This window comes from Pseudomonas sp. TUM25319 (assembly GCF_056388475.1).
In genome coordinates this window covers 2,639,186-2,869,871 of sequence record NZ_CM150751.1, presented here as the reverse complement: position 1 = coordinate 2,869,871, position 230,686 = coordinate 2,639,186, and the positions used below count along the sequence as shown (strand labels likewise).

Sequence of the window (230,686 nt, the reverse complement as noted above, 5' to 3'; positions counted from 1 at the left end):
GCATCGGACTGCCCATGCAGGTGCTCGCCACCCGTCCCGGTTCGGCCCGTTGTCGCGACCGTCACGGCCGCGAGCGGCACATCGACACGGCCCTGGTCGGCGACTGCGCCGTCGGCGACTGGCTGCTGGTGTTCATCGACGCCGCCCGCGAGCGCCTGGATGCCGCCCGCGCCGCCGAAATCGACGCGACCCTGGCCCTGCTCGACGCCGCACTCGCCGGTACGCCTATGAACGACGCCGCCTTCGCCCTGCCCTCGGCCATGAGCGCGGCGGACCTGGCCGGCCTGCTCGGCCAGCCCACCCCCAAGGAATCCCCATGAGCGAACCCGCCATCCCTCCCGTGATCAGCCGACTGGTGGAGCAATTCGCCGCCCGCTGGATCGACCTGGACAACCTCGATGTCTGGCTGGCCGAGCCCGGCGACGCCCTGTTGCTGCTGTGTGGCGACCCGGTGCGCTACCCCGAAAGCCTCGACGTCGCAGTGATCCTGCCGGAACTGAGCACCAGCCTCAGCAAACGCCACGGCTGCCACCTGCGCTTGGGCGTCGGCCGCCGTGCCGCCGAAGACGCCCTGGCCGAACGCTTCGCCCTGCGCCGCTGGCCGAGCATCATCTGGCTGCGTGACGGCCACTACGTCACCCAGCTCGACGGCATGCGCGACTGGGACGTCTACCTGCGCCTGGCCGAGGCCGCGCTGCAACAGGGCCAGGCGCTGATCCCGCTGCGCAGTGCCGAACCCCAGCCGGTGCGTGGAGGCTGCCAGTGAACGGACCGCAGAGTTTCGACCCGCTGCACTACATCCCGGTGCTGGACATCGGCCCCGGCTCCCAGCCCGAGGGCGATGCCAGCCTGGAATACATCAGCATGCCCCAGGGCATGGCCACCCACGTCTCGCCGCAACTGCCCGAGCCCGAGGAACTGGCCGCCGCGCCCGGCGCACGCCAGGCACTGGGCGAGATCCTCGCGCACCTGCGCCGCCGTCAGACCGGCGAGGTCACGCCGATCCTCGACCTGCGCGCCTGCAGCGACGCCGACCGCCGGCTGCTCGACCAGTTGCTCGGGGAAGGCGAAGTCAGCGCACGGATCGGCGGCTCCGCCGGCGTGCGCATCCAGGAGTCGATCTTCGCCGGGGTATGGCGGGTGTTCGGTGTCGGTCGCGACCATATCGAAGTGGCACCGGCCCCCGCCCTGCTGTGCCACGCCGCACGAATCGACGCCAGCACCGACGCGCTGGTCCCGCCGCAGATACTGCCGGACGGGGTAATGAACGCCCCGGCGATCCTCACCGAGTTGCAAGACCGCACCGGCAACTGGCAGCCCGGCAACGCCGCTCACGTCATCAACCTCAGCCTGCTGCCGCTGTCCGAGCAGGACGTGCCCTTCCTCGACGCCTGCCTCGGCGAAGGCGCAGTGGTGGTGCTGGCCCGCGGCTACGGCAACTGCCGGATCAGCAACACCCGCGTGCCCAATTGCTGGCGGGTGCGCTACTTCAACTCCCAGGACGCGCTGATCCTCGACACCATCGAAGTCACCGGGCTGCCGGAGGTGGTGCTGGCCGCCCCCGAAGACCTCGCCGACTCGCTGGAGCGCTTCGAAGACGTGATCCACTGGTTCGAAGGGGAATGCCAATGAGCTTCGAAGGCAGCTACCTGGGCGACAACAGCCGGCTGGCCGATGACGCCCGCCTGGAATGCAAGATCTGCTGGTGGGTCTACGACCCGGCCGAGGGCGACCCGGTCTGGCAGATTGCGCCCGGCACCCCGTTCTCGCAGTTGCCCCATCACTGGCGCTGCCCCAACTGCGATGGCGACGCCGAACAGTTCATGGTGCTCGATGACTGACGCCAACCCGAGGGCCCAGGCCCTGGCCCGGCGCTTTCGCGAGATCGCCGAGACCCGCATGCGCGGCCTGCCGCTGTTGCACCCGGCGCTGGAGGTCGAAACCGTGGGCTTTGCCTGGCAGCAGATCGACCCCGACGCCGTCACCGGCCTGCTGGGTATCCTGATCACGCCCTGGTGCATGAACCTGGTCTGGCTGGCCGACCAGCCTGCGCCCGCCGAAGGCACGGTGCACGAGTACCGGATCGGCGAGCAGCGGCTGGATTTCATCAGCGTCCATGACGAGGTGTTCGGGCCGTACCAGAGCTGCTCGCTGTTCTCGCCGATGTTCGACTTCAACGATGCCCGGAGCGCTCGCGACACCGCCAACCATGTGCTCTCGCTGCTGCGCCGCCCGCCCGTGCAGGCGCCGGCCAACCCGAGCCGACGGCGCTTGCTGTTCGGCCGGCTGTCGGAGGAACGGACATGAGCGGCGCCGACCTGCTGTCCCGGCTGGCCGGCTCCCTGCAGGTGCGACCGGGCCGGCGCCCGGCGCTGAGGGGTGGCCGCCCGCCGCTGGCCGCCCGCCTGTTGCGCGGGCATCCGGCCAGTGCGGCCGCGCAGCGCCTGCCGCTGCTCTACAGCCTCTGCGGCCAGGCCCACCGGCTGACCGCCGAACTGGCGGTACGCGCCGCCCTGCAGGGCCAGGCCGAGCCCGATGCGCAGGCGCGGGCCACGCTGCACGGCGAAAACCGCCGCGAGCACCTGCGGCACATACTGATGGACTGGCCACGCCTGCTGGCCGGCGCCTCGCCCTCGCCCGCCGGACTGGATTCGCCGATCGACGCCTGGTTCGACGGCTCGACCCGGGACTGGCTGCAGCACTGGCACGCCGATCCGCGCCAGGCCCTGCTGGACTGGAGCGCTCGTGGCCAACACCCCGTGGCGCGCCTGCTGCACGGCTGCCGCGAACGCGCCGAGGCGCTGGCGATGCCGGTGCGCACCTTGCCCAGCGACCGCGCCAGCCTGCTGGCCATCGGCGCCAGCCTGGCCACCGAGGGTTTCATCCAGCAGCCCGAGCTGGCCGGCGAACCCTATGAAACCGGGGCCTGGACCCGCGCCAGCGATATTCGCCCGGCGCGCTACGACAGTGCCTGGCTGCGCCTTGGGGCCCGCCTGGCCGACCTTGCCGAACTCAGCCAGGCGCAACCCCGACCGCTGGCCCTCGGTGCGTTGTCCCTCGGCGACGGCCAGGCACTGGCCTGGAGCGAGACCGCCCGCGGCCTGCTGCTGCACCGCGTGCAGCTCGAGGCCAGCGCCGACGGCCCACGGATCTACGACTACCAGGTACTGGCGCCGACCGAATGGAATCTGCATCCTCGCGGCACACTGGCCCGCGCCCTGGAAACCCTGCCCGACGACGGCAGCGCCCACGCGCAGGCCGAACTGCTGCTGGCGGTGTTCGACCCCTGCCTGGCCTGGCGCCTGGACAGCCCTGCCAGCCTGCCGCCCGATCATCCGGCCTGGGTTTCAGGAGTGCCGTGTCATGCATGAAGTGAGTCTGGCCGGCGGCATCCTCGCCGCCGTCGAAGCCGCTGCGCGCCGCGATCCGTTCGTGCGGGTCAGCCGTCTGCGCGTGGAGGCCGGCAAGCTGGCCGGGGTGGAAGTCGAGGCCTTGCGCTTCGCCCTCGACGCCATCGCCCCCGGCAGCCTGCTGGACGGCGCCGCCATCGACATCGAACAACCCGACGGCCAGGCCTGGTGCCTGGACTGCGCCGCCAACGTGCCGCTGATCCAGCGCGGCGCACCCTGCCCGCACTGCGGCGGCTTCTGGCTGCAGCCCAACGGCGGCACCGAACTGCGCATCCTCGACCTGCAGGTCGAGGACCACTGAATTCGCAACAGGAGAAACGCCATGTGCGTCGTCTGCGGCTGCTCCGGTAGCCATCCCCATGATTCCCCGCCCGCCACACCCACCGACGCGGTGGTCAATGCCGGTGGCGACCTGCACTACGGCCGCGGCGATGCCGGTGTGTCGCTGCCCGGCGTCAGCCAGTCGCGCACCATCCGCCTGGAGCAGGACGTGCTCGGCGAGAACGATCGCCACGCCGCCCGCAACCGCCTGGCCTTCGAAAGCCACGACGTGCTGGCACTGAACCTGGTGTCCAGCCCCGGCTCCGGCAAGACCACCCTGCTCTGCGCCACCCTCGACGCCCTGCGTCAGCGCCGCCCGCACTTGCCGCTGGCGGTGATCGAAGGCGACCAGCAGACCAGCAACGACGCCGAGCGCATCCGCGCCACCGGCGTGGCGGCGATCCAGGTCAATACCGGCAAGGGCTGCCACCTCGATGCGCGGATGGTGGCCGACGCCTACGCCCGGCTGCCGCTGCATGACGCCGTCCACCACCAGGGCCACAGCCATGCCGCACCGCGCCTGGCGCCCGCCAACGGTCTGACGATTACCGGGGCGCTGCGGCCAGTGAGCCGCCAGGAGCCGGCCGGCCTGCTGTTCATCGAGAACGTCGGCAACCTGGTGTGCCCCGCCCTGTGGGACCTGGGCGAAGCGGCCAAGGTGGCGATCCTGTCGGTCACCGAAGGCGAGGACAAGCCGCTGAAGTACCCGGACATGTTCGCCGCCGCCGGGCTGATGCTGCTGACCAAGACCGACCTGCTGCCGCACCTGGACTTCGACGTGGCGCGGTGCCTGGAGTACGCCCACCGGGTCAATCCCGGGCTGCGGGTGATCCAGCTCAGCGCCCGCGATGGCAGCGGCATGCAGCAATGGCTGGACTGGCTGCTGGGCCACCGTCATGACTGAATTGCGTGCGCAAACCCTGCCCGGCGCCAACATCTGGCCGCCGGTGCTGGCCTGTGGCGCCTGGCTGAAGAACAGCGCCTGCCTGCTGCAGGGCGAACAGGTGATCTGGTCACCGGTGCATGGCGACCTCGGCGAGGCCGACAACTGCCTGGCCCTGGAAGCCTCGGTGCAGCGCCTGCTGGCCCACGCCGAAGCGCCACCACGGGCCATCGCCCACGACCTGCACCCGGACTTCCACAGCACCCGCGTGGCCCTCGACACCGCAGCGCGCCTGGGCGTACCGGCGCTGGGGGTGCAGCACCATCACGCTCATATCGCCGCCGTGCAGGCTGAACATGGCCTGCACGGCCCGGTACTGGGGCTGGCGCTGGATGGCGTCGGCCTGGGCAGTGACGGCGCCGTCTGGGGCGGCGAGCTGCTGTGGGTCGACGATCGCGCCTGGCGCCGCCTGGGTACGCTGCTGCCCTTGCCGCTGCCCGGTGGCGATGTCGCCGCCCGCGAACCCTGGCGACTGATGGCGGCAGCCCTGCACCTGCTGGGCCGTGGTGACGAGATCGCGGCGCGCCTGAGCCCGCTGGTGGGCGCCTCTGCCGCCGGCACCGTGGCGCGCATGCTCGACCGCCGCCTCAACTGCCCGCCCAGCAGCGGCGCCGGACGCTGGTTCGACGCTGCCGCCGGTATTCTCGGCCTGAGCCTGCGCCAGGCCTTCGAAGCCGAAGCCGCCATCGCCCTCGAACAACACGCCACCGAGTACCTGCAACATGCCCCCGCGCCACGGGTCGAGGGCCTGTGGTGGCGGCGCGACGACGGCCGTCTCGACCTGCTGCCGCTGCTGGCACGGCTGTTCGATCTGGCCGACCAGGGCCGCACCGGCGAAGGCGCAGCGCTGTTCCACCTGACCCTGGCTGCCGCCCTCGCCGATCAGGTGGCGCACCACGACCGCGACCTGCCGGTGCTGCTGGGCGGTGGCTGTTTCGCCAACCGTCTGCTGACGGCCCGCCTGGAACACCACCTGCGCAATCAGGGCCGCCGCGTGTTCAGCGCGCACAGCGTGTCCTGCGGCGACGCCGGCCTGGCCCTCGGTCAGGCCTGGGTCGCCGCCCACTGGCCGGCCTCCACCGGCCACACTGCCCAACCCCTCGAGGACCTGCCGCCATGTGCCTAGCCATCCCCGCCCGCGTGGTGGAACTGCGCGACAACGAACAGGCACTGGTCGACCTCGGCGGCATCCGCAAGGAAATCTCCCTGGCACTGGTGGGCGCGGTGAACGTCGGTGACTACGTGATCGTCCATGTCGGCTACGCCCTGGGCCTGATCGACCCCGAAGAAGCCCGGCGCACGCTGGAGATGTTCAACGAACTGGAGCAGGCGCAGCAGCCATGAAATACATCGACGAATACCGCGACGGCGAACTGGCCCGACAGATCGCCGAACGCATCCACGCTGCCGCGCGCCCCGAGCATGACTACCGATTCATGGAATTCTGCGGCGGCCATACCCATGCCATCTCGCGCTACGGCGTCAGCGACCTGCTGCCGGCTAATGTGCGAATGATCCACGGCCCCGGCTGCCCGGTCTGCGTGCTGCCCATCGGCCGCATCGACCTGGCGATCCGCCTGGCCCTGGAGCAGCGGGTGATCCTCTGCAGCTACGGCGACACGCTGCGCGTGCCGGCGTCCGACGGCCTCTCGCTGTTGCGGGCCAAGGCCCGGGGCGCCGATATCCGCATGATCTACTCGCCCCAGGACGCGCTGAAGATCGCCCAGGCCAACCCCGACCGCGAGGTGGTGTTCTTCGCCGTCGGCTTCGAAACCACCACGCCGCCCACCGCCCTGGTGATCCGCGAAGCTGCCCGACGCGGCCTGGACAACTTCAGCGTGCTCTGCTGCCACGTCCTCACCCCGCCGGCCATCGCCCATATCCTCGACACCCCGGCCGAGCAGGCGGTGCCACTGGACGGCTTTATCGGCCCGGCCCACGTCAGCGTGGTGATCGGCGCAGCGCCCTACGGCGAGTTCGCCCGGCGCTATCGCAAGCCGGTGGTGATCGCTGGCTTCGAACCACTGGACGTGCTGCAGGCGATCCTGATGCTGGTGCAGCAGGTCAACGAAGGCCGTGCCGAGGTCGAAAACGAGTTCATCCGTGCGGTCAGCGACGCCGGCAGCCGGCCGATGCAGGCGCTGATGGAAGAGGTCTTCGAACTGCGCGATTGTTTCGAATGGCGCGGCCTCGGCGAAATGCCCGCCAGCGCCCGGCGCATCCGCCCGGCCTACGCCCGTCATGACGCCGAGGCGCGCTTCGCCCTGCGCTACCAGTCGGTGCCCGACCACAAGGCCTGCGAGTGCGGGCCGATCCTGCGCGGACAGAAACAGCCGGTGGATTGCCGCCTGTTCGGCACCGTGTGCACTCCGGAAAACCCGATCGGCTCGTGCATGGTGTCCAACGAAGGCGCCTGCGCCGCCCATTACGCCTACGGGCGCTACAAAGACATCGAGGTCCATGCGTCATGAATGCCCGCTCCCCCGTCAAACGCGGCTACGTGAGGCCGCTGGACTTGCGCCAGGGTCGCGTCGAAATGGCCCACGGCTCCGGCGGCCGCGCCTCGGCGCAACTGATCGAAGAAGTCTTCCTGCGCGCCTTCGACAACCCCTGGCTGCGCCAGGGCAACGACGGCGCCACCCTGACGCCGATGCTCAGCCCCGGCGAGCGCCTGGTGATGGCCACCGACGCCCACGTCATCTCGCCGCTGTTCTTCCCCGGCGGCGACATCGGCAGCCTGGCGGTGCACGGCACCGTCAACGATGTGGCCATGAGCGGTGCACAGCCGCTGTACCTGGCGGCCAGCTTCATCCTCGAAGAAGGCTTCCCCCTCGCTGACCTCAGGCGCATCGCCGACTCCATGGGCGATGCCGCCCGCGAGGCCGGCGTGGCCATCGTCACTGGCGATACCAAGGTGGTCGAGCGTGGCAAGGGTGACGGTGTATTCATCAGTACCACCGGCGTCGGCGTGGTCGCGGCCGGAATCGACACCGGCGGCCAGCGGGCGCGACCGGGGGATGTGATCCTGGTGTCCGGCAGCCTCGGCGAGCATGGCGTGGCGATCCTCTCCCAGCGCGAGTCGCTGGAGTTCGAGACCGAAATCCGCTCCGACAGCGCCGCCCTGCATGGCCTGGTCGCCGCCATGCTCGCCGTGGCGCCGGGCCTGCGGGTCCTGCGCGACCCGACCCGTGGCGGGCTGGCGACCACCCTCAACGAGATCGCCGGGCAGTCCGGTGTCGGCATGATGCTCGAGGAAGCGGCGATTCCCGTGCTGCCGCAGGTGGAAGCGGCCTGCGAGTTGCTGGGGCTTGACCCGCTGTATGTGGCCAACGAGGGGAAGCTGGTGGCGATCTGTGCGGCGGAGGATGCCGACGTCGTGCTCCAGGCCATGCGGGCGCATCCGTTGGGTCGGAACGCGGCGCAGATCGGTCGCGTGATCGAGGACGGGCACGGCTTCGTGCAGATGCACACACGCTTCGGTGGCCGGCGGGTGGTGGACTGGCTGGCGGGGGAGCAGTTGCCGCGGATTTGCTAGCCGGCTTGCTGGCGGGCCGCGTTGGGGCTGCCGGGTGCCTGCCGTGGGATCTTCAGCGCCCTCAAGATCGAGCGCCGCCCGCGCGGCGCATCGCTGGCAACGCCAGCTCCCACATTTGTTGCAACGTACCTATGTCTGTCAGGCCATGGTTGATCGCCTTGTTTGTTCGGCGCGATATCGAGTCGAGCCCAACAGCCTCCCCGCAATGGATAGCCAAGCACCCAAGGCGGGCAACTCAAATCCCACAGGCTATGGCGCGTTGCAACAAATGTGGGAGCTGGCGTTGCCAGCGATGCGCCGCGCGGGCGGCGCTCGATCTCAAGGGCGCTGAAGATCCAAAGGCATACGCCCGGCAGCTCCAGTTTCCTGAGGGCACTCCCCCCCCACCCCAAGACATTTTTCACACCCCCTTCACCGCCCTCCGACACCTCGCTCCCTACAGTGCCGTCATTCCCAGGGCCTGCCGTTCAGCGGTGCCCGGTCCTTTGTCCGGAGTGAGTCATGCTGCAAGGTGCAATCAACCCCACCACCGTCTCCCGCCATGTGCCTCGACGCCGACGACTGTCAACGAAGATGCTGGCCATCGCGGCAGGCCTGCTCACCCTGGTCGCCGCTTTTTCCACCTGGTACGCCACACGGACACAGGTCATGGACTTGCGCAGTGAGCAACAGAGCAGTGGCCTCTACGCCGAATGGGCGAAGGGCGCCGTCATCGTCCTGATACGTCACGCCGAGCGCTGCGACCGCTCGGACAACACCTGCCTGAGCGATCCCGCCGGCATCACCGTGGCCGGCAGCGAGTCCGCCAGCGAGGTCGGCAAGGGCCTCGCCCAACTGGGCCTGCGCAATGCCGAGCTGCTCGCCAGCCCCGAGACGCGCACCCAGCAAACCGCACATTTCCTGTTCGGCAAGGTCGTGGCGACCCAGGACTGGCTCGCCGAGTGCGACCGCAGCTTCGCCCGTAACGCCTTCAGCCACAAACAGCCCGGCCACAACCTGGTGCTGGTCACCCACAGCGGCTGCATCGACCGGGTCGAACGGCAACTGAAAGTGCCCGGCGGCGAGCGCTCCAGCGAGTACGCCAGCGCCCTGTTCGTGTCCATGGGCAGCAACGGCAAGCCGCGGATTCTTGGGCAGATGAACGCCGAGTACTGGCAGAACCTCCTCGCCCATGCCGGACGCTGAAGCATGCCCTCGAATACCCGCACCGCCTTCTACCTGACCCACCTGGGCCTGCCGCTGGGGCTGGCCCTGGTGACCTTCCTGTGCTTCGACCTGACCGGGCTCGACCGCTGGATCAGCGATCGGCTGATCGACCCGGCCAGCGGCCAGTTCCTGTTCTTCCACGATCCCCTGTTCGAGAAATTGACCCACAAATGGCCGCGCATCCTGCCAGACTGGACCGGCGAGGCCGCCATCGTCGGCATGCTGCTGTCGTTGCTCTGGCCGCTGCTCGGACGCTTTGCCGGGACCGCGCCGGGACGTTTGCTGGAAAAAGCCCGGATCGCCCCGCTGCTGCGCTTCACCGCGCATCACCGCCGTGACTTCGTCTTCGTGGTGGTGGCCTTCGCCCTGTGCACCGGGGTGATTCACTACCTCAAGAGCCACACCGGCGTGTATTGCCCGGTGGAAACCACCTTGTACGGCGGCGCCCAGCCGAAGCTCGAATGGTTCGAGCACTTCAGCCTGCTGGACAAGGCCGGCGATGGGCGCTGCTGGCCGGGCGGGCATGCGTCCAGCGGCTTCACCCTGCTGGCGCTGTACTTCGTGGCCCGGCGCCATCGCTGGATCCATGCGCGCAAGCTGCTGGTGGCGATCCTGGTGGTGGGCTTCATCTACGGCACCACCCGCGTGTTGCAGGGCTGGCACTACATGTCGCACACCTTCTGGGCCGGGATCGTGGTCTGGCTGACCAGTTGGGTGACGGCGCTGCTGTTCTACGGCCGGCCGGCGTTGCAGGCGGTGGCACGACCGACCGAACGCCGGAGGGTGGTGTCGTACCGCCCGGCGCGCTCCACGGTGACCTGACAAAGGTGGGTCTATCCATCTGCCCTGGCGAGGCAAAAAGGACCACCCGCCTCTTCACGCAAAAACACATAGAGCCATTTCCTGCTGATTAATCAGACAGGTCCTACATACCCCGCTTTTTATCCTCTCCATCCTCTCGCCGGTCGGCCTGCATACCTTCAGAACTCAGGAAGGTCATCGCAGGCCCTTGCCTGTCTTCGAGTACGACTCGATTTCCCAAGCCAGAGGAAATGCAGCAATGGTTGGATATTTCATACGCCGCGGTGACAAGACCAGTTGTGGCGGCGAGGTCATCGGCTCCGACAACCTGATCACCATGATGGGCATCGAACATGCCCGTGAGGGCGATAGTGTCACGTGTGGGGTCACCGGCCTCACCTACCCGATTCTCGGGGGCGTGTCCTTTATCTCCAGCTCCGACATACCCGTGGCGGGCACGCTAGACAGCGTCAGCGGCTGTCCATGCAGAGCAACCCTGTATCACACCTGGACCTACACCACCTATGAGAACGAGAGTCCAGCGGCGGCACCGGCAGGCGCCTGGTCAACCGTCAGTCAGCCAGCAAGTGCTTCTGCCAGTGCTGCCCGTACCAGCTCCGCACCGGCACCTGCCTTATCCGGTTCAGAGGATTGCAGCGGCTGCTTCCAGCTCATCAACCAGCGCCGCCTCCCGTGCAGCCTGCACAGCTACGTCCTGCTGCTGAACGGCGAGCAGATCGCCGAAAGCCATCTCAATGAAGAAGGCTTCAGCAATATCGGCACCAGCCCCGCGCCCTTCAGTGCACAACTCGCCATTTCCGCCCCCTCGCCTGTTCTGGAGTAACGCCCCATGTCCTTGAAAGATTTCCAACAAACCACCGCGCTGGGTCCGGATGCCCTGTTCCTGCTGGAAGGCGCCACTTTCGATACCTTGCCCGGAGGGCGGCACAAGCCGAAGCAGATCGTGATCGATGCCTTGCCGTTGACCAAGGTTCCGGTGGCGATGCGGGAGATGGGTTGGCATACGTCGGCTGCTTTGATGCAGCGGTGGTTTGATAGTCCGGCGTGGGAGATGCCGGAGGAGTGGAAAGAAGACCACGGCCAACCGGCGCCGATGGAACTGTCGCGGGCGCAGTGCGATGAACATCTCGTAAAAATGAGTTGGGCGATGGGGTACGAACGCTGTCAAGCCGCAGTTAAAGAGGCCGAGTCCAGGCTTGCGACACCAAATGCTGTTAGAAGGCTCAGGGATTTACTCCGCGAGCTCGGTTGGAAGGAAGGCGATATTGTTAGTCTGGGCTCAACTTCGCACTCTGCAAGAGAAATGGACGCACTCTCTCAGCTTAACTACGCACCCTTTGGAAGTACGGAAGATCCACTTGACGATATGTATGGAGCATTGGGCTCAGCCACATTGAAGGTTGGCGTAGTAGGGAAAACCTTTACAGAGCAGGATTGCGAAACAGGGAAGACCCGAAACTACTTTAAAGTCGAATATGCGGGGTTTTATATTCGAGACCACTACGACTTCAATGGAATTCAGTTCCTGGGGATATGGACAGAAAACAAAATCCTTACCAAAAACGAAATGCTTAGAGCAGCCATCCCGAGCGGACAATCGATTTACAAATGGGCAACCGATGAGTTCGCTCTCGTGCGAAACGGTCATTTCAGAGATTACAGAGCCAAAACCAGCATGGGTGGCGACTACGTCATCTACTCGGACATTCTCTGGAGAAAGCTAGACAGAACAATTGATCTGGACGTACTGCCTTGACCTCTATCTGGAAAAAAACAGCTGCTGTAGCAGTCACTGTGATCGGAATCTGGTTCGCTTCAGAGTGGTGGGAAAAAGGCCTCGCCTCTCCATCGGGAGAACCTGTCATCAGTTCCGATGGATGCACTCGCGTACAGGCCTTCAAGCCATTCTGGCTACTTCCAGACATATTCCACGCTGAATACCGTCCAAATGACGATGGCAAAGCTCGGTGGTTCTCCTTTTGGGAGGCACCCGGTTTCTTTCGTCTGTATAACCATCAAAGCGGCGAGCTGATTGGTGAGACGACTATTTACGACCTTGAACTTTCGGGAGGGCCATTGAGGTGGTATCTGTCGGGAGAGGTGTGGGTCGGGATGACCTACCTAGGAAAGCGTGTCGATAGCTGCTCTTCCGTCAAGTCTGAGGACAAGTAAAATTTCAAGAATTTTCACGACAATGGTAGTCAAGCTGGCCATCCGGCCAGCTTGACGGAGCGAGGCCACCCGCACAGATTAAAAATGCGGTTAATGATTTGCCGTTGAACAAACTGCTGGCGGCCGTGAAAAATAAAGATACTTATCCGAGCCATACATCTTGAGACCCTATTTGAAAGCTTCAATTTTACTGGCGATTGTAGCGCCAACTCTATGGTTCGCTTCCGAGTGGTGGGAAAAAGGCCTCGCCTCTCCATCGGGAGAACCCGTTATCAGTCCCGATGGATGCACCCGCGTACAGGCCTTCAAGCCATTCTGGCTACTGCCCGACATATTCCACGTTGAATACCCTCCAAATGACGATGGCAAAGCTCGATGGTTCTCCTCTTGGGAGGCACCCGGCTTCTTTCGTCTGTATAACCATCAGAGCGGCGAGCTGATTGGTGAGACGGTTATTTACGACCTTGAGTTTTCGGGAGGTCCATTGAGGTGGTACCAGTCGGGAGAGGTGTGGGTCGGGATGACCTACCTAGGAAAGCGTGTCGAAAGCTGTTCTCCCGTCAAGTCTGAGCACAAGTAAAATTTCAAGAATTTTCACGACAATGGTAGTCAAGCTGGCCATCCGGCCAGCTTGACGGAGCGAAGCCACCCGCACAGATTAAAAATGCGGTTAATGATTTGCCGTTGAACAAACTGCTGGCAGCCGTAAAAAATAAAGACACTTATCCGAGTCAGACCCTATTTGAAAGCTTCAATTTTACTGGCGATTGTAGCCCCAACTCTTTGGTTCGCTTCCGATTGGTGGGGAAAAGGTCTTGCCTCCCATTGTGCCCTGTCAGGATAAGTCCAGACGGGTGCTCAACGACCTTTGCGCCGTGGCGGGCGGCCTCATCGCTGGCAAGCCAGCTCCCACAAGGTGTAAGAAATCCCCGTGGCAACAACGGTCTTGCGCTGCCTGCAGGTGTCAAAGCGGAGCGTATCCGGTAGGAGCTTGTCGGGGCGCCGAACCGTCACGCACGGCGGCGCAGCCGTCGTAAACCCTGAGTTCCCGATCAGCCTGACACCCCCGCATAGACAGATTCTGGGGCCGCTGCGCGCCCCACCGCAGCGATGGAGCCATCAGCGCCCGAACACGACCTCCCGCGCCGCCCCGGCCGGCAACACACAACGCACATCATGCCCGCAGCCCGGCACCACCACCATCCGCCGGGACTGCGGAGGCTTGAGCACCGTGCGCTCGTACTCGACGAACGCCAGCCCCCGCTGCAGGCGAAACGGTCCCTGGGCCATGGCCGCACAGGACTTGTCGAGGATCGGGTAGAACGCGCCCTTGGCCGCACTGCTGTCCCGTTCCCCTTCCAGGTAATCGACCCGCGCTGCGATATAACGCTCGCGGGCCTGCTGCGCACTGCGCCCAAGATGCACCGGCAATGCACGCACCCCGTATTTCCAGTCGTCATAGCCGGGGCAATCCACCGGAGGCACCGGCCGCACCGGGTCGAAATACAGCCAGCTCCCCGGATCGGCGATCACGTAGCGCAACGCCACGCCCGCCGGCGGATCGGCCGCGAAACCGATGCTGTGCTGGAGCATCTGCGCCCCCGCCGAAAACCCGGCCAGGGTGACTTCGCGCAGGCTCGGCCAGCGCCGCACCAGTTCCGCCACCAGCGCATCGAGGGCAGCGAAAGCACCGATCGGATGCGCCCCCAGCGACGGCTCGCCCGCCAGCCAGCCGCCGCAGGTCCACACGGCATCGCCGGCCTGGGCGGACGGCACGTCGGGAGACTGGCACCTGGCGGCACGCTCATCCGGCACCTGGTAGATCGGTGCGATGACCAGCGTGTCGCCCAGCCGCCCTGCCCCGCGAGCCGCCAGCAAGCCCGCCTCGAAACTGCGATTGGCATCGCGCGGGTGACCATGCATCACCAGCAGTACCGAGCGCGGCGCGGCGACGCTGTCCGATGCGTAATAGCTCATGCGCCCCGCCGGGCCCGGCAGTTCGAACGCGCGCAGGCAATCGGCGCTGGCCACTTCGCTGCACCCGGCCAGCGCACGAGCGCTCGCCAGCAGCAGGGCAAGCAGCAACAGCAGTTCACAGCCACGGCGCATCGGCCACCTCGTTGTCAGGACCTCGTTTCAAGATAAGCGAAAGCCGACGCCAGGGCCGCCTGCGGTGATCGCGGACTGAAGCCCAGTTCGCGCCTGGCCTTGGCAATGCTGTACTCCTGACGCACACCATGGAACATCCGCACCTGACTGAGCAACAGCCGGGCCGGCCGTGCCGTCAGTCGCGCCACTCGCTCCTGCAGCCAGGCCAGTACCAGCAGCAGCCAACGCGGCGCCGGCAGCGGCTTGCGTGCTCCCGGCGACAGCACCTGAAGCATTTCGCCCAGCGACGAGGAGCGTTCGTTGGCCAGGATGTAGCGCTCTCCCGCCCGGCCTTGCTCGGCGGCCGCGATCGCGCCCTCGGCGACATCGCGCACATCGACGAAGTTGAAATGAAACCCCGGATCCAGCGGAACCTGGCGCCGCCGTACCGATTCGAGAAAGGCCATTGTGTCGGTCAGCCGGGCCGCGTTCGGCCCGATCATCGCCGACGGCAGCACCGCAACCATCCACAGCCCCAGCGCCTCGGCCGTGCGCCAGGCCATGCGTTCGGCGAGGATCTTCGACTGGTAGTAGGCGTTGTCGCGCTCATCGTTCCAGACCTGCTCGTCCAGCGCGGTGCCGTCATGGCCCACGGCAGCGACCGAGCTGACATACACCACCCGCCTGACACCCGCCCGCGCCGCCGCTTCCAGTACACGACGGGTGCCCTGCACGTTCGGCTCGACAATCTCCGCCTGCGGATCCCGGGCCCAATGCCTGAACACCGCCGCCACCTGGAACAACACCTCGACGCCCTCCAGCGCCTTGAGCAGGGCGGCTTCGTCGAGCAGTTCGGTGTAGACCCGCTCGCAATCGAGACCTTCGAACGGCGCGCTGTCGTGAAGATCACGCACGCCCGCCCGAACCCGATACCCCCGCGCGAGCAACGCCCTGACCAGCGTGTTGCCCAGATGCCCGTTGGCGCCCGTCACCAGACATGTCGTGCCCATTTCCACTCCTTGTGCTGAACCATCCCTGGAATCGGCGACCTTACAGTCTCCCCCATGGGGAAGAGTCAAGCGGTACTGGCAACGCCACCGGGCGCTCCTGTACCCTGCCGGGCGAAATTCAGCGGATGTCGACTGATCGTGAACAGCAAGACCCTCACCCCTCGCGAGGCCTACCAGATCCTGCGCGACATTGCCCAGGGCATCCGTCCCATGCGTCGCATTGGCGAACAACGCTGGCCGGACATTCAAAGCGGCCTGATGACCGTGGAAGTGGATGGGTGGGTCTTCACCCTGCACAAGGAAGACCAGGCGCTGGCCCATTGCGAGCGCTGCTACGAACCCGAGGGCGCGGCCTATGTCTACGACGCCACCCATCCCTACGGCACCAATCCGGTGGAGTTCATGAGCCAGTGGGAAATGCAGCAGGTGCAGCAGATGCTGGGCGCCCTCTGACCGGCGCCCCTGCGTGGCGGATTCAGCCCGCCGCCACCTGGCCCATTGCAACCTGTGAACTGCGCGCGTACCCGCCCAGGGTCCGCATGAGCAACAGCGCCGCCAGCGCATAGGCCCCTGCGCTCGCCACCAACGCCCAGCGCAGGGCATCGCTGCCCAGGCTTGGCGTCAGGGCATCGCTGAGCATGCCGGTGACCAGCGGCCCCAGCCCGGCGCCCAGGGCCATGATGCCGAAGTTGTAGAAGGCGATCAGGGTCGCCCGGCGGCCAGGCGTGACCATCTGCGCCACGGCGGTGTAGCTCGGCGCCATCCACCACATGCCGAACACCGACATGCCGAAGATGAACGGCGTGGCCCGCGGCACCACCAGGCTGCCGAGGGTCCAGGGATCGGTTGCCGGGAACAGCACCGCCGCAATCGCCAGCGGCATCGCCAGCAACGAGCCGATGACCGGGATACCCAGTTGCCAGCGCACGTCGCGCCGGGCCAGGTGCGACGTCAGCCAGCCGCTGGACAGCGAGCCGATGATCGCCCCCGGCCCCGCTGCCAGGCCCATGACGGCGCCGGCATCCTTGATCGACAGGCCATGGCTGCGCACCAGGAACGCCGAGCTCCAGATGCCGAAGGCGTAGCCGGCGAACGCCAGCAGGGCACCGGCCACGACGATGCTCATGAACGGCCCGGAGCGACAGGCATCGCCCAGCACGCGCCAGACGCTTTCGCCCTGCCCTTCATGGCCGCCGTCGTGGAAGGCTTCCCAGTGGCCACGCCGCGGCTCGTTGCCGGTCAGGCGCAGGAGCACGGCGGCCACCAGCCCCGGCACCGCCATCCACAGGAAGGCTTCGCGCCAGCCGTAGTAATAGGTGATCCAGGCACCGACGCTGAGCCCCAGCAAGGTGCCCACCGGTGGTGCCAGCATGTACACGCTGATAGCCTTGGCGCGCTGGGCCGGGCGGTAGAGGTCGGCGATCATCGACATCGAAGCGGCGCCGCTGCCGGACTCGCCCACGGCCACGCCAAGGCGGGCCAGGGCCAGGGTCCAGTAGCCGCCGGCCATGCCGCACAACGCGGTCATCACGCTCCAGACCGCGCAGCAGGTGCTGATCAGGTTGCGGCGGTTGTTGCGGTCGGCATAGCGGCCCATGCCGAGGGAAAACACGCAGTAGACGACAGCGAAGGCAAGGCCGGTGAGCAGGCCCATCTGCGTGTCGGTGGCGTTGAACTCCTGTTTGATCGGTTCGATCACCACGCCCATGATCTGCCGATCGATGAGGCTGACGGCGGAGACCACGAACAACAGGAACAAGGTGTAGTGCCGACGGAAGGATCCGGGTGGCGTATTCATCGGTGCAATCTCGCAAGGGGTCGGGCTGAGGCACGGGGCGCCGTCCACCGGGGACGGCGCCGTCAGGGTCTTACAACGGCGCGCGCAGGTGCGACCACGGCCGGCTTACTTCCAATTGCCGTGCCAGGCTCAGCAACAGCCCCTCGCGGCAGCGACCGGCGGTGAACATCATGCCGATCGGCAGCCCTTCACGGCCAAAGCCCGAGGGCACCGACATCGACGGCTGACCGCTGACATTGGCCAGCACGGTATACGAGACGCTGCCGACGATCTCGCGGGTGTAGTCCTCGTAGCTGTTCTGCAGGCTGAGCAACTCCAGTTTCGGCGTCAGGCTGGCGGTCACCGGCGACAGCAACAGGTCGAAGCGCTCCATCACCCGCTCCATCTGCTGGCCGATGCTGTCGAACGCACGACGGGCGCGGAACAGGGTTTCGGCGTCGGTCTTGCGGGCGTTGCCCAGGAGGTGGTGGCTGATGGGTTCCAGTTCATGCTGTTGCAGCGGCCGGCCCAGGACGGCCTCGCGGTCCTTGACGGCGGTCAGCAAGGTGGTCGAGGACACCGCACCATGGGCATTGAACACCTGCCCGGCATCGACCGGCAGGTCCATGGTTTCAATCTCATGGCCGAGGCTGACCAGCAGCGCCACGGTTTCGTCCAGCACCCGCTGCACATCCGGGTCGAGGGCCACGCCGGTCATGCTGCGGCTGACCAGACCGATACGCAGGCGCCCCGGCTCGCGGTGCATCTGCGCGACGAAACTGTCCTCGACCGGCGCCAGCCAGTAGGGGCTGCCCGGCTCATGGCCGTGGCTGACATCCAGCAGCAACGCCGAATCACGCACGCTGCGCGACACCACATGGCCGCAACTGGCGCCGAACCAGCCTTCGTAGTGGCCCGGCCCCTGAGGCGTGCGGTAGCGAGTGGGCTTGAGGCCGAACACCCCGCAGTAGGACGCCGGGATGCGGATCGAGCCGCCGCCGTCGGTGGCATGGGCCGCCGGCACGATGCCTGCCGCCACGGCCGCCGCGGCGCCGCCGGACGAGCCACCGGCGCTGTAGGCCAGGTTCCACGGGTTGCGGGTGGCGCCCCATTGCGCCGATTCGGTGGTGGTGGTCAGGCCGAACTCGGGGCTGGAGGTCTTGCCGAAAATCAGCATGCCGGCCTGTTCGTAACGCTGGGTCACGGTACTGCTGTGGGTGGCCACCGCGTCGGCCAGCAGGCAGGAACCGTTGGTGGTGACGGTGCCGGCGAGGTAAGTGTTGAGGTCCTTGAGCAGCATCGGCACCCCGGCCAGGACGCCCTGGCGCGCCGTCCCGTCTTCGACCCGGGCCAGCAGGCGCTCGACGGCATGGTCGGCATGTTCCAGCACCACCGCATTGACCTCACCATTGACCTGCGCGCACCGCTCCAGGGCTGCCCCCAGCAAGGCGCCGGGTGGCAGTCCTTCGTCACGCATCAGACGCGCCATCTCGGTGGCATCGAGGGCCAGGTAATCGTCGCCGGGCATGGCATCGAGGACGATATCGGTGGAAGTGATTTCAAGGGTGTTGTTCATGTCAGGCTCACAGGCAAGGCCCTGCCGGTCGCGGCGTTCGCGGGCAGGCGGGCGATGGAAAAGGGTCAGAACAGCAGGTTCAGCGAGGTCTGCAGCAGCAGCGCATCGGGGTGGTCCGGTGAGAACACCGGATTCTTCGTCCAGGTCAGGCCGTTGACCAGGTAGATGCCCGGCGACAGCCGTGCCGCATAGGAGCCGGTCACCGCCATGGTGTAAGGCACGCTGTCCATGCGGTAGGCGTCGTACACCTCGCGCAGGTCCTTGCTGTAGTAGCTCTTGCTGAACCCAACCGACGCCATGTCGAACGGCCGGCTGGCGAAGGGCCCCATGTTGAAGGCGCTGACCTGGAAGGCCTTGTTGATGGCATTCACCGAGTCCGGCGAGAAGTCCAGCTTGGTGTCCAGGTACCAGCCACGGGCGTCGCCATAAGGCTTGCTGATCTGATGGGTGTCGGCGAAGTACAGGCCCCAGTTGTTGTCGGACTCCTCGCCGGTCTTGAACTCGGTGTAGTGGCTGGTGTTGTACATCATGCCGAAGCGCGACCACACGGCGTTCTCGGTGGCCGAGGCCGCCCGCTTGTAGCCGAGCTCGTCGATCAGCATCGGATTGGCACCCGCCACCTTCCAGTGCAGGCCGTTGGGGTTGCGGTTGACGTCCTCGAGGATGCCCTGGGGGCTGACGCTGCGGGTGATGGCGGCGCTGTTGTACCAGCGCAGCGATGCGTCGCGGGTGATGACGTTGAAGGTCGGGGTCGGCACCGTGGCCGACATGCCCACCTGGAACGGCACCACGCTGTTGGGGCCGAGCGCCGCGGTGGAGGCATTGCCGCCCAGGGCCACGCCGTAGAACAGCTTCACCCCGGCGACATAGCCGTACTCGATCTCCAGCTGGTGGTCGAAGAACGACTGGTTCACCGCCAGCACGCTGACCTGGGACACCTCGGGGTTGGCCGGCTCGTAGGTCGAGCGCACCACTTGCCCGGCCAGGGTGAGCTGGGCGTCGTTGGCCAAGCCCAGGCGGGTCAAATCGTAGGTGGTGTAGAGATTGAGCGAGCCGTTGTAGCTGGGGTTCTGGCCGTTGTAGACCTGGGTCTTGGCGTTATGACCGCCGAGATCATAGGTGTAGCCGTTGTAGGAGGTGATGGTGATGCCGACGCCGTAGTCGGCCAGGGTCTTGCGCAGCCCGCCCAGCTCCGGGCTGATGCGGGCGCAGACCGGTACGGGGCGGGTGGCGGGCTCGGCCCGGGTCAGCGCGCGGTCGTAGGCGGCGCACGCGGGCAAGCCCGCGCTGCCGGCCGGTGCATCGGCCGCCTGGGCGGCATTGAGTACCCCCAAAGCGAACAGGCCGATGCTCCATCGGCGTGGTACGAATAACGATTCCAAAGCTCCCCTCCTCTTGTGGGTTCAGTCCGTCGCCGGGGTCTGGATGACGCCGGCGATCAGGGGAGTCGGTGCAGGTTTGCATCCAGCCGATGGGGCCAGCGCCAGAAGCTTATGGAGCCAGCCAGCTCATTGATTCAAAAGGATTTTATCGCTTGCCTCGGCGAATGTTCGGCGCCCTGGCAGACACCACCGCAGGCAAGTGTTGCCACAGGAACACTGATGGTGCAAATAGCCCTGTTTTCGTGCAGTGCCAAACCTTCAGCGGCGATGACGGCGCAGATGCGCGTTGACGACCCGTGCCAGCTCGCGGATGCCCGGCGCAATGCGCTCGACAGCAATGGCGCCGAAGCCCAGGCGCACGAAACGATGCTGCTCACCCTCGGGACGAATGAAGAAGGCAACACCGGGGTCGAGCAATACGCCCTGTTCCAGCGCCTCGTAGTAGAAGGCCACCGCATCGTGGCACCACGGCAGTTCAAGCCACAGGGTCGCGCCACCGCGGGGCACGCTGAAGCGCGCCTCGGGCAGTTCCCGGCGCAGGGCCTCCACCACCAGCGCCGCGCGGTGGGCCAGGCTGTCACGGGTTTTCTGCAGCAGCCGGTCGTAGTGCCCCTGCTGGATGAACAGCGCCGTGGCGATCTGGTTGTTGCCGGGAATCTGCCGGATCATCAGCCGCTGCAAGGCCCGCAGGCGGGCGATCACCGGCGCCGGGGCGACGATGAAACCGATGCACAGCCCCGGCGACAGCAGTTTCGACAGGCTGCTGAGGTAGATGACCCGATCATCGCGGTCTTCGGCCTTGAGCGCCGGCTGGCCCTGGCCGTCGTACTGGGTTTCCGGATCGTCATCGTCCTCGAAAATCACCAGGTCACGCTCCCGGGCCAGGCGCAGCAGTTCGTGGCGGCGGGCAGCACTCATGGTCACGCCGGTGGGGCACTGGTAGCCCGGCGAGCAATACAGGTAATCGCAGTCCGCCAGCGCAGCGGTGAGTCGCACGCCCTCCTCGTCCACCGGCACCGGCACCACCTCGGCGCCTTCGTGGGCGAACACGTTGCGCGGGTCCATGAAGCCCGGATGCTCGACGGCCACGCGTCGCCCGTCACGGGCGAACAAGCGCGCCAGCAGGTAGAAACTCTGCTGCCGGCCCAGGGTCAGCAGCACTTCGTCCTCGCTGGCGGCAATGCCGCGGCGAGGCAGCACGCGCCGGATCAGCTGGCTGATCAACTGGGTGGAGTCGACGTCCTCGCCTTCCTGCCACCAACGGTCCACCGCCCGCAGTTCCAGAGCCTGGCGGCTGCACTGGCGCCATTGGTGAATGGGAAACAGGCGGTGGTCGAACTGACCGTAGACGAAGGGGTAGCGCACCTCGCGCCAGATATTTGGCCGGTCGGCCCAGAGCAGGTCCGCCGGTTGTGCCGGCAGGCGCGCCGACCAGTCCGGGCCGGGCGCGGCGGCAGGCTCCGGGCTGCTCACGATGGCCGTGGGGCGGATCGCCGAGCAGACGAAAAAGCCGTCCCGCGGGCGCGCCTCGACGTAACCCTCGGCGACCAGCCGTTCGTAGGCCAGCACCGCCGTATTGCGCGACACGCCCGTGAGCCGGGCCAGGTCGCGCCCGGACGGCAGCCGGCTGCCGGCCAGCAGGCGACCGTCGAGAATGGCGTTGACGAAGGCGGTGCTCAACTGCACCTGCAAGGCATCGTCGTTGCGCCGGGCTTGCGGCAACAGCTGCTTCCACATCAGGTCATGCCGGCTGTTGCGCATGGGCGGCCCTATTCGCTCTGCCAGCCGAGGCCGAGGCTTTTCTGCAGGGCCACGTAGCTGATCAGCAACTGGGCCTCGGCACTGATGCGCTGCTGCTCGGCATCGTTGCGGGTGCGCTCGGCATCCAGCCAGTCGAGGGCCGAACGGCTGCCGCCGCGATAGCGTTGCTCGCTGAATCCGGCGCTGCGGATCGCTGCGGTCTCGGCCTCGCGCAGCACGTCGAGCCGGCGTCGCTCGTGACCGAAACGGCCAAGGGCGACATTGGCGTCGCGCAGCGCGCCGAGCACGCTGGCGGTGTACTGGGCCACGGCTTCGTCGTGGTGGGCTTGCGCCTGTTCAACCATGTGTCGGTTCCGACCAAAATCCAGGAGGTTCCATTGCAGGTAGGGCACGCCCAGCCAGCCGAGATTGCCCTTGTTCCACAGTCCCGAGGCGCTGTCGCCGGCGAAACTGAGGCTGCCGATCAGCGACACCCTGGGGAATGCCGCCGCTTGCTGCTCGCCGATCTTCGCGTTGCTCGCTGCCAGCCGGCGTTCCGCGGCACGGATATCGGGACGCTGACGCAACAGCGCAGCGGGACTGCCTGCCGCCGGCTCAGCGCGCACGCGGGGCAACGGCGCCAGGGCACTGAAACGGGCATCCAAACTACCCGGAGCCTGGCCACATAACAACGCCAATTGATCCAGCGACTCCTCGATCTGCCCCTGCAAGGCGATCAGGTCGGCCTCGGTCTGGCCTGCCTGGGTGTGCAATCGCGCCACGTCACCGGCGCCGGCCGTACCGGCGCGCAGGCGCTCTTCACTCAGTTGCAGCAGGCGTTGCTCCAGCGCCAGCGACTGGCGCAGCTTGTCGGCCCGCAACTGGCGGCTGCGCAGTTCCAGATAGCCCTGCGCCACCTGGGCCGTGAGTTGCAGACGCACATCGTCGAGTTCGGCGACGCTGGCCTGGGCTTCGGCTTCGGCGCCCTCGCTGGTGCGGCGGGCGGCGCCGAACAGGTCCGGCTCCCAGCTCGCCATCAATCCCGACAGGTAGTAGCGCGATACCGGCTGGCTGTCGCTGCCGCGCAGCAGCTCGGCGGCACTGGCATTGACCTTGGGCAGGCGGTCGCTGCGCTGGCCTTCGAAGCCGGCGTAGGCCTGGCGCATCCGCGCACGGGCAATGTCCAGGTCGGGGCTGGCAGCCAGCGCCAGGTCGATCAGCGCGGTCAGTCCGGCATCGTCCAGTGCCAGCCACCAGTGCGCGAGCGCCGGTTGCGGGGTGGCCGGGCTGGCGGCGCGGTACAACTGCGCGGCGTTCAGGGCTTCGGCGAAGGGGCTGGGCGGACCTTGATAGTCCGGGCCGACACTGCAGCCCGGCAAGGCCAGGACGTACGCAGACAGCAGCAAGGCGCTGCGGAGGAAACGGGTGGTCATGGGTCAGTGTCCTGTGACGGGGGCGCCGGGCAGCGCCTTGCGAAGCAGACAGGCCAGCGGCACGCAGAGCAGCAGTGTCAGCGCCAGCGCCTGGAAGGTGTCGATGTAGGTCAGTACCACCGCCTGCAGACGGATCTGCTGGGCGAAGCTGGTCAGGGCCTGGAGATGGGCGGTGACGGCGTCCAGGTGGTCGCCGAAAAAACGCTCCTGAAGGCCGGCGATATGCGCCTGGCCGGTGGCCGAGGCGGCTGTTACCGCCTCGCGCAGGGTGTCGTCATGAATGCTGGTGCGCCGGTCGAGAAAGGTGCCGAGCAAGGCCAGCCCCACCGACCCGCCCAGGTTGCGCGCCATGTTGAACAGCCCGGCGGCATCGCCCGCCTGCTGCGGCGGCACCGAACTCATGGACAGCTGGTTGAGCGGCATCATCGCCAGCAACTGGCCGACGCCCAGCAGCAGTTGCGAGTACATGAAATCGTGGCCGGCGCTGCGAGCGGTGATGCCGGTAGCCAGGTAACAGCTCAGCGACAGCGCGAGGATGCCGGCCACCACCAGCAGGCGAGCGTCATAGCGGGCCAGCAGGCGCGGCAGCAGCGGCACCACCAGAAACGCCGGCAGCCCCGACATCAGCATCACCGCGCCGGACTGCTGGGCGTTGTAGCCGGTCACGCCACTGAGGAACTGCGGCAGCAGGTAGGCCACGCCATACAGCCCGGCGCCCACCAGAAACACAATGACGATCACCGCGGCGTAATGCCGGTTGGCCAACAGCCGCAGGCGCAGGATCGGCTCGCGCGCGGTGAACTGGGCAATACCCAGCAACAGCGCACCGGCCAGGGCGGCCAGGCACAGCCCGACGATGAGCGACGACTCGAACCAGCGCTCGCGCTGGCCCTCCTCCAGGGCCACGGTGAGCGCGCTCAGGGCCAGGGTCAGGCCGGCAATACCGAGCCAGTCGGCCTGGAAAAAGCGCCGCCATTCGGCGCGGGACGGCGGCAGCCCCGAGGCCAGCATCAGCACCAGCGCCGCGCACACCGGCAGGTTGAGGAAGAAGCACCAGCGCCAGTCGATGTTCTCGGTCAGCCAGCCGCCGATCACCGGTCCCAGCAACGGGCCGAGCAGGACCGTGAGGCCGAACACCGTCATGCCGATGGGCATCTGGTGCCGTGGCAAGCGGGTCGCCACCAGCACCTGCGCGGTGGGGATCATCGCCCCGCCGGCAAAGCCCTGGCCCAGGCGGCCGATGATCATCTGGGTGAGGTTGTCGGCAAAGCCGCAGACCATGGAAAAGAACACGAACAGCAGTGCGTTGCCGATCAGGAAGGTACGCAGGCCGAAAACCCGGGTCAGCCAGGCCGTCAGCGGAATCATGACGATCTCGGCCATCAGGTAGGCGGTGGAAATCCACGTCCCTTCGCTGCCGGTGGCGCCGATCTGGCCCTGGATCTGTGGCAGTGCCGAGTTGGTGATGGAGATGTCCAGCGTCGCCATCAGCGCGCCGAGGGCACCGGCGGCGACGGCGATCCAGTCGGCGCGGCTGGCGTTGGCGGGCGCGCCCGGTGCGGGCAAGGGCTCAGCCACGGGTATCCACCTCGACATGGACCGACAGCCCTGGCACCAGGGTGCCCGGTGGCAGGCTAGATTCCAGCAGGCGGATGCGCACGGGCACGCGCTGGACGATCTTGGTGAAGTTGCCGGTAGCGTTGTCCGGCGGCAGCAGGGCGAACTGGGCACCGGTGCCGGGCGCCAGGCTTTCCAGGCGGCCGCTGACGCGGGCGCCCGGCCAGGCATCGACGCGGATCCTCACCGGCTGCCCGGGCTGCAGGCGATCAAGCTGGGTTTCCTTGAAGTTGGCGGTGATGTAGGCCTGCTCCACCGGCACCACGGTCATCAGCCGCGAGCCGGGCTGCACGTACTGGCCGACCCGAACGCCGCGGTCACCGACGCGGCCGGCGACCGCGCTGTAGACGATGCTGTCGTCAACATCGAGACGCGCCCTGGCGGCGGCCGCTTCGGCGGAATCGAGCTGGGCGCGGGCCTGAGCGATCGACGCCCGCAGGCTGGTCAGTTGCCGTTGCGCCAGTTCCACCGCCGCCTGTTGCGCGGCCTCGGCGCTCTGCGCCTGGCGGGCGACGTTGCGCAGTTCTTCCAGGCGCTCGCGAGGTTCGGCGCCACTGTCGGCCAGGGGTTGATAGCGGCGGACCTGGCCTGCGCTGTACTCGGCGTTGGCACGCTCGCCACGCAGCCGAGCCTGGGCCTGATCCACGGCGGCGCGGCGCTCGGCCAGTTGCGCCTCGCCGTTGGCGATCTCGGCACGCCGGGCAGCGATCAGCGCCGCCTGCTGGTCGTACTCGGCGCGGTAACGACGATCGTCGAGCCGTACCAGCGGCTGGCCGGCCTCGATGTGCTGGTGCTCTTCGACGAACACCTGGGCCACCGTGCCGCCCACCCGTGGCGACACACCCACACTGTCCGCCTCCAGATAAGCATCATCAGTGTCCACCAGGAAGCGCGACACGCTCCACCAATGCACCGTCCAGGCCAGGGCAGCGGCAATCGCCAGGACGATCGCGAGCAGACGGGCCCTGCGCTTGCCGGGAGCGACACGCACGGGGTTCGGGGTGGGAAGTTCGGGAGTGTGCAGGGTTGTCATGGGGTGGGCTGACCGTATGGGTTGATTTATTACACTCGTTATATTTATTACAGTCGTTAGAATTGTGTCAATTGGTATATTTCTTCCGCCCGGCCACGCATAATCGCTCCCTTGCAGCCGACAGGAGAGCGATGTGAGCGCAACCAAGCGACGCCGTCAGGAGAGCCACGGCGGATACCAATGCGGTGACGAGAGCAGCGCGCGGCTGCTGTCGGTGGCCCTGGAGCGTTTCGGCGAACAGGGCTTCGAAGGCGCCTCCACCCGCGACATCGCCGAACGTGCGGGGCTCAATGCGCCGGCCCTGAATTACTACTTCAGCAACAAGCGCGGCCTGTACCTGGCCTGCGTCGAGCACATGACCCAGCGCATCGGCGAAGCACTGGACCCGGCCATCGAGCAGGCCGAAGCGACACTCGCCGCCGAGGCCGACCGGGAGGCGCTGATCGAAGCGTTCTGTGCCCTGCACCGCAGCATCGCCGAACTCATGCTGCGCTCACCGGAAACCGCCGGCTGGCGCAAGTTTCACGCCCGCGAGCAGGCCGGCCTCGGCCCCGGCGACGGTCAGCGCCTGATCCAGCAGGTGGTGGGCCAGCGCCTGCTCGGCGTGACCTGCGCGCTGGTGGCACGCCTGCGCGGCCAGGTCGAGATCGATGAAGCCAGCACCCTGCGGGCAATCACCCTGCACGGCCAGTTGCTGCCGTTTCACCTCACCCCCGGCATGACCCTCGATACCCTGGGCTGGCCCGATTTCGCCGGTGAGCGTTTCGAGAAAGTCATCGACATGGTCTGTGAACAGACCCGGGCGCTGTTGCGCGCGCTTTAAGACGCCTTTCCCATGGCTGGCGCTGTGCTTCGGCTGCAGCGCCCTGTCAGCATGAAAAGTAGTGAATTCGACAAAAATACACCGTTGCGTATTTCTGAAACACATTATACAAATAAGACATCCACAGGGACCTTGCCATGCCGACACTCAAAGCCCGCCTGAATACGCCCGAAGTCGACCTCACCAAAGCCGAGCGCAAGGTCATCCGCGCCCTGCTCGACGACTACCCGCGTGGCGGTCTCGGCCCGATGTCGCGGCTGGCGCGGCAAGCCGGGGTCAGCGATCCGACCATCCTGCGCCTGGTGAAGAAACTCGGTTTTGCCGGCTACGCCGACTTCCAGAACGCCCTGCTGGCCGAAGTGGACGACCGCCTGCGCTCGCCGCGCACGCTGCTGGCCGACCGTCGCGAAGCCATGAGCCGCGACGACGTCTGGTCCAACTACCTGGGCGAGGCCAGCGAGAGTCTGCAACGTACCCTGGCCCTGACCCAGGCCGACGATATCCGCCTGATCGGCGACTGGCTGCTCGACAGCAAGACCCGCGTGCTGTGCCACGGCGGGCGCTTCAGCCGTTTCCTCGCCGGCTACCTGGTCGCCCACCTGCGCATCCTGCGCAGTGGCTGCCTGCTGCTGGACGACGGTGCCGCCCTGCCCGACCAGCTCAACGAACTCGACCGCCAGACCCTGGTGGTGGTGTTCGACTACCGCCGCTACCAGGCCCAGGCCTTCGCCGTGGCCAAGGCCGCCAAGGCCCGTGGCGCGCGGGTGTTGTTGTTCACCGATATCTACGACTCGCCGCTACGCGAGTTCGCCGACCTGATCGTCAGCGCACCGGTGGAATCCCGCTCGCCCTTCGATTCACTGGTTCCCGCGACCGCCCAGGTCGAGGCGCTGATCGCCTCCCTGGTGGCACGGATGGACGGTCACCTCGATGACCGCCTGGAAGGCATCGATCAATTACGAGCTGCGTTCAGCAGCCACATCCTGGAGGAATAGCCGTGCCCACCGTGCCCCATCAATCCCCCCGCGACCTGCCGTTCACCGCCGGCCAGACCGCGATGCTGTTCGTCGACATGCAGCGCGCCTGGGTCGAGCCCGGCCGTGATCCCCACGTCGATCCGCAGGCCGCCCGCTACTTCTACGAGCGGGTCGAACAGACCGTCATCCCCAACCAGCAGCGCCTGCTGGCGGCGATGCGGGGCATCGGCGAGAACGTGCTGCACACCATCATCGAAAGCCTCACCGCCGATGGCCGCGACCGCTCGCTGGACCACAAGCTGTCGGACATGCACCTGCCCAAGGGCAGCCCCGACGCCCAGGTGATCGACGCCCTGGCGCCGGCGGAAAACGAGATCGTGCTGCCCAAGACCTCTTCCGGAGTCTTCAACTCCACCGCCATCGACTACGTGCTGCGCAACCTGAACACCCGCCACCTGATCGTCTGCGGCGTGGTCACCGACCAGTGCGTGGACATGGCCGTGCGCGACGCCGCCGACCGCGGCTACCTGGTGACGCTGGTGGAAGACGCCTGCGCCACCCACACCGCCGAACGCCACCAGGCCTGCCTGAACGCGATCAAGGGCTATTGCTGGATCACCGACACCGACACCGTCCTGGCCCGCATCGCTGCGCTGGCCTGAGCCCGGGAGACCGCCATGAGTCAACGCAATCCCGGCGCGCCGCTGCGCCTGACCAGCTTCGTCACCACCGACCTGTGCGGCATCACCCGCGGCCGCTCGCTGCCCGAGACGGATGTCGCCGGCCAGCTCGCCAGCGGCTGCGGCTGGGTGCCGGCCAACAGCTCGCTGACGCCCCAGGACGTGATCGCCGAAGACGGCCCCTGGGGTAGCCACGGCGACCTGCGCCTGCTCCCCGACCCCGACAGCCGCGTACGCCTGGAGCACGGCCCCGACCCACAGGCCGCGCCGCTGGACTACCTGCACGGCGATCTGGTGACCACCGACGGCGCGCCCTGGCCGGTGTGCCCGCGCACCCTGCTGAAAGAAGAAACCGCCCGCTACCGCGAGCTCGGCCTGCAGATCACCGCCGCCTTCGAACACGAATTCAACCTGCTTGGCCTGCCAGCCCAGCGCACGGCCGCCTTCTCGCTGCAGGCCCAGCGCCAGAGCGGCGACTTCGGCGGCTGGCTGATGAGCGCCCTGGAGCAGATCGGCGCGGAGCCTGAGATGTTCCTGCCGGAGTATGGCCGCGACCAGTACGAAGTCACCTGCCGCCCGACCCAGGGCGTGGCAGCGGCGGACCGCGCCGTGAACGTGCGCGAAGTGACCCGCGAGATCGCCCGCCAGCTGGGCCTGCGCAGCAGCTTCACGCCGCTGCTCGCCCCCGGTGCGGTGACCAATGGCGTGCACCTGCACATCAGCCTGCAACGCCTGGACGGCACGCCGGTGTTCTACGACGAGAACGGCCCCGGCAAACTGTCGAAACTGGCGCAACACTGGTCCGCCGGCGTGCTGCGCCACCTGCCGGCACTCTGCGCCCTCACTGCGCCCACGGCGGTGTCGTACCTGCGCCTCAAGCCCCATCACTGGAGCGCGGCCTACGCCTGCCTGGGCCTGCAGAACCGCGAGGCGGCGCTGCGTATCTGTCCGGTGGTGGGCCTTGGCGGCAAGCCTCGCGCCCAGCAGTTCAACCTCGAGTTCCGGCCGATGGACGCCACCGCCAGCCCGCACCTGGCCATGGCCGCGGCACTGATCGCCGGACGCCTGGGCATCGAGCAGGAGCTGCCACTGTCGGCGGTCACCGATGTCGATCCCCATAGCCTCAGTGCCGAGCAGCGCGAGGAACTGGGCATCAAGGCCCTGCCGGCCTCGCTCGAAGAGGCCCAGCGCCTGCTGCTGGAGGACAGCGAGCTGTGCGCGCAACTGCCCGCGGCGCTGCTGGACACCTACGTCTCGATGAAGCGCCAGGAACTGACGCTCACCCGTGAGCTTGGCGAGGAGCAACTCTGTGAAACCTATGCAACCTACTACTGAAGCCGGCCTGTACCAGCGCCCGCCGTTCCGGCTGGTCAACCCGTACGGCGACAGCCCGGTGCTGCTGGTGTGCGAGCACGCCAGCCGCTACATCCCGGAGCCACTGGCGCAGTTGGGGCTGGATGACGTGGCCGCCGCCGAACACATCGCCTGGGACATCGGCGCCCTCGAGCTGGCCGAAGCGCTGGCCAAACGGCTCGACGCCACCTTGCTGGTGGCCAACTACTCGCGGCTGCTGATCGACCTGAACCGGCCGCTGTCGGCCGATGACCTGATCCCCGAGCACAGCGAGGTCTACCCGATCCCCGGCAACGTCGGCCTGTCGGAGGCCAACCGCCAGGAACGGGTGGCACGGCTGTTCGAGCCGTTTCATCAGCAACTGACGCAGCTGCTGGATGCGCGCATCGCCGAGGGTCGGGAAGTCCGTCTCGTCGGGGTGCACAGCTTCACCCCGAGCTACCGCGGCAAACCCCGGCCATGGACTGCCGGCGTGCTGTACGGCGAGGCCGAGGCCTACGCCAGCCGGATCATCGGCGCCTTGCGCGAATGCGGCGAGGAGACCGGCGCCAACCAGCCTTATGTGATCGACCCGGCGGAGGACATGACCGTCCCCGTCCATGGCGATGGACGCGGCATCGACGCCGTGCTGCTGGAAATCCGCAACGATGGACTGCGGACCCCGCAAGGGGTGGAAGCCTGGACGCAGCGCCTGGCGCCCTGGCTCTGAAGCTTGTCCCGGCCAGGGAAACCGGGTCGGGCAGGTTCGTAGAACAAGAACAACTGAGCGCACATCCAAGCGCCGAATCTTTAAAGCTGCCGTCCCCCAGAGGATTCCACCGTGGCTATCGAACAATTCGGATACACCCAACAACTGCGCCGCAGTCTCACCCTTCGCGACCTGGTGATCTACGGCATGATCTTCATGATCCCCATCGCGCCCTTCGGCGTGTACGGCTGGGTCCACGCCGACGCCAACGGCATGGTGCCGATGGCCTACCTGGTGGGCATGGTGGCGATGCTGTTCACCGCCCTCAGCTACGGCGCCATGGCCCGCGCCTTCCCCATCGCCGGCTCGGTGTATTCCTATGCCCAGCGCGGCATCCATCCCAACGTCGGCTTCATCGCCGGCTGGGTGCTGCTGCTCGACTACCTGCTGATCCCGCCGCTGCTCTACGTGTTCAGCGCCCTGGCCTTGAACCACCTGTTCCCGGCGATTCCCAAGCTGGTGTTCATGCTGATCTTCCTGGTCTCGGCCACGCTCATCAACCTGCGCGGCATCACCCTGGCGGCGCGCTTCAACCTGCTGTTCCTGATCGCCGAACTGGCGGTGCTGGCGATCTTCCTGGTGGTCGGTTACCAGGCGCTGGAAGGCGGCCTGGGCAATGGCCGGCTGACGCTTGAGCCGCTGCTGCAACCGGAGCATTTCAACCTCGGCCTGGTGATGAAGGCGGTGTCCATCGCGGTGCTGTCGTTCCTTGGCTTCGACGCCATCTCCACCCTCGCCGAAGAAGTCAAGGGCGACCCGGCCAAGCAGATCGGCCGCGCCGCGCTGATCGCGTTGTTCGTCATGGGCGGGATCTTCATCATCCAGACCTGGCTGGCCACCGACCTTGCGGCCGGCATGACCTTCAAGTCGGCGGACACCGCCTTCTACGAGATCGCCGAAGCCGCCGGCGGGCGCTGGCTGTCCACCCTCACCGCGGTGTCCACCGCGCTGGCCTGGGGCGTCACCGTGTCCATCACCTCCCAGGCCGCCGTGTCGCGCCTGCTCTACTCCATGGCGAGGGACGGCAAGCTGCCGCGGGTGCTGGCCAGCGTTCATCCGCGCTACCAGACACCGCACATCAGCCTGTACCTGGTGGGTGTGCTGTCGCTGGGCATCGGCCTGTACTTCCTCGATGCGCCGGACGTGCTCACCTCACTGGTCAACTTCGGCGCCCTGACCGGCTTCTGCCTGCTGCACCTGGCGGTGATCAACCACTACTTCATTCGCCAGAAGAGCGGGCAGTGGTTCAAGCACCTGCTGTTCCCGGCGATCGGGCTGGTGATCATCGCTTATGTACTGGTCAGCATGAGCCTGGATGCGCAGTTGCTCGGTTGTGGGTGGATTGCGGTCGGACTGGTGTACCTGGTGGTGTTGAATCGGCGGGGGAACGGGGCCGAGCTGGCTCGGGAGCTTTGAGCTGACGCACGTCGTCGTGCTTGAGATCGAATCGCGGCTGACAGCCGCTCCCACGAGGTATCGAGCCAGACAATAAATCTGTGCCCGACGCGACCATTGTGGGAGCCGGCCTTGCCGGCGATGCGCCGCGCAGGCGGCGCTCGATCTCAAGGGCGCTGAAGCTCTTAAGTCATGCACCCGCGATACGCCGCGCACCAAACCTCGACAGCCCAACCCATCCGAACGTTCCGCCTCGACTACCGTCATAACCTCACAGCCCCCAACGGACGCTAGCGAGGAAACCGCAATGGCCCGACCCGACGACGCCTACGTGAAGTGGCTCGAAGACCGCTCGATGCTGCGCGCCGCCCAGACCCGCGCCACCTTGTACGCCGGCCAGGCACGGCTGTGGCAGAACCCCTATGCCGAGGCGCAGCCGCGCCGTGCCACCGATATCGCGTCGGTGTGGCTGACGGTGTATCCCGACGCGATCATCGCCCCCGAGGATTGCAGCGTGCTTGGCGCCCTCGGCCACGAGGCGCTGTGGAAGCGCCTGTCGGAGATCGGTGTGCAAGGCATCCACACCGGGCCGATCAAGCAGTCCGGCGGCCTGCGCGGGCGCGAGACCACGCCAAGCATCGACGGCAATTTCGACCGCATGAGTTTCGATATCGACCCGCTGTACGGCAGCGAGGAAGAACTGGTGCGCATGAGTCGCCTGGCCGCCGCGCACAATGCGGTGACCATCGACGACCTGATCCCCTCCCACACCGGCAAGGGCGCCGATTTCCGCCTGGCCGAGCTGGGCCATGGCGTGTATCCGGGGCTGTACCACATGGTCGAGATCCGCGAGGAAGACTGGTCGCTGCTGCCAGAGGTGCCGGCGGGTCGCGATGCCGTCAACCTGCCGCCCGCCGTCTGCGACGAGCTCAAGCTACGCCACTACATCGTCGGCCAGTTGCAGCGGGTGATCTTCTTCGAGCCCGGCGTCAAGGAGACCGACTGGAGCGCCACACCGCCGATCACCGGGGTGGACGGCAAGACCCGACGCTGGGTCTACCTGCATTACTTCAAGGAAGGCCAGCCGTCGCTGAACTGGCTCGACCCGACCTTTGCCGCCCAGCAGATGATCATCGGCGACGCCCTGCACGCCCTCGACTGCCTCGGCGCCCGCGGCCTGCGCCTGGACGCCAACGGTTTTCTCGGCGTGGAGATCCGCGCGGGTGGCACTGCCTGGTCGGAGAGTCACCCACTGTCGATCACCGGCAATCAGTTGATCGGCGGGATGATCCGCAAGGCCGGCGGCTTCAGCTTCCAGGAACTGAACCTCACCCTGGACGACATCGCGCAGATGTCCAAAGGCGGAGCCGACCTGTCCTACGACTTCATCACCCGCCCCGCCTATCAGCACGCGCTGCTCACCGGCGATACCGAGTTCCTGCGGCTGATGCTCAAGGAAATGCACGGCTTCGGCATCGACCCGGCGTCGCTGATCCATGCCCTGCAGAACCACGACGAACTGACGGTGGAGCTGGTGCATTTCTGGACCCTGCACGCCCATGATATGTACCTGTACAAGGGCCAGACCCTGCCCGGCAGCATCCTGCGCGAGCACATCCGTGAAGAGATCTATGAGCGGCTGTCGGGCGAGCACGCCCCCTACAACCTGCGCTTCGTCACCAATGGCATCGCCTGCACCACGGCGAGCCTGATCACTGCCGCGCTGGGCATTCGCGACCTGGAGCAGATCGGCGAGGCAGAGATCGAGCTGATCCAGAAAGTGCACCTGCTGCTGGTCATGTACAACGCCATGCAGCCCGGCGTGGTGGCGTTCTCCGGCTGGGACCTGGTGGGTGCCCTGCCCTTGCCGGCCGAGGCAGTGGCCGAACGCATGGTCGATGGCGACACCCGCTGGATTCACCGTGGCGGCTACGACCTGGCCGGCCTTGCGCCGGACGCCGATAGCTCGGTACGTGGCATGCCGCGTGCGCGCAGCCTCTACGGCAGCCTCGACAGCCAGCTGGAACAGCCTGACTCGTTTGCCAGCAAGGTGAAGAAACTGCTCGCCGTACGCCAGGCCTACGGCATCGCCAGCAGCCGCCAGGTGCTGGTGCCGGACGTGCTGACGTCCGGGTTGCTGGTGATGGTCCACGAACTGCCGGCGGGCCGCGGCACCCAGATCAGCGCGCTGAACTTCAGCCAGGAAGCGATCAGCGAGGAACTGCACCTGAGTGGCTTCACCCCGGGGCCGGTGGTGGACATGATCAATGAGACGGTCGAAGGCGACCTGAGCGAGGACGGGCGACTGCTGATCAACCTCGACCCGTATGAGGCGCTGAGCCTGAGGATTGTCAGCAGCAGTGGGCATGTCGGGTCTTGAGCCCGACCTTGGGGGGTATCCCGGTAGGAGCGGCTTCAGCCGCGAACGGCGGCAAAGCCGTCGTAAAACCTGAGTCCCCCATCAGCCTGACACACCCGGGACACAGGTTGTATGGCCGCTACGCGCCCAATCGCGGCTGAAGCCGCTCCCACCAGGCGATGTGTCAGGCCTCCAGACCCGCCCGCGCCTGGCCGGTCCGCAAGGTGAAGTTGACCCCCAGCGACAACGCCGGCTGCGGCGGATTCCAGCTCGGCTTGGGCGCCGCCAGCAGGAAGTCGGTCAGGTTCTCGCGCTTGCCCGCCAGCAGGTTCGCCAGCAAGGTGCCGGTGGCCGTGCCGCGCACGGTGCCCAGGCCGTTACAACCCAGCGCACCATAGACGTTCGGCCGCAGCTCGCCGAAGAAGCCGGCGCCGTTGCGGGTCATCGCCAGGCCGCCGCCCCAGGTGTGCTCGAACGGCACGCCAGCCAGGGTCGGGAAACGCCGCTCGAAGGACAAACGGTGCGCCGGGCGAACCTTCTCCGGGTAGTTGGTCTTGGCCCGGCCATCCGGGTTGAAGCTGAAGCTGTTGCGCACCAGGATGCGGTTGTCGTGGGTGCGGCGCAGGGTGGTACCGAACGGGTCGGCCGGGATCACGCCCCAGAACTCGTGGCCGCCGATGCTGGCCTGCTCGGCAGCGGTCAGCGGACGGGTCAGGCTGCCGTAGGTGAAGATCGGCAGCATGCGGCCCTGCAGGAAACCGAAGTATTGGCCAAAGGCGTTGTTGGCGAGGATCAGCTTGTCGGCGGTGATGCGCCCGGTCGGGTGGTGCAGCACGGTTTTCGTGCCGTAGTCCACGGCGGTGATCGGGGTGTCTTCGTACAGGGTGACGTTCGCCGGCAGGCTGTCGGCCAGGCCCTTCACCAGTGCCGACGGCTGGACCAGCATGGTGCCCGGCGTGAACAGCGCCTTGCGGTAGAACGAGGTGCCGATATGGTCCTTCAGCTCGTTGCCTTCGATCAGCTCGACCTTCTCGCCCAACCCTTCCAGGCCGCCGCGGTAGGCGTTGAGCACGGCGATGCCCTTGTCCTCGATGGCCGCCTGGTACTTGCCGGAGTGGCGCAGGTGGGCGTCGACGATGTTGTGCTCTTCGACCAGGTCGCGAAGGATGTGCTGGCCGCGCTGGTTGAGGGCCAGGACGTTGCGGGCATTGGCTTTGTCGCCGATGTAGTCCGGCGCACCGATGTCATGGGGCACATCGATGAGGAAACCGGCGTTTCGCCCGGAGGTGCCGAAGCCGACCTGCTGGGCTTCTACCAGGATCACCTGGTCATTGGGGAAGTTCAGCGCCAGCTGGCGCGCAGCCGCGAGCCCGGTAAAGCCGCCGCCGACCACCACCCAGGGCGCCTGGGCATCGCCGATCAGCGGTGGACGTGGCTGGCGCACGCGGCTGGTGTGGAACCAGCCCGGGCTGGAGTCGTCCTTGGGCAGCGAGGCAATGCGCTGCAGGGAATCCGGGTCGTTCGGCACGCCGTCCGCGAGCAGGGAAGCAGCGCCGCCGGCAGCAATGACACCGGCGCCAACGCCCGCTCCAATCAGGACCTTTCTTCTTGAAACCGCCATGTTGATTCAACTCTTTCAAAGGGTGGGTAGATGCGAGCTACGGAGCTCCTCCCCTTTGCCACGCCGGTGCGCACCTGCACGGCAACGCAGGAACCCGCGCATCGTCTTCTGATCCGCCCGGGACAGCCTTCCGGCCCGTCCCGCGCTACGCAAGACATTCACTTCCACCAGCAGGTTTCAGAATGAATAATCTCTGTATACACACTGTATTCATATTGCTTGAAAGCGTCAATCACGCAGGTTTTCGCGGTGCCGGACGGCAATCGGGGAAAACCTGTGGCGTGCCCGGAGCGCAACGGAAACTTTCCGCTGGCGCAAGGAGTCAAGACAGGGTCCCGGGACAAGGTGCCCGGACACTCGCCAGCGCCACCCCGCCCTGCTAACGTTTCTGGCGAACTGCCAGCATGAGAACCGGAACCATGGACCTGCAACGACGCAATAACGTGAATGTCATCGGCGACGGCCCTTCGACGCTGGTCTTCTCCCACGGTTTCGGTTGCGACCAATCGATGTGGAACTACCTGCAGCCGCACTTCCAGGACCACTTTCGCGTGGTGCTGTATGACCTGGTGGGTGCCGGTCGTTCCGACCTGAGCGCCTGGGACCGCGACAAATATGCCTCGCTGGACGGTTACGCCCGCGACCTCAACGAGATCATCCGGCACTTCGCCCGAGGGCCGGCGATCGTCGTCGGCCACTCCGTCAGCGCGATGATCGGCGCCCTGGCCGACCGCCTGGCCCCGGGCACCATCGCGGCCCATGTGATGGTCGGCCCGTCGCCCTGCTACATCGATGCCGACGACTACGTGGGCGGCTTCCGCCAGGAAGACATCCTCGAATTGCTCGACACCCTGGACAGCAACTACCTCGGCTGGTCGAGCACCATGGCTCCGGTGATCATGGGCGCCCCTGGCCAGCCCGAGCTGAGCAGCGAACTGACCAACAGTTTCTGCCGCACCGACCCGGAGATCGCCCGCCAGTTCGCCCGCGTCACCTTCCTTTCCGACAACCGCCAGGACGTCGCCGGCCTGGAGACACCCGTGCTGATCCTGCAGTCCACCGACGACCTGATCGCCCCGGTCGCAGTCGGCGAATACCTTCACGGCGTTCTGCCCAACAGTGTGCTGCAACGGGTCGACAATATCGGCCACTGTCCGCACATGAGCGTGCCGAGCGCCTGCTCCGAGGCCATGGACAGGTTCCTCGCGCCCTGGAGCGGAAACTGCGGCCATGGATGACAGCCTGCTGCCTGGCGCCGACGAGCTGTTCGAGCATGCCCCCTGCGGGCTGGTGGTGACCGCCGAGGACGGCACCCTGCTGCGCTGCAACCAGACCTTCTGCAATTGGCTCGGCATGACCCGGGAATCCCTGGCCGGGCGGCGCTTCCAGGAACTGCTGACCATGGGCGGACGGATCTTCCACCAGACCCACTGGGCGCCGCTGATGAAGATGCAGGGCTCGGTGGCCGAAGTGAAACTCGATCTGCGCCACGGCGCCGGTCATCTCGTCACGGTCCTGCTCAATGGCACGCGTCGCGAACTGGCCCATGGGGTGGTCTACGAACTGGCGCTGTTCGGTACCGTCGACCGGGACCGCTACGAACGTGAACTGCTGGGCGCCCGGCGCCGCGCCGAGGAGCTGCTGTCGGAAAAGACCGCCGCCGAAACCGCCCTGCAGCAGGCCCAGACCGAGCTGGCCGAGGCCTATCGCAACGCCAGGCGGCGGGCGTCCTTCGCCGAGCAGATGGTGGCGATCGCCAGCCACGACCTGAAAAACCCGCTCACCGCGATCCGCATGGCGGCCGAGTTGCTCGGCCAGGCCGACCGGGGGCCGCGGGACAACCGCCTGCTCAGCCACATCGGCAATTCCTGCGCCCGCGCCGAACGGATGATCGCCGACCTGCTCGACCTGGCGTCGGTGCGCAGCGGCAAGGGCCTGGGCATCAAGCGGCGGCAGATGGACCTGCATCAGGTAGTCGAGCAGAGTGTCAACGAACTACGGGTGGCTTTCCCGCAGGCGCACCTGCGCTACCTGTGCAAGGGATCGGGGCAAGTGGCGATCGACCTGGATCGCGCCCAGCAGATGATCGGCAACCTGGTGGCCAATGGTGTGAATTATGGCGACCGCCGCCACCCACTCACGATTACCAGCGAGCTGACCGCCGACGCCGCCGTCCTTGCCGTGCACAACCACGGCCCGGCGATTCCGGCGTCGCTGATCCCGGTGCTGTTCGAACCCATGACCCGCGCCAGCGAACACAGCGACACCGTCAGGTCGGTGGGTCTGGGACTGTTCATCGTCCGGGAAATTGCCAGCGCCCATGGTGGCACTGTCGAGGTCGACTCCGACGAGCCGCGTGGCACCTGCTTCGTCATCCGCCTGCCACGCAGCGCCGCAACCGCCACCGGGTAGCCGCTCAGCGGCGATGACCCAGCACGCGCTCGAGGCTGCGCGCCAGTTCCACCCGCTGAAACGGCTTGCCCAGCACCTCGAAGCCGCGGAGCGCCTCCGGTGGCAGATTGGTATAGCCCGTGATGATCAGCACCGGCAGCTCGCCGCAGCGCCCGCGCAGTTCCCTGGCGAAGCTGGCGCCGGTCGCCTCGGCCATGATCTGGTCGGTCACCAGCACGTCGAAGGCCATCCCCGCCTCGATCAGCGCCCAGGCCTGGGAGGGCCCTCCGGCCTCCAGCACCTCGTAGCCAAGGTCGCGCAATTGCAGTGCCGTGGCCTGCCGGACCAGGACCTCGTCGTCCACCAGCAGCACGCGGACAGACCGCCGCACCACCGGCGGCGGCTCATGCAGGTCACCCTGCAGCCCGGTGCTCATCGCGCCGACCGGCAGCCAGACCGTCACCTCGGTGCCGCGACCCAGGGTCGAACGCACCTGCAGGCCACCACCGCTTTGCAAGGCCAGGCCCTGGACCATCGACAGCCCCAGGCCCGTGCCCTTGCCGACGCCCTTGGTGGAGTAGAACGGCTCGACACAACGGCGCTGTTGTTCGTCGTCCATGCCACAGCCGTCGTCGCTGATGCTCAACCACAACTGCTCGCCGGCAATGCCTGCAGGCCGCAGGCGGAGGCCGTCGTCGGTGCCTGCGGCAATCACCAGGTGGCCGCCAGCGGGCATGGCGTCGCGGGCGTTGATCACCAGATTGAGCAGGGCCAGCTCCAGTTGATGGGGATCGACCACCACCGTGGGCAAGCGCTCGTCGATCGCCACGCTCACCTTGACAGTAGGGCCCAGCGAGCGCGCCATCAGCTCGCGCATGCCCTCCACCAGCACCGCCAGCGACACGCTCTGCGGCTGCAAGGTCTGGCGGCGGGCGAAGCTGAGCAGGCGACTGACAACGTTGCGCGCCCGGTCTGCGGCCTGCAGCGCGCAATGGATCAGGCGCGCCGAACCCTCGACGTCCCGCGGCCGGCGGCGCATCAGTTCGAGGGACGCGATGATCGGCGTGAGCATGTTGTTGAAATCGTGGGCGATACCACCGGTGAGCTGGCCGATGGTTTCCATCTTGCGCGCTTCATGCAATTGCAGCATGGCCGCCTCGCGCTCGGCGAGCATGGCCGTCACCCGATCCTCAAGGCCCTGCTTGATCGCCATCAGCTCGGCGAAGGTCGCCTGCAGGTGCGCCGACTTGTTCTTCAGCGCCCGCTCCCCTCGGGCATGGGTGATCCAGTCCCAGGTCTGGGCAGCCGTCTGTTCGATCAACCGGCACTCGTCCTCGGCCAGCACCCGGGGAGCGGCGAACTGCACGCAAAGCAGCGCTTCGCGGCCCTGGCCGCGTTCGATGGGCGCCACGAAGCCGGGCCCGGCCTCATCGTGGCAGGCACCCGCCAGCGACGGTAGATCCCGTACCCAGTCGCGAGCGATATGGAAGGGCTCGTCCGGTGCCAGCGCCTCGGCAAAATACACCCGGGCCGCCCCCAGTTCTTCGCCCAGCCGCCGCGCCACCTGGCGCTCGATCTGCTCGGGCTCGCCAAAACCGGGCAGCGCCTTGGCCAGTTCCAGCAGGAACGTCTGGCGTCGCTGGAACTGCACCCGCTGGGTGGTTTCGGACACGATGCACAGCACCCCGCCAACACTGCCATCGCACTCGCGCACCGCCGAATAGGACACATCGAACCAGGCGGTTTCGCCATGACCGCTGCGCTCGATGTAGAACGGCCGGTCGCGGGCAGCAAAGGTTTCACCGGTCTCGCGCACGCCACGCAGGAGCGGTTCGAGGTCATCCCACAATTCGCTCCAGCTCTCCTGCGCGGGCCGGCCCAGCGCCCGCGGATGCTTGCTGCCGATGGTCGGCGCGTAGGCGTCGTTGTAGAAGGCCACGTAATCGGCCCCCCAGAACAGGACAATCTGTGCCTGGGCGGGCAGTATCGTGTCGAGGATGGTCTGCAGGCCCACCGACCATTCGGACATGGGACCGAGGGGTGAGGTCTCCTGGTTCAACGTGCGCAGCAACGCGCGGATGCCGCCGGCGTCAACCTGGGACGGGCGGGCTGCAACAAGGGTTGGATTCGGGTTCATGGGTATCTGTCTTCCGGCCCGGGTCACGCTATCGAAGGTAGGAAACTGGCGCGTAGCCATTGGTTCCGTTGCGTTGTCGATATCGCTGTCCAGTGCCAGTCGGTCAGCTCGCCTGAACGTTCCCGCCCATGGGCGGCACGCAACTGGCGCGCCTGGAAGCACCCGTGCTGCTGTTCGCGGGGTGTGGGGTGGCATTGAGCCGGCGGCGGCGACCGTAGCGCCCCTGTCGGGTTCAGCCCAGCGCGCGGATCAACAAGAGATAGTCCGTTACCCGCACCACCCGGATCGGCAGGCTCTGCTGGAGGATTTCCAGGGTCTGGCCGCTGTCATCCAGCGGGAAGCGCCCGCTGACCCGCAGGCCGGCAACGTCCGGCTCCACACGCACCCAGCCTTTGCGATAGGCGCGCAGCGCTTCCACCAGATTGCCCAGCGGTTCATCGTGCACCACCAGCCAGCCTTGCAGCCAGGCGGTTTCCATGGCGCCCATGGGTGCCTGGCCGAGCACACCGCGCGGGTCGAACCAGGTCACCTGGCCGGCTCGCAGCGGCAATGCCGTAGCCTCGGCCGGCGCCAGGCGCGCCTCGTGCTGCAGGGTCACCACCCGCGAACGCCCCGGCAGTTCGCGCAGGGCCAGTTGCCCGCCGTCGCTGTACAGGGTGCCGGAACCGGTCTGGATCGCCAGCGGTCGCTGCGCCAGCGGGGCGACCTGGATCAGCATCTCGCCTTCGTGCAGGCGCAGGCGCCGCTGCTGGCCATCGAACCAGGCCGACACCCGGCTGCGGGCGTTGAGCTGCAACTGGCTGCCGTCGCTCAAGCGCCAGGTGCAACGTTCAGCGGTGGCGGTGCGGTATTCCTGGCCATCGCTCCAGTGGCTGCGCGGCGTACTGGCCAGCCAGCCGGCACCGCCCACCAGCAGGCTGACGCCCAGCGCCGTGCGCAAAAAGGCGCGGCGGCTGTCGGGCTGGTCGAGGCTGCGCAGCAGCGGCTGGCTGCCACGCCCGCGCCATGGCGACTGCTGGAACTGGCCGAGCCCCGCCAGCAGGCGCTGGTACACCTGGCGGTGGTGACTGGAGCGATTGCGCCAGCGTTCCAGCTCGGCCTGCTGCTCGTCATCGAAGTCGCCCGATTGCAGGCGCACCATCCAGTCGATGGCTTCTTCGGCCACCGGGTCGTCCAGGCGCGTTTCCTTCATTCCTCAAGCCCCCGATAACAGCAGCGCAGCGCCTGGGCCATGAGCTGATGAATGCGCCCGAGGGACAGCCCCAGGCGCTGCTGGATCTGCACGTAGGTCAGGCCCTCCAGCTGGCTGAGCACGAACACCGTGCGCGCCTGGCTGGACAGCCCGTCGAGCAGCCGATCGATGGCCACCAGGCTCTCGATCAGCGCCACCTGCTCGTGGGGCGATGGCTGCGACTCCTCCGGCACCAGGGCGAGGGAGTGCAGGTAGGCTTTTTCCAGATCGCGACGGCGCCAGGTCTCGTACATCAAGCGCTGGGCGATGGTGGTCAGCAAAGCCCGCGGCTCGCGAATGGCGCCGGGGTCCGGCAGCATCCATACCCGCAGGAAGGTTTCCGCGGCGATGTCCTCGGCGCTGTGGCTGCAGCCGGTGCGAAACGCCAGGCGCCCGCGCAGCCACAAGTAATGCTGCTGGAAGATTCGGGTGACGGTCTGCTGCTTGGGCAGGTTCTGTACGTCCATGGGTCTGACAATCTTCTGAGGGACTGCGCACGCCATCGGACAAGAAGGTGGTGGCCGGTCGAGTGATCGGTTGACTGCTTCCCTGGCAGTTGAGTCGAGTGTGCACCAGGGCATTCACGCTGAAAAAGAATAAAAAATGTTACAAAAAGACCTGTTTGGCATATGCCTTTACGAGGGGTGAGTGTTATCCGCCAGCAAAGCCGGCTCAGTGGAAAAACAGTCTCAAGCCAGCTCGCCAGACACTCTGCAAGAGCCGGCTTTGCTGGTGGATAACACCCTTGCCTGCGTTGTTATTGCACCGCCAACGCCCCCCGCTCCTGCTCTCGCAGCGGTCGCAGCAGCCAGCCAATGCTAAGCGTCAGCAGCAGGATCACCGCGGCCAGGAACCACAGCACACCGTGGAAGGCACTGTCATACCCGCCGCGCAGCAGCTCACCCAGCAACTCGGCCTGGGCCACGCCCTGCACGACACCTTCAAGATTGCCGGCGGCCACGCTGTCGATCCATTCGCGAACCGTCGGGGCATCGCTGCTGAACGCCGCCAGCCCTGCCCTCAGCCTTCCGTCCAGCAGGGTCGCGAGCAACGACCCATACACCGCCACGGCAATCGCTTCGCTGCCCAGGCGGAAGGTATTGAGCAGGCCCGCCGCCATCCCCGCCTTCTGCTCGGGCACGGTCTTCAGCGCCAGCCCGTCCACCAGCCCGGCAGACAACCCCATGCCAGCGCCCACCAGCAGCAACGGCGCCGCCAGTTGCCACAGCGCAGCCTGTGGCTGGGCCACCAATGCCAGGCTCACCACGCCCGCCAGCAAGGCCAGCAGGCTGGCCTTGAGAATGCCCACCGCCGACACGCCCCTGGCCGCCCATTTTCCGGCGAGGATCGGGCAGAACAGCATCGGCACCGTCAGCAGCAACATCGCCAGACCGGCATGAGTCGGGCTCAGGCGCAGCACACCAAACAGGTAACTCGGCAGGTAGGTGAGCAAGGTGACGAAGCCGAAGGACGCCGCCACCGTCACCAGCGCCAGCCCCACGAAGGGCCCGCTGGCCAGCAACGACAGGTCAAGCATCGGCTGACGGTGGCGCCGCTCCTGCCAGGCGAACACCGCCAGCAGCAGCGCCGACAGCGCCACCAGGCCGAGCACGCCCTGGCTGCGCCAGCCCCACTGCGAACCCTGGACGATGGCGATCATCAAGGCCAGCAACGCCGCGACGAACAGCGTGGTGCCGCCCAGGTCGAAACGCGCCTTGTGCTCGGCCAGTTGGCCGTCACGGGTGATCAGCGGCGTGCCCAGCAGCACCAGGGCGAGGGTCAGGGTGTGGGCCCAGAAGATCGCCCGCCAGCCGACGCTTTCGATCAGCAGCCCCGACAAGGTCGGGCCGAGGCTGACCCCCAGCCCGGCGACCGTGCCGAACAAGGCGAAGGCCCGCAGCCGTGCCGCGCCGTCGAAGTGGGTGGACAGAATGGCGATGCCGCAGGAGAAGATCGCCGCCGCGCCGATGCCCGCCAGGGCACGGCCAATGTCCAGCACCCAGGCCTCGCTGGCCAGGGCCGAGATCACCGAGGCCAGCACGTAGAGGGCAGCACCCGCCACGAAGCAGCGCTTGCGCCCGAGCCGGTCGGCCAGCGCGCCCCAGGCCAGGGTGAAGCAGGCAAAGGCCAGGTTGAAGGCATTGACCACCCATTGCAGGTGGGTGAGCGAGGCCTGGATGTCACTGCCGATGGCCGGCAGCGCCAGCGCCGTGCCAGAGATGGAACTGGGCACGACGAAGATCGCCAGGAGAATGGTGCCCAGCAGGGCGTTGTCGGAAAGTCGGGTGGTCATGGGTCCGTCCGCTAGTCAGAGAGGGGTGAAGCCGCGAACCGGCAGGCGGGTCGGACGGCGCAGGATGATGCCTTCGACCCATGGCAATTGTTCGGCCGGGGTATCGAGGCGCAGGTCCGGCAGGCGCTCGACGAGGATCTGCAGCACCGTGGTGATTTCCAGCCGCGCCAGGGCCGCGCCCATGCAGTTGTGCATGCCGTAGCCGAATTGCAGGTGGCGACCGTCGTCTCGGTCGAGACGGATCGCCAGCGGCTCGGGGAACACCTGCGGGTCGCGGTTGGCGGCGAAGGCGTCGGCGTAGATCACGCTGCCCGCCGGGATCACGCCCCAGGGCCCGTCCAGGTCGGTGCTGGCCAGCCGCGGGAAGGTGGAGATGGTGCCCAGCGGCAGCAGCCGCAGCAGTTCCTCCACCGCCGTCGGGATCAGCCGCGGATCGTCCACCAGGCTGCGGTACAGCGCCGGCTGGGCCAGCAGCACGTAGACCGCCTTGGTCAGCACGCTGAGGATGTTCTGGTCGCCGCCGATCAACACACCGAGCAGGATGCCCACCAGTTCCTTGTCGGTCAGCGCCGGCTCACTGTCGTGGCGGGCGGCGACGAAGCGCTGGATCAACCCGTCCGGCTCGGTGGGGCGGGCGCCGGTGACCAGGTCGGTGAGGTAGTCGTAGACGCCCCAGAACTGCCGCAGCAGGTCCGGCACGTCGGCATCGGAGGCGATCTGCACGGTGTGGCTCAGCGGCCGGTAGTAGTCGCGGTCGGCCAGGGGAATGCCGAGCAACTGGCAATCGACGGTGGACGGCACCTGCTCCAGCACCAGGCTGAACAGGTCGGTGCCCGGCGCCTGGCGCTGCAGCAGGTCGATACGGGCGTGGGTCACCCGCTCCACCGCCTCGCGCAGCAGCGCCACGCCGTTGGGGCTGAAGTCCCGTGCCACCACCTTGCGCAGGCGGCCGTGGTCGGGAATGTCGTTGTTCAGCAACAGCTCCGGCGGGGTGATGGTGGGCAGGAAACTCGGCCCGCCCTCTTCGTTGCACGGCGCGCGGATGGCGCGGTTGTCCAGCAGCAGCGCCTGCACCTCGGCGTGGCGGGTCAGGTGGATGGCGCTGTGGCCGCTGGGCAGAAGGATGCGCTTGAAACCGCCTTCCGGCGGCAGCTCGCGATACGCCGGCGCGGCGTCGAGGTTGGGGATGTGGGCAACGCTGATATCGGCGAGCCGCGGTGCGCGGGGCACGGTGTCGAGGGCGATGTTCATCAGGCGGGTTCTCCTTGTTCCAGGGCCACGTCCCTGACCAGCGCAGCGACGCCGGTGAGCCGGGCAATATCGGCCAGAGCCTGGGGATTACTGCGGAAATGCACGGTGTGCCAGCCACGGTCGGCAGCGGCGGCGACGTTGTCGGCCAGATCGTCGATCAGCAGGTTGGCTTCGGCCGGCAGCCCGGCGCGTGCCAGGGCGATGTCGAAGAAACGCGCGTCGGGCTTGCGGCAGCCTTCCTTGCAGGAATCGACGATCAGGTCGGCCACCGTCTCCAGGCCGACGATGGGCCGCCAGTGCGCCTCCCACTCGATCACGTTGTTGGTGAGGATGCCGATGGCGAACCCGGCCTGATGCAGGGTGCGCGCTGCCTCGACCATATGAACGTTGGCCAGCACCCCGGCGAACCACTGCTCGCCGAACTGGCGCAGGCGCGCCCGGGAAATGTCCGCCGGCGGCACCTGGCGTTGCAGTGCCAGCTCGACCCGGCGGCCCCACTCGTCCTCCGTCAGCAGCGCGTTCTCGATCGGCGCCAGCGGCGGCACGCCCAGCTCGGCGGCGACCTCGGCGATGGCCCGTTGCAGCACGGCCGGGGCCAGGCCGGTCTTGACCTCGTACTGCTCGAACAGCGCATCGATGGGCGGCGACAGCACCCCGCCGAAATCGAACCAGACCCGCTGGATGGCGCTCATCGCGCTCCTCCTGCGGCGATCCGCGCCGCCGGTTGCAACAGCGGTTGCAGCTCCACGTCGGCGCTGGCCAGCTCGGCGCCGCCCTGCTCCACCGTCAGCGTCACCAGCACCCGGCCGTCGTCCGCCAGGCGCAGGCTGTCGAGCCGCGCCTTGACCCGGGTCGCCAGACCGAACTCACCGAAGCGGGCGAATACCACCTTTGCGCGGCCCAGCAGCAGCTCATCCGGCGCCAGCCCGGCCTGACGCTTGGCGGCCAGCAGCGCGATCTGGCGGAAGCCTTCGAGCAGCAGCATGCCGGGTGTGGTCCAGCGGGTGGTCGAAGATCGCCGGGTTGCCCTGATCGACGATCAGCGTGGCCACCAGTTGCCCGTCCTCCACCTCGATCTCGCGGCCGAGCACCACGTTGTTCAGCCAGTGCCGGCCGACCTGGAACGGTGCCAGTGGTGCCGGCAACTGCGCCCTGGGATCGGCCTGTGGCGCGACGGCGGCGATGGCGCGGTTGCGCATCTTGTTCCAGGCGGCGTCGGTCATCCAGCGGATGGCCATGCGCTCGTGGCGGGCGGCGATGCGGCCATTGAGGCTGAGGGTCATGTCCAGGGTCACGCCGCTGCGCTGGCCGTGGCGCACGTACTCGTCCACCACCCGCACCTCGATCAGTGCCGACGCCGGGCGCACGCCCACCGCCAGGGCCTCGCGCTCCACGATATAGGTGTCGCTGTCGAGGTAGATGAACTTGTCGTTGGCGCTGACCTCGAGGAAGGCGTGGGACACGTAGATCGATGCCTGGCGGAACACCTCCAGCAGCAACAGCGTGTCGTAGTGGGCGTCGCGGTGGGTGTGCTCGCTGAAATAGCTGTGGGTGCGCGGCAGTTGCGCCAGGCAGCGGAAATGCCCGTCGCCGACGCGCTGGGCGCCGGTGAGGAACACCTCGCTGACCGCGGCGCGGTGGACCATGCCACGCGGCACGGTGTTCTCCAGGGTGCTGGGATCGGGATGCTGCAAGCTCGTCATGTGGGCAGGCCTCGTCAGGTTGTACGCAAGGGGGTTACTGAACCTGCTGTGCAACGGGCGGGCGGGATTTTCAGTGGCGGGACAGATCGATTGGTTACTTGCTTATAGCGGGAGTGTGTGGGGTTGGGGTTGGGGTTGCCCTTGAAATCGAGCGCCGTCCGCACGGCGCATCGCCGGCAACGCCGGCTCCCACATTTGTTGCAACGCACCATGGCCTGTGAGATTTGAGTTGCCAGCCTTTGGTGCTCGGCGATCTATTGCGGGGAGGCTACGGGGCTCGACTCGATATCGCGTACCAACAAGGCGATCAACTATGGCCTGACAGACATAGGTACGTTGCAAAAAATGTGGGAGCCGGCGTTGCCGGCGATGCGCCGTGCGGACGGCGCTCGATCTCAAGGGCGCTGAAAATCTCGAAACATGCTGCCGGCAACCCCACCCACCCCGGTTATATCCCCCAAACAACATGTTCTAACCCCACCACTGAAAATCCCCCGCGCCTCTTGCTCAAGGTCGGAAACAACAGCCAACACACCTTCGTGCTGCCTTGATCCGGAGTCGCCCCATGTCCCGACGCTTCACCCTCACCCCGCTGGCCTGCGCACTGGCCCTGCACCTGCTGCCCGCCACGGTGCTGGCCGAAACCGCCAGCGCGCCGGCCAGCCTGCAACAGCAACTCGACTACGACATTCCCGCCGGCAGCCTCGAAGAGGTGCTGCTGGCGATCTCCCAGCGCAGCGGCAAGGCCATCGCCTACGACCAGGCCCAGGTCGCCGGCCGCCACGGTCCGGCGATTCGCGGCAACCTGACCAGCCAGCAGGCGCTGGACTCGGCACTGCAAGGCAGCGGCCTCGGCTACAGCAGTACGCCCAGCGGCGCGGTGCGCATTCATCGCCAGGCCGACCACACACCCGCCACCACACCGCTCACCCCCGCTGCCGCCCCGCGCCTGGGCACCGTGCAGGTGCTCGGCACCCGCCGCAGCGATGTCACCGCGCTGGAGGGCAGCGCGCCGGTGGACATCATCGACGGCGACGCCCTGCGCCGCACCGGTCACGACAGCCTGGCCAAGGCCCTGGAAACCCTGGTGCCTTCGGTCACCTACCCGCAGATCAACGGCACCGACGGTGTCTCGGCCCAGCGCCCGGTGCTGCTGCGCGGGCTGGCGGCCGACCAGGTGCTGGTGCTGGTCAACGGCAAGCGCCGCCACGCCTCGGCCTTCGTCAACACCAAGGCCACCCTCGGCCGCGGCTCCCAGGCAGTGGACCTGGCGACCCTCCCGGTGTCGGCCATCGACCATATCGAGCTGCTGCGCGACGGCGCCTCGGCCCAATACGGCTCCGACGCCATCGCCGGGGTGATCAATATCGTGCTCAAGGACCGCGACCACGGCGGCGAAGCCCAGGCCAGCGTCGGCCAGTACACCAAGGGCGACGGGTTCAGCCGTTCGCTGTCGGGCTGGAAGGGCTTCAGCCTGCCCGGTGACGGCTACCTGACCTTCAGCGCCGAAGGCGTGGAAAGCGAACGCACCTCCACCGCCGGCGCCGACCTGCGCCAGTTCTACCCGGCCGGCGACAGCCGCGAAGCCGACGCCGACCGTCACTGGCGCTACGGCTCGCCGGGCCTCGGCGACTGGAAGATCGGGGTCAACGCCGGCACTTTCCTCAACGAAGCCACCGAGCTCTACGGCTTCGCCACCTACCAGGACCGCACCGCCGAATCCCAGGCTGTGTTCCGCCGGCCCATCGACGCCAACAACATCACCAGCGTCTACCCCAACGGCTTCCTGCCTCTATTGGACGTGCGCTCCCGGGACGGCGCCGCCACCACCGGAATCAAGTTCGAGGACAGCCTGCTCGGGCGCTTCGACCTCAGCGCCACCTATGGCCGCAACCGCATCGACTACCACCTGGGCGACTCGATCAACGCCAGCCTGGGCGCCAGCAGCCCGCGCAGTTTCGATGCCGGCGCACTGGTCAACGAGCAGACCCAGGTGAGCCTCGACCACGTCAAGGAATTCGCCGTCGGCTACGGCGCCGGCCCGCTGGTGTTTTCCAGCGGCCTGGCCTGGCGCCGCGAAGGCTACGAGGTGATTGCCGGCGACACCGCGTCGTGGGTCCAGGGCAGCGTGCTGCCGACCCGCGCCGGCGGCGCCCAGGGCTTTCCCGGCACCCAGCCGAGCGATGAAGGCAGCTATTCGCGCAAGGTGTTCGGCGGCTACCTGGGTCTCGAACAACAGGTGACCGACGCCCTGCAACTGGGCGTCGCGGGACGTAGCGAGCACTACGACGACTTCGGCACCACCACCACCGGCAAATTCTCCCTGCGCTACGACTTCACCGAGCGCTTCGGCCTGCGCTCGACCCTGAGCAGCGGTTACCGCGCACCGACCCTGGGCCAGATCGGCACCTCGGCGACCCAGACCGAGTTCGTTGCCGGCGATCCCACCGCCTACCAGGTTGGCACCGTCAGCGTCGATACCCCGGTGGCCCGCGCCCTCGGCGCCAGCGACCTGAAGCCGGAGAAGTCCACCAACCTGTCGGTGGGCCTGGTCTGGCAGCCGGTGGACGACGCCAGCCTGACCCTCGACGCCTACCAGATCCGCATCAAGGACCGCATCGCCCTGTCCGAAACCCTGCGCGGCACCACGGTCAGCCAGATCCTCGCCAGCCAGGGCTACGGCAACTACTCCGGGGTGAGCTTTTTCACCAATGCCCTCGACACCCGCACCCACGGCCTGGACCTGATCGGCCGCTACCGCCTGGACCTCGCCCAGGTCGGCGAGCTGACCTTCACCGGCGGCTTCAACTGGAGCAAGACCCAGGTCACCGATGTCAAGGACAACCCCGGTCCGCTGGCCGGCACCGGCGTGATCCTGATCAACCGCGAGGCCCTGAGCTACGTGCAGAGCGCCAGCCCGCAGAGCAAGCTGGTGCTCGGCGTCGACTGGCGCCAGGGCCCCTGGGCGGCCAACTTCACCACCCTGCGCTACGGCAGCTACACCCTCGATTCCAACAGCGGGCCGCAGTTCGACCAGACCTTCGGCAGCCAGTGGGTGAGCAACGCCAGCCTGTCCTACGACGTCGATCCGGCGCTGACCCTGACCGTCGGCGCCAACAACCTGTTCGACAGCTATCCCGACAAGATCGACGTGGCCAACCGCTTCGTCGGCGGCCGCGTGCAGTACCAGAGCATCTCGCCGGCCGGCGCCGAGGGCGCCTTCTACTTCGTCAAGGCCAACTACCGCTTCTGACCCGTCACCCGCACAGGAACACCGCCATGACCACCCTGATCGACTCCCGCGATCCGCTGTTCATCGTCCAGCAATTCGAAAAGGACTTCGCCGCCGCCCTCGCCCTGCTGCACCGCCACCAGGCGCTGTCGGCCAACGAAGCGGGCAATATCAGCCTGCGCCTGCCGGGCGAGGAGCAACTGCTGATCGCCTCCCTCAACGGTCCCGACGCCGGCACCGCCGCGCTGCTCGATTTCGACCTGCAACGCAGCCAGGGCAGCCTCACCGAAAACCTGCGGGAAGTGGCCGCGCTGCACGTGGCCATCTACCGCGAACGGCCCGCCGTGCGCTCGGTGATCCACACCCACTCGCCGTACCTCAGTGCCTTCGCCATTGCCGGGCGGCCGCTGCGACCTCACGCCAGCCAGCTGCTCGGCGTCCTCGACGAAGACCAGTCGATCCCGCTCACCGCCTGGGGTCCGCGTTACTCGGCAGAGCCGGTGGTCGCCGCGCTGCGCGAACACCCCCGCGCCCCCGCCGCGCTGCTGGCCAACCACGGCCCGTTCGCCTGGACCGAGCGCGACCTGCTGGCGACCACGCGGCTGCTGATCAACCTGGAAGAGTCCGCGCACCTGACCTGGCTCGCCGCCCAACTGGGCACGCCGCAGCCCTTCCCGGCCGGCGCCGCAGCGCTGTCGCGGCAGGGCTGGGTGGCGCCATGAAGCGCTTGCTGTGCCTGGCAGCGCTGCTGCTCAGCACGGGCGCCGGCGCCGAGCCACTGCTGGAGCGTGCGGTGGCCCGCGGCATGCTCAACGTGTGCAGCGGCGACGAGTTCCCGCCCTTCAAGTTCCTCGATGCGCAGGACCGACCCGCCGGGCTGATCCCCGACCTGATCGGCGACCTGCACCAGCAACTGTCTGCCGCCACCGGCAAGCCCCTGGCGTTGCGGCTGGTGCAGGTCAACCCGGTCAATCGCATCCTGTTCCTGCAACAGGGTCGCTGCGACCTGCTGGTGACCTCGATGCTCGACACCCCGGCACGGCGCCAGCAGGTGGACTTCGCCAGCCCCGGCTTCTACAGCTCCGCGGCCACGGTGTTCGCACCAAAATCCACGCCGCTGCCGGACTGGCAGAGCCTGCGCGGCAAGGCCCTGTGCGCGCCGGCCACCAGTGTCTGGGTGCGGCCGCTGGAAGAGCGCTATGGCGTGCGTTTCGTTTCCTTCAACGGCAGCGCCGAGGTGCGCAAGGCGGTGGCCGACCAGCGCTGCCTCGGCGCCCTCGGCGACGACGTGCTGTACCAGGCGCTGGCGGCCACGCCCGGCTGGGAGGACTACGAGATCAAGCTGCCCGGCCAGGACCCGGCACCCTGGGGTATCGCCCTGCGCAAGGACCAGCCGGAACTGCTCAAAGCGCTGTCGTCCATCGTCGAGGGCTGGCATGCCGAGGGCCTGATCATCGCCCTGGAGCAACGCTACGGCCTGCAACCCAATCCCTGGGTCGCGGAACAGCATCAACGCGCCCAGCGTCAGGTCGCCGCCCATGAGTGACGTGGATCTGCAGGCGTGGCTCGAAAGCCACGGCCTGGTACTCAGCGTTCTCTGGGACCCGCTCGACCGCAGCCGCCTGCTCGAAGGTCTGGGCCTGACCCTGGTGATGGCGCTGGTCTGCGGTCTGGCTTCGCTGCTGATCGGTGCCCTCGGCGTCGCCGCCCAGTACAGCGCCCGACCGTGGCTGCGCGGGCTGGTCAACGGCTACGTGGCACTGTGGCGCAGCACGCCGCTGCTGGTGCAGTTGTTCTTCCTGTACTTCGGCATCGGCGCCCTGCTGCCGCTGACGACGGGCGCGGACGGCAGCGAGGTGCGCCTGCTCGGCGGCACCGGCTGGGCGATCATCGCCATCGCCCTGTACAGCGGCGCGTTCCAGATCGAGGCGCTGCGCGCCGGCATCGACGCGGTGCCCCGGGGCATCCGCGAAAGCGCCACGGCGCTGGGCCTGCACGGGGTGCCGCTGTGGCGCCACATTCTCCTGCCGCTGGCCCTGCGCAGCAGCCTGCCGGCGCTGGGCAACAACCTGGTGCAGACCCTCAAGGCCACCTCGGTGGCCTACGCGGTGGCCGCGCCTGAACTGCTCTACGCGGCCAACCGCATCTGGTCGGACCGTTTCAATGTCGGCGAGATGATGCAGGTGCTGCTGCTCACCTGGCTGTTGCTGATCGGCACCTGCACCTGGCTGCTGGGCCGCCTCGAAGCGCACCTGCGCCTGCCCGGACGCGAGGTCGCCGATGGCCGCTGACGACTCGCTGTGGTGGCTGCTCTGGCACTGGCTGCCGTCCCTGGGCCGGGGCTTTTCCCTGAACATCGCCATGGGCCTGCTGGCCATGGCCGTGGCCACCCTCGGCGGTGCCCTGCTGGGCCTCGCCCAGGTCCTGGCGCCACCGGCCATGGCGCGGCTGGCCGGGCGTGTCGGGCGTGGCCTGCGCAACCTGCCGTGGCTGGTGGTGATGTTCTACGTCGCCTACCTGCTGCCCTACGAAGTGCAGGTGGCCGGGCACTGGCTGCAACTGCCCGACTGGCTGAAGGTCGCCCTCGGCCTGGCGCTGCCGGCCAGCGGCTACGTCGCCGAGATGCTCCGTGGCGCCTTGCAGGCGGTGCCCGTCGGGCAGTGGGAAGCCGCCCAGGCCCTCGGCCTGTCGCGCGGGCAGGCGCTGCGCTGGGTAATCCTGCCGCAGTCGCTGCGCAGCCTGTTGCCGCCGTGGATGAACCTGTTCTGCACCCTGTGCATGTCCACGTCGCTGGGCAGCCTGCTGGGCGTCGAGGAACTGATGACCGTGCTGCAGAGCCACCTGTCCGGCCAGTTGCGCCCGGACGTGCTGCTGCCGGCCTACGCCCTGGCCTTCGCCGCCTTCTTTGTTTTCGTCTACCCGCTGGCCCGCTGGGCCCGCCATCTGGAGCTGCGATGGAGCCACTGAATCCCTGGCGCGACGACACGCGCCTGACCCACGCCGGCCGCGATCCGGCCAGCCACGCCGGCACAGTGAACACCCCGGTGTACCGCAGCTCGACCTTCATCTGGCCGAGCGCCGCCACCCTGCCGCACTACCTGCAACAGGCCGATGACCCGCACCTGCGCGAACACATCTACGGACGCAACGGCAACCCCACCACCGCTGCCTTCGAGGATGCAGTAGCGGCGCTGGAAGGCGGCTTCCGCAGCCTGGTGATGCCCTCGGGGCTGGCGGCGATCGCCGGGGCGCTGCTGGCCCTGGTGCAGCGCGGCGACCATGTGCTGGTCACCGACAACTGCTACGGCCACGCCCGCCAGTTGTTCGAGCGGGTGCTGCCGGAGATCGGTGTGGAGGTCGAATTCTTCCCGCCGCTGCTGGGCGCCGACATCGCCGCGCGGATGCGCCCGGACACCCGCCTGGTCTACGCCGAGGCACCCGGCTCTAACACCTTCGAGGTGCAGGACATTCCGGCCCTGGCGCGGGTCGCTCATGACCACGGCGCGCTGCTAGTGATGGACAACACCTGGGCCACGCCGCTGTTCTTCAAACCCTTCGCCCATGGCGTGGACGTGTCGCTGCAGGCCGCCACCAAGTACCTGGTGGGCCACAGCGACGCCATGCTCGGCGTCATCACCACCACCGAGGCGCTGTACAGCCGGGTGCGCGAGCGGGTGCGCCTGCTCGGCTACATCGCCGGCGCCGACGACGCTTACCTTGGCCTGCGCGGCCTGCGCACTCTCGGCGTGCGCCTGCGTCAGCACCAGCAATCGGCGCTGGCCGTGGCGCAGTGGCTGGCGGGACGGCCTGAAGTCCTCAAGGTGCTGCATCCGGCCTTGCCCGACTGCCCCGGCCACGCGGTTTTCAAGCGTGATTTTCTCGGTGCGTCCGGATTGTTCGGTGTGGTCCTCAAACCCGTACCCGAGGCCGCCCTGCACGCCTTTCTCGACAGCCTGCGGCTGTTCGCCCAGGGCGCGAGCTGGGGCGGCTTCGAGAGCCTGATCCGCATCGCCCATGGCCGCCGCGCCTTCCCCACCGACCTGCCGGACGGCCCGCTGCTGCGCCTGCATGTCGGCCTGGAAGCGCTGGACGACCTGATTGCCGACCTCGACGAGGGCCTGGCCCGGCTGCACCCCTGAACCCTGTTGCACCTACCCTTCAAGGAGAACCCCGATGAGTGAACCCCTGACTACCTGGTACAGCATCTGCCCGCTGCTGGTGGCGTCCAACCTGGCCGTGGAGCTGGGCTGGCTCGATGAAGAGTTCGAGCACGTCGGCGCCGTGCCGCGCTACCTGCGCTCGCAGCCCGACAACCAGGGCTGGCTGAGCCATTTCACCCATGGCCAGAGCAATCTGATCCGCGACGGCGGCGCCACCCCGGCGCTGTGGGCGCGGGCCGAGCACAGCGACACCCTGCTGCTGGCCACCACCGCAACCCAACGCGCCGGGCAGATCCTGGTTCGGGCCGACGGACGCATCCGCCAGGTCGCCGACCTGTTCGGCAAGCGCATTGGCGTGCCGGTGAGCCGCAACACCCAGCGCATCGATGTGCTCAAGGTGGTCGCCGAACAGGGCATCGCCAGCGCCCTGGAACTGGCCGGCCTGCAAGCGGGCCAGGTACGCCTGGTGCCGATCGAGGACGAAGGCGATCCCCACGCCCTGCAACCGGCCCGCCGCCCCGCCGCGCTGTGGGCGCAACTGCGCACCCTGCACAGCGGCCCCGGCGCCGAACTGCAGGCACTGCTGGACGGCCGCGTCGATGCCCTGCACGTGAGCTACGGCCATGTACCGAAGTTGCTGGCCAGCGGGCAATTCACCGTGATCGAAGACCTCGAACGCCACCCGGACTGGACCCTGAAAAACCAGAACGGTCCCTACGTCACCACCGTCGACCGCGCCTTTGCCGAGGCCCATCCCGAGGTGGTGGTGGCCTTCCTGCGGGCAGCGATCCGTGCCGGGCGCTGGATCGAGCAGTTCCCCGAAGCCGCTGCATCGCTGCTGACCCGGGTCACCTTCCTGCCCGGCGCCGCCTTTATCGCCGACAGCCTGCGCGGCCGCGAACTGGTGCCCAGCCTGGCGCCGCGCAACCTCGCTGCGCTGGAGCTGAAAAAGCAGTTTCTGGTGAAACACGGCTATCTGCGCCAGGACTTCGACCTGCACGCCTGGGCCGCCCCCGACTACCTCGCCCAGGCCCTCGCCAGGCTCTGACGGACTTCATTCGCCAAGGATCGCTCATGACTTACCGCTTGCCCCCGTTCACCCGCAAACACCTGCCCGGCCTGCTGTTCGGCGGCCTGCTGGCCGCACCGGCCTGGGCCGACGACACCACCCTGGACAAGGTCCAGGTGGTCGGCGCCCGCGTCACCGAAGCCAGCGCCGCCATCGGCGAAGACCGCATCAGCAACACCCTGGCCATCTCCCACGAAGCGCTGCTGTCGGCGCCGGCGGGCACGTCGGGGCTGAAAATGCTCGAAGCCCTGCCGGGCTTCAACGTTCAGGTCAACGACGCCCTGGGCCTCTACGAGTTCGGCAACTCGGTGTTCGTCCGCGCCTTCAACCTGCAGCAGATCGGTTTCTCCATCGACGGCGTGCCGCTGGGGCGCAGCGACCAGTTCGGTGGCAGCCCGATCTACCGCTATGTCGACAACGAGAACACCCAGCGGGTGACCGCCTCCACCGGCGCCGGCGACGTGACTCAGTCCGGCTATGCGTCCCTCGGGCCCTACGTCGACTACCAGACCAGCGACCCGGCCTCCGAGCCCGGTGCCAGCCTCTCCTACACCCTGGGCAGCGACAGCCTGAGGCGCAGCTTCCTGCGGGTGGAAACCGGCGAATACCAGGGGCTGTCGGCCTATGTCAGCCGCTCGAAGATCGACGGCGATCTGTGGCGCGGACCCGGCACCATCGACCGCGAGCATCTGGAAGCCAAGGTCCGCTACCGCTTTGGCGACGGCAACAGCCTGTGGCTGCGGGCGGTGCACAATGCCTTCCACGACTTCGACTCGCCCTACGTCAGCCTGGCCCAGTACCACGGCACCGCCAACGATGCCTTCGGCCGCTCCGGGCGCGACTTCCCCTACCTCGATTACCTCCCCGACCTGCCGCAAACCGTGCCGGGGGTGCAGTACAGCAACACCGGCTACAACCAGTACTACAAGCAGGCGATCAACCAGCGTCGCGACACCCTCTACAGCCTCGGCGGCCAGTTCCGCCTGAGTGACAGCCTGAGCCAGTACGCCACGCTCTATTACGAGGGCAAGCGCGGCTACGGCGTATCGCCGGAGGCCTACGCCACCTCGCTGGCGCTGCACAACGCCGAGGCCAACGTACCCGGTCTGTTCGACCCCAGGGGCGTGCAGTACGGCCTGTCGGCCCTGAGCGGCCATCGCTATGGCGGTCGCACCGGCCTGCAATGGGAGGTCGGCAATCATCGCCTGGAAGCCGGGGTGTGGGCCGAGAAGGACGTGTTCAACCGCCTGCAGGCGCGCTACAACCTCACCGACGGCAGCCCGGCGGGCGATCCGTTGCTCAACGAACCGGTGCACCTGCAGGGCGACTTCACCTCCACCCGCGACTCGCTGCAACTGCACCTGAAGGACACCTGGGCGCTGCTCGACGACCGCCTGCTGGTGCAATACGGCTTTAAGCGCCTGCAACTGGACTACCGCATCGAAGGCCAGCGCAACGCCGGTGACTACATCGCCGGGCGCAACCCGCGACTGTCCACCACCTGGCGCGACGGCTTCCTGCCGCAGCTCGGAGTGGTCTACAACCTCACCGACAGCGCCCAGGTGTTCGCCTCCTACTCGGAGAACATGGCCCTGCCCCGCGGTGCCGACGACATCTACCGTGCCGCCAGCCCGCAAGCGCCGGCGCCGGAAGCCGAACGGGCGAAGAACTACGAGTTGGGCTGGCGCCTCAACCGGCCGACCTTCAACGCCGCCTGGGCGCTGTACCGCAGCGACTTCGACAACCGCTTGCAGGCCTTCGCTTCACCGGTGCCGGGCAGCAGCCAGGTGGAAACCTTCTACCAGAACGTCGGCAAGGCCCAGGCCTACGGCACCGAACTGAGCGGCCAGTGGAAACCCCGCGCCCTCGGCGGCCAGGTGGTGTTCAACGGCGCCCTGACCTACAACCGCGCCCAGTTCCAGGACGACGCCGCGGGCCTGGCCCTGAGCGGCAACGACCTGCCCGACAGCCCACGCTGGCTGGCGCAGAGCGGGGTCACCTGGGAGATCACCCCGTGGGCCATCGTCAACGTCTCGGCGCGCTACATCGGTGAGCGCTACAGCAACTTCACCAACACCGAGCGAGTGCCCGGCTACACCCTGTACAACGCCTACCTCGACCTCGGCGGCGAAGCCTGGGGTGGCGGCGCGCTGAAAAGCGTCAAGCTGCGCTTCAACGTCGACAACCTCTTCGACAAGCACTACCTGGGCTACATCCTCACCAGCACCACGGGCCCGGCGGTGTTCCGCCCCGGTTCGCCGCGCACCTTCCAGACCACCCTCAGCGTCGACTTCTGACCGCCCCGGCCGCGCCTGCGGGCGCGGTCCCCGATTGCCGGAGCCTGTCCCATGAAACCTGTACTGCTAGCCCTGGCCCTGGCGAGCTTTGCCGCCCAGGCCGCCGACGATGTCACGCCCCAAACCCTGGCCCTGCACCAGCGCCTGCTGATCCTCGACAGCCACCTCGACACCCCGCTGCAACTGACCCGCCCCGGCTGGGACATCGCCCAGCGTCACGACGCCAAGGCCGACGGCAGCCAGGTCGATCTGCCGCGCATGCGCGAGGGCGGGCTGGATGGCGGTTTCTTCGCCATCTACACGCCCCAGGGCCCCCGCGACGAGGCCGGCCTGGCCTACGCCAGCGCCTATGGCCTGGCGACCCTGCAACGCATCCGCGACATGATCGACCGCCAGCCCGACCAGTTCGCCCTGGCCCGCAGCGCCGACGACGCCCGGCGCATCGCCGCCAGCGGCAAGCGGGTGGTGTTCATCAGCATGGAGAACGCCGAGCCCCTGGCCGCCGACCCCGGCCTGCTGCGCGCCTACCGGCGCCAGGGCCTGAGCATGCTCGGGCTGGTGCACTTCACCAGCAACCGCTTTGCCGACTCGGCCACCGCCCTGCCGGAATGGCACGGTCTCAACGACAAGGGCCGGGCCCTGGTGAGCGAGGCCAACCGGCTGGGTATCCTGCTGGACGTGTCCCACGCCTCGGACACGGTGTTCGACCAGGTGCTGGCGTTGTCCCGCGTGCCGGTCATCGCCTCCCACTCCAGCAGCCGTGCGGTCAATGCCCACCCGCGCAACCTCGACGATGAGCGTTTGCGCCAGCTGGCGGCCAAGGGTGGCGTGGTCCAGGTCACTGCCTACAGCGACTACCTGATCCCGCTGACGCCCAACCCCGAACGCAACAAGGCGCTGGCCGCGCTGGGCACGCGCTTTCGGCATATCGCCGCGCTGAGCCCGGACCAGGCCCGCGAACTGTTCGCCGAACGGGCCGAGATCGACCGTCGCTATCCGCAGCCACGGGCAGATCTGGACGTGTTCATGAAGCACCTGCTGCATGTGCTGGAGGTGGTCGGGCCACGGCATGTGGGGATTGGCGCGGACTGGGACGGTGGTGGTGGCGTGACCGGGCTGGAAGACGTCAGCCAGCTGCCCCGCATCAGCCAGCGCCTGCTGGATGCGGGGTACAGCGAGCAGGACCTGGCGGATATCTGGAGCGGGAACCTGCTGCGGGTGCTGGAAGAGGCTCAGGCAGGCGCATCTTCGTAGGAACCCGCCCGCCGTGCTGTTGCGCAGAGAACTGGCCACTGTGGGAGTCGGCCGCCGATGATGGCGTCATTACAGACAACACATTGCCTGTGCTCAATGCCATCCTCGTAGGAGTCCGCCCGCCGCCCCGGCGCCGCGCTGTCGCGCAGCAAACATGAAGCGTACGACGCCAGTTACGCGGTGCCGCTTACATCTAAAGACAAAAGGCGGTTGGCCCGATAGGGCCAACCGCCTTTTGCTTTGTTAGGTTCAGTACGCGCGGGACAGAGACCGTAACCAGCACTGGTGTGTGTCAGCACACCCGAGTGGGAGAGTGGTCCGCCACGGTATCGGCGTGAAGTCCCTGTCGGCATCAGCTGAAAAATCAGCTGTGACCACGTATGAGAGAGTGAACCCCTTTCGCCACCGTGTGCCCCGCGCGCCCCTTATCCTGCGAGGATTGACCATGGCACGCAAGCCCTCCAAGCAACACCTCACCCTTGTCCACACCGACTGTGCCGGGATTGATATCGGCAGCCGGGAGCACTTCGTTGCAGTTGATGACAGGCATGACAAGCCCGTCCGCAAGTTCGCGACCTTCACTGACGACCTTCATAAGCTTGCCGACTGGCTGGAGAGCTTGAATATCAAGGTCGTAGCCATGGAGTCGACAGGCGTTTACTGGATCCCCATTTACGAAATCCTCGATGCGCGAGGTTTTGATGTTCGTCTCGTCAATGCACGGTCAACCCGACAGATTACAGGCCGTAAGTCTGACGTGATGGATTGCCAATGGATCTTGCAGTTGATGTCTTATGGGCTCCTGCGCAGTGCTTTCCGACCCGATGACCTGACATGTGTCGCGCGATCCTTGTTCAGGCAGCGAAGTCACAAGGTTCGTGATCAAGCGAAGACCCTGAACCGGATCCAGAAAGCCTTGGCCCAGATGAATATTCAACTGGCCAATGTCATCAGCGACATTTCCGGCGTCACTGGGATGAAAATCCTGCGTGCTATCAATAAGGGTGAGCGCGATCCGTACGTACTCGCCAGCTTGAGCGACCCACGCATCAAGGCAAGCCAGGAAACCATAGCGCGTAGCTTGCTCGGCAATTGGCGCAAGGAGCACCTGACGGCATTGAAGCTGGAGTTGGCGCTTTACGACTTTCTGGAAAAACAGATCGCCGAATGCGACGAAGCTATTGTCGAGGTGATAGACCAGATGCCGGTATTGGATGTTTCCCCACCCAAGCCCCAAAAGACTTTGCGTAGCCCGCATCGCACAGCGGCACAGCAAACTCAATTGCATCAAGCACTATGCCGGGTGATGGGCGTGGATCTGACCGCCATTCCGACCATTGGTGTCGACACTGCGCTAGTCATTGCCAGTGAAGTCGGCGCTGATCTTTCCCGCTTCCCGTCGTCACAGCACTTTTGTTCCTGGCTCGGCCTTGCTCCGCCTACGCGCATATCGGGCGGAAAATCCTTATCCGGCGCTGGACCCAAGATTCACAACCATGCGGGGCAAGCCTTGAAGCAAGCCGCTTCAAACGCACGAAACGACAAAGGGTTTATCGGCGCTTCGCACAGAGCAAGGCTGACGCGCATGGATACGAGCTGTGCGATCAAGGCAACGGCGCATCAGCTCGCACGACTGATCTACTTGATGCTGACCAAAAAGAAGGCCTATGTGGAGCAAGGGCTGGCTGAATTCGAAGCCAGAAGCCAGGATCGCCAGCTCCGGGCTTTGCAACGCAAAGCCCGGAAATTGGGATTGCAGCTGGTCGCGGCTTGATTTTTATGATTAAAAATCAATGGGTTGGGATTTGTTTGATGAGAGCGGCTTCAGCCGCGATTGGGCGCGCAGCGGCCACAGAACCTGTCTATGCGGGTGTGTCAGGCTGATCGGGAACTCAGGATTTGCGACGGCTACGCCGCCGTTCGCAAGCAGGCTCCCACAGTCCCAGCCAAATCAAATAGCTATGTTTTGTTACTTGAGGGCTGGCACAGCCGTATGACGGACCACTGCGAAGGGCCTTCACCAACCCCATCCTTGCACCCCCGACCGCGAAAAACATAGTATGCGAGCAATTCTCATCTGCATCTTTCGGATCAGCCATGTCGGACCTTCGCCTCCAGCAGCGGGTAGGCACGCTCTACCAGGACAATCACCGCTGGTTGCTCGGCTGGTTGCGGCCACGTGTCGACTGCCGTGAGCTGGCCCGGGACCTGGTGCACGACGTGTTCATCCGCATTCTCGCTGCCGGCGATGCCACCGCCCGGCTCGACGCGGTCCGCGAACCCAAGGGCTACCTGGCGACCATCGCCCGTCGCTTGATGATCGATCACTACCGTCGCGACCGCCTGGAACGCGCCTGGCTCGCCGCCTTGGCCGAGGTGCCACAAGCCCTGGAGATCAGCGAGGAGGAGCGCGCCCTGCTCCTCGAAACCCTGTGCGAGCTGGACCGCATGCTCGCCGGCCTCGGCCCTGCCGTGCGCCGCGCCTTCCTGCTGTCGCAGCTCGATGGCATGACCTACAAGGCCATCGCCGCCGCCGAGGGTCTGAGCGAAGTGACCATCACCCGCTACATCGCCAAGGCCACCCACCACTGCACCCTCTACCGCCTCGGGCTGCAATCCTGAGCCGGCTGGAACGCCTCGATCATCAGCAGCGTGAGGCACTGGAGCAGGCCGCCCATTGGCATAGCCGTCTGCACGGCGAGGCTGGAGCGCAGGCGCACAGCGACTGGCAACAATGGCTGGAGCAGCGCAGCGAAAACGCCTGGGCCTGGGATGAGGTGCAACAGACCCTCGGCCAGTTCCAGCGCATGTCCGGTGTCGGCTCGCGCCCCCTGCTGCAAGCCCAGCACCCGTCCCGGCGTGGCCTGCTCAAGGGCTTCGTGCTGCTCGCCGGTGGTTCGGCACTGGGTTATGGCGGCTGGCAGTACCAGCGCCCGAGCACCCTGCACAGCCCACGCGGCGAGCGCCTGAGCTTCACCCTGCCCGACGGCTCCCGCCTGTTGCTCAACAGCGACAGCGCAGTGGACATTGCCTACGACCAGGGCCAGCGCCGGCTGATCCTGCAGCGCGGCGAAGTGCTGGTCAGCACCGCGCACGACCCGCTGGGCCGGGGATTTTTCGTCGAGGTCGCGCAAGGCCGCATCCAGGCGCTGGGCACCCGTTTTTCGGTGCGGCTGCACGATGAACGCTCCGAGGTGGCGGTCTACGAACACCAGGTGCGCCTCACCCCGCGCCACGGTCAGGCGCTGTTGCTCGATGCCGGGCAGCGAAGCGTCCTCACCTCGCAAGCGGCCAGCGAACCCATCCCGACCACGCCCGGCCAGGACGCCTGGAGCAACGGCCTGCTGGTCGCCAACCGGCAACGCCTGGACGACTTCCTCGCCGAACTGGGCCGTTATCGCCAGGGCTGGCTGCGCTGCGACCCGGCCATCGCCGGGCTGCGGATCAGCGGCACCTTCTCCATCGACGATACCGACAGCGCCCTGCGCGCCCTGGAAGCGAGCCTGCCGGTGCAGCGACTGGAGCGCACCCGCTACTGGGTTACTGTCATACCGCGCTGAAAGAGTGAGACTTTACGGAGTGTCGGTGTCGTTTTCCCGTGGTTATCCGGAATTTTCAGCGAAGTTGCCGAAAATAACGGATACGCTCACAAATCCGACAACCACAAACTGCGTGAAGAACCAAAAAAATCCACACCCACTGATAGGTTTCGTCGCCCTGCTTCGACTCATCCAGCAGAGGGAGCACATCCCTGTTTGCCAACCAGACGAGCACGAAGCCGCCATGACCTTTCCATCCAACGTCACCCCGCTCGCCGCGTCCCTTGCCCGGGCGCTGCTGATCTCCACCACCCTGGGGCTGACCCTGCCCGCCGCCGCTTACGCCGAAGCGCGCACGTACCATATCGAGCGCGGCGACCTCGGCACCGCCCTGACCCGCTTCGCCACCGAGGCGCGCATCCTGGTGTCCTTCGATCCGGCGCTGACCGATGGCCGCAGCAGCCGTGGCCTCGACGGACGCTACGAGGTCGACGAGGCCCTGAACCGCCTGCTCGAAGGCTCCGGCCTGCAGGCGCAGCGCCAGGATGACGGACGCTACGTGATGCAGGCCATCGCCGCCCAGGCCGGCGTGATGGAACTGGGCGCGACGCAGATCACCTCCAACCAGCTCGGCACCATCACCGAAGGCAGCGGCGCCTACACGCCGGGCACCCTGGCCACCGCCACGCGGCTGGTGCTGACGCCACGGGAAACCCCGCAATCGGTGACCGTGGTCACGCGCCAGCACATGGACGACTTCGCCCTCGACAACGTCGACGATGTGATGCGCCACACCCCGGGCATCACCGTCTCGTCCTTCGACACCGACCGTACCAACTACTACGCCCGCGGGTTCTCCATCAACAACTTCCAGTACGACGGCATTCCCTCGGCGGTGCGCAACGTCGGCTACTCCGCCGGCAACACCCTGAGCGACATGGCGATCTACGACCGTATCGAAGTGCTCAAGGGCTCCACCGGCCTGCTGGTGGGGGCAGGTTCGCTGGGTGCGTCGATCAACCTGATCCGCAAGAAACCCACCCATGATTTCCAGGGCCACGTCACCCTCGGCGCCGGCTCCTGGGACAACTACCGCAGCGAACTGGACATCAGCGGACCGCTCACCGACAGCGGCAATGTGCGCGGCCGCGCCGTGGCGGCCTACCAGGACAAGCAGTCGTTCATGGACCGCTACTCCAGCCAGAGCCAGGTCTACTACGGCATTGTCGAATTCGACCTGTCGCCGGACACCCTGCTCACCGTCGGTGGCGACTACCAGGACAACGATCCCCGTGGCTCCACCTGGTCTGGCAGCTTCCCGCTGATCAATGCCAACGGCGAACGCAACAAGGTCTCGCGCTCCTTCAGCAATGCCGCGGACTGGAGCAGCTGGAAGCAATACACCCGCACCCTGTTCGCCACCCTCGAACATGAACTCGGCGACGGCTGGGTGACCAAGCTGCAACTGGACCACAAGCTCAATGGCTACGACGCCCAGATGGGCTCGATCCAGGGCTCGACGCCGCAAGCCGACGGCAGTGCCAGCCTCACCGGCCAACGCTATCGCGGCGAAACCCGCAGCGATTCCGCCGACCTCTATGTGAGCGGGCCCTTCAGCCTGTTCGGCCGCGAGCATGAACTGGTGCTGGGTGGCTCCACCAGCATTGCCGAGTGGAACGGCAAGGGTTACTGGAACGTCATCTATCCGGGCCCCAACCTGCTCGATTTCTTCAACTGGCACGGCAATATCCCCAAGCCACAATGGGGCGAAGCCGCGCAGATCACTGACGACGTGATCCGCCAGAACGGCGTGTACCTGGCCACGCGCCTGAACGTGCTGGACGACCTGCACTTCATCCTGGGCGGGCGCGTGGTCAACTACACCCTGACCGGCACCACCGACACCTACCGGGAAAAAGGCCGGGTGATTCCCTACGCGGGCGCCGTCTACGACCTCAACGACACCTTCTCGCTGTACGCCAGCTACACCGACATCTTCATGCCGCAGGAGTCCTACAACCGCGATCGCAACAACACGCTCATCGACCCGGACCAGGGCGAGAACTACGAGGTCGGCATCAAGGGCGAATTCTTCGAAGGCCGCCTGAACGCCAGCCTGGCGTATTTCGAGGTCAAGGAAAGCAATCGCCCGGTGTCCGACGACGACTACAACAACCAGACCCCGACCCCGCCCAACTACGCATTCAAGGGCACCGACGCGCAGACCAAGGGCTTCGAACTCGAGGTGTCCGGCGAGCTGCAACCCGGCTGGCAAGTGCAGGCCGGCTACACCCACAAGGTGGTGCGCGACGACCAGGGCGAGAAGATTTCCACCTTCGAGCCCGAAGACCAGTTCACCCTCTACACCAGCTACAAGCTGCCCGGTGCCCTCGACCAGTGGACCGTCGGCGGTGGCGGCCGCTGGCAGAGCAAGGCCTGGCAATCAATCTGGAATTCGCCGCGCAACCAGTACGAAGACTTCACCCAGAAGCAGTACTGGGTGGTCGACCTGATGACCCGCTACCAGATCACCCCCAACCTCTCGGCGACGGTCAACCTGAACAACGTCTTCGACAAGTACTACTTCACCAATATCGGCTTCTACAACTCGGCGGTGTACGGCGAGCCACGGAACCTGATGGTGACCACGCGCTGGGATTTCTGACCGCTGCGGCCCGTCTTCAGAAGATCTCCAGCGGATACTGGGTGATGATCCGCACCTGATTGACATCCCCGTCCGCCTGCGCCGCATTGGCGCGGTGGACGGTCTGCTGCTGGGTGAACGACAGGTCTTTCGCCGGCCCGCCCTGGACCACGTACTGCACCTGGATATCCCGCTCCCAGTGTCGGCCGCCATCGCCCAGCCTGGCGTAATAGGCATACGCTCCGTTGGGATCGACCCGGCTGTTGTCGATTCCGGAACCGCGCAGGTAACGGGTCATGACGCTCAGCCCCGGCACGCCAAGTGCGGCGAAATCGAAGTCATAGCGCACCTGCCAGGAACGCTCGTTGGGCGAGTTGAAGTCGGAGTACAGCACCGAGTTGGCCAGGTAGATAGAGTCGCCGTCGCCCAGGTAGTCGAACGGCTGGTCGCCATCGATGCGCTGGTGGGCCAGCATCAGCGAGTGGGCGCCGATCCGCAGGCGGGCGTAGCTGCTCCAGCTGTCGGTGTGGATCTCGCCGGCGCGGGCGCGGCCCTGGTCGCGGGTGCGGTATAGGTTGGCGCCCAGCTCCAGGGAGCGGCCCTCGTCCAGCACGAAGGTCTTGCCGAGGCTGAGGTAGGTCTGGTTCCACACGTCCTCGAAGCGCGCCTGGTACAGGCTCACCGATACACCACCGGCAGCGCTGTAGTCACCGCCCAGGTAGCTGGCGGAACGGTAGCGGGTGCCGCCGTACTCGGTGCTCATCTCGCCATCGTGGTTGCTGCTGGCCTTGTTGCGGGCCGCGTGAAGGTGGCCGCCTTGCAGGGTCAGCCCATCGAAGGCGGTGTTGCGCAGCGACACGCCACGAAAACTCTGCGGCAGCAGGCGGCCATCGCCATAACGAAACACCGGCGTGAGCGGAAACAGATCGCCCACCTTCAACTCGGTATCGAAAGCCCGCAGTTTCAAGGCGCCGCCCGCAGCGGAAAAGTCGTCTTCGGCGCGGTTGCGGCTGTCCAGCGGCAGCAGGTTAGTGCCCGACGTGCCGCCGCCGCTGTCCAGTTTCAGCCCCAGCAAGCCATGGACATCGACACCAACGCCCAGTGTGCCCTTGGTATAGCCCGAGCTGAAGAACGCCTGGAAGCCCTGCGTCCACTCTTCGCGGTAGCTCTGCTGGCGCGGATTGAACACGCCGTCGTCGCGGCTGCGAAAATCACGGTTGAAATAGAAGTTTCGGTTGATCAGTTTCAGCGTGCTGTCTTCGACGAAGCCCTGCTCATCGGCCGCCATCAGGGGCAGGCTGAACAGCATCAGGGCACTGGCGCAGAGGGTGCGAGAACTACGGATCGGATTGGACACGTCGGCGGAACCTCTTGTTGTTCTTGTATGAGGAGGCGCCAGTGTTGCCGGCCCGAGCGGGGCCGGACAAACGATGATTTTCAGTGCTGTGCATGCCGGATCTGCATGCAGCGAAGCCAGTGTTCAGGAGCGCTCGGCAAGCCCGAGGAAAGCGCGGGTGGCGTCGTTGGTGCGCCGCGCATAGTCGAGGATCCAGTCCTTGAACACCATGTGCGCACGGGACTCTTCCAGGGCCTTGCCGTACACCAGGTACTCCACATGCCCGGTGTTCACCACCTCGCCCACCGGCCGCAGCAGCGTGCCGCTGGCAAAGTCCGCCAGCGGTGCCACGTAGGCCCACATCAGCACCACGCCCTGCCCGGCGAAGGCGGCGCGACAGGCGAGGTCGTAGTTGGAAACCGAGAGGGTGTAGTTGATGCCGCGGGTTTCGCAGCCGGCGCGGCTGAACCAGTCCGGCCAGCCCTTGACCGTGCGCAGGTGCTTGACCTCGAAGTCGATCAGTTTTTCCCGCGACAGGTCGGCAAGGCTGCCGATTTCCCGCCCCTTCAGGTAGGCCGGCGTGCAGGCCGGGAAAATCACTTCCTCGAACAGGCCGACGGAAACGTGGCCGCCCCGCTGCCCCTGGTCGTAGAGGATGGTGAAGTCGGTTTCGTTGTTCTGGATGGCGGCGTAGTCCTCACCGTCGCCGGCGATCACCCGGACGCGGATGTCCGGGTGCCGGTCCTTGAACTCGGCGATCCCCGGCAGCAGCCAGAAACTGGCGATGGCCATGCTGGCGCTGATGGTGACCGTGGGGCTGCGGTCGTTCTCGATGGTTTCCACGGTGCGGCGCAGCTCGGCCAGGCTGCGCTCGATGCCGTTGAGCAGCGTCCGCCCGGCCTTGGTCAGGTCGAGGGTCTTGTGGCTGCGGGTGAACAGGAGCACGCCCATGCTCTCTTCGAGGTGCTTGATCTGCCGGCTCACGGCACTCTGCGAGAGATTGATCTCCTCCGCTGCCTTGGTGAAGCTCAGGTGCCGGGCGGCGGCCTCGAAGGCTTCGAGGTTCTGCAACGGAGGGAGTCGTTTTCGGGAAATGCTCATGGTCGCTCGCTGATTAGTATTCCTGCCTCCCGACCCAGCGTTCCCTGGCCAGATACGCCTTCACACCGAGGTCGAGGAAGGGGCGCGGCGGCAATCGGCTCGGCGCGCCCAGTTCCAGCATATCGGCGATCAGCGGATTCTCCACGCCGCAGGCCAGGTCGGCCAGGGTCAGGCCGGCGATGGTCTGCTTGGCGATACCGACACCGTTGCAGCCCACCGCGGCGAAGACGTTGGGCTCGATCTTGCCCCAACGCGGCGCGCCATTGCGAGTGATGCAGAAAAAACCCATCCAGAAATGCTCCATGGCCACGTCGCCCAGTTCGGGGAAGCGCGCCAGGAACACCGCTTTGTGCTGCTCGCGAATGCGCCCGCGAACACGCTCGTCGACGCGCATGCCCGGGGTGAAATCGAACTGCTGGCGGATCAGCAGGCGGTGGTCGCGGGTGTAGCGCATGGTCGCGCCGCTGACCGCGTTGGCCGGGGTCACGCCCCACTCCTCCACATCACCGATGCGCGCGCGCTGTTCGGCGGTCAGGGGCCGGGTCAGGCTGCCGTAGGAGGCGACGTTGAACATCTGCCGCTCGAAACCGGGCAACTGCGAGGCACTGCCGTTGTTGGCGAGGATCAACCGACCGGCGCTGACGGCACCGTGGGCGGTGCTGGCGAAGATCCTTCGCCCGCGTTCCAGGCGGGTCACCGCGCTGTTTTCGAACAGGGTGACGTTGTCCGGCAAGGTATCGGCCAGCCCACGGGTCAGCGCAGCCGGGTTGAGCAGGATGCAACCCGGTGTGTAGATCCCGGCATGGAAGAACGAGGTGCCCAGGCGCCGCGACAGCTCGTCGTGCTCCAGCCACTGGTACGGCTCGCCGAGGGTCTCCAGCTCGTGGGCGTGCTGGCGCAACAGGGTCTCGGCCAGATGCGGCGCGGCAGCGCAGTGGTACTTGCCCTTCTCGCTCCAGTCGCACTGTATGCCGCGTTCGCGGACGATGCCGTCGAGCCAGGCGATGCCGGCCTTCATCAGGCGCTTGTAGTTGCCCGCTTTCTCCAGCTCGGCGGTGGAGCTGCCGACGTTGTGCGGCACGTCGATGGCGAAGCCAGAGTTGCGTCCGGAGGCGTTGTCGCCGGCCTCCCCCGCTTCGAGCACGACTATGCGATCGTCGGGCCGGTTGTGGGCCAGCCGCCGGGCTGCGGCAAGCCCGGCGTAGCCAGCGCCGATAATCAGCCAGTCGGCGTCCAGTGGCTGGCGCAGGCTGGCATGGGCACGCCGTGGCGGCAGGATCGCCGACCAACCGTTGGTGTGGTCATCGTGGGGCCTGAGGGTGATGTCCATCTTGAGCGCTTCCATGGGGGCCTCAGGCTTGTGGTGGCGTGATGACGAAGAAGACTTTTGCCTGCGAACCGAAGTACTTCACCGCGGTGTTTTTCGGGATTCGCAGCGTAGTCTCGGGGCCGCCCTCGAAACGCTCGCCGGACTCCAGTTCGAAGCCGAAGGTGCCTTCGAGCACGATCAGTACCTCGTCGTAGTTCAGGGTCTTGAATGGCGAGTCATCACCGTCCCAGCGGGCGAAGCCGGCCAGCAGCGCACCGTCGTCATCCTGGGGAATCGACCAGCCCATCTCGACCCGCGAGTTGCCCGAGAGCGGCCGCTGGCTGTAGCGAACTTGCGCCGCGTTGATGCTGAGAGGCTGGTTCATGCGGTTTCCTTTTTCATGTGCCGGGCGCAGGCCCAGTAGTGGTAGGTGGCCCAGAAGCCGGTGAAGGCGCAGCCCAGCAGCACGTAGCGCAGCGACTCCTGCGGATTGCCCAGGTGCGGTGCCACCAGGTCCGACAGCAGGCCCACCAGTTGCGGGGCGATCGCCAGGTTGGCGATGTTGGCGGTGAACAAGAGGATCGCCGAGCCCTTGGCGCGCATGCCGGCGGGATACAGGTTCTGCAACAGGCCGATGGACGGGCCGATGTAGATGTAGGTGATGGGCACGAACAGCCACAACAGCACATGGGCCAGTTCCAGGCGGTCGGTGGCGAACAGCGCCACCGAGAACAGCGTACCGAGCAGCGTGGTCCAGGCCACGAACGCCGGTTGCTGGTGCATGGCCTTGCTGCGCAACAGCAGCATCACCAACACAGTGATGACCATCATCGCGGTGCCGGCGATGCCGTGGATCGGCCCCAGCAGCGCTCCCGCCTCGCCCACCGTCATCGAATAGGTGCGCACCAGGAACGAGGTGGCCCACCACAGGATGCCCCAGCCCCAGAAGGTGATCACCGTGGCGCCGGCGATCAGGTGGAACAGCGCCCGACGTTGCACGGTGTAGCGCAGCGCGTCCTTGAAGGTGCTGGCATCGCTGTCGCGGGCTTCGCCTTCGTCCTGCACCCGTTTCGGCTCGCGGATGCACAGCCACACCAGCAGCGCGAACGGCAACCCGCAGAGTCCGAACACCAGCAGCGTGGTGCGCCAGCCGTAGGCATCGTTCAGGTAGCCCGCGCCCGAGGCACCGAACCAGGCACCGACACTGGCGCCGATGCCGTACACCGACAGGGCGAAGGCCCGCAGCCTGGGGCGGAACTTGTCGGCGATGATCGAATGGCTCGGCGGCGTCCCGCCCGCCTCGCCAACCCCGACACCGATACGCGCCAGCAACAGCTGCCAGAAGTTGCTGCTCAGGCCGCAGAGCACCGTCATCGCCGACCATACCGCCACGGCGGTACCGATCATGCGCTTGCGGTTGGTGCGATCGGCCAGCGCGCCCAGCGGCAGGCCGGCGGCGACATAGAAAATCGCCAGGGCTACCCCGGTGAGAAAGCCCACCGAGGCATCGCTGAGCTGGAACTCATGCTTGATCGGTTCGATCAGCGTGGAAAGGACATAGCGGTCGGCGATATTGATCGCATACACCGCCGTGAGGATGAAAAGCGTGGTCCAGGCGCCGGAACTGGCGACCACGGACGAGCTGCTTGGCGCCAGGGCGCCGCTGAGACTGTTCGACTGCACGGACATATTGACCTCCAGCCGCCCGGCGCGCAGAGCGACGCCGCGAGCTTTGTTGTTGGTATGTGCGGGGCTAATGGGGGCAGTGCAAGCGACGGCGTCAGCCTGATCGCCGGTGACGATCAGGGGCGGGCTGGCCGGAAAGGCAAGGCGACTTCATGGAATTCCCTCATGCATTGTTCTTGTTTGGAAGGGATGCTGCGGGCTTTGCAGACAGGTCCAACATACGCGGGGAATGGGGGGCGCAAAAGCGCATATTGGTTCTGCGCTGCATGCGCTGGATGCATGCAAGAGGGCATGGAGCGCCGTAACGGCTGGGCTAGCCTGAAAAAAGGTTATTCATGGGGTAGCTGATTGCAGGGGCTGGGTTATCTGAGGCAAACCCCAGATCCAGGTGGGAGTGGCTTCAGCCGCGATTGGCCGCGCAGCGGCCATAAAACCGGTGCTCCCGGTACGCCTGAAGAATCGCGGACTCAGGTTCCACGACGGCCTCGCCGCCGATCGCGGCTGAAGCCGCTCCCACAAGGTTAGTGCTCGGCGCAAAGCCCAGGTGCGCAGACCCTTGTGGGAGCTGGCCTTGCCAGCGATGAGGCCCGACCAGGCCAAACGGGCTCCCACAGGGAACTGGCCCATGCCTAAACGGCACCCTCAGGATCGCGAATGGAAGCCCCCACCCAATCCCATAACGTCCGGGCCACTGGCGTCAGCTCCCGCGAAGCCGGATAGGCGATGTATTCCCCCAACCCGGTCTTCAGCGACTCATCCCCCACCCGGCACAAGCGCCCGCTGCGCAGCTCGTCGGGCGCGGCCTCGGCCCACACCAGCGCCACCCCGTCGCCGGCCAGCGCGGCCTTGATCGCCAGTTCGTAGCTGGACACCCGGATGATCGAGCCCCGATGCTCTCCCGCGAAGCCCACCCGGCGCATCCACTGCCGGGTGGAAAGGGTCGCCGGGTCGCTGGACTCCATCTCGATCAGGTCACAGCGCCCCAGGTCCTCCAGCCCGCGAACCTGCAGGGCATCCCGGTACTCCGGCGTGCACACGGCGAAAATCTCTTCCTCGGCAAGGCGCAGCACGCGAAGGTCCTGCCACTGACCGTCGCCATAGAGAATCGTGAAATCGGATTCGCTGAAGTCCAGCTTCAAGCGGTCTTCGGCGCCCACCACCCGCACGTCGATCTGCGGGTGCAACCTGCGAAAGCGGGACACCAGCGGAATCACCAGGTAGCTGGCCATCCCGGCACTGGCGCTGATGGACAGGCTTGGCACCCGCGCGCTGTCGATCTGCTGCACCGCTTCCTTGATGCAGTGCAGGCTCTGGGTCACCGCCCGGTACAGCACGGCGCCGCTGGCGGTGAGGATCACCTCATTGCCGCGGCGCTCGAACAGCGGCGTGCCGAGGCTCTGCTCCAGGCGCTTGATCTGCTTGCTGATGGCGCTCTGGGTGAGGTGCAGTTCGCTGGCCGCCCGCGTGAAGGTGCCGAGCCGCACCACGGCGTCGAAGGCCACGACGGCACTCAGGGGCGGCAACTTCTTGGTGCTCATGGTGGGGTCCCCGGTCAGGCGCTGTGTCGGAAGCGTCCGAGGGTAGCGACAAACCGGCGTGGCGCTCAACAGTCGAGGATCACATCACCCTGAGGCGTGCCGCAGCACGTCAGCACATAGCCCTCGGCCAGCTCTTCGTCGCTGATGCCGCCGTTGTGCGCCAGGGTCACCTCACCGGACAGTTTCAACACCCGGCACGTGCCGCACACGCCCATCCCGCAGGCTTTGGGGATATGCAGCCCGGCCCGGCCCGCGGCTGCATGCAGGGTTTCGCCCGGCGCCACATGTACGCTGTGGCCGCTGCGGGAAAAGCTCACACGGTGACCTTCGCCAGCCTGCGCAGCCACAGGCGCCAGCGGTGCGACGAAGGCTTCCTCGTGGTAACGCGCCCTGTCGAAGCCGGCGTCTTCCAGCATCTGCCGCACCGCCGCCATGTAAGGCGCCGGGCCACAGCAGAACACCTCGCGCTGGAGAAAATCCGGCGCCATGAGTTCGAGCATCGACCGGCAGAAATAACCGCGATAGCCCGACCACGGCTCGCCCTTGCCGTCCCGTTCGCACACCAGGTGCAGCCTGAACGCCTCGCTGCGGGCGGCCATACGCCGCAGTTCGGCGTGGTAGACGATGTCTTGCGGCGTACGGGCGCTGTGGACGAACACCACGTCCACCGACGCGAAGGTCTCGAAGAACCAGCGTGCCATGGACATCACTGGCGTGATGCCGACGCCACCGGAGAGCAGCAGCACCTTGTCCGCCGGAAAGTCGCAGGCATTGAACTGACCCATGGGGCCGTGCACCACCAGCAGATCGCCCGGCGCCAGATGATCGTGCAGCCAGTTCGACACCAGGCCGCCCGGCACGCGCTTGATGGTCAGGGAAAAACAGTACGGCTGCGCGGGCGAACTGGACAGCGTGTAGGACCGCGTGACCTGCTCACCGCCGATCGCCAGCTCCAGGGTGACGAACTGACCGGGCTTGAAGTCGAACAGCGTCGGCGCCTCGGCCTTGAACGAGAAGGTCCGCACATCATTGGTTTCCTCGACGATGCCGACGCAGCGGACCGGGTGCCGGCCGTTGCTCCAGGTCCGCAAGGGAGTGGATTGCACGAAAGTAGTCATATCGATCCCGCTGGTTATTGTTGTTCTGCCGCACAGGCTGCGAGCGAGTATCGAGGCGCCCTGCCGGCCCCCGCAAAGGATCATTCGGCATGCCCCCATGCCACCGGGGAATGACCGGCCAACCCATGAAAAAAGGAATGACGGTCATGCCGGAGTTTCGTTTGGCGGCGCCCGGCCCCTGCCCTATAAAAATCCCGGCCACATAACAACAACGCCCCGGCCGGCGACACTCGATGAGGAACCCCACATGGCAGGCTGCAGCCACGGCATCACCCCGACCGACCTTCCCTTCACCGCCCTAGCCGACCTCTATGGCCAGTGCCGACGCGGCCATACCCTGCCTCAGGCGCTGTACACCTCACAGGCGGTATTCGACTTCGAAATGAAAGCGGTCTTCGCCCGCGCCTGGCTGCAGGCCGGGCATTTGGCGGAAGTGCCGAAGATCGGCGATTACATCACCGTGCAAACAGGCAAGACCTCGGTGGTGATCATCCGCGAGGCGGAAAGCTCGGTACGCGCCTACTTCAACACCTGCCGCCACCGTGGCGCGCTGATCTGCACCAGCGACAAGGGCTCGGCACGGCGTCTGGTGTGCCCGTACCACCAATGGACCTACGACCTGAGCGGCAAGCTGATCTTCGCCCGCAACATGCCCGCCGACTTCGAGCCAGAGGTGCATGGCCTGATTCCGGTGCACTGTGAGGTGGTGGCCGGGGTGATCTTCATCGCCCTGTCGGACGACGTGCCCGATTTCGCGGAGTTTCGTCGGGCCCTGGAGCCGATGCTGGCGCCCCACGATCTGGAGAACGCCAAGGTCGCCCACAGCGTGGTATTGCCCGAATACGCCAACTGGAAACTGGTGATGGAAAACGGCCGGGAGTGCTACCACTGCAGCGCCCGGCATCCGGAATTGCTGTCGTCGTTCCGCGACCCGACCGAAGACGACTACTTCGAAGGCCAGCCACAGTGGATGACCGATTTCGAAGACACCTGCCGCGCCAATGGCCTGGTCAATGGCCCGGTCGAAGGCACCTGGTTCGACGCCTTGCGTTTCCCGATCAAGGACGGCGTGCAGTCGCTTACCCTCGATGGCCGCCTGGCTTGCGCAAAGCTGCTGATTCCGGGCGGCGAAGGCAATATCGGCACCCTGCGCTGGGCCACCGAACCAAGCGCCTTCAGCCACGCCCTGCGGGACCACGCCTTTACCTTCGAAGCCTGGCCGATCGACGCCGGCACCACCCATGTGCGCGGCAAATGGCTGGTGCACAAGGACGCCGTGGAAGGTCGCGACTACGACCTCGCCCACCTCACCGCGTTATGGAACGCCACCAACGACCAGGACAAATGGCTGGCGGAAAACAACTTCCTCGGCGTGCAGGGCGCAGGCTATGTACCGGGGCCGTATTCGCAGAATGACGAAAAGAAGGTGATCGACTTCGTCAACTGGTACCTGGATACCGTCGGCAGCTACCTGGGGCCGCGCGGTCTCACGGCAACACACTGCTGAGCACCTGCCGCGCCGTCTGGCGAATCACTCCCGGCGCATCCGGGTCGCCCTTGAGCAGCGAACCGGCGAACTGCCGGGCCTGCTTGACGCTGATGTGCGGCGGCAGCGGCGGCACGTTGGGGTCGGTGCGGAACTCCAGCAGCACCGGCACGTCGCTGGCCAGTGCCTGTTCCCAGGCGCCGGCGACATCCTCGTCGCGGTCGACGCAGATGCCCTTGAGGCCGATGGAAATGGCGAACAGGTGATACGGCACATCGGGAATGTCCTGGCTCGCCGAGAACTTCGGATCGCCCTCCATCACCCGCTGTTCCCAGGTCACCTGGTTGAGGTCCTGGTTGTTGAACACCGCGCAGATCCAGCGGCCATTGCCCCACTGCTTCCAGTATTTGGCGACGGTGATCAGCTCGGCGAGGTTGTTCATCTGCATGGCGCCGTCGCCCACCAGCGCCACCACGGTCTGCTCGGGATGAGCGAACTTGGCGGCGATGGCATAGGGCACCGCCGCGCCCATGGAGGCCAGGCCACCAGACAGCGAGCAGCGCATGCCGTCGCGGATCTTGAGGTCGCGGGCGAACCAGTTGGCACAGGAGCCGGAGTCGCTGGTGACGATGGCGTGATCCGGCAGGCGTGGCGACAGTTCGTGCACCACCCGCTGCGGATTGATCGGCTCGGCGCGGGTCAGGGCACGTTTTTCCAGCTTGCTGTCCCAGGCCCGGCGCCAGCCTTCGACCTTCTTGCGCCAGCGCCGGTCGCTCTTCGCTTCGATCAGCGGCAGCAACGCCTTGAGGGTATCGGCGGCGTCGCCCACCAGGTTGAGTTCCATCGGATAGCGCAGGCCGAGCATGGTCGGTGCGATGTCGATCTGCACGCCGCGGGCCTGGCCTTCCTTGGGCAGGAACTCGGCGTAGGGAAAGCCCGAGCCGATCATCAGCAGGGTGTCGCATTCGTTCATCAGTTTCAGGCTGGGCTCGGTGCCCAACAGGCCGATGCAGCCGGTGACCCACGGCAGGTCGTCCGGCAGCACGGCCTTGCCCAGCAGCGCCTTGGCCACGCCGGCCCCGAGTTTCTCGGCCAGGGCCCGCACCTGCTCGCCGGCGCCAAGGGCACCGGCGCCCACCAGGATCGCCACTTTGCTGCCGGCGTTGAGCAACTGCGCCGCATCCACCAGATCCGCCTCACGCGGCACCACCCGCGGCCGGCTCAGGCCGACGCTGGAATGCAGCGTACCGTGGGCCCGGGGCGGCTCTTCATAGGGCATGTCCTGCAGGTCGTTGGGCAGGATCAGCGCGGTTACCTTGCGCTCACCCACCGCCGTGCGCACCGCACGGTCCAGCAGATGACGCACCTGAGCCGGCGCGCTGGCCTGCTGGACGAAGGCGCCGGCGACATCCTTGAACATCGACACCAGGTCCAGCTCCTGCTGGTAGTGTCCGCCCAGTGCCGTGCGCGCCTGCTGGCCGGTGATGGCGAGCACCGGCATATGGTCCATGCGCGCGTCATACAGGCCGGTGAGCAGATGCGAGGCCCCGGGCCCGGAGGTGGCGATGCATACCCCCAGCTCGCCGGTGAACTTGGCGTGGGCGCTGGCCATGAACGCGGCCATCTCCTCATGGCGGCATTGCACGAACTCGATCTTGCCGGACCGCTGCAGCGCACCGAACACCCCGTTGATGCCGTCGCCGGGGTAGCCGTAGATGCGCGTTACGCCCCATTGGCTGAGCCGTTCCACGAGAAAGTCGCCGACTGTGCTGGACATGGTTGCTGCCTCCTTGATCCTGATGGTCGTCGAAGGTTGGGACCGGCGCCCGGACGCGGGTGTTCAGATTGATTTGCGCAACCGCCGCGCCTTCCATCCCTCGCGCCGCAAACCCGCCTGAACTTTGCTCCGTCGCCCGCCCTCCCCTGCATGACTGCCCGAAAACTCATCCAGCGGAGTTCAGCCCATGCGCGCACTTACCTACCACGGTGCCAACGATGTCCGTGTCGAAACCGTTCCCGATCCTGAGATCCAGGAGGCCGACGACATCATCCTGCGGGTGACCGCCACCGCCATCTGCGGCTCCGACCTGCACCTGTACCGCGGCAAGATCCCGGCCACCGAGCACGGCGATATCTTCGGCCACGAGTTCATGGGCATCGTCGAAGACACCGGCTCTGCCGTAACCAACCTGCAGCGCGGCGACCGGGTGGTGATTCCCTTTGTCATCGCCTGCGGCAGTTGCTTCTTCTGCCAGCACGACCTGTTCGCCGCCTGCGAGACCACCAACACCGGCCGCGGCTCGATCATCAACAAGAAAGGCATTCCGCCGGGCGCCGCGCTGTTTGGCTACAGCCACCTGTACGGCGGCATTCCCGGTGGCCAGGCGGACTACGTGCGCGTGCCCAAGGCCAACGTCGGCCCGTTCAAGGTGCCCGGCACCCTGACCGACGACAAGGTGCTGTTCCTCTCCGACATCCTGCCCACCGCCTGGCAGGCGGTGATCAACGCCGAGATCGGCCCGCCTGCGCGCGGATGCTTGGCGCCCAGACGATTTTCATGATCGACGACAACGACTACCGCCTCGCCTACGCCCGCGACGCCTATGGTGCCATCCCGATCAACTTCGAGCAGGACGACGACCCTGCCGACACCATCGTCAGCCAGACGACGGGCATGCGCGGGGTCGATGCGGTGATCGACGCGGTCGGTTTCGAAGCCAAGGGCAGCACCACCGAAACCGTGCTCACCACCCTGAAGATCGAAGGCAGCAGCGGCAAGGCCCTGCGCCAGAGCATCGCCGCCGTGCGCCGCGGTGGTGTGGTCAGCGTGCCGGGGGTGTATGCCGGGTTCATTCACGGCTTCATGTTCGGCGATGCCTTCGACAAGGGCCTGACCTTCAAGATGGGCCAGACCCACGTGCAGAAATACCTGCCGGAACTGCTCGAACACATCGAGGCCGGACGCCTGCAGCCGGAGCTGATCGTCACCCACCGCCTGGCCCTGGAAGAAGCGGCGCTGGGCTACCGGATGTTCGACAAGAAGGAGGACGACTGCCGCAAGGTCATCCTGGTGCCGGGCGCGGCGACGGGGACCTTGGGACCGGCGTGATCGGCAAGGCGCAGACCGGTCGCTGGCGGCGCTGTATGGTCGATTGGCGTTGGATCTGTGCCTTGTGCCCTGCACTCACGCCACGGAGGATGACGGCTTTCCCAGAGCAAGGACAAAAGCATGATACGGGTATTGGGCCGCGCCTCCTCCATCAACGTGCGCAAGGTGCTGTGGGCGTGCACCGAAGTCGGCGTCGAGTTCGAGCGTGAAGACTGGGGCACCGGCTTCCAGCCCACCGACGTCCCCGACTTCCTGGCGCTGAACCCCAACGCCATGGTCCCGGTGATCCAGGACGGCGACTTCACCCTGTGGGAATCCAACAGCATCATCCGCTACCTCGCCAACCGCTATGGCGAGCTGGCGCTCTACCCTGTGCCGGCGCAGGCCCGGGCCCGCGTGGACCAGTGGATCGACTGGCAAGCCTCCGACCTCAACCGTTCGTGGAGCTACGCCTTCATGTCGCTGGTCCGCCAGTCGCCCGCGCACCAGTCAGCTGATGCGCTGGCGGCGGGGCTGGCGGAGTGGACGCGCTACATGGGCATTCTCGAGCGCCAGCTCACCGCTACCGGCGGCCATGTCGCCGGCGAACGCTTCTCGCTGGCCGACATCCCCGTTGGCCTTTCGGTGAACCGCTGGTTCGAGACGCCGTTCGAACATCCGCACCTGCCGGCGGTGAAGGACTACTACGACCGCCTGCGCGAGCGGCCCGGCCTCGTCATCCATGGGCGCAACGGCACGCCTTGAGCCGAGCGTTTCATCGAGACCCGGAAGTCTCGGCGGCCAGCCTGGCGTGGGTGTCCAGTTCCTCGGCGATGAACGCCGCGATCATGGCCCGGTAGACCTGCTCCACCACCGCTGGCGAGGCCCCCGTCTCGCCCGCCACTGCACGGACCTTGGCGATGACCTGCTCGACCCGCGCAGGGGCGCGCACGTCATCGCTGGTTTTCTTGAAGCTCGCGGCTTGCGTGACCAGATTGCCGCGCCTGGCGAGTAGAAGGACGAGGCTGCGGTCGATTTCATCGATACGTTGGCGAACTTCGTCCAGAGAGGTGCAGCAGACATCCATTGGCGTGATTTCCTTTTCATGAACTCAGGTGTTTGCTCTGCTGATGTGCCCACGAGCAAGCAGAAGGCTGTTCGGTGCTGATCGACCAGCCCCCTGCAAACAGCCAGCGCCTTCAGCTTCGGTTTTCTGCAGTGGTGTGTACCAGCTCTGGCACCAGGCCGCTTTTCACTACATTGAGCAGCAGGGCATCGACCTGCCGTTTGAGGGTGTCGCGCTCGGCCTTGTCCTGGGTATCGCTCAAGCGGGCCAGGTTGATCAGGCCGACGCGCTGGTCGATGACATCGGCATTGGCGACCCGGGCCAGCGGCTGTTTGTCGGGACCATACACCTCCAGGATCAACTTGAACTCCTGGGGCCGGCTGCTGGGGAACAGCCCCAGGGTGACCAATGTCGCCATGCTGGCCAATGCACTGCCGCCATCGAGCGGCCAATAGCTGTACACGCTCAGGCGCAGCGTGTAGTCACCGGGCCGAGCCGGTTCGCCATTCATGGCGACATGCCCGAACAGCGCCGTCTCGTCGAGTATCTGCCGCACGGTTTGTGTGGTGCTCTGTTGCACGGCGGAAGGCGCAAGCGGGGACTGCGCGCCCAGGTTCTGTATGAGTTGCGGGTCGGTGCCAAACGCGGTGTTCTTGAGCGAACCCGCCAGCAGGTGCGGGACAGGTGAGCCGAAGTAGTGGCTTACCGAAACGTGGACACTCGGCTTTGACGCCCCCTCGGCCATCGACGGCAGGGTACTTGGCGCCACCTGGTTCTCGGGGACGCTGGCGCAGCCGCCAAGAAGGAAACACAGGGAGAGGCACAGGCGTGTAACGACAGTCATGCAAACATTCCTTTGAGCGCAGGGGGCACGATTGTAGGGATTGCCGGGTGATTCTGAAAGGCTATTACGGATTTGCGCCGGTGCCCACAGGCGACGGCAGGAGCGCCATCAAGTCCGCATAATGCTCATGGAAGTTGGTTAGCGAATCAGAGGTGCCAATGCGTGACATGCGCCGCCCTAAACCGGTACCCGCGCCCCCTCATGCTCAATGGTCCAGATCCGTGCGAGGTATGACTTTGGATGGCGCGAAATTCCTGAGGCACTGATTCAGGGGCAGCGTACAATCGCCGCCCTCATGAAATGGACTTTGACGATGCAACGCCTGGGTAGGGGCTAGCGCCAATAAAACGGGAAGGCTTGAATAACGTGCCGATGGACCTCACTTGCAGAGAAGGACAGTAATGAGCGGTTTGAATGATGTTTTTTATGACGTTGGATCTGGACCAGACGATGCAAGGACCCGATTCAACAACCTGGAAGACTTCGTCGTTTCAGAAATAAAACGCTCTACCGCGGTCATTGGATGCGTCAACTACCTAACCAGCAAAAAAATAATAAATGCACTCGCACAACTGAAAGATGGAGTGTCAATTATTATGGATAAAAGCACAGTTTCCGATAACCGGAAAAAAGGTTTCCCAAGGGGCGCATACGGATTTAAACATTTTAAACCTCTAAAATTCAAAATCATGAGTCTTGATGAGCAGTACGTATTTGGAGGGCACTACGAACTCAACTGCTCGGACCCCGATGCCGAAAATACCGACCCCGTCCGTGTGTTTGGATGCGTTGTAGATGACGGCCAGAAAAAAATCCTGCTCCATCATAAATTCCTTGTTTTTTGCAAGCTGAATCCTGATGGTTTTCTTCAGCCACTGTCTGTGATTACCGGGTCGTACAACTTTACAGAAAACGGATCACGGTGCAGGGAGAACCTAATTCACCTGCAAGGCGCCCAGTACGCTGACGGATACTATGGTGAATGGAGAAGTTGTTTTCTGATGTCGGAAAGCCTTGATGGATTTAAAAATGACGTATCACCCGTCTATATCAAACAGGGCTCTGTCGACGCCATCAGAGCCGCTATCAAAGAGGAATACGAAAAAATAGATGCTGTTGCGAGCGATCCGTATTACGGCGCTTGAGTCCAGGTTCTGCATGAAAAGTCTTGAGACGCCGGCCAGGCAAGACCACGCCACTGCAGGCACCCAACATTACCCACCGGAAAGCGCCAGCCAACGCCCTCGCCTACATCCGGTGATGCTCCAACAAGAAGTCCACAAACAACCGCACCCGCGCCGGCATCGTCGGGCCGCCCACAAAAACCGCATGAATCGGTTCCCGGTCGCCGGGGTTCCAGGCTTGCAACAGCGATACAAGGTCTCCCCGCCGCAGGTCTTCGCTGACGGTGAACTCGCCGATGCGCGCAATGCCGGCACCGACCCGCGCGAGCTGGGCCAGCGCTTCACCGCTGCTGCACTCGATGTTGCCGCTGACATTGAGGGAAAATTCCTTGCCGTCGCGCGCAAACGGCCAGTTGGGTTCGGCACGCCGGAAGTTGAAGCGCAGGCAGTTGTGCCGTAGCAGGTCTTCCGGTTCCTGAGGAGTGCCGTGGCGCTGCAGGTATTCGGGCGATGCCACCACTACCAGGCCAGTGTCGCAGATTTTGCGCGCGCTCAGCGGGCTGTCGGGCAGGTGGCCAAAACGTATAGCCACATCAGCCTGGCCAGCGAGGATGTCGACCACTTCGTCGCCCAGGGTGAGGTCGACGACGATGTTCGGGTAGTGCTCGCTGAAGGCCGCGACCAGAGGAACGATGGACAGACGCCCATGGCCAAGGGCAGCGCTGACCCGCAATCGCCCCCTGGGTACGCCTTGGTCAGCAATGGCTTCTTCGACCTCATCCATATCGGCCAGGATGCGCCGGGCACCGCGCAGAAACGCTTCGCCCTCGGCGGTGAAGGTGATCGCCCGCGTGGTGCGCAACAGCAGCCGGGTACCCAGGCGCTGTTCGGCACGCGCGATGATTCGACTGACCGCCGAGGGCGTGAGCCCCAATGCACGCGCGGCGGCCGACAGGCTGCCTTCTTGCGCCACGGTGGCGAACACCAACATTTCACCCGATCTACCGTTGAAATCCACTTGTGCCTCTTACGCAAAGGTGATTACCAGAAATGCCATCTACCGCCTGAAAACGCTTGATCGTAGCATTGACGGCATAGATAAGGAGCCTTTCATGCGTATCAATCCACCCCTTGTTGCACTCGCCGTGGGTGCCTTTGGCATCGGCGTTACCGAGTTCGCCCCCATGGGCATGTTGCCGGGCATCGCTGCGGACCTCGGCGTTTCGATTCCCGCTGCAGGCTTGCTGGTCAGTGCCTACGCCCTGGGCGTACTGCTGGGCGCGCCGCTGATGACCCTGACCACCGGGAAGATTCCCCGGCGCTATCTGCTGATAGGCCTCATGGCGATTTTCACCCTGGGTAACCTCATGTCCGCACTGGCGACCGACTACCACAGCCTCATGATTGCCAGGGTAGTGACCTCACTGAACCACGGCGCATTCTTTGGCGTCGGCTCCATCGTCGCCGCCAGCGTGGTGACCCCTGAAAAACGTGCTGGCGCGGTAGCGGCCATGTTCATGGGCCTCACCCTCGCAACCATTGGCGGTGTGCCGCTGGCCGCCTGGTTTGGCGAACTGTTCGGCTGGCGCACCGCCTTCTGGGGCATTACCGGCCTCGGCGTAGTGACCATGGCCGCGTTGTGGTTCGCCCTGCCCGACCTCGAGGCACCGCCAAGCGTGGGCGTCATGGCCGAAATCCGCGTACTGGGCCGTCTCCCGGTGCTGGGCGCGCTGACACTGACCGTCGTCGGCTCGGGCGCAATGTTCACCGTCTTCACCTACATCGCACCAATCCTCAGCAGCGAGACCCACGCCTCCCCCGCCTTCATCACCGCCATGCTGGTGCTGTTCGGCGTAGGGCTGACGCTGGGCAACATGTGGGGGGGCAAAGCCGCCGACCGTTCGATCGACCGCACCCTGATCGTCTCGCTGAGCGTGCTCATTCTGGTCTTGCTGGCGTTTACCGTACTGATGCGCTGGCCGCTGCCGGCTGCCGCAGCCATCCTGATCTGGGGCATCGCCAGCTTCGCCCTGGTGCCGCCGCTGCAGATGCGCGTCATGGAAGCCGCCAAGGACGCGCCTAACCTCGCCTCGGCGGTGAACATTGGTGCATTCAACTTCGGCAACGCGATTGGCGCGGCCTTGGGGGGCGCGGTGATCAATGCAGGGTTGGGTTTTCCGGCGATTTCCCTGGCGGGGGCGGCGATGGCTGGGTTGGGGTTGTTGATGGTGTTGGGCTTTGCGTGGAGGTCGAGGGCCTCGGAGGCGGTGGTGGTGTGAGGAGGATTTGAGGGCTGCTGGTCGCCATTCTTGTCAGTCAGGCGCTGAATTCCTGTTCAAGCTCGCAGTCTTAACACCACACCGCCGCAGAGAACGAACCATGATCAGGATAGCCATGCGCCTATGTGTTGCCGGCGGGCTGTTGGGCCTGTTGCTGGGCTGTTCACCTCTGAAGGTTTTAAACCTGCTCACCCCGGGAGGCGCTTTCAACAAGGCATCTGACCTGAAGTACGGTAACGATCCGCGGAACCGGCTGGATGTCTACACGCCGGTCCGTCTCGCAGCCGACGTGCCAGTGGTGGTGTTCTTTTATGGAGGCAGCTGGAACAGCGGTTCGCGCAGTGACTACAGCTTTGTCGGCGAGGCGCTGGCAGCACGAGGTATCGTTGCGGTGATAGCCGATTACCGGCTTTATCCGCAGGTGCACTATCAGGGTTTTCTGGAAGACAGTGCGCGAGCGGTGGGCTGGACCCGCCAACACATCCGCCAATACGGCGGCGATCCAGCACGGCTCTATGTGATGGGCCATAGCGCTGGCGGCTACAACGCGGCAATGGTTGCGCTAGACCCCAAATGGCTGGCAGCGATAAACATGAAGCCTTCGATGCTCAGCGGCTGGATCGGTCTGGCCGGGCCCTACGACTTTCTGCCTGTCGAGAATCCGCAGGTGAAGCCGATTTTCTTCTTCCCGAATTCGCCACCCGATTCACAACCGATCCACCACGTCAGTGCCACGTCGCCCCCTGCACTGTTGATCGCCGCGAAGGATGACACGCTGGTCAATCCCGAGCGCAACACCGGGGGCATGGCCTGGCGTTTGCGGGAGCAGGGTGTGCCCGTACGCGAACTTTATTTCTCAAGGCCCGGCCACGGGACATTGGTTGCCGCATTCTCCCGTCCCATGCGGTGGCTGGCGCCGGTCCTGGATGAGGTCGTGGCGTTCACTCATGAGCAATATCCAGCATCGGGAATTTCTCATGACAGATGAAGCGTTTCGGTCCAGGCGGATGAGGCTGGCTCGCGATCTGTCTGTTCCCTCAACGCATCTGGCTGAGAATGATCCGATCAAACAGACGGTCCCCCAGCCAGACACGCATACGGATCAGCGTCCTGGCGAATTTGCCGGCGGCATAGCGTGTGCGCGGGTTGCCGCTGGCCACGGCTCTGGAAACCACGTCGGCGATCACCTGTGGAGCGCTGCCCGTGCCCTGCCCATAGGTGCTTTTGATCGCCTTGGCCACCCTCTGCACCATCCGCCCGTAGGGGCCACCGGTAGAACGCTTGATGAGGGTTTCCATGGCCCCGTCGCCGAACCCCGTCTCGATCACGCCAGGCTCGACGATCACCACCTTGATGCCAAACTCGCTCACTTCCAGGCGCAAACAGTCGGACCACCCCTCCAGGGCGTGCTTGGTCGCGTGGTACCAGGCACCGAGCGCACTGTACATCTTGCCCCCCATCGAGGTGATGTTGACGATATGCCCGGCGCGTTTGGTACGCATCGAGGGCAGCAACAACTGCGTGAGCCGTGCGGCACCGAACAGGTTGACCTCGAACTGGTAGCGGGCTTCGTCGAGACCGATTTCTTCCACCGGCCCATACAGACCGAAGCCCGCGTTATTGACCAGTACGTCCACCCCGCCCGTCTGCGCCAGAATAGTCTGTACGCCCTCCACGATCTCTTCGTCTCTGGAAACATCCATCCGCAACGGCTGGGCCCCCACCCTTGCGAGGTCGGCCATTGCGTCAACGCGACGTGCGGCCACGTAAACCTGATAGCCATCTTGAATCAACTGCCTGGCAATCGCTTTGCCCATGCCCGACGAGGCGCCGGTAACCAGGGCTGTTTTCTTTCCTTTGCTGAACATGGCGAACCTCATTCGTTTGAATGGACCCAGTGTCTCAGGCGCAGGTGCTGGGGCATCTGGCACAAGATGCCAATAGATTTGCATCTTGCGCCATGCGTGCCTCAGTTCAGGCGCATCGCGTGGCGCGCGGTATCCGGTGTTTGCCCGGTCCAGTCCAGAAATGCGCGATAGAAGGAACTCGGATCTTCAAAGCCGAGCAGGAAGGCGATCTCCCCGCCTGACAGGCTGGTGCTGCCCAGGTAGTGGCGGGCCAGGCTCTCACGCGTGGTATTGACCACGATACGGAAGTTCACACCCTCATCCTCCAGACGACGTTGCAAGGTGCGCTTGCTGAGGCCCAGGCGTTCTGCGGTGTTCTCGACAGTGGCGGTATTGCTGGGCAGAAGCTCAAGCAACACGGCGCGTACACGCTCGACCATCGTCGCTACCGCGTCCAGTTCGCTGAGCCGACGGCGCAGGTCAGGTTCGAAGGCTCGCCACATGCTCTGATTGACGGTGAGGAACGGACGCAGGGCATCGGCGGCGGCGAAGGTGATACTGGGTTTGTCCCCCGGCTGGACAGGCGTCCCGAAAAACACCTCGAAGCGCCGTGCGTAAGTCCTGGTCGGCATTAGCGGGAGGGTTACACGCAGGGCCTTGATGCGTTCGCGCGTCGCAAGGCGAGCCAACTGCAGGAAGAACGCGACCTCAGCCACCTGTAACGAACACGGCACTTGCGTCTTCACCGCCAGCCAGTGTGGCGAGACCGTCATTTCTCCGCCCTCGCCCACTTCCATCTCCAGGCTCATCGGGGCGACGAGTTGCTTGTACTTGGCCAGGCGCTGCACGGCCTGCATCAGATTGGCACTGCACAAGGCCGCGAACAGAGGAGGATCGAAGACCTCGGCCGATACGGTTTCCACGAGGCGTAGCGCAAACCCCGGATCATCGGCCTGTGACTCCATGGCGTGCCAGAAACGGAAGTATTCATCGGTCAGCAACCCGTAGCCCTCCCGGGAAAACAGGTCTTGCGGCAAGCCGGCCTTGCGCAACACCTGCTCGGGCTGCAAGCCGAAGTCCTTCAGAAGCGTCCGCCAGCCGATGTCCAGGGAGAAGGTGAGATTGCGTGGCATCGGATCGTGACCGCCGTATGAGTTGCTGATTCGTCGGGAAGACGTTTCAGGCCAGTTTAGCGAGGAAGGCTGATTCGGCTGATGCTAAATGCGCCATATGAATTGCAATGGGTGCCATCTGCTGGCACCGCTGACAACGCCAGTTCGCTGATGGATGACAGGTGCAGGTGAATGGCCTTTGGCTATGAAGGTGGGCAAGGAACGGCACAAGGAAGGCAAGCATATTGACAAGGAGTGAAAAAGGATCTGCAGGTTTCCGATAGTTACACATCACGGGCTCAAACCCGGATATCGGGCCGGCGCGATCCGTGTAGGAGCTGGCTTGCCTGCGATGGACCGCAAGGCGGTCCCAAGACCTGCCATATCGGATTTGCTGGTTTGAAGTGATCGATCAGGCACCTTGAACTGTGCCAGCTCAAGAACCAGACCGTCACCGCCCCATGTGACCCGTCATGGATGTGTGTTATCGGCTATTAGCGCTCGTGCGTGGGCGACCACTATTGGCCGAAAGCGTACATTCAAGACGCTGCCATGAACCATCACAACCGCATCCACCCAAGCCTATGGAGGCGCTATCCGTTTATTCCATTATCACTGCAATAAAAGCCGCTCTCTGTTTATACCCCCTTGTGCCTTGGATACTAGGGCCTCACACACCCGAAGGATGGCCCACATGCCACGCGCGCCAATCAAGAACTCCACCATCGCTCTTCTCCACCTGAGCGCGTTAGCGCTATGTATTCTTGTGCTGTCATTACTTATGGTGACTGTCGTCACATTCGTAAGGCATCTGCACTAGCCATCCGCTGCAATGGCCTCACTGAGTACATTTACCAGGGCGCGCACATGGGTATCGCGATGGCCGGTGTACACCACCACGTCACGGTTCGGCAGTTCAGGCAGGTTGAACCGCTGACCAACCTCGACACATCCAGCTGGTGCCATCCTGCCCACCATGGCACCTACGCCAATGCCGGCGGACACGGCAGCACCGATCGCGAGAATGCCGGACCCGACAAACGCCTCCCTCCAGCGACGACCGTCCTGCTGCAATGAGTTGACGACCATACTGCGCATACCGCATGGAGCGGGCTGGATCACCAGCGGTAATGGTCCACGCTCCGTCGCATCAAAAGTCTCGGCGGCCATCCATGTGAATCGCTCCGTGCCTATGACCTCACCGTCATGACGACGGTTGTCATGACGCAGGATCAGCGCCACGTCGAGCTTGCCTTGTTCATAGCTGTCAAGCATGTCTTTTGAAGTACCCAGGCTGAAGGCCACAACCACCTCGGAATTAGCCTCACTCAAACGCTTGAACCAGCGGGATAGATCGGCGCCGACTATATGGTGGCTAATACCGATGCGTACCATTCGTTTCGGCGAATCCAAACTGAGCATGGCTTCGTTGTAGGTTTCCAGTAGCCGCTGGGCGCTCGCCTGGAAGGCCAGCCCGTCCATTGACAAGATTACCCGGCGCAGCGTTCGCTCCAGGAGGGAACGTCCAACTGCCTCTTCAAGTCGCTTGATCTTGAGACTGACCGCTGCCTGGCTAGTCCCCATGATGTCTGCTGCCTTGGTAAAGCTTTTAAGCTGGGAGACCAGCACGAAGGCGCGTATTGCGTCAAAGTCGGGGGCTTCATTGGCATGGAGTTAATATCAGGGAAATACTGAAATATAGGGATGGCCGCGTCAGCTGACTAGGTTAACCCGCGCTAGGTTCTGTATGAAAAGCCTTGATACTTGGCCATGCTGCGTTGAAAACAGCCTCGGAATGCTCATTTACTCCAGTAAACGTCGAGCGCGACCCCGGCCGTTCCTCGGCTGTTTTCGCCTTGCCTGGCCGGCGTCTCAAGACTTTTCATACAGAACCTAGGCGCCTTGCCGATCCTGCGGATCGAACTTAGCTGGACATGAGCGACAGAAGCAACGTATGTAATCGGTTACTGACTTGATCCGGTCTTGGTAAAGCTTCGAGAGCCAAAGATCCTCGCTTAGCAGAACCGTCGACAGTTCGGTGGCCAAACTTTTCGCCAAAGTTGATTTGCCGGATGCAACCCTGCCAGACATGAGATGAAGCACTGATTTGGGCATGGGGACGTCTCCTTGTCGAGCCCGGATGATGCTCATTGAATAGCTTCGAAGCAACCAGCGGCCATTCACTGTCTGCTTAGGGTCGAAAGCGGTCCGTCATGAATGCCCCTTTCATCCACCGCATCAGCTCACGTCAACCAAGAGAGTCCGCCCATCCTTGAGCAAACACCACATGCCCACAATCGAACTATCAGAACAGGCCGACTGGCAGCTTTTCGACACCATCGCCCAGCGTCTCGAAGCAGGCCTCGGCGGCCAGTGGACCGCAAAGCTCGATGGACTGGACCAACGTTACTGGGATCTGATGGTAGAGGATCAGGTTCTTACGCTACACCTCGAGCACTATCTGGGCATTTCAGTGCTTGTTCCCGATAACGCCAAGGAACTTACCCAACAGGTACGAAAGCTGCTCGAACCATAGCAGCCCTCAGCGATTGGCAGACGTCGCTGCCAACCGCTCCCGCCGCTCCATCAGCACCGCCACAGCCGCCATCAGAATCGCCAATGTGTAGGCAAACAACCCAAGGTTCACCCCGAAAATCATCTTCTCGGTGCCATCGCTGAGCACCATCGAGCCGCCGTAGCCTGCCCGCAGCCAGTAGCTCAGCAGGAAGCCGCCAGTGACGAATACCGTCAGCAGGCTCGGCAGGCGCACGTCGCCACGGGTCCAGACCAACCAGACACTGAACAGGCCGATCGCGGTGTTGGTGAACAACTGCCAGACCTCGTGCAACCGCGCATGAGCCTCCCAGCCGGGGTTGAAGACGTGGGTATCGTTGACTTCCAGCACCGGCACCACGACGGCGTAGAAAATGATTCCAATGGTCACGAGCAGTTTCGGCAGCATGTCGTCCTTCCTTGTTGTGAGTATGAAGCCGGGTTGATTAAAGCCGCTTTCGGCCGCTGGGTTCGACCTGCAAAAGTGCCAACCCAGCGGCTTTACTTCAAACGACTCAGAAGGAATAGGCCAACTGCGTCCACAAACGCGGTTGCCGCTGAGCGCTGCTCTCAGCCTTGCGCCCCCCGATTTCCCAGCCCGCCAGCGTACTGATGTTCCAGGCGCCGGCCGACCACCCTGCCCCGACACCGCTGGCGGACAGACGCCGGGTAGCCTCGCCGACCGTCCAGCTCGGCGTGTTCAGGCGCGCTTCGCCGTGATCGGCGAAGGCCACCAGTTGCCAGGTGTCGGTCAGCCGGTAGCGCAGTTCGAGGTTGGCGAGCCAGCCGCGGTCACCGAATACGGCGGTCTGGTTGGTGGAGCGCGTGCCGAAGACGCCGCCGATGTAGAGTTTTTCCGAGTCGTCCAGGTTGTCGTCCGTCCACTGGCCCTGGGCGCGCAGGTACAGCGCCAGGCGCTCGCTCAGTTGCTGCAGGCGAGTGAGGCTGGCGCGCAGGATGCGGAACTGCCCCGGATCGGCCCGGCCGACCAGGGACCAGGGCGAGCCGTCGATACTCAGGCTGCCCTCGCGCCAGTTCACGGCGATGCGGGTGGTGGCCCCGTTCAGCAACGGGTCCTGCAGGGTGCCGGTCAGGCCGTAATCGAGCACGCGGGAGCGCTTTTCACTGTTCAGGGCGAGTACACCGACCTCGTCCTGCAGGCGCTTGTCGTCGAACTGCAGCCGGGCGCTGAGCCGGAACGCCCCGGTGTGCAGAAGTGGCTGGAGGATGAAGGCGCTGAGGGTGCGGGTCTTGCCCTTGGCGTCCAGGGACTTGAGTTCGTCGCCCAGCTCGTACGACATATCCGAAAGGATGACACCCAGCCGGCTGGCCCAGGGGCCGACGGCAAGGTGATAGGTGCCCCAGTGGTAATGCCCGGCCTCGGCCGAGCCCATGCTGCGCAGGCTCAGCAGGTCGCTGGAGTCGAGCAGGCCACGGAAGTTGATGGCGCTGGCGAGCCGGCCCTGGTCGTCATGGCCGCCGAAGTTGTCCAGCGCCACACAGCCACTGAGAAACGGCATCGCCTCCAGGTCATCCGGCGGGTCGTAGGTGGTATTGCCCAGGGTCAGGCTGGTGTCGGTGGGCAGATCGGGGAGCTGCTGGAACGGCAGAAGCTCCGCTGCCAGGCCTGAGCCGGGGCACAAGACAGGAACCACACACAATGCGGACAACAGGCAGGACGCCAGGCGCATACGGGATACCGGAATAAGGGGGCAAGGCACGATATGGCTTTGTGCCATTTCTGCGCAAGCCCCCTGGCAGGCATCCGAACGGTTAGAAGAACTTCACCACCTGCGCCCACACCCGCGGGCTGCGATCGACGTCGCTCTGCGGGTCGTCATTGCCCAGCTTCCACGCTGCCACCGCATTGACCTGCCAGCCATACGCAGCCCAACGTGCGCCGACACCCGCCGCCGACAGGCTGCGGTGGTTTTCGCCGTTGCTCCAGGTGTCCTTGTTCAGGCGCACTTCGCCGTGGTCGACGAAGGTGCTGAGCTGCCAGGCATCGGTCAGGGCGTAGCGCAATTCGAGGTTGGCCAGCCAGCCCTGATCGCCGGACGCCTCGCCTTGCGGATAGGCCCGCACGCCATAGGCGCCGCCGAGGCTGATCTTCTCCGAGCTGTCCAGGTTGCCGTCGGCCCATTGGCCTTGCAGTTGGGTGTACAGGCTGAAACGGTCGCTCAGGCGCTGCAGGCGCACCAGGCTCGGGTTGAGCTTGTGGAAGCGGCCCTGGGTGCCGGCGGTCAGGTCGTCGATGGTCTGGTTCAACTGACCGTCGATGTTCAGGCTGCCCTGGCTCCAGGCCAGGGCAAAGCTGTTCACGCCACCGCCAAGCAGGGTGTCGCGGCTGTTGCCGTTGAGGGTGGCGATGACCACGCGGGAGCGCTTGTCGCTCTTGCTGCCGAACAGGTCGATATCATCCTTCAGGCGCTTGTCGTCGAACTGCACTTGCGCGTACAGGGAAAAGTCGCGACTGCGCACCAGCGGCTGGATCGCGTAAAGGCTGGCGATGCGGGCATTGCCGTGGGCCTTGAGCTCGTCGAAGTCCTTGGCCAGCTCGTAGTCCATGTCGGAATACGCCACGCCCACCTGCGTGGCCCAGGGACCGATCGGCAACTGGTAGGCGATGCGGCCGTACTGCTGGTCTTCATCCGAGCCCATGGCCCGCAGCGTCAGGCGGTCGCCCAGGCCCAGCGGGCTGTTGACGTTGAGGGTGCCGCCCAGACGGTACTCGCCGGTAAAGCGGTTGCCGTAGTTGTCGGCATCCACCGAGCCGGACAACAGCGGGCCCGGCGTGACATCCACCATCAGGTCGGTGGCGCCCACCGAGGCACCCGGCTTGAGCGTGGATTTCACTTCCACGCCCGGCGTGTCGGACAGCAGTAGCAGGCTGCGCTCCAGTTCGGCGGAGCGCACGGCGTCGCCGCGCTTGAGCGCCGCGAGCGGTGTCAGCGCCACATCCGAAACCCGCGAGGTGTTGTTCACGCCGACCTCGCCGAAGCGACCTTCCATCACGGCGATCCGCACCACGCCGCCGTCGATTTCCTGGGCCGGAATGTAGGCCCGGGCCAGCGGGTAACCGCGCTCGCGGTACAACCGGGTGATGCGGTTGGCGCCGGCCTGCAGCTCGCCCAGGGACACCGTGCGGCCTTGCAGGTCGCCGAGCAGCGGCAGCAGTTCCTCACTGCTGATGGCACCGTTGCCTTCCAGGGTGAAACCGTTGACCTGCAGGCTCGGCCCGCTGGCCGTCGCCGCAGCCGAAGGGGCGTCGGGCAGGTTCAGGTCCAGGCGCTGCTTGCCGGGCAATTGCAGCGGGAGCTGGTCGATGTTCTGTTGCGACTGGCCGGCGTCCGGCAGGGTCGCCGCCATCACGGACAGCGACAGCAGGGACAGGCCACCGCCGATCAATGAACGAACGAAGCGCATGAATCAGATTCCTTCTGGCAGGCGGATGCCTTGGTTGACGACGTGCAGGTTCAGGCGCTCGTCAGATGGGTTGGTGATCAGCAGCTCGTGGCTCAGGCCCTGAGGTTCGCGTGCCTCTTGTGTGGCCTGGCTCGATACGATCTGGCCGTTGGAGGCCAGTACGCCGAGGTAGTCGTGGCCTGTCACCGGCACGCTCGGCTCGCTCAGTGCAGGGAGCACGAACAAGATGCCGTTCTCGTACCGAATGGTGTAGTTGCTCAAGTCAGCGCCGGTAGCGGCGCTGGCCACGATGGCGTGGGAGCCGGCGGCGGCACTGGCCGCTTCGCCGCTGCTGGCGAGGCTGACCGACGCCACGCTGTCGCCGGCGACCAGACCGCGGGTGCTGTAGCCGTTCAGGACGATGCTCTGCCCGGCGATCTTGCTGGCGTTATCGGCGGCGATGATCAGTGCCGCCCTGGCGATATCGGCCCGGGTGCTGCTGGTATCGCTGGCCAGGACGTAGTTGCCGGCATCGGCGCCGCCGAGGGTGATCCCGGTAATGGCGACCGATTTGGCGGCGCCGGCATTCTTGTCGGCGAAGGCGCCGCTGGCCGAGGTCACGCTCAACGCGTCATTGCCGATACGACCGGTAAAGGCGGCGCCGCCGATGTTCAGGCTGGCATTGGTGGTGCCGTCATAAGTGCGGTTTTGCGCGGTAATACCGGTTACGGCACTGATGCTGGCCTTGGCGATATCGGCGCTGGCGGTCGCCGTGTTGTCGGCCAGGGTGTAGTTACCGGCATCGGCGCCGCCCAGGACGATATTGCCGATGTTTACCGTCTTGCCGTCGCCGGCGTTCTTGTCGGTGAAGGCGCCGCTGGCGGAGGCCACGCTCAGCTCGTCGTTACCCAGACGGCCACTGAAACCCGAGGCATCGTAGTTCAGGTTCGCATCGGTAGTGCCGTCGTAGGTACGGTTCTGCGCGGTAATACCGGTCACGGCACTGATGCTGGCCTTGCCGATGTTGGCGCTGGTGGTGGAGGTCGTGCTGGCTAGGCTGTAGTTGCCGGCATCAGCACCACCGAGCACGATATTGCTGACGCTAACGGTCTTGCCATCGCCAGCGTTCTTGTCGGCGAAGGCTCCGCTGGCCGAGGCCACGCTCAGCTCGTCGTTGCCGAAGCGACCGGTGAACGCGGCAGCGTCGGCGCTCAAAATGGCATCGGTGGTGCCGTCATAAGTGCGGTTCTGTGCGGTGATGCCGGTCACCCCACTGATGCTGGCCTTGGCGATATCGCCGCTGCTGGTGGCGGTGTTGTCAGCCAGGGTGTAGTTGCCGGCGTCGGCGCCGCTCAGGACGATTCCGGTGATATCGACCGTCTTGCCGTTGCCGGCGTTCTTGTCGGCGAAGGCGCCACTGGCCGACGTCACGCTCAACTCGTCATTGCCGAAACGACCAGTGAACGCGGCAGCGCCGGTGTTCAGTCCAGCAGCGGTGGTACCGTCATAAGTGCGGTTCTGCGCGGTGATTCCGGTTACGCCACTGATGCTGGCCTTGGCGATATCGGCGGTCGTGCTGGCGGTGCTGTCAGCCAGGGTGTAGTTGCCGGCATCGGCACCGCCGAGGACGATACTTCCGATGTTGACAGTCTTGCCGTCGCCAGCGTTCTTGTCGGCGAAGGCTCCGCTGGCCGAGGCCACGCTCAGCTCGTCGTTGCCGAAGCGACCGGTGAACGCGGCAGCGCCGGTGTTCAACGTGGTATCGGTGGTGCCGTCATAAGTGCGGTTCTGTGCGGTGATGCCGGTCACGCCACTGATGCTTGCCTTGGCGATATCGGCGCTGCTGGTGGCGGTGCTGTCAGCCAGCGTGTAGTTGCCGGCGTCGGCGCCGCTCAGGACGATTCCGGTGATATCGACCGTCTTGCCGTTGCCGGCGTTCTTGTCGGCGAAGGTGCCAGTGGCCGAGCTCACGCTCAACTCGTCATTGCCGAAACGACCAGTGAACGCGGCAGCGCCAGTGTTCAGCCCAGCATCGCTGGTGCCGTCATAAGTGCGGTTCTGCGCGGTGATTCCGGTTACGCCACTGATGCTGGCCTTGGCGATATCGGCGGTTGTGCTGGCGGTACTGTCAGCCAGGGTGTAGTTACCGGCATCGGCACCGCCGAGGACGATATTGCCGATGTTGACGGTCTTGCCGTCGCCGGCGTTCTTGTCGGTAAAGGCACCGCTGGCCGAGGCCACGCTCAGCTCGTCGTTGCCGAAGCGACCGGTGAACGCGGCAGCGTCGGCGCTCAAAATGGCATCGGTGGTGCCGTCATAAGTGCGGTTCTGTGCGGTGATGCCGGTCACCCCACTGATGCTGGCCTTGGCGATATCGGCGCTGCTGGTGGCGGTGTTGTCAGCCAGGGTGTAGTTACCGGCATCGGCACCGCCGAGGACGATACTTCCGATGTTGACGGTCTTGCCGTCACCAGCGCCCTTGTCGGCAAAGGCAGCGCTGGCCGAGGTCACGCTCAACGCATCATTGCCGAAACGACCGGTGAAGCCGGCGCTACCCGTGTTGAGGCTGACATCGGTAGTGCCGTCATAAGTGCGGTTTTGCGCGGTAATACCGGTCACGGCACTGATGCTGGCCTTGCCGATGACATAGCTGCCCTCGACAACCTCGATGTCATAGCCCTGCTGATCGGAATACAAACCGGTCAGCCCCAGGCCATAAGTGCCTGCATTGCGCGTGGAAACACTGGTGTAGCTGCCGCTGCCCAGCAGGGTGGCGCTGCTGTCGGAGAGGCTGTAGCCCACACCCGCGACCGTGCCGCTCGTACCGTCATACGTCTTGCCGGTAACATCGTCGACCGTGACGGTCACTGACTTGAGAAGACTGCGCAGCAGCGGGCCAGAATAGCCGTCATAGATTCGCCAGGCGGCGTTCGAACCGCCGGTAGTGGCGATGCTCCAGCCAGTGAAGGTGGAAGCCTGGGTCAGCTGATTCCGGTTTTTTCCAGTGCCGAGCGAGTTGCCGCTGAATAATCCCGTATTGGCGCCGCCGTTGTTGATTTCCACGCCATTGGCGTCGGTGGTGGCGTAGAAGCTGCGCGCCACGACGCCGCCGCCATTGTTCAGTCCAGCCAGACCACCGAGTGCACCAGTGCCACTCACGCTACCGGTTGCGAATGAGTCATCAATCCGGGCGCCATTGAAGCCGATCAGACCGCCAACATAGGCGCCTCCTGTCACGTTGCCGGAGGCATAGGTGTTGATTACGTCTTTCTCGCTGTAGCCAGCCAGGCCGCCAACACTGGAGTTGCCGTTCACCGCGACAGCGGCATAAGCACTATTGATCAGCCCGCCACTGCTACCCACCAAACCGCCGACGTTGCTGTTGCCCGTCACGCTGCCCTTGGCATAGACATTACTGAGGGCGCTGTAACTTCTGCCGACCAGGCCGCCGACATCGTTATTGCCCACCACAGTGGCGCCCACCAGACCGATATTGCGAATCACACTCCCGATGTTGGTGTAGCCAAACAGGCCGACGGAGTCGGTGCCCGTGCGGTTGATGGTGAGCCCTGTCACGGCATGGCTGCCGCCGTCCAATTGCCCGGTGAAACGGTTGCCGGTGTCCCCCACCGAAACGAAGCCTGCCGTGCTCCACATGCCGCTGGCATTGCTGCCCGCGGTAGCGCTGGCATCGATATCGCGTGCCAAGGTATAGCTGGCACCGAGGTTGTAGGCCATCAGTTGCAACTGGTGGTCGTTGCCGACGCTGGTGCTGTATTCGCTGGCGAGGAAGGGGCGCGTCTGGCCCTCGATCATGATCCAGCCATTCGCACCCGTGGTGTAGACGTTGCCAGTGCCGGCGACGAGGTTCCAGGTGCCAAGGTTGCCATAGCTGCTGTGGTTGTAGCGGTTGCTGGAGGTGACGGCGCTCACGTTTATGCTATTGAAGAAGTCGGAAAAGTTGGGTTTGGCGCTGCCAGTGCTGTCGCTGTCCCAGTAGGACTCGGCTACTAAGCCGAAGATGGTGTTGCTTCCGACCAGACCACCGAAGTAGACATCTCCCGACTGGACGAGGCCGCTGGCATAGGCGTATTGGACGGTCATTTCGTTGCGTCCGACCAGCCCGCCGACCTCTACCTGGCCCGTGACGTTGCCAGCGGCATAGGCCTGGTTGATGGTGCCCTGGTTGTACCCTACCAGCCCTCCGACGGAATTTTGGCCCGTGACGCTGCCAGCGGCATAGGCGTTGCTGATGTTTTTGAGACCGTTGACCCCGACCAGCCCTCCGACGTTCGTCTGGCCATTGACTGTGACAGTGGCAAAGACGTTGCTGAGCTCTCCCAGGTTGAATCCGATCAGCCCGCCAACTGAGTTCCCGCCCGTGACGCTACCACCGACCACGCCAATATCGCGGATCACGCTGCTTGAGTCGGCGTAGCCGAGCAGACCGACATTGTCGGTCCCGCCAAGGTCGATAGTGAGGTTGGAGAGGCTATGACCCAGCCCGGCCAGTCGACCAGTGAACCGTGCACCCTCATTTCCCACCGGCACCCAGTTACTGATGCTGCCCAGGTCGATATAGCTGCCCACGGCGTAGTTGCCGTGTCGGTTGTCCTTCATGGCTTGCAGCGCCTGGGCATCGTTGACCACGTTGTAGGTGATAGTGTTGCCGGCGCTGCCTTTCTGCGTGCTGAAGTTCAGCCCGCTTTGCAGATTGATCGGCGCCTTGATGTTGTAGTCCGCCGTGCCGCCATTGGCGCTGGCCTGGCCGTACTTCAACGCGACCTTGCCGTTGGCGTGCTGGGCAGTAATGGCGGCGTTGATATTGATGTTGTTATGGGCGTTGAGGGTGAGCGTGGTGCCCGCATTCCAGGTCACGGCGGCATTGACGTGGATATCGCCCAACTCGGCGCCGGTATTGGCGGCGGCGGTTTGCAGGGTGACGTCAGTGGTCGCCAGGTTACTGGAGAGCGTGTTGGCGCCGATGCCACTGTCGGTTTTGCCAGCACCACCCGCGCTGACGGTGAAATCGGTCGGGTCGATCAGCCAGGTACCGGTCTTGCCGTTCTGTGCCTGGGTGGTGACCTTGGCGCTATCCGCCACCTTGACGTGGGCACCCGAGGTTTCGACAAAACCGCCGTTGCCGCCATTCGGTGCACTGGCATCGAGGGTACCGGCCACCTGCACGCTGCCACCGTCGAAACTGCCGAGCAGGACGATCTTGCCGTTCTTTTCGCCAACGGTCTGCGCCTCGATGGTGCCGGTGTTGTTGACCACGGTGTTGATCAGCGCGTCACCGGCATTGGCGGTGAGCAGCACCTGGCCGCCATCGGCCTTGATCAGTTGGTGGTTTTCCACCAGCGCATCGACCACCGCCTCGTCCACCTGCACGTTGAGCAGGCCGTCGCCGGCGAAGTCCAGGGTCACGGCGTTACCCGCCGCCAGGGCCACGCTGCCCTGGTTGGCAACGATCACCCCGTTGTTGCTCACCGTGCCACCCAGCAGCGCCACGCTGCCGCCGTCGGTCGCGGTGATCTTGCCGTTGTTGACGATCGCAGCGTTCTTGCCATCGCCCTTGAAGGCGTAGTGGCCGGCTTCGAAGTCGCTGTTGCTGATGTCCAGGGTCGAGGCCACCAGACCGCCGACATTGACCTGGGCGTCCTTGCCGAACAGCACGCCGTTGGGGTTGACGATAAATACCCGGCCATTGGCATCGAGCTGGCCCATGATTTTCGAGCCATCGGCGCCCAGTACCCGGTTCAGGGCAACCGCATCACGACCGGGCTGATTGAAGGTCACCTTGTTGCCGGCAGCGATGTCGAAGCTCTGCCAGTCGATGGCGAGCTTGTTGCTGGCCTGGTCGATGACCATCTGGTTGTTCGCCGGCAAGCCGATCTGCCCCTGCCCTGCTGTCACCTGCCCCCCAGTCGGCAAGTCGGCGGCGCCGGCCAGCGCAGGCAGCAGCAGGGCCATGGCGAGGACCGCACCCGCGCCCTTGCCACGTCGACGGGCGTGTTCATGGGCAACGCTCCAGGCGCCGAGGCTTGGGTTCCAGACGAGGGCATAGGTGCGGTTCATGGGGTCCTCCCGTTGATGATCGAGGCCGGCCGGTCTGCCCGTGGAGGGGCGACACAGGGCGGGCCGGGAATCCGCTGCGCAGGCGGGTGCTGTCCCGCTGGGCTTGGAAAAACGGTATTGGACGTGAAGGTGTTGGCAACTGGCTATCACTGAAACTAGGTAATTTCGCCCTTGCCCATACCTGATTCTGGTGATGGTCGGGTGCCACTATGGCGTGACACACTAGCCACCCTTCATTCACGGCCACGGAGTGCCCTTCGCTGATGTCAATTACCAGCCTTCCTCCCGACGATGCTCTGCTGCCAGCGCCGGTGCTGGTCGTCGAGGACGATCCGCTGATGCGCCAGCGGCTGTCGCGGATACTGGGCGAAATCGGCTATGCCGGCGAGGCGGTGAACTTCGCGGTGAACCTCGCCGAGGCTCGCGCGCATGTCAGCCATCACCCGGTGGCCATGGCCCTGGTCGATCTCGGCCTGCCCGATGGCAATGGCATCGAGCTGATCAGCGAATTGCGCGCGCAGGACCCGGCGCTGTGGATCCTGGTGATCTCGGCCTGGAGCACCGAAGAAGCCATCCTCGGCGCGCTTCGGGCCGGCGCCACGGGCTACCTGCTCAAGGAGCGTGACGATCTGGAAGTCAGCCTGTCGATTCGCAGCGTGCTGCGCGGCGGTGCGCCAATCGACCCGTTCATCGCCCGACGCATCCTCACCCTGCTGCCGACCGCAGCGCTGCACAAATCCGCCGAGTCGAGCGAAACCGAAGCCCTCAGCGCCCGCGAGAGCGAGATTCTCGAATGGGTTTCCCGCGGTTTGAGCAACCGGGAAATCGCCGAACAGTTGACCATTTCCCGCTATACCGTCGAATGCCATATCAAACGGATCTACCGCAAGCTGGCCGTGTCCTCGCGTACCCGTGCGGTGAACGAAGCCCGGCAGCGCGGCTTGTTGTCCTGACCCTGCTGTTCGTCCTGCTGCCGTGGCTTTCGAGCCTGGCACAGGCGAGCTGCCAGACGTCGCTGCTGCGCGCCATGGTCGCCCCCGAGCGGGACGCCGCCGTGCGCCCGGTCGACGGCTGGCAGCCGGTCAGCCTGCCCGACCTGTGGCAACGCCACTGGCCCGGTTTCCAGGGCCCGGTGTGGTACCGCCTGGAATGGCAGACCGACTGCCCGGACGAACCGCTGGCCTTGAACATCGATCGCATGGCCATGGCCGCCGAGGTATGGCTCGACGAGCGCCTGCTCTGGCGTGACGAAAGCCTGGCCGAACCCTTGTCCCGAAGCTGGAACCTGCCGCGTTACTGGCTGTTGCCGTTGTCCGGGGAACAGGACCGGCAGACCCTGTGGATTCGTCTGGTGGGCTCGGAACATGCGGCGCCGGGCCTGGGCACGGTGCATCTGGGCAGCCCCGAGCAGGTCTGGCCCGAATACCGCCGGCAGCTCCTGATCCAGCGCGAACTGATCGAGGTCAGCCTGCTGATTTCCCTGGTCATGGGCGTGCTGTTCCTGACGTTCTGGCTGTTCCGCCGCCAGGAGCACACCTTCGGCTGGTTCGCCCTGGCGTCGCTGTTGTGGTCGGCCGGCATCCTCAACATGCTGGTGACTTCGTCCTGGCCATTCAGCCACGGCGAAATCTGGGACCGCCTGAGCCTGGCAGCCTTCGCGCTGTATACCCCGGCGTTCTGCATGTTCATCTGGTCGTTCGGCGGCATGGCCTTCAAGCGCTTCGAGCGGCTGCTCTGGGTTGCCGCCCTGATGCTGTGCGTAGCGATCGCGCTGGTGCCCGATGCCCGGCTGTCGACACTGCAATGGCTGTCGGCGTTCTCGCTGCGGCTGCTGCTGTTCGTGGTCTGCCTTCAACTGCTGTGGCGCGGCCTGCGGGTACGCCAGACCTACCTGGTCCTGCTGGGGCTGGGCAGCATCGGCCTGTGCCTCTTCGAATTCCTGACCCTCACCGGCGTGCTGGGCATCCAGGGGGTCTACGCCCTGTTGTCGGCGCCGCTCATGTCACTCCTGATGTTCCTGGTGCTGGCAACGCGCTTCTCCAGCAGCCTGCAACGCATCGAGCGTTTCAACGACGAACTGCAGGCCACCGTGGACAGCACCCGCGCCGAGCTGACCCAGACGCTGAAGCGCGAGCATCAACTGGAGGCCGACAACATCCGCCTCAACGAACGGCTGCGGTTGACCCACGACCTGCATGACAGCCTGGGCAGTTCGCTGATGCGCTCGATCACCCGCATGGAGCACGGCGAAGGTCTGAATGACCGGCAGTTCCTCTCCGTGCTCAAGACCCTGCGCAGCGACCTGCGTGATGTTATCGACGGCTCCTCCGCCGTGCCGGTCTGGCACTCCCCGCAGGAGTGGCTGGCGCCGTTGCGACGGCGTTTCATCGATCTGTTCGATGACTTGGGCATCGACTCGCAGTGGCACCTGCCAGAGCAGTGGCCGGGCCAGTTCACCCCGCCGCAACTGCTGGCCCTCACCCGCTTTCTCGAAGAAGCCCTGACCAACGTGCTCAAGCATGCCGGCGCGACCCGCCTGGAGGTGGGCGCAGGTTCAGCGGGGGAACACGGCCTTGGCCTGTGGATACGAGACAACGGCCGCGGCTTCGACGTCGATAGTATCCTCGCCGCAGGCACGGGGGTCGGCATGAGCAGCATGCGCATGCGCATCGAGCGCATGGGCGGCCAATTGCGGATCGAGTCGCGAGCGGGTGAAACGCTGCTGGTGGCAACGATTCACGGCGCCCCGATCACCCTATAGCCAAGCAAACCCAGGTGGGAGCGGCTTCAGCCGCGATTGGCCGCGCAGCGGCCATAAAACCTGTATTCCCGGTATTCCAGAGAAATCGCGGACTCAGGCTCTACGACGGCTGCGCCGCCGATCGCGGCTGAAGCCGCTCCCACAAGGGCGGACTGCTCGTCTCACCCCGACAACTGATTGGCAAACTGCCCCACCGCATTCACCACCTTCTGCGCGCCGTCCTGGATCTCGACGATGACGTGCCCAGCCTGGGCCGACAGTTCCAGCCCCTGCTCGGCGCTCTGCTTGCCCTGCTCGATGATCCGCACCGCTTCCTCGGCGAGCTTCTGGTTGCGCGTCACCACATCGACGATTTCCTCGGTGGCCTTGGTGGTACGCGACGCCAGTTGCCGGACTTCATCGGCCACCACCGCGAACCCGCGCCCCTGCTCGCCCGCCCGGGCCGCTTCGATGGCCGCGTTGAGGGCCAGGAGGTTGGTCTGGTCGGCGATGCCGCCGATGCTCTTGACGATGCTGCCGACGATCTGCGACTGCTTGTCCAGCGCCGCGATGCCCTCCACGGCAGCGGTCATCTGCACCGCCAGGCCCTGGATGACGTCGACGGTTTCCTGGATTACCACGCTGCCGCGCCGGGCGCTGTCGTCGGTGCTGCGAGACGTGGTAAAGGCAATTTCCGCCGCCTTCGACACGGCAATCTCGCGATTGACCTGGTCGGTGATGACCGTGGCGAACTTGACGATCTTGTACAGCCGGCCATGGGCGTCGGAGATCGGGTTGTAAGTCGCCTCCAGCCAGACCACCCGGCCCTGGCTGTCGATGCGCTTGAAGCGGTCGGCGATGAATTCGCCGCGGCGCAGTTTTTCCCAGAAGCGCTCGTAGTCGGCCGAGGACTGTTCGGCGGCATCGCAGAACATGCGGTGATGCTTGCCCTTGATCTCCTGGGCCGAATACCCCATGGCACCGAGGAAACGATCGTTGGCGCTCAACACATTGCCCTGCAGGTCGAACTCGATCACGGCCGTGGAACGCTGCAGCGCCTCGATGAGGTTTTCCTTCTCCCGCGAGGTTTCGATGGTGCGTGTCAGGTCGTTGGCGTACAGCGACACGTAGGTCACCTGGCCTTTGGCGTCGCGGATCGGCTGCACGATCGCCCGCAGCCACGCCTCGTTGCCGTTGCCACGGCGCAATTGCAGAGCGCCCGCCCAGTGCTCGCCGCCCTGCACCGCCCGCTTCATCAACTTGAAGTGGTTGGTGCTCTGGGCGTAATCGGGCACCAGGCCGAACAGTGCCTTGCCCACCACGGCGCCAACGCCGTACTGCATTTCCTGCAGGAAGTTGTCGTTGGCGTGGGTGATTTCACCCTGGGAACTGAGCTTGAGCACGAGCATTTCGCTGTCCAGGCTTTGCTTGACCTGTTCGAGCGAGGACAGCCGGTCACGCGCTTCGGCGAGTTCCTGCTTGAGCCGCCGGTATGCTGGGAACATTGGAGACCTCCTCCAGAATTACGAGAGTGATAGGCAACCTGCGCCTTCAAGGCGTCAGTACTTTGACATCCAGGCTTCCAGGTCTTGCGGTGCAAGTGGCCTGGACAGCAGATAACCCTGGGCAACGTGATAACCCTGGTCCTTGAGGATCCTGAACTGTCCCTGTTCCTCGACCCCTTCGGCAACGACCTTCAGGCGCAGGCTGTCGCCAATGCGCATTACGGCGTCACTGAGGGCCCGGCTGGTTTCGTCCGCCTCCAGATCAAGGACGAAACTGCGGTCCAGCTTCAACTCCTGAATCGGCAGCTTGCGCAAATAACTTAGGCTCGAATACCCCGTACCAAAGTCGTCCATCGCCAGCTTGACACCCTGGGCATTGAGGTCGTGCAGGACTTTCATGGTCCCGGGGTTGGTGTCGAGCAACAGGTTTTCAGTCAGTTCGATGGTCAGGTCGCTGGCCGTCAGCCCGTGTTGATCGAGCACGTTGCCGATCATGCCGGGCAGGTCGAGGTTGTGGAAATTGCTCGGCGACAGGTTGACCGACACCGACGGGATATCCAGCCCCTTGCTGCGCCAGTCCGCCAGTTGCCGGCAGGCTTCGCGCACCGCCCAGTGTCCCAGTTCGACAATCAGGCCGCATTCCTCCGCCAGCGGGATGAAGCGCGCCGGCGACACCACACCAAAGGTCGGATGCGTCCAGCGGGCCAGGGCTTCGACGCCGTACACCTGGCCGTCCTCGATATTGACCTGCGGCTGGTAGGCCAGCGACAGACCGCCCTGCTCGATGGCTTCGCGCAGGGCGATTTCCAGCGCCTGGCGCTCCTGGGCGAGCTGGTTGAGTTCGTGGCTGAAGAAGCTGAAACGCCCCCGGCCCGAGTGCTTGGCCTGGTACATGGCCATGTCGGCGCGGTGGATCAAGGTGCCCATGTCGTGGCCGTCCCGCGGATACAGGCTGACGCCGATGCTGGCCGACGGCGAGAAGCCCGAGCCGCCGATCTGGCACGGCTGGGAAATGGCGCGGCTGATCTCTTCGATGGTCTCGGTGACCCGCTCGCTGTCGCGCTCGGGCAGGACCACGACGAACTCGTCGCCCGACAGCCGACCGATGATATCGGCCCCGCCAACACTGGTTTTCAGGCGCTGGGCCACCAGCTTGAGCAGTTCGTCTCCCGCCGGATGGCCGAGGGAATCGTTGATCTGCTTGAAGCGGTCGAGGTCGATGAACAGCACCGCCAGCGAGGTCTTGTCGCGCCGCGCCTCGATCAGCGCCTGATCGGCCTTGGCATGCAGCAGGCTGCGGTTGGGCAGATGGGTGAGGCTGTCGTAGAACGCCAGTTGGCGGATGCTCTCGCGGTTGGATTCGCGTTCCATGGCCAGGGCGCACAGCGGGATGATCACATCGATCATCTGCTGGTGCAGCACCGACGGCGTGCGCTGGTCGTTGTAATAGAACGCCAGCACGCCGATCGCCGGGCCCTTGGCGCTCTTGATCGGGATCGACCAACTGCTCTGGATGCCCAGGGGCAGGAATTCGTCGCGCACCAGGGCCCAGTGCGGGTCGGTGGCGATGTCGCGGACATACACCGCCTCGCCCCGGCTCGCGGCAAGGCTGGAGGAGCCGATGCAGTCAGCGATCGGCATGCCTTCGAGCAGTTGCCCATAGCGCTCGGAAAAGCCCGGAGCCGCCAGCGGGTGCATGATGCCGTCGTCATCGACCTGAATCACCGCCGCGCGGATCTCCGGCGACATCCGCTCCACCTCGCGGCACAGCAACTCCATCACCGATTCCAGTGGCACCTCCCGCGCCAGGGCGTCGAGGATGCAGTGCTGCAGCACCTCGTGGATCTTCGATGCGGTGATGTCCGTCAGCACCGTGACGCTGTGGGCCAGCTCACCGTTACTGCCGAATACCGGGTTGATCGCGACGTTGCACCAGATCCGCTCGCCGCCCTTGACCTGCAACAGCTCCTCCAGCCGCAGCGACTGCCCGCGGGTCAGCCCGTAATGCACCTCGGCCATGCGCTCGCGGGTCACATGCGGCACCAGCAGGCTGGCCGGCCGTCGCCCTTCCACCTCGGCGAGCTCGTAGCCGAAGATCTTCTCGAAGCCCTTGTTGGTGTACACCAGCTTGCCAGCGCCGTTGGTGATGAAAATGGCGTTGTCGGTCTGGTCGGCCACCAGCGACAGCAGCTTGGTGCGCTTGCGCTCGCGGCGCTGCTCGGTCACGTCCTTGACGAAGGCGGTGAACAGGATCTGACCGTCGCTGACCACCCGGGAAATCGACATCGCGCCCCAACGCTGGGTGCCGTCCTTCTTGTGGATCGGCACCTCACGGGTGGTGCCGACGATCTTGTTGACTCCGGTGCGGCGGTTCGACTCGATATAACCGTCATGTTTGCTGCGAATGTTTTCCGGTACCAGCATGCTGACATTGCGTCCCAGCACTTCGTCCTTTGAAAAACCCCACAACTGCTCCGCCGCACTATTGAACAACACCACCCGATTCTCGGTGTCGATCACCACGACACTGTCGATGGCCTGTTCCAGTGTTTGCACGAAGATGTCAGAAAGGTTCTGGGTAATGGGCATCAACTCGATCCGAAAGAGCATGTTTGGAGATGCAAAGGCATAACGGTCCAATGAATGAAAATTCATCGGACTTGCCGCATGTGCGGCCTTGCCAAGTGGGAGCGCCCGCAGGCGCGGCCAATAGCCTACGCCGATGCATGGCCTATAGCTATCACCGAATCAGTTCGATCGGAAAGGTTGTGGGGCGACCAGGAAAAGATAGCGAAAATCAATAATCAATTACGCCAGAACATTAAGTTTCATGATCCGCATCAATAACGCTTAATAAGAAACAGGCTAGGCGCAGTAAAAAGCGTCAAATAACCGTAATTATCATCCGTCAGAAAAATGAATGTTTTTCTTATACCCGTTAGAACTGCACAAGATCCAGGATGTGTCGCTACCCATGCAACGATTGCAACCGACCTAACACCCCATCGCTCCTGCCGGCCTCATCGCTGGCAAGCCGGCTCCCACAGGTCCCTGGCTCAGCCCCATGCCCGACAATTTCCCACAGCATCCGCTTCCAATTCCCCACGCCAGAGGCTTCGGGGCCTATAATGCGGCCCCTTTTCCAAGCCCCTCCCGTCATGAAAAAACTGCTTTACATCGTCGGTCTCACCCTCTCTGTTGCCACCTCTGCCTTCAGCGCCCCGCCCTCGACCTTCAGCGAAGCCAAGGTCATCGCCAAACAGAAGATCTACCTCGACCAGGCCAACAGCGCCCTGGGCGATCTGTACTGCGGCTGCAAGTGGAACTGGGTCGGCAAGTCCGGCGGCCGGATCGATGCCAAATCCTGCGGTCTCCAGGCCCGCACCCAGCAGACCCGCGCCGACCGTACCGAATGGGAACACATCGTCCCGGCCTGGACCTTCGGCCATCAGCGCCAGTGCTGGCAGAACGGCGGGCGCGAGCAGTGCGTGGACAAGGACCCGGTGTTCCGCGCCATGGAAGCCGACCTGTTCAACCTCTACCCGGCCGTGGGCGAGGTCAACGGCGACCGCGCCAACTTCAACTACGGCATGGTCTCCGGCGTCGCCCCGCAATACGGGCAATGCACCACCAAGGTGGATTTCAAGCAGAAAGCCGCCGAGCCTCGCAATGAAGTGAAAGGCCTGGTGGCCCGTACCACCTTCTATATGTTCGATCGCTACAAGCTGAGCATGTCGCGTCAACAACAGCAGTTGCTGATGGCGTGGGACAAGCAGTATCCCGTGACCTCGTGGGAGAAGGAGCGTGACCGCCGCATCGCCGCGATCATGGGTCATTCCAACCCCTTCGTGACCGGCGAACGCCGCTGGACCGCAGGCTACACCCCTACAGGCGCTGCCCCAGCCACGACGGCCGCGCAACCCGCGCCGAAGCCGGTGGCCAAACCGACCCTCGCCAGCGCAGCCGCCACCGGCCCGGTGCTGGGCAACCGCAACAGTCAGGTGTACCACCTGGCGGCTGGCTGCCCGGGCTATTCGCAAGTGGCGGCGAAGAACCAGGTAGCTTTCGGCTCCGAAGCCGAAGCCCGGGCCGCCGGTTATCGCAAGGCGGGGAACTGCCGCTGAGACGCGGCGTCATCTGGGAGCGAGTAGCCTCGCTCCCAGATGACAGGCACAGCCGGACTCAGAACGAGCCCTGCAGGGTCACCATGAAGTTGCGCGGCTCACCGTAGAAGTTGCCCCACGCCGGCGCGCCGATGGTGGTGTAGTACTTCTTGTCGAACAGGTTGTTGCCGTTGAGGGCGACGGTCCAGTTCGGGTCGATGCGGTACTGCACACGACCGCTCCACAAGGTGTAGCCCGGCTGTTCGACGCGGATGGTGCGGGTGTCGCGGTGGTTTTCGCTCTGGCTGGTGACGCCTGCGCCCACGGTCCAGCGCTCGAGGGCGCCGTCCAGTTGGTAGTCGCCCCAGACCCGCAGCAGGTGGCGTGGCACGAAGCTTGAGCTGAAGGTCAGGTCGTTGGTGTCGGTGTCGCTGATGCTCTTGAGGAACTTGGTCTGGGTGTAGGTATACCCGGCCAGGATCTGCAGGCGCTCGATGGGCGAGCCACTGACCTCGGCCTCGAAGCCCTGGGCGCGGACCTTGCCGCTGTCGGTGTAGCAATACTGGTCGCCGGAGCCCATGCAGGTCTCGACGTAGTCGGTCTCGGCGCGGTGCTCTTCGATCGTGCGGAACAGGTTGAAGGCGGTGTTGAGCTCGCCGTTGAACAGCTCACCCTTGATGCCCAGTTCATAGTTCGCGCCGGTCTTGGGCTGCAGCGCCTGGCCATCGGCGTTCACCTTGTTGCTCTGCGGCTGGAAGATGTCGGCGTAGCTGGCGTAGGCGGTCCACTGGTCGTTCAGGTCGTAGAGCACGGCGGCGAACGGCGTGACCTGGCCGTTTTCCTGGCTGCGGTTGTTTACCCAGTAGTCGTACGCCTGGGTATAGGAGTCGCTGCTGTTGCGGTACCAATTGACGCGGGCACCGAGTACCAGGGTCAGCGGGTCTGCCAGTTTGAGGCGCAGGTTGGCGTAGGTGCCGAACTGGCGGGTCAGGGAATCGGTGGGCACAGCGCCGCCACGGCTCGGGCTGACCAGGTGATCCGCCGCCGACGGATGCGGGAAGTCCGACGATGGGTCGAACGGGTTCTGTGTGCCGCTCAGGCGCATCAGGGCGAAGTAGTCGTGGGTCTTCTGGCGGCTGGCGTTGGCGCCGACGATCAGCTCGTGCTCGAGGCCGAACGCCTCGAATTTGCCGTCAAGGTAGGTATCGAAGCCGTAGTCGGTCTGGTCGTAGTCGAAGCGGCCGGCGTAGCGCCCCATGGCCGCAGACGTGGCGCCCACCGCCACGGCACCTTCGGAATAGCCGTATTCGATATCTTGCTGGTTGCGGGTGTAGACCGAGGCGAAGTTCAGCGACCAGTCTTCGTTGAAGCGATGCTTGAGGTCGGCGAAGCCGGTGATGCGATGGCTCTGCAGATCGTTCCAGCCGGCGCCCAGGCAAGTGGAGCGGGACAGCTTGAGGTCGCTGCCGTCGGCGTAGCGCGGCAGGCCGTGGTAGCACGGCGTGGCATCGACGTCCTCGTAGGCCAGGCCGCCGCCCAGGGTGGTGTCGGGGGTGATGTCCCAGTCGAGGGCGCCGTAGAGCACCTGGTCCTGGCGCTTGGCGTTGTCGTAGAAGTAGTTGCGGTCCTGCAGGGTCGCCACGGCGCGGCCGCGCACCGTGCCGGACTCGTTCAGCGGGCCGCCGACGTCGATCTGCCCGCGGTAGTTGTCCCAACTGCCCGCCGACAGGCTGAGGTTGGTGGTGGCCTTGTCTTGGGGGCGCTTGCGCACGAAGTTGACGCCGCCGGCCGAGCTGCCGGACCCCTTGAGCATGCCGGCCGCGCCCCTGAGCACTTCGACCCGGTCATAGAACGCCATGTCGCTGGAGAAGCTGTTGGCCTGCACGTAGTTGCCGCCCACGTCCAGCGGCACGCCGTCGTACTGGTACTGACCGTCCATGTTGAAGCCACGGGAGAAGAAATACTTGCCGCCCATGGGCGAGTCGTAGACGGTGATGCCCGGGGTCTTTTCCAGCACCTGTTCGAGGGTGTTGAGGTTCTGGTCGTCCATCAGCTTGCGGGTCATGACGGTCACCGACTGCGGGGTGTCCTTCAGGCTGTGCACGCCCTTGCCGATGGTGACGCCGTGGGCGGTGTAGGAGTTGCTGCCTTCGGTGGTCGGGTCCAGGCGCAGGCTGGAGATGGTGGTGGCGCCCAGCTCCACCGAACCCTGGGCGTTCTCCAGAGGCCGCAGCGCGTAGCTGCCGTTGCTCTGCGGCACCGCTTGCAGGCCGGTGCCTTGCAACAGCACGGCAAAGCCCTGGGCGACGCTGTACTGACCGTCCAGTCCGGCAGACTGGCGGCCCTGGACCAGTGCGGTATCGAACGACAGGGCATTGCCGGACGCCGAGGCGAAGGCGCTCAGCGCGGCGGTCAGGCTGCCGGCCGGAATGTGGTACTGCTGCGTGGCACCGACTTCAGCGGCGCTGACGACGCTCGGCAGGCTGACGACGCCCAGTGCGCAAAAGCTCAGGCGGATCGCTACGGCCACGGGCTTGAGCAGGCGTGCGTGCGGGTACTTCATGGTGTTCCTCCCCCAAATGAAACCGTTCAAACGGCAACTGTCTGAGGATTGGCCGAACGGAACAGGCAAACAGTGCAACGTGCAATGCGATTTATTTCGCAGGTGTTCAGGCCTGGGCCGGCAACACGCTGACCCAGTAGTCGGTGCGCCGCAGGATGCGCAGGCCGAAGCCGCTTTCCAGCGCCGCCAGGGCACGGTCGGTGTCATCCAGGGGGAAGGCGCCGGAGATCTTCAGGCCGGCGATGGACGGGGCGCAGCGCAACCAGCCGCGACGATAACGGGACAGTTCTTCGAGCAGTTCGCCCAGCGGCCGCTGGATGGCGATCAGGCTGCCGTTGCGCCAGGACGCCACCGACGCGTCGCTGGCCCACGGCGTGCCGAGCCGGGCGCGGTCGAAGCGGACCTGCTGGCCGGCTTCCAGACGCAGCACGTCGTCGCCACCGGCGGGACGGACCTCCACCGCTTTCTCCAGCACCGCCACTTCGCAGAAACGGGCGTCGGTCTGCACGGTGAAACGGGTGCCCAGCGCCAGCACCCGGCCTTGCGGCGCCTCGACCAGGAAGGGCCGGCCCAGGCCATCGACACCGGTGTCCACCAGCACCCGGGCACTGAGCAGGCGCAGCAGGCGGCGGTCGTTGTCGAAGTCCACGTCCAGCGCCGACTGGCTGTCCAGCAGCAGCCGGCTGCCGTCGTCCAGCACCAGCTTGCGCTGCTCGCCGACGCCGGTGTGGTGGCTGGCCATCAGCGCCGAACGCCACTCGCTGTTCCAGCCACTCCAGCCGACCGCACCGACACCCGCCAGCACCAGCAGTTGCTGCAACACCCGCCGCCGCGACTGGCGGGCGTTGTGCAGGGCCGAGGCCGCGACAGTGCCCGGCACGCCCTCGACCATCTGCCGCACCGCCTCGACCTGCTGCCAGGCCTGTCGATGCAGTGGATCGGCGTTGTGCCAGTGCTGCCAGCGCTGGCGCTCGGCCTCGGTGTCGAGCCCCGAAGACAGCCGCGCATACCACTGCGCCGCACTTCGCAGTGCGTCGCGCTCGGCGGGTTCGAGGGGGCGCGGCACCGTCACAGCAGGCCCATCCGGATCAGGCAGCAATGCTCGATGGCCTTGGCCATGTGGTTGTTCACCGTGCGCAGGGAAATGCCCTGGCGCTCGGCGATCTTCGGATAACTCAGGCCCTCGAACTGGGACAGGATGAAAGTCTGCCGCACCTTGTCGCCAAGGCTGTCGAGCATGCGGTCGATCTCCATCAGGGTCTCCAGCACGATGGCCTGGGTTTCCTGCGACGGGTAGGCGTCTTCGGGCAAGGCGGCCAGGGCTTCGAGGTAACTGTGCTCCAGCGCCCGGCGCCGGAACAGGTCGATCACCAGGCCCTTGGCCACGGTGCTCAGGTATTGGCGTGGCTGGCGGATCTCGGTGGCCTGGCGCGCCTTGATGACCCGCACGAAGGTGTCCTGGACCAGATCGGCGGCATCGCTGTGGCTGTCCAGGCGCTTGCGCAGCCAGCCCCGAAGCCAGGAACTGTGGCTGCTGTAGAGATCATGGACGGCAGAACGCAGGGCGAAATCGTGGGCGGACATGGGAAATCGTCACTAATGAGAATTAGTTGCAATTTGACCTTGTTGCTTCGGATTTGGCAATGGGGTGTTACAGCGACCTTCAGCGCGATCAGATCGCCTTGTCCCGGCAATGCAGCAGCGCCTCGCGGATCATCGCGCTGACCAGCGCCGGCGACACGCCCAGGGCGCGGGCGATTTCGTTCTGCTTCATGCCGTGGATACGGCTCATCTCGAAGGCAACGCGAGTGCGTTCGGGCAGGTCGGCCAGGGCTTCGGAGATACGTTCGAGGATCTGCTGGTCCGACACCAGGGCTTCCGGGGAGTCGCCCGCCAGCGCCGGTGACTCGTCGCAGTCGGCGTCCTGGTTGATCAACTGCTCCTCGAACTGGCGCCGGCGGTAATGATCGATCGACAGATTGCGCACGACGCGGTTGAGGTAGGACGCCTGCGACTGGATTTCTTCACCCTGGGCCGCATTTTCGACCTTCATGAAGGCATCGTGGACGATGTCTTCGGCATGACTGCGACAACCGATGATTCTGGCGGCGAGGCCGATCAGGCGGGCACGCTGGGCAGAAAAGACCTCGAGCAAGGGAGAACCGCCACGGGCTGCACCGAGTTTTTGCATGAGGCACCTGATTGCACTTGAAGTCCGCCAGCACGGCTCGGGAATTTATTAGTATCAAGAACTATTTGCAACAAATCTCTCAATGGCGAATTGGAGCAGCCAAGCAAAAAGCGGATGGAGTAAGCTTGCCCAAATTCTGCCGTGTCCATCCCGATGCCCAACCCTTCCCTGCCTCAGAAAACGCCGAGCGAGATGGCCGCCGACTGGTGCGTGCGCCTGCATTTCGAGGAGTGCTCGGAAGCGGATCGGGCCGAATTCCTGCGCTGGTATCACGCCGATCCGGCCCATGCCAGCGAGTACGCCAAGATGTGCCGGGTGTGGCAGGTGAGCGAGCAATTGCCAGCGTCCGCCACCACAGCGCCACGCCGTTTGTCACGGCGCCGTCCGCTGGCGCTGCTGGCGCGGGCGGCCGTGCTGGTACTGGCCGTGGGCGGCGCGTGGAGCGCGGGCTGGGCCGGCGGCGTGCTACCCGGCAGCGTGCGTTATTTCATGGCCGCAGAGGCGCGGCACCAGGTGCGCCTGCCCGACCACAGCCAGGTGGAACTCAATCGCCACACCGGCTTGCTGTACCTGGGCTACCGCCAGCAGCGCCAGGTGTACCTGCGTGATGGCGAAGCCTTCTTCGACGTCCAGCGCGACCTCGAAAAGCCGTTCGTGATCGCCACCGAAAACGCTCGCGTGCGGGTGACCGGCACCCACTTCAACGTCTGGACCGCGCCCGCGCAAACCACGGTCACCGTCACCGAAGGCAGCGTCCTGGTCTCGCGTAGCGAAGCCGACGAAGGCCGCAACCAGGGCACCGAGCTCACCGCCGGCATGCAGGCCGAGGCCCGCAGCGGCGGCATGCTGCAATTGCGACGGGTCGACCCGGCCCGCGCCATGGCCTGGCGCAACGGCAAGCTGATGCTGGACGACATCACCCTGCGCGACGCGATCCCGCAGATCAACCGCTACCTCGACGTGCCCCTGCAACTGGACGGCAGCGGCATCGGCGAGCTGCGTTTCGGCGGCATCTACGACACCGCGGACCTCGGCCAACTGGTCGCGGCGCTGCCACGGATCCTGCCGGTGAAACTGCGCCGCAGCGACGACGGGATCATCGTCTCGGCCCGCTGAACCGCGCCCCGCAGCCCCCGCACATATTTCTCTGAACAAAATCAGCGCTCATTCGTCGATCAGGCAAGCCCCCCGGACACGCCTGCCTGCCGGGGTGGAAACAACCTGCCAAAACAACGAAAGAATCATCAGGAGCAACATGAGCGCCCTTCCCCTGAACACGCCGGCCTGCCGGCTGCGCCGCAGCCTCGCCTGCGCCGCCCTCGGCTTCGCCCTGGTCACCACCTTGCCTGCCGTGGCCGATCCCGTGCCGGTCGACATTCCGGCCAAGGCGCTCGCCTCGGCGCTGTCCGACCTGGGCAATCAAACCCGGCTGCAGATCATCTACAGCCAGGACACGGTGTCAGGCCTGCGCAGCCACGGAGTGACCGGGCACATGGAGCCGGAACAGGCGCTGCGCCAGATGCTGCAGGGGACCGGCATCGCCTACCAGATCGAGGGCAACCACGTGACCCTGCAGGGCAGCGACGGCAGCGCAGCGGTCGCCCTGCCCGCCACCACTATCGGCGGCCAGGCCTACAGTTCGGTGAGCCCTGACGACGGCTACGTGGCCAAGCGCGCGTCGGCCGGCAGCAAGACCGACACGCCGATCATCGAGACGCCCTACTCGGTGTCCGTGGTGACCCGCGAACAGATCCAGGCCCAGCAGCCCAAGACCGTCGCCCAGGCCCTGCGCTATACGCCGGGCATCAACACGGAACTGGCCGGCCCGCAGTTCGTCACCGACCAGATGACCATCCGCGGTTTCCAGCAAGGCACCGGGCGCATGCTGCGCGATGGCACCCGCACCTTCCTGCCGGAGTTTCTCGGCTGGGACGCTCCCGAGCCCTACGGCCTGGAGCGGGTCGAGGTGCTGCGCGGCGCCAGTTCGGTGCTGTACGGGGCGTCCGACCCGGGCGGCCAGATCAACCTGGTGAGCAAGCGCCCGACCACCGAGCCGCTGCATGAAGTGCAATTGCAAATGGGCAACCACGCCTATCGGCAAGGCGCCTTCGACTTCGGCGATGCGCTGGACGACGAAGGCGTCTGGAGCTATCGCCTGACCGGCCTGTTCCGCGAAGCCGATGCCCAGGCCGACCATATCACCAACCGCCGCGAGTACCTGGCGCCGGCAATCAGCTTCCGCCCCGACGCCGATACCGAGCTGACCGTACTGGCCGAATACCAGAAGCAAACCGGCAACTTCGCCAACCCGCTGCCCGCCCAGGGCACTGTGTTTCGTGATCCCCGTGGCCGACTCGATCGGGATACCTACGTCGGCGATAGTGCCTACGACTACATGACCAACGAGAAGACCTCGCTGGGCTACATCTTCGAACGCAACCTCGATGAGGTCTGGACGCTGCGCCAGAACGTGCGCTACAGCGACTACCGTCAGTCCAGTTCGGAAATTGCGATCTTCGGTCCGGTGGGCGACCAGTACTCACGCTACAACGACCAGCGCAAGGGTGACGGTCGGCTGTTCACCATGGACAACCAGGTACAGGCCAACTTCGCCACCGGTGCGGTGGAGCACACGTTGCTGACGGGCGTGGACTACAACAACGGCAAGTTCGACCAGGCCCAGTCGCTGAACTTCATCCTGCAGAGCTTCGATGCGTTCAACCCGGTGTATGGCCAGCCGCTGACCCTGATTCCGTTCAGCGCCGCCAGCCATGAGCAGAAGATGTCGCAGACCGGCCTGTACCTGCAGGACCAGTTGAAGCTTGGCAAATGGGTATTGCTGCTCGGTGGCCGCTACGACTGGGCCAGCAACCAGAAGGACGATCGCGCCCCACAAACCCAGAAGGATGAAAAATTCAGCGGCCGCGCCGGTATCGTCTACCTGTTCGACAACGGCCTGGCCCCTTATGCCAGCTACAGCGAATCGTTCCTGCCGGTGATGGGCGTGACCGCCCTCGATTCGCAACTGGAGCCCGAAGTCGGCAAGCAATACGAGGTGGGCCTGAAATACGAACCGCCCGGCGCCAACAGCCTGTACACCCTCGCCGTATTCGACCTGACCAAGCGCAATGCCACTGAGAACGTCGGCGGTTTCTCGCGCCAGGATGGCGAAGTGCGTTCGCGGGGCATCGAGCTGGAAGCCAAGACCGAGATAACCCAGGGCCTGAACCTGATCGGCAGCTACACCTGGAACGATGTGGAGATCACCAAATCGGATGCCGGTATCGAAGGCAACACACCGTTCCGTGTGCCCGAGCACATGGCGTCGATCTGGGCCGACTACAAGGTCCAGGGTGGACCACTCGAAGGTCTGCGCCTGGGCGCGGGGGCACGCTATGTCGGCAGCACCTTCGGCGACTCGGCCAACAGCTTCAAGGTCGATAGTTACACGGTGGTCGATGCGCTGGTGGCCTACGAACTGGGCAAAATCGATGCGTCCCTCGACGGCATGGAAGTGTCACTCAATGCCGTCAACCTGTTCGACCAAGACTACGTGGCCGGCTGCTTCAGCACTGTCGGTTGCCAGTACGGCCAGCAGCGCACCCTGTACGGCAGCGTCACCTACAACTGGTGACGAGCCATCGAGCGCCGCCCGTGCGGCGCTCGATCCGGAAAAGGCACCGCGATCAGAAGCGGTACTCCATCCCCGCCCCCGCATACCACGACCGTCCTGGTGCCGCCTCGTAGTAGCGGTAATTACTCTCACCGACGATCACCGAGCCCACGTAGTGCCGGTCCAGCAGGTTATCCAGTCGCACCATCTCGTAGACGGTGAAGCGGTCGAGCTGCTGCTCCATCCGCGCCCGCCAGTTGAACACCGTGTAGCCCGGCGCGGCCTTCTGGTCGTTGCTGTCCTCGACATACACCTGGCTGCGGTACTGGCCTTCCAGCGCGGTACTCAGCCCGGCCACCGGTTTCCACACCAGCTCGCCGAACAGGCTGTTTCGCGGCACGCCCGGCAGGCGGTTGCCTTTCTCGATCTGGCTGCTGCCGCCGGTCACGTCGTCGCGGTAGGTGGCGTCGAGGTGGGTGTAGGCCAGGTTCAGGTCCCAGTCCTGCGCCAGGCGATTCTGCAGACCGACTTCCAGACCACGGCGCAGGGTCTTGCCGCCGTTGGCGTAGCTGGTGCGCCCGGAGTTGGAGCCGGAGACGACGATTTCATCGTCGGTATGGATCTCGAACAACGCGACGTTCAGGCGACTCTGCTCGCTGAGCCGGGCCTTGAGGCCGATCTCGTACTGGGTGCTGGTGGCTGGCTTCAGGCCAAAGTTGAAGGTCTCAATATCACCCGACGCGTAAGCCATTTCGGCCTGGGTCGGGCTTTCGAAGGCCTTGCCTGCGCTGACATAACCGTGCAGGTCCGGGGTGAAGGCGTACATCACCGACAGGGTCGGCGTGGTGCGCTGGTATTTCTTCGAGCCGCTGGAGTCGCCGTTGGACAGATAGTGGTCATCCACCTCCATTTCCATGCTGCTGCGGCGCAGGCCGGCGTCGAGGGTCCAGCGCTCCAGTTCCCAGTGGGCCTGGATGTACGGATCGAGGCTGGTGGCAGTGTCGATCTCGTCGCGGCGCAACTCGCCCTTCACGCCGAGGGTGTTGCCGCGGTAGTTCTGGTAGCCACGGCGGTCGTCACGGCTCTGGTCGTAGTCGGCGCCGACCGTCAGGGTCAGCGCGCCCGGCGCAGCGCTGATCGGCTGGATCCAGCGCAGGGTGCCCGGTCGAAGTCCACCACGCCGCCGCCACGTTCGTTGACCGGGTTTCCTTGAGGAGTGGTGCCCTTGGGAATCGACAGGTACTGGATCACGCTGCGCTGGCCGGCATAGAGGTTGAACTGCAGGGTCGCGTCGCCGAAGTAGCGCTCGTAGTTCATGCCCACCTGCTGGTGGTGGATGCTCTTGCGGGTGTCGTACTGCTCGGCCTGGGGAATCACCGAGCGGCGATCCTGCTGGTAGCCGCTCCAGGTTTGGCCCAGCGGGTCCTGGGTACCGTTCTGTTCCAGGGTGTTGAAGATCAGCGCCAGGCGGCTGTCGTCGTCGGGCCGCAGGTGCACCTTGGCGAAGGTCTGGTCACGGCGCGCCGAACTGTGGTCGCGGTAGCCGTCGGTGTCCATGCGCGAGGCATCCAGAACGAAACCGGCCCGGTCGTTGCCGCCCTGGCTGTACAGGCGGTTCTTGAGGAAACCGTCGCTGCCCGCCAGCGTGCTCGCACCGATCGTGGCCGGGCCGCTGCCGTCCTTGCTGAACATCTGGATCACCCCGCCGGCATTGCTGCCGTAGAGCGCGGAGGCCGGGCCGCGCAACACTTCGACACGGTCCGCCACGTCCAGGTTGAGCGAGGCGGCCTGCCCCTGGCCGTCTGGCGTGCTGGCGGGGATGCCGTCGCTGAGCACCTTGATGCCACGGATACCGAAGGCGGCACGGGCGCCGTAGCCACGGGTCGAGACCTGCAAATCCTGGGCGTAGTTCTGGCGGTTCTGAACCACTACGCCGGGTACGCGAGACAAGGCTTCGGACAGGTTGACGCCGGCCTGGCCGTCACTGAACTGCTCATGGGTGACGATATCCAGCGAGGCCGGTACATCGAAGGTGGAGGACGGCACATAGGTGCCGGTGACCGCCAACGGGTCGAGGGTGACGGCCTGCTCTTCGGCAACCACCGGGGCGCAGGCAGCGAGGCAGACAACACAGAAAGAAAGGTGTGAACCGTACGCCGTGAAGTGGCTGTGGTTCCTGAACGGTGAGGACATAGGAAAAAATCTGCGAAAACGACATGGGCCGGCCCGCCGGCAACGGCAGACCTCAGGGAGGAATGGACGCAGCCCGGGCGCTCCGGGCCACGTCTTTTCTGCACAGAGCAGCCGTGGGTTACAGGATGGACGAGCAGGCTACACGTCATACACGTAGTTGAGAATATTTACCAACAAGTGATAACGTGCCGCCCATCTCCCAGCCGTTGCGCAGGATGCCTGGCGAATGCCGCAAGATCTCGACCCTCTGACATCGTCATTCCTGGACAACCGCGAAGCGTTGAAAGCCTATCTGGCGCGACACTTCGGCAGTGCCACCATCGCCGACGACCTGACCCAGGAAACCTGGTTGCGCGTGGCCAGCCGCAAGGTGGGCGAGCGGATTGGCAATCCGCGCGCCTATATCTTCCGGATTGCCCGCAACCTCGGCATGGACATCCGCCGTCGTGAGGCCTTGGGCATCGAGGTGCAGGCCGATCCGGCGATGGTCGAATGCGTACCCGATGCCCGCCTGGACCCTGCGCGCAACGCCGAGTTGAACCGCGAGCTGCAACAGGTGATGCAGGTGATCGCCGAGCTGCCGCCGCGCTGTCGTGAAGTGTTCATCCTGTGCCGTATCGAAGGCCTGGACCATCAGCAGATCGCCGAGCGCCTGGGCATTTCCAAAAGCACCGTGGTTTCGCAGATGGTCAAGGCCATGCAGCGCATCGAGAAGGCAATGTCATGAAAGGGCGGATACACTGCGCGCATTTTCACTGTCAGCTGCCTGTCTTTGCATGATGAACCCACACGAGCCTCAGACTCCCCTGGACCAGGCGCTGGAATGGTGCGTACGCCTGCAGGACCCGGGCACGACACCGGCCGAACACGAGGCATTCGCCCACTGGCTCGCCGCCGACCCCAGCCACCCGGCTGCCTGGCAGCGCGCCCAGCAGGTGTGGGGAATGGCCGGAGTGGCCGGGCATGCCCAGGTTGCCGCCGTCGGCACTGCGCGTCGACGCCTGCCCCGGCGTACGCTCATCAGCCTGGCCAGTGCAGCGACGGTGCTGCTGGCCGTCGCGGTGTTTGCCCTTTCGCCCGCCCGCTGGGCGGACTACCGCACCGAAGTGGCTCAGGTGCGCAGTTGGACGCTGGAAGACGGTTCCACCGTGCAACTGGCTCCGCAGACCGCGCTGGACGTGAGCTTCAGTGCCGGTGAGCGGCGCCTGCGCCTGTACGAGGGTGAAGCCTGGTTCAAGGTGGCGCCCAACCCGGCCCGGCCTTTTATCGTCGAAGCCGCCGGTGGCAGTGTCCGGGCATTGGGCACGGCGTTTGATGTGCAGGTGCTGGACAATGGCGCCAACGTGACGGTGACAGAGCACCGTGTGCGGATCAGCCATGCGGGGCAGCAGGCCGAAGCCGAGGAAGGCCAGGCCTTGCACTACGGTGCACAGGGCCTCAGCGCATTGCGCCGTGTCGATCCCGACCAGCAACTGGCCTGGCGCGAGCGACGCCTGGTCTTCCGCGACGAGCCACTGGCCCAGGTGCTGCAACGTTTGCAGCCCTATTCACCTGCGCACCTGCTGCTGACTGACAGCCGCCTCGCTGATCTGCGGGTGACGGCAGCAGTGCCAGCCCGGGAGACCGATACGGTCTTGCAGAGCCTGCAGGTCATCCTGCCGGTTCGGGTGACCAGGGTCGGCCCGTGGCTGACGCTGATCCGCCCCGTCGAGCACTGATTGAAAAAAACTGAAAAGCCGCGTCATTGTGTTTGGTCGGTGGTCCGTCATAAGTCTTGATCGCAAACGAGAATGAGTTGCGAATACTGCCATCAGGACGGACTGGAATTTCGAATGCCCACCCCGAGAACCTCTATCAAACCCTTGCTACTGGTCAGCGCCTTGAGCGGCGTCTTCACATTCGCCGCCGTGCCACTGGCACAGGCGGCCAGCACCAGCCAGACGCAAATCCGTACCTACGTCATTGCCGCCCAGCCGCTGGAGAGCGCGATTGCACAATGGTCGGCCAGCAGCGGCATCCCGCTGTTCGCCGACGGCGCACTCACCCGCGGCAAGAACAGCAGTGCCGTGACCGGCCAGCACACGGCCGGCGCCGCGCTGCAGCAATTGCTGGTCGGCACCGGCCTGGGGTTCGTCATGGCCGATGACAACCGCGCCTACCTGCAGCAACGCAGCGATAGCGAAACGACGGTGCAGCTGGGTGCAACCACCATCCAGGGGCAAGGCCTGGGCATGACGAGCGAGCACACCGGCTCCTATACCACCGGCGCGATGCAGACGGCGACCAAACTGCCGCTCTCGTTGCGGGAGACCCCGCAGTCGGTAACGGTCATCACCCGCCAGCGCCTCGATGACCAGGACCTCGCCAACCTCAACGAAGTGGTGCAGAACACCCCCGGCCTGACCATCCGCCGCACCGGTCCGGAGCGTTCCTCGTACTACGCCCGTGGTTTTTCCCTCGACAACATCATGTACGACGGCCTGCCCACCAGCCTGGACAGCTCCCAGGTTTCCCAGGACCTGCTGTCGGCTGACATGGCCATGTACGACCGGGTCGAGGTGGTGCGCGGCGCCACCGGCCTGATGCAAGGCGCCGGCAACCCCTCGGCGGCGATCAACCTGATCCGCAAGCGGCCGACCCGTGAATTCCAGGCCAGCCTCGAAGGCAGCCTGGGTAGCTGGGATCGCTATCGCACCGAGGTCGATGTGTCTGGCCCGCTGGACGACACCGGCGCCGTTCGCGGCAGGATGGTGACGGCGTACCAGACCGGCAACAGCTACCGCGATACGCTGGATAACGAGCGCAGTCTCTTCTACGGCATCATGGAAGCCGATCTCAACGACAGCACCACCCTGACCCTGAGCGCGTCGCGCCAGCAGGACAACAACAACGGCAACGGCTGGACCGGGCTGCCGGTCGGCTTCGACGGCAGCGACCTGCACTTGTCGCGCTCCACCTCGCTGAGCAATGACTGGGAGTACTGGAACAAGACCAGCACCTCGACCTATGCCGCGCTGGAACACCTCCTCGACAACGGTTGGAAGCTCAACATCTCGGCCACCCGGACCTGGGCCGACCTGGACATGCTGGGCACCTACCTGCTCGGCCGTACCGCCACGAAAACCTATGACCAATACGTCGGTGCCGGACATTACCGTGAAACCCAGAACAGTTTCGACGCCTACGCCAGTGGCCCGTTCCGCCTGATGGACCGCGATCACGAACTGGTGGTCGGCGCCGCCCACCGGCGCGTGGTGTTCGACGGCGACGTGCCCTACAACATCTTGCTGAAAAGCAACATCGACCTCTACAACTGGGGTTCGGGCGCCACGCCCAAACCGAAGAGCCAGGACAAGTACGACTGGCAGAACACCAACGCCAAGCTCAACAGTGTCTACGCCACCACCCGCCTGAGCCTGGCCGACCCGTTGAAACTGATTCTGGGCAGCCGTCTGGACTGGTACGAAAACAATACCAGCGCGCCTTACAAAGGCACCCACAGCGAGCTGAAGGTCACCCGTCATGCCACGAAATATGCCGGCCTGATCTACGACCTGAACGACAACCACAGCGTCTATGTCAGCTACACGGACATTTTCAAACCGCAAAGCAGCCTGGATACGTCCGGCAAGACCATCGCCCCGATCACCGGAGAGAACCTTGAACTGGGCATCAAGGGCGAGTACTTCGACGGCGCCCTGAATGCATCGGCCGCGATCTTCCAGATCGACCAGGAGAACCGCGCCAAGGCCATCACCGACCAGAGCCTGTGTCCCTCCTATCCAGCGACGTCGTGCTACGAGGCATCAGGCAAGGTACGCAGCAAGGGCGTGGAACTGGAAGTGCAAGGCCAACTGACGCCAGGCTGGGAACTGGCTGCCGGCTACACCTTCGCCGAAGCCAAATACGTCAAGGACGCCAGGAAAGACAACGAAGGCCGCCTGTTCGACACCGACATTCCCCGCCACCTGTTCAAGATGAGCACCACCTACACCCTGCCGGGGGAACTCGACCAGTGGCGTGTCGGCACTTCCCTCTACCACCAGAACCGCATCTACAACAAAGGCACCACCTACCTGATCGAGCAGGATGGCTACACCCTGGTGGACTTCATGCTGGGCTTCAAGGCGACCGAGCACCTCGACGCCCGCCTCAACCTGAACAACGCATTCAACAAGAAGTACTACAACTCCCTGAGTTCCTCGGTCACCGTGCCGAGCAACGTCTACGGTGATCCGCGCAACCTGATGCTGTCGGTCAAATACACCTACTGAACGATCGAGCAGTTCCTTGGCCCCGGCGATTCAATCGCCGGGGTTACAGAGGGCGCTGATGCAGGGCAGATCATCTGGGGTCATTGGGCGGATCAGCATGGTTGTCTTCCGTGACTTCAATACAGAGTTGGCGATACTAGGCTCTGTACGAAATGTATTCGAGCGAAGGCCAGGCAAGGCGAAAACAGGCGAGGAAGCGGAGTTTACTGGCTGTAAATGAGCATTCCGAGCCTGTTTTCAACGCAGCATGGGCGAGTTCGGATGCATTTCGTACAGAGCCTAGCCAATACCCGCTTCGGTTTACGATGCCGCTCCACATCTCGCACCGAAAGGAATCTGGAGGCCCTATGAAAGGAAGCTGCGCCTGTGGCGCCGCAGGCTATGAGATCGACCGCATCGATATGCCGATCAGCCATTGTCACTGCAACACCTGCCGCAAGACCCATGCGGCGGCCTTTGTCACCACGGCGGGTGTGCTTAGGGCGCATTTCCGATGGACCCCTGGCGAGGATGAGCTGAGGACGTTCGAGTCATCGCCCGGCAAGCTGCGCCATTTCTGCTCTCGCTGCGGATCACACCTTGCCGCTGAACGTACCGGTTCAGACATCATGATCGTGCGCGTGGCGACGCTGGACCATGCGCCCGATGCCCGCCCCGCGTTTCATATCTGGACGGAGCACGATGTGCCGTGGCTGGACGGGGACGGCCTGCCTGAATATTCGCAGTGGCAGCCGGGTCGGTAATGCGCGCTGAGCACCTAGCGCTGCACGACACGCACCGCATGCCGCGGCATCCGCTGCCGGGTCAGGTACACCAGCACGATGAAGGTCGTTACCCCTCCGGTCATCAGGGCCTCGTAGCGATAGGCATCGCTGAACAGCATGTAGCCCAGCACCAGCAGGATGCTGCCGATCACCAGCCAGGTCAGCCAGGGGAACAGCCACATCCTGAACTCGGGTTGCCGGCCCTCTCGCTCGGCCCGCGCGCGCATGCGCAGTTGCGAAACGGCGATCACCAGGTAGACCAGCAAGGCAATGGAACCCGTAGTGGACAACAGGAAGCTGAAGACCTTGCCCGGGAAGACGTAGTTGACGACGCATCCGGCAAAGCCCGCCAGCGTCGACAACAGCACGGCCACCACCGGCACGCCATTGGCAGACACGCGCTTGACCAGCGGCAGCGCCTCGCCCCGCGCGCCCAGTGAGTAGAGCATGCGCGAAGCCGTGTAGAGGCCCGAGTTCATGCAGCTGGTGGAAAGGATGGATAAAGAGAGACTGGAAGAGTTTGAGCGCGCAGTACGTAACACCCCAGAAGTTCTCTCTTGCCATAGAATTTCAGGAAAGTTCGACTACCAGCTGATGGTGGTTTCGAAAGACATGATTACCTTCGGTGACTATGCAAAAACCCACATAAACGGTCTTCCTTACGTCAAAGAAGTCTACACTTCTTTCGTACTAGATGAGATAAAATCCGAGGTCGCACCTCTTGGCTAATACGACCTCTTATAACTTCGAGTAGCAATGTCAGCAAACAAGGTTTGCCGGCACCGCGCAACTTTTTCCTGTTCATTCTCGGTATATGGAGCGCCCATGGCTTTGCAGAAACTCCAACGGATCCTCGTCACCAATGACGATGGCATCGATGCGCCAGGCCTTAAGGTCTTGGAGCAGGTTGCAGCTCAACTGGCCCATGAGGTTTGAGTAGTTGCCCCTCGTTCAGACCAAAGTGGCACATCCCACTCGATCAGCCTCCACGCCCCTCTGCGTATCAGTCCGCACGGGGACAAACGTTTCGCTGTGACCGGTACGCCTGGCGATTGCGTGGTGATGGGTGTCCAACACCTGCTGAAGGATGGCAAACCAGATCTCATTCTGTCTGGCGTCAACCGTGGCGCGAACCTGGGGATGGAGACGGTCTTCTCCGGCACCGTAGGCGCGGCTATGACCGGCATGCTTCTAGGCATCCGCTCCATCGGTCTGAGCCAGGCCTACTCTGACCAAGCAAACGTACCTTGGCAGAACGCTTTGGCTCACGCCCCGAAGGTGATTCAGGATTTGCTGGCCATGGACTGGCCAAGCGACGTCTGCCTGAACGTAAACTTCCCTGACTGTGCTCCTGAAGCGATCCGCCCGCTTAAGGTTACTCGCCAAGGCCTCGGCCCACTGAATAACGTCTCGGTACGCACCGAGGTTGACCCGCGTGGCTTCGACTACCACTGGATCAAGCTGAACAACGAGCGAGAGTTCGACGAGACAGGCACGGAAATGGGCGAGCTCATGGCTGGCCATATCACCGTAACGCCGCTGCAGTTTGAAAGGACTCACACTGGCGCCTACAACAGCGCAACGAAGTAACTCAGTAGCAGCGGAGCCGCTCAGCAGCGAGCTCCGCTTACAGTCATATCATCGATGACCTATCCTCAAGCATTCAAACGTCCAAGCGTGCCAAATGCCGGACTTCCACATTATATGGGAAGACTCAGTCGGACGACCTCAGCGAAGTAACGCGCACCCGTTGAAAGAATTGAATCATTGAAATCGTACTGAGCGTTGTGTAGCGGCGTCGCCCCCTCCTGTCCATCAGCGCCGTTCCCAATAAATACAAAGTTGCCCGGGACATGCTGGATAAACGCGCCGAAATCTTCTGAAATCATCATCGGGGAGACATCAGGATCCACGGCGTCCTCCCCCACCACATTTCTGGCAGCCGCGATGGCGATTTGCGTGCTTTCAGCCCAGTTCACGGTGGGCGCGAACTCATGCGTGTATTCAAAACTGCAATCGGCCCCATGCATCCGGCAGATGCCTTCGCTGATCTCACGCATGCGCTTCTCCAACAATTGCTGAACGTTGGGGCTGTAGCTTCGAGTATCTCCCTTGATCGTCACGTGGGTAGGGATGGCGTTTCGGATCCCATCGGTGATGAACTCGGTGCATGAAATGACCGCAGGTAAGCCGGGGTCGAGATTGCGCGAGACGATTAGCTGAAGCCCTAACACGATTTCAGCGCCGATCACTAAGGGATCGATGCCCATGTGGGGGCGAGCCGCATGGGTACCCTTCCCTTTGATCCGAATTATGAAGTTATCTTCGCTAGCCATAATTCCCCCCACACGTGTGGCAATGTGCCCAGCAGGCATGCCAGGCATGTTGTGGGCGCCGTAGATGTGATCCACCGGAAAGCGTTCGAACAGCCCATCGGCCATCATCGCTTTGGCACCGCGCCCATGCTCTTCGGCAGGTTGGAAGATAAAGCGCACAGTGCCGTCAAAGTCCCGGCTTGCACATAGCAACTCCGCAGCCCCCAAAATCATTGCCATGTGACCATCATGGCCGCAAGCATGCATCTTTCCTGGCCTGCAGGAAGCATGATTGCGACCTTGGGCTTGCTCTGTGATGTTAAGGGCATCCATGTCAGCCCTTAGCCCGATTACCCCAGATCCATTACCGACCTGGAGGCTGGCCACAAGACCGGTTCCACCGATACCGCGATGCACCTCCAAGCCCAATTCGATGAGAATACGCGCGACTTCATCCGAGGTGCTGAATTCCTCGAAGCCTGTTTCTGGATGACGGTGGAAAGTATGACGCCATGCTTTAAGACGTTTTTCAAATGCTGGGTCGACAATCACAATCAGGGCTCCCCTACTTGGCCAAAGATGGTTGAGAACGCGGCAACTGACTGGCGCCATTTGCATCCAAGGTCACGTTTGGTTGCCACACCACACTTTCGCTGAGGTATTGCGTTCGATAGCCGCTGCGAACGCCCAGCGAATAGAATGCATAGGCAGTAATTGCAACAACAGCCATGTCCCAGCCTTCCGGCAGAATCCCGATTCCGCCAAATGCTTCACTACCAATGAATGAGATGAATGCCATCGCAGGCAGATAACCAATCAGCCAGATTGCGGCTTGGAACTCGCGGTAGAACCCAGTCCAGCCATTTTTTGCCTGGTAGTAGAAAAAGATCGGCAGCGCACCCACCACCAGCAGAATGACTTGGCCGGTCAAAGGCCAGCGCGCCCAGTACAGCACGAGAGAGGCGCATATGAAGGCGAACGGGGCGATAACGCTCATGCCCCTCAACCTAAGCGGACGATGGACATCAGCCGCGTGGGTACGCAGTGCTATCAAGCTGATGGGGCCCGTCAGGAACGAGATGATAACGGCGACAGAGATCACCGCTGCCAAGGTGCCCCAACCACGGAAGAAAAACAGGAAAATGAAGCACACTGCCAGGTTCAACCACATCGCTTGGCGCGGAACACCATACAGGGGATGCAGGTTGCCGAAGACTTTAGGCAGGGTGTTGTTTTTTTCCATGGCGTAGATCATTCGCGCAGTGGTCGCGGTGTAGATCGAGCCGGTGCCTGACGGACTAACGAACGCATCAAGGTAGAGAAGCATTGCGAGCCAGTTCAGGTTGAGCGCCAAAGCTAGCTGCGCAAGAGGTGAGTCAAAGTTAAGGCTATGCCAACCGTTGGCAATGCTTTGCGGACTGACTGCACCAATGAAGGCGATTTGCAGCAGGACGTAGATCACCAAGGCGATCAACACAGAGCCCACCAACGCGAACGGAATGCTTTTTCCTGGATCACGTGCCTCGCCGGCCAAGCTGACAGGGCTTTGGAAACCGTTATAGCTGAACACGATCCCGCTCGCTGCGACCGCAGTGAAGACAGCTGACCAGCCGTATGGGGCGAAGCTCGCGACCGTACCGTCACCAAAGTTTTCCGTATTGAAGCTGGTATAGATGAGGGCTACCGCTGTCAGCGTGGGCACAACCAGCTTGAAAATCGTGATTGCCGAATTCGTTTTCACGAACAGCTTGACGCCCCAGTAATTGAGCGCGAAATACACCATCACCAAGATCGTGCTGCCGACTAGCCCGCTGGTCGTCAACTCGCCATTGGCGACCAATCCTTGCGCCCAGGGAAAAGACCAGGAGGCCATGTACTGTATGGAAGCGATTGCTTCAATTGGGATGACAGAAACTATGGAAATCCAGTTGGCCCAAGCCGCCATGAAACCGACAAGGGACCCGTGCGAGTAGCGAGCGTAGCGAACCATGCCGCCGGACTCAGGAAACATTGCGCCCATTTCCGCATAGGTCAGGGCAATAGCAAGAACGACTACCGCGCCGATGATCCAAGCCAGAATTGCAGCTGGCCCTGCAATGGCGGACGCATGCCAAGCCCCGAAGAGCCAGCCCGAACCAATAATCGAACCCAGCCCTGTCAGCATCAGCGACCATGGGCTGATGTCACGCTTAACTTTATTCATGGTATCTCCGGTTATTTTTTTTGTGTGGAGTTGCCCAAGGACTTAAGGTTTCAGTCCTCGGGCATAAGTTCACCTTGATCAGACCTGAGGCGCCCAGGCTTTTTGACGTTTCAACACCGAACTAGCGGTTTCGCCCAATAGGTCTGCGTAAACACCCGGAGCGGTAGCGCCCTCAGTGCTGATGAACAAGATGCGGGCGTTTGCGTCGATATTCAGGTCAGCCGCCGCGCTTGCGCCCCTGACGAGATGAGCGAGACCTGCAAGACCTGCAACGCCGGACTCACCGGCTACCAACGGAATGTCGCGGCCACTGCCGGCAGCCAGGCGCCGCATCGCAGCAACTGCCTCTTCGTCTTTGATTGTCATGAAGAAATCGACGCATGGCTCCAGGAAACGCCATGCCAAAGGCGAAGTCTCCCCACATGCCAAACCTGCCATTACAGAATCCACCGATCCTGTTGCCTTTGCTGGTTTACCAAGAAGAGCACTTTGGTAAAGGCAGTCCGCTTGCTCCGGCTCCACCATAACGAAAGTGGGACGCTTCTCACCGTACTTCTCCCACAGATAGCTAGCGACACCCGCAGCAAGGCCGCCTACTCCCCCTTGCAGGAAGACATGAGTGAAAGCTGGTACCGTGGCGTCTTCTGCGGTGGCCTCAATGATTTCTGCTGCTATCACGCCGTAGCCTTGCATGACATCACGCGGGATAATTTCGTAGCCTTCATAAGAGGTATCGGAAACAACAATCCAATCGTTGGCTGCAGCAAGCGAAGCGGCTTTTTCTACTGACTCATCATAGTTACCAGGGATCCGAACGATTTTTGCGCCATATGCTGCAATGGCCTCCTCACGCTCAATGCTAACGTTGGCGTGGAGGACGATAACGCAGCGACAACCGATGCATTCAGCTGCTGCCGCCAGACCCTTTCCATGATTGCCGTCAGTCGCGCTGATAACGGTGAAATTTTCCAGCACATCTGCATAAGCCCCCTCAAGCAGCTCATGCGGATTGAAGCCATGCTCCGGGAATGTACGCAAAATCAAGCGTACTAGAGCGATAGGCGCCCCCAGTGCCTTGAAACTACCCAGACTCGAACGCACAGACTCGTCCTTGACCAAGATCTGTGCAACTCCCATCTCGTTGGCCAGATCAGGCAGCGAGTGAAGAGGAGTTGATAAAGGGCTCAAGAGAGACCATTGCGAAAGCCATTGACGGCTTTCATTCGCTTTCTCAATGCTCATGATCGACTTTAGCGATTCAGGGTATGGTTGACGGGTTGAATTTGGGTTAGAGATAAACATGGACACTCCTTTATAGAGGCAAAAGGTATCCCGTTCCGCTGAACTTGATTTCCAGCGGATGGGAAAACAGATGTGGATTAGGAAGCGATAAGTCGACGACGAACGACGTCGAGCAGTACCTGGGCGCCTTGGATCAACTGATCATCATCAGTATGTTCGCGGGGGTTGTGACTTATACCTCCGCGACTTGGTACAAAAATCATCGCCGCTGGTGCGATGCGGGCGATCATCTGCGCATCGTGGCCAGCACCAGAAGTCATACGTCGATAGCTAAAACCAAACCGCTTCGCTGAGGCCTCGATTTCGTCTGCAAGCTCGGCATTGAAAATGACCGGCTGGAATCGCACTAAACGCTCAGTAGTGATAGTTACGCCTTCTTGCTCCGCTATAGCAGTGAGGTATTTTTTCAACCGATTTTCTGCATCCACAAGCTTTACTTCATCAGGGTCGCGCAGGTCGACGGTGAAGGTGGCCTTGCGGGGAATGACATTGATTACGTTGGGTTCAAACTTCATGCATCCGACTGTCGCAAGAGTCGAACCTGTTTCGATTGCCATGCCCCTGAGCTCTGAAACAATAGAGCTGGCGACAAAACCCGCATCATGACGCAGACGCGTCGGGGTAGTGCCTGCATGGTTTGCATTGCCCTTAATCTCTACCTGTTGCCAGGAGATGCCCTGCAGGTTCTCCACTACACCAATTTGGATGCTTTCAGCTTCCAGGATGGGCCCTTGTTCAATGTGTAGTTCAAGGTACTCATACGGCAGGATTGCGCCTGGCTCAAGGGAGCCTGCATAACCGATACGATCCAGCTCATCTCCGAGACAAGTTCCATCGATACCGATGGTGTTCAATGCATCTTCCACTGACATGCCGCCAGCATAAACAAGCGAGCCCATCATATCTGGCTGATAACGAACGCCTTCCTCATTGGTAAAGGCACCGACCGTTATCGACCTGCTTGGCTGTATACCCGCATCACGGAAAGCACGGATAACCGCGAGCCCTGCCAACACGCCATAGCATCCATCAAGAGCGCCGGCGTTAGTGACAGTATCGATGTGCGACCCCATCATCAACGGACGGTGATCACCCAAATCGCTGGCAGACCGGAGTGTGCCAAAAATGTTGCCAATGCGGTCAATCTGCACCTCCAACTCGAGCTCGCGCATCCAGCTGACCAATAGGTCACGCCCTGCTTTTTCAGCATCAGTCAGCGCGATCCGCGTTCTCCCACCAAGTTCTGCATCAGTCCCCACCTGACCGAGGGCTTGGATTTGCTGCAGCAGCACAGCGCCATCCAGCTGCAATTCTTTAGTCACGTTCATCCGGCACTCCCGTCGGGGCGGAAAGCTAGGCCTTGCCGCCCCCTCTGTTGTCATGCAAGAATTTTATTTCTAAAACGTGTACTGAAAGCTTGTTTTTTGGCAAAAAAATGAAATTTTATTGCACATATTACCCTCTTGCCGCCGATTTTTTACGGACAGCTCAGTATGACCCTCGATCATTTTGACCTAGCTCTCCTAGATGCCGTCCAGCGCGACGCTAGCATTTCCCAATCAGACCTGGGAGCGAGGGTAAACCTCTCTTCCGCCGCAGTTAACCGGCGGTTAAAAAAATGACTGCCGACGGTGTCATTCGAGCTACGGTAGCTCAGGTGGATGCTCAATCATTGGGCTATATGCTTACGGTGATTACCGAAGTAGAGGTCGAGAACGAGCGCTTAGATTTGCTCGACGAGATGAAGAAAAAATTTCTATCTTGCGCAGAAGTTCAGCAGTGCTATTACGTCGCTGGCGAATGTGATTTCGTGCTAATAATGCTAGTGAAAAACATGGAGCAATACACACAACTAACCAGAGATCTTTTTTTCGAGAACAATAACGTCAAACGCTTTAAGACGCTGGTCTCGATGAGCAACGTAAAGACAGGAGTATTCGTACCAAGCATCCAAGCTTGCCACGAACACTCACAGACATAGACGGAAACACAGTGAGCATTTCGCACACATATTACCATGAGCACGACACTCGAATAACCGCTGGGACATCTATTAATACTTAGACGCCCATCATTAAGCAGCCATCTCAACCACTTACTCAGGCTGGCTAGATAGAACCCAAGAACTCTCTTGCTCCTTTGTTGCACGCAACAAGAAAAGCAAGAACGTTCCTATAGTTAGAGCGATACCCGTGAGAACTAAACAATCGCTATACCCACCATATGTCGCGGCCATATAGCCTGCAGCAGCCGGAGCTACGATCTGCGCAACGCCATAGCTAATCGTAAGCTTAGCCATTGCTTTAGCAGGATTGTCCGGATACTTCCTACCCACAAGGGCCAGTGTGAGGCTAACAATCCCCACGAACGTACTACCAAACAAAGCAGCGCCAACAATATTTATTACTGCATCATCTGTAAATCGCGGAATAATGATTGCGACCGACTCCAACAGGTTGGCCAAGATGAGTGCGAAAATAGTGCTGGTGGATTTCGCGACTTTGTCCCATAAGAAGCTAGCCGGAATAGCCGCACACCCGACGATTATCCAGACGAGGCTCCCCCTACCTTCGAAGAAATCAAATTTTGAAAGAATTGCAACTATAAACGTGGCGCCAATTGCATAACCGAACCCAGTGAAGAAATAAAATGCTATTAGTATTTTCATCCAGGCCGAAGAGCTTTTGACTACTTTGCTTGCCCCTCAGCACTAGGACGTGATTTCAACGGTTCTGGCATCCAGAGATACGCAGGAGGGAAGAAAGCTATTCCTAGTGTAGCCAGCCAGTACCACTGCTGTGCCCAATTGAAGTAGTCGGCCATGGCTATTATCGCAACGCCGGAAACCACAATCCCCAATCCAATCCCGGTAAAGTGCAGCCCTAATTCCTGCCGTAGCCCCTTACGCAATAACCAATTCATGACCAGGCCGGACGAAAGTAGCATTCCCGCCACACTGGTAATCCCACTCACTACTCGAAGAACCGACCAAATCACCAGATCTGTGGTAGCCCCCATCGCCGCTGTGGTGACAAGGCTCACAACCAAGCATATCTTATAGGCGCTATATTTAACCCTTAGATCGCTTAAGTTGGCAGCGACCAAAGCTCCTATGATATATCCGATATAGTTGAACGTTGCCAACCATCCACCCGCCAACAAGGATAACCCCGTCTATTTATTCATGATTGGCAGCATCGGCGTGTAGGCGAATCTCGCCAAGCCAACTGTAATGATTAAGGCGCATACCCCTGACAAAACGACTTGGTACTTTTCTAACGGCAGTGACTCGTCCGAGTTCGACATACAGTAGTTCCTAGGCAATCTAAAAATCTTCGATAGCTAGTCATCTACGAATGCTTTTCGGTGACTGCTCACGTTTTTTATTCTAAGCTGCCTTCAATCTGTCAATCTCAAGAGGTTTTGCCATTTTATGTCGATGAGATGCCACCCTATGCCTAGGTTCTCAGAAAACTGGCATTATCTTCCTCGCTTGGGATTGGATGTTGACCGTAGGCCAGCGCCTGTGCGCCTACGCTCGCAAGAGTTACCACCGAGGAGCAAGTTCGAGCCTCATTCGCATGACTGGAACCAGCTTACGTATGCAACTGAGGGTGTCCTGAGCGTGATGATTGGCCTGGAGTGCTATGTGGTAGCTCCTGGACAAGCGTTGTGGATTCCTAGGGGATGTGTCCATACGACGGGCACTGCATTGGGGGCAACGCTATCGAGCTTGTACGTTGATGACACAGCTTCAACATCATCAGAGATCAAAGCGTTTATGGTTTCAAATCTTATGAGGGCACTCATAATGGAGGTCTCGACGTTCGACGACACTGTAGATAGGGATTACTCCGACCTTGTAACCAAGCTAATGATGAAGCAACTCGATAAGATGGTACCCATCCAAAAGCCACTACCTTGGCCATCGGAAGGTATCACTCTTGAGATTTGTGAAACACTCTATGAAAACCCGGCCTTAGAAAGAAGCGCTGAGGCGTGGGCCGAACACTTCAAGATGTCCAAACGAACGCTTGGCCGACACTTTGAGCGAGACACCGGACTACCAATGCGGGTTTGGGCTCAAAAATTGAAATCTCTGAAGGCGCTGGAGCTTCTGGCTGACGGCCAAAGCATCACACAAGTTGCGCTCTCTCTAGGTTACTCATCGACTTCCGCTTTCACATTCATGTTCAGATCAGAGTTTGGCATGAGCCCAGGCGCCTACATGAAGAGGCCATAGATCGAACCCACCAGAAACGAGGGATTTTTATGAAGGCAATTCAAGACTTTTACCCTGCTGAATTTGGGCACTGCTACGGCTGCGGAGCGGAAAATCCGCATGGCCATAAACTAAAAAGCTTCATGAAGGGTGATGTGGTTGAAGCACGATTCACAGTCGACCCCATTTACACAGGGGGTTTTCCCAAAAACGTCTACGGGGGGTTGCTAGCCTCGCTGTTGGATTGCCACGGTGCTGCCTCTGCCGCAGCCTACGCTCATCAGGCGATGGCCCGAGAGATAGGCGATGGGCATCCGCTTCAACGTTTCGTGACCGGCACCTTGACGGTGGTATACCACAAACCCACTCCAGTCGGAGTGGAATTGCTCCTCCAAGGAAAGCTCAAATCCTTGCAGAACAGGAAGGCGGTAATAGAGTTGTCTCTGACGGCTGGAGGGGTCAATACCGTAAGTGCCGAGATGATCGCCATCCAGCTTCCGAATGAGCGCTAGGCTCTGTATGAAAACCCTTGAAATCCCGCCAGCGCCCCAGCCAGCCTGAGTTTACGTAGAGTTTTGCCCTTTTCAGCGCAGGACTCTGTGATGCCCAAGCAGCGATATGAAATTTCCGATGCGGACTGGGAGTTGGTTTCGGACCTCTTCAATTCGCCCCGCCGCACGGGACGTCCGCGAGTCGATGATCGACTGATGCTCAATGGCGTGTTCTGGGTGCTTTGCTCGGGCGCGGCCTGGCGGGACATGCCTGAGCGGTACGGACCTTGGTCTACGGTTTATCAGCGGTTTCGAGATTGGCGAAATCAGGGCACCTTCACCAAGATGCTCAAGCGGATGCACGTCAAACTCAACGAGCATGGGCTGATAGATCTAGACACCTGGTGCATTGACTCAACAGCAGTCAAAGCAACCCGAGCGGCCTCTGGAGCAGGTCAAAAAGGGGGACGGAAGAACCAGCGGACCACGCGCTCGGGAGAAGTCGGGCGGGATTAACGACGAAAATTCATATGGTCAGCGACGCCCGAGGTGTGCCTCTGCACTTCACTCTGTCTGGTGGGCAGGCCAGTGACATCTCACATGCACAACCACTACTCGATGGTGTCCAGGTGCCTACCGGCTGGGGCAGACCTCGCAAGCGGTGCCGCAAGCTCGTCGCTGACAAAGGCTACGACGCTGAATCCCTCAGGCGGTATTGCGATCGCTATCGCATGCAGCCTGTCATTCCTTATCGCACGATGAAGCGCAAGCCGAAGCCCGGTTTGCCGCGGCTGTTTGACAAACTCAAGTACCGAGAACGCAATGTCATCGAGCGTCTGTTTGGCTGGCTGAAGGAGCATCGCCGCCTGGCAACCCGCTACTGCAAGCTCGCAACAAGTTATGGGGCGATGGTCACATTAGCCTGCTGGCGGCGGTGTTTACGACACTACTTTTCGTACAGAGCCTAGAACGTCTCTGCTGGCTGAGTAAGCAAATCGTCTTACCCAGCCAGCTTCGTTGCACGCGCTCCGTATTTCAATGTCCCGCCCAAGAGCCAAGTGATCAGGGCGAGGAATGCGGGGGACAGATTGACCACGAGCAAGGCAATGCCCACCGGAATTCGCGCTACCGCCGAGTAGATGCAATAGCTCTGTATCGCCACGCACAACCCGGCCAGTACCTGCCAGCGACGGGTGGCACCGGCGATTCGCAAAACGTCGGGACTCGTGAGGACAAGGGCCATCAGGACTATCGCCGTGATCCCCGAACGGCAGAGGATCGCCACCAACAGCCCGGCACCGTCGTCAAACGCCAACCTGGCGGCGACATGATTGCCGGCGAATGCGCACGCCAGGGTCGCCAGAATCAGCAGAGACACGGCCCGGGGAAAACTGTTCTTGCAATCCCCCATCTGTCGCACCCTCAGCGAATATAGCTGCCGCCGTTGACGTCCAGCGTGGCGCCATTGAGCGACGCCAGGGACGGCCGCAGGGTAAACGCCACCAACTCGGCGATTTCTGCCGGCGCCGCCATGCGTCCGACCGGGATATCGGATACCGCTGCAGCTTCGCCATGCTGGGCGATGAACTGCTCGGCCATGTCCGTGCGCACCCAGCCCGGCGCAATGGCGACAGCGACAATCCCCTCGCCCGCGACACTCCGGGCCAGGGACTTGGTCAGGTTGATCAGAGCAGCCTTGCTGGTACCGTAGGGCAGCGCGTCGGCCGCGTAGCCACGCTGTGCGGCCCGACTGGCCATGTTGATGATGCGTCCACCGCCGTTGGCCCGGAAGTGAGTGACGGCTTCACGACTCAGGTCGGCAGCGGCGAAGAAATTGACCTGGAACTCGCGCCGCCAGGCCGCGCGCCATTCTACGGCCGGTGCTTCCAGCGGGATCTCGGTACGGATGCCGGCGTTGTTGACCAGTGCGTGAATACGCCCGCCCGCCAGCTCCAATGCTGCCTGCCACAGACGCTCGGGGCCGGCCTCGTCGCTCAGGTCTCCCTGGACGATCCAGCCTTGTCCGCCAACGCGATCCAGCAGGCGCTGGGCACCTTCGGCATCCCGGCTGTAATGGATCAGCGCCCGTGCGCCCTCGGCCACCAACTGTTCGACGATCGCCGCACCGATGCCGCCCGAGGCACCGGTTACCAGAACGGTCTGACGATCGAGCGGACGCTTGGAATCACTCATGTGTTGTCACCTTGCATGTCTTGAGAAAGAAGCAATGCCGTGCGCACTTCGGATGCACACGGCACTGCGGGAAGGGGCGTTACTTCGCCTGGGCGTTGGCCTCGGTTGAGGCCTTGTCGACAAGCCGCTGGATATCACCCGTCTCGCGACGCTGGGTCAGGTAGATGTTCAGCACCTGAAGGTCGGCCGGGGAAATGTCGCGTCGAACACCAAAGGATACGCCCTGCTTCGCCAGTGCCGGCTTGGGCAGAATCTCGCGGGTCCAGTCGGGGTTGGCCAGGGCGAACAGGTGATTGGTATCGCTGGCATCGACCAGGACATCGGCGCGCTTGGACATCACCGCCAGCCGTGCTTCGTCCATACCGGGCAGGCGCATGATCTTGCCCTTGCTGACCACGGACGAGATGGCCTTGTCCTGAGCCGTGCCTGACATCACCGCGAAGATGACTTCAGGCTTGTCGAGCGCGGCGATGTCGTCTTTGACATCCGCCAGCTTGGGGTTGTCCTTGTTCACCAGCAAGGACACCTGATAGTCCGTTGCCGGCACGGTGAACGCCACTGCCAGTGCCCGCTCCGGCGTCTGGTTGAGCGCCATGGCCAGGTCCCATTTGTTGCTTTGCAGCCCGGCTACGAGGTTGTCCCAGTTGGTGTCGACGAACTCGACCTTGACCTTCAGCACCTTCTCGCCGAAGTCCCGGCACAGGTCGACGAAGTAGCCGCTGTAGGCGCTGGTCCTGGCGTCACGCATCACATAGGGCGCCGCGACGGCAGCACCACAGCGCAACACCCCAATTTTCTGGACGTCTTGCCACACCGAGGTTTCCGCTGCCTGGACGAGCACTCCTGCGGACAAACCGGCACAGATGACCAGGGCTTTGAGAGAAGAAGAAAGCGAACGAACCATTGTTGACCTCACTGATAATGATTGTTTTTGGCAGGAAGGTACGGCACATAGCTGCATGCGATTTTGTGTGCATGACTGCATTCAAAATAAAAACTAAGATGGATGCTGTCAACAGGGTTGATTTTTTGTGGATAGACAAGAATCAAACGACTGTTTCAGCGTTAAAAAACCGATGATATTTACGAAAGAAAAATCAAACATGAGCGTGAGAATAAATGGATTTAACTCACCAAAGTTTTCACACCACACTGTACGGATCAGTGATCCAGGCCCCTTTGGAGCCAGGCAAGAGGAAATCGGGATGAGCCTGAAAGACGATCTGGCACTTTTGCTTCGCCAGGAACAAACCCTGCAATTTCCACACTTCGATGAAGACCGCGCATGGCAACTCGGCTCCGCCCTGTACAGCAAGGCTGTGGCCAACGCCTGGCCCCTGGTCATCGACATCAGGCGCTTCGACCGCCCGCTGTTCTTCGCAGCCCGGCCCGGCATCACCTCCGACAATCACGATTGGGTACGGCGCAAGACCAACACCGTGCAACGCTTCCTGCGCAGCTCCTACCGGATCAGGTATCAGCTTGCCCAGGAGAACCAAGACATCACCCAGCGCTACTTCCTCTCGCCCGCCGACTACGCCAGCGTCGGCGGTGGTTTTCCGATCATCGTGCAGGGCGCAGGCGTGATCGGCTCGGTCACGGTTTCGGGGCTGCCAGACCGACAGGATCACCAGATTATCGTCGACGCGCTGTGCGAACTGCTCGGCCATGATCGCGACGCTCTGGCACTGGGTGCGGAGTGCCCGTTCTAAAACGCGCCCTGCTCCTGCTCCCCATGCCCGCACCGCCGCTTTTGCGTTTCCGGATCAGAACGCTCCAATAACAATCAACGAGTCTATCCATGTCCAACTCCTCCCTTGCAGCTGGCCTGAAACAGCGCCACGTCACCATGTTGTCGATCGCCGGCGTGATTGGCGCCGGCCTTTTTGTCTTTTCCGGGCATGCGATCGCCAAGGCCGGACCAGCCGCGCTCCTGGCCTATATCTTTACCGGTGCCCTGGTCGTGCTGGTCATGCGCATGCTGGGCGAGATGGCGGTGGCCTCCCCTGACACCGGGTCGTTCTCCACCTACGCGGATCGGGCCATCGGCCCTTGGGCAGGGTTCAGCATTGGCTGGCTCTACTGGTGGTTCTGGGTGCTGGCGATTCCGCTGGAGGCCATTGCGGCGGCCAACATCATCAACGCCTGGATACCGGGCGTCGACACCTGGGTGATTGCGTCGACACTCATTCTGGTGCTGACCTGCTCCAACTTCTTCAGCGTTGCCAAGTATGGCGAGTTCGAGTTCTGGTTCGGGCTAGTGAAAATCATCGCCATCATCGCCTTTATCGCCCTGTGTGTTGCGGCACTGATGGGGCTTTTACCCGAGCGTGAAGTCAGCGGCCTGGGGCAACTGATGGCCCTGCATGGCGGCTTCGCACCTAACGGCCTGAGCGCGATCATCGGCGCGATGCTGACCACCATGTTCAGCTTCATCGGTGCGGAAGTGGTCACCATCGCCGCCGCCGAGTCGAAGAACCCTGCCAGGCAAATCACCCGCGCGACCAACTCGGTGGTCTGGCGGATCTGCGTCTTCTACCTGCTGTCGATCCTGATGATCCTGTCCATCGTCCCGTGGAACGACCCACGCCTTCCGGAAGTCGGCTCGTTCCAGCGCGCACTGGAGATCATGAACATCCCCAACGCCAAGCTGATCATCGACATCGTGGTTCTGCTGGCCGTGGCCAGTTGCATGAACTCCCAGGTCTACACCGGCTCGCGGATGCTCTACTCCCTGGCCAGACGCGGTGATGCCCCGCGGTTCCTCAAACGCGTCAACCTGGCCAAAGTGCCGTTTGCCGCCGTGACCTGCACTACCGTCCTGGGCGTGGTGGCGACCTTCATCAATTACTTCGCACCCGAGAATGTGTTCAAGTTCCTGCTCTCGACATCGGGTGCGGTGGCGCTGCTGGTCTATCTGGTGATCGCCGTCTCGCAATTGTGCCTGCGCAAGAAGATGCGGGCGGCCGGCGAGATCCTGGAGTTCCGCATGTGGCTGTTCCCGTGGCTGACCTGGGCGGTGATCCTGTTCATCAGCGGCGCCTTGGTCAGCATGTTCTTCATCCCGGCCTATCGCTCCGAAATCACTGCCACCGGGCTGCTGGCCATCGTGATCATCTGCGTGGGCCTGATGAGTGCGCGCAAAGCGGAACACCCTGCCGTTCGGCATGCAAAGCCGGTCTCGGAATAACGTTGAAAACACCTGGTGCTGCACCTGCAACAATTACCGGAGAGTCAAACGTGGTTGAGTACGTAGTTTCCCTCGATAAGCTCGGCGTCCATGATGTGGAGCATGTGGGGGGCAAGAACGCATCACTGGGCGAGATGATCAGTAACCTCGCGGGCGCCGGTGTATCCGTCCCCGGCGGCTTTGCCACTACGGCTCAGGCGTACCGTGATTTCCTCGAGCAGAGCGGCTTGAACGCGAAGATCCACGAGGCGCTCGACGCTCTGGACGTAGACGACGTCAACGCCCTGGCCAAGACCGGTGCGCAGATTCGCCAGTGGGTCATGGACGCCGAATTCCCGGCGCGCCTCGACGCCGAGATCCGCACCGCCTTCGCCGAAATGGCCAACGGCAACGACAACATGGCCGTGGCCGTGCGCTCTTCTGCCACCGCCGAAGACCTGCCCGACGCGTCCTTCGCCGGCCAGCAGGAAACCTTCCTGAACATCCGCGGTGTGGACAACGTGATCCGCGCTGCCAAGGAAGTCTTCGCTTCGCTGTTCAACGACCGCGCCATTTCCTACCGCGTGCACCAGGGCTTCGACCACAAGCTGGTGGCCCTGTCGGCCGGCGTGCAGCGCATGGTGCGTTCGGAAACCGGAACGGCAGGCGTGATGTTCACCCTCGACACCGAGTCGGGCTTCCGCGACGTGGTGTTCATCACCGGCGCCTATGGCCTGGGTGAAACCGTGGTGCAGGGCGCGGTGAACCCGGACGAATTCTACGTCCACAAGAACACCCTCGAAGCCGGCCGTCCGGCCATCCTGCGCCGCAACCTGGGCAGCAAGGCCATCAAGATGGTCTACGGCGAAGAAGCCAAGGCCGGTCGTTCGGTCAAGACCGTCGATGTCGACAAGGCCGACCGCGCCCGTTTCTGCCTGAGCGACGCCGAAGTGGCGGAGCTTGCCAAGCAGGCGATGATCATCGAGAAGCACTACGAGCGTCCGATGGACATCGAGTGGGCCAAGGATGGTGACGACGGCAAGCTGTACATCGTTCAGGCCCGTCCTGAAACCGTGAAGAGCCGCGCCAGCGCCAACGTGATGGAACGCTACCTGCTGAAAGAGAAGGGCACCGTCCTGGTGGAAGGCCGTGCCATCGGCCAGCGTATCGGCGCCGGCAAGGTCCGCGTGATCCACGATGTGTCCGAGATGGACAAGGTGCAGCCAGGCGACGTGCTGGTCTCCGACATGACCGACCCGGACTGGGAACCGGTGATGAAGCGCGCCAGCGCCATCGTGACCAACCGCGGCGGCCGTACCTGCCACGCGGCGATCATCGCCCGTGAGCTGGGCATTCCGGCCGTGGTCGGTTGCGGCAACGCCACCCAGGTGCTGAAAGATGGCCAGGGCGTGACCGTTTCCTGCGCCGAAGGCGACACCGGTTTCATCTTCGAAGGCGAGCTGGGCTTCGATATCCGCCAGAACTCGGTGGACGCCATGCCAGACCTGCCGTTCAAGATCATGATGAACGTCGGCAACCCGGACCGCGCCTTCGACTTCGCCCAGCTGCCCAACGCCGGTGTCGGCCTGGCCCGTCTGGAATTCATCATCAACCGCATGATCGGCGTGCACCCCAAGGCGCTGCTGAACTACGCGGGCCTGCCGCAAGAACTGAAAGACAGCGTCGACAAGCGCATCGCCGGTTACAACGACCCGGTCGATTTCTACGTCGAGAAGCTGGTCGAAGGCATCAGCACCCTGGCCGCAGCGTTCTGGCCGAAGAAGGTCATCGTGCGTCTGTCGGACTTCAAGTCCAACGAATACGCCAACCTGATCGGCGGCAAGCTGTACGAGCCGGAAGAAGAAAACCCGATGCTGGGCTTCCGCGGTGCGTCGCGCTACATCAGCGAGTCGTTCCGTGACTGCTTCGAGCTGGAATGCCGCGCACTGAAGCGCGTGCGCAACGAGATGGGCCTGACCAACGTCGAGATCATGGTGCCGTTCGTCCGTACCCTGGGCGAAGCCAGCCAGGTAGTCGATCTGCTCGCCGAAAACGGCCTGGGCCGTGGCGTCAACGGCCTGCGCGTGATCATGATGTGCGAACTGCCGTCCAACGCCATCCTGGCGGACGAGTTCCTCGAGTACTTCGATGGCTTCTCCATCGGCTCCAACGACCTGACCCAGCTGACCCTGGGCCTGGACCGCGACTCGGGCATCATTGCGCACCTGTTCGACGAGCGTAACCCGGCGGTGAAGAAGCTGCTGGCCAACGCCATCCAGGCGTGCAACAAGGCCGGCAAGTACATCGGCATTTGCGGTCAGGGCCCTTCGGACCACCCGGACCTGGCCAAGTGGCTGATGGAGCAAGGGATCGACAGCGTCTCGCTGAACCCGGATTCAGTGATCGAGACCTGGTTGTTCCTGGCTGAGGATCGCTGACCCAACACCAACCCCACCACAGGATTGCGAGTCAGCAGCAGAATCTGTGTCCGACGCGGACCTGTGGGAGCTGGCGTTGCCAGCGATTGGCCAGACCAGACAACATCACCGTCTGTAGCGGCCTCATCGCCGGCAACGCCGGCTCCCACAATGCTCTAATGTCAACCACAAATCTGTATCAGGTCCGGAACCGCCGCACCAACTGATCCAGCTCCCCCGACAACGCCGCCAGGCTCCGCGAATCCTCCCGCGCCGCCTGCGCCAGCCCGGCCACTTGCTGGGCATCCCCATGAATCTGCCCGATATGCCGCTGGATCTCCTCGGCCACCTGGTGCTGCTCTTCCGCAGCGGTGGCGATCTGGGTGTTCATGTCGCGGATCACGTCCACCGACTCACGAATCTGTCCGAAGCTGTCCCGCGCCCTGCCAATGCTGTTGACGGACTGCGCGGACACATCGAGGCTGGCATGCATCTGCCCGGCCACCTGCGCCGTGCGACCCGCTAGGTTGCCCAGCAGGCCGTCGATCTCGGCCGTGGAGTCCGCAGTGCGCTTGGCCAGCGCCCGCACCTCATCGGCCACCACGGCAAACCCGCGCCCCTGCTCCCCCGCCCGCGCTGCCTCGATGGCGGCGTTCAGCGCCAGCAGATTGGTCTGCTCGGCAATCGAGCGGATGGTGCCGAGAATCGACTGGATGTCGTTGCTGTCACGCTCCAACTGCTGGATCGATTGCACCGACTGCTCGATCTCCTGGCTCAAGCGGTGAACGTTCTGCACTGCCGCGTCGATCTCCTCCTGCCCCTCCCGCGCCTGTTGCTGGCCACTGTCGGCCGATTGCGCCGCCTGGCTGCAGGAGCGGGCGACTTCGTTGGCTGTGGCGACCATTTCATGGAAGGCCGTGGACACCATGTCGACGGCTTCGCGCTGGCGGTCGGCGGCGTCCGCCATGTCGCCGGACACCTGGGTGGAACGGGTCGAAGTGCTGAGGATCTGTGCGGCCGCAGCACCGATGCCCTGGATCAGACTGCGAATGGCTCCGAGAAACCGGTTGAACCCGTTGGCCAACTGCGCGGTTTCGTCGTGGCCACGGACGCTCAGGCTACGGGTCAGGTCCCCTTCGCCCTGGGCAATATCCTCAAGGCCACTGGAGACAGTGTTGATCGGCCGCACGATCAGGCTCGCGAACGCTGCCCCCACGACCGCGAAGATCGCCGCCAGCGCCAGCGCGATGATGCCGATCAGCCAGGTCAGGCGCGTCGTGGAACGCATCACCTCGTCTTGCGGAATCAGCCCGATGAAGGTCCAGCCGAGCCGCGGGTCAGGGTAGACGTTGGCCATGAACGGCCTGCCGTTCAGCGTCACCTCGACCACCCCCTCCCCTGCACTCGCCAGCTCGGCATAGCCGGGGCCGAAACTCTGCAACTGCTTGAAGTTATGCCCTGGGTCACGGGGATCGACCATCACATTGCCGCTTTTTTCCACCAGCATCAGGTAACCACTCTCGCCGAGGGTGATCTGCTTGATGATCGCGGTCAGTCCCTTGAGCGAGACGTCGATATTGATCACCCCGCCCATACTGCCCAGTTTGTTGCTGACCGTGCGCACGGTGCTCACCAGGACGGTGTCATCACCCGCCCAGTAATAGGGTGCAGTGCGCACCGTCTTGCCCACGTTGGCCATGGCCAACTGGTACCAGGGACGCTTGCGAGGATCGTAGTTGGACAACACCTGCCCCGGCGGCCAGCTCACATGCCCGCCGTCCGCGACGCCGTATGAAATGTAGGCGTAGTCAGGATGGGATCGGCCCAGGCGATCGACCATGTCCATCACGCGCTGGTCCTGTTCGCCCAGCGGCACGCTCTGGCTATGAGTCTGCTGATACTTGTTGAGATCGGTACCCGTGCCGACCACCTCGGGTTGCGTCGCCAGCAGCTCGACGTTCTGCGTGATGCCCTGGAAAAACAGGCTCATGGCATTGCCGACCTGATGGATTTCCCGGCTGCTGCTGTCCAGGAAGCCCTGTCGTGCCGCGTCTCGCAGGTTGAGGATGACCAGGACAGTGACCAGGGCTATGGGCAAGGCTGCTATAGCGGCAAACGCGCACGTCAGTTTGTGCTTGATATTCATCGATGCTCTCTGGTTTTTTGTTTTGGGCAGAAATGAAAAAGGCCGCCAGTGTGGGAGCGGCCAGGTCTAGAGCCGGAGCTTTCGACAAAGAGGGATGAAGGGCGAACCCGCTGCCTGTGGCTGACAGCGGGCTCTGGTGAGTGAATCAGCCCAGGACCGCGCCAATCACCTCATCGAGAATGGCGATGCCCTCCTCGACCTGCTCGGCCGAAATGACGCACGGCGGCACTACGTGAATACGGTTTTCAACGATGAAGGGCAGCAGGCCGCGCTCCATCAGCTTCGCTTTCAGTTGCGCCATCTTGTCCGCGGCCAGCGGCGCACGGCTCGCCGTGTCGCTGACCAGTTCCAGCGCCCAGAACACGCCGGCACCGCGAACGTCTCCGATCGCCGGATGACGCTGCTGCAATTCACGCAGGCGCGGCCCCAGGGTGTTGGTACCGATGTCCAGTGCATTTTCCACCACGCCTTCCTTGCGCATCGCATCGATGGCGGCAACGATCGAGGCCATGGCCAGCGGATGCCCGGAATAGGTCAGGCCGCCCGGGAAGTAGCGGGTGTCGAAGTAAGCGCAGATCTGCTCGGAAATGATCACGCCGCCGACCGGCACGTACCCGGAGTTGACGCCCTTGGCAAAGGTGATGAGGTCCGGCACCACGCCGTAGTGTTCCAGGGCGAACCACTTGCCCGTACGGCCGAAACCGGACATCACTTCGTCGAGGATCAGCAGGATGCCGAATTCGTTCGCCAGTTCGCGCACGCCCTGCACATAGGCGGCGGAAGGCATCAGGATGCCGGCGGTGCCTGGCAGGCTCTCCAGCAGAATGGCCGCGATCGAGCCGGCACCTTCACTTTCGATGACGCGGCGCAGGTGACGCAGCGCGCGCTCGGTCTCTTCGGTCTCGGTCTGGGCATGAAACTCGCTGCGGTACAGATAAGGCGTGAAGAAATGTACGTGGCCACGGGCGTATTCGTTCGGTACCCGACGCGGATCACCGGTGGCGACGATCGCCGAGCCGGTATTGCCGTGATAGGAGCGATAGGACGACAGCACCTTGTCACGACCGGTGAACAACCGGGCCATGCGGATGGCGTTTTCGTTGGCGTCAGCGCCGCCGTTGGTGAAGAAGACTTTCCTGAAGCCCTTCGGCGCCTGTTCGATGATGCGTTTGGCAGCTTCGCCGCGCATCAGGTTGGCGGTGGCCGGGGCGATGGTGGCCAGGGTCGCGGCCTGCTCCTGGATTGCCGCGATGACAGCGGGATGCTGGTGCCCCAGGTTGGTGTTGACCAACTGGCTGGAGAAATCGAGGTAGCGCTTGCCTTCGTAATCCCAGACCGTGCAGCCCTCCCCGCCAGCGATCACCAGGGGGTTGAGCGCGCCTTGCACCGACCACGAGTGGGACACGTAGTCGCGATCAAGGCCTTTAACGTATTCGTTGCTGGTTGGCATGGTGAATCGACCTCTTCAATTGAATGGACTGAATAAAGGAAAAGAAATGCCGCCAGCGGGGTGGCGGCGAGGTCTCCAGCCTGAGCCTTTGACAAAGTGGGTGAGAGTTAACCCGACAGGTCTCGGGTTATCCGTAGAAGCTCTACGGGTGCGGGCAACAGCACCCTCGGCGTTTCTCCGTCAGAACAGTCGACGGCTCTGCTGCCCGAACAGGGTTTCCTTAGCTGTTGCTAGGGAAGGCGAACTGCGCCGCCTCATGGCTGGTGCGTTTCGGCCAGCGCTGAGTGATGGCTTTCTTGCGGGTGTAGAAGCGCACACCGTCCGGGCCGTAGGCATGCAGGTCGCCGAACAGCGAACGCTTCCAGCCGCCGAAGCTGTGGTAGCTCACCGGCACCGGCAGCGGCACGTTGACGCCAACCATGCCCACTTCGATCTCGTCGCAGAACAGGCGCGCCGACTCACCATCACGGGTGAAGATGCAGGTGCCATTGCCATATTCGTGGTCGTTGATCAGCTGGATTGCCGCTTCCAGGCTGTCGACGCGGACGATGCACAGCACCGGGCCGAAGATCTCCTCCTTGTAGATGCGCATTTCCGGGGACACGCGATCAAACAGGGTACCGCCGACGAAGTAGCCGTCTTCGTTGCCGGCAACCTTGAAGCCGCGGCCGTCTACAACCACCTCGGCACCCGCAGCGACGCCGTCATCGATGTAGCCCAGCACTTTGTCGCGGGCAGCGGCTGTGACCAGCGGGCCCATGTCCAGGCCACACTGGGTACCGGCGCCGATTTTCAGGGCCTTGATCTGCGGAACCAGCTTGGCGACCAGCGCATCGGCGACCTGGTCACCGACGCAGACGGCGACGGAGATGGCCATGCAGCGCTCGCCGCAGGAACCGTAGGCCGCTCCCATCAGCGCGCTGACGGCGTTGTCCAGTTCGGCATCCGGCATCAGCACGGCGTGGTTCTTGGCACCGCCCAGTGCTTGCACGCGCTTGCCGCGCTTGGTGCCCTCGGCATAGATGTACTCGGCGATCGGGGTCGAACCGACGAAACTCAGGGCTTTGACTTCCGGTGCTTCGATCAGCGCGTCCACCGCTTCCTTGTCGCCGTGCACCACGTTGAGCACGCCCTTTGGCAGGCCGGCTTCATGCAGCAGTTCGGCAATCAGCAGGGTCGAGCTTGGATCGCGCTCGGACGGCTTGAGGATGAAGCAGTTGCCGCAGGCGATGGCCAGCGGGTACATCCACAGCGGCACCATGGCCGGGAAGTTGAACGGGGTGATGCCGGCGACCACGCCGATCGGCTGCAGGTCGCTCCAGGCATCGATGTTCGGGCCGACGTTGCGGCTGTATTCGCCTTTCAGGATTTCCGGAGCGGCGGACGCGAATTCGACGTTCTCGATGCCGCGCTTGAGTTCACCCACGGCGTCCTCGATGGTCTTGCCATGCTCTTCGCTGATCAGCTGGGCGATGCGCTGCTCATTGGCTTCCAGCAGTTGCTTGAAGCGGAACATCACCTGGGCGCGCTTGGCCGGTGGGGTGTTGCGCCAGGCCGGGAACGCGGCCTGGGCGGAATCGATAGCCTTCTGCACGGTGGCGCGGCTGGCCAGGCCGAGGGTGTGGATGGCCTGCCCGGTGGACGGGTTGAAGACCTCGGTGGTGCGGGCGGCGTCGGCGACGTACTCGCCGTGGATCAGGTGCTTGATGGTGCTCATCGTGGTTCCTCAAGGCTTGCTGGCAAGCGGGCTATATAAAAGAAGGGGACGCTCAGTCGATGCCGTGCAGGGCGTGGCCCACGGCATCGAACAGGCGGTCCAGTTCCTGGGGTTGTGTGTTGAAGGTGGGACCGAACTGCAGGGTGTCGCCGCCGAAGCGGACGTAGAAACCGGCTTTCCACAGGGCCATGCCGGCTTCGAACGGGCGAATGATGGCGTCGCCATCACGCGGCGCGATCTGCAGGGCGCCGGCCAGGCCGCAGTTGCGGATGTCGACGATGTGTCTTGCGCCCCTCAGGCCATGGATAGCCTTTTCGAAGTGCGGCGCCAGTTCGGCGGACTGCTGGACCAGGTTGTCCCTCTCCAGCAGGTCCAGGGTAGCGAGCGCGGCGGCGCAGGCCACCGGGTGCGCGGAGTAGGTGTAGCCGTGGGCAAATTCGACGGCGTACTCGGGCGAGGCCTGATACATGAAGGTGTCGTAGATCCTGCTGCTGGCAATCACCGCACCCATGGGGATGGCGCCGTTGGTGATCTGCTTGGCGACATTCATCAGGTCCGGGGTCACGCCGAAATACTCGGCGCCGGTCATGCAGCCCATGCGCCCGAACGCTGTGATGACTTCATCGAAGATCAGCAGGATGTCGTACTGGTCGCAGATCTCGCGCAGGCGCTGCAAATAGCCCTGGGGAGGTACAAGGACGCCGGCCGAGCCCGACATCGGCTCGACGATAACCGCAGCGATGTTCGAAGCGTCGTGCAGCTCGATCAGTTTCAGCAACTCATTGGCCAGCGCCACGCCGCCGGTTTCAGCCGCGCCCCGGGTGAAGGCCAGCTCTGGTTGCAAGGTGTGTGGCAAGTGATCGACGTCCATGAGTTGGCCGAACATCTTGCGATTGCCGCCAATTCCGCCCAGCGACGTGCCGGCAACGTTCACCCCGTGGTAGCCACGGGCTCGCCCGATCAGTTTGGTCTTTTGCGGCTGGCCTTTCAGACGCCAGTAGGCCCGGGCCATCTTTACTGCGGTGTCAGCGCACTCGGAGCCGGAACCGGTGAAGAACACATGATTGAGGTCGCCCGGCGTCAGGCTGGCGATCTTTTCCGACAGCTTGAACGACAGCGGATGGCCATACTGAAAGGCCGGGGAATAGTCCAGGGTCACCAACTGCTTCGCCACCGCGTCAGCAATCTCCTTGCGCGAGTGGCCTGCGCCGCAGGTCCACAGCCCCGACAGACTGTCGAACACCTGCCGGCCCTGCTCGTCGACCAGCCAATTGCCCTGGGCACCGACGATAAAGCGTGGATCCTTGTGGAAATTGCGGTTCGACGAGAACGGCATCCAGTGGGAGTCCAACTGAAGTCCGCTGCCCAGGGGAATTGTTGTTTGCAAGGCCTGATTCATGGCGATAGCCCTAGGTGGGTGGATAGCCGTTAGCTTGAATCGAAGCGTCATGTAAGTTAAATCTGTATTTTCTTTCACTCGGTTATTGGATTACTCACCTATGACGAAAAAAACGCCACTGCATCAGGTCAGCGATTTCGACCTGAGGTTGCTGCGGGTATTCAAGACCGTGGCCGAATGCGGGAGTTTCTCGGGGGCGGAGAGCGTGCTGGGCATCACCCGCTCGGCCATCAGCCTGCACATGGGCGACCTCGAAAAGCGCCTCGGCATGCGCCTGTGTCAACGCGGCCGGGCGGGTTTTGCCCTCACCGACGAAGGCCGCGAAGTACTGCGCGCCAGCGAGACCGTGCTGGTGGCCATCGAGGGCTTTCGCAGTGAAGTGAACCAGATGCACCAGCAACTGCGCGGCGACCTGAACGTGGCCATCGTCAACAACCTGGTGACCCAGCCGAAGATGCGCATTACCCACGCACTCAAGGCCGTGCGCGCCGAGGGCAGTGGCGTGCGGATCAACCTGAGCATGAGCACGCCGGGGGAAATCGAGCGCGGCCTGCTCGACGGGCGCCTGCACGTCGGTGCCGTGCCGTTGATTACTCCCTTGTCCGGCCTGGATTACAGCCTGCTCTACGAGGAACGCTCGAACCTGTACTGCAGCCATGAGCACCCGCTGTTCACCCAGGCCGCGACGGTCACCGATGCGCAGTTGTCCCGGGCAGACGCAGTGATTCCGGCGTACCGCATGACCGCCGAAGCGATCGGCCTGCACCAGTTGCTCAGCTTCGCCGCCTCGGCAACGGACCGCGAAGGTATCGCCTTCCTGATCCTGACGGGCGCCTATATCGGTTTCCTGCCAGACCATTACGCCGCGACCTGGGTGGAGAAAGGCCTGATGATTGCCCTTGATCCAGACAGGCTCTACTTCGACTCCAAGATAGCCATCGCCATGCGCAAGGGACGGCGGCAAAACATGATTCTTGAGCGGTTTCTCAGCGAGCTGGAGCTGACTGACACCCCCGCCTGAGAGCACTCAGACCCCATGTGGGAGCTGGCTTGCCAGCTCCCACATGGGGCCCGCGTCACCCTCCCCTCATCGAACGCCCTCATTCACCCGTCACGGTGAGCGAGGGCGTTTTTGCTTCTAAAAATTCTTTCCGGCGTGTTGACAGCCCGAATGGATCGAAATACTTTGAATGCATTGCTGCACACAACGCGGCACTCAAATAAGAACACAGTTTTCGCTTTTTGCTTGCTCGTCTGTCTACAAGAACAACTCACCAGAGAGACTCAACATGGCACGGTTCCTTTCTCGCAAACTCGGCAGCAGCGTTGCCGGCCTCGCCGCGGCACTGACGCTGCTGATGCACTCCCCGGCTCACGCCGACACCCACACCTGGCAAAACGTGCAGAAGGCCGGCGTGCTGCGTTGCGGCGCGGCAATCGCGGCACCTTATGTGATGCGCGATCCGGCCAGCGGGCAGTACAGCGGCTACTTCGTGGACCTGTGCCGCGACTTCGCCGAGAACGTGCTGAAGGTCAAGGCCGAGTTCGTCGACACCAGTTGGGACAACCAGGTCGCAGGCATCCAGAGTGGCAAGTGGGACATGGCAATGGCGCTCAACATGACGCCCGAACGCGCCAAGGCCGTAGCGTTCTCGGTGCCCGCCACCGACTACCAGATTTCCCTGCTGGTCAACGGCAAGAACCCGAAGTTCGCTACCGCCGGCTCCGACCTGGCCGACTACGACAAGCCCGGCGTCACCATCGCCGTGATCTCTGGCACCGCCGCCGACAAGGCCGTATCCGGCGCGATCAAGCAGGCCAAGCTGATGCGCCTGCCTGGCTCCGATGAAACCCGCATGGCGTTGATGTCCAAGCGCGCCGACATCCTCGCCGACGCCAACGACACCAACCACCTGTTCGCCATGGCCAACAGCTGGACAAAAGAAGTGCTGCCAGTGCCAGCCCTGGCCAAGCAGGGCGTGTCTTTCGCTCTCTCACGCGAAACGCCCGCCGCCGACCTTGCCCAACTCGACGACTACATCACCGAGCGCCGCACCTCGGGCGAGATCGACAAGCTGGTGGACAAGGCTTCCGCCGAGATCCTCGCGGGCCAAAAAGCCCAGTAACTCCCGCTGACCTACCGAGGGCCCCGGCCAGGAGCGCCCTCGTGGAGATAACTGTAATGAACACACCTCATTTGGTGGCTACCCAGCCACAGGCTTCGCTCAACCCGAATTCAGGCCTGGGCGGCAATTTCATCCAGCTTCAGGGCGTGCGCAAAGCCTATTCCGAACAGTTGGTCGTGATGGACGGGATGAACCTGGACATGCGCGCCGACGACCGCCTGGTGATCATCGGGCCGTCCGGCAGCGGCAAGAGCTCGCTGCTGCGGGTACTGATGGGCCTGGAAGGCATCCAGGGCGGCACCATCCAGTTCCAGGGCAAACCGTACATCGATGGCAATCGCAAACAGGGCAAGCCACTGGACGAAGTCCTGCACAAGCAGATCGGCATGGTATTCCAGCACTACACCCTGTTCCCGCACCTGTCAGTGCTGGGCAACCTCATCCTGGCACCGGTCAAGGTCCATGGTCTGAGCAAGGCCGAAGCCACCGAGAAGGCCCGCGCCTACCTGGCCCGCCTGGGTCTGGAAAGCAAGCTGCACGCCTACCCCAGCCAACTGTCCGGCGGCCAGAAGCAGCGTGTGGCGATTGCCCGCGCACTGATGCTCGAACCGCGACTGATGCTCTTCGATGAAGTGACCTCGGCCCTCGACCCGGAAATGGTCATCGAGGTGCAGAACGTGATGATGCAACTGGCCGACCAGAAAATGGCAATGATCATCGTCACCCACGACATGCACTTCGCCCGCCACATCGCCACCCGCGTGGTGTTCTGCGCCAACGGCAAGGTGGTCGAGCAAGGCCATCCCGATCAGATCTTCACCCAGCCTCGGGAAGCCCGCACACGCGAGTTCCTCGAAAAGGTCGTGCAGTTCGACTGAGGGCAATGCCATGAACTACCAATTCGACTTTCACTTCCTCAACGGTAGCCTGCCGGCCCTGCTCGACGGCCTCAAGGTGACGCTGGAGCTCGCCCTGGCCTCGAACCTGATCGGCCTGACCTGCGGCTTCCTGCTGTGCCTGATGACCCTGAGCCGCTGGTTCTTCATCCGCTGGCCGGCGCAGCTGTTCATCGAGTTCTTTCGCTGCACCCCGGCGCTACTGCAGATCGTCTGGTTCTTCTATTGCGTCCCGATGCTGTTCGACGTGTTCATCGACCCGATTGCCATGGGCTTCCTTGCCCTGGGCCTGAACCTGACCGCCTTCAACGCCGAGGCCTACCGCGCCGGTGTGCAGGCGGTACCACGGGAACACCTGGATGCGTGCATTGCCCTGGGCCTGCGCTCCTGGCAACGGACCGTCTACGTGATCCTGCCGCAATCGTTGCGCAGCGCCCTGCCGGTGTTGATCACCAACGGTATCGGCACCCTGCAGCAGAGCGCACTGGTAGCGATCGTCGCCGTCGCCGACCTGATGTACGTGGGCAAGAGCCTCGCCACCGAAGCCTACCACCCGCTGGAAACCTACACCCTGATCGCCCTCATCTACTTCGCCCTGTCGCTGCCTGTAGCGCAACTGGTGCAGTGGTTCGAACGGCGCCAGGAACTGGCCGGCCAGCGCTGAGGAGAGATAGCCATGCCACTCGATTTCTCGGTTGTTCTGCATTACTGGCCTGTCCTGCTCAAGGGCCTCGGGCTGACCCTTGCCTTCACCGGTGCCTGCGCGGTACTGGGCAGCCTGCTGGGCTTTGCCGTCAGCATGCTGCGCCAGTTGAAGACACCGCTGATCCGCCTGCCACTGACGCTCTACGTGGAGTTCTTCCGCGGCACGCCGCTGCTGATCCAGCTGTTCTGGGTGTTCTTCTGCTTCCCGGTGGTGTTCGGCCTGGACATCCCGCCGTACGTTTCGGTGCTGATCGCCCTGACCCTGTTCATGGGCGCGATCACCAGCGAGACCTTCCGCGGTGCGCTCAAGTCCATCGCCAGCGAGCAGCACGACGCGTGCACGGCCCTGGGTCTCGGCTCGAAGGTCAAGGTGCTCTACGTGATCTTCCCGCAAGCCCTGTTGCGGGCCGTTCCGCCGCTGCTGTCGAACATCGTCAGCCTGTTCAAGGAGAGCGCACTGATCTCCTCGGTAGGCGTCGCCGACCTGATGTTCGTAGGCCAGAACATTTCCAACAGTACCGCCCGCCCGGTCGAGTTCCTCTCGGCTGTCGCCGTCATCTATTTCCTCGTGGCCTTCCCGCTGACCCGCCTGGTCGGCGTGGTCGAAGGGCGCCTCTTGCGCCGCTACGCCTACTGACACCCCTAACCAACCCGGAGAATCACCGATGAAACTGAAAGGTATCCTGCCTGCCCTGGTCACCCCGTTCGACGCCGCTGGCAAAGTCGATCACGACACCCTGGCCTCGGTCATCGAGCACCAACTGGCCGCTGGCGTCAGCGGTTTCGTACCCCTGGGCTCGACCGGCGAATACTACGCACTGGCCAACGACGAGCGTCGTCAGGTCCTGGCCACCGTCAAGGAAGTGGTCGGCGACCGCGGCCTGCTGATTGCCGGCGCCAACGGTTCCTGCACCCGTGAAGTACTGGAGCAGATCAAACAGACCGTAGACGCCGGCTACACCAATCTGCTGATCGCACCGCCGTACTACGCGCTGCCGTCCCAGGAAGAACTGCTGGCCCACTACAACACCATTCTCGACACCTTCCCCGAGATCAACGTGGTGCTCTACAACTACCCGGTGCGTACCAACGTCGAAGTGGGCCTGGACGTGATCGCCGCGCTGCACCAGCACCCGCGCGTGATCGGCATCAAGGAAAGCAGCGGCAACCTGCTGCGCGCCATCGAGATCGGCGAGAAGTACAAGGGCCTCCAGCTGTCCTGCGGTTCCGACGACCAGGCCCTGGACTTCTACCTGTGGGGCGCCGACAGCTGGATCTGCGGCCCGGCCAACATCTTCCCGGAGAAGGTCGTGGCCTTCCACAAGGCCTTCACCAGCGGCGACATCCGTGGTGCGCAGGAAGTGATGCGCAGCCTGTTCCCGGCCATGGCCAACCTGGAAAGCGGCAAGTTCGTGCAGAAGGTCAAGTACGGTGCCGAACTGGCCGGCTTCAAGGTCGGCCCGGCCCGCGCCCCGCTGCTGCCGCTGACCGACGACGAGAAAGCCGAATTCCGTAAGGTGTTCGAGGCTTCGCAGGCGTAACTGCGCATCCCTGTGCAGGAGCGAGGCTTGTCGGAACTCCGACAAACCTCGCTCCTGCAGGACCTGTGTATCCTGAATTCCGTCTCCCTATTTCCGAGCATTGCACCCATGAACAACCCGCAAACGTCATCGCAACACGCAGTGGTCATCGGTGGCGGCATCGTCGGCGTGTGCTGTGCGCTGTACCTGCAGCGCGACGGCCATCGGGTCACCCTCATCGATCCGGCCGCGCCCGGCGACAGCACGGCCAAATGGAGCTGTGGCCAGATGGCGGTGAGCGAAGTCATCCCGCTGTCCAAGCCCGGCATCCTGATGAAGATCCCCGGCTGGCTGCTGGACCAGAAGGGCCCTCTCGCCTTGCGCCCGAGCGCACTGCCGGGGATCCTGCCGTGGTTCATGCGTTTCCTGGCCTGCGCCCGCCCCTCGAAGATCAACGAGATCGCGCAGGACATGGCCCGCCTGACCCAGCATGTCTACGAAGACTATGCCCCGCTGCTCGACGCTTGCCCCGACAAGACCCTGCTTGGCGAACGTCCGGTGCTCGAAGTGTTCGACACACCGGCCGGCCTGGCGCACGAACGCCCGCACCTGGAACTGCGCAAGCAACTGGGCTTCCGTTCCCAGGAGCTCGATGGCGCGGAAATTTCCGATCTGGAGCCGGCACTGGCCGGCAAGTTCCAGCACGGCCTGATGTTCCCGGACTGGCGTGCCGTCAACGATACCGAAGGGTTCATCGCAGCCCTCACCGAGAGTTTCGTGGCCCAAGGCGGCATTCGTGTACGCCAACGTGTAACGAAGATCGACGAACACCACGACAAAGCGACCGGCGTCACCCTGGAAGACGGTGTCCGCGTGCCGGCCGACTTGCTGGTAGTGGCTGCGGGAACCGGTGCCCGTCCGTTCTTCGACAGCCTGGGGGTCAATATTCCCCTTGCCGGCATCGCTGGTTACCAGGCCGTACTGCCACAACCCGGCGTGGAGATTCGCCACTCGGTGATCTATGCCGACGGCGGCTTCTGCTTCGCCCCGATGACCCGCGGTCTGCAGATCGGCGGGACCATCGAGTTCGCCGGCGCCAATGCCGAGCCCAATTTCAAGCGTGCCGAAATCATCATGGAAAAGGCCCGCCGCGTCCTGCCGCAACTGAACACCCAAGGCATGGAATTCGGCGTCGGCTATCGCCCGTTCCTGCCCGACACCAAGCCGGTGATCGACCGCTCGCCACGCCTGAAGAACGCCATCCTGGCCTTCGGTCATGGCCAGCTCGGTCTCACCCTTGGCGCCACCACCGGGCGCCTGGTCAGCGACCTCGCCGCCGGCCGCGCGCCCACCCAGAATCTTTCCGCATTCAGTGCCCGACGCTTCGCCGTCCTTGGAGGAAACGCATGAACCGCTACGACCATTTCTACATCAACGGCCAGTGGGTCAGCCCGATCAACGGTGGCAGCTTCGACTCGTTCGATCCCAGCGACGAGAGCCTGATCGCCAGCGTGGCCTCGGGCTGCGCTGCCGACATCGACCTTGCGGTCAAAGCCGCACGTGCTGCCTTCGACGAGGGCCCATGGCCGCGCCTGAGCGGTGCCCAGCGCGGCGAATACCTGCGCAAGATCGCCGACGGCATCCGTGCCCGCCAGGAGGAGCTGGCCGAACTGGAAGTGCGTGACAACGGCAAGCCGTTCCCCGAAGCGATGTGGGACATCGGCGACACCGCCGGCTGCTTCGACTTCTACGCCAACCTGGCCGAGGAGCTGGACCGCTTCCGCGAGAAGGACGTGGCCCTGGCCGACGAACGCTTCAGCTCGCTGGCACGCAAGGAGCCGATCGGCGTCGCCGGCGCCATCGTGCCGTGGAACTTCCCGATGCTGATGGCTTCCTGGAAGATCGCCCCGGCCCTGGCCGCCGGCTGCAGCATCATCCTCAAGCCGGCCGAGCAGACCTCGCTGACCGCCCTGGAACTGGCGCGCATCGCCGACGAAGCCGGCCTGCCGCCAGGCGTGCTGAACATCGTCACCGGTCCGGGCTCGAAAGTCGGCGCCGCACTCACCGCACACCCGGGTGTCAACAAACTGGCCTTCACCGGCAGCGTGCCGGTGGGCAGCCGGATCATGCAGGCAGCCGCCCAGGACATCAAGAACGTGACCCTGGAGCTGGGCGGCAAGTCGCCATTCGTGATCTTCGCCGACAGCGACATCGAGAAGGCCGTCGAGTGGATCATGTTCGGCATCTTCTGGAACAAGGGCGAAGTCTGCTCCGCCACCTCGCGCATCCTGGTCGAGCGCAGCGCCTACGAGCCGCTGCTCAAGCGCCTGGCCGAGGAAACCCGCAAGATCAAGATCGGCAACGGCATGGAAGACGGCGTGCTGCTCGGCCCGCTGGTCAACCGCAGCCAGTACGACGGCACCCTCAAGGCCATCGCCAGCGGCCTGGAATCCGGCGCCCGGCTGGTCTGCGGCGGCGAGCGTCCGGCTCACCTGGACAAGGGCTTCTACCTGCAACCGACGGTGTTCGCCGACGTCCCGGAAGACAGCTGGATCTGGAACGAAGAGATCTTCGGCCCGGTGGTGTGCATCCGTCCGTTCGACACCGAGGAAGAAGCGGTAAAATCCGCCAACAACTCGCGCTTCGGGCTCGGCGCCGCAGTGATGTCCAAGGACTTGGAGCGTTGCGAGCGGGTCGCCCGCAAGTTCCGCGCCGGCATCGTCTGGATCAACTGCTCGCAGCCGACCTTCACCGAAGCGCCGTGGGGCGGCTACAAGCAGAGCGGCATCGGCCGCGAGCTGGGTGAGTGGGGCCTGAACAACTACCTCGAAACCAAGCAGATCACCCGCTATAACAGCGATCAGCCTTGGGGCTGGTACATCAAGTGAGGTAACACCCATGCGTTGGAAACAGACTCTTCAGCTCGCTGAAGTGCACTGCGAAGGCGAGATCGGCAAGGTCATCACCGGCGGCGTCCTGGGTATCCCGGGCGCCACCATGCTGGACAAGATGAACCACATCAACGAGGTCGATGACAGCCTGCGCCGCCTGGTGACCCTGGAGCCGCGCGGCTGCCTGCAGATGTCGGTGAACCTGCTGCTACCGCCCACCCGGCCCGAGGCACACGCCGGCTTTATCGTGCTGCAGGCGGACAAGGCGCACCCGATGTCGGGCAGCAACTGCATCTGTGTCGTGACGGCCCTGCTCGAACTGGGCATGGTGCCGATGCAGGAGCCCGAGACCACGGTGGTACTGGATACCCCGGCCGGACTGGTCACCGCCCGCGCTGTCTGTGCCGACGGCCGTTGCGTCAGCGTGTCGCTGGACATGGTCCCGGCATTCGTCGAGCACCTGGATCTGGTGATCGAGACCGAGGCGTTCGGCGCTATCAAGGTCGACGTGGCATTCGGTGGCGTGTACTACGCGCTGATCGATGTCGAGCAGACCGGTTTGAGCATTGCCCCGGAAAACGCCCGGGCTTTGGCTGACGCGGGTGTCGCGCTGAAAGACGTAATCAACCGTCAGTTGAGCATCCAGCACCCGTTGCTGCCGTCGGTCAACGAAGTCGCCTACGTGATGTTCCGCAACCGGCTCGATGATCGCACCTACCAGACCTGCACGACCCTGCCGCCCGGCCGGGTCGACCGGTCGCCCTGCGGCACCGGCAGTTCGGCGAACCTGGCCACACTGGCCGCCCGCGGCCTGGTGCTAGCGGGCGATCAACTGGTGTCGCGCTCGACCATCGGCGGCCAGTTCCAGGTGACCCTCCTTGGCCACACCGAGGTGGCCGGAAAACCTGCGGTGCTACCGCGGGTAACCGGGCGCGCGTGGCTCTACGGCCTGCAACAGCTGGGGGTGGACCCGGATGATCCGCTGGCGGCAGGCTTCATGCTCAGCGACACCTGGGGCGTGGGCCTCAGCCAGTAGTGCTCAACGGCCGTGCCTACTTTCAGCCACGGCCGTTATTTTCGTAACACACCGGAAACATAAGCCCCGGATGGCCAGCGATTGACGCAGGAAGCGTCTTCCTCCCATGCTCCGGGTCGCACATAAAAGAAGGCGGGCCTGTATGATGCCGGCCAGACCAACCGGGACCTGATGATGGCAAAAGATAACGATACTGAAAGCGGCCCTCGTCGCCATAGCGGACGCTACATCTATGAAGAGCTGCGCAAGCAGATCCTCACCCTCAAGCTCAAGCCGGGGGTACAGCTGGACGAGGTCTCACTGGCCGCGCAGTTCGGATTGTCCCGGTCGCCTGTACGTGATGCCCTGGCCCGCCTGATCACCGAAGGCCTGGTGGTCATCCTGCCGAACCGCACCACTCTGGTGACGCCGTTCGAGATCGAGGAGTTTCCCAACTATATCTCCGCCCTGGACCTGATCCAGCGTGCGGTCACCCGCCTTGCTGCCATCCAGCACCGGGCAGAAGACCTCGAAGCCATTCGCAAAGCCGACTCGGACTATCTGAACGCTGTGACCAGCGGCGATTTCCAGGCCATGTCCGAGTTGAACAAGGCCTTCCACATGGCCATCGCCCATGCCGGACGCAACCCCTATTTCATCAACTATTACGAACGCCTGCTCGGTGAAGGCCAGCGCCTGCTGCACCTGCACTTCGACCATGTCGTCAGCTCTGCCAGCGCCCATCGCCTGGGCCGCGACCACGACGAGATAATCGAAGCCATCGCCTCCCGTGACGCCGATGCCGCGGAAGCTGCGGCTCACGAGCACACCATGCTGTTCCAGCGGCGCTTCCTCGACTACATGCAGCAGAACCTCACGGCACGCATGTCGATCGCCTGAACCGAACCACCTTTCCGACCTTTACACGGCCCCTGTGGGAGCTGGCTTGCCAGCTCCCACAGGGGCCGTGTCGTTACTGCGTTCATTGGCCATCTTGACAGCCCGATGCCCTCGGGATAGCGTTGCATGCAACCTTGCACACAACAAAAACCCCCCAGGAGTCACCGATGGAAAGATTCGAGAACAAGGTCGCGATCGTAACCGGCGCAGCAGGCGGTATCGGCTCGGCAATCGCAGCAAGGCTGGCGCGCGAAGGCGCAACGGTGGTGGTGAGCGACGTCAATCTGGAGGCGGCTCAAGGCGTCGCTGAATCAATTTGCCGCGAAGGGGGCAAGGCCGTAGCAATCGCGGCGGATATCGCTCAGGGCGACGCTTGCCGTGCACTGGTGCAGCAGACCGTCGAGCAGTTGGGCACCCTCGATATCCTGGTCAACAACGCCGGTATCAACCGCCGCGGCAACTTGCTCGCGTTAAGCGAAGATGACTGGCACACCAGCTTCACCGTGAATCTGGACTCGATGTTCCACCTGTGCCGCGCCGTGCTGCCGATCATGATCGAGGCCGGTGGCGGCGCCATCGTCAATACGGCATCGCAATGGGGCCTTTACCCGGCGCCTGGGCATATCGCCTACAACGTCACCAAGGCCGCGGTGGCCTCTTTCACCCAGAACCTGGCGCGGGACTACGCACCGCACAAGGTGCGGGTGAACGGGGTCTGCCCGGGCGAGATCCACACGCCGATGCTGGAAGCCGGGGTCACGCGCTCGGGCCGCACCATTGCCGACCTGGACAAGATGGTGCCGTTCGGGCGCATCGGCAAACCCGAGGAAGTGGCCGCACTGGTGGCGTTCCTGGCCTCGGAAGAAGCGGCCTTCATGTGCGGCTCGCTGGTCGAGATCACTGGAGCCCAGGCGGTCGCCTGATCCGATCCCCGGCGCCTGGCGCCGGGGTATTCATTACCAGAACCGGTATTCCAGCCCCGCCCCTGCATACCACGAGCGCCCTGGCACCGCCTCGTAGTGGAAGGTCCATGGCCCCACGTGCTGTTCGAAACGCGCCCTCCCGCTGAACAAGGTTGGCCCAGCCTGCGGAGGTAGCGGCGTCGATGGACTCATGCACGGTCTGCTGGTTGATCTGCAGACATCCGCATGGATGTTGCCCACCGCATTGATGACCAATTCGCCCTGGGCCACGATTTCGCTCTGGCGCACGGTTTCACCCGTGCTGCCCTTTTTCTTCATGTCGTACAGCGAGTAATCACTGTTTTCGGCCGCCAGCAACGCCAGGTTTCCGCCCGCGACCAGACAGGCTTCGTCTCCTGCCGTGACCCGGCTGCCCCCCAGCGCAAGGTCCTGGCCGACACTGATAGCGAGGTCGGCGCCGGCCTTGAGCATCGGTAGGCGACCTGGCCTGGCGCTCATGCCAGTCGCTGAAGATTTCGCGGGCGCTGGTGCGGTCGCTGCTGGACGGGATTGCGGAGCAGCGAGGGAGGCAGATCGCCGAGGGGACGGAAAAAGGGGCGTAAGTGCCTGGAGGGGTATCTGTTCGTCCCTGCGCATTCTTGTTCCCTTCTTTGCCTGAAGAGACGTAAAGAAACAGCCCATCGGCGTCAGAGAGGAGTAAGCGTCGGATGTGACCCGGGCGTGCCGAAGGCCATGCCAGAACGCGCCATAACACGCTCCGGAGCAGTGCCAGGAACCAGATGCTTGTCACATCGCTCAAGCAGCTCCAGCGTCAATCCCGTGCCCCCCCCCTGGATTCAGCATCAAATCCGTGTACTCAATCGTGTACAGAAAATGGGTGGGTATCAGTGGCTTTCAGCGTTTTTCGCCCGAAACAAAAAAAGGCCCCTAAGGGCCTTTTTTCGTTGTCTACAGCGTTCTTTTCAGAACCCTGTAGCGCCATGTTTGGAGCGGGAAACGAGACTCGAACTCGCGACCCCGACCTTGGCAAGGTCGTGCTCTACCAACTGAGCTATTCCCGCGTCGTCTTGATGGTGGCCATTCTATAGAGTTGAAACATTTCGTCAACCCCTTGATTCAAAAAAACTTTATTTTTTTTCCGAACCTTCGCGCAGGTGCGGCCAGGCGGCGCGCAGGTACTGCACCATCGACCACAAGGTCAGCCCGGCGGCGATCATCAGCAAGGCGTAGCCCAGTACCACCCAGGTGCTGAGGGTCGCGGGGTTGGCCAGCAGAATGACCAGCGCCAGCATCTGTGCCGCCGTCTTCCATTTGCCCAGGTTCGATACCGCCACGTGAGCCCGCGCGCCGAGCTCGGCCATCCACTCGCGCAATGCCGAGACCACGATCTCGCGACCGATGATCACCGCCGCCGGCAAGGTCAGCCACAGGTTGGCATGGACCTGCACCAGCAGCACCAGCGCCACGGCAACCATGAGCTTGTCGGCCACCGGGTCGAGGAAGGCGCCGAACGGCGTGCTCTGTTGCAGGCGCCGAGCCAGGTAGCCATCGAGCCAGTCGGTGGCCGCAGCAATGGCGAACACGCTGCTGGCGGCCATGTAGCTCCAGTGATACGGCACGTAGAACAACAGAATGAAGATCGGGATGAGCAGTACACGAAGAACGGTGAGCAGGTTCGGGATATTCATCGGGACAACTGGCTGCGAGGTGAACGGGGGATTCTACTCGCTATGCAGGCTGTCATAAATCGACTCGGCGAGCTTTTTACTGATTCCGGGCGCCTTGGCGATTTCTTCCGCGCTGGCGCGGGACAATTCCTGTAGTCCGCCGAAGTGCTTGAGCAGGTCGCGGCGGCGCTTTGGCCCTACTCCGGCCACGTCTTCCAGGCTGGAGGTGCGCCGCGCCTTGCCGCGGCGGGCACGGTGGCCGGTGATGGCGAAGCGGTGAGCTTCGTCGCGGATCTGCTGGATCAGGTGCAACGCGGGGGAATCGCCGCGCAGGGTGAATTCGTGGTGAACATCATTGAGGTACAAGGTCTCGAAACCCGCCTTGCGGGTCACACCCTTGGCCACGCCCAGCAGGGTCAGGTCGGGCACGGCCAGGGCCTGCATGACCTCGCGGGCCATGTTCAACTGGCCCTTGCCGCCGTCCACCAGCAGCACGTCGGGCAACTTGCCTTCGCCGTCCTTGATCCGGCCATAGCGCCGGGTCAGCGCCTGTTGCATGGCGGCGTAGTCGTCGCCGGCGGTGACGCCTTCGATATTGAAGCGGCGGTAATCCGACTTCAGCGGCCCTTCCGGGCCGAACACCACGCAGGAGGCAACCGTGGCCTCGCCGCTGGAATGGCTGATGTCGTAGCACTCCAGGCGCTGCGGGACTTCCGGCAGGCCCAGTACCTCGGCCAGCGCCTCGAAGCGCGCCGCCATGTGCTGACGGTTGGCGAGCCGGGCCATCAACGCCTGCTCGGCATTGGTGACCGCCAGCTGCTGCCAGCGGGCGCGGGTGCCGCGAACCCGGTGGCTGATGCTCAGCTCGCGACCCCGCAGGGTTTCCAGCGCATTGCGCAGCGCATCGAAGTCCTCGTGCACCACGTTGACGATCAGTTCCGCCGGCAACTCGCGCTCGGCATTGCCCAGGTAGTACTGGGCAAGGAACGCGGACATGACCTCGGCCACCTCCTCCTCGATACCCACCTGGGGAAAGAAATTCTTGCTGCCCAGTACACGCCCGCCGCGCACGCTGATCAGGTGCACGCAGGCGCCCCCCGGATTGACGAACGCCGCCACCACATCGACGTCGCCGCTGCCGCCTTCCATGCTCTGCTGGTCCTGGACCCGACGCAGCAAAGCGATCTGGTCGCGCAGCTCGGCAGCCTTCTCGAACTCCAGGTTCATCGCCGCCTTTTCCATGTCGGCGTTGAGTTCGTTGGTCAACTGGTGGCTGCGACCCTCGAGGAACATCACCGAGTGGCGCACATCCTCGGCATACTCCTCCGGCTCGACGAAGCCGACGCAAGGTGCCTTGCAGCGCTTGATCTGGTATTGCAGGCACGGCCGGTTGCGGTTGGCGTAGTAGCTGTCCTCGCACTGGCGCACATGAAAGGTCTTCTGCAGCAGGCTCAGGCTTTCACGGATCGCGCCGGCGCTGGGGTACGGCCCGAAATACTTGCCCTTCTGTTTCTTTGCCCCACGGTGGATACCCAAGCGCGGGAACTGGCCGTCGGAAAGAAATACGTAGGGGTAGGATTTGTCGTCGCGCAGAAGAATGTTGTACGGCGGGCGCCATTCCTTGATCAGGGTCTGCTCGAGCAGCAGCGCCTCGGTCTCGCTGGCGACGATGGTGGTTTCCACCTGGGCGATATGGCCAACCAGGGCGGCGGTCTTGGGGGCCAGGCCGGTCTTGCGGAAGTAGCTGGCAAGACGCTTCTTGAGGTTCTTGGCCTTGCCTACATACAGCAGGCGACCGCCCGCATCGAACATCCGGTAGACACCCGGACGGCCGCTGCAGGTCGCCAGAAAAGCACTTGGATCAAACGCGGGGGTCATGTTCGGAGGTTGGCGTCAATCATGCCGTGGCGGACGGCCAGCAAGGTGAGTTCCACATCGCTGGTGACCGAAAGTTTTTCGAAGATGCGGTAACGGTACGTGTTCACGGTTTTCGGCGACAAGCACAGCTTGTCGGAAATGCTCTGGACCTTCTGGCAACCGACGATCATCAGGGCGATCTGGATCTCCCTTTCCGACAGGCTGTCGAACGGCGAGGCGTTCTTCGGTTCGAACGACTTGAGGGCCAGTTGCTGGGCGATCTGCGGACTGATGTAGCGCTGGCCGGCGAAGACCAGACGGATGGCCTGGACCATTTCATCCAGGCCCGCGCCTTTGGTCAGGTAACCGGCAGCGCCGGCCTGCAGCAGCCGGGTAGGAAACGGGTCTTCCTCGCAGACGGTCACGGCCACGACCTTGATGTCGGGATGACTGCGCAACAGCTTGCGGGTCGCTTCGAGGCCGCCGATGCCCGGCATTTTCACGTCCATCAGCACCACGTCGGGTTTCAGCTCACGCGTGACCTTCAGTGCCGCTTCGCCGGAATCGGCCTCGCCCACGACCTGCAGACCGTCGATGTCGGCCAGCATGCGGGTGATACCGGTACGTACCAGATCGTGATCATCGACCACCAGAACCCTAATCAAGCAGACACCTCGCCTTACGGTCTGAATTGGATCCCGCCACCTTATCAAAAAAATGCGTGGTGGACCTAACAGAATGCGTCACAAAGATGACGTCAAATTTCATAATTTCGACTTCTTGAGCGCCCAATGTCCTATCAGGCTGGTAGTGCTTTGCCTACAGACCTGGAGACAGAACCTGCCAGACTTTCGAGAAGATGCCTTACCGCCTGCTGATCCGCAGGCTGTAGGCGGCGATAGCAGTCCAGCAACTGGTTCTCGCCGGGACGCAGGTCGTCCAGCGCCGCAGGCGTGGGCACTCCGCTCAGGACAAACAGGGCATCGACACCACAGGCGGCCACCGCCGCCAGGTAATCGGCCCGCGGCGTACGCTCGCCGCTTTCATATTTGCCCTGAGCATTGGGCTCGACCCCACCGATATCGCCGAAAGCCCGCTGAGTGAGGCCGAGACGTTCCCGCTCTGCCCTGAGGCGCAGTCCTATACCCTTCATCTGAATACAAATTCCTTTGCAGTACACCCATAAAAGGGTAGGAAACCCGGCACATCCGCTGCGCCGTCAACAATCCCGAACTATGCACGGGATGCGAATTCCAGCACAAGCCACGCTACGCCTTTCGCAGGGGGTCAATGCGACGTTCGTTGCATGCGCACGAAACATTCGTCCACCCCTTGCTCGACGAAGCCTTCGCGCTGGTACAGATCACGCGCCGGGTTGCTCTTGAAAACCGTCAAACGCAGCAGTGGCAGGCGACGCTGCCGCGCCCAGGTGTCAAGTTCCCGCAACACCCAGGTGCCAATGCCACGTCCGCGGGCCGCCTCGGTTATATGCAATTCGCGGATATACAACGCGCGACTGTCCTGACTCAGGCTACAGAATCCGACACGCTCTTCCCCGGCCATGACCAGCCATTGCTCACGCCATTCCCAGGCGGCATCGAAGGCTTCGTCCTGCCACAGCAGGTCGAACTGACAGTAATAACGCAGCATGCCGCGGCGCGTCAGGTCGCGGGCGAAGGGCAGATCGGTGACGGTGGCTGCCATGAGGTGCAGGTTCACTGTTCGGTGCTCTCGCCGGCACGCGCCAGCCTCGAATGGCCAAGCATGATGGTCTTTCTCCGTTGTTGTTGAATGAGCCTAGCCGCTGGCAATGAGGTTTCGTTGACCCCGGTCAGGTTGGCCCAGGCGGGCGATTGTAAGCTGGCCTTGTGCCAGGCATGCGCCTGAAATTCCACCCCGGACCCTCTCATGACGACCCAGACCAGCGCCCTTCCCTCGGAACAGGCGCCCGCAGCAAATCCCCTCTCGACCCGCTCGGGCCGCGGCCCCACCGTCCTGTTCTTCAGCCTGTTGATCGGCGCCCTGCTCTACACCGCCTGGAGCCTGTTCCGCGACATCGACGCCAGCGGTACGGTCATCACCACCTGGACGCCATTCCTGTTGCTCGGCGTGGCGCTGCTGATTGCCCTGGGCTTCGAGTTCGTCAACGGTTTCCACGATACCGCCAACGCCGTGGCCACGGTGATCTACACCCACTCCCTGCCGGCGCGCTTCGCGGTGGTGTGGTCGGGCTGCTGGAATTTCCTCGGCGTGCTGTTCTCCAGCGGCGCCGTGGCCTTCGGCATCATTGCCCTGCTGCCGGTGGAGCTGATTCTGCAGGTCGGCTCTTCTGCCGGCTTCGCCATGGTCTTCGCCCTGCTGCTGGCGGCGATCATCTGGAACCTCGGCACCTGGTGGCTGGGGCTGCCGGCGTCGTCGTCCCACACCCTGATCGGCTCGATCATCGGCGTGGGGGTTGCCAACGCGCTGATGCACGGCCGCGACGGCACCAGCGGCGTGGACTGGTCCCAGGCCGGCAAGGTTGGCTATGCCCTGCTGTTTTCGCCGATGATCGGCTTCGCCTGCGCCGCCCTGTTGCTGCTGGGCCTGCGCAAGCTGGTCAAGCACAAGGCGCTGTACCAGGCCCCCGTGGGTAATACACCGCCGCCCTGGTGGATTCGCGGGCTGCTGATCGTGACCTGCACCGGGGTGTCGTTCGCCCACGGCTCCAACGACGGTCAGAAAGGCATGGGCCTGATCATGCTGATCCTGGTGGGTACCCTGCCGATGGCCTATGCGCTGAACCGGACCATGCCGGCGGAGCAGTCGCAGCAGTTCGTGACGATGGCCGAAGCCACGCGCGCGGCGCTGATCGGCCATGCGACCCAGCCCGCCCCCGCCGATCCGCGCCAGACCCTCACCGCCTTTATCCGCGCGCCCGAACCCAGCCCTGAACTGATCCCGGCGCTGGCCGAACTGGCCGGCACCATCGGTCGCCAGGTGGACAGCTACGGTTCCCTCGCCGGTATTCCCGCCGAGGCCATGAGCAACGTGCGCAACGACATGTACCTGACCAGCGAAGCCATTCGCCTGATGGACAAGCACAAGCTGCTGAACCTCGACGCGCAGACGCGCCAGACCGTGCAGGTGTTCAAGCAACAGGTAGACGACGCCACGCGCTTCATTCCGCTGTGGGTCAAGGTGTCGGTGGCCATCGCCCTCGGGCTGGGCACCATGGTCGGCTGGAAGCGCATTGTGGTCACCGTGGGCGAGAAGATCGGCAAGACCCACCTGACCTACGCCCAGGGCGCCTCGGCGGAGCTGGTGGCGATGTGCACCATCGGCGCGGCGGACCACTTCGGCCTGCCGGTGTCGACCACCCATGTGTTGTCGTCGGGGGTGGCCGGCACCATGGTCGCCAATGGCTCGGGCCTGCAGGGGCGGACCATTCTCAATCTGGCGATGGCCTGGGTGCTGACCCTGCCGGTGTCGATCCTGCTGGCGGGCTGCCTGTACTGGCTGCTGAGCCAGTTGATCTGATCAGACGGCGGTGTCGCTGCGGCGCAGTTCGCCGATTTTCTCCAGCCGCGCACGGACAATGTTGCGACTGATATTGAGCAGGCGGCCGGTCTGCAACTGGTTGCCGTGGCAGAAGCGGTAGGCGGTGCGGAACACGGTTTCCTCGATGTGCTCGTAGAGGTCGGGGATGTTCTGCTCGAACAGCGCGGTGAGCGCCGCCTCCAGGTCCGGCGGCGCGGCCGGCAGGCGCAGCGGCGCCACGTTTTCCTCGATGCGTCCGCCCATCGGGCGCATGTCCACCAGGTGCAGGTCGCCTGGCTGAACCACCTGCTGGCGGCACACTAGCAAGGCATGGTGAATGGCGTTTTCCAGTTCGCGGATATTGCCCGGCCAACTGTGCGACAGCATCTTGCGTTCGGCTTCGAGGCTCAGGCTGGCGCGGCTGTAGCCCAGGCGCTGGCAGTGCTCTTCAAGGAAGAATTCGGCCAGCGGCAGGATATCGCCGGGGCGCTCGCGCAGTGGCGGCAGGCGGATGGTTGCCACGTGCAGGCGGTAGAACAGGTCTTCGCGGAAATTCCCCGCCACCACGGCATCGGCCAGGTTGACGTTGGTTGCGGCCACCAGGCGCACGTTGATCGGGATCGGCGTGCGCGACCCCAGCCGTACCACTTCGCGCTCCTGCAACACCCGCAGCAGTTTGACCTGCATATTCAGCGGGAGGTCGCCGATCTCATCGAGGAACAGGGTGCCGCCGTTGGCCGCCTCGAACCAGCCAGCCTTGGCGTTGGTGGCACCCGTGAACGCCCCCTTCTCGTGGCCGAACAGTTCGCTTTCCACCAGGGTCTCGGCGAAGGCGCCGCAGTTGACGGCCACGAACGGTTCGCGACCGCGCCGGCTCAATTGATGGATATGACGTGCCACCAACTCCTTGCCGGTGCCGGTCTCGCCGATGATCAGCGTGTTGGCTTCGCTGGGCGCCAGGCGCTCGATGCGGCTGAGCAGTTCCTGGGACCGCGGGTCCTTGAACACCAGCACGGTGGCGCGAACGGACTTGGTCAACTCGCGGGCATTGGGATGAGTTATCAGCGACATAGAGGGCATTCCTGGCAGGTGTGGCGCGCCCTCATAGTGCACGAAACAAATTAGAACAAATAATTATTAATTTGCATTTGAATATTCCATAAACAACTAAGCGAAAAATCTGCTGCTCCAGCAGCAACCCAGCAACAGCCGCTGCTCGACGCTCAGCACGCAAGGCGCCGTGCGATTGCCGGTCGTTTTCCTGAAAGCCTCGTGATTCGCGGCCTGCGCTCAATTCCCAGACATTTGGCATGGCTTTCGCTCTAGGGTCGGTGACTGTCGTTTCGTTCAAGGACCCTTCATGAAACTGCCGCACAAACTGGCCTTCGGGCTGAGCCTGCTGACCCTTTCCCTCAGCGCCCTGGCTGCCGAAGCCTACGCACCGAAACCCGACCCGCAGCAAGGCGATGGCCGCGTCTCGGCGTTAGCGCCCTGGCTGCCGAAGCCTACGCACCGAAACCCGACCCGCAGCAAGGCGATGGCCGCGTCTCGGCGTTCTACACCTGGGAAAAAGCCATTCCCGCCAAACCGGGCAAGCTGCTGCGCAGCGAGCCGCTGGACCAGACGCTCGCCCTGCCCGGCTCGGCGAAACAACTGCGGATTCTCTACAGCTCCACCGACGGCATCGACGGCAAGTCGCCGATCGTGGTCTCCGGCGCGTTGTTCATCCCGCAAGGCAAGGCGCCGGAAGGCGGCTGGCCGGTGGTCACCTGGGGCCACGGCACCGTGGGCGTGGCGGATATCTGCGCGCCGTCCTGGTCCGGCCGCTCCTACCGTGACGTGCAGTACCTGGCGCGCTGGCTGGCCGAGGGCTACGCCATCGTCGCCACCGACTATCAGGGCCTCGGCGTGCCCGGCGGCCATCCGCTGCTCAACAACCGCATGGCCGCCTACGGCATCCTCGACGCCGCGCGGGCGGTGATCGGCGGCGTCCCGGGGCTGGCGAACAAGGTACTGGTGCTCGGCCAGTCCCAGGGTGGTGCCGGCGCTTTCGCGTCTGCCGCCTATGCGCCGACCTACGCGCCGGACCTGGGCCTGAAGGGCAGCGTCGGCACCGGGGTGATCTACACCGTGGGCAGCAAGAACGTCGGCGAGCAGGACCCGAACAAGGTCGATGCCGCCCTCGCCTACGGCTTCTACACCCTGCTGGCAGCGCAGCAGTACGACCCGAGCATCGACCCGCGGGACTTCTACACCGACAAGGCGCTGCCGCTGTTCGAACAGGCGCGCACCAGTTGCCTGTCGTCGCTGGTCGCCGATGTGGTCGGCACCGGCCTGACCCCGGCCAACACCCGCAAGGACAACGATGGCGCCAAGCTCAAAGCCTGGCAGGCACAGGTCAGCTACCCGACGCTGAAACTGGCGCAACCGATCTTCATCGGCACCGGCGCCGAGGACAAGACGCCCGCCGCCTCCACCCAGGTGGCGCTGATGCAGGACGCCTGCAAGGCAGGCTCAGTGGTCGAAGGCCACCTGTACAAGGGCCTGGGCCACAGCGAAACGGTGAACGCCTCGCTCAAGGACTCGCTGCCGTTCGCCCGCAAAGTGTTCAGCGACCAGCCTGTCACCCCGGTCTGCAACCCCTCCGTGCAATAAGGACATCGCCATGAGCATCGAATTTTTCACCCGCCTGCCGCTGCACGGCGAAACCCAGTTCCTGCCCGGCGACCCGCGCAACCGCGGCGACTGGCATGCCGGCGGCGACAGCACCGGCGCCGTCTCGGGCTTTAGCGTCGGCGACCACTTCACCTACATCGACTACCTCGGGCAGATCGCCCGTGCGGCCGAGATCAACGGCTTTGGCGGTGTGCTGATGGTCAACGCCCCCTATGGCGAGGAGCCGTGGACGGTGTGCTCGCTGCTGGCCCGGGAAACCCGCACGCTGAACTACGTGGCCGCCTTCCAGCCGTATCACTACACCCCGTGGGTAGCGGTGCAGCAGGCCGCGACCTACCAGCGCGCCACCGGCAACCGGCTGATCTGGAACATCATCAACGGCGGCTCGGACGCGGTGCAGCGCCAGGTCGGCGACTTCTTCGAGCACGACGACCGCTACGAGCGCGCCACCGAGTTCATGGACGTGGTCAAAGGTTACTGGCATTCGGAAAACTTCCACTACGACGGGCGCTTCTACAAGGCCGGAGGCGGCGGCCTGCGCGGGCCACAGAAGAAAGCCGAGCTGCCGCTGATCTGCACGGCGGGTTCGTCGATTCCGGCCCGGGAATTCGCCGCCAAGCATGCGGACTTCTACCTGATGCGCGCCGAGCATCCGGACAAGATCCGCGAGCTGATCGCCGATATCCGTGAGCGGACTCTGAAATACGGACGCAGCGCCAGCGACATCCGCTTCGGCCTGTCGATCGATGTCATCACCCGCGAGACCGAGGAACTGGCCCTGGCCGAAGCCAAGCGCTTCTTCGACGAAGGCGTGGCCAAGAACACCATCAAGGCCGCCGCCGCCCATGCCGGCCTGCGCACGGCGCGCAAGCTGAGCTACGAAGAGGAATACGGCAACCGCGAGGAAAGCCGCCAGTTCGACGATTTCTTCATCTACCCGAACGTGTGGGCGGGCTTCGGCTACATCGGCATCCCGCCGGGGCTGGCCTTGGTGGGCAGCTACGAGAACGTGGTGGCGCGGGTTCGCGAGTACAACGAACTGGGGATCGATGTGTTCTTCCTGGCAGGATATCCGCATCTGGAAGAGGCGTATCGGTTGGGCGAGCACATTCTTCCGCACTTCCGTGGGGAGCGGGAGGCTTTGAAGCGGACGGCTTTGCCAGGGCTTAAAGTGGCGGGCTGACAGATACCCTTTGCTCTTTCGGGCCTCATCGCTGGCAAGCCAGCTCCCACTGGTTCAGGCCCTTGTGGGAGCAACTGTCTTTAAGGATTTTTTTCAAACGCCCCCTTCAGGCATGGCTTCGCCAGCGATACCGCATTGCGGTTTCGCTGGCGAAGCCCGCTTTTCAGTAAATCAGCCCTCGCTTGCTGTCAGGTTGCGGGTATCTGAGATTTCGGTTCTTTCCACTTCGTGCCGTCTCGCAGCATCGCGTTAAGACGTACCAGGATCTTGCGCATGCAGGCCACAATAACGACCTTGGCAAGTTTGCCTCGCGCTCGCAGAGCCTCATATTCGGCTTTGACTTCCGGATCGTGGCGAACCATTGACCAGGTCGACATATAGAGCACACGGCGCACTGCATAGCGCCCGCCTTCGATCGATCTGGGGCCGCTCTTCTTGCCGCTGTCGTTGTTGTAAGGGGCTAACCCTACCAGGGCCGCGATCTTGCGCCCTGTCACGGCTCCGAGCTCAGGCAGCGATGCCATGAGCGTGCCGCACGCAATGACTCCAATCCCTTTCACCGATCTCAACTGACTGGCTTTCTCCTGATTCAGGGCGTTCGAGGCCTTCTCAATCGCCTCATCCAGTGCTTTGATTTTCTGGTTCAGATAAGCGATGAGATCGGTGTAGGTGGATATAGCTATGGCCTGAGTGGTTTGTTGTATCCGGCGCTTGTTGCTGTCTCGATCCTTGACCAGATTGCCTCGCAGCTTGATCAACTCCCCCAGCTCATCCCGAGCCTGGTTAGGCTCAACCGGCGGCAAGTCCTCGATATCTCGGGCAAACTTCGCCAGCATCCGAGCGTCGATTTTGTCGGTCTTGGCAAGCTTGTTCATGGATCTGGCATAGTCACGAGCGCGCTTGGGATTGACGCGAACCACATTAAGACCGCTTAGCTGCAGGGCCTTGAGCAAAGCCCTCTCATAACCACCGGTGGCCTCAAGCAGTACTCGCTCGACTTCAAGCCCGTTCAGGCATGCAATCAGCTGAGCGAAGCCATCAGAGTCGTTACTGATCTGGAACTGCGGGTAATTCGCAGGAAGAAACCCCACATCCACAGTCGCTTTCGAAACATCGAGACCAACAAAGTAGGAAATCATCGCCAAGCCCTCTTACACTCAAGAAGTGAGAGCGCTCTGACCTATCCCTAGCTTGTGATTTCGAGTTTTGCCGCTCATCCAACTGTTCGGGCTTCTGGTCAGAGTGAGAGGTGGATGGCGACTTGGCTCCCACTCGTGCTTTAAGCACCGCTGGCATTCAGTCTGCCATCCACCGCTCTCACCCTTCTGAGTTTAAGAGGCCTTGAAGACACAAGCTGGCTTGCCAGCGATGAGGGCCTGAATGTCAGCGTAATCCCCCCTGCCGCAACCGGTACTCGCCCGGCGTCACCTGCGCATACCTCAGGAAAAACCGGCTGAAATACGCCGGATCCTTGAAGCCCAGGCTGTAGCAGATCTCGTTCGCCGAACTGCCGGTGAACAGCAGCAACCGCTTGGCCTCCTGCATCAGGCGCTCCAGTACCAGGCGCTTGGACGGCAGGTCGGCGATACGCCGGCAGATGTCGTTGAGCCGCGCCTCGGTCACGCCGATCCCCTCGGCGTAACGCGACAACGGCCAGTGCTCCAGGTAATGCGCTTCGATCAATTCATTGAAACGGTGGAAGATCAGCAGGTCTTCGTGCCGGGTCGAACGGGCGGGCAATGAGCGGGCGCACAGGCGCAGCAGGCTGATCATGATCAGCCGGGTCAGGCTGTGCAGTGCCGCGCCGCGTCCGGCTTCGTCGCTTTCCACCTCACTGCCGAGCAGGCCGAACAGCACTTCCAGGCGCTGGGCTTCGGCCGCGAAATTGCCCTCCAGCCCACTCAACGCCACGCACGCCGGCGCCACCTGCGGCCCGGGCGCAAGCCCAGGGTCGGCTTCCAGCAATTGCCAGACCAGTTGTTGACGCACGGTCAGCACATGGCCGTCGGCGTCCGCTTCGGTGACGAAGGAATGCGGGATGGTCGGCGGCGTAAGGAAGAACATCGGCCCGGACTCGACGTACTGCTGGTCGTCCAGGTAGACCCGCACCGTGCCCGACTTGACGTAGTGCACCTGGAAAAACCGGTCGTGCCGGTGCACCGGCATGTTGCGCCCGAAGAAGCCCGCCAGGTTGCCGAGCTTGTCGTAGTGCACTTCCGAATCGCTGTAGCGCTGGTCGTAGACCTGCCCGATGTTGATGTTGGGGATCGGCGTGCGATCGCTCATGACCCTGTATTCCCGTGCCGCGCGTTGTTCTTTACGCCAGCTTAACGCCGTGGCGAGCAATCGGCAGCTTGCATTTCGTTAACATCTTAATTATAAAGTTAACACATTAACAATTACCCCCGGGGCGCACCCCGTGCCACCCCGCATTTGCCAGGAGAAGAGCATGAGCCGTGCCCTGCATGACGCTGCCACCGGCACCCTGTTTGGCGTTGCGCTGAACTACAAGGGTCTGCTGGAACAGCGTCTCGCCGAATTCGAACAGGCGCCCTACCAGAAACCACCGGTCAAGCCGGTGCTGTTCATCAAGACCCCCAACACCCGCAATGGCCACGGCCAACCGGTGGTGTATCCCAAGGGTGTCGAGAAACTGCAGGCCGGCCCGGCCCTGGGTGTAGTGATCGGAAAGCGCGCCAGCCGCGTCAGCGCCGAGAACGCGCTGGAACACGTTGCCGGCTTCACCATCGTCAACGAATTCAGCCTGCCGGAAGAGAGCTACTACCGCCCGGCCGTCAAGGCCAAGTGCCGTGACGGCTTCTGCGTGATCGGCCCAGAGCTGGTGCCGGTGGCGCAGATCGCCGACCCGCATTCGCTGGACATCCGCCTGTTCATCAACGGCGAAGTACGCCAGCAGAACAGCACCGCCAACCTGGTGCGCGGCATCCCGCAACTGATCGCGGAAATCACCGAGTTCATGACCCTGCATGAGGGCGATGTGCTGATCACCGGCACGCCTGAAGGCCGCGCCGACGTTCAGCCGGGCGACCAGGTCGAGATCGAAATCACCGGGCTGGGCCGTCTGGCCAACCCCATCGTCGCCGAGCAGGAGACCCACTGATGAAACACGCTCGTATCCGTTTCGAAGGCGAGGTCCACGCGGTCACCGTCGAAGCCGAAAACGCCGTGCGCCTGGCCGACGGCCGCCTGATCGGCGAGTCGCTGGTGGAGTGGCTGCCGCCCGCCACCGGCAGCATGTTCGCCCTGGGCCTGAACTACGCCGACCACGCCGCCGAGCTGGCCTTCAAGCCGCCGACCGAGCCACTGGCCTTCGTCAAGTCGCCGGGCACCTACACCGGCCACAACCAGATCACCTGGCGCCCGGACAACGTCAAGTACATGCACTACGAGTGCGAACTGGTGGCCGTGATCGGCAAGCCGGCGCGCAACGTCAAGCGCGAGGACGCCCTGGAGTACCTCGCCGGCTACACCGTGTGCAACGACTACGCCATCCGCGACTACCTCGAGAACTACTACCGCCCCAACCTGCGGGTGAAGAACCGCGACTGCACCACCCCGGTCGGTCCGTGGATCGTCGACGTGGCCGATGTGCCGGATCCGTCGAAGCTGACCCTGCGCACCTGGATCAACGGTGAGCTGAAACAGGAAGGCACCACCGCGGACATGATCTTCGACATCCCCTACCTGATCGAATACCTGTCCAGCTTCATGACCCTGCAACCGGGCGACATGATCGCCACCGGCACGCCGGAAGGCCTGGCCGACGTGGTCCCGGGCGATGAAGTGGTGGTGGAAGTGGAAGGCGTGGGCCGTCTGGTCAACCGCATCGTCAGCGAAGCCGAGTTCTTCGCCCAGTACAACAAAGACAACGCAGAGGCATGAGCAGCATGATCAAGCACTGGATCAACGGCCGTGAGGTCGAAAGCAAAGACACCTTCGTCAACTACAACCCGGCCACCGGCGAAGCCATTGGTGAAGTCGCCAGCGGCGGTGCCGAAGAAGTCGCCCAGGCGGTTGCCGCGGCGAAGGAAGCCTTCCCGAAATGGGCCAACACCCCGGCCAAGGAACGTGCCCGCCTGATGCGCAAGCTGGGCGAGCTGATCGACCAGAACGTACCGAAGCTGGCCGAGCTGGAAACCCTGGACACCGGTCTGCCGATCCACCAGACCAAGAACGTGCTGATCCCGCGTGCCTCGCACAACTTCGACTTCTTCGCCGAAGTCTGCACCCGCATGGACGGCCACACCTACCCGGTCGACGACCAGATGCTCAACTACACCCTGTACCAGCCGGTGGGTGTGTGTGGCCTGGTATCGCCGTGGAACGTGCCGTTCATGACCGCCACCTGGAAGACCGCACCGTGCCTGGCCCTGGGCAACACCGCGGTACTGAAGATGAGCGAACTGTCGCCGTTGACCGCCAACGAGCTGGGCCGCCTGGCCGTCGAAGCCGGCATCCCCAACGGCGTACTCAACGTGATCCAGGGCTACGGCGCCACCGCCGGTGATGCACTGGTCCGTCACCCGGACGTGCGCGCCATCTCCTTCACCGGCGGCACCGCCACCGGCAAGAAGATCATGCAGACCGCCGGCCTGAAGAAGTACTCCATGGAACTGGGCGGCAAGTCGCCGGTGCTGATCTTCGAAGACGCGGATCTGGAACGTGCACTGGACGCCGCGCTGTTCACCATCTTCTCGCTGAACGGCGAACGCTGCACCGCCGGCAGCCGGATCTTCATCCAGGAAAGCGTGTACCCGCAGTTCGTCGCCGAGTTCGCCGCCCGCGCCAAACGCCTGATCGTCGGTGATCCGACCGATCCGAAGACCCAGGTCGGCTCGATGATCACCCAGGCCCACTACGACAAAGTGACCGGCTACATCCGCATCGGTATCGAGGAAGGCGCCACCCTGCTCGCCGGTGGCCTGGAGCGCCCGGCCAACCTGCCGGCGCACCTGTCCAAGGGTCAGTTCATCCAGCCGACCGTGTTCGCCGACGTGAACAACAAGATGCGTATCGCCCAGGAAGAAATCTTCGGCCCGGTGGTCTGCCTCATCCCGTTCAAGGACGAAGCCGAAGCGCTGCAGCTGGCCAACGACACCGAGTACGGCCTGGCCTCGTACATCTGGACCCAGGACATCGGCAAGGCCCACCGCCTGGCCCGTGGCATCGAGGCCGGCATGGTGTTCATCAACAGCCAGAACGTACGCGACCTGCGCCAGCCATTCGGCGGCGTGAAGGGCTCGGGTACCGGTCGTGAAGGCGGTCAGTACAGCTTCGAAGTGTTCGCCGAAATCAAGAACGTGTGCATCTCGATGGGTAGCCACCACATCCCGCGCTGGGGTGTTTGATCGCTGATCCGGCGATCACCGAAATCCCCTGTGGGAGCTGGCGTTGCCAGCGATGAGGCCAGCAGCCTCACTACAGGGGGTGACTGCCAAGGCCCTATCGCTGGCAAGGCCAGCTCCCACAGGGTCCTGTGTCGCACACGCGAGACAAGAACAACAGAATCAGGAGTTCATCCCATGGGCGAAGTCGTCCTGGCAGCCAAAGTCTGCCACGTCCCCTCGATGTACCTGTCCGAGCTGCCGGGCAAGCACCACGGCTGCCGTGAAGCGGCCATCGCCGGGCACAAGGAAATCGGTCGCCGCGCCCGCGAGCTGGGTGCCGACACTGCCGTGGTGTTCGATGTGCACTGGCTGGTCAACAGTGCCTACCACATCAACTGTGGCGAGCACTTCAAGGGCGTCTACACCAGCAACGAACTGCCCCACTTCATCAAGGACATGGCCTTCGAGTACCCCGGCTGCCCGGAACTGGGCGAGCTGATCGCCGCCGAGGCCAACGCCGCCGGCGTACGCACCCAGGCCCACAACATCCCGAGCCTGGAGCTGGAATACGGCACCCTGGTACCGATGCGCTACATGCACATGGGCGTGCCGGACGAGGAAAAACTGCAAGTCGTCTCCATCGCCGCCTGGTGCGCCTGGCACCGCCTGGAAGACAGCCTGGCCTTCGGCGCCGCCGTACGCCGCGCCATCGAGAAGAGCGACCGCAAGGTGCTGGTCCTGGCCTCGGGCTCGCTGTCCCACCGCTTCTCCGACGACCGCAACGCCGAAGCCAACATCCACAACTGGACCCGCGAATTCGACAAACAAGTCGACATGCGCGTGGTGGAGCTGTGGAAGCAGGGTCGCTTCAAGGAGTTCTGCGCAATGCTCCCCGACTACGCCGCGCATTGCTACGGCGAAGGCGGCATGCACGACACGGCGATGCTGCTGGGCCTGCTCGGCGGCGCCGACTACGACAAGCCGGTGGAAGTCCTGACCGAAGCCTTCGGCAGCTCCGGCACCGGCCAGATCAACGCGATCTTCCCGGTTTGAAACAGCTGCCAGCTACAAGCTGCAAGTTTCAAGCGGCAAGAAAAAGCGGTTTGCGCCGCCCCTGATATCAACGCTGATCCCTCTTGCCGCTTGCAGCTTGAAACTTTACGACGAAGGATTCTTGGAAAATGCCGCACTTCATCGCTGAAATCACCGAAAACATCGAAGCCCAGGCCGACCTGCCCGGCCTGTTCGAAAAGGTCCACGCCACCCTCGGCGCCAGCGGCGTGTTTCCGCTGGGCGGCATCCGCAGCCGCGCGGTGCGCCTGGACACCTGGCGCATGGCCGACGGCAAGCACGACTACGCCTTCGTCCACATGACCCTGAAGGTCGGCCACGGCCGCGACCTGGAAACCCGTACCCAGGTTGCCGAGCAGTTGTTCGCAGTGATCACCGAGCACTTTGCCGCCTTGCAGGCCGAGCGCCTGCTGGCGCTGTCGTTCGAAATGATCGAGCTGCACCCGCAACTGAACTTCAAGCAGAACAACGTTCACGCGTTCCTCAAGAACCAGGCGGGCTAACCCTCCGCCTGTAACACCCACGGCCACTCTGACAAAAAAGAACAAGATCATGAGCACAGCCAATACCGCAGATACCGCAGTACTCGCCCGTCAAGACTCGACCCATTCCACCGTCACCTGGCGGCTGATGCCGCTGTTGCTGGTGTGTTACCTGTTCGCCCACCTCGACCGCATCAACATCGGCTTCGCCAAGATGCAGATGAGCACCGACCTGCACTTCAGCGACACGGTGTACGGCTTCGGCGCCGGTCTGTTCTTCATCGCCTACGCGATGTTCGGCGTGCCCAGCAACATGGCCCTGGACCGCGTCGGGCCGCGCCGCTGGATCGCTACCCTGATGGTGGTCTGGGGGGCGCTGTCCACCAGCATGCTGCTGGTGCAGACGCCCACCGGGTTCTACGTGCTGCGCTTCCTCCTGGGCGTGGCCGAGGCCGGGTTCTTCCCCGGCATCCTGGTCTACCTCAACCGTTGGTACCCGGCCCGTCGCCGCGCCCAGATCACCGCGCTGTTCGCCATCGCCGTGCCCATGGCCGGTGTGGTGGGCGGCCCGCTGTCGGGCGGGATTCTCGAACTGTTCCACGACGCCGCCGGCCTGCGCGGCTGGCAGTGGATGTTCCTGCTTGAAGGTGCTCCCGTCATCCTGCTCGGCCTGGTGGTACTCAAGTGCCTGCCGGACAACTTCAACAGCGTCAGCTGGCTGAGCGACGAGCAGAAACGCGGGCTGCGCGATGAACTGAACCAGGAAGAACAGCGCAAATCCATCACCTCCTTCGCCGGCATCCTCAGTGACGCCCGGGTCTGGCTGCTGGTGGCGGTGTACTGCGCCGTGATGCTGGCGGTGAACACCCTGGCCTTCTGGATGCCGACCCTGATCCATGGCGCCGGTATCGGCAGCGACGGCCGCGTCGGTCTGCTCAGCGCCGTGCCTTACCTGGCGGGCTGCTTCTTCATGATCGCCTGCGGCCGTTCTTCGGACCGTCGCCGCGAACGCCGCTGGCACCTCTGCGTGCCGCTGCTGATGTCCGCCTTCGGTATCGCCGTGGCCGGCATCGCCCCCGACAACGCCACCCTGGTGATGGGCGGCCTGATCGTCGCCGGCATGGGCGCCAGCGCCGCGCTGCCGATGTTCTGGCAACTGCCGCCGGCCTTCCTGTCCAACACCACCCAGGCAGCGGGCATCGGCCTGATCAGTTCCCTGGGCAGCATTGCCTCGTTCGCTGCGCCCTACCTGATCGGCTGGATGCGCGACACCACCCACAGCGCCAGCCTCGCCCTCTACGTGCTGGCCGTTTTCATCACGCTCGGCGGCCTGCTGGTGCTGCGCACCCACGCCGCTACCGTCAACCCTCAGTAAGAGATTCGATCATGCTCGACCACAGCCAGATCCTCAGCGCCGCGGCCCAACTGGACCGGGCCGAACGCAACCGCGAACAGGTGCGCCAGTTCTCCCTGGAACACCCCGGCATCACCATCGAGGATGCCTACGCCATCCAGCGCGCCTGGGTCGCGCAGAAGATCAAGGACGGGCGCAAGCTGGTCGGCCACAAGATCGGCCTGACCTCCCGCGCCATGCAGGTGTCGTCGAACATCACCGAGCCGGACTACGGCGCCCTGCTCGACGACATGCTGTTCGAAGAAGGCAGCGACATCCCGTTCGAGCGCTTCATCGTGCCGCGGGTCGAAGTGGAGCTGGCGTTCATCCTCGGCAAGCCGCTCAAGGGCCCGAACGTCACCGTGTTCGACGTGCTGGACGCCACCGAGTGGGTAATCCCGGCACTGGAGATCATCGACGCGCGCATCCAGCAGGTCGACCCGCAAACCCAGGTCACCCGCAAGGTCTTCGACACCATCTCCGACAACGCCGCCAACGCCGGCGTGGTCATGGGTGGCCGTCCGGTGCGACCAACCGACATCGACCTGCGCAAGGTGCCGGCGGTGCTGTACCGCAATGGCGTGATCGAAGAGTCCGGCGTCTCTGCCGCCGTGCTCAACCACCCGGCCAAGGGCGTGGCGTGGCTGGCCAACAAGCTGGCGCCGTATGACGTCACCCTGGAAGCCGGTCAGATCATCCTCGGCGGCTCCTTCACCCGTCCGGTGGCGGCGCGTCCGGGCGATACCTTCCACGTCGACTACGACATGCTCGGCTCCATCGCCTGCCGTTTCGTCTGATCAGGAGAGTCCCATGGACATGCCCGTCAACCGCTTCAAACAGCGCCTGAGCGAAGACCAGGCGCAAATCGGCCTGTGGCTCGGCCTGGCCGACGCCTACTGCGCGGAGCTGGCGGCCAACGCCGGCTTCGACTGGCTGCTGATCGACGGTGAACACGCGCCCAACGACCTGCGCGGCATGCTCGCGCAGTTGCAGGCCGTGGCGCCCTACGCCAGCGAGGCGATCATCCGTCCGGTGATCGGTGATACCGCGCTGATCAAGCAGATCCTCGACATCGGCGCCCAGACCCTGCTGGTGCCGATGGTGGAAAGCGCCGAACAGGCTCGCCAACTGGTGCGCGCCGTGCACTACCCGCCACAGGGCGTGCGCGGTGTCGGCAGCGCCCTGGCGCGGGCCTCGCGCTGGAACAGCATCCCCGGCTACCTCGACCATGCCGACGCGCAGATGTGCCTGCTGGTGCAGATCGAGAACCAGGAGGGCCTGGCCAACCTGGACGCGATCGCCGCCGTGGACGGCGTCGATGGTGTGTTCATCGGCCCGGCGGACCTCAGTGCGTCCATGGGCCATCGTGGCAATCCGGGGCACCCGGACGTGCAGGCCGCGATCGAGGACGCCATCGCCCGGATCAACAAGGCCGGCAAGGCGGCGGGGATCCTCAGCGCCGATGAGAAACTGGCACGGCGCTACATCGAGCTGGGTGCGAAATTCGTCGCGGTGGGCGTGGATACCACGGTGCTGATGCGCGGCCTGCAAGGGCTGGCGGCGAAGTTCAAGGAAGGTCAGGTGGCACAGCCGACTTCCGGCGGCGTTTATTAGTCAGTCATCGCTGGCAAAGCCAGCTCCCACAAGTCTGAGCCTTGCACCTTGTGGGAGCTGGCCTTGCCAGCGATGAGGCCATCGAGGTCACCGCCTCACTTGCTTCAGTTCATCCAGCAACCCCAGCAACTGCTGCAACTTCTCCTCGCCGAACTGCCCCTGCAACGCCTGATAGTTGGCCTCCATGCGCTGGCTCATCGAGCCGAAGATCTCCTCGCCCTTCTGCGCCAGTTCCACCAGCACCCGTCGCTGGTCGGTCTCGGCCTTGCGCCGTTTGACCAGCCCGGCCGCCTCCATGCGCACCAGCACACCGGTCATGCTCGGCTTGAGAATGCAGGCCAGGTCGGCCAGACGATAGATCTCCATCTCGCCCTGCTGACGCAGGATGCGGATCACCCGCCACTGCTGCTCGGTCAGGCCGTGTTCGTTGAGGGAGGGACGGAAAAAACGCATGGCGGCTTCACGGGCTTGCAGCAGGGTGAGCGTCAGGGACTGGCGAGGGCGGCTGGACATGAAAATGCAGGGTTCTCAGGCTATTTTGTTAACACTTTAACAAAAACCGTGCCGCACGACAGTGCCTTGCGGCACCTGGCATCGTGGAACAAATGCACCGGCACAGACGATCAAGACATTGCGCCAGCCAAGGGCGTTAATGAGCGCCATGACGCGACCGACACACGGCCGCCGCCACACCCGCTTATTCCATTGTTCAAGGAACCACTGCCATGACCCTGACCGCAAGCAAACTGAATATCCAACTGAGCGAACTGGACGCGTGGGGCACCGTTGCCGACCTGGGTTCGGAGATTCTCGAAGGCGAAGTGCGCGCCTTCGGCAAGATGACCTTCGGCGCCCCCACCGACGCCACCAGCAGCGCCTACTTCGGCACCACCCAGGGCAAGTTCCGCATGGTCTATCCGTTCAACGAACAGGCCGTTGTAGTGACTGGCGCCGTGCGCCTGACCGATGAAAGCACTGGCCAGGTCACCGAGTACAAGGCTGGCGACAGCTGGTTCGTGACCAAGGGCACGCCGGTGCTGTGGGAAATCCTCAGCGAGAGCTTCGTGAAGCACTACTTCGCGGTCGCCTGATCGACACCGCACACCTCGATGGCCTCATCGCTGGCAAGCCAGCTCCCACGGTGTGGGAGCCGGCGTTGCCGGCGAATGAGGCGCTAAAACCTTAAACAGCCGCCTGCAACGACCCCGCAAACAACGTCCACATCGCCCGCAACCGCCGCTCGTACGCCGCCTGCCCGGCATAGATCAGCTCGACGATCAGGCTGTCCACCACCCCCAGGTACGCATCGACGAACAGCGCCCGGCGCTCGTCATCCAGCGTCGGCAACTGCCGCTGCAGCGCCTTGCCGAACACCTCGCCCATACGCCCCAGATAGCCCTCGAAACCCGCCGAAATCATCGAGCGCAGCTCCGCTGGCGGGAAGAATGCCGCCCGCAGCAGGAAGCGCAGATGCGCCGACGCCTGGTAGCGCTCGGACAGGCAACGCGCATACAACGCCCCCGGCAGGCCCTTGTCGGCGGCGAAACAGCCTTCGACATACACCCGCTCGAACTCCAGTGCCCGCTCGAAAACCGCCTCGAACAGGTCGTCCTTGCTGCTGAAATGGGCATACAGCGACGGCTTGCGCATACCCACCGCCACGGCGATGTCGTTGAGCGAGGCGGCGTCGTAGCCCGATTCGGCAAACTGCTCGACCGCCACCACGCAAATCTTCTCCGCCGAAGGCGAAAGGGTTCTCATGCAAAACATCTCCAATCAACAGGCATTCAAAGGCCGGCAAGGCAGTTCGGCACCCGGGGGCGCCATCATGCCTGACAACGGCAAGACCGGTCGCCAGGTGATTTCACAATCACTCTACCGACCGATCGGTAGCACGACTGGGCGAAGCTAAAGGCAACCCCTTTACAGGGTCAAGTCAGTCAGTGCGGGAACGTCTTTCTTACGCCAGGGCGAGGCCGGCCAGGCTGGTACTGCGGAAGTCCTTCGGCGACTGCTCGAACTGCTTCTTGAACGAGCGGCTGAAGTGCGCCGAATCGGTGAATCCCCACTTGTAGGCGATGGTGGTGATGGATTCGGTCTTGTGGATCGGATTGGCCAGATCGTCGGCACTGCGTTGCAGACGAGCGCGCTGGATGTAGCGGCAGACGCTGTCGCCCTGCTCCTCGAACAGACGATACAGATGGCGCACCGAGATGTTCAGGCGGTTGGCCAGGCTGACGGGCGTCAGGCCGGGTTGCCCCAGGGATTCGTCGATGACCTTCTGCACATAGCTGCGCAGGTCCGCCCCCTGCAACGCCGCCGGCAGGTTGCTGGCCTGATCGCTGCCTTCGATGGCCGAGCCGAGCAACGACAGGAACGCGCTGTGCAGCGCCTCGCCTTCGGCCTGCTCGCTCTCGCCCGCCGGCGCTTCCTTGCACAACTGGTCCATCAGCAGATGGAGCATGCGTCCGCAGGCCTTGCTCTGGGAGATCTTGCCGAAGATCCGCTGGTCGCTGCCCAACTGGCGACACACCTGCTCGCGCGACAGTCCCAGCGAAGCGTGCTCGATCAGGCCGAACGGCATGATCTCGCAGGCACCGACGGCATCCATCAGCAGCATCTCGCCGGGTGCGAGCTGCAGGCTGACGCCGTTCTGGGTGATCTGGGAAAAACCGGTGCGCTGGCTGACCAGGAAGCAGCTCTGGTCATTGTCGCGATCGGCCTTGAGGCCGTTGCGACGAATCACCCCGGCATTGGTGCGCAGGTTGGCCATGCCCAACCCACCCCGCGACCAGGTGGATATCTCGCCAATGAACAGCGAGCGGTTGAACGCAAGTTCGGTTTCAAAATACCCGCAGGTGGCCTGCATCGCCGCGTTCCAGCGATCCAGGGCCGAGCCGGTAGCCTGATGGATACTCATACGTACCTCCACAGTGGCATCTTGTTTTTGTCGGGCAATAGTTAACATCTTATCTATATGCGCGCAACAATTCTGTAAGCCCATGTGTGAAAGCACATAGAGTGCCAACCTGGAATCAGAGCCCTTGCAGCAAGCGTTTCAAGCCAATCAGCGCGGTCAGCAACAGGTCGCGCTGCTGTGGACTGATGCGGATATACCGACGAAAGGCCGGCATCCGGTTAACCACTTCACTACCGCCCATATGCTCCAGGGTCACTGCCCAGCGGCCCTCGCCGCGCTCCAGGCGCAGACGCTTGAAATCCAGCGGCATCAGCGCCTGGTACAGCGTCGGGTCCTGCTCGATGCGCTGGCGGAGGGTCTCGGCCAGCCCCGCCTCGCCCCCCTTCTGTTTCCAGCCGATCCCGGTGCGACGAATCGCACCACGATGATGCGCCTCCAGCCGGACCGTGCCCTTCGAGACGGCATCGCATTCCAGGCGAAACTCGCAGAGCACCAGGTGCATCAGCAGTTGCGACTCGGTGCGCTCGCGCACCTTGAACTCAAGGCCACCGGCCAGGGCAAAACGCGCCCGGCCGGCTTCCAGAACCTGGCAACCCTTGACGCCGAGATTGCGTCGCAGGTGCTCCAGGGTCACCCCCGGGCGATAGCCCGAGGGTGCACGGTCAAACAGTCTTTGCCACAGATTCGGCGTAGTAGTCGCCATGATGCGCTCCAGGTTCGTTGGCGAATTCCTTGGCCAGGACGTCTTCGACCACCGCCGGTTTGAACGGGTTGACCTTCTGCACCACCAGCGTCCAGAACAGCGCGTAGACCGCGGTGCCACCGAGCATCCAGGCGAACGGCACGTACACGTCGGCAGGGTTCATGCCGGGCGGGGTGATGAACCACATGCCGAGGAGGATGCCGACGCTGGACAGCAATTGCGGCAGCGGGAAGAACGGCGAGCGGTAGGCACGCGGCAGGTCCGGGCGACGGATGCGCAGGATCACCACCGACAGGGTCACCAGCAGGTACGCGGTACTCCAGGCGCACACCGCCGCCAGCACCAGGTGCATGATGTTGTCGGTGTTGCCGCCCAGGTACAGGGCGTGCAGGCACGGAATCAGCATCGCCACCAGAATGCACAGCAGCGGCGTCTTGAAGCGTGGGTGCAGGTAGGTGAAGACCTTCGGCAGCGCACCGTCCACGGCCATGCCGTAGAGGATCCGCGGCACACCGGCCATCAGGGTGTTGATGGTGGCGGCGCCGGCGAACAGGAAGCCGATACCCAGCCACAGCGGGCCGATATCACCCATCACTTGCTGGGCGAACTGCGGAATCGCCATCGGCGTGTCCAGCAGATGCACGCCGGAGGCGGCGTCCAGCACCACGTTCTCCACCTGGCGCTTCATCGCTGCGCCGTAGATGAACATACAGGTGGCCACGCCCAGCAGGCCGAGCGCCATGGCCCGTGGCATGGTCCGCGCCGAGCGGCGCAGGTCCGGCGCCAGCGGCGTCACGAACTCGCAGCCGACGAACATGAACATCGCCATGCCCACCAGCGACAGCACGGTGATCAGATCGGTACCGACCATCGACTCGCCGAACCAGCCATCGAGCTCCACCGCCGGCGCGGCGATCAGGCCCAGCACGCCGAACACCATCAGGGTGGTCCACATGCCAAAGGTCAGGATGATTTCAGCCTTGCCGAACGCGCTGACGCCAAAGGCGTTGAGCACGGCGAACACCACCACGAAACCGACGCCCAGCAGCCAGGAGCCGCCGGCGGATTCGGCCAGGGTATTGAGGTGCTCGAAGTTCACCAGCGCCATCACGCCGGCGAGGATGGTTTCCGCGGTCCCGGCGAAGACGTGGACGATCAGGTAGGCCGACAGCGTACCGGTGATCGCGAAGAAACGGCCCATGCCGCAGTTGATGTAGTCGTACACGGAGCCTGTGGTCGGCAGGATCGCCGCCGCTTCGGCGAAGGTCGTGGATTGCGCCAGCATCAGCAGCACCGCGATCAGCATCGCCATGGCGAAGGCGCTGCCGCCGATGCCGAAGCCCATGGTCGCGGTCAGGATGACGGGGCTGGCCATGATCAGGCCGATGGTACTGGCAAGGGCGGTGGGGAACCCGATCGTGCCCCGGTTCAGGTGCGCGCTGAGCGAGTCATTGAGCGACATGGTGAAGACCTCAAGTGCCGTTGTTATGGTTGTGCGTCACTGTGCGCCGCACTCCATTGCCACGTCTTGCCCCAGACTGCCGGGGGTTTTGTTGCTGGCTGCCAGGCCTTGAAGGGGTGTCGCCCGGGAAGGCCACATCGCCGCCGCCCCGGCTCCCTGCGTGGGAGCTGGCCGGGCGGCGATGAGGCCCTGAAGCTCTACGAATCAGGCCTGTCCATGCGCCTGCTGTTTCAACCGCTCGGTATCCACCCGCACGAACACCGAGTCCGCTGTCACGGTCAGCACATCGCCGGCCCAGACCTCACAGATCACCCGGCTCTTGCGCCCCAGCTCGCCCTCGACCCGTGCCTTGAGCGTCAACTCCACGCCCATCGGCGTCGGCTTCAGGTAGGTCAGCCCCAGATGCCCGGTCACGCAATCGATGCGCGGCAACGACCCCGGCTCACGCCCTTCGGCACGGTAGTGATACGCCATGGCGGTCCAGTTGGAATGGCAATCCACCAGCATCGCCAGCAGGCCGCCATAGACCAGCCCAGGCCAGCCGCAGAAGGTGCTGTCGGGAGAATGGGTGCAGAGCACATGGACACCGTCGTCGGCCCAGTGGCTTTTCAGGTGCAGCCCGCTGGGATGGGCCGATCCGCAGCCATAGCAGACGCCATCCGGCGCGGCCAGATCCTGTAGGGAAAGAGCGTGGGAATTCATGGGCTTCCTGTTTTGTTTTTGTAGGAAAGTTCAGATGTTAACGCTCTCGTCCTGCCTTTCCAACACACCCACCAATGTCCTGACCAATGCGTCATTAAGTCTCATATGGCTACCCGCCACTCCGGGAAGGAGTAAGCTAGCGCCTCAAGCCAAGCCAACCATCCGAACAAGGACCGCTGTGATGATTGCTACCGATGCTTGCTGGCACCACGCCGATGACGGTTCGCCCTGCGCTCACCTGCGCCATGCCCCGTACGCCGGCCTGTTCCTGACCTGGGGCGCGAGCCATGACTTGCTCAGCCGCGACTTCAGGGCCGACTACGACGCCGAGATCCAGGCCCTCGGCGAACGCCTGCTGACCCCTGCCCGCTTTTTCCAGCTGTGCTGCGACGGCCTGCTGGTGGACGAAGACCTCAACCGCCTGGGCAACGCCTTCGCCAACCATTACCTGAGCCTTCAGGCCCCTTCCCTGCCCAGCGACCTGCGCGAGCTGCTGGCCGACGACGCCGAGCCCGCCGCGAGCTGGGCCCACTACGATCTGCTCGAAGCCCGTCTGGACCTGCGTTTCGCCCAATGGCACGCCGGCCAGTGAACCTGGCGCGATAAAAACTGTCTTTGCGCTGGTGGCTTGTAGGGTTTTTTCCTACAGGCCCCGGGGACGTCCAACGGTTATCCCCTTTCTCACCCTTCGTTGCGCTGGCGGCAGGCATGCGGCCGGCGGTTTTCATTTTTCTTCTCGGGGAAGATAACCATGCGCCTGTTTCGCCCTCTCCGCGCACGCTCCGCCGTGCTCCCCATGCTGTTCGCCGGCCTGTTCTTCAATGCCGTCGCCCACGCCGAAGAACCCGCCAGCGACGACCGCTGGGTCAGCGACAGCCTCAGCACCTACGTGCGCAGCGGCCCCACCGATGGCCATCGCCTGGTGGGCACGCTCAAGTCCGGACAGAAGGTCAAGCTGCTGGGCACCCAGGGCAGCTACAGCCAGGTCCGCGGCGAGTCCGGCGACGTGGTGTGGATCGCCAGCAACGACCTGCAGAACGTACCCGGCCAGGCCGAGCACCTGCCGCAGCTGACCGCTCGGGTCGCGCAACTGGACGAACAGCTCAAGACCATCGACGACAGTTGGAAGACCCGCGTCCAGGGCATGCAGGAAACCCTCGATTCGCGCAAGGCGCTGATCGACGAACTGCAGGCCCGCAACCAGTCGCTCAACGAGGAACTGACCCAGGCCCAGTCACAACTGCGTGACACCCAGGCCCGCCTGGGCGATGAAAACAAACAGGTGATGATGCGTTACATGGTCTACGGCGGCAGTATCGCCGGTGCCGGCCTGCTGGCCGGGCTGATCATTCCGGCGCTGACCCGCGGGCGCAAGCGCAGCAGCGGCTGGGCCTAACCGCCAGGACACAGGGCGTACGGCCCGCTCGCCAACTGCTCGCGCAGAAACGCCACGCACGCCCGCACCTTGGCCGAGCTGGACGAGCGCACCGCCGTCACCGCCCAGATATCCGCCGGCTGGTGCCAGGCCGGCAGCACCCGCACCAGGGCACCGCTGGCCAGGCTGCCGGCCACGTCCCAGCGCGAGGCCATGATGATGCCGTGGCCGTCGTGGGCCCACTGGCGGACGATGTCACTGTGGTTCGACGCCATGGGGCCGGTGACCTTCACCGTTTCCGCACCGTTGGGCCCCACCAGCCGCCACACGCCGAAGCGGTCGTCGCGGCTGCGAAACAGCAGGCAATCGTGCTGGGCCAGGTCCGCCGCCACCTTGGGCATGCCCCGTCGCGCCAGATACTCCGGCGACGCCGCCAGCACCCGGGTGCTCTCGGCGATGCGGTGGGCGATCAGGTGTTTTTCCTGCACCTCGCCGACGCGGATGTCGATATCGAAGTTGTCGGCGATCAGGTCTACCCGCCGGTCCAGCAACTCCACCCACACCTCCAGCGCCGGGTACTGCCGGCGCAGCAGCGAAAGGATCGGCGCAATGTGCTCGCGCCCCAGGCGCAGGCTGGTGCACAGCCGCAACGTGCCTTGCGGCTCGCGCTGCCCGCCGGACAGCGCATCGACCATGGCACCGACGTCTTCGAGGATCTTCTGCGCCCAGACGAACGCCGCCTCGCCATCGCTGGTGATGTTCACCCGTCGGGTGGTGCGGTTGAACAGCTTCACGCCGAGCTGTTCTTCGAGGGTGGCGATGCGCTTGCTGACATGGGCCGGTGACAACCCGGTCTCGCTGGCAGCGGCGATGAAGCTGGAGCGCCGGGCCACTTCGCAGAACAGCTGCAGGTCGCGCAGCAGGGGCTCATTATTCGCTGTAAGCACATTCTGATTCTTCATTACGCCCGATTATCTCCTGGGACTTTTTATTTAGCCTCTCACAAAACCTGCCTTGCCGCACAAGCCAGAACAACAAGAGAGACCTATGAAGAAGATCCGCATTGCCGTCGCCGGCGCCGGCCTGATCGGCCGTCGTCATATCGAACTGATCCAGGCCAGCGCCGAGTGCGAACTGGCCGCCCTCGTCGACCCCTTGCCTGCCACCGCCGCCTTCGCCCAGAGCCTCGGCGTACCGCTGTACAGCGACCTCGACAGCCTGCTGGCGGCACAGCGCCCGGACGGCGTGATCCTCGCCACCCCCAATCAGTTGCACGTCGAAGGCGCCCTCGCCTGCGTCGCCCACGGCATTCCCGCGCTGATCGAGAAACCGGTGGCGCACACGTTCGAAGAAGGCAAACGCCTGCTGGCCATCGCCGAACAAGCCGGAGCGAAGCTGCTGGTGGGGCACCACCGTGCCCACAGCGCCATCCTGCAGAAGGCCCGCGACGTCATCGCCGAAGGCGTGCTCGGCAACCTGGTGGCGGTGATGGGCAGCGCGTTGTTCTACAAGCCCGACGACTATTTCGACGCCGCGCCCTGGCGCCGTGAAGCCGGTGGCGGCCCGGTGCTGATCAACATGATCCACGAGATCGGCAACCTGCGTTCGCTGTGCGGCGAGATCATCGCGGTCCAGGCCCAGGCGTCCAACGCCACCCGCGGCTTTGCCGTGGAAGACACCGTGGCCGTCAGCCTGCGCTTCGCCAGTGGCGCCCTCGGCACCTTCATGCTTTCCGACACCGCCGGTTGCGCCCGCAGCTGGGAGCAGACCTCGCGGGAAAACCGCGACTACCCCAGCTACGACGACGAAGACTGCTACGTACTGGCCGGCACCCAGGGCTCGCTGTCGATCCCGACCATGCGCCTGAAGTACTACGGCAAGCGCGAGGACCGCTCGTGGTGGAAGCCGTTCGAGACGGCCGTGGCAAGCCTTGAGGAAGCCGATCCGCTGGCGCGCCAGTTGGCGCACTTCTGCCAGGTGATCCGCGGCGAGGCCGAGCCGCTGGTGAGCGTGCGCGACGGGCTGCGCAATCTGCAGATCGTCGATGCCATCAGCGAGGCGGCGCGGACGGGGCAGATCGTTTCCACCGAGCAGTTGTAAAAACCTTCTGGGCCTCATCGCTGGCAAGCCAGCTCCCACAGTGTGGGAGCTGGCTTGCCAGCGATGAGGCCCTAGAAAACACAATAAAAACAACAAGAGAGAACACTATGGCTCACGACAACACCCGACAAACGAAAAAGGCCACCGCCAGCGGCTGGGTCGGCTCCGCCCTGGAGTACTACGACTTCTTCATCTATGCCCAGGCTGCGGCACTGATCTTCCCGCAGATCTTCTTCCCCGCCGGCGACCCGAAACTGGCAATCATCGCCTCCCTCGCCACCTACGGCGTCGGCTACCTCGCTCGGCCGGTCGGTGCCTTCGTGCTCGGCCACTGGGGCGACACCCGCGGGCGCAAGCACGTCTTGCTGCTGTGCATGTTCCTGATGGGCATCGCCACCTTCGCCGTCGGCCTGTTGCCGACCTTCAACCAGATCGGCTACTGGGCCCCGGCCCTGCTGGTGGTGCTGCGCCTGATCCAGGGCTTCGCCGTGGCCGGCGAAATCGCCGGGGCCAGCTCGATGATCCTCGAACACGCGCCGCCCGGACGCCGCGGCTTCTTCGCCAGCTTCACCCTGCAAGGCGTGCAGGCCGGCCAGGTGCTGGCGGCGGCGATCTTCCTGCCGCTGGCCTACTTCATGCCCGAAGAAGCGTTCAATAGCTGGGGCTGGCGCATTCCGTTCCTGCTCAGCGCCGCCGTGCTGATCGCCGCCTTCATCATCCGCCGCGAGGTCAACGAGCCCGAAGCCTTCGTACAGAAAGTGGAAAACGTCACCCGTACCCGTTCGCCCATCCGCGAAGCCTTCAAATACAGCTGGCACGGCATGCTGGTGGTGTTCGGCGTGTCGCTGATGAACGTGATCCCGGTGGTGACAACCATCTTCGGCGCCGCCTACGCGGTACAGCCGGCCTACGGCGTCGGCTTCGACAAGAGCGTGTACCTGTGGATCCCGGTGGTGGGCAATATCGTCGCGGTAATGGTGATCCCCTTCGTCGGCAACCTCTCCGACCGCATCGGCCGGCGCCCGCTGATCATCGGCGCGGCCATCGGTTGCGGGCTGATGTCCTTCGCCTATCTGTACGCCATCAGCATCCACAGCGTGCCGCTGGCGTTCGCTGCCTCGCTGCTGATGTGGGGCACGATCTACCAGGGCTACAACGCCATCTTCCCGAGCTTCTTCCCCGAGCAGTTCCAGACCCACTACCGGGTCTCGGCCATGGCCGTGGCGCAGAACATCGGCTACATGATCACCGCCCTGCTGCCGGCGCTGTTCACCGCCGTGGCACCGCCCGGCTCGGACAACGTGCCGCTGATGATCGGCGCCATCACCTGCGTGGTCACCGCGATCTCGGCCATCGCCGCCTGGAGCGCGCCGGAAACCTACCGTACCCCGCTGGACCAGCTCGGCAAGCCCGACGCCGTGGCCCTCGACAAAACCATCTATGACGCGCAACGGGCCCAGGCCCTGCGCACCACCCACTGAGCGGAATCGACCCCCATGCAGACCCTACTCGTCCTCAACGGCCCCAACCTGAACATGCTCGGCCTGCGCCAGCCCGAAGTGTATGGCCGCGAAACCCTGGCCGACGTCGAGGCGCTGTGCCGCGCCGCTGGCGAGCGCCTGGAACTGGACATCGAGTTCCAGCAGACCAACCACGAAGGCCAGATGATCGACTGGATCCACCAGGCCCGTGGCCGCGTCGCCGGCATCGTCATCAACCCCGGCGCCTGGACCCACACCTCGGTGGCGATCCACGACGCGCTGATCGCCGCTGAAGTACCGGTGATCGAGGTGCACATCTCCAACGTCCACCGCCGCGAGGCGTTCCGTCACCACTCCTACGTATCGCTGGTGGCGCAGTCGGTGCTGGCCGGTTTCGGTACCCACGGCTACGTCCTGGCCATCACCCACTTCGCCCGTCAACTGCAAGGAAGCCAGCCATGAAAACCCTCGGCAACCCGACCCAACGCCTGCGCCTGGGCTTCGTCGGCGGCGGCCTGGAGTCGTCCATCGGCTCCACCCACCGCTACGCCGCGCACCTGGACGGCCACTTCGAACTGGTGGCCGGCGTCTTCGCCCGCGACCCGGCGCGCAACCGCGCCGCCGCGGAGGCCTACGGCGTCGCCCCTGACCGCATCTACCCGGACTTCCAGACCATGGCCGCCGCCGAAGCGGCGCGACCGGACGGCATCCACGCCGCCGCCATCATGGCGCCCAACGCCGTACATGTGCCGGCCAGCCTGGCGTTCCTCGATCAGGGTATCGACGTCATCAGCGACAAGCCGCTGGCCGCCACCCTCGACGAAGCCAATACCCTGCTGGAAAGGGTCCGTCGTGGCCCGGCGCTGCACCTGCTGACCCACAACTACAGCGGCTACCCGCTGATCCGCGAAGCCCGCGAACTGATCGCCAGCGGCGCCCTCGGCGAGGTACGCCTGGTCCAGGTAGAACATGCTGCCGGCTTCGGCACCCATGCCCTGGAACAGCAAGGCGCCAAGGCCCTGATGTGGCGCACCGACCCGTCCCAGGCCGGCGCCTCGTCGGTGCTGGCGGATGTCGGCGTGCATGCCCACCAGTTGCTGCGCTTCGTCACCGGCCAGGAAATCAGCGAAGTCTCGGCCGAGCTGAGCACCCTGGTGCCGGGCCGAATCAGCGACGACAACGCCCACGTCAAACTGCGCCTGGGCAATGGCGCGCGCGGCCTGCTCTGGGCCAGCTTCGTCGCCGCCGGCCACCGCCATGGCCTGCAACTGCGGGTGTTCGGCTCCAAGGGCTCGCTGTACTGGCACCAGGAAGACCCGGAGCGCCTGGAAGTGCGCTACCAGGACCAGCCGCACCAGATCCTGCGCCGTGGCGAAGCCTGGCTGAGCGAGTCGGCGCGGCTGTCGACCCGGATCAAGGCCGGCCAGCCGGAAGGCCTGCTGGAAGCATTCGCCAACATCTACAGCGAAGCGGCCGAACGGATTCGGGCGCGCAGGGAACAGCGGGCGCCGAGCGCGCAATCGCTGCTGTGCCCGACGGCGGAGGATGGGTTGAAGGGAATGAACTTTATCGATGCCTGTGTCCGTTCGGATCGGGCCGAGGGGCGCTGGACCGAGATCAACTAGCCTTTCCAACGCTCAGCCATTTCATGGCTTCAGTTAGGAATTTTCCTATATCTACGCCGCTGGCCAGCCTGCAGGATCTCCAGGGAATGCTTTCCATGGAGATCCTGCAGGCATGGCCGCTCAATCTGATCTGCGCTTTACCTTCAACGGCGGTAGCAACGATACGTTCGACGTCGTCGAATTCCGCCTGACCGAAGGCCTGTCCGAAACCTTCCGTCTCGACATCGACCTGAGCTGCACCAACCCCGCCGTCGACTTCGCTGAAATCCTCGACCGCCCGGCGCTGTTCACCCTCTGGCACGGCGAGCAGCCGGTGCGTTACGTGCACGGTTCGGTCAGCTCGTTCCAGCAAGGCGACACCGGCTTTCGCCGCACCCGCTACCACGCCGTGGTCGAGCCGCGCCTGGCGCGCCTGAAACTCACCTCCGACTGGCGCATCTTCCAGACCCTCAACGTGCCCGACATCGCCACCGCGATGCTGAAGAAACACGCCTTGACCCTCGACTACGAGCAGCGCGTTACCAACCCCCATGAGGTAAGAGAATACTGCCTGCAAGCGGGTGAGACGGATTACGCATTTACTGAGCGAATTCTGAGGGAAGAAGGCTTCTTCTACGGTTTCCGGCACAGCGCCGAGGGCCACCGCCTGATCCACTGCGACCGCCTGTGGATCTTCGGCAAGCAGCCCGACCCGCCGGTGGAATACAACGCCAAGCCTGGCGGCGACCGCCCGGGCCCGGCCCTGCACCGGTTCATCTACACCGAGAACGTGCGCACCGCCCGCCAGGTGCAGCGCGACTACAGCTTCAAGAACCCCAAGTACAACCAGCAGACCCGCCGCGAGGCCAGCGACCTCGACCATCAGGAGCGCGGCTACGAGCGCTACGACTACCCCGGCCGCTACAAGGGCGAAGCCGGCGAGGCCTTCACCCGCGACCGCCTGCGCGGGCTGCGTGGCGATGCCTGCCAGGTCATCGCCGAAGGTGACGATGCGCGGCTGGTGCCGGGCATCTGTTTCGACCTCGTTGGTCATCCCCGCGAAGACCTCAACCGCGGCTGGCGCCCGATTCACCTGGAGCACCACGGCAAGCAGTACACCAGCCTTGCCGAAGACAGCGCCGATGCCCGCCAGGGCACCCACTACAACTGCATCGCCACCCCTGGTGCCCGACGACACCGAGTGGCGCCCCGAAGCCCTGCCCAAACCCCGTATCGACGGCCCGCAGCCGGCCCGGGTGGTAGGCCCGCCAGGCGAGGAAATCTACTGCGACGAATACGGCCGGGTGAAAGTGCAGTTCCCCTGGGACCGTGAAGGCAAGGACGACGAGCACAGCTCCTGTTGGATCCGTGTATCGCAGAACATCGCCGGTGCGCTGTGGGGACACATGGCGATACCGCGCATCGGCCAGGAAGTGATCGTGTCCAACTTCGACGGCGATCCCGACCAGCCGGTGATCACCGGCAGGGTCTACACCGCCCTGCAGCGACCGCCCTACGAACTGCCCCGGCACAAGACCCGCATGACCATCAAGAGCCAGAGCCATAAGGGCAACGGCTTCAACGAACTGCGCTTCGAGGACGAGGCGGGGCTGGAAGAGGTGTTCATCCACGCGCAGAAGGACCAGAACAACGTCGTCAAGCATGACGAAACCACCTTCGTCGGCCACGACCGCAGCGAGCAGGTGGAGAACGACGAGACCCTCACCGTCGGCCATGACCGCAAGGACACCGTGGGCAATGACGAAACCCTGCTCATCGGGCGCAACCGCCGCCACCGCGTCGGCGAAGACGATGAACTGGTGATCGATCGCAATCACAGCATCAGCACCGCGGGTGATCGTACCGAAACGGTTGGCAATCACCGTTACGACAGGACGACCGCCGATCACTGCATCGAGATCGGCGGGCACCTGCAACAGCAGGTGCAAGGCGAGGTCAGCCTGCAAGCGGGCCAGCGCATCGTGCATCGCACCCGGGTGCTCGAAATCCAGGTGGCCGACGCACTCACGCTCAAGGGGCCTGGCGGTTCGCTGAGCATCGATGCCACCGGCATCACCCTGGACGGCATTGCCATCCACGCACGGGGCCCCATGACCATAGACCCGGGCGCAAGCAGCAACAGCATCGTCATGCCCAGCGCTCCGGAGGCGGCCAGTCCTGTGTGCGTGGGATGCCTGCTCAAGGCGATAGCCGAAGGTCGCAGCCTGATCAAAATGGAAGGAGTGTTCGCCGGATGACCCCTTTTGCAGAAGACCTGATCATCCAGCTTCACCAGACACCGGGCCTGCGCTTGACGGCCATCCTCGAAATGGCTCGCGTACCGCCCACGACGCGTGCACGCCTGATCGAGCACTTCCAGGAAGCGGCCTACCCGCTCCTGTCCCAACCGTGCTTTGCCAATCTTCGGGACATCGGTCCCTGGTTGTTCTCCTCCGGACAGCGCCTGAGCGTCGACAGCCAGTACGACCTCCATTGCACCCTGGTCGAAATCGCAGGCGATGTACCCTGCGCCTGGCTGCTCAGCGCGCTGGAGCCGCCCCTGCTCGCCAGGCACCTCGGACAGGCAGCCGCCGCCCGTGCGCCGGATGGCGACACCTACCTGCTGCGCTTTTACAGCGAGCAGGCGTTTCCGGTGCTGCACGCCCGCCATGACCTGCTGGGTATCGCCGAATTGCTCGCGCCCATCCATTCATGGTGGGCATTGGAACCTCACGAGCGTCGCAACTCCTGGCGCCACTACAGCGGCGGCCACCGACCGGAGCAGCACGGCGTCCTGACCCTCCGGCTGGACCAGGCCTGTTGGGATGCCCTCTCGGGAGAGTCGCTGTGCTTCCAGTTGGCTGAACTGCTTCGGGAAGACGTCGCCCCCGGGAACCCTGTGCGTGGCCAGGGCGTCCGGCTTGCACGGGTGCGCCGACTGCTGGCCGAGGCGCACGAGAACGGTGTGCACCGTCCGGCAGACCAGAAGGACTACGTCATCTTCCTGACCCGGCATGGCCCGGACCTGCGCGCAAGCCCTGCCTGGCAAGCGGCCCTGACGGATGTCCGGGACGCTGCCCAACCTCTTGCACTGGCGCTGAAACAACGCCTTTTCCGAAATTCGAAGTGAGTCGTCATCCATGAACCGTTGGGAAGAAACCTTTGCACTCTGCGAGAACAGCAACACGTTCCTGGAAAGCCTGAATCCTGGTCCGACCGTCTCCTGTACCCGAACCTTGTCGTTTCTGCCCCTGCGCTATGGCGCGGTGGGCGGTGACACCGCCCAGAGAGGACTGCTGCCGTTCCTGCCGCCACACCTGAGCCGCCCCATGCAGGTGGGCAGGCTCAGCGAGGCCGGTTATGCCCTGAGGCCGCTGCGCGAGGGTTTCCTGTACGTCCTCGTCAGACGCAGGGAAGAACCCTTCGCCTGGCACAGCCAGTACCGCGTGTCCGACCTCGCCTCGCTCGAATACATCGATGCCGACCAGCCCTGGGCACCGGCGCCATCACCCTTTGTCGGGGAAAGCGGCGTCAAGGGACTGACCTGGATGCTGCGGATCCACGACATGGACGGCATCGAGGACCTGCGCTTTCTCTACAGTCCCGTGCCCTTGACCCAAGCGGTGCGGGAGAAATACCGGCAACTGGAAAAGTACCGCGCCACCATGACCTCGGTGGACATCGCCGGGCTGATCGCGCAAGAGCCGCCGCACATGAAGGACGTGCTCGACCATGACGCCCTCGAACTCATCGCCGAGTATGCCGCCGACGGCAAGCCGGCCCTCAAGCAACACCTGACCGCCCAGGCCTTCGCCCCTCTGCTTGCGCCACCGCGGCAGGCGGTGCGCGCCGCAATGCGACCCGACGCCGGTGGCAAGGCACGGCGCGGGGTGGCCGTCGTGCTGAACGACGCCCTGGGCATCGTTCAGGAGCTCAATGCCTGGCGCAACGCAAGCAGCGAGTCGCTCGAGGCATTCATGGCGCAGGAGGATGAGGAGAAGGTCGATAACCATCGCAAGTTCACCATTGCCTTCGCCATCGACAACATCAGGAAGCTGGTGGAAGACGACGCCGAGGCCCGCTACTACGCCCATCAGAAACAGATCGGCGTACGCTACACCGACCCTGAATACCAGGCCGGCAATCGCTATGCCGTGGTGCAGTCCTCCGGCAACTACCAGTCCTTCCGCAATCCGTCACACCAGATGCAGGTGCAGAAAGCAGCCGTCCAGGCCGGACGTGCCGAGAGCTGGAACCAGTACGCAGGCTACATCGACGAGGACAGGCGTCAGGCCTTTCTCAAACGCTACCACGCCGAAGTCGACAAGGCCGACGCCGCCCGGAACGCACGCACGGACGATCACCTGCTCTGGCTACAGAGCGAACAACTGCAGCAAGCCCTCGACCTGTTCGACCGCAACGACACGGAACAGGCCCTGCTGTTCGAAGACCAGATGGGCAAGGCCATGACCGGGATGAACGCTACCGAAGCCGGCCAGGCCCTGCTCGATCGGTGGCGCGAAGCCGACCCGTCCCTTGAGAACCTGTACTGGCGGTCGCTGGCGCAGAATCAGGAAGCCGCCGAAAACGAAGTCGTCTCCCTGTTCAACGAACGCGACCTCCTCGAAAACCTCGACTCCGCCGCCCTGCAGGACCGGATGAAGAAGCTCGCCGCCCTCTACGACAGGGGTCATGCGCTGATGGACGCACTGGCCGAGGGGACCGGAGGGCCCCCTTCAAGTTACCTGGTGGGCGGCGCGATGCTGATCAACACCTTGGGCAACTCGCTGTTCCAGAACAAACCCGCGGCCGTGCTGGACAAAGCCGCCAACCGGGTCGCCATGACCCTCCTGCATGCCCAGTTGGGGCGTTACGCCAGGAACATCCACTTCGAGACCCGCGGCGGCAAGCCACTGAGCCGAGGCGCCGAAGCACGCATCGACCGCGCCGCGACCCGCGGCTTCGACGACGCCCTGCGCGGCGGAAGCCGGGGCCCCATGACCGAAATGCGCCTGGGCGGCGTGCTGACGATGCTGGAAATGTGGAACCTGTACAACCGGCTATTGGTCGAGGACAAGGGCAGCAGGCAGTACATCGAGGCAGTGTCGGCGGTAGTGGCGCTCACTGCTGCGGGCGTGGAACTGGCTGCGGCTGCGGTGGCATTCGGGGAACGTAGCGGGAATGCCGCGGTTCAGCAGGGGGCCAAGGTCTTTGGGGGCAAGTTGCGACTGGGCGCTGGAGTTCTGGCGGGGGCGGCTGGGTTGGTGGGGGCTTGGTATGATGGCCAGGATGGCTACGACAACCTTGGCCTCGGTAGATACTCCATCGCGAGCGTTCTCTTTTTACGCGCAGCTACTCAGATAGGAGCGGCAACACTGTCGGTCACGGTCGGTCTGGCTTATGCAAAACCCTACCTCGAATATTTGCTCAAAAAATACAGCACACGTCGAATTCTTGGTTTAGCAATGAGATCAGCTCTGCAAGCTTCTTCTGCGCTGGCCTTACGAATGGTTCCGATGCTTCGTATGTTCTTCGGTCTCAATATCGTACTGCTGGCACTGATGCTGGTTGAGATATTTCTGCTCCCCAACCAACTACAACGCTACCTCGATAGCTGCACATTCCGCAAGGAGCGCACAAATAAACCTATTGAGTCCCAGGCAAAGGAAATAGAAACCCTGCAAAATGCGATAAAAGGAACTCTTTAATGTACTTCCTCGAACGAGGTTTCCAGTGGTCCAAAACCTTGATCACTTACGAAGAGGCCCTGGAGGATTTAAATAACCAACAGCGGCAACCTGGACAGCCCGAACTGCACGCACCTGAGGGAGTACAAGATTCCGTTTCGGATCAGCCCCACGCCAACTCATCCATCTATACACACAACAAAAAATACATCGACTCCCGAACTCCAAACGATGAAAAAAGAGGAATAATCAGCATATTCTTTTTGAGTGCTTGCGGGATCATCTTGCAAGGTCTTATTGGCACAACCTATTTAGCCATAAAGAGAATACATTCCGGATACCGCCACGATGGAAGCTTAATCACAAACACAGATTATTTTTTCCTTATAGCATTTCCACTATTCTGGCTACTGGTATTAATAGTTTATCTAAAATACACAATTCGATTCATTCGCTTGGAATCCTTCACCGCTCGCCGCATCATCGTCCGCTTCAACCGCATCACCCGCAAGGTCTACCTCCTCCGCCCCAAACACCTGGGCGGTATCCGCATCATGGACTGGGACAAGACCGAGATCCTTATCGACAAGAACATGAGCGAGCTGGAAGGCACCGGCGGCTTCGTCATCCTGGTCTGGGACAAGGGAGATGGCGTGGATCTGAATGGCACGCCCACCGACAACATCGAAGTCACCTTCGTCGGCAAACCCACCCGCAACGCCAGCGAGTTGCTGGCCTTCTGGGAGTACATCCGCCGCTACATGGAAGAAGGCCCGGCCGCCGCCCCTGCACCGGAAAAACTCATCTGCAAGTTCCCCTGGCCCTGGCTCTCGCTCAAAGCCGCCTGGGGCCTGGACACCAGTTTCATACGAACCCGGGAACTGCGGATATTCGTCCTGCTCAACCTGCTGCTGTGGCCCGTCATATTGATCCACGCCACTGGCCACTGGTTGTCGTTGTTGTTGTGCTACGAGCCAAGGTTTCCGAAGGTGATTGAGAAAGCGGGATGCTGACCAACAACTCTGCAACATACGCCATTTCATAAAAATCATGCAAAACGCAATAAAGGGCACTTTTTAATGTATTTCCTGGAGCGAGGTTTCCAATGGTCCAAGACGCTGATTACTTACGAAGAGGCGCTTAAAGAATTCAATCTTCAACAACGTCAGGCTGGACAAACGGAGCTTCATGCGCCAGAAAGCGTGAGCGACTCCGTATCCAAGCGGATCCACGACAATTGCTCCCTATACTCTTACAATGAAAAATGCATTGATCTACGCACACCAAACGATGAAAAAAGAGGAGCGATAACGATATTTCTAGGCTTTGCATATGGATTTGTCACTTACATGTTTCTCTCCATGGGAGCTATTTCTGCAGAAAAAATAATTTATGGACACAACCACAGTGGAGCCCAGCTGGGTATCTCTGACTACTTGATTCTCACCTTATTCCCTCTATTCTGGCCAGTAATACTCTATATACTCCTTAAATATACATTTCGCTTTCTTCTAATGGAATCCTTCACCGCCCGCCGCATCATCGTCCGTTTCAACCGCATCACCCGCAAGGTCTACCTCCTCCGCCCCAAACACCTGGGCGGTATCCGTATCATGGATTGGGACAAGACCGAGATCCTTATCGACAAGAACATGAGCGAGCTGGAAGGCACCGGCGGCTTCGTCATCCTGGTCTGGGACAGGGGTGATGGCGTGGATCTGGAGGGCACGCCCACCGACAACATCGAAGTCACCTTCGTCGGCAAACCCACCCGCAACGCCAGCGAGTTGCTGGCCTTCTGGGAATACATCCGCCGCTACATGGAAGAAGGCCCGGCCGCCGCCCCTGCACCGGAAAAACTCATCTGCAAGTTCCCCTGGCCCTGGCTCTCGCTCAAGGCCGCCTGGGGCCTGGACACCAGTTTCATACGAACCCGGGAACTGCGGATATTCGTCCTGCTCAACCTGCTGCTGTGGCCCGTCATATTGATCCACGCCACTGGCCACTGGTTGTCGTTGTTGTTGTGCTACGAGCCACGGTTTCCGAAGGTGATTGAGAAAGCGGGATGCTGACCAGCAACTCTGCAACATACGCTACTTCATAAAAATCATGCAAAACGCAATAAAGGGCACTTCTTAATGTATTTCCTGGAGCGAGGTTTCCAATGGTCCAAGACGCTGATTACTTACGAAGAGGCGCTTAAAGAATTCAATCTTCAACAACGTCAGGCTGGACAAACGGAGCTTCATGCGCCAGAAAGCGTGAGCGACTCCGTATCCAAGCGGATGCACGACAATTGCTCCCTATACTCTTACAATGAAAAATGCATTGATCTACGCACACCAAACGACGAAAAAAGAGGTGTTATTACATTTTTTGCAACCTGCATATATGGAATGATTATTTATGCAATCATAATAAATACAACCATGTCCATCGACTATGCGGTAGCTGGGCATAGTTATCACAATGAGATCCCTTTAACCGACACGGACTACTTTTTTGCCGTTCTTTTCCCAGTGCTCTGGATAGCGGTGTTGGCGGTTTTTTTGAAATACACTTTTCATTTCACTCGCTTGGAATCCTTCACCGCCCGCCGCATCATCGTCCGCTTCAACCGCATCACCCGCAAGGTCTACCTCCTCCGCCCCAAACACCTGGGCGGTATCCGCATCATGGACTGGGACAAGACCGAGATCCTTATCGACAAGAACATGAGCGAGCTGGAAGGCACCGGCGGCTTCGTCATCCTGGTCTGGGACAAGGGAGATGGCGTGGATCTGGAGGGCACGCCCACCGACAACATCGAAGTCACCTTCGTCGGCAAACCCACCCGCAACGCCAGCGAGTTGCTGGCCTTCTGGGAGTACATCCGCCGCTACATGGAGGAAGGCCCGGCCGCCGCCCCTGCACCGGAAAAACTCATCTGCAAGTTCCCCTGGCCTTGGCTCTCGCTCAAGGCCGCCTGGGGCCTGGACAGCAGTTTCATACGAACCCGGGAACTGCGGATATTCGTCCTGCTCAACCTGCTGCTGTGGCCCGTCATCCTGATTCACGCCACCGGGCACTGGCTGTCACTTCTGCTGTGCTACGAGCCGCGCTTTCCCAGGTCCATTGAAGACGCCGGGCGCTGAGCCACCACCCGGCGCCCGCCAAGGCGTAACCTCCAGCCTCTGCTACCGTGGTAAGACCCGGGCCACTTCTCTCGGCCCGTTCTTCCGACCAGCATGAAGCACGGGTGACCCACCATGGCGCGCACCACCCCCATCGAGCTGTACCGCAACATCGGCATCGTCGCCCACGTCGACGCGGGCAAGACCACCACCACCGAACGCATCCTGTTCTACACCGGGGTCAACCACAAAATGGGCGAGGTGCACGACGGTGCCGCGACCATGGACTGGATGGCCCAGGAGCAGGAACGCGGCATCACCATCACCTCGGCGGCGACCACGGCGTTCTGGCAGGGCTCGACCAAGCAATTTCCCGACAAGTACCGCTTCAACATCATCGACACCCCCGGCCACGTCGATTTCACCATCGAGGTGGAACGCTCGCTGCGGGTGCTCGATGGCGCGGTGGTGGTGTTCAGCGGCGCCGACGGGGTCGAGCCGCAGTCCGAAACGGTCTGGCGCCAGGCCAACAAATACCATGTGCCGCGCCTGGCCTACGTGAACAAGATGGACCGCCAGGGTGCCGATTTCCTGCGGGTGGTGAAGCAGATCGACCAGCGCCTGGGCCACCACCCGGTGCCGATCCAGCTGGCCATCGGCGCCGAGGAAAACTTCGCCGGGCAGATCGACCTGGTGAAGATGAAGGCCATCTACTGGAACGACGACGACCAGGGCACCAGCTACCGCGAAGAAGACATTCCCGCCGAGCTGCTGGAACTGGCCAACGAATGGCGCGCGCACATGATCGAGGCCGCCGCCGAGGCCAATGACGAGTTCATGACCCTGTACCTGGACGGCACCGAGCTGAGCAACGAACAGATCAAGGCCGGCCTGCGCCAGCGCACCCTGGCCAACGAGATCGTTCCGGCGATCCTCGGTTCGTCGTTCAAGAACAAAGGCGTGCCGCTGATGCTCGATGCGGTGATCGACTACCTGCCGGCGCCTTCGGAAATCCCGGCGATCAACGGCACCGACCCGGACCACGACGACAAACACCTGGAACGCCACGCCGACGACAACGAGCCGTTCTCGGCCCTGGCCTTCAAGATCGCCACCGATCCCTTCGTCGGCACCCTCACCTTCGCCCGGGTCTACTCCGGTGTGCTCAGCTCGGGCGACGCGGTGCTCAACTCGGTCAAGGGCAAGAAGGAACGGGTCGGGCGCATGGTGCAGATGCACGCCAACCAGCGCGCCGAGATCAAGGCGGTGTGTGCCGGCGACATTGCCGCGCTGATCGGCATGAAGGACGTCACCACCGGCGACACCCTGTGCGATATCAACAAGCCGATCATCCTCGAACGCATGGACTTCCCCGACCCGGTGATCTCGGTGGCAGTGGAGCCCAAAACCAAGGCCGACCAGGAAAAAATGGGCATCGCCCTCGGCAAGCTGGCCCAGGAAGACCCGTCGTTCCGGGTCAAGACCGACGAAGAAACCGGGCAGACCATCATCTCCGGCATGGGCGAGCTGCACCTGGACATCATTGTCGACCGCATGCGCCGCGAGTTCGGCGTCGAGGCCAATATCGGCAAGCCGCAGGTGGCCTACCGCGAGAAGATCCGCAACACCTGCGAGATCGAAGGCAAGTTTGTCCGCCAGTCCGGCGGGCGCGGCCAGTACGGCCACTGCTGGATCCGCTTCGCCCCGGGTGACGAAGGCAAGGAAGGCCTGGAATTCATCAACGAAGTGGTCGGCGGCGTGGTGCCGCGCGAGTACATCCCGGCCATCCAGAAAGGCATCGAGGAACAGATGCAGAACGGCGTCGTCGCCGGTTATCCGCTGATCAGCCTGAAGGCCGCGGTGTTCGACGGCTCGTATCACGACGTCGACTCCAACGAAATGGCGTTCAAGATCGCCGCGTCCATGGCCACCAAGCAACTGGCGCAGAAAGGCGGCGCGGTGTTGCTGGAGCCGGTGATGAAGGTCGAAGTGGTGACGCCCGAGGAGTTCATGGGCGATGTGATGGGCGACCTGAGCCGCCGTCGCGGCCTGATCCAGGGCAGCGAAGACACCCCGGCGGGCAAGGTGGTGCGGGCCGAAGTGCCGCTGGGCGAGATGTTCGGCTACTCCACCGACATGCGCTCCATGACCCAGGGCCGGGCCAGCTACTCGATGGAGTTCAACCGCTATGCCGAAGCGCCGGCGAGCATTGCCGATGTGATCATCAAGAAACAGGGATGAACGGTTGGGGGCCGCTCTGCGGCCCCCGGTTTGTCAGTGCTCTACACTCGCCCGCTTCAACAGTTGCTTGCAGCGCTCCGAAAGATGCACCACCCGCAAGTGCTTCCCGGCCTTGGCATAACGCTCGCGCAGGGTCTTAAGCGCCGCGATCGCCGAATAATCGACAAAGCTCAGGTGCTGGCAATCCAGGGTCACCTGCGCCGGATCATTGGTCGGGTCGAACTGGTTGAGGAACGGCGTGCTCGACGCAAAGAACAACGTCCCGTGCACCCGGTACAGCTTGCTGCCATCGGCTTGCACATGGCTGTCGGCATACAGCTCCCGCGCCTGCTGCCAGGCGAAGTTGATCGCGGCGATGACGATGCCGAACAACACCGCCGTGGCCAGGTCGGTGAACACCGTGACCACCGTCACCGCGATGATCGCCAGCACATCGCTCAGCGGTACCTTGTGCAGCACCCGCAGCGAGGCCCAGGCGAAGGTCTGCTGGGCCACCACGAACATCACTCCCACCAGCGCTGCCAGCGGGATGCGCTCGATCAGCGGTGACAGGAACAGCACGAACAGCAGGATCATCACGCCGGCCACCACGCCGGAAAGCCGGCCACGGCCGCCGGAACTGAGGTTGATCACCGTCTGGCCGATCATCGCGCAACCGCCCATGCCGCCGCACAGCCCCGAAGCGATGTTGGCCGCGCCCAGGGCCACGCACTCACGGTCCGGATGGCCGCGGCTCTCGGTGATTTCATCGGTGAGGTTGAGCGTCAGCAGGGTTTCCAGCAAGCCGACCAGGGCCATCAGCACCGCATAGGGGGCAATGATGCGCAGGGTTTCCAGGGTCCAGGGCACCTGTGGCAGCGCCAGCGACGGCAGACCGCCAGCGATATGGGCCATGTCGCCGAGGGTGCGGGTCGGCAGGTCGAGCAGGTAGACCAGTGTACCGACGCCGAGGATCGCCACCAGCGCCGGCGGCACGGCGCGGGTCAGGCGCGGCAGGACGTACACCACCAGCATGGTCAGCGCCACCAGCCCCAGCATCAGCCACAGCGGCGGGCCCGACAGCCAGGCGTCGCCGCTCTTGAAGTGCTCCAGTTGGGCCATGGCGATGACGATGGCCAAGCCGTTGACGAAGCCGAGCATCACCGGATACGGCACCAGCCGCACCAGCTTGCCCAGGCGCAGCAGGCCGAAGGCGATCATCAACAGCCCGCCCAGCAGCACCGTCGCCAGCAGGTACTGCACGCCCTGCTGCACCACCAGCGCGACGATCACCACCGCCATCGAGCCGGCGGCGCCCGAGACCATGCCAGGCCGTCCGCCGAACAGTGCGGTCAGGGTGCAAATGATGAAGGCGCCGTACAGGCCCATCAGCGGATTGAGGTGAGCGACCAGGGCGAAGGCGATGCATTCGGGCACCAGGGCGAACGAAGTGGTCAGGCCAGCCAGGACATCGCTGCGCACGCGCAGGGCCCGGCTCTTGGGGTGTGCTTGGGACATCGGGGATTCCGTGGGGGTGAGGCGGGAAAAAACGTTAGCAAGCTTACCGGATTGCTGCGGGTACGACGATGACGTTGTGAGAGCTGCCGGGCGCATGCCTTTGGGGCTTCAGCGCCCTTGAGATCGAGCGCCGCCCGCGCGGCGCATCGCTGGCAACGCCAGCTCCCACATTTGTTGCAACGTACCTATGTCTGTCAGGCCATGGTTGATCGCCTTGTTTGTACGACGCGATATCGAGTCAAGCCCAACAGCCTCCCCGCAGTGGATCGCCAGGCACCAAAGGCTGGCAACTCAAAACCCACAGGCCATGGCGCGTTGCAACAAATGTGGGAGCTGGCGTTGCCAGCGATGCGCCGCGCGGGCGGCGCTCGATCTGGAGGACGCTGAAGAGCCATCGACAAGCACATGGCAGCCATACCCAAGGTTCCCGGCAAGCGCTTTGCAGGCAACTGTGCCAACGGCAATGACGCCATCGCCGGCAACGCCGGCTCCCACAGTTGAGCAATGCGGCTGCCCTCAATCCCATACAGCCGATACGGCTATTGACCATTACAACCCCGCCACCCCATGCTCCCGCGCTCCACCCATCTCTCAAGGAACGACTGCATGAAGCTGGAAACCCTGGCCATCCACGCGGGCTTCAGCCCGGACCCGACGACCAAGGCCGTCGCGGTGCCCATCTACCAGACCACTTCGTTCGCCTTCGACGACACCCAGCACGGCGCCGACCTGTTCGACCTGAAAGTGGCCGGCAATATCTATTCGCGGATCATGAACCCCACCAACGACGTGCTGGAACAGCGCATGGCCGCTCTCGAAGGCGGGGTCGGCGCGCTGGCGGTCGCCTCGGGCATGGCGGCGATCACCTACGCCATCCAGACCGTGGCCGAGGTCGGCGACAATATCGTCTCGGTGGCCAAGCTCTACGGCGGTACCTACAACCTGCTGGCCCACACCCTGCCACGGATCGGCATCCAGACCCGCTTCGCGCCCCACGACGACATCGCTGCCCTCGAAGCACTGATCGACGAGCGCACCAAGGCGGTGTTCTGCGAGTCCATCGGCAATCCGGCCGGCAATATCGTCGACCTGCAAGCCCTGGCCGATGCCGCACACCGCCACGGCGTACCGCTGATCGTCGACAACACCGTGGCCACGCCCATCCTGTGCCGACCGTTCGAACACGGCGCCGATATCGTCGTGCACTCGCTGACCAAGTACATCGGCGGCCACGGCACCAGCATCGGCGGCATCGTCATCGACTCCGGCAAGTTCCCCTGGGCCGAACACAAGCAGCGGTTCGCCCTGCTCAACACCCCGGACGCCTCCTACCACGGGGTGACCTACACCGAAGCCTTCGGACCGGCCGCGTTCATCGGTCGCTGCCGCGTGGTGCCACTGCGCAACACCGGCGCCGCGCTGTCACCGTTCAACGCCTTCCTGATCCTGCAAGGCCTGGAAACCCTGGCCCTGCGCATGGAGCGCCACACCGAGAACGCGCTGAAAGTCGCCCACTACCTGCAGCAACACGAACAAGTGGCCTGGGTGAAGTACGCCGGCCTGCCGGACCATCCGGAACATGAACTGGCGCGCCGCTACACCCAGGGCAAACCGGCGGCGATCCTGTCGTTTGGCATCAAGGGCGGCCAGGAAGCCGGCGCCCGCTTCATCGACGCGCTGAAGCTGGTGGTGCGCCTGGTCAATATCGGCGACGCCAAGTCCCTGGCCTGCCACCCCGCGTCCACCACCCACCGCCAGTTGAACGACGAAGAACTGGAAAAGGCCGGCGTGCCCCGCGACATGGTGCGGCTGTCCATCGGTATCGAGCACAGCGACGACATCATCGCCGACCTGCAACAGGCCCTGGACGCCAGCCGCCTGTAAGTCATTTCCTCCAGGCTGCGCCCCACCCAATATCGACGGCGGGCGCGTGCTTGAGCGGCCCGCCCGGATTACTCAGCACACTGACCTTTCTCCCGACCAGAGCCCCGTATTCATTGGCTTTCGCCGTGTCCGCCATCACCTGCGAAAAAATCAGTGATAGCAGATTGGCATTGTCACGAAGCTCGACAATACTGCCTCCCGCATGGAATTCCTTGCCAACACAACATAAGGATATTTTGCGATGAGCCAGACCCAGCCACTGGATGTCGCCATCATCGGCGGCGGCGTATCGGGAACCTACAGCGCGTGGCGCCTGCAAGAGGCGCAAGGCGATCATCAGCGAATCCAGTTGTTCGAATACGGCGACCGCATCGGTGGCCGCCTGTTCAGCGTCACCCTTCCCGGTCTGCCCAATGTCGTCGCCGAAGTCGGCGGCATGCGCTGGATGCCCGCCACCGATGACGACACCGGCGGCCACGTGATGGTCGACAAGCTGGTGGACTTCCTGGGGCTGCCGAAAAAAGACTTCCCCATGGGCAACGAGCAGCCCGAGGACCATCCCGTCGGCGCCAAGAACAACCTGTTCTACCTGCGCGGCGAACGCTTCCGCTTCCGTGACTTCACCGAAGCGCCGGAAAAGATCCCCTACAACCTGGCCTGGTCCGAGCGTGGTTTCGGCCCCGAGGACCTGCAGGTCAAGGTGATGAACAGCATCTACCCCGGCTTCGACCAGCTCAGCCTGGCCGAGCAGATGCAGGTCAAGGTGTTTGGCAAGGAAATCTGGCGTTACGGCTTCTGGGACCTGCTCTACCGCGTGCTGAGCAACGAAGGCTACCAGTTCATGAAGGACGCCGGCGGCTACGAGGCCAACGTCGCCAACGCCAGCGCCGTCACCCAGTTGCCCGCTACCGAATACAGCGACGACACCAAATTCCTCACCCTCAAGACCGGCTTCCAGACCCTGCCGCTGACCCTGGCCCAGCGCTTCGCCGAAGTGCCCGGCGGCCTGGTGCCCGCCGAGCAGCGGGTGCAGATGAACCGTCGCCTGGTGTCGCTGCAGTACAGCGATGACACCGAATACCCGTACCGCCTGCACTTCCAGCCGACCCGCACCGTCGATGGCACCACCACCGACCTCGAGGCCCCGGAAGAAATCGTCCATGCCCGCCAGGTGATCCTGGCCATGCCGCGCCGCTCGCTGGAACTGATCGAGTCGCCGCTGTTCCAGGACCCGTGGCTGAAAGAGAACCTTGGCTCGGTGCTGGTGCAATCGGCGTTCAAGCTGTTCCTCGCCTACGAGCAGCCCTGGTGGCGCAGCCTCGGCCTGGTGGCCGGGCGCTCGGTCACCGACCTGCCGATCCGCCAGTGCTACTACATGGGCACCGAGTGCGAACAGGAAGGCGGTGAGAAAACCCTCAACTCGTTGCTGATGGCCTCGTACAACGACATCGGCACCGTCCCCTTCTGGAAAGGCCTCGAAGGCGGCCTGCCGTTCGAAGGCTACCAACCCAAGAGCCTGCAGGGCCGCGTAGATGCCAACGAGATCGTGCCGCGGACCCAGAACCAGGTCAGCGATGAAATGGTGCGCATCGCCCAGCGCCAGGTTACCTCGCTGCACGACCAGGTCGAGCTGCCGGCGCCTTACTCGGCGGTCTACCACGCCTGGGACACCGATCCGTACGGCGGCGGCTGGCACGAGTGGAAGGCCAACTTCCGCCTCGACCTGATCATCCAGGGCATGCGCCATCCGGTGCAGGACCAGTCGATATACATCGTCGGCGAAGCCTATTCCTACGGCCAGGGCTGGGTCGAGGGCGCGCTGACCACCGCCGAATCCACCCTGCAGGACTTCTTCGGCCTGCCACGTCCGAGCTGGCTGCCGGCGGCCTATCAACTGCTGCCCGAGCCGGGCCCGACCGACATCGCCGATCCCGCGCCGCCGCCGTGCAAGGACTGCGCGAAGACCCTGGAAGAGGTTACCGAGTTCGCCTACACGGGGATCAAGCCATGAGCGCCGCCACGTCTTTCACCGTCGCCGACTACCTGCTGACCCGCCTCAAGGAACTGGGCCTGGCCAAGGTCTTCCAGGTACCGGGTGACTATGTGTCCGAGTTCATGTCGGCCCTCGATGCCTTCGATGGCATCGACGCCGTGGGCGAGGTCTACGAAATGGGCGCCGCCTACGCCGCCGATGGTTATGCACGGGTCAGCGGCCTTGGCGCCGTATCGCTGCAATACGGCGTGGGCACCTTCAGCGCGGTCAACGCCATTGCCGGCTCGTTCGTCGAACGCAACCCGGTGGTGGTGATTTCCGCCAGCCCATCCACCAAGAACCGCAAACAGGCCCAAAGCCAAAACGTGCTGTTCCACCACTCCACCGGCGATTTCGAGGCCGACCGCAACGTGCTGGAGCAGGTCACCGTGGCCTGCGAGATCCTTTCCGACGCCCGTCAGGCACCTTGGCAGATCGACAGCGCGCTGATCGCCGCCATCACCCACCGCCAGCCGATCTACCTGGAAGCCTGGCAGGACGTCTGGGGCATGGAATGCGCTCAGCCCCACGGCCAGCTGGCGCCGGAACCGCGTCCGTCCAACCGCGACGCGCTGCAGGCGCTGGTGGACAACACCGTGAAGCGTCTCGGCGAGGCGAAAAAGCCGCTGGTGCTGCTGGGCCTCGAGGTGATGCGCTACGACCTGCAAGGCCAGGTGCAATGGCTGATCGACGGCCTCGGCCTGCCGTTCAGCAGCACCCTGGACGCCAAGACCGTGCTCGACGAAAGCCAGCACGCCTTCATCGGCACCTTCGCCGGCCCTGCCTCGCGGCTGGAAACCTCAGCGGCGGTCAACGACTGCGACTGCATCCTGGCCATCGGCGTGATCTTCACCGACGACTACCTGGACCTGCTCAACAGTCGTTTCGACCAGATCATCCAGGTCAACTGCGACCTGGCCCGCACCGGCCCCGACTACTACCCCAACGTGCGCCTGCCGGACTACGTCGATGCGCTGCTCAAGGCACTCGACCTGGACGGCCGCTTCCCGCGCCACGATGTGCCGCTGGCCGCGCCGCAAGCCTTGCTCGGCGCGGGCGCCGAGGCCACAGCGCTGACCTACGCCAGCTTCTTCGACACCCTGGTGGAGTTCGCCCAGGAACATCGCCTGTGGGAAAGCAGCACGCTGATCCTCGGCGAAAGTTCGTCGCTGTACGTGGCCAGCAACCTCCAGGGCATGCCCCGCGACAGCTTCCTCTCCGACGCCATCTGGGGCTCGCTTGGTCATGAGACCGGCTGCGCCCTCGGTGTGGCCCTCGGCAGCGGCCGGCGCCCGGTGGTAGTGGCCGGCGACGGCGGCTTCATGATGGTCAGCCAGTCGCTGGCAGCGCTGGCACGCAACAAGGTCAACGCCCTGGTGTTCGTCATGAGCAACCAGGTCTACGCCATCGAGCAGGCCTTCGTCGACGGCGATGCGTTCAAGCCGGAAGGCCAGTTCGCACCGTTCGACACCCTGCCGACCCTGAACTACCCGGCGCTGGCCGAAGGTTATGGCGCGGCGGGTTACCGCGTCGAGACCGTCGACCAGTTGCAGGCGTTGCTGCCGCAACTGCTGGCACTGCAGGACCGCCCGGCGTTGATCGAAGTGAAGATTCCCGAGAAGGATCTCGCCGCCCAGATCGCCCGCCTGGCCGGTATTCCACAATAAGAAAGGAGCTCGTTTCATGGAGCGAAACACCAGCGTGCGCACGGCAATCGCCTGCGCACTGCTGGCTGCGTTGCCGTTGCATGCCCAGGGTCACGGCATGATGCACGGCGGCGACAGCCAGTCGGCGACACCCGAAGAAGCGTTCTTCCCCAAACTCCCCCTCGACAGCGACCTGCAAACAGCGTTGCTGCAATGTGTCAGCGCGGCGGACACCGACAAGGACCACCTGCTGTCCGGCCTCGGCGGCGCCCGCTACGACCTGGTCGCGGCGAAGAACGCCGAGCAGGTGCAGGCCTTCTACAGCCAGGGCATGGCCCTGCAGTACGGCTTCAACTTCGGCGAGGCGATCCGCGCCTTCCACCAGGCGTATCAACTCGATGACGGCTCGGCGATGCCGCTGTGGGGCGTGGCGCTGTCGGCCAGTTCCAACATCAACACCGACGCCACCCAGGGCTGTGACCAGCTGGCCAACCTGGCCGCGCAAAAGGCCCGGGTCAACGCCGAGACGCGCCTGAAAAACGGCGTGGCCGGGTTCACCCGTGAACAGTTGCAACGGGAAGTGGACTACGCCAAGGCATTCCTGTCGGTCTACGACGAGAAAACGGTCGACGGCAAACCGATGATCGGCCTGTCGCTGGAAGGCAAGAAGCGCTACGCAGCCGAGATGAAGAAGCTCGCCGCCACCTACGCCGACGACCTCGACGCCGCCGCCCTGTACGCCGACGCCCTGCTCAATATCGCCCCGTGGAAATGGTGGGAAGGCATCGAGGCCACGTCCGACAAGGTCCAGCCGACCAACGAAGCCTTCGAGGCGCTGCAGGTGCTCAACCGCATCCTGGTGGCCGACGAGCATCACTCCGGCGCCAACCACTTCTACATCCATGCCATCGAGGAGTCACCGTTCCCCGACAGCGGCCTGCCCATGGCCGAGCGCTTCCGTACCCTCAACCCGGCGGTCGGCCACCTGATCCACATGGCCTCGCACATCTACCAGCGCACCGGCAACAATGCGCTGTCCAGCGCCACCAACTACGCGGCGGTGTCGGTGGACCGGGCCTACGCCAACCAGGTACAGCCACAGAGCCCGTACCTGCTGCACTACCTGGGGCACAACATCCACTTCCTGACCTGGACCCTGTCCATCGAAGGGCGCAAGAACGAAGCCATGAACATGGCCAGCGAACTGGTGGACAACACCACCCTGAACGCCTCGGTCGAGTTTCTCTGCAAGCAGTACCCGCAGGAGTTGAAGACCAAGTCCGACTACTTCTACGCGGTGCCCTACCAGTACGCCGTGCGCTTCCAGGACTGGGACGCGCTGGCGTCGATCAAGCCGCGGATCACTGCGGGCCTGGCAAAGATCAACGAGACGTGCGCCAAGGCCGACCCGAACTGGAAGGCCCTGACCATGCCGTACACGCGGGTCATGGAAAGCTATGCCGACGCCTACCAGAAGCTCGGTGCCAACCTCGACAGCGGCAAGGCCGTCGAAGCCCTGGACGGCTTCTGGAGCAAGGTGGGCAGCGTGCTGCAGGAGGACGGCAATGCCCAGTTGAAGTACGGCAACAACGACGCCGTGCAGTTGCTGCGCATCGCCAACCTGATCCTGTTCACCAAGGCCCAGGACAGCACCGGCGGCAAGCTGGCGCTCAAGGACGTGCAGGACACCAGCGCCAGAAGCGTCGGCGCACCCGCCAAGGCGCTGGCCGATGACCTGGCCGCGCTCAAGGACGACAGCAAGGCACAGACCCTCGCGGCCTGGCGCAAGGCGGTCGAAGTGCAGGACGGGCTCTGGTACAACGAACCGCCAGACTGGTACTACACCGTACGCGAGTCCCTCGGCTACGCACTGTTGAAACAGGGCCTGCCGGCGGAGGCGGAAAAAATCTTCACCGAAGACCTCAGCGAAAACCGCCTGAGCGGACGTTCGCTGAACGGGTTGAAACTGGCGCTGCAGGCGCAGAAAGGCAAGACGGTGAGCGCAGACCTGGAGGAGAAGCTGAGGAATGCGTGGCGCAATGCCACGATCAGCGCGGCGCCCTGAGGCACCCTCGCTGCGGTTCGGCGCACCGGGCCGCAGCGATTCGAAACCCATAAGCTGTACATCCATACAGATAAAACTTGCCTCCTTCACGCTTCCTGAGCATCCTAGGGCCTTCTTTCCCTCAGGACTCTGCACCGGCTCATGCGTCTGTTCCTCTGCGAAAAGCCCTCCCAGGCCAAGGATATCGCCAAGGTCCTCGGCGCCAGCCGCCGCGGCGATGGCTGCTGGGTCGGCACCGGCGTGACCGTGACCTGGTGCATCGGCCACCTGCTGGAAACCGCCCCGCCCGACGCCTACGACGCCCGCTACAAGCGCTGGGTGCTGGCCGACCTGCCGATCGTACCGAGCCAGTGGAAGATGCAGGTCAAACCCAAGACCGCCAGTCAGTACAAGGCGGTGAAGCGCCTGCTGGGCGAGGCGGCCGAACTGGTGATCGCCACCGACGCCGACCGCGAAGGCGAGATGATCGCCCGCGAGCTGGTCGAGCACTGTCGCTACCGTGGCCCGATCCGGCGCCTGTGGCTGTCGGCCCTGGACGACGCCTCGATCCGCAAGGCCCTGTCCAGCCTCAAGCCCGGCGCCGAAACCTTCAGCCTGTACCACTCGGCCCTCGGCCGATCCCGCGCCGACTGGCTGATCGGCATGAACATGAGCCGCCTGTTCACCCGGCTCGGCCGCCAGTCCGGCTATCAGGGCGTGCTGCCGGTGGGCCGGGTGCAAACCCCGACCCTGCGCCTGGTGGTCGACCGCGACCGCAGCATCGCCGACTTCGTGCCGGTGCCGTATTGGGCCATCGACGTGCAACTGGACAGCGCCGGCACCCGTTTCAGCGCGCAATGGCGTGCACCGGAAGACGCCTGCGACGACCAGGGCCGCTGCCTGAAACAGGAGCTGGCACAGCAGGCCGCCGCGGCGATCAATGGCGCCGGCTCGGCACAGGTGATGGCGATCAAGACCGAGCGGGTACGCGAAGCCGCGCCCCTGCCCTTCGACCTCGGCACCCTGCAGGAAGTCTGCTCGAAGAAACTCGGCCTCGGCGCCCAGGAAACCCTCGACATCGCCCAGGCCCTGTACGAAACCCACAAGGTCATCACCTACCCGCGCAGCGACTGCGGCTACCTGCCCCTGAGCCAGCACAGCGAAGCCCCGGCGATCCTCGCGGCCCTCGGTCGTGCCGACCCGACCCTGGCGCCGCTGCAGCCCTACCTGGAGCCGCAACGTCGCTCGCGGGCATGGAACGACGCCAAGGTCAGCGCCCACCACGGCATCATCCCTACTGCGGCGGCTGTCGATCCCAATCGCCTGGGGGGCAAGCACAAGGCCGTCTACACCCTGATCCGTGCCCGTTACCTGGCGCAGTTCCTGCCGAATCATGAATACGACCGCACCCAGGCCGACTTCGACTGCGCAGGCCAGGCGCTGCGTGCGGTAGGCAAGCAGATTGTCGAGCCGGGCTGGCGCCGTGCGCTGCCCGAGGCCCTGACCCCGCCCAAGGGTCGCGAGGCGCCGGCGCCGCAGGTGTTGCCGGCCCTGGGCAAGGGGCAATGGTGCGAGGTGCGCGAAATCAACCTGAAAGACCTCTGGACCCAGCCGCCCAAGCCCTTCACCGAAGGCGACCTGATCAAGGCGATGAAGAACGTCGCCAAGTTGGTGGATGACCCGCGCCTCAAGCAGAAACTCAAGGACACCACCGGCATCGGCACCGAGGCTACCCGCGCCGGCATCATCCAGGGCCTGCTGGACCGGGGCTACCTGGTCAAGAACGGCAAGGCACTGAACGCCACACCGGCGGCCTTCAGCCTGATCGACGCCGTGCCCTGCGCCATCGCCGACCCCGGCACCACGGCAATCTGGGAACAGGCGCTGGACATGGTGCAGAGCGGCGAAATGACCCTGGAAACCTTCGTCGCCAAACAGTCGGCCTGGATGAGCAAGCAGGTCGAGCGCTGTGCCGGCCTGAGCCTGACCATCTCGGGCCCGGCTATGCCGGCGGGCCGTGGCGGCTCGCCCTGGAAGAAGAAACGCAAGAGCAGCAGTGGCACCGCGCCCAAACGACCACGCAAACCCCGGGCGAACAAAGCCTGAATGATCCCACCGACAACTCAAGGAAGATGTGCATGAAACTGGGTTACACCATTGCCTACGTGGCAGACGTCCCCGCCTCCCTGGCCTTTTTCGAAAGCGCTTTTGGCCTGCCCCGGCGTTTCCTGCATGAAGGCGGCGACTACGGCGAGCTGGAAACCGGCCCCACCACCCTGGCCTTCGCCTCACTGGAACTGGGCCAGGCGAACTTCGAAGGCGGCGTAGTGGCCGCCAGCGATAGCCGGCAGCCATTGGGGATGGAGATTGCCCTGCTGACCGACGACGTCCCGACGGCCCATGCCCGAGCCCTGGCCTGCGGTGCGATCGAGCTGAACGCACCACAGATCAAACCCTGGGGCCAGACCGTGTCCTGGGTACGCTGCCCGGCAGGGATCCTGGTGGAGCTCTGCACTCCCGTGGGATGACGGCGACGCATCAGCGGCCGCTCGCTGATCCAGGACCAGAGCGGCAACGTGAAAGTGGTACAGGCGGGAGATCGCTTCGTGATTCCGGCCGGTTTCACCGGCACCTGGGAAGTGCTGGAGCCGTGCAGCAAGGTCTACGTGACCTTCCAGGCCTGACTCACGCCCGGGTGATCAGCCCCTGGCGTGCGATGCGGGTCAGGTGGCCGATCATCTCGGCGGCATCCTCGGCGCTCGGCGACTGCACCACGGCAAGGTCGAAGCGATCGTTGCCGTAATCGGCCAGGGCCGCGACGTCATCGACGAACTGGATCAGCAAGGCGGTAGCGCGGCCCTTGCGACGAGGCCAGCCATCGAGGAAGCGAACGAGGGTGGGTTGGTGCGGACCGCTGAGCAGAACGCGTGGCGTACGCGCCGACTCGCCGGAAGGAAGGGGGGTCAGACAGACACTGGAACGTGGGCAACTCATGGAGTCAGAATCTCCGCCTCGCAGATCCCGCTGGGCTGCGGTGGGAGGCATCACCGAACCAGCGTTTTAGCGGTATTCGGATTACCTCGAAGGGCTCTCCCGCGCCCCGCAAGTAGCTGTTTAAATCGGCGCAGGTGCGAATCCTAGAGAAGCCGCTCCCAGGCTGTCAACACGACCAATGGCAAAACACTTACATCGCCGGGTTGCTGTGCCATCCTGTGGGAGCGAGCTTGTCGGGGCGCCGAACCGTCGCGAAGGACCGCAAAGCGGTCCCCCCCAAAAACCTCACCCCCTGGAAATCGCCCCATCCACCGACGCCCGCCCTGCCCCTTCGAACAGCACCGCCACCGCGCCACCCAGCAGCGCCAGGGCGAACTCGTAGCCGTTGTTCTGCATGAACAGCCCGTTGTGGATGTGCACCGAGAAGATCGCCACCAGCAGCAGACCGATCAGCGCCACCGCCGCCGGCCGCGCCAGCAGGCCGATCACCAGGGCCAGGCCGCCGAAGAATTCGGCACCGCCGGACAGCGCCGCCATCAGGGTGCCGGGGGTCAGGCCGAGGCTTTCCATGAACTGCGCGGTGCCCGCCAGACCACCGCCACCGAACCAGCCGAACAGCTTCTGCGAGCCGTGGGCCATGAAGATGATGCCAACGATGATGCGCAGGACAGTGATGCCCCAGCCAGCGCGGGTGGTCATTACGGAGTGGATGGCGTTCATGCGGTGTGTTCCTTACAAGGTGTGATGTGTTGTTGGCGCCATAATAATCATATTACCCAATATGAAAATCGCAATTAACCCATCATTAGAATCGAATAATTTGATTATTTGCGATTCGTCACCTTGCGCGTCCGGGAGGACTCCAGCGTCTCCCGCTCCCGGTCAAAGGCCAGGAAGTACTTGTTCACGCTATTAACATAGCTGACCGGCCCCATTCCTACCTGTTCGAGGGCCACCCGCTCCACCTGGAAGAACCACTGGTTGTGATTGAGGCCGCGGCGGCGAGCCTCGGCGCGCATCGCCTGGACCCGCTCGGGGCCGAGGTTGTAGGCCGCCAGCACGAAGGCCATGCGCTCGCGCTCGTTGAGCTGGTTGCTGGCGAAGAACTTGCGGCGGATCAGCGCCAGGTAGCGGGCACTGGCCTGGACATTGCCGTCGACGCTGTTGATATCGCTGACCCCCACCCGCTGCGCAGCGCCAGGGGTCATCTGCATCAGTCCGTGGGCGCCGCCGGCACCGCGGGCCGCCGGGTTGAGCGAGGATTCCTTGAAGGCCAGCGCGGCCAGGTTGAGCCAGTCGAGGTTCTGCGCCTCGGCGTGCTTCTGCAGCACCGGGCGCAGGTGATCGAGGCGCTGGCGGTTGGCCTTGGCCAGCGGATAGTGGACCTTGTACAGGCGCCGGTAGATGCGCTCGAAGGCGGCGTCCTGGTCGGCGGGAATGCGGTACTCCTGAAGAAAGCGATCGACACTGGCGTGCAACATCACCGCGTCGCGGCGCATGTACCAGTGCATGTCCTCGGGTGCGGTCAGGGTCACCCGGCGCATGATCTGCAGCTTGGGCATGACCTTGCTCCAGCGCTCGACGATCGGCTGCTCGGCCACGGTCAGCGGCAGGATGCCGGCCTGGACCATTTCCAGCACGTCTTCCACTGCCAGGCTCGGGTCGATGAACTCGATCCTGACCGGCGCGTGCTTGCGCAGCGCCAGCTTCTGGTTGATCTCGTGCAGGGTGTCGGCGGCAGCACTGCCGGCGGGCAACGCCACGCTGCGACCGGACAGCTGCTCGACCCGGGCGTAGGTGCGCTCACCCTTGCGCCCCACCAGCACCAGCGGCACGTGGCTCAGCACCGGGTCGCTGGCGCTGACGCCGCGGGTCGATACCGGGTCGAGCAATTCGCCCGGCGCCACCAGGTCGCCCTCGCCCCGCTGCAGGGCGCTGATCAACTGGTCCTTGGCCTTGGGAATCAGCTTCAGACGCAGTTCCTGACCGTCGCGAGCACGGGCGTTGAGGTAGTGTTCGAAAGCGCGCAGGCGGTGGTACTCGACGCCGTAGGACTGACCCTTGACCTCGCCGGAACTGTTGCGGCTCTGGTTGATCAGCACCCGCAGCTCGCGGCTGGAACGGATCTGCGCGAGGTCCCGGACCTTGTCGTTGCTGACCACCTGCTGCGGCCCCGGCAGGCGCGCGCTGGCCGACCCTGGCAGAAGCAGGCCGGCACACAGCAGAATCGTCAGCAAAACTCGCGTCATCCAGGCTCCGGGCACAGGCCGCGATAGAGGGTCGGGGGTCATACTCTGCGGCACGTCCATGACAATTGACCGCAAATGACCGCGACAACTCATTGAAGTTCTTGTGTTTATTGATATTTTTTGGCGCAACCGGCGCCCATCTGCCGCAAATTCCGAGGTAGCACCATGCAACTCATCGACATCGGCGTCAATCTGACCAACTCCAGTTTCGCCGGGATGCACCAGGCCATCCTCGACCGCGCCGAGGCCGCCGGGGTGCGCCAGATGCTGCTGACCGGCACCAGCCTTGCGGGCAGCGAAGAGGCCCTGGCGCTGTGCCAGCAACTGGACGAAAGCGGCCAGCGGCTGTTCTCCACCGCCGGCGTACACCCTCACGACGCCAGCCAGTGGACGGCCGACAGTCCGCGCCATCTGCGCCAGTTGCTGGAGCAGCCACGGGTGCAGGCGGTGGGCGAATGCGGCCTGGACTTCAACCGTGATTTCTCGCCGCGCCCGCAACAGGAAAAGGCCCTGGAAGACCAGTTGGCCCTGGCGGTGGAACTGCAGATGCCGGTGTTTCTCCACGAGCGCGAGGCCAGCGAGCGCCTGCTGCACATCCTCAAGGACTACCGCGACCACCTGACGGCCGCCGTGGTGCACTGCTTCACCGGTGAACGCGACGCGCTGTTCGGCTACCTCGATCTCGACCTGCACATCGGCATCACCGGCTGGATCTGCGACGAGCGCCGTGGCACCCACCTGCATCCGCTGGTGGGCAGCATCCCCGAAGGCCGCCTGATGCTGGAAAGCGACGCGCCCTATCTGCTGCCGCGCAGCCTGCGGCCAAAACCGAAAAGCGGTCGCAATGAACCGGCATTCCTCCCGGAAGTGCTGCGCGAAGTCGCCCTGCATCGAGGCGAATCAATGGAGCAGGTGGCGGCACATACAACCCTGTGTGCCCGGCGCTTCTTCAACCTGCCCGAGTTGGCTTGACACATATCAAGATTTATTGCTGATTACTCGACCAGAATGCTGGCACCTTGCCAATAACTTTTGCGCTTAAACGCTTAACTCAGAGAAGACCTACCATGGGTGCCTGGCTTAGCAATATCTCCCTGAAGTACAAGTTCTGGGCTGTCAACGCGGTCGCCTTCGTCACCACGTTGTTCCTGGTGCTCTATGCGGTGTTCCTGGAGCAGCAGGCCCGGGTCGATGAGTCCCGCACCCGTGCGGTGGCCGAAGCCCGTCTGCTGGCCGCCTGGCCGGCGGGACAGGGTTTGCCGCAAAGCCCTCATGTGGTCACCTTCACACCCGGACAGGTCCCCAGCTACCAGGGTCAGCCCGTGGAAGCGCTGGCCAACGCCAGCGGCTGGGTCGACCTGCAACCCTACGCGGTGTTCGGCGACGACCCGCTGGCCGGTGCCCAGGTCATCAGCCGCGACGGCCAGCGCGTCGCTGTGCTGGCGCCGTCGCCGAGCTTCGTCCAGGTCTACGGTGATCGCTTCGGCAACTACGCCGTGTGCGTGCTGATCCTGATGCTGGCGATGCTCTGCGCCTCGCAGTTGCTGATCCGCTTCCTGCTGGCGCAGCTCAACACCCTCAAGGACGTGATGCTGCACGTCGAGAAGACCGGCGACCTGGCGGCGCGAGTGCCACTGGCCTGCGGCGATGAAGTGGGCCAGATGGCCAGCGCCTTCAACGCCATGCAGACCACCTACCACCGGGTGGTCAACACCGTCGCCCTCACCGCCGCGCAACTGGACTCCGGCGCCGCACGCCTGGCCGCCAGCATGAGCGACGTGCGCCACGGCATGCTGGGCCAGCAGAGCGAGACCGACCAGGCGGCCACGGCGATCAACGAAATGTCCGCCACCGTCTACCACATCGCCCAGCACGCCGGCGCTACCCGCGATCTGTCGCAGACCGCCGACACCCTGGCCGGCAGCGGCAAGGACGTGGTCAGCCGGGTGCAGACCTCCATCGCCGGGCTGTCCAGCGGCGTGCAGCAGACCGCCGAAATGATTCGCCAACTGGCCGATGACAGCCAGAAGATCAACGGTGTGGTCAACGTGATCCACAGCATCGCCGAACAGACCAACCTGCTGGCCCTCAACGCCGCCATCGAAGCCGCCCGTGCCGGCGACCTCGGCCGGGGCTTTGCCGTGGTGGCGGACGAAGTGCGCAACCTGGCCAAGCGGGTGCAGACCTCCACGGACGAAATCACCGAGATGGTCTCGGCACTGCAGGCGGGCACCCGCGATGCGGTGGAGTTCATGACCGAGAGCTCGTTCAAGGCCGACGACTGCGTCAAGCAAGCCCAGGAAGCCGGTGAAGCCCTGGCGGAAATCACCGCGGCGGTGGCGCAGATGCGCGAGAGCAACACCCAGATCGCCGTGGCGGCCGAACAGCAGAGCCACGTGGCCGAGGAAATGAACCGGGCGGTGGTGAGCATCCGCGATGTGACCGAGGACACGGTGCAGCAGACCGTCTCGTCGGCCACCACCAGCAGTGAGCTGGCAACGCTGGCCGGAGAGCTGAACAGAGCGATCGGACAGCTCAAGCTCTGAGGTTCAAGGCTCTGTCCTGCAACGGGTTTGCCGCAGCGTCGGCAAGCCCGCCCTCCCCGCCAGACCGGCGTTCATTCCCGAGCGAAGGCAACCGCCCTGGCCACCTGCTCATCGCTCGGCCTCACGCCGGTGTACAGCACGAACTGCTCCAGCGCCTGCAAGGCGATCACATCCAGACCGGTGATCAGCGCCTTGCCTTGCGCTTCGGCGGCAACGATCAGCGGCGTACGTGCCGGCATCGCCACGACATCGAACACCGTTTGCGCCGCCTCGATCGCCGCCGGGTCAAACGACAGGTCGTGGGCCTGTGCCCCGCCCGCCATGCCGATCGGTGTCACGTTCACCAGCAGTGCCGGCTGCAAACTGCCCGGTTCGGCCTGCCATCCATAACCGCAGCGATCTGCCAGGCTGCGCCCCGCCGCTTCATTGCGCGCGATGATAACGCCCCGTGTGAAACCGGCATCACGAAACGCACACGCCACCGCCTTGGCCATGCCGCCGCTGCCGCGCAGGGCGAACGGCTGCGCCGGATCGAGGCGATGCCGCTCGATGAGTTGGCGCACGGCCAGGTAATCGGTGTTGTAGGCCTTGAGGTGTCCGTCGGTATTGACGATGGTGTTGAGTGAATCGATGGCGGCCACCGACGGGTCCAGCTCGTCGACCAGGGCGATACAGGCCTCCTTGTATGGCATCGACACGCCGCAGCCGCGGATGCCCAGGGCGCGGATGCCAGCGACCGCTGCCGGCAAATCGGCAGTGGTCATGGCCTTGTAGTAGTAATCCAGCCCTAGTTGTTCATAGAGGTGGTTGTGGAAGCGCACGCCGAAGGTACCGGGACGACCGGCCAGGGAAATGCAGAGCTGGGTGTCTTTGCTGGGAGTCATGAAAACCGATTCCTGAAAACCGCGGAGCGCACAGTATGCACAACCCTGCGGCCTACCGTTGATCGGCCCTTACACAACCTTTACTCAGCATCCTCGCAAATTTTTCCGCCCTTGCGGTCATAGTGGTATCCCCGGCCTGTATTAGCGGTCGGAGTTACGCCCTGCGAGGAGTCAACATGAATCGTCATATCCCCGGTATCGCCCTGCTGATCGGTGCCATGGCCCTGTCCGGACAAGCTTCCGCCCACGGTGGCGGCTGGGGCGGACCCGGCCCCGTGATCGGCGCGGCCGTGGTCGGCGCCGTGGTGGGCGCGGCGGTTTCCGGTGGCCGCGACCGTACCGTCGTGGTCGAACAGGCCCCGGCCTACTATCCGCCTGCGCCCGTTTACTACCAGCCACCACCGCCACCGGTCTATTACCAGCCGTACCCGGTCGTGGAGCGCTATGTGCCCGTGCCGCCGCCTCACTACCGTGCCCGGTACTACGGCCCGCCACCCGTCTACTACGGCCCGCCGCGCTGGTAGTGGGTTTTATCAATGAACACTATTGAGAACACTGATTTTCCGTCGGCCGGGAGGATGCGTAAGGTACACACCATGACCCACACGGAGCACTCACCATGGCCAGTATCAGCATCATGTCCGTTGTCGGCAGCGCGGTTCCGCAGGCGCTGAGGGATCTGGGGCTGTTGGTCTGCTGGTACCTGGTGCGCGATGGTGAGCAGATCGGCGGGCCGATCATGTCGCTCCCCGATGCCGAGGCGCTGGCTCGGCGTATCGCCGATGAGGCGTTCCAGGCCTGAGGTCAACTGTCTTTCCCTTGTGCGTTGCTCCGCACACCTCCCCTTGCCCCGCCCCTCAGGCGGGGCTTTTTATTGGGTGTTTACGGGTGTCGGTGCCGGGTTTGCGTGAATATCCGTTATTTTCGGCGACATTGCCGACCCGTTCCGCCCTTACGGCGGCTTACTTTTGTCTTGTCAAAAGTAAGCAAAACCGCTGGCTCCCACATACGGCCCTACGCTTCGCTCCGGGTTCCCTCGCTCCGGTGTCCTCCAGGGGCCGCGCGGCCTACGACTTGCTTCGCCAAGTCTACGACTCGCGCTCTTCGGCTACGCCGAAGGGGGCTGCGCCCCAGCCCCTTCCGAACACCTCCACTCGGCCTCCTGAAGTCGCAGGTTACGGGCGGCGCTCTCACGGACGGATCTTCGAGATTCAGATCTGATTTTGATAGGCAACCCAAAGAGCCAGAGCTGTTGCTTTGGCTTTTGCTCTGGCTTTTGCTCTTCATGCGCGTCAGTTCAGACGCCGCCAATTGCGACTTCAGCCGGCCGAGTGGAGGTGCCTGTAGGGGCCGGGTGCGTAAGTACCCTTCGGCGATAGCCGAAGACGTGAGATGAAGATTTGCGAAGCAAATCGTAGGCCGCGCTGGCCCCGAAAGGTGCCGGAAGGAGGGGACCCGAAGCGAAGCGTAGGGCCGGATGTTGGGAGCGGGCGGTTTTGCTTACTTTTGACAAGACAAAAGTAAGCCGCCGTAAGGGCGGAACGGGCCGGCAACGTCGCCGAAAATACCGGATATTCACGCAAAACGGATACCCCCACGCCCCAACCCCTCGCGACCTGCAAGAAGAACCTCTTTACTCCTCGGCAGTTTCCCGCAACACCTCGTCCACCACCTGCTGCAACGCCTGGTCAACCCGCGCCCCGCCCTGGCGCGCCAGGGTGAAGCGGGTCAGCTGACGATCAGCGCCCGAGCCAAACAACAACACCGAAGCCGCCTGTTCAAACGCCCAGCCGGCATCATCACTGACAGGCTGCACAGTCTCGGCCAGTTCATCCAGCCACTGCCGAGCGCTCATCTGCCCACCCTCCGCCCGTAGATAACGCCCATGGCGCCCCTGCCGCATCGCCCGCCAATAGTTCTCTTGCTCGACACGCAGCACATGGGCCGCTGGGGCCGGCGCGGGGCCGGGCTGGCGCACCGCCCAATCGACCATCTGCCGGAACAGCCCGGCGATACACAGGCCATCCTCCAGCCGGGAACAGGCATCGGCGATGCGCAGCTCGACAGTGGGAAACCGCCGCGAGGGCCGCAACGCCCACCAGCCATCACTGTCCGGGCGCAGGGCGCCGCTGGCCAGCAACCACTCCAGATGGCGCTCGTAGTCGGCCCAGTCTGCCAGCGGTTCCGGCAGGCCCATTCGCGGCCACTCCCCGCACAGCACCCGCCGGTAGCTGCAGTAACCGCTGTCCTCGCCCTCCCAGAACGGCGACGAGGCGCTCAGCAGCAACAACAGCGGCAGCCAGCCGCGCACCCGGTTGATCACCGCGATGCGGTCCACCCCTTCCGGCACCCCGACGTGCACATGCAACCCGCAGACCAGGCTGCGCCGGGCGACGTGACGATAGTCCTCGAACAGTTGCCGGTAATGCAGGGTCTGCGTGGGCAATTGACGGGACCAACCGCCAAAGGGGTGACTGCCGGCGTTGAACAGCCCCACACCTTCACTGGCCAGGCGCGCCGCCAGCCCGCCGCGACGACTGGCCAGGAAGTCGCGGGCCTGGGCAATGCCCTCGAACACAGGCGAAACCAGCTCGATCTGGCAGCGAAACATTTCATCGGCGAAGTGATCCCCCAGTACCTCGCGGCACAGGTCCAGCACGCGCTTCGAAGGCTGGCGCAGCGGCACTCCGCTTTCCAGATCGATCAGCAGATACTCTTCCTCGATGCCGAAACCACCCGCGCCGACCACGGGTCAGGCCCGCCGGGTCACGGTGAGGGCCACCGCGGCGATCCGTTCTACCCGTTCGTAACCGGGCTCCAGCAACTGCTCGCCGAACACATCGGCATCGACTTCTTCATAGGTCCAGGCCCAGCGCGGGCTGTCCAGCGTCTCCCGCAACCCGGCCAGGAACGGATCGCTCCCCTCTACCATGGCGACCCCCGTGTAGAGCAACAGCGTCCCGCCGGGGCTGAGGCGCTCCAGCGACTCGCGGACCATTCGCTGTGACAGCCCTTCGCCCAGCTTGCCGCCGCCATGGCGATAAGTGCGCTGGCGGCCGTCGAGCATGTAGGGCGGATTGGCGACGATCAGATCGAACTGACCAATCACGCCTTCCAGTACGTCGCTGTAGTCCACGGTCACGTTGCCCAGCTCGGCCAGGGCCACGTTGATCGCGGCATAGCGCAGCGCCAGCGGGTTGACGTCCAGCGCGCTGACCTGCGCATGCCGCCTGGCACGGGCGATCAGCAAGGCCCCGACACCGGTGCCACAACCGATTTCCACGGCGTTTTCCACCGGCGCCGGGTTGTGTTGCAGGTGCGCCTCGATCACTCGGGCGAAGCGATAGCTGTCGGGCCCGAAGAACACAGCGTCGGCCGTATCGGTAGGGAAACCGGAATGCACCAGCAGCAGGTCACTCACCGTGGACCAGCGCACCTGGCTCTGCAGCAGCCTGCCCCGAGCGCTGACGATGCCGGCCTGGCGCATGTGCTCCAGTTCGTCCGCCGACAACAGCGAAGGGTCGAATGGCCGGTTCCAGCCGAACACCTCGCGCAGGGTGCGCCCGGGCAGATCGCCAGCCCGCTCGACATAACGCTGATGGGTCAGCGGAGTGACGCAGGTGAAGCCATAGCCATCGGCGTGCAGGCGGCGCCCCAGGTGCAACAGGGCTTCGTCGCTGCGCCGTTGTTCATCGGTCAGTTGCATGGCAATGGCCTCCCTTGAGCCCGGTCAGGTCCCTGTAGCGTTGCGTCGCCGCCAGCCCCTGCGGGGTAGCGTGGTGATCACCGGCCAGTTGCCCGACCAGTTGGCTTATCGACAGGTCCGGCGCCAGCAGCGGCAGCGGCGGCTCGACCACAGGCAGTGGCCTTGAGCGGCGCCGGGGCGGCTGCCAGTTGCCGGCGATCCAGTCGTGCAACAGTTGCTTTTCATACGGACTGAAGACCCCGAACATGGCCGCTCGTGGCCCATCGACCAGTTGCCAGAAACGGCTCTCGGCGGGATCGCGGTCACGCAGGATCCAGCCCTTGTCCTGCAGCACCTGAAGAAAGGCGGGAAAACTGCCCGGCGCCGATAGCCACTCATTGACCGTACGCCCTTCGAAGCGGCAATGATCCGCATGCATCTGCTGGCCGAAGATCCGCTTGCGTTCCAGGGCCGCCAGCAACTCGCTTTCCAGATCGAAACCGGCGGCGATATCCGTGGACCCGGCGCTCAGATCGTTAAGCCGGTAGCCACGCACAACCCGGCGATGGAATGCCTCGCCGCCCTCTGCCGGCCACAGCTGACGCAGTGCATCGAGCGCCTTGCGGGCGTGCCCGGTGCTGGCATTGTCGATCGTGACGTGAAGGCGGAAATACTGCGCGTCGAAACCCAGCTCCTCCAACTCATGGGTACTGATCAACAGGTGCAACGGCAGTTGCTCGTAGCCCAGGTTGTAACCCAGTACCTCAGGCAGGAAGTGCTCGAGATTGAGGCCCAGGGCCAGTTGCAGCGCACCCTGCAGGTAGCGCTCATCGGCCAGCGGCAGCGGCTCGTGGACGCCTTGCCCGGCGAGCAGGCGGCGGAAAATCACAACGTGATTGCACGCCGGGTCGCCGTCGCCCAGCTCCTCCAGGTACGTGCGGATCAGCCCGTGGTAACGAGGGTCGGCCCAGTGCTCCAGTGCGCCGTGCAGCCAGGCGCCATCGACGCCCTTGGTCGGCGCCACCTGCTGGAGAAAATACAAGGCATGAGCCCGCCCCGAGAACATCCGCCGCGGCTCGCCATGGCGCCGCGCGGCGAGATAGTCGGCGTAGTGCCGGCCCACGGCGGCGGCACGATGCTCGGTCCAGGCGTCGAGGTCGTCGAATGCGGCTGGCAGGTCATCGCCCAGGGCATCGGCGCGGCGCAACTGGGCGGCCAGCCAGGCCTCGCTGCCTGCGGTTTCGCCGCGCAGCAAGGCGCAATACATCGCTTCGTTATCGCTGCCGCGACGGGCAAGCTCGGCGGCAACCCGCTCTGGTGTTCGACTCATGGCTGCATCCCCTGTGCTTCGCGCGTTGGCCCTCTTGTGCAAGGGAGAGGAACAGGCCTGGGGAAGTTCAGAACGATTGCACCATGGCGGGATGGGAGGCCGCGCGGTTAGGCTCGACTGGGCCTGGATCCATTAAAGATTATTCATATTTGAGCTAAGCCCCGGGCGGCAATCGACAGCCCCTGAGCCATACTCCACAATGTCACGCTTAGAAAAATAAAAACTCTTGAATTGCCAACGACATACCTTCTTTTAGTGAGCACCTACGTGAAAACCTCCCTGTCCATTCTCAGTCTCCTGCTATTGCTCACTGGCACCGTTGGCATGACTTCGACGGCCGCTGCCCAACCTGCCGCCGCCCAGGCACAACGGGACCCGTCCAAGCTGCACCTGGCCTCCGGCAGCGCCATGCTGGTGGACCTGCAGACCAATCAGGTGCTGTATTCCAGCCATCCCGACCTGGTCCGCCCGATCGCCTCGGTGACCAAGCTGATGACCGCCATGGTGGTGCTGGACGCCAAGCAGTCCATGGATGAAATGCTGACCATGACCATCGCCCAGACCAAAGAGATGAAAGGGGTCTATTCCCGCGTGCGCCTGGGCAGCGAACTGAGCCGCCGCGAGACCCTGCTGATCACCCTGATGTCCTCGGAAAACCGCGCGGCGGCGACCCTCGCCCACCACTATCCGGGCGGCTACGGCGCGTTCATCAAGGCGATGAACGCCAAGGCCAAGGCCCTGGGCATGAACAGCACCCGCTACGTCGAGCCGACCGGTCTGTCGCCGAGCAACGTCTCCACCGCCCGCGACCTGACCAAGCTGCTGCTGGCGGCGCGCAACTACCCGCTGCTGAGCGAGCTGAGCACCACCCGCGAGAAGACCGTGGCCTTCCGCAAGCCCAATTACACCCTGGGTTTCCGCAACACCGACCATCTGGTGAACAAGCCGAACTGGGACATCAAGCTGACCAAGACCGGCTTCACCAACGATGCCGGGCATTGCCTGGTGCTGCTGACGAAGATGGACAACCGCCCGGTGGCGATGGTGATCCTCGATGCGTTCGGCAAATACACTCACTTTGCCGATGCGTCCCGTATGCGTCAGTGGCTGGAGACCGGCAGCACCAAGCCGGCGCCGGCGGTGGCGATTCGCTATAAGGCCGATCGGAGCCAGAACCGGCCGCAGGTTGATTGACTTGAGCTGCAAGTTTTAAGCTGCAAGCAAGAGCAGTCCGAGGCGCGACAGCTTTTGTTTTTCACCTCACACAGACAAAGGCCCGGAGATGATTCCGGGCCTTTGTTTTTGATCTGCAGGAAAACGCGCCGACACCGCGGTCCGCTCCTCTCTTGCAGCTTGCAGCTTGAAGCTTGAAGCTTGAAGCTTGAAGCTGCCTCAGGCGGTGGTGTTCACCGAACTCCCGGAGGTGCTATCCCCTGCTTCGGTGAGCGCCTGCAACAGCGCCGAAGTGGCCTGCAGCAATTGCCCGGTGGTGGTCGCCACCGCAGCCTGCGCCGCCGCTACGCGTACGGCCTTGGTCTGCTCGTCTTCCTTGCTGGCCATGGCCGCCTGCAGTTCTTTCTGCTGTTCGGCCAGTTGCTGCTGCAGTTTCTTGACCTGCTCGCGCAGTTGCTTGATTTCCTGCGACTCGCCCGAATCGGCGGTCTCGGACGAGGTGGCCGCGGCCTTGCCGTCGCTGCGCACGGCAGACAGGTCCGCCTTGACTGCGCCCTCGACCGGGGTCGACTGGCCATCCACGTTGGTTTTCGCAGTCACGTTGCTGCGCACGCCGGCAATCGACAGGTTCGATGCCAGGGACTGAATGAGATCGGCCATGAGAAAAAACGTCCTGAAATGAGAAGTCTGTAAGGACATCGGCTGTTACAAACAAAGCTTTAGCCTCTTCGCCCGCCATAAATTTCCCGCCCCGCGCTTCGTCCTTCCCCTGACACCGATCTCTGTCCGCGCCCCGGCAGGATCGTCCTCCCGAATCGGACCGAGATGGCAATGACCAGACCCCGCTCCCGAAAAGCCCTGTACATCGGCCTGCCGCTGGCCCTGGCCGTGACCCTCGGCGCGGCCGCCGCTGGATGGCTGTACTGGAAAGAAGACGCCGGCTACCCGCGCAAGATCGTCGAGCAGGCCAACGCCCTGCACGAGCACATGATTTCCTTCGACAGCCATATCACCGTGCCGCTGGAGTTCGGCAGCGCCGGGCGCGAAGCGGACAAGGACGGCCCCGGCCAGTTCGACCTGGTGAAGGCCGGCCGCGGCCGGCTGTCAGGCGCGGCACTGACCATTTTCGGCTGGCCGGAGATGTGGAACGGTCCCAACGCTCCGCACCGCCCGACACCCGGTTTCGTCGATGCCGCCCGCCACGAGCAGGAGGTGCGTTACCAGATCATCACCGGCATGGTCCGCGATTTCCCCAACCAGGTCGGTATCGCCTACAGCCCCGACGACTTCCGCCGCCTGTATGGCGAAGGCAAGTTCGCCATTTTCATCAGCATGCTCAACGCCTATCCGCTCGGCACCGACCTGGCCCAGCTGGATCTGTGGGCCGCCCGCGGCATGCGCATGTTCGGCTTCAACTACGTCGGCAACAACGCCTGGTCGGACTCGTCGCGGCCACTGCCCTTCTTCAATGACACCCCCGACGCCTTCGGCGGCCTGTCGCCGCTGGGCGAGCAGGCGGTCGGCCGGCTCAACGACCTGGGGGTGATCATCGACGTCTCGCAGATGTCGACCCTGGCCCTGGAAGACGTCGCCCGTCTCAGCCGCACACCGCTGGTAGCCTCGCACTCGGCACCACGGGCGCTGGTGGATATCCCGCGCAACCTCAGCGACAAAGAGCTGCAACTGATCAGGGACAGCGGCGGGGTGGTGCAGATCGTCGGCTTCCCCACCTACATCAAGCCCCTGAGCAAACCGACCCTCGACAAGCTGGAAGTACTGCGGGCGCGCTTCGACCTGCAGCCGCTGCAGGGGTTGGCCAACGCCCTGATGCCCGGCGACGCGGTGATCACCATCTGGCCGGAAGCGCGCTTCGGCGAGTACGCCAGCAGCCTCTACGGCATCGTCGAGGAGGAACCCAAGGCCGGGCTCAAGGAATTCGGCGACGCCATCGATTACGCGGTGAAGAAAATCGGCATCGACCATGTCGGCATCGCCTCGGACTTCAATGACGGCGGCGGCCTGAACGGCTGGAAGGATGTCGGCGAGATTCGCAACATCACCGCCGAACTGCTGACCCGCGGCTACAGCGAGGCGGACATCGCCAAACTCTGGGGTGGCAACTTCCTGCGGGTCTGGGAGCAGGTGCAGAAAGCCGCCCGCCCCGTCGCCACCACCGCCCCCTGACCCGGACGCCTCCGCACATGACCGACCGTCGTACCTTTCTCAAGCAGGCCGCCGTGCTCGGCGCCGGCCTGCCGCTGGCCAGCCGCCTTGCCGACGCTGCACCAACCGTAGCGCCGGCCAGTGGCCCGCTCAGCGGCGCAGACAAATGGCGCAACCTGCGCGAGCTGTTCCCGCTGGACCGCGACACCGCGCACTTTGCCAACTTCCTGGTCACCGCCCACCCGCGGCCGGTACAGGACTCCATCGATCACTTCCGCCGCGAAATCGACCGCAACCCGGCGGCCCTGATGGACTGGGAGAGCCAGTACGAGTGGAACCGCGAAGGCGAAGTCCGCGAATGGGCCGCACGCTACCTGGACGTGCGCCCGCGCCAGATCGCCCTCACCGGCAGCACCACCGAGGGCCTGGGCATGATCTATGGCGGCCTGAACGTGGCCGCCGGCCAGGAGATCCTCACCACCGAACACGAGCACTATTCCACCCACAAGTCCCTGGCCTTCCGCACCCAGCGCGAGGGCACCAACGTGCGCAAGCTGCGCTTGTTCGACAACCCCTGGGAGATTTCCAGGGATCAGGTGCTGACCACCATCGACCAGGCGATCCGCCCGCAAACCCGCGTGCTCGGGATGACCTGGGTCCATTCGGGCAGCGGCGTGAAACTGCCGGTGGGCGAGATCGGCGAGATCGTGCGCCGGCACAACCGTGACCGCGACGAGTCGCGGCGGATCCTCTACGTGGTGGATGGCGTGCACGGCTTCGGCGTCGACGACATGCGCTTCGCCGACTTCAACTGCGACTACTTCATCTCCGGCACCCACAAGTGGATGTTCGGCCCCCGTGGCACCGGGATCATCTGCGCCGCCTCGGAAAAAATGCAGCACCTCACGCCAACCTTCGCCACCTTCTCCCAGGAAGAGGACTTCGCCACCATCATGACCCCCGGCGGCTACCACGCCTTCGAGCATCGCTGGTCGGTGGGCAAGGCCTTCGAGCTGCACCTGCAACTGGGCAAGGCCGACGTCCAGGCGCGTATCCACCAGCTCAACGACCTGCTCAAGGAGCGCCTGCTGGAGCATCGGCAGATCCAGCTGGTCACGCCGAAAAGCCGCGAGTTTTCCGCCGGTTTCACCTTCTTCCGCATCCAGGACCGCGACCCCGACGCCGTGGCGGCCTGGCTGTGCGACAACAAGGTGATGGTGGATGCGGTGTACCGCGACGTCGGCCCGGTGATCCGCTTCGCCCCGAGCCTGCTCAACAACGAGCAGGAAATCGACCGGGCGATGGCCCTGCTGATCAAGAAACTCTGAGAAAAGGCTCTTCCATGACGCTCAACCTTTCCCGCCTGACCCTCGCCGCCCTGCTCGCGGCGGCCAGCCTGCCCGCCCTCGCCGCCAATGCGCCGCAGGAACCCGGCGCCGTGCTGCGCGACTGCAAGGCCGCCTGCCCGGACATGGTCGTGCTGCCGGCCGGCAGTTTCATGATGGGCACCCCGGAAGACGAAGTCGGCCGCCAGCCCGACGAAGGCCCGTTGCATCAGGTGACCTTCGCCAAGCCCTTCGCCATCAGTCGCTATCAGGTCACTGCCGGCGAATGGGACGCCTACGTGCGCGAGTCCGGGGCGAAGATCGCCAACGGCGACACCCGCCCCGGCCGCGAATGCAAGGCCAGCAAGCCGCGCTACAAGCAGGGCCCGAAGCAACCGGCGGTGTGCATGAGCTATCACGACGTGCAGGACTACGTGGCCTGGCTGTCGAAGAAGACCGGCAAGCGCTACAGCCTGGTCAGCGAGGCCCAGCGCGAATACGCCGCCCGCGCCGGCAGCAGCGGACCCTTCCCCTTCCCGCTGGACCCGGACGCCGACTACGAGATCAGCCGCAACGCCAACGTCTACGGGCCGAAGGATGGCTACAGCTACAGCTCGCCAGTGGGCAGCTATCCGCCCAACGACTTCGGCGTGTACGACATGCACGGCAACGTCTACGAGTGGGTCGCCGACTGCTACCACGACAGCTACGTCGGTGCGCCGACCGACGGCAGCGCCTGGGCCGAAGCCAACTGCGACATCGTCAGCATCCGCGGCAACGACTGGGGCGAGGCGCCGATCTTCTCCCGCTCGGGCAACCGCAACAATGCCCATTCCAGGGCCAGGGGCGACTGGCTGGGGTTCCGGGTGGCGCGGGAGCTCTGACGAGCGGCACTAAA

The 230,686-nt window shown here is 64.0% G+C and carries 192 protein-coding genes, 1 tRNA gene and 10 pseudogenes (1 of these 203 only partly in view); 117 read left to right on the top strand and 86 right to left on the bottom strand.

The features are described from left to right. The 17 genes from AC05QJ_RS13565 to AC05QJ_RS13485 form a co-directional block, all read left to right on the top strand. Positions 1-320, top strand: the 3' portion of a protein-coding gene (locus AC05QJ_RS13565; RefSeq protein ID WP_476747338.1) for a HypC/HybG/HupF family hydrogenase formation chaperone. Its footprint begins 4 nt before the window's first position; only the last 320 of its 324 coding nucleotides appear in the window; its start codon lies off the left edge, out of view; its stop codon occupies positions 318-320. Next, positions 317-766: a hydrogenase gene (locus tag AC05QJ_RS13560; protein ID WP_476747337.1), complete on the top strand. Its 450-nt coding sequence runs from the start codon at positions 317-319 to the stop codon at positions 764-766. Before AC05QJ_RS13565 ends, AC05QJ_RS13560 begins: the two co-directional genes overlap by 4 nt. Continuing rightward, on the top strand, positions 763-1,632 hold the full coding sequence (locus tag AC05QJ_RS13555; protein ID WP_476747335.1) for a hydrogenase expression/formation protein: 870 nt from the start codon (positions 763-765) through the stop codon (positions 1,630-1,632). The genes AC05QJ_RS13560 and AC05QJ_RS13555 overlap by 4 nt, the downstream gene beginning before the upstream one ends. Beyond that, positions 1,623-1,841 carry a rubredoxin gene (locus AC05QJ_RS13550; RefSeq protein ID WP_476747334.1) on the top strand — a complete coding sequence of 73 codons (219 nt, stop codon included), beginning with the start codon at positions 1,623-1,625 and terminating at the stop codon, positions 1,839-1,841. Before AC05QJ_RS13555 ends, AC05QJ_RS13550 begins: the two co-directional genes overlap by 10 nt. Beyond that, positions 1,834-2,307: a [NiFe]-hydrogenase assembly chaperone HybE gene (hybE, locus tag AC05QJ_RS13545; RefSeq protein ID WP_476747333.1), complete on the top strand. Its 474-nt coding sequence runs from the start codon at positions 1,834-1,836 to the stop codon at positions 2,305-2,307. The genes AC05QJ_RS13550 and hybE overlap by 8 nt, the downstream gene beginning before the upstream one ends. Next, positions 2,304-3,371: a HoxV gene (locus tag AC05QJ_RS13540; RefSeq protein ID WP_476747332.1), complete on the top strand. Its 1,068-nt coding sequence runs from the start codon at positions 2,304-2,306 to the stop codon at positions 3,369-3,371. Before hybE ends, AC05QJ_RS13540 begins: the two co-directional genes overlap by 4 nt. Further along, entirely contained in the window at positions 3,364-3,711 is a 348-nt protein-coding gene (locus tag AC05QJ_RS13535; protein WP_476747331.1) for a hydrogenase maturation nickel metallochaperone HypA/HybF, read from the top strand. The genes AC05QJ_RS13540 and AC05QJ_RS13535 overlap by 8 nt, the downstream gene beginning before the upstream one ends. Before the next feature lie 21 nt (positions 3,712-3,732). Continuing rightward, positions 3,733-4,635 carry a hydrogenase nickel incorporation protein HypB gene (hypB, locus tag AC05QJ_RS13530; protein WP_476747330.1) on the top strand — a complete coding sequence of 301 codons (903 nt, stop codon included), beginning with the start codon at positions 3,733-3,735 and terminating at the stop codon, positions 4,633-4,635. Further along, positions 4,628-5,800, top strand: coding sequence for a Kae1-like domain-containing protein (locus AC05QJ_RS13525; RefSeq protein WP_476747329.1), 1,173 nt, complete (start codon positions 4,628-4,630; stop codon positions 5,798-5,800). The genes hypB and AC05QJ_RS13525 overlap by 8 nt, the downstream gene beginning before the upstream one ends. Next, positions 5,791-6,018, top strand: a complete 228-nt coding sequence (locus AC05QJ_RS13520) for a HypC/HybG/HupF family hydrogenase formation chaperone (RefSeq protein WP_476747328.1) — start codon at positions 5,791-5,793, stop codon at positions 6,016-6,018. The genes AC05QJ_RS13525 and AC05QJ_RS13520 overlap by 10 nt, the downstream gene beginning before the upstream one ends. Then, on the top strand, positions 6,015-7,145 hold the full coding sequence (gene hypD / locus AC05QJ_RS13515) for a hydrogenase formation protein HypD (protein WP_476747327.1): 1,131 nt from the start codon (positions 6,015-6,017) through the stop codon (positions 7,143-7,145). The genes AC05QJ_RS13520 and hypD overlap by 4 nt, the downstream gene beginning before the upstream one ends. 29 nt (positions 7,146-7,174) lie before the next feature. After that, complete coding sequence (gene hypE / locus AC05QJ_RS13510) at positions 7,175-8,209, top strand: hydrogenase expression/formation protein HypE (RefSeq protein WP_476747936.1); 1,035 nt, start codon at positions 7,175-7,177, stop codon at positions 8,207-8,209. A 501-nt stretch (positions 8,210-8,710) separates the two neighbouring features. Beyond that, positions 8,711-9,394 (top strand): lipopolysaccharide core heptose(II)-phosphate phosphatase PmrG, encoded by a 684-nt coding sequence (gene pmrG / locus AC05QJ_RS13505; protein WP_476747326.1) that lies wholly within the window; start codon positions 8,711-8,713, stop codon positions 9,392-9,394. 3 nt (positions 9,395-9,397) lie between these two features. Further along, complete coding sequence (locus tag AC05QJ_RS13500; RefSeq protein ID WP_476747325.1) at positions 9,398-10,237, top strand: phosphatase PAP2 family protein; 840 nt, start codon at positions 9,398-9,400, stop codon at positions 10,235-10,237. Positions 10,238-10,475: 238 nt separating this feature from the next. Further along, positions 10,476-11,060, top strand: a complete 585-nt coding sequence (locus tag AC05QJ_RS13495; protein WP_476747324.1) for a PAAR domain-containing protein — start codon at positions 10,476-10,478, stop codon at positions 11,058-11,060. A gap of 6 nt (positions 11,061-11,066) precedes the next feature. Further along, entirely contained in the window at positions 11,067-11,993 is a 927-nt protein-coding gene (locus AC05QJ_RS13490; protein WP_476747323.1) for a DUF6402 family protein, read from the top strand. Continuing rightward, positions 11,990-12,409, top strand: a complete 420-nt coding sequence (locus AC05QJ_RS13485) for a hypothetical protein (protein ID WP_476747322.1) — start codon at positions 11,990-11,992, stop codon at positions 12,407-12,409. The genes AC05QJ_RS13490 and AC05QJ_RS13485 overlap by 4 nt, the downstream gene beginning before the upstream one ends. Before the next feature lie 1,119 nt (positions 12,410-13,528). On the opposite strand, the gene AC05QJ_RS13480 is transcribed toward AC05QJ_RS13485, so the two are convergent. Both AC05QJ_RS13480 and AC05QJ_RS13475 read right to left on the bottom strand, forming a co-directional pair. Then, complete coding sequence (locus AC05QJ_RS13480; RefSeq protein WP_476747321.1) at positions 13,529-14,518, bottom strand: hypothetical protein; 990 nt, start codon at positions 14,516-14,518, stop codon at positions 13,529-13,531. 14 nt (positions 14,519-14,532) lie between these two features. Beyond that, complete coding sequence (locus tag AC05QJ_RS13475; protein WP_476747320.1) at positions 14,533-15,507, bottom strand: NAD-dependent epimerase/dehydratase family protein; 975 nt, start codon at positions 15,505-15,507, stop codon at positions 14,533-14,535. 138 nt (positions 15,508-15,645) lie between these two features. Here AC05QJ_RS13475 and AC05QJ_RS13470 point away from each other — a divergent pair, with 138 nt between their 5' ends. Beyond that, complete coding sequence (locus AC05QJ_RS13470) at positions 15,646-15,960, top strand: DUF7693 family protein (RefSeq protein WP_476747319.1); 315 nt, start codon at positions 15,646-15,648, stop codon at positions 15,958-15,960. Between the two features lie 22 nt (positions 15,961-15,982). On the opposite strand, the gene AC05QJ_RS13465 is transcribed toward AC05QJ_RS13470, so the two are convergent. The 7 genes from AC05QJ_RS13465 to AC05QJ_RS13435 form a co-directional block, all read right to left on the bottom strand. Continuing rightward, complete coding sequence (locus AC05QJ_RS13465; RefSeq protein WP_476747318.1) at positions 15,983-17,305, bottom strand: spinster family MFS transporter; 1,323 nt, start codon at positions 17,303-17,305, stop codon at positions 15,983-15,985. A 70-nt stretch (positions 17,306-17,375) separates the two neighbouring features. After that, a complete protein-coding gene (locus AC05QJ_RS13460) occupies positions 17,376-18,860 on the bottom strand; it encodes an amidase (RefSeq protein WP_476747317.1) in 1,485 nt (494 codons plus the stop codon). A gap of 65 nt (positions 18,861-18,925) precedes the next feature. After that, positions 18,926-20,242, bottom strand: coding sequence for a carbohydrate porin (locus tag AC05QJ_RS13455; RefSeq protein ID WP_476747316.1), 1,317 nt, complete (start codon positions 20,240-20,242; stop codon positions 18,926-18,928). 258 nt (positions 20,243-20,500) lie between these two features. Continuing rightward, positions 20,501-22,003, bottom strand: coding sequence for a MocR-like pyridoxine biosynthesis transcription factor PdxR (gene pdxR, locus AC05QJ_RS13450; RefSeq protein ID WP_476747315.1), 1,503 nt, complete (start codon positions 22,001-22,003; stop codon positions 20,501-20,503). 8 nt (positions 22,004-22,011) lie between these two features. Next, positions 22,012-23,415 (bottom strand): efflux transporter outer membrane subunit, encoded by a 1,404-nt coding sequence (locus AC05QJ_RS13445; protein WP_476747314.1) that lies wholly within the window; start codon positions 23,413-23,415, stop codon positions 22,012-22,014. A gap of 3 nt (positions 23,416-23,418) precedes the next feature. After that, positions 23,419-24,993: an MDR family MFS transporter gene (locus tag AC05QJ_RS13440; protein ID WP_476747313.1), complete on the bottom strand. Its 1,575-nt coding sequence runs from the start codon at positions 24,991-24,993 to the stop codon at positions 23,419-23,421. Continuing rightward, positions 24,986-26,065: an HlyD family secretion protein gene (locus AC05QJ_RS13435; protein WP_476747312.1), complete on the bottom strand. Its 1,080-nt coding sequence runs from the start codon at positions 26,063-26,065 to the stop codon at positions 24,986-24,988. The genes AC05QJ_RS13440 and AC05QJ_RS13435 overlap by 8 nt, the downstream gene beginning before the upstream one ends. A gap of 133 nt (positions 26,066-26,198) precedes the next feature. On the opposite strand from AC05QJ_RS13435, the gene AC05QJ_RS13430 reads away from it, so the two are divergent. From AC05QJ_RS13430 to treS, 7 genes are all read left to right on the top strand, one after another. Further along, on the top strand, positions 26,199-26,888 hold the full coding sequence (locus tag AC05QJ_RS13430; protein ID WP_476747311.1) for a CerR family C-terminal domain-containing protein: 690 nt from the start codon (positions 26,199-26,201) through the stop codon (positions 26,886-26,888). 137 nt (positions 26,889-27,025) lie between these two features. Next, positions 27,026-27,883, top strand: a complete 858-nt coding sequence (locus tag AC05QJ_RS13425; protein ID WP_476747310.1) for a MurR/RpiR family transcriptional regulator — start codon at positions 27,026-27,028, stop codon at positions 27,881-27,883. A gap of 62 nt (positions 27,884-27,945) precedes the next feature. Beyond that, positions 27,946-28,527, top strand: coding sequence for a cysteine hydrolase family protein (locus tag AC05QJ_RS13420; protein WP_476747935.1), 582 nt, complete (start codon positions 27,946-27,948; stop codon positions 28,525-28,527). 15 nt (positions 28,528-28,542) lie between these two features. Continuing rightward, positions 28,543-29,880, top strand: coding sequence for a glutamine synthetase family protein (locus AC05QJ_RS13415; protein ID WP_476747309.1), 1,338 nt, complete (start codon positions 28,543-28,545; stop codon positions 29,878-29,880). Then, positions 29,864-30,607, top strand: a complete 744-nt coding sequence (locus tag AC05QJ_RS13410; protein ID WP_476747934.1) for an N-formylglutamate amidohydrolase — start codon at positions 29,864-29,866, stop codon at positions 30,605-30,607. The genes AC05QJ_RS13415 and AC05QJ_RS13410 overlap by 17 nt, the downstream gene beginning before the upstream one ends. A gap of 111 nt (positions 30,608-30,718) precedes the next feature. Next, the gene (locus tag AC05QJ_RS13405; protein ID WP_476747308.1) at positions 30,719-32,062 is read left to right on the top strand and encodes an APC family permease; all 1,344 of its coding nucleotides are present in this window, start codon (positions 30,719-30,721) and stop codon (positions 32,060-32,062) included. Positions 32,063-32,348: 286 nt separating this feature from the next. After that, positions 32,349-34,421, top strand: a complete 2,073-nt coding sequence (gene treS, locus AC05QJ_RS13400) for a maltose alpha-D-glucosyltransferase (protein WP_476747307.1) — start codon at positions 32,349-32,351, stop codon at positions 34,419-34,421. A gap of 163 nt (positions 34,422-34,584) precedes the next feature. Here treS and AC05QJ_RS13395 read toward each other — a convergent pair whose 3' ends face one another. Beyond that, the gene (locus tag AC05QJ_RS13395) at positions 34,585-35,907 is read right to left on the bottom strand and encodes an NAD(P)/FAD-dependent oxidoreductase (protein ID WP_476747933.1); all 1,323 of its coding nucleotides are present in this window, start codon (positions 35,905-35,907) and stop codon (positions 34,585-34,587) included. Positions 35,908-36,440: 533 nt separating this feature from the next. Between AC05QJ_RS13395 and AC05QJ_RS13390 the strand changes: the two genes are divergently transcribed. Together AC05QJ_RS13390 and AC05QJ_RS13385 are read left to right on the top strand one after the other, a co-directional pair. Further along, complete coding sequence (locus AC05QJ_RS13390; RefSeq protein ID WP_476747932.1) at positions 36,441-37,259, top strand: alpha/beta fold hydrolase; 819 nt, start codon at positions 36,441-36,443, stop codon at positions 37,257-37,259. Then, positions 37,252-38,433, top strand: coding sequence for a PAS domain-containing sensor histidine kinase (locus AC05QJ_RS13385; protein WP_476747306.1), 1,182 nt, complete (start codon positions 37,252-37,254; stop codon positions 38,431-38,433). Before AC05QJ_RS13390 ends, AC05QJ_RS13385 begins: the two co-directional genes overlap by 8 nt. 4 nt (positions 38,434-38,437) lie before the next feature. On the opposite strand, the gene AC05QJ_RS13380 is transcribed toward AC05QJ_RS13385, so the two are convergent. The 8 genes from AC05QJ_RS13380 to AC05QJ_RS13345 form a co-directional block, all read right to left on the bottom strand. Further along, positions 38,438-40,549, bottom strand: a complete 2,112-nt coding sequence (locus tag AC05QJ_RS13380; protein WP_476747305.1) for an ATP-binding protein — start codon at positions 40,547-40,549, stop codon at positions 38,438-38,440. Between the two features lie 232 nt (positions 40,550-40,781). After that, positions 40,782-41,741: a FecR family protein gene (locus tag AC05QJ_RS13375; RefSeq protein ID WP_476747304.1), complete on the bottom strand. Its 960-nt coding sequence runs from the start codon at positions 41,739-41,741 to the stop codon at positions 40,782-40,784. Beyond that, on the bottom strand, positions 41,738-42,247 hold the full coding sequence (locus tag AC05QJ_RS13370) for a sigma-70 family RNA polymerase sigma factor (protein WP_476747303.1): 510 nt from the start codon (positions 42,245-42,247) through the stop codon (positions 41,738-41,740). The genes AC05QJ_RS13375 and AC05QJ_RS13370 overlap by 4 nt, the downstream gene beginning before the upstream one ends. A gap of 290 nt (positions 42,248-42,537) precedes the next feature. Further along, the gene (locus AC05QJ_RS13365; protein ID WP_476747302.1) at positions 42,538-44,073 is read right to left on the bottom strand and encodes an MFS transporter; all 1,536 of its coding nucleotides are present in this window, start codon (positions 44,071-44,073) and stop codon (positions 42,538-42,540) included. Positions 44,074-44,088: 15 nt separating this feature from the next. Beyond that, positions 44,089-45,324: a cytochrome P450 gene (locus AC05QJ_RS13360; RefSeq protein ID WP_476747301.1), complete on the bottom strand. Its 1,236-nt coding sequence runs from the start codon at positions 45,322-45,324 to the stop codon at positions 44,089-44,091. Beyond that, on the bottom strand, positions 45,324-46,016 hold the full coding sequence (locus AC05QJ_RS13355; RefSeq protein ID WP_476747300.1) for an HAD family hydrolase: 693 nt from the start codon (positions 46,014-46,016) through the stop codon (positions 45,324-45,326). Before AC05QJ_RS13355 ends, AC05QJ_RS13360 begins: the two co-directional genes overlap by 1 nt. Beyond that, on the bottom strand, positions 46,013-46,309 hold the full coding sequence (locus tag AC05QJ_RS13350; protein ID WP_476747299.1) for an AfsA-related hotdog domain-containing protein: 297 nt from the start codon (positions 46,307-46,309) through the stop codon (positions 46,013-46,015). The genes AC05QJ_RS13355 and AC05QJ_RS13350 overlap by 4 nt, the downstream gene beginning before the upstream one ends. Beyond that, positions 46,236-47,027, bottom strand: a complete 792-nt coding sequence (locus AC05QJ_RS13345) for an AfsA-related hotdog domain-containing protein (protein WP_476747298.1) — start codon at positions 47,025-47,027, stop codon at positions 46,236-46,238. Before AC05QJ_RS13345 ends, AC05QJ_RS13350 begins: the two co-directional genes overlap by 74 nt. 565 nt (positions 47,028-47,592) lie before the next feature. On the opposite strand from AC05QJ_RS13345, the gene AC05QJ_RS13340 reads away from it, so the two are divergent. The 13 genes from AC05QJ_RS13340 to AC05QJ_RS13280 all read left to right on the top strand — a co-directional run bounded on the left by AC05QJ_RS13340 (position 47,593) and on the right by AC05QJ_RS13280 (position 65,243). Beyond that, positions 47,593-50,280 (top strand): TonB-dependent receptor domain-containing protein, encoded by a 2,688-nt coding sequence (locus tag AC05QJ_RS13340; protein WP_476747297.1) that lies wholly within the window; start codon positions 47,593-47,595, stop codon positions 50,278-50,280. Between the two features lie 26 nt (positions 50,281-50,306). Continuing rightward, positions 50,307-50,981: a class II aldolase/adducin family protein gene (locus tag AC05QJ_RS13335; protein WP_476747296.1), complete on the top strand. Its 675-nt coding sequence runs from the start codon at positions 50,307-50,309 to the stop codon at positions 50,979-50,981. Continuing rightward, positions 50,978-51,805, top strand: a complete 828-nt coding sequence (locus AC05QJ_RS13330) for a transporter substrate-binding domain-containing protein (protein WP_476747295.1) — start codon at positions 50,978-50,980, stop codon at positions 51,803-51,805. The genes AC05QJ_RS13335 and AC05QJ_RS13330 overlap by 4 nt, the downstream gene beginning before the upstream one ends. Continuing rightward, complete coding sequence (locus AC05QJ_RS13325) at positions 51,798-52,550, top strand: amino acid ABC transporter permease (protein WP_476747294.1); 753 nt, start codon at positions 51,798-51,800, stop codon at positions 52,548-52,550. The genes AC05QJ_RS13330 and AC05QJ_RS13325 overlap by 8 nt, the downstream gene beginning before the upstream one ends. Next, positions 52,540-53,226 (top strand): amino acid ABC transporter permease, encoded by a 687-nt coding sequence (locus tag AC05QJ_RS13320; RefSeq protein ID WP_476747293.1) that lies wholly within the window; start codon positions 52,540-52,542, stop codon positions 53,224-53,226. Before AC05QJ_RS13325 ends, AC05QJ_RS13320 begins: the two co-directional genes overlap by 11 nt. Further along, on the top strand, positions 53,214-54,398 hold the full coding sequence (gene metC, locus AC05QJ_RS13315; RefSeq protein ID WP_476747292.1) for a cystathionine beta-lyase: 1,185 nt from the start codon (positions 53,214-53,216) through the stop codon (positions 54,396-54,398). Before AC05QJ_RS13320 ends, metC begins: the two co-directional genes overlap by 13 nt. A 34-nt stretch (positions 54,399-54,432) precedes the next feature. Beyond that, positions 54,433-55,467 carry an ABC transporter substrate-binding protein gene (locus AC05QJ_RS13310; protein ID WP_476747291.1) on the top strand — a complete coding sequence of 345 codons (1,035 nt, stop codon included), beginning with the start codon at positions 54,433-54,435 and terminating at the stop codon, positions 55,465-55,467. A gap of 26 nt (positions 55,468-55,493) precedes the next feature. Beyond that, positions 55,494-57,785: a TonB-dependent receptor gene (locus AC05QJ_RS13305; RefSeq protein ID WP_476747290.1), complete on the top strand. Its 2,292-nt coding sequence runs from the start codon at positions 55,494-55,496 to the stop codon at positions 57,783-57,785. A gap of 51 nt (positions 57,786-57,836) precedes the next feature. Then, positions 57,837-59,039, top strand: coding sequence for a dipeptidase (locus AC05QJ_RS13300; RefSeq protein WP_476747289.1), 1,203 nt, complete (start codon positions 57,837-57,839; stop codon positions 59,037-59,039). A 445-nt stretch (positions 59,040-59,484) separates the two neighbouring features. Further along, complete coding sequence (locus AC05QJ_RS13295; RefSeq protein ID WP_476745423.1) at positions 59,485-60,813, top strand: IS110 family RNA-guided transposase; 1,329 nt, start codon at positions 59,485-59,487, stop codon at positions 60,811-60,813. A gap of 323 nt (positions 60,814-61,136) precedes the next feature. Beyond that, the gene (locus AC05QJ_RS13290) at positions 61,137-61,661 is read left to right on the top strand and encodes a sigma-70 family RNA polymerase sigma factor (RefSeq protein ID WP_476747288.1); all 525 of its coding nucleotides are present in this window, start codon (positions 61,137-61,139) and stop codon (positions 61,659-61,661) included. Next, the gene (locus AC05QJ_RS13285; RefSeq protein ID WP_476747931.1) at positions 61,628-62,599 is read left to right on the top strand and encodes a FecR domain-containing protein; all 972 of its coding nucleotides are present in this window, start codon (positions 61,628-61,630) and stop codon (positions 62,597-62,599) included. The genes AC05QJ_RS13290 and AC05QJ_RS13285 overlap by 34 nt, the downstream gene beginning before the upstream one ends. Positions 62,600-62,822: 223 nt before the next feature. Beyond that, a complete protein-coding gene (locus AC05QJ_RS13280) occupies positions 62,823-65,243 on the top strand; it encodes a TonB-dependent siderophore receptor (protein WP_476747287.1) in 2,421 nt (806 codons plus the stop codon). Between the two features lie 16 nt (positions 65,244-65,259). On the opposite strand, the gene AC05QJ_RS13275 is transcribed toward AC05QJ_RS13280, so the two are convergent. The 7 genes from AC05QJ_RS13275 to AC05QJ_RS13245 all read right to left on the bottom strand — a co-directional run bounded on the left by AC05QJ_RS13275 (position 65,260) and on the right by AC05QJ_RS13245 (position 73,310). Next, positions 65,260-66,579: an OprD family porin gene (locus AC05QJ_RS13275; RefSeq protein WP_476747286.1), complete on the bottom strand. Its 1,320-nt coding sequence runs from the start codon at positions 66,577-66,579 to the stop codon at positions 65,260-65,262. Positions 66,580-66,702: 123 nt separating this feature from the next. Continuing rightward, positions 66,703-67,659 carry a LysR substrate-binding domain-containing protein gene (locus AC05QJ_RS13270; RefSeq protein ID WP_476747285.1) on the bottom strand — a complete coding sequence of 319 codons (957 nt, stop codon included), beginning with the start codon at positions 67,657-67,659 and terminating at the stop codon, positions 66,703-66,705. A gap of 13 nt (positions 67,660-67,672) precedes the next feature. Further along, positions 67,673-69,004, bottom strand: coding sequence for an NAD(P)/FAD-dependent oxidoreductase (locus AC05QJ_RS13265; RefSeq protein ID WP_476747284.1), 1,332 nt, complete (start codon positions 69,002-69,004; stop codon positions 67,673-67,675). A gap of 7 nt (positions 69,005-69,011) precedes the next feature. Further along, positions 69,012-69,353 (bottom strand): hypothetical protein, encoded by a 342-nt coding sequence (locus tag AC05QJ_RS13260; protein ID WP_476747283.1) that lies wholly within the window; start codon positions 69,351-69,353, stop codon positions 69,012-69,014. Next, positions 69,350-70,657 (bottom strand): spinster family MFS transporter, encoded by a 1,308-nt coding sequence (locus AC05QJ_RS13255; protein WP_476747282.1) that lies wholly within the window; start codon positions 70,655-70,657, stop codon positions 69,350-69,352. The genes AC05QJ_RS13260 and AC05QJ_RS13255 overlap by 4 nt, the downstream gene beginning before the upstream one ends. 626 nt (positions 70,658-71,283) lie before the next feature. Next, positions 71,284-72,192: a LysR substrate-binding domain-containing protein gene (locus tag AC05QJ_RS13250; RefSeq protein ID WP_476747281.1), complete on the bottom strand. Its 909-nt coding sequence runs from the start codon at positions 72,190-72,192 to the stop codon at positions 71,284-71,286. A 65-nt stretch (positions 72,193-72,257) separates the two neighbouring features. After that, positions 72,258-73,310, bottom strand: coding sequence for an FAD-binding oxidoreductase (locus AC05QJ_RS13245; RefSeq protein ID WP_476747280.1), 1,053 nt, complete (start codon positions 73,308-73,310; stop codon positions 72,258-72,260). A 247-nt stretch (positions 73,311-73,557) separates the two neighbouring features. Here AC05QJ_RS13245 and AC05QJ_RS13240 point away from each other — a divergent pair, with 247 nt between their 5' ends. Then, positions 73,558-74,817, top strand: a complete 1,260-nt coding sequence (locus AC05QJ_RS13240; protein WP_476747279.1) for an aromatic ring-hydroxylating oxygenase subunit alpha — start codon at positions 73,558-73,560, stop codon at positions 74,815-74,817. Here AC05QJ_RS13240 and AC05QJ_RS13235 read toward each other — a convergent pair. After that, on the bottom strand, positions 74,798-76,573 hold the full coding sequence (locus tag AC05QJ_RS13235) for a thiamine pyrophosphate-requiring protein (protein ID WP_476747278.1): 1,776 nt from the start codon (positions 76,571-76,573) through the stop codon (positions 74,798-74,800). The genes AC05QJ_RS13240 and AC05QJ_RS13235 overlap by 20 nt on opposite strands. 187 nt (positions 76,574-76,760) lie before the next feature. Here AC05QJ_RS13235 and AC05QJ_RS13230 point away from each other — a divergent pair. Beyond that, positions 76,761-77,905: pseudogene (locus AC05QJ_RS13230) on the top strand (zinc-dependent alcohol dehydrogenase). Positions 77,906-78,025: 120 nt separating this feature from the next. Next, entirely contained in the window at positions 78,026-78,649 is a 624-nt protein-coding gene (locus AC05QJ_RS13225; protein WP_476747277.1) for a glutathione S-transferase family protein, read from the top strand. Between the two features lie 10 nt (positions 78,650-78,659). Here the strand turns inward: AC05QJ_RS13225 and AC05QJ_RS13220 are convergent, their stop codons facing one another. Further along, positions 78,660-78,971 carry a chorismate mutase gene (locus AC05QJ_RS13220; RefSeq protein ID WP_476747276.1) on the bottom strand — a complete coding sequence of 104 codons (312 nt, stop codon included), beginning with the start codon at positions 78,969-78,971 and terminating at the stop codon, positions 78,660-78,662. A gap of 112 nt (positions 78,972-79,083) precedes the next feature. Beyond that, on the bottom strand, positions 79,084-79,794 hold the full coding sequence (locus AC05QJ_RS13215) for a hypothetical protein (RefSeq protein WP_476747275.1): 711 nt from the start codon (positions 79,792-79,794) through the stop codon (positions 79,084-79,086). 401 nt (positions 79,795-80,195) lie between these two features. On the opposite strand from AC05QJ_RS13215, the gene AC05QJ_RS13210 reads away from it, so the two are divergent. Beyond that, entirely contained in the window at positions 80,196-80,939 is a 744-nt protein-coding gene (locus AC05QJ_RS13210) for a phospholipase D-like domain-containing protein (protein WP_476747274.1), read from the top strand. A gap of 103 nt (positions 80,940-81,042) precedes the next feature. Here the strand turns inward: AC05QJ_RS13210 and AC05QJ_RS13205 are convergent, their stop codons facing one another. Further along, entirely contained in the window at positions 81,043-81,936 is an 894-nt protein-coding gene (locus tag AC05QJ_RS13205) for a LysR family transcriptional regulator (protein WP_476747273.1), read from the bottom strand. A 94-nt stretch (positions 81,937-82,030) separates the two neighbouring features. On the opposite strand from AC05QJ_RS13205, the gene AC05QJ_RS13200 reads away from it, so the two are divergent. Next, positions 82,031-83,197 carry an MFS transporter gene (locus AC05QJ_RS13200; protein WP_476747272.1) on the top strand — a complete coding sequence of 389 codons (1,167 nt, stop codon included), beginning with the start codon at positions 82,031-82,033 and terminating at the stop codon, positions 83,195-83,197. A 100-nt stretch (positions 83,198-83,297) separates the two neighbouring features. Further along, positions 83,298-84,185: an alpha/beta hydrolase gene (locus tag AC05QJ_RS13195; protein ID WP_476747271.1), complete on the top strand. Its 888-nt coding sequence runs from the start codon at positions 83,298-83,300 to the stop codon at positions 84,183-84,185. A 49-nt stretch (positions 84,186-84,234) separates the two neighbouring features. Here the strand turns inward: AC05QJ_RS13195 and AC05QJ_RS13190 are convergent, their stop codons facing one another. The 4 genes and pseudogenes from AC05QJ_RS13190 to AC05QJ_RS13175 all read right to left on the bottom strand — a co-directional run. Then, on the bottom strand, positions 84,235-85,065 hold the full coding sequence (locus AC05QJ_RS13190) for an oxidoreductase (RefSeq protein ID WP_476747270.1): 831 nt from the start codon (positions 85,063-85,065) through the stop codon (positions 84,235-84,237). A gap of 101 nt (positions 85,066-85,166) precedes the next feature. After that, complete coding sequence (locus tag AC05QJ_RS13185; protein ID WP_476747269.1) at positions 85,167-86,177, bottom strand: AraC family transcriptional regulator; 1,011 nt, start codon at positions 86,175-86,177, stop codon at positions 85,167-85,169. A 795-nt stretch (positions 86,178-86,972) separates the two neighbouring features. After that, the gene (locus AC05QJ_RS13180) at positions 86,973-87,797 is read right to left on the bottom strand and encodes a LysR family transcriptional regulator (RefSeq protein ID WP_476747930.1); all 825 of its coding nucleotides are present in this window, start codon (positions 87,795-87,797) and stop codon (positions 86,973-86,975) included. 309 nt (positions 87,798-88,106) lie between these two features. Beyond that, positions 88,107-88,271, bottom strand: a pseudogene (locus AC05QJ_RS13175) (P-loop nucleotide/nucleoside kinase family protein); the annotation flags it as partial. Between the two features lie 172 nt (positions 88,272-88,443). Between AC05QJ_RS13175 and AC05QJ_RS13170 the strand changes: the two are divergent. Continuing rightward, positions 88,444-88,692, top strand: a complete 249-nt coding sequence (locus AC05QJ_RS13170) for a DUF3630 family protein (protein ID WP_476747268.1) — start codon at positions 88,444-88,446, stop codon at positions 88,690-88,692. 6 nt (positions 88,693-88,698) lie between these two features. Here AC05QJ_RS13170 and AC05QJ_RS13165 read toward each other — a convergent pair whose 3' ends face one another. From AC05QJ_RS13165 to AC05QJ_RS13150, 4 genes are all read right to left on the bottom strand, one after another. Continuing rightward, positions 88,699-89,118 (bottom strand): hypothetical protein, encoded by a 420-nt coding sequence (locus AC05QJ_RS13165; protein WP_476747267.1) that lies wholly within the window; start codon positions 89,116-89,118, stop codon positions 88,699-88,701. A gap of 106 nt (positions 89,119-89,224) precedes the next feature. Continuing rightward, complete coding sequence (locus AC05QJ_RS13160) at positions 89,225-90,400, bottom strand: ShlB/FhaC/HecB family hemolysin secretion/activation protein (RefSeq protein ID WP_476747266.1); 1,176 nt, start codon at positions 90,398-90,400, stop codon at positions 89,225-89,227. An 82-nt stretch (positions 90,401-90,482) separates the two neighbouring features. Next, positions 90,483-92,135, bottom strand: coding sequence for a ShlB/FhaC/HecB family hemolysin secretion/activation protein (locus AC05QJ_RS13155; protein ID WP_476747265.1), 1,653 nt, complete (start codon positions 92,133-92,135; stop codon positions 90,483-90,485). Between the two features lie 3 nt (positions 92,136-92,138). Next, complete coding sequence (locus AC05QJ_RS13150; protein ID WP_476747264.1) at positions 92,139-98,192, bottom strand: YDG domain-containing protein; 6,054 nt, start codon at positions 98,190-98,192, stop codon at positions 92,139-92,141. A 263-nt stretch (positions 98,193-98,455) separates the two neighbouring features. Here AC05QJ_RS13150 and AC05QJ_RS13145 point away from each other — a divergent pair, with 263 nt between their 5' ends. After that, positions 98,456-99,145 carry a response regulator gene (locus AC05QJ_RS13145; RefSeq protein ID WP_476747263.1) on the top strand — a complete coding sequence of 230 codons (690 nt, stop codon included), beginning with the start codon at positions 98,456-98,458 and terminating at the stop codon, positions 99,143-99,145. A 74-nt stretch (positions 99,146-99,219) separates the two neighbouring features. Then, entirely contained in the window at positions 99,220-100,953 is a 1,734-nt protein-coding gene (locus tag AC05QJ_RS13140; protein ID WP_476747262.1) for a sensor histidine kinase, read from the top strand. A 161-nt stretch (positions 100,954-101,114) separates the two neighbouring features. Here AC05QJ_RS13140 and AC05QJ_RS13135 read toward each other — a convergent pair whose 3' ends face one another. The 3 genes and pseudogenes from AC05QJ_RS13135 to AC05QJ_RS13125 all read right to left on the bottom strand — a co-directional run bounded on the left by AC05QJ_RS13135 (position 101,115) and on the right by AC05QJ_RS13125 (position 105,026). Continuing rightward, on the bottom strand, positions 101,115-101,525 hold the full coding sequence (locus AC05QJ_RS13135; protein WP_476747929.1) for a methyl-accepting chemotaxis protein: 411 nt from the start codon (positions 101,523-101,525) through the stop codon (positions 101,115-101,117). 135 nt (positions 101,526-101,660) lie between these two features. Continuing rightward, positions 101,661-102,341 (bottom strand): annotated as a pseudogene (locus tag AC05QJ_RS13130) (PAS domain-containing protein); the annotation flags it as partial. 150 nt (positions 102,342-102,491) lie between these two features. Beyond that, a complete protein-coding gene (locus AC05QJ_RS13125; protein WP_476747261.1) occupies positions 102,492-105,026 on the bottom strand; it encodes an EAL domain-containing protein in 2,535 nt (844 codons plus the stop codon). 569 nt (positions 105,027-105,595) lie between these two features. On the opposite strand from AC05QJ_RS13125, the gene AC05QJ_RS13120 reads away from it, so the two are divergent. Further along, positions 105,596-106,561, top strand: a complete 966-nt coding sequence (locus AC05QJ_RS13120; protein WP_476747260.1) for an endonuclease — start codon at positions 105,596-105,598, stop codon at positions 106,559-106,561. A 58-nt stretch (positions 106,562-106,619) separates the two neighbouring features. Here the strand turns inward: AC05QJ_RS13120 and AC05QJ_RS13115 are convergent, their stop codons facing one another. From AC05QJ_RS13115 to AC05QJ_RS13100, 4 genes are all read right to left on the bottom strand, one after another. Next, entirely contained in the window at positions 106,620-109,103 is a 2,484-nt protein-coding gene (locus tag AC05QJ_RS13115) for a TonB-dependent siderophore receptor (protein WP_476747259.1), read from the bottom strand. Between the two features lie 106 nt (positions 109,104-109,209). Continuing rightward, positions 109,210-110,175: a FecR domain-containing protein gene (locus tag AC05QJ_RS13110; RefSeq protein WP_476747258.1), complete on the bottom strand. Its 966-nt coding sequence runs from the start codon at positions 110,173-110,175 to the stop codon at positions 109,210-109,212. Next, on the bottom strand, positions 110,172-110,687 hold the full coding sequence (locus tag AC05QJ_RS13105) for a sigma-70 family RNA polymerase sigma factor (protein ID WP_476747257.1): 516 nt from the start codon (positions 110,685-110,687) through the stop codon (positions 110,172-110,174). Before AC05QJ_RS13105 ends, AC05QJ_RS13110 begins: the two co-directional genes overlap by 4 nt. A gap of 88 nt (positions 110,688-110,775) precedes the next feature. After that, on the bottom strand, positions 110,776-111,294 hold the full coding sequence (locus tag AC05QJ_RS13100) for an RNA polymerase factor sigma-70 (RefSeq protein ID WP_476747256.1): 519 nt from the start codon (positions 111,292-111,294) through the stop codon (positions 110,776-110,778). 153 nt (positions 111,295-111,447) lie between these two features. Here AC05QJ_RS13100 and AC05QJ_RS13095 point away from each other — a divergent pair, with 153 nt between their 5' ends. Both AC05QJ_RS13095 and AC05QJ_RS13090 read left to right on the top strand, forming a co-directional pair. Continuing rightward, positions 111,448-112,410: a FecR family protein gene (locus AC05QJ_RS13095; RefSeq protein ID WP_476747255.1), complete on the top strand. Its 963-nt coding sequence runs from the start codon at positions 111,448-111,450 to the stop codon at positions 112,408-112,410. A gap of 139 nt (positions 112,411-112,549) precedes the next feature. Then, positions 112,550-114,928, top strand: coding sequence for a TonB-dependent siderophore receptor (locus AC05QJ_RS13090; protein ID WP_476747254.1), 2,379 nt, complete (start codon positions 112,550-112,552; stop codon positions 114,926-114,928). Between the two features lie 52 nt (positions 114,929-114,980). On the opposite strand, the pseudogene AC05QJ_RS13085 reads toward AC05QJ_RS13090, so the two are convergent. Further along, positions 114,981-117,100, bottom strand: a pseudogene (locus AC05QJ_RS13085) (TonB-dependent receptor family protein). Positions 117,101-117,326: 226 nt separating this feature from the next. Here AC05QJ_RS13085 and AC05QJ_RS13080 point away from each other — a divergent pair. From AC05QJ_RS13080 to AC05QJ_RS13065, 4 genes are all read left to right on the top strand, one after another. After that, a complete protein-coding gene (locus AC05QJ_RS13080; protein WP_476747253.1) occupies positions 117,327-117,827 on the top strand; it encodes an RNA polymerase sigma factor in 501 nt (166 codons plus the stop codon). A gap of 49 nt (positions 117,828-117,876) precedes the next feature. Further along, positions 117,877-118,818, top strand: a complete 942-nt coding sequence (locus AC05QJ_RS13075; RefSeq protein WP_476747252.1) for a FecR family protein — start codon at positions 117,877-117,879, stop codon at positions 118,816-118,818. A gap of 114 nt (positions 118,819-118,932) precedes the next feature. Then, a complete protein-coding gene (locus AC05QJ_RS13070) occupies positions 118,933-121,374 on the top strand; it encodes a TonB-dependent siderophore receptor (RefSeq protein WP_476747251.1) in 2,442 nt (813 codons plus the stop codon). A gap of 347 nt (positions 121,375-121,721) precedes the next feature. Continuing rightward, positions 121,722-122,117 carry a GFA family protein gene (locus AC05QJ_RS13065; protein ID WP_476747250.1) on the top strand — a complete coding sequence of 132 codons (396 nt, stop codon included), beginning with the start codon at positions 121,722-121,724 and terminating at the stop codon, positions 122,115-122,117. A 14-nt stretch (positions 122,118-122,131) separates the two neighbouring features. Here AC05QJ_RS13065 and AC05QJ_RS13060 read toward each other — a convergent pair. Further along, a pseudogene (locus AC05QJ_RS13060) lies at positions 122,132-122,629 on the bottom strand (amino acid permease); the annotation flags it as partial. On the opposite strand from AC05QJ_RS13060, the gene AC05QJ_RS13055 reads away from it, so the two are divergent. Both AC05QJ_RS13055 and surE read left to right on the top strand, forming a co-directional pair. Beyond that, positions 122,616-122,867: an Lrp/AsnC family transcriptional regulator gene (locus tag AC05QJ_RS13055; protein ID WP_476747249.1), complete on the top strand. Its 252-nt coding sequence runs from the start codon at positions 122,616-122,618 to the stop codon at positions 122,865-122,867. The pseudogene AC05QJ_RS13060 and the gene AC05QJ_RS13055 overlap by 14 nt on opposite strands. A gap of 96 nt (positions 122,868-122,963) precedes the next feature. Next, positions 122,964-123,728, top strand: a pseudogene (gene surE, locus AC05QJ_RS13050) (5'/3'-nucleotidase SurE). A 110-nt stretch (positions 123,729-123,838) separates the two neighbouring features. On the opposite strand, the gene AC05QJ_RS13045 reads toward surE, so the two are convergent. The 4 genes from AC05QJ_RS13045 to AC05QJ_RS13030 form a co-directional block, all read right to left on the bottom strand. After that, positions 123,839-125,005: a M20 aminoacylase family protein gene (locus tag AC05QJ_RS13045; protein WP_476747248.1), complete on the bottom strand. Its 1,167-nt coding sequence runs from the start codon at positions 125,003-125,005 to the stop codon at positions 123,839-123,841. A gap of 13 nt (positions 125,006-125,018) precedes the next feature. After that, entirely contained in the window at positions 125,019-126,656 is a 1,638-nt protein-coding gene (locus AC05QJ_RS13040) for an APC family permease (protein WP_476747247.1), read from the bottom strand. A 78-nt stretch (positions 126,657-126,734) separates the two neighbouring features. After that, entirely contained in the window at positions 126,735-127,958 is a 1,224-nt protein-coding gene (locus tag AC05QJ_RS13035; RefSeq protein ID WP_476747246.1) for a diaminopropionate ammonia-lyase, read from the bottom strand. 77 nt (positions 127,959-128,035) lie between these two features. Beyond that, positions 128,036-129,286 (bottom strand): allantoate amidohydrolase, encoded by a 1,251-nt coding sequence (locus AC05QJ_RS13030; RefSeq protein ID WP_476747245.1) that lies wholly within the window; start codon positions 129,284-129,286, stop codon positions 128,036-128,038. Positions 129,287-129,451: 165 nt separating this feature from the next. Here AC05QJ_RS13030 and AC05QJ_RS13025 point away from each other — a divergent pair. Beyond that, positions 129,452-129,939, top strand: a pseudogene (locus tag AC05QJ_RS13025) (Lrp/AsnC family transcriptional regulator). Between the two features lie 114 nt (positions 129,940-130,053). On the opposite strand, the pseudogene AC05QJ_RS13020 reads toward AC05QJ_RS13025, so the two are convergent. After that, positions 130,054-130,632, bottom strand: a pseudogene (locus AC05QJ_RS13020) (YbfB/YjiJ family MFS transporter); the annotation flags it as partial. A gap of 14 nt (positions 130,633-130,646) precedes the next feature. Beyond that, a complete protein-coding gene (locus tag AC05QJ_RS13015; RefSeq protein WP_476747928.1) occupies positions 130,647-131,117 on the bottom strand; it encodes a YbfB/YjiJ family MFS transporter in 471 nt (156 codons plus the stop codon). A gap of 274 nt (positions 131,118-131,391) precedes the next feature. On the opposite strand from AC05QJ_RS13015, the gene AC05QJ_RS13010 reads away from it, so the two are divergent. The 3 genes from AC05QJ_RS13010 to AC05QJ_RS13000 all read left to right on the top strand — a co-directional run bounded on the left by AC05QJ_RS13010 (position 131,392) and on the right by AC05QJ_RS13000 (position 133,639). Beyond that, on the top strand, positions 131,392-132,201 hold the full coding sequence (locus tag AC05QJ_RS13010) for an AraC family transcriptional regulator (RefSeq protein WP_476747244.1): 810 nt from the start codon (positions 131,392-131,394) through the stop codon (positions 132,199-132,201). Positions 132,202-132,230: 29 nt separating this feature from the next. Continuing rightward, positions 132,231-132,692 (top strand): PaaI family thioesterase, encoded by a 462-nt coding sequence (locus AC05QJ_RS13005; protein WP_476747243.1) that lies wholly within the window; start codon positions 132,231-132,233, stop codon positions 132,690-132,692. A gap of 90 nt (positions 132,693-132,782) precedes the next feature. Further along, a protein-coding gene (locus tag AC05QJ_RS13000; RefSeq protein WP_476744304.1) for an IS5 family transposase occupies positions 132,783-133,639 on the top strand; the annotation gives its coding sequence in 2 pieces (ribosomal slippage) (positions 132,783-133,127 and positions 133,130-133,639; 855 coding nt in all). 74 nt (positions 133,640-133,713) lie between these two features. Here AC05QJ_RS13000 and AC05QJ_RS12995 read toward each other — a convergent pair. From AC05QJ_RS12995 to AC05QJ_RS12985, 3 genes and pseudogenes are all read right to left on the bottom strand, one after another. Then, a pseudogene (locus AC05QJ_RS12995) lies at positions 133,714-134,082 on the bottom strand (DMT family transporter); the annotation flags it as partial. A gap of 11 nt (positions 134,083-134,093) precedes the next feature. Beyond that, positions 134,094-134,864 (bottom strand): SDR family NAD(P)-dependent oxidoreductase, encoded by a 771-nt coding sequence (locus AC05QJ_RS12990; RefSeq protein ID WP_476747242.1) that lies wholly within the window; start codon positions 134,862-134,864, stop codon positions 134,094-134,096. A 79-nt stretch (positions 134,865-134,943) separates the two neighbouring features. Continuing rightward, on the bottom strand, positions 134,944-135,768 hold the full coding sequence (locus tag AC05QJ_RS12985; RefSeq protein WP_476747241.1) for a transporter substrate-binding domain-containing protein: 825 nt from the start codon (positions 135,766-135,768) through the stop codon (positions 134,944-134,946). A gap of 301 nt (positions 135,769-136,069) precedes the next feature. Between AC05QJ_RS12985 and AC05QJ_RS12980 the strand changes: the two genes are divergently transcribed. The 3 genes from AC05QJ_RS12980 to ppsA all read left to right on the top strand — a co-directional run bounded on the left by AC05QJ_RS12980 (position 136,070) and on the right by ppsA (position 140,471). Next, positions 136,070-136,576 (top strand): heme-degrading domain-containing protein, encoded by a 507-nt coding sequence (locus AC05QJ_RS12980; protein WP_476747240.1) that lies wholly within the window; start codon positions 136,070-136,072, stop codon positions 136,574-136,576. 89 nt (positions 136,577-136,665) lie between these two features. Then, positions 136,666-138,054: a GABA permease gene (gene gabP / locus AC05QJ_RS12975; RefSeq protein ID WP_476747239.1), complete on the top strand. Its 1,389-nt coding sequence runs from the start codon at positions 136,666-136,668 to the stop codon at positions 138,052-138,054. A gap of 50 nt (positions 138,055-138,104) precedes the next feature. Then, entirely contained in the window at positions 138,105-140,471 is a 2,367-nt protein-coding gene (gene ppsA, locus AC05QJ_RS12970; protein WP_476747238.1) for a phosphoenolpyruvate synthase, read from the top strand. Positions 140,472-140,649: 178 nt separating this feature from the next. On the opposite strand, the gene AC05QJ_RS12965 is transcribed toward ppsA, so the two are convergent. The 4 genes from AC05QJ_RS12965 to aptA all read right to left on the bottom strand — a co-directional run bounded on the left by AC05QJ_RS12965 (position 140,650) and on the right by aptA (position 147,162). Beyond that, positions 140,650-142,596 (bottom strand): methyl-accepting chemotaxis protein, encoded by a 1,947-nt coding sequence (locus AC05QJ_RS12965; RefSeq protein WP_476747237.1) that lies wholly within the window; start codon positions 142,594-142,596, stop codon positions 140,650-140,652. 145 nt (positions 142,597-142,741) lie between these two features. Continuing rightward, positions 142,742-144,046 (bottom strand): aminotransferase class III-fold pyridoxal phosphate-dependent enzyme, encoded by a 1,305-nt coding sequence (locus AC05QJ_RS12960; protein WP_476747236.1) that lies wholly within the window; start codon positions 144,044-144,046, stop codon positions 142,742-142,744. 220 nt (positions 144,047-144,266) lie between these two features. Continuing rightward, complete coding sequence (locus AC05QJ_RS12955) at positions 144,267-145,763, bottom strand: CoA-acylating methylmalonate-semialdehyde dehydrogenase (protein ID WP_476747235.1); 1,497 nt, start codon at positions 145,761-145,763, stop codon at positions 144,267-144,269. 52 nt (positions 145,764-145,815) lie between these two features. After that, the gene (aptA, locus tag AC05QJ_RS12950) at positions 145,816-147,162 is read right to left on the bottom strand and encodes an omega-aminotransferase AptA (RefSeq protein WP_476747234.1); all 1,347 of its coding nucleotides are present in this window, start codon (positions 147,160-147,162) and stop codon (positions 145,816-145,818) included. Positions 147,163-147,262: 100 nt separating this feature from the next. Between aptA and AC05QJ_RS12945 the strand changes: the two genes are divergently transcribed. The 11 genes from AC05QJ_RS12945 (at position 147,263) to AC05QJ_RS12895 (ending at position 158,138) form a co-directional block, all read left to right on the top strand. After that, a complete protein-coding gene (locus AC05QJ_RS12945; RefSeq protein WP_476747233.1) occupies positions 147,263-148,183 on the top strand; it encodes a LysR family transcriptional regulator in 921 nt (306 codons plus the stop codon). Between the two features lie 268 nt (positions 148,184-148,451). Then, positions 148,452-149,288, top strand: a complete 837-nt coding sequence (locus AC05QJ_RS12940) for a transporter substrate-binding domain-containing protein (protein WP_476747232.1) — start codon at positions 148,452-148,454, stop codon at positions 149,286-149,288. A 56-nt stretch (positions 149,289-149,344) separates the two neighbouring features. Then, the gene (locus AC05QJ_RS12935) at positions 149,345-150,166 is read left to right on the top strand and encodes an amino acid ABC transporter ATP-binding protein (RefSeq protein ID WP_476747231.1); all 822 of its coding nucleotides are present in this window, start codon (positions 149,345-149,347) and stop codon (positions 150,164-150,166) included. Positions 150,167-150,176: 10 nt separating this feature from the next. Beyond that, positions 150,177-150,848: an amino acid ABC transporter permease gene (locus tag AC05QJ_RS12930; protein WP_476747230.1), complete on the top strand. Its 672-nt coding sequence runs from the start codon at positions 150,177-150,179 to the stop codon at positions 150,846-150,848. A gap of 12 nt (positions 150,849-150,860) precedes the next feature. Beyond that, a complete protein-coding gene (locus AC05QJ_RS12925) occupies positions 150,861-151,526 on the top strand; it encodes an amino acid ABC transporter permease (RefSeq protein WP_476747229.1) in 666 nt (221 codons plus the stop codon). Between the two features lie 28 nt (positions 151,527-151,554). After that, on the top strand, positions 151,555-152,430 hold the full coding sequence (locus tag AC05QJ_RS12920; protein ID WP_476747228.1) for a dihydrodipicolinate synthase family protein: 876 nt from the start codon (positions 151,555-151,557) through the stop codon (positions 152,428-152,430). A 108-nt stretch (positions 152,431-152,538) separates the two neighbouring features. Beyond that, positions 152,539-153,819 carry an NAD(P)/FAD-dependent oxidoreductase gene (locus AC05QJ_RS12915; protein ID WP_476747227.1) on the top strand — a complete coding sequence of 427 codons (1,281 nt, stop codon included), beginning with the start codon at positions 152,539-152,541 and terminating at the stop codon, positions 153,817-153,819. After that, positions 153,816-155,297 (top strand): aldehyde dehydrogenase family protein, encoded by a 1,482-nt coding sequence (locus tag AC05QJ_RS12910; protein ID WP_476747226.1) that lies wholly within the window; start codon positions 153,816-153,818, stop codon positions 155,295-155,297. Before AC05QJ_RS12915 ends, AC05QJ_RS12910 begins: the two co-directional genes overlap by 4 nt. Before the next feature lie 10 nt (positions 155,298-155,307). Then, positions 155,308-156,336 carry a proline racemase family protein gene (locus tag AC05QJ_RS12905; protein WP_476747225.1) on the top strand — a complete coding sequence of 343 codons (1,029 nt, stop codon included), beginning with the start codon at positions 155,308-155,310 and terminating at the stop codon, positions 156,334-156,336. A gap of 174 nt (positions 156,337-156,510) precedes the next feature. After that, positions 156,511-157,215 (top strand): GntR family transcriptional regulator, encoded by a 705-nt coding sequence (locus AC05QJ_RS12900; protein WP_476747224.1) that lies wholly within the window; start codon positions 156,511-156,513, stop codon positions 157,213-157,215. 167 nt (positions 157,216-157,382) lie between these two features. Then, positions 157,383-158,138, top strand: a complete 756-nt coding sequence (locus tag AC05QJ_RS12895; RefSeq protein WP_476747223.1) for an SDR family NAD(P)-dependent oxidoreductase — start codon at positions 157,383-157,385, stop codon at positions 158,136-158,138. A 33-nt stretch (positions 158,139-158,171) separates the two neighbouring features. Here the strand turns inward: AC05QJ_RS12895 and AC05QJ_RS12890 are convergent, their stop codons facing one another. The 7 genes from AC05QJ_RS12890 to AC05QJ_RS12860 all read right to left on the bottom strand — a co-directional run bounded on the left by AC05QJ_RS12890 (position 158,172) and on the right by AC05QJ_RS12860 (position 163,366). After that, positions 158,172-158,609, bottom strand: a complete 438-nt coding sequence (locus AC05QJ_RS12890) for a hemagglutinin repeat-containing protein (RefSeq protein ID WP_476747222.1) — start codon at positions 158,607-158,609, stop codon at positions 158,172-158,174. Positions 158,610-159,123: 514 nt separating this feature from the next. Next, positions 159,124-159,199: transfer RNA gene (locus AC05QJ_RS12885), tRNA-Gly, on the bottom strand. Between the two features lie 66 nt (positions 159,200-159,265). After that, positions 159,266-159,826 carry a CDP-diacylglycerol--glycerol-3-phosphate 3-phosphatidyltransferase gene (pgsA, locus tag AC05QJ_RS12880; protein ID WP_476747221.1) on the bottom strand — a complete coding sequence of 187 codons (561 nt, stop codon included), beginning with the start codon at positions 159,824-159,826 and terminating at the stop codon, positions 159,266-159,268. A 33-nt stretch (positions 159,827-159,859) separates the two neighbouring features. After that, positions 159,860-161,683: an excinuclease ABC subunit UvrC gene (uvrC, locus tag AC05QJ_RS12875; protein WP_476747220.1), complete on the bottom strand. Its 1,824-nt coding sequence runs from the start codon at positions 161,681-161,683 to the stop codon at positions 159,860-159,862. Next, positions 161,680-162,327, bottom strand: a complete 648-nt coding sequence (gene gacA / locus AC05QJ_RS12870; protein ID WP_476747219.1) for a response regulator transcription factor GacA — start codon at positions 162,325-162,327, stop codon at positions 161,680-161,682. The genes uvrC and gacA overlap by 4 nt, the downstream gene beginning before the upstream one ends. Positions 162,328-162,461: 134 nt before the next feature. Beyond that, positions 162,462-162,815, bottom strand: coding sequence for a helix-turn-helix domain-containing protein (locus tag AC05QJ_RS12865; RefSeq protein WP_476747218.1), 354 nt, complete (start codon positions 162,813-162,815; stop codon positions 162,462-162,464). 134 nt (positions 162,816-162,949) lie between these two features. Then, the gene (locus AC05QJ_RS12860; protein WP_476747927.1) at positions 162,950-163,366 is read right to left on the bottom strand and encodes a GNAT family N-acetyltransferase; all 417 of its coding nucleotides are present in this window, start codon (positions 163,364-163,366) and stop codon (positions 162,950-162,952) included. 204 nt (positions 163,367-163,570) lie between these two features. Here AC05QJ_RS12860 and AC05QJ_RS12855 point away from each other — a divergent pair, with 204 nt between their 5' ends. Continuing rightward, entirely contained in the window at positions 163,571-165,181 is a 1,611-nt protein-coding gene (locus tag AC05QJ_RS12855) for an inorganic phosphate transporter (RefSeq protein WP_476747217.1), read from the top strand. Here AC05QJ_RS12855 and AC05QJ_RS12850 read toward each other — a convergent pair whose 3' ends face one another. Then, positions 165,182-166,252 (bottom strand): sigma-54 interaction domain-containing protein, encoded by a 1,071-nt coding sequence (locus AC05QJ_RS12850; protein ID WP_476747216.1) that lies wholly within the window; start codon positions 166,250-166,252, stop codon positions 165,182-165,184. A 31-nt stretch (positions 166,253-166,283) separates the two neighbouring features. Beyond that, a complete protein-coding gene (locus tag AC05QJ_RS12845; RefSeq protein ID WP_476747214.1) occupies positions 166,284-166,532 on the bottom strand; it encodes a hypothetical protein in 249 nt (82 codons plus the stop codon). Positions 166,533-166,672: 140 nt separating this feature from the next. Between AC05QJ_RS12845 and AC05QJ_RS12840 the strand changes: the two genes are divergently transcribed. Both AC05QJ_RS12840 and AC05QJ_RS12835 read left to right on the top strand, forming a co-directional pair. After that, positions 166,673-167,836 carry a lipase family protein gene (locus AC05QJ_RS12840; RefSeq protein ID WP_476747926.1) on the top strand — a complete coding sequence of 388 codons (1,164 nt, stop codon included), beginning with the start codon at positions 166,673-166,675 and terminating at the stop codon, positions 167,834-167,836. A gap of 10 nt (positions 167,837-167,846) precedes the next feature. Then, entirely contained in the window at positions 167,847-169,040 is a 1,194-nt protein-coding gene (locus AC05QJ_RS12835) for an LLM class flavin-dependent oxidoreductase (RefSeq protein WP_476747213.1), read from the top strand. Between the two features lie 188 nt (positions 169,041-169,228). Here the strand turns inward: AC05QJ_RS12835 and AC05QJ_RS12830 are convergent, their stop codons facing one another. Both AC05QJ_RS12830 and hpaA read right to left on the bottom strand, forming a co-directional pair. Further along, complete coding sequence (locus AC05QJ_RS12830; protein ID WP_476742461.1) at positions 169,229-170,179, bottom strand: IS110 family transposase; 951 nt, start codon at positions 170,177-170,179, stop codon at positions 169,229-169,231. Between the two features lie 244 nt (positions 170,180-170,423). Then, positions 170,424-171,326 (bottom strand): 4-hydroxyphenylacetate catabolism regulatory protein HpaA, encoded by a 903-nt coding sequence (gene hpaA, locus AC05QJ_RS12825; protein WP_476747212.1) that lies wholly within the window; start codon positions 171,324-171,326, stop codon positions 170,424-170,426. 163 nt (positions 171,327-171,489) lie between these two features. On the opposite strand from hpaA, the gene AC05QJ_RS12820 reads away from it, so the two are divergent. The 8 genes from AC05QJ_RS12820 to hpaI all read left to right on the top strand — a co-directional run bounded on the left by AC05QJ_RS12820 (position 171,490) and on the right by hpaI (position 178,948). After that, positions 171,490-172,161, top strand: coding sequence for a fumarylacetoacetate hydrolase family protein (locus tag AC05QJ_RS12820; protein ID WP_476747211.1), 672 nt, complete (start codon positions 171,490-171,492; stop codon positions 172,159-172,161). Continuing rightward, a complete protein-coding gene (locus tag AC05QJ_RS12815; RefSeq protein ID WP_476747210.1) occupies positions 172,161-172,943 on the top strand; it encodes a fumarylacetoacetate hydrolase family protein in 783 nt (260 codons plus the stop codon). Before AC05QJ_RS12820 ends, AC05QJ_RS12815 begins: the two co-directional genes overlap by 1 nt. A gap of 5 nt (positions 172,944-172,948) precedes the next feature. Then, complete coding sequence (hpaE, locus tag AC05QJ_RS12810; RefSeq protein WP_476747925.1) at positions 172,949-174,409, top strand: 5-carboxymethyl-2-hydroxymuconate semialdehyde dehydrogenase; 1,461 nt, start codon at positions 172,949-172,951, stop codon at positions 174,407-174,409. 174 nt (positions 174,410-174,583) lie between these two features. Next, the gene (hpaD, locus tag AC05QJ_RS12805; protein WP_476747209.1) at positions 174,584-175,441 is read left to right on the top strand and encodes a 3,4-dihydroxyphenylacetate 2,3-dioxygenase; all 858 of its coding nucleotides are present in this window, start codon (positions 174,584-174,586) and stop codon (positions 175,439-175,441) included. Positions 175,442-175,569: 128 nt separating this feature from the next. Then, the gene (locus AC05QJ_RS12800) at positions 175,570-175,962 is read left to right on the top strand and encodes a tautomerase family protein (RefSeq protein ID WP_476747208.1); all 393 of its coding nucleotides are present in this window, start codon (positions 175,570-175,572) and stop codon (positions 175,960-175,962) included. A 49-nt stretch (positions 175,963-176,011) separates the two neighbouring features. Beyond that, the gene (locus AC05QJ_RS12795) at positions 176,012-177,316 is read left to right on the top strand and encodes an MFS transporter (RefSeq protein WP_476747207.1); all 1,305 of its coding nucleotides are present in this window, start codon (positions 176,012-176,014) and stop codon (positions 177,314-177,316) included. A gap of 11 nt (positions 177,317-177,327) precedes the next feature. Further along, the gene (gene hpaH, locus AC05QJ_RS12790) at positions 177,328-178,131 is read left to right on the top strand and encodes a 2-oxo-hept-4-ene-1,7-dioate hydratase (RefSeq protein WP_009394236.1); all 804 of its coding nucleotides are present in this window, start codon (positions 177,328-177,330) and stop codon (positions 178,129-178,131) included. A gap of 13 nt (positions 178,132-178,144) precedes the next feature. Next, positions 178,145-178,948 (top strand): 4-hydroxy-2-oxoheptanedioate aldolase, encoded by an 804-nt coding sequence (hpaI, locus tag AC05QJ_RS12785; RefSeq protein ID WP_476747206.1) that lies wholly within the window; start codon positions 178,145-178,147, stop codon positions 178,946-178,948. An 87-nt stretch (positions 178,949-179,035) separates the two neighbouring features. On the opposite strand, the gene hpaR is transcribed toward hpaI, so the two are convergent. Continuing rightward, positions 179,036-179,461, bottom strand: a complete 426-nt coding sequence (gene hpaR / locus AC05QJ_RS12780; RefSeq protein ID WP_476747205.1) for a homoprotocatechuate degradation operon regulator HpaR — start codon at positions 179,459-179,461, stop codon at positions 179,036-179,038. A 212-nt stretch (positions 179,462-179,673) separates the two neighbouring features. On the opposite strand from hpaR, the gene AC05QJ_RS12775 reads away from it, so the two are divergent. Beyond that, entirely contained in the window at positions 179,674-180,039 is a 366-nt protein-coding gene (locus tag AC05QJ_RS12775; RefSeq protein WP_476747204.1) for a cupin domain-containing protein, read from the top strand. Positions 180,040-180,130: 91 nt separating this feature from the next. On the opposite strand, the gene AC05QJ_RS12770 is transcribed toward AC05QJ_RS12775, so the two are convergent. From AC05QJ_RS12770 to AC05QJ_RS12750, 5 genes are all read right to left on the bottom strand, one after another. After that, a complete protein-coding gene (locus AC05QJ_RS12770; protein ID WP_476747203.1) occupies positions 180,131-180,709 on the bottom strand; it encodes a TetR/AcrR family transcriptional regulator in 579 nt (192 codons plus the stop codon). A 199-nt stretch (positions 180,710-180,908) separates the two neighbouring features. After that, positions 180,909-181,868, bottom strand: coding sequence for a transcriptional regulator FeaR (feaR, locus tag AC05QJ_RS12765; protein ID WP_476747202.1), 960 nt, complete (start codon positions 181,866-181,868; stop codon positions 180,909-180,911). Between the two features lie 115 nt (positions 181,869-181,983). Continuing rightward, the gene (locus AC05QJ_RS12760) at positions 181,984-182,571 is read right to left on the bottom strand and encodes a DUF3156 family protein (protein WP_476747201.1); all 588 of its coding nucleotides are present in this window, start codon (positions 182,569-182,571) and stop codon (positions 181,984-181,986) included. Then, positions 182,531-184,033 (bottom strand): APC family permease, encoded by a 1,503-nt coding sequence (locus tag AC05QJ_RS12755; protein ID WP_476747200.1) that lies wholly within the window; start codon positions 184,031-184,033, stop codon positions 182,531-182,533. The genes AC05QJ_RS12760 and AC05QJ_RS12755 overlap by 41 nt, the downstream gene beginning before the upstream one ends. Positions 184,034-184,237: 204 nt before the next feature. Continuing rightward, on the bottom strand, positions 184,238-184,735 hold the full coding sequence (locus tag AC05QJ_RS12750; protein ID WP_476747199.1) for a PaaI family thioesterase: 498 nt from the start codon (positions 184,733-184,735) through the stop codon (positions 184,238-184,240). A gap of 181 nt (positions 184,736-184,916) precedes the next feature. On the opposite strand from AC05QJ_RS12750, the gene AC05QJ_RS12745 reads away from it, so the two are divergent. After that, positions 184,917-185,327, top strand: coding sequence for a DUF7832 domain-containing protein (locus tag AC05QJ_RS12745; protein ID WP_476747198.1), 411 nt, complete (start codon positions 184,917-184,919; stop codon positions 185,325-185,327). A gap of 159 nt (positions 185,328-185,486) precedes the next feature. Next, positions 185,487-186,131 (top strand): TIGR04211 family SH3 domain-containing protein, encoded by a 645-nt coding sequence (locus AC05QJ_RS12740; RefSeq protein ID WP_476747197.1) that lies wholly within the window; start codon positions 185,487-185,489, stop codon positions 186,129-186,131. Here AC05QJ_RS12740 and AC05QJ_RS12735 read toward each other — a convergent pair. After that, on the bottom strand, positions 186,128-187,072 hold the full coding sequence (locus tag AC05QJ_RS12735) for a LysR family transcriptional regulator (RefSeq protein WP_476747196.1): 945 nt from the start codon (positions 187,070-187,072) through the stop codon (positions 186,128-186,130). The genes AC05QJ_RS12740 and AC05QJ_RS12735 overlap by 4 nt on opposite strands. An 85-nt stretch (positions 187,073-187,157) precedes the next feature. Between AC05QJ_RS12735 and AC05QJ_RS12730 the strand changes: the two genes are divergently transcribed. The 12 genes from AC05QJ_RS12730 (at position 187,158) to fusA (ending at position 202,336) form a co-directional block, all read left to right on the top strand. Continuing rightward, positions 187,158-188,210, top strand: coding sequence for a Gfo/Idh/MocA family protein (locus tag AC05QJ_RS12730; protein ID WP_476747195.1), 1,053 nt, complete (start codon positions 187,158-187,160; stop codon positions 188,208-188,210). Between the two features lie 107 nt (positions 188,211-188,317). After that, positions 188,318-189,691, top strand: coding sequence for an MFS transporter (locus AC05QJ_RS12725; RefSeq protein WP_476747194.1), 1,374 nt, complete (start codon positions 188,318-188,320; stop codon positions 189,689-189,691). Positions 189,692-189,706: 15 nt separating this feature from the next. Next, positions 189,707-190,153: a type II 3-dehydroquinate dehydratase gene (gene aroQ, locus AC05QJ_RS12720; protein WP_476747193.1), complete on the top strand. Its 447-nt coding sequence runs from the start codon at positions 189,707-189,709 to the stop codon at positions 190,151-190,153. Further along, the gene (locus tag AC05QJ_RS12715) at positions 190,150-191,316 is read left to right on the top strand and encodes a Gfo/Idh/MocA family protein (RefSeq protein WP_476747192.1); all 1,167 of its coding nucleotides are present in this window, start codon (positions 190,150-190,152) and stop codon (positions 191,314-191,316) included. The genes aroQ and AC05QJ_RS12715 overlap by 4 nt, the downstream gene beginning before the upstream one ends. Positions 191,317-191,428: 112 nt before the next feature. Continuing rightward, positions 191,429-192,628, top strand: a complete 1,200-nt coding sequence (gene tssI / locus AC05QJ_RS12710) for a type VI secretion system tip protein TssI/VgrG (protein ID WP_476747191.1) — start codon at positions 191,429-191,431, stop codon at positions 192,626-192,628. Further along, a complete protein-coding gene (locus AC05QJ_RS12705) occupies positions 192,513-193,553 on the top strand; it encodes a type VI secretion system Vgr family protein (protein WP_476747924.1) in 1,041 nt (346 codons plus the stop codon). Before tssI ends, AC05QJ_RS12705 begins: the two co-directional genes overlap by 116 nt. Next, positions 193,550-194,425: a DUF4123 domain-containing protein gene (locus AC05QJ_RS12700; RefSeq protein ID WP_476747190.1), complete on the top strand. Its 876-nt coding sequence runs from the start codon at positions 193,550-193,552 to the stop codon at positions 194,423-194,425. Before AC05QJ_RS12705 ends, AC05QJ_RS12700 begins: the two co-directional genes overlap by 4 nt. A 10-nt stretch (positions 194,426-194,435) precedes the next feature. After that, the gene (locus tag AC05QJ_RS12695) at positions 194,436-197,003 is read left to right on the top strand and encodes a T6SS effector BTH_I2691 family protein (protein ID WP_476747189.1); all 2,568 of its coding nucleotides are present in this window, start codon (positions 194,436-194,438) and stop codon (positions 197,001-197,003) included. Further along, positions 197,003-197,995: a DUF6708 domain-containing protein gene (locus AC05QJ_RS12690; RefSeq protein WP_476747188.1), complete on the top strand. Its 993-nt coding sequence runs from the start codon at positions 197,003-197,005 to the stop codon at positions 197,993-197,995. The genes AC05QJ_RS12695 and AC05QJ_RS12690 overlap by 1 nt, the downstream gene beginning before the upstream one ends. 66 nt (positions 197,996-198,061) lie before the next feature. Further along, the gene (locus AC05QJ_RS12685; RefSeq protein ID WP_476747187.1) at positions 198,062-199,054 is read left to right on the top strand and encodes a DUF6708 domain-containing protein; all 993 of its coding nucleotides are present in this window, start codon (positions 198,062-198,064) and stop codon (positions 199,052-199,054) included. 66 nt (positions 199,055-199,120) lie between these two features. Then, positions 199,121-200,116, top strand: a complete 996-nt coding sequence (locus AC05QJ_RS12680) for a DUF6708 domain-containing protein (protein WP_476747186.1) — start codon at positions 199,121-199,123, stop codon at positions 200,114-200,116. 114 nt (positions 200,117-200,230) lie between these two features. Continuing rightward, positions 200,231-202,336 (top strand): elongation factor G, encoded by a 2,106-nt coding sequence (gene fusA, locus AC05QJ_RS12675; RefSeq protein ID WP_476747185.1) that lies wholly within the window; start codon positions 200,231-200,233, stop codon positions 202,334-202,336. A gap of 33 nt (positions 202,337-202,369) precedes the next feature. Here fusA and AC05QJ_RS12670 read toward each other — a convergent pair whose 3' ends face one another. Beyond that, positions 202,370-203,833: a SulP family inorganic anion transporter gene (locus AC05QJ_RS12670; RefSeq protein WP_476747184.1), complete on the bottom strand. Its 1,464-nt coding sequence runs from the start codon at positions 203,831-203,833 to the stop codon at positions 202,370-202,372. A gap of 606 nt (positions 203,834-204,439) precedes the next feature. Here AC05QJ_RS12670 and AC05QJ_RS12665 point away from each other — a divergent pair. The 7 genes and pseudogenes from AC05QJ_RS12665 to AC05QJ_RS12635 all read left to right on the top strand — a co-directional run. Continuing rightward, a complete protein-coding gene (locus AC05QJ_RS12665) occupies positions 204,440-205,717 on the top strand; it encodes a bifunctional O-acetylhomoserine aminocarboxypropyltransferase/cysteine synthase (protein WP_476747183.1) in 1,278 nt (425 codons plus the stop codon). Positions 205,718-205,958: 241 nt separating this feature from the next. After that, on the top strand, positions 205,959-207,728 hold the full coding sequence (locus AC05QJ_RS12660; RefSeq protein WP_476747182.1) for a flavin monoamine oxidase family protein: 1,770 nt from the start codon (positions 205,959-205,961) through the stop codon (positions 207,726-207,728). Then, positions 207,725-209,416: a thiamine pyrophosphate-binding protein gene (locus AC05QJ_RS12655; protein ID WP_476747181.1), complete on the top strand. Its 1,692-nt coding sequence runs from the start codon at positions 207,725-207,727 to the stop codon at positions 209,414-209,416. The genes AC05QJ_RS12660 and AC05QJ_RS12655 overlap by 4 nt, the downstream gene beginning before the upstream one ends. Before the next feature lie 16 nt (positions 209,417-209,432). Continuing rightward, complete coding sequence (locus tag AC05QJ_RS12650; RefSeq protein ID WP_476747180.1) at positions 209,433-211,460, top strand: hypothetical protein; 2,028 nt, start codon at positions 209,433-209,435, stop codon at positions 211,458-211,460. A 141-nt stretch (positions 211,461-211,601) separates the two neighbouring features. After that, a complete protein-coding gene (locus AC05QJ_RS12645) occupies positions 211,602-213,545 on the top strand; it encodes a DNA topoisomerase III (RefSeq protein WP_476747179.1) in 1,944 nt (647 codons plus the stop codon). A 32-nt stretch (positions 213,546-213,577) separates the two neighbouring features. Beyond that, entirely contained in the window at positions 213,578-213,967 is a 390-nt protein-coding gene (locus AC05QJ_RS12640) for a VOC family protein (protein ID WP_476747178.1), read from the top strand. A gap of 21 nt (positions 213,968-213,988) precedes the next feature. After that, positions 213,989-214,123, top strand: a pseudogene (locus AC05QJ_RS12635) (cupin domain-containing protein); the annotation flags it as partial. Between the two features lies 1 nt (position 214,124). On the opposite strand, the gene AC05QJ_RS12630 reads toward AC05QJ_RS12635, so the two are convergent. From AC05QJ_RS12630 to AC05QJ_RS12620, 3 genes are all read right to left on the bottom strand, one after another. Beyond that, on the bottom strand, positions 214,125-214,433 hold the full coding sequence (locus AC05QJ_RS12630) for a hypothetical protein (protein ID WP_476747177.1): 309 nt from the start codon (positions 214,431-214,433) through the stop codon (positions 214,125-214,127). Positions 214,434-214,718: 285 nt separating this feature from the next. Then, positions 214,719-215,153, bottom strand: coding sequence for a DoxX family protein (locus tag AC05QJ_RS12625; RefSeq protein ID WP_476747176.1), 435 nt, complete (start codon positions 215,151-215,153; stop codon positions 214,719-214,721). A gap of 104 nt (positions 215,154-215,257) precedes the next feature. Then, the gene (locus AC05QJ_RS12620) at positions 215,258-216,682 is read right to left on the bottom strand and encodes an MltF family protein (RefSeq protein ID WP_476747175.1); all 1,425 of its coding nucleotides are present in this window, start codon (positions 216,680-216,682) and stop codon (positions 215,258-215,260) included. 165 nt (positions 216,683-216,847) lie between these two features. Between AC05QJ_RS12620 and AC05QJ_RS12615 the strand changes: the two genes are divergently transcribed. Both AC05QJ_RS12615 and AC05QJ_RS12610 read left to right on the top strand, forming a co-directional pair. Beyond that, positions 216,848-217,654, top strand: a complete 807-nt coding sequence (locus AC05QJ_RS12615; protein ID WP_476747174.1) for a TatD family hydrolase — start codon at positions 216,848-216,850, stop codon at positions 217,652-217,654. 95 nt (positions 217,655-217,749) lie between these two features. After that, on the top strand, positions 217,750-219,228 hold the full coding sequence (locus tag AC05QJ_RS12610) for a methyl-accepting chemotaxis protein (protein ID WP_476747173.1): 1,479 nt from the start codon (positions 217,750-217,752) through the stop codon (positions 219,226-219,228). Positions 219,229-219,299: 71 nt separating this feature from the next. Here AC05QJ_RS12610 and AC05QJ_RS12605 read toward each other — a convergent pair whose 3' ends face one another. Further along, entirely contained in the window at positions 219,300-220,112 is an 813-nt protein-coding gene (locus tag AC05QJ_RS12605; protein WP_476747172.1) for a shikimate 5-dehydrogenase, read from the bottom strand. A 176-nt stretch (positions 220,113-220,288) separates the two neighbouring features. On the opposite strand from AC05QJ_RS12605, the gene AC05QJ_RS12600 reads away from it, so the two are divergent. Together AC05QJ_RS12600 and AC05QJ_RS12595 are read left to right on the top strand one after the other, a co-directional pair. Next, positions 220,289-220,636 (top strand): hypothetical protein, encoded by a 348-nt coding sequence (locus tag AC05QJ_RS12600; RefSeq protein ID WP_476747171.1) that lies wholly within the window; start codon positions 220,289-220,291, stop codon positions 220,634-220,636. Between the two features lie 95 nt (positions 220,637-220,731). Then, positions 220,732-220,914, top strand: a complete 183-nt coding sequence (locus AC05QJ_RS12595) for a hypothetical protein (protein ID WP_476747170.1) — start codon at positions 220,732-220,734, stop codon at positions 220,912-220,914. Between the two features lie 831 nt (positions 220,915-221,745). On the opposite strand, the gene AC05QJ_RS12590 is transcribed toward AC05QJ_RS12595, so the two are convergent. Genes AC05QJ_RS12590 through AC05QJ_RS12580 form a run of 3 tightly spaced genes read right to left on the bottom strand, consistent with a single transcriptional unit; the run spans position 221,746 to position 225,127 of the window. Continuing rightward, positions 221,746-222,861, bottom strand: coding sequence for a carboxylate-amine ligase (locus AC05QJ_RS12590; protein ID WP_476747169.1), 1,116 nt, complete (start codon positions 222,859-222,861; stop codon positions 221,746-221,748). Positions 222,862-222,864: 3 nt separating this feature from the next. Continuing rightward, on the bottom strand, positions 222,865-223,818 hold the full coding sequence (locus AC05QJ_RS12585) for a methyltransferase (RefSeq protein WP_476747168.1): 954 nt from the start codon (positions 223,816-223,818) through the stop codon (positions 222,865-222,867). After that, positions 223,802-225,127: an iron-containing redox enzyme family protein gene (locus AC05QJ_RS12580; RefSeq protein ID WP_476747167.1), complete on the bottom strand. Its 1,326-nt coding sequence runs from the start codon at positions 225,125-225,127 to the stop codon at positions 223,802-223,804. The genes AC05QJ_RS12585 and AC05QJ_RS12580 overlap by 17 nt, the downstream gene beginning before the upstream one ends. 267 nt (positions 225,128-225,394) lie before the next feature. Between AC05QJ_RS12580 and pbpG the strand changes: the two genes are divergently transcribed. After that, positions 225,395-226,321 (top strand): D-alanyl-D-alanine endopeptidase, encoded by a 927-nt coding sequence (pbpG, locus tag AC05QJ_RS12575; protein ID WP_476747166.1) that lies wholly within the window; start codon positions 225,395-225,397, stop codon positions 226,319-226,321. A gap of 198 nt (positions 226,322-226,519) precedes the next feature. On the opposite strand, the gene AC05QJ_RS12570 is transcribed toward pbpG, so the two are convergent. Next, entirely contained in the window at positions 226,520-226,960 is a 441-nt protein-coding gene (locus tag AC05QJ_RS12570) for a hypothetical protein (RefSeq protein ID WP_476747165.1), read from the bottom strand. A gap of 171 nt (positions 226,961-227,131) precedes the next feature. Between AC05QJ_RS12570 and pvdM the strand changes: the two genes are divergently transcribed. Genes pvdM through pvdO form a run of 3 tightly spaced genes read left to right on the top strand, consistent with a single transcriptional unit; the run spans position 227,132 to position 230,672 of the window. Beyond that, complete coding sequence (gene pvdM, locus AC05QJ_RS12565; protein ID WP_476747164.1) at positions 227,132-228,484, top strand: pyoverdine-tailoring dipeptidase-like protein PvdM; 1,353 nt, start codon at positions 227,132-227,134, stop codon at positions 228,482-228,484. Positions 228,485-228,501: 17 nt separating this feature from the next. Further along, positions 228,502-229,791, top strand: coding sequence for a pyoverdine-tailoring periplasmic protein PvdN (gene pvdN / locus AC05QJ_RS12560; protein WP_476747163.1), 1,290 nt, complete (start codon positions 228,502-228,504; stop codon positions 229,789-229,791). A 14-nt stretch (positions 229,792-229,805) separates the two neighbouring features. After that, complete coding sequence (pvdO, locus tag AC05QJ_RS12555) at positions 229,806-230,672, top strand: dihydropyoverdine dehydrogenase (RefSeq protein WP_476747161.1); 867 nt, start codon at positions 229,806-229,808, stop codon at positions 230,670-230,672. The last annotated feature ends 14 nt before the right edge of the window (positions 230,673-230,686 follow it).

Coding starts and splice junctions, on each gene's coding strand:
- AC05QJ_RS13560 (WP_476747337.1), top strand. CDS start 317: ATGAGCGAACCCGCCATCCCTCCCGTGATCAGCCGACTGGTGGAGCAA.
- AC05QJ_RS13550 (WP_476747334.1), top strand. CDS start 1,623: ATGCCAATGAGCTTCGAAGGCAGCTACCTGGGCGACAACAGCCGGCTG.
- hybE (WP_476747333.1), top strand. CDS start 1,834: ATGACTGACGCCAACCCGAGGGCCCAGGCCCTGGCCCGGCGCTTTCGC.
- AC05QJ_RS13540 (WP_476747332.1), top strand. CDS start 2,304: ATGAGCGGCGCCGACCTGCTGTCCCGGCTGGCCGGCTCCCTGCAGGTG.
- AC05QJ_RS13535 (WP_476747331.1), top strand. CDS start 3,364: ATGCATGAAGTGAGTCTGGCCGGCGGCATCCTCGCCGCCGTCGAAGCC.
- hypB (WP_476747330.1), top strand. CDS start 3,733: ATGTGCGTCGTCTGCGGCTGCTCCGGTAGCCATCCCCATGATTCCCCG.
- AC05QJ_RS13525 (WP_476747329.1), top strand. CDS start 4,628: ATGACTGAATTGCGTGCGCAAACCCTGCCCGGCGCCAACATCTGGCCG.
- AC05QJ_RS13520 (WP_476747328.1), top strand. CDS start 5,791: ATGTGCCTAGCCATCCCCGCCCGCGTGGTGGAACTGCGCGACAACGAA.
- hypD (WP_476747327.1), top strand. CDS start 6,015: ATGAAATACATCGACGAATACCGCGACGGCGAACTGGCCCGACAGATC.
- pmrG (WP_476747326.1), top strand. CDS start 8,711: ATGCTGCAAGGTGCAATCAACCCCACCACCGTCTCCCGCCATGTGCCT.
- AC05QJ_RS13500 (WP_476747325.1), top strand. CDS start 9,398: ATGCCCTCGAATACCCGCACCGCCTTCTACCTGACCCACCTGGGCCTG.
- AC05QJ_RS13495 (WP_476747324.1), top strand. CDS start 10,476: ATGGTTGGATATTTCATACGCCGCGGTGACAAGACCAGTTGTGGCGGC.
- AC05QJ_RS13490 (WP_476747323.1), top strand. CDS start 11,067: ATGTCCTTGAAAGATTTCCAACAAACCACCGCGCTGGGTCCGGATGCC.
- AC05QJ_RS13480 (WP_476747321.1), bottom strand. CDS start 14,518: ATGCGCCGTGGCTGTGAACTGCTGTTGCTGCTTGCCCTGCTGCTGGCG.
- AC05QJ_RS13475 (WP_476747320.1), bottom strand. CDS start 15,507: ATGGGCACGACATGTCTGGTGACGGGCGCCAACGGGCATCTGGGCAAC.
- AC05QJ_RS13465 (WP_476747318.1), bottom strand. CDS start 17,305: ATGAATACGCCACCCGGATCCTTCCGTCGGCACTACACCTTGTTCCTG.
- AC05QJ_RS13460 (WP_476747317.1), bottom strand. CDS start 18,860: ATGAACAACACCCTTGAAATCACTTCCACCGATATCGTCCTCGATGCC.
- pdxR (WP_476747315.1), bottom strand. CDS start 22,003: ATGCGCAACAGCCGGCATGACCTGATGTGGAAGCAGCTGTTGCCGCAA.
- AC05QJ_RS13445 (WP_476747314.1), bottom strand. CDS start 23,415: ATGACCACCCGTTTCCTCCGCAGCGCCTTGCTGCTGTCTGCGTACGTC.
- AC05QJ_RS13435 (WP_476747312.1), bottom strand. CDS start 26,065: ATGACAACCCTGCACACTCCCGAACTTCCCACCCCGAACCCCGTGCGT.
- AC05QJ_RS13425 (WP_476747310.1), top strand. CDS start 27,026: ATGCCGACACTCAAAGCCCGCCTGAATACGCCCGAAGTCGACCTCACC.
- AC05QJ_RS13420 (WP_476747935.1), top strand. CDS start 27,946: ATGCTGTTCGTCGACATGCAGCGCGCCTGGGTCGAGCCCGGCCGTGAT.
- AC05QJ_RS13415 (WP_476747309.1), top strand. CDS start 28,543: ATGAGTCAACGCAATCCCGGCGCGCCGCTGCGCCTGACCAGCTTCGTC.
- AC05QJ_RS13410 (WP_476747934.1), top strand. CDS start 29,864: ATGCAACCTACTACTGAAGCCGGCCTGTACCAGCGCCCGCCGTTCCGG.
- treS (WP_476747307.1), top strand. CDS start 32,349: ATGGCCCGACCCGACGACGCCTACGTGAAGTGGCTCGAAGACCGCTCG.
- AC05QJ_RS13390 (WP_476747932.1), top strand. CDS start 36,441: ATGGACCTGCAACGACGCAATAACGTGAATGTCATCGGCGACGGCCCT.
- AC05QJ_RS13385 (WP_476747306.1), top strand. CDS start 37,252: ATGGATGACAGCCTGCTGCCTGGCGCCGACGAGCTGTTCGAGCATGCC.
- AC05QJ_RS13380 (WP_476747305.1), bottom strand. CDS start 40,549: ATGAACCCGAATCCAACCCTTGTTGCAGCCCGCCCGTCCCAGGTTGAC.
- AC05QJ_RS13375 (WP_476747304.1), bottom strand. CDS start 41,741: ATGAAGGAAACGCGCCTGGACGACCCGGTGGCCGAAGAAGCCATCGAC.
- AC05QJ_RS13370 (WP_476747303.1), bottom strand. CDS start 42,247: ATGGACGTACAGAACCTGCCCAAGCAGCAGACCGTCACCCGAATCTTC.
- AC05QJ_RS13365 (WP_476747302.1), bottom strand. CDS start 44,073: ATGACCACCCGACTTTCCGACAACGCCCTGCTGGGCACCATTCTCCTG.
- AC05QJ_RS13360 (WP_476747301.1), bottom strand. CDS start 45,324: ATGAACATCGCCCTCGACACCGTGCCCCGCGCACCGCGGCTCGCCGAT.
- AC05QJ_RS13355 (WP_476747300.1), bottom strand. CDS start 46,016: ATGAGCGCCATCCAGCGGGTCTGGTTCGATTTCGGCGGGGTGCTGTCG.
- AC05QJ_RS13350 (WP_476747299.1), bottom strand. CDS start 46,309: ATGCTGCTGCTCGAAGGCTTCCGCCAGATCGCGCTGCTGGCCGCCAAG.
- AC05QJ_RS13345 (WP_476747298.1), bottom strand. CDS start 47,027: ATGACGAGCTTGCAGCATCCCGATCCCAGCACCCTGGAGAACACCGTG.
- AC05QJ_RS13340 (WP_476747297.1), top strand. CDS start 47,593: ATGTCCCGACGCTTCACCCTCACCCCGCTGGCCTGCGCACTGGCCCTG.
- AC05QJ_RS13335 (WP_476747296.1), top strand. CDS start 50,307: ATGACCACCCTGATCGACTCCCGCGATCCGCTGTTCATCGTCCAGCAA.
- AC05QJ_RS13330 (WP_476747295.1), top strand. CDS start 50,978: ATGAAGCGCTTGCTGTGCCTGGCAGCGCTGCTGCTCAGCACGGGCGCC.
- AC05QJ_RS13325 (WP_476747294.1), top strand. CDS start 51,798: ATGAGTGACGTGGATCTGCAGGCGTGGCTCGAAAGCCACGGCCTGGTA.
- AC05QJ_RS13320 (WP_476747293.1), top strand. CDS start 52,540: ATGGCCGCTGACGACTCGCTGTGGTGGCTGCTCTGGCACTGGCTGCCG.
- metC (WP_476747292.1), top strand. CDS start 53,214: ATGGAGCCACTGAATCCCTGGCGCGACGACACGCGCCTGACCCACGCC.
- AC05QJ_RS13310 (WP_476747291.1), top strand. CDS start 54,433: ATGAGTGAACCCCTGACTACCTGGTACAGCATCTGCCCGCTGCTGGTG.
- AC05QJ_RS13305 (WP_476747290.1), top strand. CDS start 55,494: ATGACTTACCGCTTGCCCCCGTTCACCCGCAAACACCTGCCCGGCCTG.
- AC05QJ_RS13300 (WP_476747289.1), top strand. CDS start 57,837: ATGAAACCTGTACTGCTAGCCCTGGCCCTGGCGAGCTTTGCCGCCCAG.
- AC05QJ_RS13295 (WP_476745423.1), top strand. CDS start 59,485: ATGGCACGCAAGCCCTCCAAGCAACACCTCACCCTTGTCCACACCGAC.
- AC05QJ_RS13290 (WP_476747288.1), top strand. CDS start 61,137: ATGTCGGACCTTCGCCTCCAGCAGCGGGTAGGCACGCTCTACCAGGAC.
- AC05QJ_RS13280 (WP_476747287.1), top strand. CDS start 62,823: ATGACCTTTCCATCCAACGTCACCCCGCTCGCCGCGTCCCTTGCCCGG.
- AC05QJ_RS13270 (WP_476747285.1), bottom strand. CDS start 67,659: ATGAGCATTTCCCGAAAACGACTCCCTCCGTTGCAGAACCTCGAAGCC.
- AC05QJ_RS13265 (WP_476747284.1), bottom strand. CDS start 69,004: ATGGAAGCGCTCAAGATGGACATCACCCTCAGGCCCCACGATGACCAC.
- AC05QJ_RS13260 (WP_476747283.1), bottom strand. CDS start 69,353: ATGAACCAGCCTCTCAGCATCAACGCGGCGCAAGTTCGCTACAGCCAG.
- AC05QJ_RS13255 (WP_476747282.1), bottom strand. CDS start 70,657: ATGTCCGTGCAGTCGAACAGTCTCAGCGGCGCCCTGGCGCCAAGCAGC.
- AC05QJ_RS13250 (WP_476747281.1), bottom strand. CDS start 72,192: ATGAGCACCAAGAAGTTGCCGCCCCTGAGTGCCGTCGTGGCCTTCGAC.
- AC05QJ_RS13245 (WP_476747280.1), bottom strand. CDS start 73,310: ATGACTACTTTCGTGCAATCCACTCCCTTGCGGACCTGGAGCAACGGC.
- AC05QJ_RS13240 (WP_476747279.1), top strand. CDS start 73,558: ATGGCAGGCTGCAGCCACGGCATCACCCCGACCGACCTTCCCTTCACC.
- AC05QJ_RS13235 (WP_476747278.1), bottom strand. CDS start 76,573: ATGTCCAGCACAGTCGGCGACTTTCTCGTGGAACGGCTCAGCCAATGG.
- AC05QJ_RS13225 (WP_476747277.1), top strand. CDS start 78,026: ATGATACGGGTATTGGGCCGCGCCTCCTCCATCAACGTGCGCAAGGTG.
- AC05QJ_RS13220 (WP_476747276.1), bottom strand. CDS start 78,971: ATGGATGTCTGCTGCACCTCTCTGGACGAAGTTCGCCAACGTATCGAT.
- AC05QJ_RS13215 (WP_476747275.1), bottom strand. CDS start 79,794: ATGACTGTCGTTACACGCCTGTGCCTCTCCCTGTGTTTCCTTCTTGGC.
- AC05QJ_RS13210 (WP_476747274.1), top strand. CDS start 80,196: ATGAGCGGTTTGAATGATGTTTTTTATGACGTTGGATCTGGACCAGAC.
- AC05QJ_RS13200 (WP_476747272.1), top strand. CDS start 82,031: ATGCGTATCAATCCACCCCTTGTTGCACTCGCCGTGGGTGCCTTTGGC.
- AC05QJ_RS13195 (WP_476747271.1), top strand. CDS start 83,298: ATGATCAGGATAGCCATGCGCCTATGTGTTGCCGGCGGGCTGTTGGGC.
- AC05QJ_RS13190 (WP_476747270.1), bottom strand. CDS start 85,065: ATGTTCAGCAAAGGAAAGAAAACAGCCCTGGTTACCGGCGCCTCGTCG.
- AC05QJ_RS13185 (WP_476747269.1), bottom strand. CDS start 86,177: ATGCCACGCAATCTCACCTTCTCCCTGGACATCGGCTGGCGGACGCTT.
- AC05QJ_RS13170 (WP_476747268.1), top strand. CDS start 88,444: ATGCCCACAATCGAACTATCAGAACAGGCCGACTGGCAGCTTTTCGAC.
- AC05QJ_RS13165 (WP_476747267.1), bottom strand. CDS start 89,118: ATGCTGCCGAAACTGCTCGTGACCATTGGAATCATTTTCTACGCCGTC.
- AC05QJ_RS13160 (WP_476747266.1), bottom strand. CDS start 90,400: ATGCGCCTGGCGTCCTGCCTGTTGTCCGCATTGTGTGTGGTTCCTGTC.
- AC05QJ_RS13155 (WP_476747265.1), bottom strand. CDS start 92,135: ATGCGCTTCGTTCGTTCATTGATCGGCGGTGGCCTGTCCCTGCTGTCG.
- AC05QJ_RS13150 (WP_476747264.1), bottom strand. CDS start 98,192: ATGAACCGCACCTATGCCCTCGTCTGGAACCCAAGCCTCGGCGCCTGG.
- AC05QJ_RS13145 (WP_476747263.1), top strand. CDS start 98,456: ATGTCAATTACCAGCCTTCCTCCCGACGATGCTCTGCTGCCAGCGCCG.
- AC05QJ_RS13140 (WP_476747262.1), top strand. CDS start 99,220: ATGGTCGCCCCCGAGCGGGACGCCGCCGTGCGCCCGGTCGACGGCTGG.
- AC05QJ_RS13135 (WP_476747929.1), bottom strand. CDS start 101,525: ATGACCGCTGCCGTGGAGGGCATCGCGGCGCTGGACAAGCAGTCGCAG.
- AC05QJ_RS13125 (WP_476747261.1), bottom strand. CDS start 105,026: ATGCCCATTACCCAGAACCTTTCTGACATCTTCGTGCAAACACTGGAA.
- AC05QJ_RS13120 (WP_476747260.1), top strand. CDS start 105,596: ATGAAAAAACTGCTTTACATCGTCGGTCTCACCCTCTCTGTTGCCACC.
- AC05QJ_RS13115 (WP_476747259.1), bottom strand. CDS start 109,103: ATGAAGTACCCGCACGCACGCCTGCTCAAGCCCGTGGCCGTAGCGATC.
- AC05QJ_RS13105 (WP_476747257.1), bottom strand. CDS start 110,687: ATGTCCGCCCACGATTTCGCCCTGCGTTCTGCCGTCCATGATCTCTAC.
- AC05QJ_RS13100 (WP_476747256.1), bottom strand. CDS start 111,294: ATGCAAAAACTCGGTGCAGCCCGTGGCGGTTCTCCCTTGCTCGAGGTC.
- AC05QJ_RS13095 (WP_476747255.1), top strand. CDS start 111,448: ATGCCCAACCCTTCCCTGCCTCAGAAAACGCCGAGCGAGATGGCCGCC.
- AC05QJ_RS13090 (WP_476747254.1), top strand. CDS start 112,550: ATGAGCGCCCTTCCCCTGAACACGCCGGCCTGCCGGCTGCGCCGCAGC.
- AC05QJ_RS13080 (WP_476747253.1), top strand. CDS start 117,327: ATGCCGCAAGATCTCGACCCTCTGACATCGTCATTCCTGGACAACCGC.
- AC05QJ_RS13075 (WP_476747252.1), top strand. CDS start 117,877: ATGATGAACCCACACGAGCCTCAGACTCCCCTGGACCAGGCGCTGGAA.
- AC05QJ_RS13070 (WP_476747251.1), top strand. CDS start 118,933: ATGCCCACCCCGAGAACCTCTATCAAACCCTTGCTACTGGTCAGCGCC.
- AC05QJ_RS13065 (WP_476747250.1), top strand. CDS start 121,722: ATGAAAGGAAGCTGCGCCTGTGGCGCCGCAGGCTATGAGATCGACCGC.
- AC05QJ_RS13055 (WP_476747249.1), top strand. CDS start 122,616: ATGCAGCTGGTGGAAAGGATGGATAAAGAGAGACTGGAAGAGTTTGAG.
- AC05QJ_RS13040 (WP_476747247.1), bottom strand. CDS start 126,656: ATGAATAAAGTTAAGCGTGACATCAGCCCATGGTCGCTGATGCTGACA.
- AC05QJ_RS13035 (WP_476747246.1), bottom strand. CDS start 127,958: ATGTTTATCTCTAACCCAAATTCAACCCGTCAACCATACCCTGAATCG.
- AC05QJ_RS13030 (WP_476747245.1), bottom strand. CDS start 129,286: ATGAACGTGACTAAAGAATTGCAGCTGGATGGCGCTGTGCTGCTGCAG.
- AC05QJ_RS13010 (WP_476747244.1), top strand. CDS start 131,392: ATGTCGATGAGATGCCACCCTATGCCTAGGTTCTCAGAAAACTGGCAT.
- AC05QJ_RS13005 (WP_476747243.1), top strand. CDS start 132,231: ATGAAGGCAATTCAAGACTTTTACCCTGCTGAATTTGGGCACTGCTAC.
- AC05QJ_RS12990 (WP_476747242.1), bottom strand. CDS start 134,864: ATGAGTGATTCCAAGCGTCCGCTCGATCGTCAGACCGTTCTGGTAACC.
- AC05QJ_RS12985 (WP_476747241.1), bottom strand. CDS start 135,768: ATGGTTCGTTCGCTTTCTTCTTCTCTCAAAGCCCTGGTCATCTGTGCC.
- AC05QJ_RS12980 (WP_476747240.1), top strand. CDS start 136,070: ATGAGCCTGAAAGACGATCTGGCACTTTTGCTTCGCCAGGAACAAACC.
- gabP (WP_476747239.1), top strand. CDS start 136,666: ATGTCCAACTCCTCCCTTGCAGCTGGCCTGAAACAGCGCCACGTCACC.
- AC05QJ_RS12965 (WP_476747237.1), bottom strand. CDS start 142,596: ATGAATATCAAGCACAAACTGACGTGCGCGTTTGCCGCTATAGCAGCC.
- AC05QJ_RS12960 (WP_476747236.1), bottom strand. CDS start 144,046: ATGCCAACCAGCAACGAATACGTTAAAGGCCTTGATCGCGACTACGTG.
- AC05QJ_RS12955 (WP_476747235.1), bottom strand. CDS start 145,763: ATGAGCACCATCAAGCACCTGATCCACGGCGAGTACGTCGCCGACGCC.
- aptA (WP_476747234.1), bottom strand. CDS start 147,162: ATGAATCAGGCCTTGCAAACAACAATTCCCCTGGGCAGCGGACTTCAG.
- AC05QJ_RS12945 (WP_476747233.1), top strand. CDS start 147,263: ATGACGAAAAAAACGCCACTGCATCAGGTCAGCGATTTCGACCTGAGG.
- AC05QJ_RS12940 (WP_476747232.1), top strand. CDS start 148,452: ATGGCACGGTTCCTTTCTCGCAAACTCGGCAGCAGCGTTGCCGGCCTC.
- AC05QJ_RS12935 (WP_476747231.1), top strand. CDS start 149,345: ATGAACACACCTCATTTGGTGGCTACCCAGCCACAGGCTTCGCTCAAC.
- AC05QJ_RS12930 (WP_476747230.1), top strand. CDS start 150,177: ATGAACTACCAATTCGACTTTCACTTCCTCAACGGTAGCCTGCCGGCC.
- AC05QJ_RS12925 (WP_476747229.1), top strand. CDS start 150,861: ATGCCACTCGATTTCTCGGTTGTTCTGCATTACTGGCCTGTCCTGCTC.
- AC05QJ_RS12920 (WP_476747228.1), top strand. CDS start 151,555: ATGAAACTGAAAGGTATCCTGCCTGCCCTGGTCACCCCGTTCGACGCC.
- AC05QJ_RS12915 (WP_476747227.1), top strand. CDS start 152,539: ATGAACAACCCGCAAACGTCATCGCAACACGCAGTGGTCATCGGTGGC.
- AC05QJ_RS12910 (WP_476747226.1), top strand. CDS start 153,816: ATGAACCGCTACGACCATTTCTACATCAACGGCCAGTGGGTCAGCCCG.
- AC05QJ_RS12905 (WP_476747225.1), top strand. CDS start 155,308: ATGCGTTGGAAACAGACTCTTCAGCTCGCTGAAGTGCACTGCGAAGGC.
- AC05QJ_RS12900 (WP_476747224.1), top strand. CDS start 156,511: ATGGCAAAAGATAACGATACTGAAAGCGGCCCTCGTCGCCATAGCGGA.
- AC05QJ_RS12895 (WP_476747223.1), top strand. CDS start 157,383: ATGGAAAGATTCGAGAACAAGGTCGCGATCGTAACCGGCGCAGCAGGC.
- AC05QJ_RS12890 (WP_476747222.1), bottom strand. CDS start 158,609: ATGCTCAAGGCCGGCGCCGACCTCGCTATCAGTGTCGGCCAGGACCTT.
- pgsA (WP_476747221.1), bottom strand. CDS start 159,826: ATGAATATCCCGAACCTGCTCACCGTTCTTCGTGTACTGCTCATCCCG.
- uvrC (WP_476747220.1), bottom strand. CDS start 161,683: ATGACCCCCGCGTTTGATCCAAGTGCTTTTCTGGCGACCTGCAGCGGC.
- AC05QJ_RS12865 (WP_476747218.1), bottom strand. CDS start 162,815: ATGAAGGGTATAGGACTGCGCCTCAGGGCAGAGCGGGAACGTCTCGGC.
- AC05QJ_RS12860 (WP_476747927.1), bottom strand. CDS start 163,366: ATGGCAGCCACCGTCACCGATCTGCCCTTCGCCCGCGACCTGACGCGC.
- AC05QJ_RS12855 (WP_476747217.1), top strand. CDS start 163,571: ATGACGACCCAGACCAGCGCCCTTCCCTCGGAACAGGCGCCCGCAGCA.
- AC05QJ_RS12850 (WP_476747216.1), bottom strand. CDS start 166,252: ATGTCGCTGATAACTCATCCCAATGCCCGCGAGTTGACCAAGTCCGTT.
- AC05QJ_RS12835 (WP_476747213.1), top strand. CDS start 167,847: ATGAGCATCGAATTTTTCACCCGCCTGCCGCTGCACGGCGAAACCCAG.
- AC05QJ_RS12830 (WP_476742461.1), bottom strand. CDS start 170,179: ATGATTTCCTACTTTGTTGGTCTCGATGTTTCGAAAGCGACTGTGGAT.
- hpaA (WP_476747212.1), bottom strand. CDS start 171,326: ATGAGCGATCGCACGCCGATCCCCAACATCAACATCGGGCAGGTCTAC.
- AC05QJ_RS12820 (WP_476747211.1), top strand. CDS start 171,490: ATGAGCCGTGCCCTGCATGACGCTGCCACCGGCACCCTGTTTGGCGTT.
- AC05QJ_RS12815 (WP_476747210.1), top strand. CDS start 172,161: ATGAAACACGCTCGTATCCGTTTCGAAGGCGAGGTCCACGCGGTCACC.
- hpaE (WP_476747925.1), top strand. CDS start 172,949: ATGATCAAGCACTGGATCAACGGCCGTGAGGTCGAAAGCAAAGACACC.
- hpaD (WP_476747209.1), top strand. CDS start 174,584: ATGGGCGAAGTCGTCCTGGCAGCCAAAGTCTGCCACGTCCCCTCGATG.
- AC05QJ_RS12800 (WP_476747208.1), top strand. CDS start 175,570: ATGCCGCACTTCATCGCTGAAATCACCGAAAACATCGAAGCCCAGGCC.
- AC05QJ_RS12795 (WP_476747207.1), top strand. CDS start 176,012: ATGAGCACAGCCAATACCGCAGATACCGCAGTACTCGCCCGTCAAGAC.
- hpaH (WP_009394236.1), top strand. CDS start 177,328: ATGCTCGACCACAGCCAGATCCTCAGCGCCGCGGCCCAACTGGACCGG.
- hpaI (WP_476747206.1), top strand. CDS start 178,145: ATGGACATGCCCGTCAACCGCTTCAAACAGCGCCTGAGCGAAGACCAG.
- hpaR (WP_476747205.1), bottom strand. CDS start 179,461: ATGTCCAGCCGCCCTCGCCAGTCCCTGACGCTCACCCTGCTGCAAGCC.
- AC05QJ_RS12775 (WP_476747204.1), top strand. CDS start 179,674: ATGACCCTGACCGCAAGCAAACTGAATATCCAACTGAGCGAACTGGAC.
- AC05QJ_RS12770 (WP_476747203.1), bottom strand. CDS start 180,709: ATGAGAACCCTTTCGCCTTCGGCGGAGAAGATTTGCGTGGTGGCGGTC.
- feaR (WP_476747202.1), bottom strand. CDS start 181,868: ATGAGTATCCATCAGGCTACCGGCTCGGCCCTGGATCGCTGGAACGCG.
- AC05QJ_RS12760 (WP_476747201.1), bottom strand. CDS start 182,571: ATGGCGACTACTACGCCGAATCTGTGGCAAAGACTGTTTGACCGTGCA.
- AC05QJ_RS12755 (WP_476747200.1), bottom strand. CDS start 184,033: ATGTCGCTCAATGACTCGCTCAGCGCGCACCTGAACCGGGGCACGATC.
- AC05QJ_RS12750 (WP_476747199.1), bottom strand. CDS start 184,735: ATGAATTCCCACGCTCTTTCCCTACAGGATCTGGCCGCGCCGGATGGC.
- AC05QJ_RS12745 (WP_476747198.1), top strand. CDS start 184,917: ATGATTGCTACCGATGCTTGCTGGCACCACGCCGATGACGGTTCGCCC.
- AC05QJ_RS12740 (WP_476747197.1), top strand. CDS start 185,487: ATGCGCCTGTTTCGCCCTCTCCGCGCACGCTCCGCCGTGCTCCCCATG.
- AC05QJ_RS12735 (WP_476747196.1), bottom strand. CDS start 187,072: ATGAAGAATCAGAATGTGCTTACAGCGAATAATGAGCCCCTGCTGCGC.
- AC05QJ_RS12730 (WP_476747195.1), top strand. CDS start 187,158: ATGAAGAAGATCCGCATTGCCGTCGCCGGCGCCGGCCTGATCGGCCGT.
- AC05QJ_RS12725 (WP_476747194.1), top strand. CDS start 188,318: ATGGCTCACGACAACACCCGACAAACGAAAAAGGCCACCGCCAGCGGC.
- aroQ (WP_476747193.1), top strand. CDS start 189,707: ATGCAGACCCTACTCGTCCTCAACGGCCCCAACCTGAACATGCTCGGC.
- AC05QJ_RS12715 (WP_476747192.1), top strand. CDS start 190,150: ATGAAAACCCTCGGCAACCCGACCCAACGCCTGCGCCTGGGCTTCGTC.
- tssI (WP_476747191.1), top strand. CDS start 191,429: ATGGCCGCTCAATCTGATCTGCGCTTTACCTTCAACGGCGGTAGCAAC.
- AC05QJ_RS12700 (WP_476747190.1), top strand. CDS start 193,550: ATGACCCCTTTTGCAGAAGACCTGATCATCCAGCTTCACCAGACACCG.
- AC05QJ_RS12695 (WP_476747189.1), top strand. CDS start 194,436: ATGAACCGTTGGGAAGAAACCTTTGCACTCTGCGAGAACAGCAACACG.
- AC05QJ_RS12690 (WP_476747188.1), top strand. CDS start 197,003: ATGTACTTCCTCGAACGAGGTTTCCAGTGGTCCAAAACCTTGATCACT.
- AC05QJ_RS12685 (WP_476747187.1), top strand. CDS start 198,062: ATGTATTTCCTGGAGCGAGGTTTCCAATGGTCCAAGACGCTGATTACT.
- AC05QJ_RS12680 (WP_476747186.1), top strand. CDS start 199,121: ATGTATTTCCTGGAGCGAGGTTTCCAATGGTCCAAGACGCTGATTACT.
- fusA (WP_476747185.1), top strand. CDS start 200,231: ATGGCGCGCACCACCCCCATCGAGCTGTACCGCAACATCGGCATCGTC.
- AC05QJ_RS12670 (WP_476747184.1), bottom strand. CDS start 203,833: ATGTCCCAAGCACACCCCAAGAGCCGGGCCCTGCGCGTGCGCAGCGAT.
- AC05QJ_RS12665 (WP_476747183.1), top strand. CDS start 204,440: ATGAAGCTGGAAACCCTGGCCATCCACGCGGGCTTCAGCCCGGACCCG.
- AC05QJ_RS12660 (WP_476747182.1), top strand. CDS start 205,959: ATGAGCCAGACCCAGCCACTGGATGTCGCCATCATCGGCGGCGGCGTA.
- AC05QJ_RS12655 (WP_476747181.1), top strand. CDS start 207,725: ATGAGCGCCGCCACGTCTTTCACCGTCGCCGACTACCTGCTGACCCGC.
- AC05QJ_RS12650 (WP_476747180.1), top strand. CDS start 209,433: ATGGAGCGAAACACCAGCGTGCGCACGGCAATCGCCTGCGCACTGCTG.
- AC05QJ_RS12645 (WP_476747179.1), top strand. CDS start 211,602: ATGCGTCTGTTCCTCTGCGAAAAGCCCTCCCAGGCCAAGGATATCGCC.
- AC05QJ_RS12640 (WP_476747178.1), top strand. CDS start 213,578: ATGAAACTGGGTTACACCATTGCCTACGTGGCAGACGTCCCCGCCTCC.
- AC05QJ_RS12630 (WP_476747177.1), bottom strand. CDS start 214,433: ATGAGTTGCCCACGTTCCAGTGTCTGTCTGACCCCCCTTCCTTCCGGC.
- AC05QJ_RS12625 (WP_476747176.1), bottom strand. CDS start 215,153: ATGAACGCCATCCACTCCGTAATGACCACCCGCGCTGGCTGGGGCATC.
- AC05QJ_RS12620 (WP_476747175.1), bottom strand. CDS start 216,682: ATGACGCGAGTTTTGCTGACGATTCTGCTGTGTGCCGGCCTGCTTCTG.
- AC05QJ_RS12615 (WP_476747174.1), top strand. CDS start 216,848: ATGCAACTCATCGACATCGGCGTCAATCTGACCAACTCCAGTTTCGCC.
- AC05QJ_RS12610 (WP_476747173.1), top strand. CDS start 217,750: ATGGGTGCCTGGCTTAGCAATATCTCCCTGAAGTACAAGTTCTGGGCT.
- AC05QJ_RS12605 (WP_476747172.1), bottom strand. CDS start 220,112: ATGACTCCCAGCAAAGACACCCAGCTCTGCATTTCCCTGGCCGGTCGT.
- AC05QJ_RS12600 (WP_476747171.1), top strand. CDS start 220,289: ATGAATCGTCATATCCCCGGTATCGCCCTGCTGATCGGTGCCATGGCC.
- AC05QJ_RS12595 (WP_476747170.1), top strand. CDS start 220,732: ATGGCCAGTATCAGCATCATGTCCGTTGTCGGCAGCGCGGTTCCGCAG.
- AC05QJ_RS12585 (WP_476747168.1), bottom strand. CDS start 223,818: ATGCAACTGACCGATGAACAACGGCGCAGCGACGAAGCCCTGTTGCAC.
- AC05QJ_RS12580 (WP_476747167.1), bottom strand. CDS start 225,127: ATGAGTCGAACACCAGAGCGGGTTGCCGCCGAGCTTGCCCGTCGCGGC.
- AC05QJ_RS12570 (WP_476747165.1), bottom strand. CDS start 226,960: ATGGCCGATCTCATTCAGTCCCTGGCATCGAACCTGTCGATTGCCGGC.
- pvdM (WP_476747164.1), top strand. CDS start 227,132: ATGACCAGACCCCGCTCCCGAAAAGCCCTGTACATCGGCCTGCCGCTG.
- pvdN (WP_476747163.1), top strand. CDS start 228,502: ATGACCGACCGTCGTACCTTTCTCAAGCAGGCCGCCGTGCTCGGCGCC.
- pvdO (WP_476747161.1), top strand. CDS start 229,806: ATGACGCTCAACCTTTCCCGCCTGACCCTCGCCGCCCTGCTCGCGGCG.